208 protein-coding genes, 2 tRNA genes, 1 other RNA gene and 5 pseudogenes (2 of these 216 only partly in view) are annotated in these 225,487 nt (G+C 60.4%); 138 read left to right on the plus strand and 78 right to left on the minus strand.

All coding sequences use genetic code 11. The annotated features are described in order from the left end of the window. On the minus strand, positions 1–687 hold the 5' portion of the coding sequence (locus RAE19_RS11240; RefSeq protein ID WP_313874964.1) for a LysR family transcriptional regulator. Its footprint begins 228 nt before the window's first position; only the first 687 of its 915 coding nucleotides appear in the window; it begins with the start codon at positions 685–687; the stop codon falls past the left edge of the window. Between the two features lie 139 nt (positions 688–826). On the opposite strand from RAE19_RS11240, the gene RAE19_RS11245 reads away from it, so the two are divergent. From RAE19_RS11245 to RAE19_RS11280, 8 genes are all read left to right on the plus strand, one after another. After that, the gene (locus RAE19_RS11245) at positions 827–1,549 is read left to right on the plus strand and encodes a substrate-binding domain-containing protein (protein WP_313874965.1); all 723 of its coding nucleotides are present in this window, start codon (positions 827–829) and stop codon (positions 1,547–1,549) included. 33 nt (positions 1,550–1,582) lie between these two features. After that, positions 1,583–2,611 (plus strand): amidohydrolase family protein, encoded by a 1,029-nt coding sequence (locus tag RAE19_RS11250; RefSeq protein ID WP_313874966.1) that lies wholly within the window; start codon positions 1,583–1,585, stop codon positions 2,609–2,611. 319 nt (positions 2,612–2,930) lie between these two features. Continuing rightward, on the plus strand, positions 2,931–3,614 hold the full coding sequence (ligK, locus tag RAE19_RS11255) for a 4-carboxy-4-hydroxy-2-oxoadipate aldolase/oxaloacetate decarboxylase (protein ID WP_313874967.1): 684 nt from the start codon (positions 2,931–2,933) through the stop codon (positions 3,612–3,614). A 9-nt stretch (positions 3,615–3,623) separates the two neighbouring features. Next, positions 3,624–4,562 carry an amidohydrolase family protein gene (locus tag RAE19_RS11260; RefSeq protein WP_313874968.1) on the plus strand — a complete coding sequence of 313 codons (939 nt, stop codon included), beginning with the start codon at positions 3,624–3,626 and terminating at the stop codon, positions 4,560–4,562. 1 nt (position 4,563) lies between these two features. Continuing rightward, positions 4,564–5,013, plus strand: a complete 450-nt coding sequence (gene ligA, locus RAE19_RS11265; RefSeq protein ID WP_313874969.1) for a protocatechuate 4,5-dioxygenase subunit alpha — start codon at positions 4,564–4,566, stop codon at positions 5,011–5,013. Between the two features lie 5 nt (positions 5,014–5,018). Beyond that, complete coding sequence (locus RAE19_RS11270; protein WP_313874970.1) at positions 5,019–5,912, plus strand: class III extradiol dioxygenase subunit beta; 894 nt, start codon at positions 5,019–5,021, stop codon at positions 5,910–5,912. A 1-nt stretch (position 5,913) separates the two neighbouring features. Continuing rightward, entirely contained in the window at positions 5,914–6,876 is a 963-nt protein-coding gene (locus tag RAE19_RS11275; RefSeq protein ID WP_313874971.1) for a Gfo/Idh/MocA family oxidoreductase, read from the plus strand. A 69-nt stretch (positions 6,877–6,945) separates the two neighbouring features. Continuing rightward, the gene (locus RAE19_RS11280; protein WP_313876224.1) at positions 6,946–7,395 is read left to right on the plus strand and encodes a DUF2721 domain-containing protein; all 450 of its coding nucleotides are present in this window, start codon (positions 6,946–6,948) and stop codon (positions 7,393–7,395) included. On the opposite strand, the gene RAE19_RS11285 is transcribed toward RAE19_RS11280, so the two are convergent. Next, positions 7,392–9,476: a molybdopterin-containing oxidoreductase family protein gene (locus tag RAE19_RS11285; RefSeq protein ID WP_313874972.1), complete on the minus strand. Its 2,085-nt coding sequence runs from the start codon at positions 9,474–9,476 to the stop codon at positions 7,392–7,394. The genes RAE19_RS11280 and RAE19_RS11285 overlap by 4 nt on opposite strands. 78 nt (positions 9,477–9,554) lie before the next feature. On the opposite strand from RAE19_RS11285, the gene RAE19_RS11290 reads away from it, so the two are divergent. Beyond that, positions 9,555–10,748: a M20 aminoacylase family protein gene (locus RAE19_RS11290; RefSeq protein WP_313874973.1), complete on the plus strand. Its 1,194-nt coding sequence runs from the start codon at positions 9,555–9,557 to the stop codon at positions 10,746–10,748. A 2-nt stretch (positions 10,749–10,750) separates the two neighbouring features. On the opposite strand, the gene RAE19_RS11295 is transcribed toward RAE19_RS11290, so the two are convergent. After that, on the minus strand, positions 10,751–11,530 hold the full coding sequence (locus tag RAE19_RS11295; protein ID WP_313874974.1) for a type III pantothenate kinase: 780 nt from the start codon (positions 11,528–11,530) through the stop codon (positions 10,751–10,753). Between the two features lie 194 nt (positions 11,531–11,724). On the opposite strand from RAE19_RS11295, the pseudogene icmF reads away from it, so the two are divergent. Both icmF and RAE19_RS11305 read left to right on the plus strand, forming a co-directional pair. Further along, a pseudogene (gene icmF / locus RAE19_RS11300) lies at positions 11,725–15,019 on the plus strand (fused isobutyryl-CoA mutase/GTPase IcmF). 82 nt (positions 15,020–15,101) lie between these two features. Further along, entirely contained in the window at positions 15,102–18,272 is a 3,171-nt protein-coding gene (locus RAE19_RS11305) for a bifunctional diguanylate cyclase/phosphodiesterase (RefSeq protein ID WP_313874975.1), read from the plus strand. 74 nt (positions 18,273–18,346) lie between these two features. Here RAE19_RS11305 and RAE19_RS11310 read toward each other — a convergent pair whose 3' ends face one another. Continuing rightward, a complete protein-coding gene (locus RAE19_RS11310; protein WP_313874976.1) occupies positions 18,347–19,204 on the minus strand; it encodes an alpha/beta hydrolase in 858 nt (285 codons plus the stop codon). Positions 19,205–19,380: 176 nt separating this feature from the next. Here RAE19_RS11310 and RAE19_RS11315 point away from each other — a divergent pair, with 176 nt between their 5' ends. The 13 genes and pseudogenes from RAE19_RS11315 to RAE19_RS11375 all read left to right on the plus strand — a co-directional run bounded on the left by RAE19_RS11315 (position 19,381) and on the right by RAE19_RS11375 (position 32,315). Further along, positions 19,381–21,741 carry a bifunctional salicylyl-CoA 5-hydroxylase/oxidoreductase gene (locus RAE19_RS11315; protein ID WP_313874977.1) on the plus strand — a complete coding sequence of 787 codons (2,361 nt, stop codon included), beginning with the start codon at positions 19,381–19,383 and terminating at the stop codon, positions 21,739–21,741. A 3-nt stretch (positions 21,742–21,744) separates the two neighbouring features. Continuing rightward, positions 21,745–22,524 (plus strand): SDR family NAD(P)-dependent oxidoreductase, encoded by a 780-nt coding sequence (locus RAE19_RS11320; RefSeq protein ID WP_313874978.1) that lies wholly within the window; start codon positions 21,745–21,747, stop codon positions 22,522–22,524. Positions 22,525–22,536: 12 nt separating this feature from the next. Then, positions 22,537–23,082: a MarR family winged helix-turn-helix transcriptional regulator gene (locus tag RAE19_RS11325; RefSeq protein ID WP_313874979.1), complete on the plus strand. Its 546-nt coding sequence runs from the start codon at positions 22,537–22,539 to the stop codon at positions 23,080–23,082. 19 nt (positions 23,083–23,101) lie between these two features. Further along, positions 23,102–23,965: an enoyl-CoA hydratase family protein gene (locus RAE19_RS11330; protein WP_313874980.1), complete on the plus strand. Its 864-nt coding sequence runs from the start codon at positions 23,102–23,104 to the stop codon at positions 23,963–23,965. 9 nt (positions 23,966–23,974) lie between these two features. Then, entirely contained in the window at positions 23,975–25,162 is a 1,188-nt protein-coding gene (locus tag RAE19_RS11335) for an acyl-CoA dehydrogenase family protein (RefSeq protein WP_313874981.1), read from the plus strand. Positions 25,163–25,191: 29 nt separating this feature from the next. Beyond that, positions 25,192–26,799 (plus strand): AMP-binding protein, encoded by a 1,608-nt coding sequence (locus tag RAE19_RS11340; RefSeq protein ID WP_313874982.1) that lies wholly within the window; start codon positions 25,192–25,194, stop codon positions 26,797–26,799. A gap of 128 nt (positions 26,800–26,927) precedes the next feature. After that, positions 26,928–28,049, plus strand: a complete 1,122-nt coding sequence (locus RAE19_RS11345; RefSeq protein ID WP_313874983.1) for an ABC transporter substrate-binding protein — start codon at positions 26,928–26,930, stop codon at positions 28,047–28,049. A 25-nt stretch (positions 28,050–28,074) separates the two neighbouring features. Then, positions 28,075–28,995 (plus strand): branched-chain amino acid ABC transporter permease, encoded by a 921-nt coding sequence (locus tag RAE19_RS11350; RefSeq protein WP_313874984.1) that lies wholly within the window; start codon positions 28,075–28,077, stop codon positions 28,993–28,995. Continuing rightward, positions 28,988–29,964: pseudogene (locus tag RAE19_RS11355) on the plus strand (branched-chain amino acid ABC transporter permease). The gene RAE19_RS11350 and the pseudogene RAE19_RS11355 overlap by 8 nt, the downstream one beginning before the upstream one ends. Then, positions 29,957–30,724, plus strand: a complete 768-nt coding sequence (locus tag RAE19_RS11360; protein ID WP_313874985.1) for an ABC transporter ATP-binding protein — start codon at positions 29,957–29,959, stop codon at positions 30,722–30,724. The pseudogene RAE19_RS11355 and the gene RAE19_RS11360 overlap by 8 nt, the downstream one beginning before the upstream one ends. Positions 30,725–30,742: 18 nt before the next feature. Then, positions 30,743–31,453, plus strand: a complete 711-nt coding sequence (locus RAE19_RS11365; protein ID WP_313874986.1) for an ABC transporter ATP-binding protein — start codon at positions 30,743–30,745, stop codon at positions 31,451–31,453. A gap of 35 nt (positions 31,454–31,488) precedes the next feature. After that, positions 31,489–31,923: an acyl-CoA thioesterase gene (locus RAE19_RS11370; RefSeq protein ID WP_313876225.1), complete on the plus strand. Its 435-nt coding sequence runs from the start codon at positions 31,489–31,491 to the stop codon at positions 31,921–31,923. Further along, on the plus strand, positions 31,920–32,315 hold the full coding sequence (locus RAE19_RS11375) for a RidA family protein (protein ID WP_313874987.1): 396 nt from the start codon (positions 31,920–31,922) through the stop codon (positions 32,313–32,315). Before RAE19_RS11370 ends, RAE19_RS11375 begins: the two co-directional genes overlap by 4 nt. Positions 32,316–32,337: 22 nt before the next feature. Here RAE19_RS11375 and RAE19_RS11380 read toward each other — a convergent pair whose 3' ends face one another. Beyond that, complete coding sequence (locus RAE19_RS11380; RefSeq protein ID WP_313874988.1) at positions 32,338–32,574, minus strand: hypothetical protein; 237 nt, start codon at positions 32,572–32,574, stop codon at positions 32,338–32,340. A 166-nt stretch (positions 32,575–32,740) separates the two neighbouring features. Then, entirely contained in the window at positions 32,741–34,123 is a 1,383-nt protein-coding gene (dbpA, locus tag RAE19_RS11385) for an ATP-dependent RNA helicase DbpA (RefSeq protein ID WP_313874989.1), read from the minus strand. Between the two features lie 152 nt (positions 34,124–34,275). Between dbpA and RAE19_RS11390 the strand changes: the two genes are divergently transcribed. From RAE19_RS11390 to RAE19_RS11405, 4 genes are all read left to right on the plus strand, one after another. Then, the gene (locus tag RAE19_RS11390; RefSeq protein WP_313874990.1) at positions 34,276–35,076 is read left to right on the plus strand and encodes an alpha/beta fold hydrolase; all 801 of its coding nucleotides are present in this window, start codon (positions 34,276–34,278) and stop codon (positions 35,074–35,076) included. 23 nt (positions 35,077–35,099) lie between these two features. After that, a complete protein-coding gene (locus RAE19_RS11395; protein WP_313874991.1) occupies positions 35,100–36,104 on the plus strand; it encodes a sensor domain-containing diguanylate cyclase in 1,005 nt (334 codons plus the stop codon). Positions 36,105–36,146: 42 nt separating this feature from the next. Next, a complete protein-coding gene (locus tag RAE19_RS11400) occupies positions 36,147–37,643 on the plus strand; it encodes a M48 family metalloprotease (RefSeq protein ID WP_313874992.1) in 1,497 nt (498 codons plus the stop codon). A 61-nt stretch (positions 37,644–37,704) separates the two neighbouring features. Further along, positions 37,705–38,847 carry a M14 family metallopeptidase gene (locus tag RAE19_RS11405; RefSeq protein ID WP_313874993.1) on the plus strand — a complete coding sequence of 381 codons (1,143 nt, stop codon included), beginning with the start codon at positions 37,705–37,707 and terminating at the stop codon, positions 38,845–38,847. Here the strand turns inward: RAE19_RS11405 and RAE19_RS11410 are convergent. Both RAE19_RS11410 and RAE19_RS11415 read right to left on the minus strand, forming a co-directional pair. Then, positions 38,839–39,588, minus strand: a complete 750-nt coding sequence (locus tag RAE19_RS11410; protein WP_313874994.1) for a PEP-CTERM sorting domain-containing protein — start codon at positions 39,586–39,588, stop codon at positions 38,839–38,841. The genes RAE19_RS11405 and RAE19_RS11410 overlap by 9 nt on opposite strands. A gap of 114 nt (positions 39,589–39,702) precedes the next feature. Then, positions 39,703–40,383 carry a PEP-CTERM sorting domain-containing protein gene (locus tag RAE19_RS11415; RefSeq protein WP_313874995.1) on the minus strand — a complete coding sequence of 227 codons (681 nt, stop codon included), beginning with the start codon at positions 40,381–40,383 and terminating at the stop codon, positions 39,703–39,705. A 274-nt stretch (positions 40,384–40,657) separates the two neighbouring features. Between RAE19_RS11415 and RAE19_RS11420 the strand changes: the two genes are divergently transcribed. Next, positions 40,658–42,040 carry a sensor histidine kinase gene (locus RAE19_RS11420; RefSeq protein ID WP_313874996.1) on the plus strand — a complete coding sequence of 461 codons (1,383 nt, stop codon included), beginning with the start codon at positions 40,658–40,660 and terminating at the stop codon, positions 42,038–42,040. A 15-nt stretch (positions 42,041–42,055) separates the two neighbouring features. Here the strand turns inward: RAE19_RS11420 and RAE19_RS11425 are convergent, their stop codons facing one another. Together RAE19_RS11425 and RAE19_RS11430 are read right to left on the minus strand one after the other, a co-directional pair. After that, on the minus strand, positions 42,056–42,703 hold the full coding sequence (locus tag RAE19_RS11425) for a response regulator transcription factor (protein ID WP_313874997.1): 648 nt from the start codon (positions 42,701–42,703) through the stop codon (positions 42,056–42,058). 90 nt (positions 42,704–42,793) lie between these two features. Beyond that, positions 42,794–43,234: an FKBP-type peptidyl-prolyl cis-trans isomerase gene (locus tag RAE19_RS11430; protein ID WP_313874998.1), complete on the minus strand. Its 441-nt coding sequence runs from the start codon at positions 43,232–43,234 to the stop codon at positions 42,794–42,796. Positions 43,235–43,330: 96 nt separating this feature from the next. On the opposite strand from RAE19_RS11430, the gene RAE19_RS11435 reads away from it, so the two are divergent. Beyond that, positions 43,331–44,491, plus strand: a complete 1,161-nt coding sequence (locus RAE19_RS11435) for an HD domain-containing phosphohydrolase (protein WP_313874999.1) — start codon at positions 43,331–43,333, stop codon at positions 44,489–44,491. Between the two features lie 55 nt (positions 44,492–44,546). Continuing rightward, on the plus strand, positions 44,547–45,119 hold the full coding sequence (locus tag RAE19_RS11440) for a histidine phosphatase family protein (RefSeq protein WP_313875000.1): 573 nt from the start codon (positions 44,547–44,549) through the stop codon (positions 45,117–45,119). Here RAE19_RS11440 and RAE19_RS11445 read toward each other — a convergent pair whose 3' ends face one another. Further along, positions 45,120–46,079: a demethoxyubiquinone hydroxylase family protein gene (locus RAE19_RS11445; RefSeq protein WP_313875001.1), complete on the minus strand. Its 960-nt coding sequence runs from the start codon at positions 46,077–46,079 to the stop codon at positions 45,120–45,122. Between the two features lie 78 nt (positions 46,080–46,157). Continuing rightward, positions 46,158–46,721: a pyridoxamine 5'-phosphate oxidase family protein gene (locus tag RAE19_RS11450; RefSeq protein WP_313875002.1), complete on the minus strand. Its 564-nt coding sequence runs from the start codon at positions 46,719–46,721 to the stop codon at positions 46,158–46,160. A 215-nt stretch (positions 46,722–46,936) separates the two neighbouring features. Between RAE19_RS11450 and RAE19_RS11455 the strand changes: the two genes are divergently transcribed. After that, positions 46,937–48,148 (plus strand): GGDEF domain-containing protein, encoded by a 1,212-nt coding sequence (locus tag RAE19_RS11455; RefSeq protein ID WP_313875003.1) that lies wholly within the window; start codon positions 46,937–46,939, stop codon positions 48,146–48,148. A 136-nt stretch (positions 48,149–48,284) separates the two neighbouring features. Here the strand turns inward: RAE19_RS11455 and htpG are convergent, their stop codons facing one another. Further along, entirely contained in the window at positions 48,285–50,276 is a 1,992-nt protein-coding gene (gene htpG / locus RAE19_RS11460; protein ID WP_313875004.1) for a molecular chaperone HtpG, read from the minus strand. A 127-nt stretch (positions 50,277–50,403) separates the two neighbouring features. Between htpG and RAE19_RS11465 the strand changes: the two genes are divergently transcribed. After that, positions 50,404–50,988, plus strand: coding sequence for a hypothetical protein (locus RAE19_RS11465; RefSeq protein ID WP_313875005.1), 585 nt, complete (start codon positions 50,404–50,406; stop codon positions 50,986–50,988). 18 nt (positions 50,989–51,006) lie between these two features. After that, positions 51,007–51,273, plus strand: a complete 267-nt coding sequence (locus RAE19_RS11470) for a TfoX/Sxy family protein (protein WP_313875006.1) — start codon at positions 51,007–51,009, stop codon at positions 51,271–51,273. A 27-nt stretch (positions 51,274–51,300) separates the two neighbouring features. Here the strand turns inward: RAE19_RS11470 and RAE19_RS11475 are convergent, their stop codons facing one another. The 7 genes from RAE19_RS11475 to RAE19_RS11500 form a co-directional block, all read right to left on the minus strand. Further along, positions 51,301–52,569: an esterase/lipase family protein gene (locus RAE19_RS11475; RefSeq protein ID WP_313875007.1), complete on the minus strand. Its 1,269-nt coding sequence runs from the start codon at positions 52,567–52,569 to the stop codon at positions 51,301–51,303. A 13-nt stretch (positions 52,570–52,582) separates the two neighbouring features. Next, positions 52,583–53,149, minus strand: a complete 567-nt coding sequence (locus RAE19_RS11480) for a pseudouridine synthase (RefSeq protein WP_430962531.1) — start codon at positions 53,147–53,149, stop codon at positions 52,583–52,585. Continuing rightward, positions 53,079–53,609 (minus strand): S4 domain-containing protein, encoded by a 531-nt coding sequence (locus RAE19_RS19445; protein ID WP_430962532.1) that lies wholly within the window; start codon positions 53,607–53,609, stop codon positions 53,079–53,081. Before RAE19_RS19445 ends, RAE19_RS11480 begins: the two co-directional genes overlap by 71 nt. Positions 53,610–53,700: 91 nt before the next feature. Further along, positions 53,701–54,309 carry a retropepsin-like aspartic protease family protein gene (locus RAE19_RS11485; RefSeq protein WP_313875008.1) on the minus strand — a complete coding sequence of 203 codons (609 nt, stop codon included), beginning with the start codon at positions 54,307–54,309 and terminating at the stop codon, positions 53,701–53,703. Between the two features lie 17 nt (positions 54,310–54,326). Next, complete coding sequence (locus tag RAE19_RS11490) at positions 54,327–54,575, minus strand: DUF3297 family protein (protein ID WP_313875009.1); 249 nt, start codon at positions 54,573–54,575, stop codon at positions 54,327–54,329. Between the two features lie 38 nt (positions 54,576–54,613). Then, complete coding sequence (locus RAE19_RS11495) at positions 54,614–56,614, minus strand: putative bifunctional diguanylate cyclase/phosphodiesterase (protein ID WP_313875010.1); 2,001 nt, start codon at positions 56,612–56,614, stop codon at positions 54,614–54,616. A gap of 41 nt (positions 56,615–56,655) precedes the next feature. After that, on the minus strand, positions 56,656–57,399 hold the full coding sequence (locus tag RAE19_RS11500) for a Crp/Fnr family transcriptional regulator (protein WP_313875011.1): 744 nt from the start codon (positions 57,397–57,399) through the stop codon (positions 56,656–56,658). Between the two features lie 176 nt (positions 57,400–57,575). Between RAE19_RS11500 and RAE19_RS11505 the strand changes: the two genes are divergently transcribed. The 8 genes and pseudogenes from RAE19_RS11505 (at position 57,576) to RAE19_RS11540 (ending at position 67,241) form a co-directional block, all read left to right on the plus strand. Further along, positions 57,576–59,528: an AMP-dependent synthetase/ligase gene (locus tag RAE19_RS11505; RefSeq protein ID WP_313875012.1), complete on the plus strand. Its 1,953-nt coding sequence runs from the start codon at positions 57,576–57,578 to the stop codon at positions 59,526–59,528. Then, entirely contained in the window at positions 59,525–60,310 is a 786-nt protein-coding gene (locus tag RAE19_RS11510) for an ABC transporter ATP-binding protein (protein ID WP_313875013.1), read from the plus strand. Before RAE19_RS11505 ends, RAE19_RS11510 begins: the two co-directional genes overlap by 4 nt. A 13-nt stretch (positions 60,311–60,323) precedes the next feature. Next, complete coding sequence (locus RAE19_RS11515) at positions 60,324–61,253, plus strand: branched-chain amino acid ABC transporter permease (RefSeq protein ID WP_313875014.1); 930 nt, start codon at positions 60,324–60,326, stop codon at positions 61,251–61,253. 11 nt (positions 61,254–61,264) lie between these two features. Continuing rightward, positions 61,265–62,341, plus strand: a complete 1,077-nt coding sequence (locus RAE19_RS11520; protein ID WP_313875015.1) for a branched-chain amino acid ABC transporter permease — start codon at positions 61,265–61,267, stop codon at positions 62,339–62,341. Between the two features lie 72 nt (positions 62,342–62,413). After that, a complete protein-coding gene (locus RAE19_RS11525; protein WP_313875016.1) occupies positions 62,414–63,745 on the plus strand; it encodes an ABC transporter substrate-binding protein in 1,332 nt (443 codons plus the stop codon). Positions 63,746–63,923: 178 nt separating this feature from the next. Then, complete coding sequence (locus tag RAE19_RS11530; protein ID WP_313875017.1) at positions 63,924–64,733, plus strand: ABC transporter ATP-binding protein; 810 nt, start codon at positions 63,924–63,926, stop codon at positions 64,731–64,733. An 85-nt stretch (positions 64,734–64,818) separates the two neighbouring features. After that, positions 64,819–66,073: pseudogene (locus RAE19_RS11535) on the plus strand (phenylacetate--CoA ligase family protein). 196 nt (positions 66,074–66,269) lie between these two features. Further along, the gene (locus RAE19_RS11540; protein WP_313875018.1) at positions 66,270–67,241 is read left to right on the plus strand and encodes a tripartite tricarboxylate transporter substrate-binding protein; all 972 of its coding nucleotides are present in this window, start codon (positions 66,270–66,272) and stop codon (positions 67,239–67,241) included. A 36-nt stretch (positions 67,242–67,277) separates the two neighbouring features. On the opposite strand, the gene RAE19_RS11545 is transcribed toward RAE19_RS11540, so the two are convergent. Continuing rightward, a complete protein-coding gene (locus RAE19_RS11545; RefSeq protein ID WP_313875019.1) occupies positions 67,278–67,610 on the minus strand; it encodes a DUF1840 domain-containing protein in 333 nt (110 codons plus the stop codon). 77 nt (positions 67,611–67,687) lie between these two features. Between RAE19_RS11545 and RAE19_RS11550 the strand changes: the two genes are divergently transcribed. After that, the gene (locus RAE19_RS11550) at positions 67,688–68,035 is read left to right on the plus strand and encodes a polyhydroxyalkanoic acid system family protein (protein WP_313875020.1); all 348 of its coding nucleotides are present in this window, start codon (positions 67,688–67,690) and stop codon (positions 68,033–68,035) included. A 59-nt stretch (positions 68,036–68,094) separates the two neighbouring features. Here the strand turns inward: RAE19_RS11550 and RAE19_RS11555 are convergent, their stop codons facing one another. Further along, positions 68,095–68,349 (minus strand): acyl-CoA-binding protein, encoded by a 255-nt coding sequence (locus RAE19_RS11555; RefSeq protein WP_296509626.1) that lies wholly within the window; start codon positions 68,347–68,349, stop codon positions 68,095–68,097. A 134-nt stretch (positions 68,350–68,483) separates the two neighbouring features. Between RAE19_RS11555 and RAE19_RS11560 the strand changes: the two genes are divergently transcribed. Then, positions 68,484–70,091 carry a wax ester/triacylglycerol synthase family O-acyltransferase gene (locus RAE19_RS11560; protein ID WP_313875021.1) on the plus strand — a complete coding sequence of 536 codons (1,608 nt, stop codon included), beginning with the start codon at positions 68,484–68,486 and terminating at the stop codon, positions 70,089–70,091. Here the strand turns inward: RAE19_RS11560 and RAE19_RS11565 are convergent, their stop codons facing one another. Genes RAE19_RS11565 through RAE19_RS11580 form a run of 4 tightly spaced genes read right to left on the minus strand, consistent with a single transcriptional unit; the run spans position 70,092 to position 73,495 of the window. Beyond that, positions 70,092–70,874 (minus strand): hypothetical protein, encoded by a 783-nt coding sequence (locus tag RAE19_RS11565; protein ID WP_313875022.1) that lies wholly within the window; start codon positions 70,872–70,874, stop codon positions 70,092–70,094. Beyond that, entirely contained in the window at positions 70,874–71,530 is a 657-nt protein-coding gene (locus RAE19_RS11570; protein ID WP_313875023.1) for a TetR/AcrR family transcriptional regulator, read from the minus strand. The genes RAE19_RS11565 and RAE19_RS11570 overlap by 1 nt, the downstream gene beginning before the upstream one ends. Positions 71,531–71,533: 3 nt before the next feature. Next, positions 71,534–72,778: a patatin-like phospholipase family protein gene (locus RAE19_RS11575; protein ID WP_313875024.1), complete on the minus strand. Its 1,245-nt coding sequence runs from the start codon at positions 72,776–72,778 to the stop codon at positions 71,534–71,536. 30 nt (positions 72,779–72,808) lie between these two features. Next, positions 72,809–73,495, minus strand: a complete 687-nt coding sequence (locus tag RAE19_RS11580; RefSeq protein WP_313875025.1) for a phasin family protein — start codon at positions 73,493–73,495, stop codon at positions 72,809–72,811. 225 nt (positions 73,496–73,720) lie between these two features. On the opposite strand from RAE19_RS11580, the gene RAE19_RS11585 reads away from it, so the two are divergent. The 18 genes from RAE19_RS11585 to RAE19_RS11670 all read left to right on the plus strand — a co-directional run bounded on the left by RAE19_RS11585 (position 73,721) and on the right by RAE19_RS11670 (position 92,775). Beyond that, a complete protein-coding gene (locus RAE19_RS11585; RefSeq protein WP_313875026.1) occupies positions 73,721–75,721 on the plus strand; it encodes an SDR family oxidoreductase in 2,001 nt (666 codons plus the stop codon). A 339-nt stretch (positions 75,722–76,060) separates the two neighbouring features. Continuing rightward, complete coding sequence (locus RAE19_RS11590) at positions 76,061–76,444, plus strand: H-NS histone family protein (RefSeq protein WP_313875027.1); 384 nt, start codon at positions 76,061–76,063, stop codon at positions 76,442–76,444. A gap of 128 nt (positions 76,445–76,572) precedes the next feature. Then, positions 76,573–77,478, plus strand: a complete 906-nt coding sequence (gene argB, locus RAE19_RS11595) for an acetylglutamate kinase (protein ID WP_313875028.1) — start codon at positions 76,573–76,575, stop codon at positions 77,476–77,478. Positions 77,479–77,541: 63 nt separating this feature from the next. Continuing rightward, complete coding sequence (locus tag RAE19_RS11600; RefSeq protein WP_313875029.1) at positions 77,542–78,228, plus strand: response regulator; 687 nt, start codon at positions 77,542–77,544, stop codon at positions 78,226–78,228. Between the two features lie 15 nt (positions 78,229–78,243). After that, complete coding sequence (locus RAE19_RS11605) at positions 78,244–79,656, plus strand: sensor histidine kinase (RefSeq protein WP_313875030.1); 1,413 nt, start codon at positions 78,244–78,246, stop codon at positions 79,654–79,656. 68 nt (positions 79,657–79,724) lie between these two features. Next, entirely contained in the window at positions 79,725–80,369 is a 645-nt protein-coding gene (slmA, locus tag RAE19_RS11610; RefSeq protein WP_313875031.1) for a nucleoid occlusion factor SlmA, read from the plus strand. 186 nt (positions 80,370–80,555) lie between these two features. Then, positions 80,556–81,161 (plus strand): TetR/AcrR family transcriptional regulator, encoded by a 606-nt coding sequence (locus RAE19_RS11615; protein ID WP_428984068.1) that lies wholly within the window; start codon positions 80,556–80,558, stop codon positions 81,159–81,161. Between the two features lie 39 nt (positions 81,162–81,200). Next, positions 81,201–82,997 (plus strand): acyl-CoA dehydrogenase C-terminal domain-containing protein, encoded by a 1,797-nt coding sequence (locus tag RAE19_RS11620; RefSeq protein ID WP_313875033.1) that lies wholly within the window; start codon positions 81,201–81,203, stop codon positions 82,995–82,997. 49 nt (positions 82,998–83,046) lie between these two features. Continuing rightward, positions 83,047–83,481, plus strand: a complete 435-nt coding sequence (locus RAE19_RS11625; protein WP_313875034.1) for a DUF2147 domain-containing protein — start codon at positions 83,047–83,049, stop codon at positions 83,479–83,481. Positions 83,482–83,499: 18 nt separating this feature from the next. Then, the gene (locus RAE19_RS11630) at positions 83,500–85,899 is read left to right on the plus strand and encodes a 3-hydroxyacyl-CoA dehydrogenase/enoyl-CoA hydratase family protein (protein ID WP_313875035.1); all 2,400 of its coding nucleotides are present in this window, start codon (positions 83,500–83,502) and stop codon (positions 85,897–85,899) included. 8 nt (positions 85,900–85,907) lie between these two features. Then, entirely contained in the window at positions 85,908–86,429 is a 522-nt protein-coding gene (locus tag RAE19_RS11635) for a DUF4442 domain-containing protein (protein ID WP_313875036.1), read from the plus strand. A gap of 12 nt (positions 86,430–86,441) precedes the next feature. Then, a complete protein-coding gene (locus tag RAE19_RS11640) occupies positions 86,442–87,635 on the plus strand; it encodes an acetyl-CoA C-acyltransferase (protein ID WP_313875037.1) in 1,194 nt (397 codons plus the stop codon). Positions 87,636–87,714: 79 nt separating this feature from the next. Next, positions 87,715–88,521 carry an acyl-CoA thioesterase gene (locus RAE19_RS11645; RefSeq protein ID WP_313875038.1) on the plus strand — a complete coding sequence of 269 codons (807 nt, stop codon included), beginning with the start codon at positions 87,715–87,717 and terminating at the stop codon, positions 88,519–88,521. A gap of 33 nt (positions 88,522–88,554) precedes the next feature. Beyond that, the gene (locus RAE19_RS11650; protein WP_313875039.1) at positions 88,555–89,319 is read left to right on the plus strand and encodes an enoyl-CoA hydratase; all 765 of its coding nucleotides are present in this window, start codon (positions 88,555–88,557) and stop codon (positions 89,317–89,319) included. Positions 89,320–89,507: 188 nt separating this feature from the next. Next, positions 89,508–90,185: a TetR/AcrR family transcriptional regulator gene (locus tag RAE19_RS11655; protein WP_313875040.1), complete on the plus strand. Its 678-nt coding sequence runs from the start codon at positions 89,508–89,510 to the stop codon at positions 90,183–90,185. After that, positions 90,185–91,069, plus strand: a complete 885-nt coding sequence (locus tag RAE19_RS11660; protein WP_313875041.1) for an SDR family oxidoreductase — start codon at positions 90,185–90,187, stop codon at positions 91,067–91,069. The genes RAE19_RS11655 and RAE19_RS11660 overlap by 1 nt, the downstream gene beginning before the upstream one ends. Further along, positions 91,066–92,268: an acyl-CoA dehydrogenase family protein gene (locus tag RAE19_RS11665; protein WP_313875042.1), complete on the plus strand. Its 1,203-nt coding sequence runs from the start codon at positions 91,066–91,068 to the stop codon at positions 92,266–92,268. Before RAE19_RS11660 ends, RAE19_RS11665 begins: the two co-directional genes overlap by 4 nt. 9 nt (positions 92,269–92,277) lie before the next feature. Then, on the plus strand, positions 92,278–92,775 hold the full coding sequence (locus RAE19_RS11670; protein WP_313875043.1) for a thioesterase family protein: 498 nt from the start codon (positions 92,278–92,280) through the stop codon (positions 92,773–92,775). 8 nt (positions 92,776–92,783) lie between these two features. Here RAE19_RS11670 and RAE19_RS11675 read toward each other — a convergent pair whose 3' ends face one another. From RAE19_RS11675 to RAE19_RS11710, 8 genes are all read right to left on the minus strand, one after another. Next, positions 92,784–93,518, minus strand: coding sequence for a substrate-binding periplasmic protein (locus RAE19_RS11675; protein WP_313875044.1), 735 nt, complete (start codon positions 93,516–93,518; stop codon positions 92,784–92,786). Between the two features lie 163 nt (positions 93,519–93,681). Then, the gene (locus tag RAE19_RS11680; protein WP_313875045.1) at positions 93,682–94,860 is read right to left on the minus strand and encodes an ABC transporter substrate-binding protein; all 1,179 of its coding nucleotides are present in this window, start codon (positions 94,858–94,860) and stop codon (positions 93,682–93,684) included. Positions 94,861–94,909: 49 nt separating this feature from the next. Further along, the gene (locus tag RAE19_RS11685; protein ID WP_313875046.1) at positions 94,910–96,766 is read right to left on the minus strand and encodes an AMP-dependent synthetase/ligase; all 1,857 of its coding nucleotides are present in this window, start codon (positions 96,764–96,766) and stop codon (positions 94,910–94,912) included. Positions 96,767–96,770: 4 nt separating this feature from the next. Further along, positions 96,771–97,568 carry an ABC transporter ATP-binding protein gene (locus tag RAE19_RS11690; protein ID WP_313875047.1) on the minus strand — a complete coding sequence of 266 codons (798 nt, stop codon included), beginning with the start codon at positions 97,566–97,568 and terminating at the stop codon, positions 96,771–96,773. Beyond that, entirely contained in the window at positions 97,565–98,392 is an 828-nt protein-coding gene (locus RAE19_RS11695) for an ABC transporter ATP-binding protein (protein WP_313875048.1), read from the minus strand. The genes RAE19_RS11690 and RAE19_RS11695 overlap by 4 nt, the downstream gene beginning before the upstream one ends. Then, positions 98,389–99,465 (minus strand): branched-chain amino acid ABC transporter permease, encoded by a 1,077-nt coding sequence (locus tag RAE19_RS11700; RefSeq protein ID WP_313875049.1) that lies wholly within the window; start codon positions 99,463–99,465, stop codon positions 98,389–98,391. The genes RAE19_RS11695 and RAE19_RS11700 overlap by 4 nt, the downstream gene beginning before the upstream one ends. Continuing rightward, the gene (locus RAE19_RS11705) at positions 99,465–100,361 is read right to left on the minus strand and encodes a branched-chain amino acid ABC transporter permease (RefSeq protein ID WP_313875050.1); all 897 of its coding nucleotides are present in this window, start codon (positions 100,359–100,361) and stop codon (positions 99,465–99,467) included. The genes RAE19_RS11700 and RAE19_RS11705 overlap by 1 nt, the downstream gene beginning before the upstream one ends. 186 nt (positions 100,362–100,547) lie before the next feature. Then, a complete protein-coding gene (locus tag RAE19_RS11710; RefSeq protein ID WP_313875051.1) occupies positions 100,548–100,964 on the minus strand; it encodes an acyl-CoA thioesterase in 417 nt (138 codons plus the stop codon). A gap of 40 nt (positions 100,965–101,004) precedes the next feature. Between RAE19_RS11710 and RAE19_RS11715 the strand changes: the two genes are divergently transcribed. Both RAE19_RS11715 and RAE19_RS11720 read left to right on the plus strand, forming a co-directional pair. Beyond that, positions 101,005–102,864, plus strand: a complete 1,860-nt coding sequence (locus RAE19_RS11715; RefSeq protein ID WP_430962533.1) for an ABCB family ABC transporter ATP-binding protein/permease — start codon at positions 101,005–101,007, stop codon at positions 102,862–102,864. A gap of 3 nt (positions 102,865–102,867) precedes the next feature. Continuing rightward, positions 102,868–103,482, plus strand: coding sequence for a hypothetical protein (locus RAE19_RS11720; protein ID WP_313875052.1), 615 nt, complete (start codon positions 102,868–102,870; stop codon positions 103,480–103,482). An 87-nt stretch (positions 103,483–103,569) separates the two neighbouring features. Here the strand turns inward: RAE19_RS11720 and RAE19_RS11725 are convergent, their stop codons facing one another. Both RAE19_RS11725 and RAE19_RS11730 read right to left on the minus strand, forming a co-directional pair. Further along, on the minus strand, positions 103,570–103,791 hold the full coding sequence (locus RAE19_RS11725; RefSeq protein ID WP_313875053.1) for a hypothetical protein: 222 nt from the start codon (positions 103,789–103,791) through the stop codon (positions 103,570–103,572). Between the two features lie 274 nt (positions 103,792–104,065). Then, positions 104,066–104,827 (minus strand): FadR/GntR family transcriptional regulator, encoded by a 762-nt coding sequence (locus tag RAE19_RS11730; RefSeq protein ID WP_313875054.1) that lies wholly within the window; start codon positions 104,825–104,827, stop codon positions 104,066–104,068. 126 nt (positions 104,828–104,953) lie between these two features. On the opposite strand from RAE19_RS11730, the gene RAE19_RS11735 reads away from it, so the two are divergent. From RAE19_RS11735 to RAE19_RS11755, 5 genes are all read left to right on the plus strand, one after another. Beyond that, entirely contained in the window at positions 104,954–105,202 is a 249-nt protein-coding gene (locus RAE19_RS11735; protein ID WP_313875055.1) for a hypothetical protein, read from the plus strand. A 71-nt stretch (positions 105,203–105,273) separates the two neighbouring features. After that, positions 105,274–106,251 carry a LysR substrate-binding domain-containing protein gene (locus RAE19_RS11740; protein ID WP_313875056.1) on the plus strand — a complete coding sequence of 326 codons (978 nt, stop codon included), beginning with the start codon at positions 105,274–105,276 and terminating at the stop codon, positions 106,249–106,251. Positions 106,252–106,358: 107 nt separating this feature from the next. Next, the gene (locus RAE19_RS11745; protein ID WP_313875057.1) at positions 106,359–107,270 is read left to right on the plus strand and encodes an amino acid ABC transporter substrate-binding protein; all 912 of its coding nucleotides are present in this window, start codon (positions 106,359–106,361) and stop codon (positions 107,268–107,270) included. Between the two features lie 52 nt (positions 107,271–107,322). Next, entirely contained in the window at positions 107,323–108,369 is a 1,047-nt protein-coding gene (pyrC, locus tag RAE19_RS11750; RefSeq protein ID WP_313875058.1) for a dihydroorotase, read from the plus strand. Continuing rightward, positions 108,348–109,100 carry a DUF3025 domain-containing protein gene (locus RAE19_RS11755; RefSeq protein ID WP_430962573.1) on the plus strand — a complete coding sequence of 251 codons (753 nt, stop codon included), beginning with the start codon at positions 108,348–108,350 and terminating at the stop codon, positions 109,098–109,100. Before pyrC ends, RAE19_RS11755 begins: the two co-directional genes overlap by 22 nt. On the opposite strand, the gene RAE19_RS11760 is transcribed toward RAE19_RS11755, so the two are convergent. Next, positions 109,084–110,094 carry a Bug family tripartite tricarboxylate transporter substrate binding protein gene (locus RAE19_RS11760; RefSeq protein ID WP_313875060.1) on the minus strand — a complete coding sequence of 337 codons (1,011 nt, stop codon included), beginning with the start codon at positions 110,092–110,094 and terminating at the stop codon, positions 109,084–109,086. The two genes, RAE19_RS11755 and RAE19_RS11760, sit on opposite strands and share 17 nt — an antisense overlap. 198 nt (positions 110,095–110,292) lie before the next feature. Between RAE19_RS11760 and htpX the strand changes: the two genes are divergently transcribed. Both htpX and RAE19_RS11770 read left to right on the plus strand, forming a co-directional pair. Continuing rightward, positions 110,293–111,171 (plus strand): protease HtpX, encoded by an 879-nt coding sequence (gene htpX / locus RAE19_RS11765; protein ID WP_313875061.1) that lies wholly within the window; start codon positions 110,293–110,295, stop codon positions 111,169–111,171. A gap of 115 nt (positions 111,172–111,286) precedes the next feature. Next, positions 111,287–111,916, plus strand: a complete 630-nt coding sequence (locus RAE19_RS11770; protein ID WP_313875062.1) for a LysE family transporter — start codon at positions 111,287–111,289, stop codon at positions 111,914–111,916. Positions 111,917–112,047: 131 nt separating this feature from the next. On the opposite strand, the gene RAE19_RS11775 is transcribed toward RAE19_RS11770, so the two are convergent. Continuing rightward, positions 112,048–113,853 carry an NAD(P)/FAD-dependent oxidoreductase gene (locus RAE19_RS11775; RefSeq protein WP_313875063.1) on the minus strand — a complete coding sequence of 602 codons (1,806 nt, stop codon included), beginning with the start codon at positions 113,851–113,853 and terminating at the stop codon, positions 112,048–112,050. A gap of 50 nt (positions 113,854–113,903) precedes the next feature. Further along, complete coding sequence (locus RAE19_RS11780) at positions 113,904–114,851, minus strand: helix-turn-helix domain-containing protein (RefSeq protein ID WP_313875064.1); 948 nt, start codon at positions 114,849–114,851, stop codon at positions 113,904–113,906. A 165-nt stretch (positions 114,852–115,016) separates the two neighbouring features. Here RAE19_RS11780 and eat point away from each other — a divergent pair, with 165 nt between their 5' ends. From eat to eutC, 3 genes are read left to right on the plus strand one after another with little or no spacing between them, the layout of a single operon-like run. After that, positions 115,017–116,411 carry an ethanolamine permease gene (eat, locus tag RAE19_RS11785; RefSeq protein WP_313875065.1) on the plus strand — a complete coding sequence of 465 codons (1,395 nt, stop codon included), beginning with the start codon at positions 115,017–115,019 and terminating at the stop codon, positions 116,409–116,411. 41 nt (positions 116,412–116,452) lie between these two features. Further along, complete coding sequence (locus tag RAE19_RS11790; protein ID WP_313875066.1) at positions 116,453–117,853, plus strand: ethanolamine ammonia-lyase subunit EutB; 1,401 nt, start codon at positions 116,453–116,455, stop codon at positions 117,851–117,853. Positions 117,854–117,861: 8 nt separating this feature from the next. After that, a complete protein-coding gene (eutC, locus tag RAE19_RS11795; RefSeq protein ID WP_313875067.1) occupies positions 117,862–118,683 on the plus strand; it encodes an ethanolamine ammonia-lyase subunit EutC in 822 nt (273 codons plus the stop codon). Between the two features lie 21 nt (positions 118,684–118,704). On the opposite strand, the gene cysK is transcribed toward eutC, so the two are convergent. Further along, complete coding sequence (gene cysK / locus RAE19_RS11800) at positions 118,705–119,622, minus strand: cysteine synthase A (RefSeq protein WP_313875068.1); 918 nt, start codon at positions 119,620–119,622, stop codon at positions 118,705–118,707. Between the two features lie 116 nt (positions 119,623–119,738). Here cysK and rnpB point away from each other — a divergent pair. After that, positions 119,739–120,083: RNase P RNA component class A (gene rnpB, locus RAE19_RS11805), an RNA gene on the plus strand. Between the two features lie 49 nt (positions 120,084–120,132). After that, entirely contained in the window at positions 120,133–120,561 is a 429-nt protein-coding gene (locus RAE19_RS11810) for a CBS domain-containing protein (protein ID WP_313875069.1), read from the plus strand. Here the strand turns inward: RAE19_RS11810 and RAE19_RS11815 are convergent. Next, a complete protein-coding gene (locus tag RAE19_RS11815; protein ID WP_313875070.1) occupies positions 120,546–121,766 on the minus strand; it encodes a S4 domain-containing protein in 1,221 nt (406 codons plus the stop codon). The two genes, RAE19_RS11810 and RAE19_RS11815, sit on opposite strands and share 16 nt — an antisense overlap. After that, positions 121,763–122,644 (minus strand): annotated as a pseudogene (locus RAE19_RS11820) (MBL fold metallo-hydrolase); the annotation flags it as partial. The pseudogene RAE19_RS11820 and the gene RAE19_RS11815, both read right to left, overlap by 4 nt. A gap of 103 nt (positions 122,645–122,747) precedes the next feature. Between RAE19_RS11820 and dapF the strand changes: the two are divergent. The 28 genes from dapF to RAE19_RS11960 all read left to right on the plus strand — a co-directional run bounded on the left by dapF (position 122,748) and on the right by RAE19_RS11960 (position 152,547). Next, positions 122,748–123,617, plus strand: a complete 870-nt coding sequence (gene dapF, locus RAE19_RS11825; RefSeq protein WP_313875071.1) for a diaminopimelate epimerase — start codon at positions 122,748–122,750, stop codon at positions 123,615–123,617. A 16-nt stretch (positions 123,618–123,633) separates the two neighbouring features. Then, on the plus strand, positions 123,634–124,332 hold the full coding sequence (locus RAE19_RS11830; protein ID WP_313875072.1) for a DUF484 family protein: 699 nt from the start codon (positions 123,634–123,636) through the stop codon (positions 124,330–124,332). Positions 124,333–124,348: 16 nt separating this feature from the next. After that, positions 124,349–125,308 carry a tyrosine recombinase XerC gene (locus tag RAE19_RS11835; RefSeq protein ID WP_313875073.1) on the plus strand — a complete coding sequence of 320 codons (960 nt, stop codon included), beginning with the start codon at positions 124,349–124,351 and terminating at the stop codon, positions 125,306–125,308. A gap of 83 nt (positions 125,309–125,391) precedes the next feature. Continuing rightward, positions 125,392–125,467: transfer RNA gene (locus tag RAE19_RS11840), tRNA-Gly, on the plus strand. Positions 125,468–125,579: 112 nt separating this feature from the next. Beyond that, positions 125,580–126,761 carry a class I SAM-dependent rRNA methyltransferase gene (locus RAE19_RS11845; protein ID WP_313875074.1) on the plus strand — a complete coding sequence of 394 codons (1,182 nt, stop codon included), beginning with the start codon at positions 125,580–125,582 and terminating at the stop codon, positions 126,759–126,761. A gap of 84 nt (positions 126,762–126,845) precedes the next feature. Then, positions 126,846–127,895 carry a CobW family GTP-binding protein gene (locus RAE19_RS11850; RefSeq protein WP_313875075.1) on the plus strand — a complete coding sequence of 350 codons (1,050 nt, stop codon included), beginning with the start codon at positions 126,846–126,848 and terminating at the stop codon, positions 127,893–127,895. A gap of 240 nt (positions 127,896–128,135) precedes the next feature. Then, positions 128,136–129,074 carry an RNA polymerase-binding protein DksA gene (dksA, locus tag RAE19_RS11855; RefSeq protein ID WP_313875076.1) on the plus strand — a complete coding sequence of 313 codons (939 nt, stop codon included), beginning with the start codon at positions 128,136–128,138 and terminating at the stop codon, positions 129,072–129,074. A 32-nt stretch (positions 129,075–129,106) separates the two neighbouring features. Next, positions 129,107–130,888, plus strand: a complete 1,782-nt coding sequence (locus RAE19_RS11860) for an STAS domain-containing protein (protein WP_313875077.1) — start codon at positions 129,107–129,109, stop codon at positions 130,886–130,888. A 68-nt stretch (positions 130,889–130,956) separates the two neighbouring features. Next, positions 130,957–131,502 carry an ATP-dependent protease subunit HslV gene (gene hslV, locus RAE19_RS11865; protein WP_313875078.1) on the plus strand — a complete coding sequence of 182 codons (546 nt, stop codon included), beginning with the start codon at positions 130,957–130,959 and terminating at the stop codon, positions 131,500–131,502. 24 nt (positions 131,503–131,526) lie between these two features. Next, positions 131,527–132,861 (plus strand): ATP-dependent protease ATPase subunit HslU, encoded by a 1,335-nt coding sequence (hslU, locus tag RAE19_RS11870; RefSeq protein WP_313875079.1) that lies wholly within the window; start codon positions 131,527–131,529, stop codon positions 132,859–132,861. Between the two features lie 259 nt (positions 132,862–133,120). Further along, entirely contained in the window at positions 133,121–133,549 is a 429-nt protein-coding gene (mraZ, locus tag RAE19_RS11875; RefSeq protein WP_313875080.1) for a division/cell wall cluster transcriptional repressor MraZ, read from the plus strand. A 9-nt stretch (positions 133,550–133,558) separates the two neighbouring features. Then, complete coding sequence (gene rsmH, locus RAE19_RS11880) at positions 133,559–134,494, plus strand: 16S rRNA (cytosine(1402)-N(4))-methyltransferase RsmH (RefSeq protein ID WP_313875081.1); 936 nt, start codon at positions 133,559–133,561, stop codon at positions 134,492–134,494. Further along, the gene (gene ftsL, locus RAE19_RS11885) at positions 134,491–134,808 is read left to right on the plus strand and encodes a cell division protein FtsL (protein WP_313875082.1); all 318 of its coding nucleotides are present in this window, start codon (positions 134,491–134,493) and stop codon (positions 134,806–134,808) included. Before rsmH ends, ftsL begins: the two co-directional genes overlap by 4 nt. Next, positions 134,805–136,550: a peptidoglycan D,D-transpeptidase FtsI family protein gene (locus RAE19_RS11890; RefSeq protein WP_313875083.1), complete on the plus strand. Its 1,746-nt coding sequence runs from the start codon at positions 134,805–134,807 to the stop codon at positions 136,548–136,550. Before ftsL ends, RAE19_RS11890 begins: the two co-directional genes overlap by 4 nt. Beyond that, entirely contained in the window at positions 136,550–138,049 is a 1,500-nt protein-coding gene (locus tag RAE19_RS11895; RefSeq protein WP_313875084.1) for a UDP-N-acetylmuramoyl-L-alanyl-D-glutamate--2,6-diaminopimelate ligase, read from the plus strand. Before RAE19_RS11890 ends, RAE19_RS11895 begins: the two co-directional genes overlap by 1 nt. Then, positions 138,046–139,461: a UDP-N-acetylmuramoyl-tripeptide--D-alanyl-D-alanine ligase gene (locus tag RAE19_RS11900; protein WP_313875085.1), complete on the plus strand. Its 1,416-nt coding sequence runs from the start codon at positions 138,046–138,048 to the stop codon at positions 139,459–139,461. The genes RAE19_RS11895 and RAE19_RS11900 overlap by 4 nt, the downstream gene beginning before the upstream one ends. A gap of 18 nt (positions 139,462–139,479) precedes the next feature. Further along, a complete protein-coding gene (gene mraY, locus RAE19_RS11905; RefSeq protein ID WP_313875086.1) occupies positions 139,480–140,658 on the plus strand; it encodes a phospho-N-acetylmuramoyl-pentapeptide-transferase in 1,179 nt (392 codons plus the stop codon). Then, positions 140,655–142,529, plus strand: coding sequence for a UDP-N-acetylmuramoyl-L-alanine--D-glutamate ligase (murD, locus tag RAE19_RS11910; RefSeq protein WP_430962534.1), 1,875 nt, complete (start codon positions 140,655–140,657; stop codon positions 142,527–142,529). The genes mraY and murD overlap by 4 nt, the downstream gene beginning before the upstream one ends. Before the next feature lie 5 nt (positions 142,530–142,534). Then, a complete protein-coding gene (gene ftsW / locus RAE19_RS11915; protein ID WP_313876228.1) occupies positions 142,535–143,776 on the plus strand; it encodes a putative lipid II flippase FtsW in 1,242 nt (413 codons plus the stop codon). Then, on the plus strand, positions 143,773–144,837 hold the full coding sequence (gene murG / locus RAE19_RS11920; RefSeq protein WP_313875087.1) for an undecaprenyldiphospho-muramoylpentapeptide beta-N-acetylglucosaminyltransferase: 1,065 nt from the start codon (positions 143,773–143,775) through the stop codon (positions 144,835–144,837). Before ftsW ends, murG begins: the two co-directional genes overlap by 4 nt. Next, positions 144,834–146,285 (plus strand): UDP-N-acetylmuramate--L-alanine ligase, encoded by a 1,452-nt coding sequence (murC, locus tag RAE19_RS11925; RefSeq protein ID WP_313875088.1) that lies wholly within the window; start codon positions 144,834–144,836, stop codon positions 146,283–146,285. The genes murG and murC overlap by 4 nt, the downstream gene beginning before the upstream one ends. Then, positions 146,282–147,235 (plus strand): D-alanine--D-alanine ligase, encoded by a 954-nt coding sequence (locus RAE19_RS11930; RefSeq protein WP_313875089.1) that lies wholly within the window; start codon positions 146,282–146,284, stop codon positions 147,233–147,235. Before murC ends, RAE19_RS11930 begins: the two co-directional genes overlap by 4 nt. Continuing rightward, positions 147,232–148,005: a cell division protein FtsQ/DivIB gene (locus tag RAE19_RS11935; protein WP_313875090.1), complete on the plus strand. Its 774-nt coding sequence runs from the start codon at positions 147,232–147,234 to the stop codon at positions 148,003–148,005. The genes RAE19_RS11930 and RAE19_RS11935 overlap by 4 nt, the downstream gene beginning before the upstream one ends. Positions 148,006–148,044: 39 nt before the next feature. Continuing rightward, positions 148,045–149,274: a cell division protein FtsA gene (ftsA, locus tag RAE19_RS11940; protein ID WP_313875091.1), complete on the plus strand. Its 1,230-nt coding sequence runs from the start codon at positions 148,045–148,047 to the stop codon at positions 149,272–149,274. Positions 149,275–149,454: 180 nt separating this feature from the next. Beyond that, a complete protein-coding gene (locus tag RAE19_RS11945; RefSeq protein WP_313875092.1) occupies positions 149,455–149,778 on the plus strand; it encodes a flagellar transcriptional regulator FlhD in 324 nt (107 codons plus the stop codon). Positions 149,779–149,835: 57 nt separating this feature from the next. Further along, entirely contained in the window at positions 149,836–151,077 is a 1,242-nt protein-coding gene (gene ftsZ, locus RAE19_RS11950) for a cell division protein FtsZ (RefSeq protein WP_313875093.1), read from the plus strand. 151 nt (positions 151,078–151,228) lie between these two features. Then, positions 151,229–152,152 carry a UDP-3-O-acyl-N-acetylglucosamine deacetylase gene (gene lpxC, locus RAE19_RS11955; protein WP_313875094.1) on the plus strand — a complete coding sequence of 308 codons (924 nt, stop codon included), beginning with the start codon at positions 151,229–151,231 and terminating at the stop codon, positions 152,150–152,152. Positions 152,153–152,247: 95 nt separating this feature from the next. Beyond that, positions 152,248–152,547 (plus strand): flagellar basal body protein, encoded by a 300-nt coding sequence (locus RAE19_RS11960; RefSeq protein ID WP_313875095.1) that lies wholly within the window; start codon positions 152,248–152,250, stop codon positions 152,545–152,547. Positions 152,548–152,565: 18 nt separating this feature from the next. On the opposite strand, the gene RAE19_RS11965 is transcribed toward RAE19_RS11960, so the two are convergent. From RAE19_RS11965 to RAE19_RS12000, 8 genes are all read right to left on the minus strand, one after another. Beyond that, a complete protein-coding gene (locus tag RAE19_RS11965) occupies positions 152,566–153,303 on the minus strand; it encodes a substrate-binding periplasmic protein (protein ID WP_313875096.1) in 738 nt (245 codons plus the stop codon). A gap of 13 nt (positions 153,304–153,316) precedes the next feature. Then, on the minus strand, positions 153,317–153,865 hold the full coding sequence (gene ruvC, locus RAE19_RS11970) for a crossover junction endodeoxyribonuclease RuvC (RefSeq protein WP_313875097.1): 549 nt from the start codon (positions 153,863–153,865) through the stop codon (positions 153,317–153,319). Positions 153,866–153,905: 40 nt separating this feature from the next. After that, positions 153,906–154,895, minus strand: a complete 990-nt coding sequence (locus tag RAE19_RS11975; protein ID WP_313875098.1) for a phosphatidate cytidylyltransferase — start codon at positions 154,893–154,895, stop codon at positions 153,906–153,908. 9 nt (positions 154,896–154,904) lie between these two features. Continuing rightward, positions 154,905–155,516: a lysophospholipid acyltransferase family protein gene (locus RAE19_RS11980; RefSeq protein ID WP_313875099.1), complete on the minus strand. Its 612-nt coding sequence runs from the start codon at positions 155,514–155,516 to the stop codon at positions 154,905–154,907. 348 nt (positions 155,517–155,864) lie between these two features. Continuing rightward, positions 155,865–156,596, minus strand: coding sequence for a monofunctional biosynthetic peptidoglycan transglycosylase (gene mtgA, locus RAE19_RS11985; protein WP_313875100.1), 732 nt, complete (start codon positions 156,594–156,596; stop codon positions 155,865–155,867). Next, positions 156,593–157,459 (minus strand): TonB family protein, encoded by an 867-nt coding sequence (locus RAE19_RS11990; RefSeq protein WP_430962535.1) that lies wholly within the window; start codon positions 157,457–157,459, stop codon positions 156,593–156,595. The genes mtgA and RAE19_RS11990 overlap by 4 nt, the downstream gene beginning before the upstream one ends. Further along, the gene (locus tag RAE19_RS11995; protein ID WP_313875101.1) at positions 157,456–159,507 is read right to left on the minus strand and encodes a ribonuclease catalytic domain-containing protein; all 2,052 of its coding nucleotides are present in this window, start codon (positions 159,505–159,507) and stop codon (positions 157,456–157,458) included. The genes RAE19_RS11990 and RAE19_RS11995 overlap by 4 nt, the downstream gene beginning before the upstream one ends. Positions 159,508–159,578: 71 nt before the next feature. After that, positions 159,579–160,184, minus strand: coding sequence for a YqiA/YcfP family alpha/beta fold hydrolase (locus RAE19_RS12000; protein ID WP_313876230.1), 606 nt, complete (start codon positions 160,182–160,184; stop codon positions 159,579–159,581). Between the two features lie 43 nt (positions 160,185–160,227). On the opposite strand from RAE19_RS12000, the gene rodA reads away from it, so the two are divergent. From rodA to RAE19_RS12020, 4 genes are all read left to right on the plus strand, one after another. Further along, positions 160,228–161,382, plus strand: coding sequence for a rod shape-determining protein RodA (gene rodA, locus RAE19_RS12005; RefSeq protein WP_313875102.1), 1,155 nt, complete (start codon positions 160,228–160,230; stop codon positions 161,380–161,382). A 1-nt stretch (position 161,383) separates the two neighbouring features. After that, complete coding sequence (locus RAE19_RS12010) at positions 161,384–162,256, plus strand: NAD(P)-dependent oxidoreductase (protein ID WP_313875103.1); 873 nt, start codon at positions 161,384–161,386, stop codon at positions 162,254–162,256. 79 nt (positions 162,257–162,335) lie between these two features. Then, positions 162,336–163,796, plus strand: coding sequence for a metalloprotease TldD (gene tldD, locus RAE19_RS12015; RefSeq protein WP_313875104.1), 1,461 nt, complete (start codon positions 162,336–162,338; stop codon positions 163,794–163,796). A 227-nt stretch (positions 163,797–164,023) separates the two neighbouring features. Then, positions 164,024–165,151 (plus strand): 3-deoxy-7-phosphoheptulonate synthase, encoded by a 1,128-nt coding sequence (locus tag RAE19_RS12020; protein ID WP_313875105.1) that lies wholly within the window; start codon positions 164,024–164,026, stop codon positions 165,149–165,151. Positions 165,152–165,228: 77 nt separating this feature from the next. Here RAE19_RS12020 and RAE19_RS12025 read toward each other — a convergent pair whose 3' ends face one another. Continuing rightward, positions 165,229–165,504 carry a hypothetical protein gene (locus RAE19_RS12025; RefSeq protein WP_313875106.1) on the minus strand — a complete coding sequence of 92 codons (276 nt, stop codon included), beginning with the start codon at positions 165,502–165,504 and terminating at the stop codon, positions 165,229–165,231. Between the two features lie 50 nt (positions 165,505–165,554). After that, entirely contained in the window at positions 165,555–167,048 is a 1,494-nt protein-coding gene (gene mpl / locus RAE19_RS12030) for a UDP-N-acetylmuramate:L-alanyl-gamma-D-glutamyl-meso-diaminopimelate ligase (protein ID WP_313875107.1), read from the minus strand. A 144-nt stretch (positions 167,049–167,192) separates the two neighbouring features. On the opposite strand from mpl, the gene RAE19_RS12035 reads away from it, so the two are divergent. The 6 genes and pseudogenes from RAE19_RS12035 to RAE19_RS12060 all read left to right on the plus strand — a co-directional run bounded on the left by RAE19_RS12035 (position 167,193) and on the right by RAE19_RS12060 (position 172,284). After that, positions 167,193–167,792 (plus strand): hypothetical protein, encoded by a 600-nt coding sequence (locus RAE19_RS12035; RefSeq protein WP_313875108.1) that lies wholly within the window; start codon positions 167,193–167,195, stop codon positions 167,790–167,792. Further along, positions 167,779–168,336, plus strand: coding sequence for a TlpA disulfide reductase family protein (locus RAE19_RS12040; protein WP_313875109.1), 558 nt, complete (start codon positions 167,779–167,781; stop codon positions 168,334–168,336). Before RAE19_RS12035 ends, RAE19_RS12040 begins: the two co-directional genes overlap by 14 nt. Positions 168,337–168,506: 170 nt before the next feature. Next, a complete protein-coding gene (accB, locus tag RAE19_RS12045) occupies positions 168,507–168,965 on the plus strand; it encodes an acetyl-CoA carboxylase biotin carboxyl carrier protein (RefSeq protein WP_313875110.1) in 459 nt (152 codons plus the stop codon). Between the two features lie 12 nt (positions 168,966–168,977). Then, a pseudogene (gene accC, locus RAE19_RS12050) lies at positions 168,978–170,326 on the plus strand (acetyl-CoA carboxylase biotin carboxylase subunit). An 8-nt stretch (positions 170,327–170,334) separates the two neighbouring features. Further along, on the plus strand, positions 170,335–171,213 hold the full coding sequence (gene prmA / locus RAE19_RS12055) for a 50S ribosomal protein L11 methyltransferase (protein ID WP_313875111.1): 879 nt from the start codon (positions 170,335–170,337) through the stop codon (positions 171,211–171,213). A gap of 33 nt (positions 171,214–171,246) precedes the next feature. After that, positions 171,247–172,284 carry a zinc-ribbon and DUF3426 domain-containing protein gene (locus tag RAE19_RS12060; RefSeq protein ID WP_313875112.1) on the plus strand — a complete coding sequence of 346 codons (1,038 nt, stop codon included), beginning with the start codon at positions 171,247–171,249 and terminating at the stop codon, positions 172,282–172,284. A gap of 67 nt (positions 172,285–172,351) precedes the next feature. On the opposite strand, the gene RAE19_RS12065 is transcribed toward RAE19_RS12060, so the two are convergent. The 8 genes from RAE19_RS12065 to RAE19_RS12100 all read right to left on the minus strand — a co-directional run bounded on the left by RAE19_RS12065 (position 172,352) and on the right by RAE19_RS12100 (position 182,368). After that, positions 172,352–172,813: a histone gene (locus RAE19_RS12065; RefSeq protein WP_313875113.1), complete on the minus strand. Its 462-nt coding sequence runs from the start codon at positions 172,811–172,813 to the stop codon at positions 172,352–172,354. 171 nt (positions 172,814–172,984) lie between these two features. Continuing rightward, entirely contained in the window at positions 172,985–174,172 is a 1,188-nt protein-coding gene (locus RAE19_RS12070) for a ribonucleotide-diphosphate reductase subunit beta (RefSeq protein WP_313875114.1), read from the minus strand. Positions 174,173–174,291: 119 nt separating this feature from the next. Beyond that, a complete protein-coding gene (locus RAE19_RS12075; protein WP_313875115.1) occupies positions 174,292–177,210 on the minus strand; it encodes a ribonucleoside-diphosphate reductase subunit alpha in 2,919 nt (972 codons plus the stop codon). Between the two features lie 369 nt (positions 177,211–177,579). Continuing rightward, positions 177,580–178,197, minus strand: coding sequence for a 1,6-anhydro-N-acetylmuramyl-L-alanine amidase AmpD (ampD, locus tag RAE19_RS12080; protein WP_430962574.1), 618 nt, complete (start codon positions 178,195–178,197; stop codon positions 177,580–177,582). Further along, entirely contained in the window at positions 178,181–179,620 is a 1,440-nt protein-coding gene (locus RAE19_RS12085) for a sigma-54-dependent transcriptional regulator (RefSeq protein ID WP_313875117.1), read from the minus strand. The genes ampD and RAE19_RS12085 overlap by 17 nt, the downstream gene beginning before the upstream one ends. After that, on the minus strand, positions 179,599–181,338 hold the full coding sequence (locus tag RAE19_RS12090; RefSeq protein WP_313875118.1) for a sensor histidine kinase: 1,740 nt from the start codon (positions 181,336–181,338) through the stop codon (positions 179,599–179,601). Before RAE19_RS12090 ends, RAE19_RS12085 begins: the two co-directional genes overlap by 22 nt. Beyond that, positions 181,335–181,568 carry a PP0621 family protein gene (locus RAE19_RS12095; RefSeq protein WP_313875119.1) on the minus strand — a complete coding sequence of 78 codons (234 nt, stop codon included), beginning with the start codon at positions 181,566–181,568 and terminating at the stop codon, positions 181,335–181,337. The genes RAE19_RS12090 and RAE19_RS12095 overlap by 4 nt, the downstream gene beginning before the upstream one ends. Then, positions 181,565–182,368 carry a cytochrome C assembly family protein gene (locus RAE19_RS12100; protein WP_313875120.1) on the minus strand — a complete coding sequence of 268 codons (804 nt, stop codon included), beginning with the start codon at positions 182,366–182,368 and terminating at the stop codon, positions 181,565–181,567. The genes RAE19_RS12095 and RAE19_RS12100 overlap by 4 nt, the downstream gene beginning before the upstream one ends. Positions 182,369–182,446: 78 nt before the next feature. Here RAE19_RS12100 and ffh point away from each other — a divergent pair, with 78 nt between their 5' ends. Next, the gene (ffh, locus tag RAE19_RS12105; RefSeq protein ID WP_313875121.1) at positions 182,447–183,811 is read left to right on the plus strand and encodes a signal recognition particle protein; all 1,365 of its coding nucleotides are present in this window, start codon (positions 182,447–182,449) and stop codon (positions 183,809–183,811) included. A 46-nt stretch (positions 183,812–183,857) separates the two neighbouring features. Here ffh and RAE19_RS12110 read toward each other — a convergent pair whose 3' ends face one another. From RAE19_RS12110 to RAE19_RS12120, 3 genes are read right to left on the minus strand one after another with little or no spacing between them, the layout of a single operon-like run. Beyond that, positions 183,858–184,997: a M14 family metallopeptidase gene (locus RAE19_RS12110; protein WP_313875122.1), complete on the minus strand. Its 1,140-nt coding sequence runs from the start codon at positions 184,995–184,997 to the stop codon at positions 183,858–183,860. Beyond that, complete coding sequence (locus RAE19_RS12115; RefSeq protein ID WP_313875123.1) at positions 184,994–185,656, minus strand: tripartite tricarboxylate transporter substrate-binding protein; 663 nt, start codon at positions 185,654–185,656, stop codon at positions 184,994–184,996. The genes RAE19_RS12110 and RAE19_RS12115 overlap by 4 nt, the downstream gene beginning before the upstream one ends. Positions 185,657–185,670: 14 nt before the next feature. Next, complete coding sequence (locus tag RAE19_RS12120) at positions 185,671–185,979, minus strand: Bug family tripartite tricarboxylate transporter substrate binding protein (RefSeq protein WP_313875124.1); 309 nt, start codon at positions 185,977–185,979, stop codon at positions 185,671–185,673. Positions 185,980–186,111: 132 nt separating this feature from the next. Here RAE19_RS12120 and RAE19_RS12125 point away from each other — a divergent pair, with 132 nt between their 5' ends. Together RAE19_RS12125 and RAE19_RS12130 are read left to right on the plus strand one after the other, a co-directional pair. After that, the gene (locus RAE19_RS12125) at positions 186,112–186,510 is read left to right on the plus strand and encodes a LysR family transcriptional regulator (protein ID WP_313875125.1); all 399 of its coding nucleotides are present in this window, start codon (positions 186,112–186,114) and stop codon (positions 186,508–186,510) included. Next, positions 186,488–187,036 carry a LysR substrate-binding domain-containing protein gene (locus RAE19_RS12130; protein ID WP_313875126.1) on the plus strand — a complete coding sequence of 183 codons (549 nt, stop codon included), beginning with the start codon at positions 186,488–186,490 and terminating at the stop codon, positions 187,034–187,036. Before RAE19_RS12125 ends, RAE19_RS12130 begins: the two co-directional genes overlap by 23 nt. A gap of 6 nt (positions 187,037–187,042) precedes the next feature. Here the strand turns inward: RAE19_RS12130 and RAE19_RS12135 are convergent, their stop codons facing one another. From RAE19_RS12135 to RAE19_RS12180, 10 genes are all read right to left on the minus strand, one after another. Continuing rightward, positions 187,043–187,861 carry a nidogen-like domain-containing protein gene (locus RAE19_RS12135; RefSeq protein WP_313875127.1) on the minus strand — a complete coding sequence of 273 codons (819 nt, stop codon included), beginning with the start codon at positions 187,859–187,861 and terminating at the stop codon, positions 187,043–187,045. Positions 187,862–188,011: 150 nt separating this feature from the next. After that, complete coding sequence (gene miaB / locus RAE19_RS12140; protein ID WP_313875128.1) at positions 188,012–189,352, minus strand: tRNA (N6-isopentenyl adenosine(37)-C2)-methylthiotransferase MiaB; 1,341 nt, start codon at positions 189,350–189,352, stop codon at positions 188,012–188,014. Positions 189,353–189,446: 94 nt separating this feature from the next. Further along, the gene (locus RAE19_RS12145; RefSeq protein ID WP_313875129.1) at positions 189,447–189,836 is read right to left on the minus strand and encodes a hypothetical protein; all 390 of its coding nucleotides are present in this window, start codon (positions 189,834–189,836) and stop codon (positions 189,447–189,449) included. A 57-nt stretch (positions 189,837–189,893) separates the two neighbouring features. After that, positions 189,894–190,832 (minus strand): hypothetical protein, encoded by a 939-nt coding sequence (locus RAE19_RS12150; protein WP_313875130.1) that lies wholly within the window; start codon positions 190,830–190,832, stop codon positions 189,894–189,896. 3 nt (positions 190,833–190,835) lie between these two features. Then, entirely contained in the window at positions 190,836–191,090 is a 255-nt protein-coding gene (locus RAE19_RS12155; protein ID WP_313875131.1) for a hypothetical protein, read from the minus strand. Between the two features lie 178 nt (positions 191,091–191,268). After that, positions 191,269–191,345 (minus strand) — tRNA-Met (locus tag RAE19_RS12160). 23 nt (positions 191,346–191,368) lie between these two features. Further along, positions 191,369–192,148 carry an enoyl-CoA hydratase gene (locus RAE19_RS12165; protein ID WP_313875132.1) on the minus strand — a complete coding sequence of 260 codons (780 nt, stop codon included), beginning with the start codon at positions 192,146–192,148 and terminating at the stop codon, positions 191,369–191,371. An 87-nt stretch (positions 192,149–192,235) separates the two neighbouring features. Then, positions 192,236–194,095 (minus strand): M61 family metallopeptidase, encoded by a 1,860-nt coding sequence (locus RAE19_RS12170; RefSeq protein ID WP_313875133.1) that lies wholly within the window; start codon positions 194,093–194,095, stop codon positions 192,236–192,238. Positions 194,096–194,194: 99 nt separating this feature from the next. After that, on the minus strand, positions 194,195–194,920 hold the full coding sequence (locus tag RAE19_RS12175; protein ID WP_313875134.1) for a DsbC family protein: 726 nt from the start codon (positions 194,918–194,920) through the stop codon (positions 194,195–194,197). A 46-nt stretch (positions 194,921–194,966) separates the two neighbouring features. After that, a complete protein-coding gene (locus RAE19_RS12180; RefSeq protein ID WP_313875135.1) occupies positions 194,967–196,091 on the minus strand; it encodes an FAD-dependent monooxygenase in 1,125 nt (374 codons plus the stop codon). A gap of 56 nt (positions 196,092–196,147) precedes the next feature. On the opposite strand from RAE19_RS12180, the gene RAE19_RS12185 reads away from it, so the two are divergent. Next, the gene (locus RAE19_RS12185) at positions 196,148–197,044 is read left to right on the plus strand and encodes an MOSC domain-containing protein (protein ID WP_313875136.1); all 897 of its coding nucleotides are present in this window, start codon (positions 196,148–196,150) and stop codon (positions 197,042–197,044) included. Between the two features lie 34 nt (positions 197,045–197,078). Here the strand turns inward: RAE19_RS12185 and RAE19_RS12190 are convergent, their stop codons facing one another. Continuing rightward, a complete protein-coding gene (locus RAE19_RS12190; protein ID WP_313875137.1) occupies positions 197,079–198,833 on the minus strand; it encodes a sensor domain-containing diguanylate cyclase in 1,755 nt (584 codons plus the stop codon). Positions 198,834–198,864: 31 nt separating this feature from the next. Between RAE19_RS12190 and ychF the strand changes: the two genes are divergently transcribed. From ychF to mnmH, 3 genes are read left to right on the plus strand one after another with little or no spacing between them, the layout of a single operon-like run. Next, positions 198,865–199,956 carry a redox-regulated ATPase YchF gene (gene ychF / locus RAE19_RS12195; protein ID WP_313875138.1) on the plus strand — a complete coding sequence of 364 codons (1,092 nt, stop codon included), beginning with the start codon at positions 198,865–198,867 and terminating at the stop codon, positions 199,954–199,956. A 22-nt stretch (positions 199,957–199,978) separates the two neighbouring features. Further along, positions 199,979–200,875 (plus strand): DMT family transporter, encoded by an 897-nt coding sequence (locus tag RAE19_RS12200; protein ID WP_313875139.1) that lies wholly within the window; start codon positions 199,979–199,981, stop codon positions 200,873–200,875. A gap of 26 nt (positions 200,876–200,901) precedes the next feature. Beyond that, positions 200,902–201,981, plus strand: coding sequence for a tRNA 2-selenouridine(34) synthase MnmH (gene mnmH / locus RAE19_RS12205; protein ID WP_313875140.1), 1,080 nt, complete (start codon positions 200,902–200,904; stop codon positions 201,979–201,981). Here mnmH and RAE19_RS12210 read toward each other — a convergent pair. After that, a complete protein-coding gene (locus tag RAE19_RS12210; RefSeq protein ID WP_313875141.1) occupies positions 201,956–202,429 on the minus strand; it encodes a YqaA family protein in 474 nt (157 codons plus the stop codon). The genes mnmH and RAE19_RS12210 overlap by 26 nt on opposite strands. A gap of 148 nt (positions 202,430–202,577) precedes the next feature. Here RAE19_RS12210 and dusB point away from each other — a divergent pair, with 148 nt between their 5' ends. The 5 genes from dusB to RAE19_RS12235 all read left to right on the plus strand — a co-directional run bounded on the left by dusB (position 202,578) and on the right by RAE19_RS12235 (position 207,309). After that, a complete protein-coding gene (gene dusB / locus RAE19_RS12215; RefSeq protein ID WP_313875142.1) occupies positions 202,578–203,630 on the plus strand; it encodes a tRNA dihydrouridine synthase DusB in 1,053 nt (350 codons plus the stop codon). Continuing rightward, positions 203,627–203,863, plus strand: coding sequence for a Fis family transcriptional regulator (locus RAE19_RS12220; protein WP_313875143.1), 237 nt, complete (start codon positions 203,627–203,629; stop codon positions 203,861–203,863). The genes dusB and RAE19_RS12220 overlap by 4 nt, the downstream gene beginning before the upstream one ends. Before the next feature lie 72 nt (positions 203,864–203,935). Next, the gene (gene purH / locus RAE19_RS12225) at positions 203,936–205,546 is read left to right on the plus strand and encodes a bifunctional phosphoribosylaminoimidazolecarboxamide formyltransferase/IMP cyclohydrolase (RefSeq protein ID WP_313875144.1); all 1,611 of its coding nucleotides are present in this window, start codon (positions 203,936–203,938) and stop codon (positions 205,544–205,546) included. Positions 205,547–205,556: 10 nt separating this feature from the next. Next, positions 205,557–206,528: a Bug family tripartite tricarboxylate transporter substrate binding protein gene (locus RAE19_RS12230; RefSeq protein WP_313875145.1), complete on the plus strand. Its 972-nt coding sequence runs from the start codon at positions 205,557–205,559 to the stop codon at positions 206,526–206,528. Between the two features lie 187 nt (positions 206,529–206,715). Continuing rightward, the gene (locus RAE19_RS12235) at positions 206,716–207,309 is read left to right on the plus strand and encodes an SIS domain-containing protein (protein ID WP_313875146.1); all 594 of its coding nucleotides are present in this window, start codon (positions 206,716–206,718) and stop codon (positions 207,307–207,309) included. Positions 207,310–207,390: 81 nt separating this feature from the next. Here the strand turns inward: RAE19_RS12235 and hemL are convergent, their stop codons facing one another. Both hemL and thiD read right to left on the minus strand, forming a co-directional pair. Then, on the minus strand, positions 207,391–208,692 hold the full coding sequence (gene hemL, locus RAE19_RS12240) for a glutamate-1-semialdehyde 2,1-aminomutase (RefSeq protein WP_313868678.1): 1,302 nt from the start codon (positions 208,690–208,692) through the stop codon (positions 207,391–207,393). 14 nt (positions 208,693–208,706) lie between these two features. Then, the gene (thiD, locus tag RAE19_RS12245; protein WP_313875147.1) at positions 208,707–209,594 is read right to left on the minus strand and encodes a bifunctional hydroxymethylpyrimidine kinase/phosphomethylpyrimidine kinase; all 888 of its coding nucleotides are present in this window, start codon (positions 209,592–209,594) and stop codon (positions 208,707–208,709) included. Positions 209,595–209,770: 176 nt separating this feature from the next. Between thiD and RAE19_RS12250 the strand changes: the two genes are divergently transcribed. From RAE19_RS12250 to RAE19_RS12275, 6 genes are all read left to right on the plus strand, one after another. After that, positions 209,771–209,923 (plus strand): rubredoxin, encoded by a 153-nt coding sequence (locus tag RAE19_RS12250; protein ID WP_296509851.1) that lies wholly within the window; start codon positions 209,771–209,773, stop codon positions 209,921–209,923. Positions 209,924–209,994: 71 nt separating this feature from the next. Next, entirely contained in the window at positions 209,995–210,387 is a 393-nt protein-coding gene (locus RAE19_RS12255) for a response regulator (RefSeq protein ID WP_313875148.1), read from the plus strand. Next, positions 210,387–210,752, plus strand: a complete 366-nt coding sequence (locus RAE19_RS12260) for a response regulator (protein ID WP_313875149.1) — start codon at positions 210,387–210,389, stop codon at positions 210,750–210,752. The genes RAE19_RS12255 and RAE19_RS12260 overlap by 1 nt, the downstream gene beginning before the upstream one ends. A gap of 12 nt (positions 210,753–210,764) precedes the next feature. After that, positions 210,765–211,292 (plus strand): chemotaxis protein CheW, encoded by a 528-nt coding sequence (locus RAE19_RS12265; RefSeq protein ID WP_313875150.1) that lies wholly within the window; start codon positions 210,765–210,767, stop codon positions 211,290–211,292. 20 nt (positions 211,293–211,312) lie between these two features. Then, positions 211,313–213,574, plus strand: a complete 2,262-nt coding sequence (locus RAE19_RS12270; RefSeq protein ID WP_313875151.1) for a methyl-accepting chemotaxis protein — start codon at positions 211,313–211,315, stop codon at positions 213,572–213,574. 52 nt (positions 213,575–213,626) lie between these two features. Then, positions 213,627–219,482 carry a hybrid sensor histidine kinase/response regulator gene (locus RAE19_RS12275; RefSeq protein WP_313875152.1) on the plus strand — a complete coding sequence of 1,952 codons (5,856 nt, stop codon included), beginning with the start codon at positions 213,627–213,629 and terminating at the stop codon, positions 219,480–219,482. Here the strand turns inward: RAE19_RS12275 and RAE19_RS12280 are convergent. Further along, positions 219,455–220,951 (minus strand): cryptochrome/photolyase family protein, encoded by a 1,497-nt coding sequence (locus tag RAE19_RS12280; RefSeq protein WP_313875153.1) that lies wholly within the window; start codon positions 220,949–220,951, stop codon positions 219,455–219,457. The genes RAE19_RS12275 and RAE19_RS12280 overlap by 28 nt on opposite strands. A 21-nt stretch (positions 220,952–220,972) precedes the next feature. Here RAE19_RS12280 and RAE19_RS12285 point away from each other — a divergent pair, with 21 nt between their 5' ends. The 6 genes in view from RAE19_RS12285 to RAE19_RS12310 are tightly spaced (at most 25 nt apart) and all read left to right on the plus strand, a layout consistent with a single transcriptional unit that may run on beyond the window. Beyond that, complete coding sequence (locus RAE19_RS12285; RefSeq protein WP_313875154.1) at positions 220,973–221,572, plus strand: YqgE/AlgH family protein; 600 nt, start codon at positions 220,973–220,975, stop codon at positions 221,570–221,572. After that, positions 221,569–221,982: a Holliday junction resolvase RuvX gene (gene ruvX / locus RAE19_RS12290; protein WP_313875155.1), complete on the plus strand. Its 414-nt coding sequence runs from the start codon at positions 221,569–221,571 to the stop codon at positions 221,980–221,982. The genes RAE19_RS12285 and ruvX overlap by 4 nt, the downstream gene beginning before the upstream one ends. Further along, entirely contained in the window at positions 221,979–222,476 is a 498-nt protein-coding gene (gene pyrR, locus RAE19_RS12295) for a bifunctional pyr operon transcriptional regulator/uracil phosphoribosyltransferase PyrR (RefSeq protein ID WP_313875156.1), read from the plus strand. Before ruvX ends, pyrR begins: the two co-directional genes overlap by 4 nt. Positions 222,477–222,478: 2 nt before the next feature. Next, positions 222,479–223,441: an aspartate carbamoyltransferase catalytic subunit gene (locus RAE19_RS12300; RefSeq protein WP_313875157.1), complete on the plus strand. Its 963-nt coding sequence runs from the start codon at positions 222,479–222,481 to the stop codon at positions 223,439–223,441. Positions 223,442–223,466: 25 nt separating this feature from the next. Further along, positions 223,467–224,762 carry a dihydroorotase gene (locus RAE19_RS12305; RefSeq protein ID WP_313875158.1) on the plus strand — a complete coding sequence of 432 codons (1,296 nt, stop codon included), beginning with the start codon at positions 223,467–223,469 and terminating at the stop codon, positions 224,760–224,762. 22 nt (positions 224,763–224,784) lie between these two features. Then, on the plus strand, positions 224,785–225,487 hold the 5' portion of the coding sequence (locus RAE19_RS12310; protein WP_313875159.1) for a lysophospholipid acyltransferase family protein. The gene runs 32 nt beyond the window's last position; the window shows 703 of its 735 coding nt (coding positions 1–703); its start codon is at positions 224,785–224,787; the stop codon falls past the right edge of the window.

A 225,487-nucleotide genomic window follows, 5' to 3' on the forward strand; every position in this document is an offset into this window, starting at 1 on the left:
GAGCCCGTCGACTTCCAGCAGCACGTCAGGCCGGCGGCCCAAGGCCATCATTTCGCCTTCGAGCAGGATGCGGAAGGCATTGGGCCGGCTGGGCAGTATCAGTGGTAGCGCCGCTACTTCTTTGAGGCTGATGGCGGGCGCAGTTTTTCCTTTGCCTTTTTTGCCGCCGCTGGGGTTGTGCGAGATGAGCGAGAGCTCGTCTTCATCCAGCGTGCTCATTTCCAGATCGGTGCTCTGGCCCGGGTTGTAAAGCACCGCCATGTCGAGGTTGCCCAGGCGCAGGCCTTCGTGCATTTGCACCGAGAAGCCCTCGGTGAGCGTCAGGTGGGCCTGGGGCAGTGCCTCGCGAAAGGCCTTTACCAGCGGCACGGTGATCAGTTTGGAGAGGCTGGGCGGGAGGCCGATGGACACCCTTCCGGCCAACGCACCGCGCGCCGCACCCATTTCTTCGCGGGTGAGTTGTACCTGATGCAGGATGCCGCGGCCGTGCTCCAGCAACAGCTTGCCGGCTTCGGTTGGCACGGCGCCACGGCCGTTGCGGGTGAGCAGGTTCTGGCGCAGCTCCACCTCCAGCAGGCGGATCTGGCGGCTCAGCGCAGGCTGGGCCACGTCCAGCGAGATCGAGGCGCGGGTAAAGCTGCCCATTTCGGCCACGCGAACAAAGTATTCCAACTGTTTCAAGTCCATAGCAACAAATCCATAGCGGCTTTCGGGAGTGGGGGAGTTTCTTCTGAGAATAGCTGCGCGTCAATTATGCCGATATGTGATAGCTGCTAGTCGAGCCCTCGGCTTATCAAAGCGTGCCCGCCCGACCAGAATACCCAGCATGCAAATCTCTGCCTCGCCCTCCCACGCCCCTGCTGGATCGACCTTGAAAGCCATCTCTTCCATGGCCACGCGCCAGGTGTTGACCGAGCTGGCTGAGGCCTATGAATCGGCCACCGGCGTACACCTCGCGCTGGAGTCGGTGGGCGGAGTAGACGCCGCCAAGCGGGTGCAAGCGGGCGAGGTGTTTGACATCGTGTTTCTCGCGTCGGACGCCATCGAGAAGCTGTTGGCGGCAGGCCACCTCGTGGCCGGTAGCCGGGTTGACTTGGTGCATTCCGGCGTGGCCGTCGCGGTGAAAGAGGGTGCTGCGGCGCCCGACATCGGCTCGGAAGCTGCTGCGCGTGCAGCCGTGCTGGCCGCACCGACTCTGAGCTACTCCACCGGTCCGAGCGGCGTGGCGCTGGCCAAACTGTTTGAGCGCTGGGGCATTGCCGACGAGATTCAAAGCCGCATCGTGCAAGCGCCCCCCGGCGTGCCGGTGGGCACGCTGGTAGCGCGGGGCGAAGTGGCGTTGGGCTTTCAGCAGCTCAGCGAGCTGATTCACGTGCAAGGTATCCACATCGTTGGGCCGCTGCCCGCTGACATCCAAATTACCACCACCTTTTCTGCGGGGCTCGGCGCCCATAGCAGCCAAGCCGCCGCAGTGCGCGCGCTGCTGGACTACATGGCATCCCCCCAAGCCGCCGCCGCCAAGCTGCGCCAGGGCATGGAGCCCGCTTAAGCACACACACTGACAACATCCACGGAGACTTCCATGATCATTGATTGCCACGGCCACTACACCACCGCCCCCAAGGCGCTGGAGAACTGGCGCAACGCCCAGATCGCCAACCTGTCCACGCCCGAACTGGGCCCCAAGGTGGCCGACCTGAAAATCAGCGATGACGAGCTGATCGAAACCATTGAATCCAACCAGCTGCGCCTGATGAAAGAGCGGGGCTCTGACCTCACCATCTTCAGCCCGCGCGCCAGCTTTATGGCCCACCACATCGGCGACTTCAACACCAGCGCCACTTGGGCGGCCATCTGCAACGAGCTGTGCTTCCGCGTGAGCCAGCTGTTTCCCGACCACTTCATTCCCGCGGCCATGCTGCCGCAAAGCCCCGGTGTGGATCCCGCCACCTGCATTCCCGAGCTGGTGAAGTGCGTGGAGCAATACGGCAACGTGGGCATCAACCTGAACCCCGACCCCAGTGGCGGCCACTGGACATCGCCCCCCTTGAGCGACAAGCACTGGTACCCCATTTACGAAAAAATGGTGGAGTACGACATCCCCGCGATGATCCACGTGTCCACCAGCTGCAACGCCTGCTTCCACACCACCGGCGCCCACTACCTGAACGCGGACACCACTGCTTTCATGCAGTGCCTGACCAGTGATCTGTTCAAGCAATTTCCCACGCTCAAGTTCCTGATCCCTCACGGCGGCGGCGCCGTGCCTTACCACTGGGGCCGTTTCCGCGGCTTGGCGCAAGAGCTCAAGAAGCCCTTGTTGGAAGAGCATTTGCTTAACAACATTTACTTTGACACCTGCGTGTACCACCAGCCCGGCATTGATTTGCTGAACACGGTGATACCGGTGAAGAACGTGTTGTTTGCGTCTGAAATGATTGGGGCGGTGCGCGGCATTGACCCGCAAACCGGCCACTACTACGACGACACCAAGCGCTACATCGAAGCGTCCAAGATCCTGAGCAACGAAGACCGTTTCCAGATTTACGAAGGTAATGCGCGGCGCGTGTTTCCGCGGCTGGATGCGGTTTTGAAGGCTAAGGGGCAGTAACTTGGTTTCGCGCTGCTCTCGGAGGGTTTGGGATGGTTATGCGTTTTGCTGCGTGTCCCCCGCCCGCTTTGCGGGCTCCTCCTTGACCTCCGCAAAACGCATAGCCACTCCGAGCCTTACCCGCGTGTTTGGAATTCGATGACCAGATAAACACCTTCGCAGCAGCAGAGTAGGGGTGAGTGCCGCAGCGAAGTCAAGGAGGAGCCCGCTGGAGCGGGCGGGGGACATGAGCGGAGGTACTTACCCCTGCTCTGCTGCGGGCCCAGCGAAAAGCAGGTCCAGTGAGAAATGCAGCCAGAAATATGAAGGAGTCTTGAATATGTATGAACTAGGCGTTTGCTACAAAAACATCACCCGCGCAGACCGCGCAGCCGCAGACGGCTTGGCCGCCTTGGGCTCTGCCACCGTGCACGAAGCCATGGGTCGCGTGGGCCTGCTCAAGCCCTACATGCGCCCCATCCAAAGTGGCGTGCAGGTGTCCGGCACCGCAGTGACCGTGCTGCTGCAACCCGGCGACAACTGGATGATGCATGTGGCGGCTGAGCAGATTCAGCCCGGCGACATCGTGGTGGCGACCGTCACTGCAGAGTGCACCGACGGTTTCTTCGGTGACCTGTTGGCGACTTCCTTCCAAGCCCGCGGCGCGCGCGCTCTCATCATTGACGGCGGTGTGCGCGACGTGAAAGAGCTGCAGCGCATGGGCTTCCCCGTGTGGAGCAAGGCCATCAGCAGCAAGGGCACCATCAAGGCCACCTTGGGTTCGGTGAATATTCCTATCGTGTGTGCCGGCATGCTGGTGACCCCGGGTGATGTGATCGTGGCAGATGACGACGGCGTGGTGTGCGTGCCCGCAGCCAAAGCCGTTGCCACGCTGGCCGCTGCCCAGAAGCGCGAGAGCTTCGAAGGCGAAAAGCGCGAGAAGCTGGCCGCCGGCGTGCTGGGGCTGGACATGTACAAGATGCGGGAGCCCTTGGCTGCGCTGGGTTTGAAGTACATCGACTGAAAGCCCGCTATGACCAAACCTACTTCGGGTGACTTCACCAAAACTGCTGGCTGGATGGACTGGTACACCGGCCCATCTACGCCTACCTTCCAACTGCCTGCAGGCGCTGTCGACGCGCACTGCCATGTGTTCGGCCCCGGTGCCGAATTCCCCTATGCGCCCGAGCGCAAGTACACGCCGTGCGATGCGTCCAAGCACCAGCTGTTCGCCTTGCGCGACCACTTGGGCTTTGAGAAGAACGTCATCGTACAAGCCACCTGCCACGGCGCCGACAACCGTGCCATGGTGGATGCGCTGATCGCCAGCAATGGCAAGGCGCGCGGTGTGGCTACCGTCAAGCGCAGCGTCACGGATAAAGAAATCCAGGCCATGCATGACGCCGGTGTGCGCGGCGTGCGTTTCAACTTCGTCAAGCGCCTGGTGGACTTCACGCCCAAGGACGAGCTGATGGAAATTGCCGGCCGCATTGCGAAGTGGGGCTGGCATGTGGTGATTTACTTTGAGGCCGTAGACCTGCCCGAGCTGTGGGACTTTTTCACCGCACTGCCGACCACGGTGGTGGTGGATCACATGGGCCGGCCTGATGTGTCGCTGCCCGTGGACGGCCCGCAGTTTGCGCTGTTCGAGAAGTTCATGCGTGAGCACAGCAATGTGTGGAGCAAAGTGAGCTGCCCCGAACGCCTGAGCGTTAGTGGCCCCAAAGCTTTGAATGGCGAGCAACACGCTTACCGCGATGTGATTCCGTTTGCCAAGCGCATCGTGGAGCAATTCCCTGATCGCGTGTTGTGGGGTACCGACTGGCCGCACCCCAACCTGAAGGACCACATGCCCGATGACGGCCTGCTGGTGGACTTTATTCCCCATATCGCCACCACCCCAGAGCTGCAACGCAAGCTGCTGGTGGACAACCCCAACCGCCTCTATTGGCCTGAAACCCTGAAAGACTGATATGGCACTCGACAAACCTTACCAGGACATCCCCGGCACCATCATTTTTGATGCCGAACAAAGCCGTAAAGGCTACTGGCTCAACCAGTTCTGCATGAGCCTGATGAAGGCCGACAACCGCGCGCGCTTCAAGGCCGACCAGCGCGCCTACCTGAACGAATGGCCCATGAGCGAGGACCAACGTCAGGCCGTGATCGACATGGACCTGAACCGCGCCATGCAGCTCGGCGGCAATATTTACTTCCTGGCCAAGATCGGCGCCACCCATGGCCGCAGCTTTCAGCAGATGGCCGGCAGCATGACCGGCATGACCGAAGAAGAGTACCGCGCCATGATGCTGGCCGGTGGCCGCTCGGCCGAAGGCAATCGCTACATCGGTGAGGACGGCGACGCCCAGGCCCACCGCCAACCCCAAGGCCAGCAATCCACCGTTGGTGGCAAGAAAGACTGAACCCCATGGCCAAAATTACCGCCTCTGTATTCACCTCCCACGTGCCGGCCATCGGCGCCGCTATGGACCTGGGCAAGACCCAGGAGGACTACTGGAAGCCGCTGTTTGCCGGCTACGACTTCTCCAAGCAATGGATGAAGGACAACAAGCCTGACGTGATCTTCTTGGTCTTTAACGACCACGCAACCGCCTTCAGCCTGGACATGATTCCCACCTTCGCCATCGGCACGGCCGCGGAGTACACCCCCGCCGACGAAGGCTTCGGCCCTCGCCCGGTGCCCAAGGTGCAAGGCCACCCTGACCTGGCTTCGCACATTGCTCACTCGGTGATCCAGCAGGACTTTGACCTCACCATCGTCAACAAGATGGATGTGGACCACGGCCTCACCGTGCCCCTGAGCCTGATGTGCGGTGAAAAAGACCCGGCCAAGGACAGCTGGCCCTGCCCGGTAATTCCGTTTGCGGTGAACGTGGTGCAGTACCCCGTGCCCAGCGGCCAGCGTTGCTTTAACCTTGGCAAGGCCATCCGCAAGGCGGTGGAAAGCTACGACGAAGACCTGAATGTGCACATCTGGGGCACCGGCGGCATGAGCCACCAGTTGCAAGGCGCCCGTGCCGGCCTGATCAACCGCGAGTGGGACAACGCCTGGCTAGACCAGATGATTGCCGACCCCGCCGCCTGCGCCGCTACGCCTCACATCGACTACGTGCGCGAAGCCGGCAGCGAAGGCATTGAGCTGGTGATGTGGCTGATCGCCCGCGGCGCCATGTCTGATGTGCCCTACGATGCTACAGATTTGGAAGCAGCCCGTGCAAATTCCGTGAGGGTTAAGCACCGTTTTTACCATGTGCCCGCCAGCAACACGGCCGTAGGACATTTGATTCTGGAAAACAACTGATATGAGCAAAACCATCAAAGTCGCCCTCGCGGGCGCCGGCGCCTTTGGCGTCAAACACCTGGACGGCATCAAGAATATTGAGGGCGTGGAAGTTATCTCCCTGATCGGCCGTGAGTTGGACAAAACCAAAGAAGTGGCCGCCAAGTACGGCATAGGCCATGTGACCACCGAGCTGTCTGAAAGCCTGGCAATCCCCGAGCTGGACGCCGTCATTCTGTGCACCCCGACCCAGATGCACGCCGAGCAAACATTGGCTTGTTTGAAAGCCGGTAAGCACGTCCAAGTGGAGATTCCCCTGGCCGACAGCTGGGCCGGCGCCGATGCCGTGGTGGCCGAGCAGAAGAGGACCGGTCTGGTTGCCATGTGCGGCCACACCCGCCGCTTCAACCCCAGCCACCAGTACGTGAATGAGCAGATCACGGCTGGCAAGTTCAACATCCAGCAAATGGACGTGCAGACCTACTTTTTCCGCCGCACCAATACCAACGCGCTAGGCCAAGCCCGCAGCTGGACCGACCACTTGCTGTGGCACCACGCTGCGCACACCGTGGACTTGTTTGCCTACCAGGCCAACAGCCCCATCGTGCAGGCCAACGCCATCCAAGGCCCCATCCACCCGGTGCTCGGCATTGCCATGGACATGAGCATCCAGCTGCGCGCTGCCAATGGTGCCATCTGCACCTTGTCACTGAGCTTCAACAACGACGGCCCCTTGGGCACTTACTTCCGCTACATCGGCGACACAGCGACCTACCTCGCCCGTTACGACGACCTGTATACCGGCAAGGAAGAGAAGATCGATGTGAGCCAAGTGGCCGTCAGCATGAACGGTATTGAGCTGCAAGACCGCGAGTTCTTTGCCGCCATCAAAGAGGGGCGCGAACCCAACTCCAGCGTAGGCCGCGTGTTGGACTGCTACCGCGTGCTGCACCAGTTGGAGCAGCAATTGGCCCAACAGAGATAGAGCCCCGACCTACAATGCAACGCCATGCCGGCATGAGACGGCATGGCGTTTTTTATTGAGGTGTATGCAATGCCCTTCCCCCTTGAGCCGGATGCGGTCTCCCACGGAATCCAGCTGGCGGTTGCGCCCGTCTTTCTTTTGACAGCAGTGTCCGGCATGATTGCGGCGGTGGCCGGACGATTGGCGCGCATCATCGACCGGGCGCGCAATGTGGAAACTCGCATCAAGCAGGGCGCCCACCCTGCGGAAGATGCAGATGGCTATACCGAACTCGCGGAGCTGCGAACGCGCGGTTTGCTAGCGAATTCCAGTATTGCGTTGCTAACAGCCTGTGCGTTCCTGATCGGCCTCACCATCGTAGTGTTGTTCCTTGGCGAGACGATTGACTTCCCTGGCTTACGTATCTCCATCTTTACGTTTGTTGGGGGTGTCGTGTGCTTTTTGAGCGCCTTGATCTGCTTCATGGTGGAGACTTTCATCGCCACCCGCCTGCTCAATTTCGGGCGCAAAAAGCGCTAACTTTTCTTCACCTCCACTGCACAGTCGTAAAACGTAGGCGCCCGGCCCATGTCGGTCAGGCGTTGGCTGGTCAGCTCGTTCACATTGGTGCCGTCGCGACCCAGCTTGCGCCACCAGATGCCCAGGCCGTTGACCACTCCGGGGCGTGCGCGGGCGGACACGCGCGCCACACAGCGGTGGGTCCCGCGGGCGTTGAATACCGTGACCTCATCCCCGTCCGCAATACCGCGTGGCGCAGCATCGGTTTCATGCAGTTCCACCAGGGGTTCGCCTTCGATATCGCGCAGGCTCTTCACGTTCACAAAGGTGGAGTTCAAGAAGTTGCGTGCGGGCGGCGAGATCATCGCCAGCGGGTATCTCGCATCCGCTCCTGCGGGTTCGTAGTTGGGCAGGTGGTCGGGCAGGCCGTCGTTCCCACGCGCAGCCAAGCGTGCGCTGTAAAACTCGCACTTGCCGCTTGGTGTTGGAAAGCCGCCATCGGCAAACGGGGCATCGGAAACGGGCAGGGGCGCGTAGCCCTGGCTCAGTAGCAAGCCAAAGTCCACCTTGTCGCCAAAGGCCGTGCGGCACAGGCTCTCATCAGATTCTGCAAACACGTCTTCGGTGAAGCTCATGCGCTGCGCCAGATCGCGGAAGAACTGGGTATTGGTGCGCGCCTCGCCCAGCGGGGCAATCGACGGGCGGTTGAGCAGGATGTCGGTGTGGCCGTAGCTGCTGTGCACGTCCCAATGCTCAAGCTGGGTGGTGGCGGGCAACACGTAGTCGGCGTAGTCGGCGGTGTCAGTCTGAAAGTGTTCCAGCACTACCGTAAACAAGTCTTCGCGCGCAAAGCCTTGCACCACCTTGGCGGACTCCGGTGCCACCGCAACGGGGTTGCTGTTGTAGACGATGAGGGCTTCAATCGCCGGGCCGAACTCGGGGCTGGCCGGGCGCAGCAGGTCGTCGCCAATGGTGCTCATGTTGATGGTGCGCGGTGTGCGGCCAGCCAGCAGCTCGGGTCGTTCCAGCGCCATGGTCTGGGTGGGTACATAGCCCGAACTGGACAGCAACACGCCGCCGGCGCGGTGCCGCCAGGCGCCCACCAAAGCGGGCAGGCAGGCAATCGCACGCACCGCGTTGCCGCCGCCACGCACCCGCTGCAGACCATAGTTCATGCGGATGGCCACAGGCTCGCCTGCGCGTGCCGCCTGGCCGTATTCGCGGGCCAGCGCGCGCACTTCGTCTGCGTTGATGCCACACACCTCTGCGGTGCGCTCGGGCGTCCACTGCAGGGCGCGCGCGCGCAGCCCTTCCCAGCCGAGGGTGTGGCGGGCAATGTAGTCGTGGTCCAGCCAGTCGTGGGTGATCAGCTCATGCATCAGGCCCAGCGCGAGGGCGGCATCGGTGCCGGGCAGCAGGGCAATGTGTTGGTGGCATTTCTCGGCCGTCTCGGAGCGGCGCGGGTCGATGCAGATGATGCGTGCGCCATTGCGTTTGGCGGTTTGCACGTGGCGCCAGAAGTGCACATTGCTGGCAATCGAGTTGCTGCCCCAGATCAGGATGAGTTTGGATTCCGCAAAGAACTCCACCTTGGTGCCGACTTTGTTGCCCAGAGTGAAGGTCAGGGCTTCAGCACCTGCCGAGGCGCAAATAGTGCGGTCCAGCCGGGCGGCGCCTATTCTGTTGAAAAAGCGCGCTGCCATGCCTTCGCCCTGCACACGCCCCATGGTGCCGGCGTAGCTGTAGGGCTGGATGGCCTGCGGGTCGCGGGCAGCAATGGTCTGGAGCTTGTTCGCAATGTCGTTCAGCGCCTCGTCCCAGCTCACGCGCTCAAATTGGCCGGATCCTTTGGGCCCCACGCGTTTGAGCGGGTGCAGCAGGCGTTCGGGGTGGTAGGTGCGCTCGGTGTAGCGCGATACCTTGGTGCACAGCGCGCCATTGGTGGCAGGGTGGTCCGGGTTGCCCTGGACTTTGATCGCTATGCCGTCTTGCACCGTGACCAGCATCGAGCAGGTGTCCGGGCAGTCGTGGGGGCAGGCGCCCAGAATCTGGGTGGCTGCAGTGGCGGGGGTGTGAGAGGTCGCGGGAGTGTCTGAGTGCATGTGCGGACTTTACCGAATTGCGTATGCTCTTGCGATGACACAAACGGGACATTTCTGTCCCCGCGGAGGACACTTGCCATGAAACTGATAGAGCCCATAGTTGCCAACACCCCCGAAATTGCGGCCCTGCGCAAAGATATCCATGCCCACCCGGAGCTGTGTTTCCAAGAGGTGCGCACGGCTGATGTGGTGGCTGCGAAGCTGACCGAGTGGGGCATTCCGATCCACCGCGGCATGGGCACCACCGGGGTGGTGGGCATTGTGAAAGCCGGCACCTCTAACCGCGCACTGGCTTTGCGCGCCGACATGGACGCCCTGCCCATGCAAGAGTTCAACACCTTTGCCCACGCCAGCAAACATGCAGGCAAGATGCACGCCTGCGGGCACGACGGCCACACCGCCATGCTGCTGGCAGCGGCCCAGCACTTTGCCAAGCACCGTAACTTTGATGGCACCGTGTACTTGGTGTTCCAGCCCGCCGAAGAAGGCGGCGGTGGCGCCCGCGAGATGATCAAGGACGGCTTGTTTGAGCAGTTTCCGGTGGAAGCAGTGTTCGGCATGCACAACTGGCCGGGCATGGCAGCGGGCACCTTTGCGTCCAGCGCGGGCCCGGTGATGGCGTCCAGCAACGAATTCAAGATCACCATCCGGGGGAAGGGCGGCCATGCGGCTATTCCGCACAACGCCATCGACCCGGTGGTGGTGGCTTGCCAGCTGGTGCAGGGTTTTCAGACCATCATTAGTCGCAATGTGAAGCCGATTGATGCGGGCGTGATCTCGGTCACCATGATCAACGCCGGCGAAGCCACCAACGTCATCCCCGACCGCTGCGAACTGCAAGGCACGGTGCGCACTTTCTCTATCGAAGTGTTGGACCTGATTGAGCGTCGCATGCGCGAGATGAGCGAGAGCCTGTGCGCCGCGTTCAACACCCGGGTTGAGTTTGCCTTTGTGCGCAACTACCCGCCCACGGTTAATGCGCCCAAAGAGGCCGCATTTGCCCGCAAAGTCATGGAGAGCATCGTCGGCGCGGACAAGGTCTACACCCAGGAGCCCACCATGGGCGCCGAAGACTTTTCGTTCATGCTGCAGGCCAAACCCGGCTGCTACGCCTTTATCGGTAACGGAGATGGTGACCACCGCACCATGGGCCACGGCGCCGGGCCTTGCACCTTGCACAACCCGAGCTACGACTTTAATGACGAGTTGCTGCCCTTGGGCGCTACTTTCTGGGTGCGTTTGGCTGAAGAGTGGTTAGCGACGGACGTCTGACATCAAGGCGTCAGTTCAACGGCATAGCGGTCTTTTGCCATTTGCAGCAGGCCGTCAAAAATCAGGTTGTCCACCAGTTCAAACGGGCGGGTCATGCTGGGGGCCATCTTCCAGCCTGCGCCGCCAGTCATGATGCAGGCCGGGTCTGCACCGCAGTGGGCTTTGACGTGTTGCACCATCCGCTCTACCGCCCCCGCAATCGCAAAGGTCCCGCCGCTGGTGAGTGCGTCGCTGGTGTTGGTCGGGAAATCACGCACCTCGCCCGTCGGCACATGCAAGCCGGCGGTGCCGGACTCCAGTGCTCTGAGCATGATGCCGTGGCCGGGCAGAATCAGCCCGCCCAAGAATTTGCCTTGCGCATCGATGGCTTCTACCGTCACCGCTGTGCCCACCATGACCAGCACCATGGGGCGCGCCGGGCCTTGGCTCAGCATGTGGTGGTAGGCCCCGATCATCGCGACCCAGCGGTCCGCCCCGAGGCGGGTGGGGTGGTCGTAGCCATTGCGCAAGCCGGCTTCGGCTTCGCTGGAGACCACCCATTGCGGCACCACATCCCACAGGTCCATCTGCTCTTGTACCCGGCGTTTGACGGCATCTCCAGCCACCACACACCCCAATACATGGCGCGGTGAGGGCAGTCCGCTCCAGGCACCATCCGCGAGCTTGTCGATGTTCTCCAGAAACTCGGCACCTTGTGCCAACAAGGCTGCGCCGGGGCGGGGGGATGCGTAATGTGCCCATTTGAGGCGTGTGTTGCCGATGTCCAGCGCGAGAAATGTCATGGTGCCGCAAGCAGTGTCTTGATAAGTCGCACTCTACCGGATTCAGCACCGCAGACGAGAGCCAATGGCGCTCAGTGCTAAGTACTTACCCTAGGGCAGGCCGTAAGCCACCGTGAGGGTGATTGGTTTACAGTTGACGTTTACGTAAACGTCAATCACGCGTGCTGCACGCGGCAACCCTTTGTGAGTACCCCATGACCGATCTGTCTGCTGACTACAAAGCCCTGGCCAATTACCGCCCGACCCACAAAGTGCGGTTTGTCACCGCAGCCAGCCTGTTTGACGGGCACGACGCAGCCATCAACATCATGCGACGCATCCTGCAAGGCATGGGTGCAGAGGTAATCCACCTAGGCCACAACCGCAGTGTCGATGAGGTGGTCACAGCAGCCCTGCAGGAAGATGTGCAAGGCATTGCCATCAGCTCTTACCAGGGCGGGCATGTCGAGTATTTCAAGTACATGGTCGACTTGCTGCGTGAGCGTGGCGGCTCGCACATTCAGGTGTTTGGCGGCGGTGGCGGTGTGATTGTGCCGGCCGAAATCCGGGAGCTGCATGCGTATGGCGTGGCCCGCATTTACAGCCCGGAAGACGGTCAACGCATGGGGCTGGCCGGCATGATCGGCGAAATGGTGATGCGCTGCGACAAAGACATCACCGCCTTGGCACCCACCGATTTGTCGGCGATTCAGGGCCACACAGAGGCCAGTTGGCGCGCGCTGTCCCAGCTGCTGACGGCAGCAGAGGCTTCCAAGCTCAATCCGGCTCTGGTGCAGGATATGCGTGCGCAAGCAGCTACTAAAAAGATAGCGGTTGTGGGTATCACCGGCACCGGCGGTGCCTGGCAAGTCGAGCTTGACCGATGAGCTGATCCGCCGCCTGCGGCTAGACCAGAACGACGCTTTGCGCGTCGCGGTGATCTCTATCGACCCGAGCCGCCGCAAGAGCGGGGGCGCGCTCTTGGGCGACCGCATCCGCATGAATGCCATCTCGCCATGGCAGCAGGGCTCCCGGGTATTCATGCGCAGCCTGGCTACGCGGGATTTCGGCTCCGAGATCAGCGCGGCACTACCGGATGTGATTGCAGCCTGCAAGGTGGCCGGCTTTGATGTGATCGTGGTCGAAACCTCTGGCATCGGCCAGGGCGATGCGGCCATCGTGCCGCATGTGGATGTGCCCTTGTACGTCATGACCCCCGAATTCGGTGCCGCCAGCCAGCTCGAAAAAATCGACATGCTGGACTTTGCCGAGTTTGTGGCGATCAACAAGTTTGACCGCAAGGGCGCCAGCGATGCGCTGCGCGACGTGGCCAAACAGGTGCAGCGCAACAAAGAAGCCTGGGGCACCCCCACCGAGCAGATGCCGGTGTTCGGCACCATGGCCGCCCGCTTCAACGACGATGGCGTGACCGCCCTTTACCAAGCGGTGTTGCCACGCCTTAAGGCCTTGGGCGTGTCGCTCCAGGACGGCTGTTTGCCCCGGGTGAGCGTGCGTCACAGCTCCAACCAGACGCCGGTGGTGCCAGCAGCGCGCACCCGGTACCTGGCCGAGATCAGCGATACGGTGCGGGGCTACAAGAAACGCGCCAAAGAACAAGCCCGGCTGGCCCGCGAAATCCAGCAACTGCGTGAAAGCGGCCGCATGCTGCGCGAGTCGGACCCCGACAAAGCAGGCGCGGTGCAAGCCGTGGCGGATCTGGCCGATCAACGTGTAGAGCGCATGGGCGTGGCCGAGCGCAAGCTGCTGGCCCAGTGGCCCGAGATGCAAAAAGCCTATGCGGGTGACGAGTACGTGGTGAAGATCCGCGACAAAGAAATCCGCACTGCACTCACCACCAAAAGTTTGAGTGGTACCACCATCCGCAAAGTGGCTTTGCCGCAGTACGAGGACCATGGCGAAATCCTGAAGTGGCTGATGCTGGACAACGTGCCCGGTAGCTACCCCTACACCGCAGGCACCTTTGCCTTCAAGCGCGAGGGCGAGGACCCGACCCGCATGTTCGCGGGCGAGGGCGATGCCTTCCGCACCAACACCCGCTTCAAGCTGCTGTCCAGCGGCATGGCGGCCAAGCGCCTCTCTACCGCTTTCGACTCGGTCACGCTCTACGGCAACGACCCTGACCCGCGCCCCGACATCTACGGCAAGGTGGGTAACAGCGGCGTGAGCATTGCTACGCTGGATGACATGAAAGTGCTCTACGGCGGGTTTGACTTGTGCAGCCCGAGCACCAGTGTGTCCATGACCATCAATGGCCCGGCGCCGTCGATTCTGGCCATGTTCATGAACACGGCCATCGACCAGAACATCGACAAATTCAAGGCCGACAACGGCCGCGAACCCACGGACACCGAAGTCGCCAAAATCAAGGAATGGGTGCTCGCCAATGTGCGCGGCACGGTGCAAGCCGACATCCTGAAAGAAGACCAGGGCCAGAACACCTGCATCTTCAGCACCGAGTTTTCACTCAAGGTGATGGGCGACATTGCCAGCTATTTTGTGCACCACAACGTGCGCAATTTCTACAGCGTGTCCATCAGCGGGTACCACATTGCCGAAGCCGGGGCCAACCCCATCAGCCAGCTGGCGTTCACCCTGTCCAACGGCTTCACCTTTGTGGAGGCGTATCTGGCGCGCGGCATGCACATTGACGACTTTGCGCCCAACCTGAGCTTCTTCTTCAGCAACGGCATGGATCCCGAGTACACCGTCATGGGCCGCGTGGCCCGCCGCATCTGGGCCGTGGCCATGAAAGAGAAATACGGCGCCAACGAGCGTAGCCAAAAACTCAAGTACCACATCCAAACCAGCGGCCGCAGCCTGCACGCGCAGGAGATTCAGTTCAACGACATCCGCACCACGCTGCAGGCGCTGATTGCGATTTACGACAACTGCAACAGCCTGCACACCAACGCGTTTGACGAAGCCATCACCACGCCCACCGAAGACTCGGTGCGCCGCGCCATGGCCATCCAGCTCATCATCAACCGCGAGTGGGGCCTGGCCAAAAACGAAAACCCGAGCCAGGGCGCCTTCATCATCGAAGAGCTGACCGAGCTGGTTGAAGAGGCGGTGCTCAAAGAGTTCGAAGCCATTGCCGACCGTGGCGGCGTGTTGGGTGCGATGGAGACCGGCTACCAGCGAGGCAAGATCCAAGACGAATCCATGCACTACGAAATGCTCAAGCACACCGGCGAGCTGCCCATCATCGGCGTGAACACCTTCCGCAACCCGCATGGCGACCAGGTGATGGAAAAGCTGGAGCTCGCCCGCAGCACCGACGACGAAAAGCAAAACCAGCTCAAACGTCTGGCCGACTTCCACACGTTGCACGCTGCGGAGTCCCCTGCCATGCTCAAGAAGTTGCAGCAGGCCGTTATCGACAACCAGAACGTGTTTGAGGTGTTGATGGACGCGGTGCGGGTGTGCTCGCTGGGCCAGATCACGAGTGCGCTGTTTGAGGTGGGCGGACAGTACCGGCGCAATATGTAAGCCTCTGGTGCGCTTATTGCTTGCAAGGCCCTGAGCCGTTGGAACCCGCGTGGCGGGTGGCTCTGAGGATCGGGCCTTGCATATGTTGTCAAAAATTTCGCACTGGTTGGGGCGCTTGAGTGTCGGGCGCAAGCTCACACTCATTTATCTGCTGGATCTGACGGCGGTCATCTATGTCTCCGGCATCCTGATCCACGAAAAGTACCTCGCCATCGACTTTGCCCGCAAAGAAATTGTGGGCGCCAATTACACCGAGGTGGTGCGGCACAACGTGATGGACACCATCCTCGCCGCTCCGGGTAACGCCCCGGCCGCCCGGGCGCATGCCCTCCAAGCCATGGAGCTGGCGCAGGCAGACTACGACAGCCAACTCAACACCGGCGGCCCTTCGGCCCGCCTGCACGCCATGCTCGCCGCAACCCCATCGGCGCCCGAGCACGGTCTTTTGGTGGCACAAGCCCGGGACCTGCTCACGGTTGTGGGCAATCAATCCAATTTGATTCTGGATCCGGACCTCGACAGCTACTACGTGATGTCGCTGACCCTGTTGCGCCTGCCGGAGCTGCTGCAAGTCATGTTGGACACCCACAACCTGATGCGCCATTGGGATAATCGGGTTCGCGGCTTCAGCCCCAACGCCCAGTTGCTCACGGTGTTGGGCCGGCTGGATGCGGTGCAGCAGGGTCTGGAGTCGGACTACGAGCAAGCCTGGTTGGCCGGCACGCCCGAGTTGCGGGCGGCGCTCAAGCCGGGGCGCGACGCGCTGCAACAGTCGCTGGTCGAGTTCACCCGCGCTGTGCGGGACATCAACACCGCCAACATCACACCCGAGCAGATAGACCGTCTCGATGCGAGCTCCCAGCAGGCACTGCAAGACCTGTCGGTGAGCTGGCAGACCGGTATTGCGCAGTTAGAACTCTTGCTGACCCAGCGGGTGGATACCTTGTTTCAGCGCATGTGGATCCACCTGGGCACGGCCTTGCTGCTGTTAGGCTGCATTTTGAGCTTGGTGTATCTGGTGGCCAGCCAGATCGCCAAGCCCCTGCAGGGCTTGGCCCGCGTCGCCCACGATGTGCGGCGCAACGCGGACTACACCTTGCGGGCCGAGTGGCACAGCCGTGATGAGATCGGCCAACTCTTTTCCGCATTCAACGGCATGCTGGCGCAGTTGGACCGCGATCGCCTGGTGCAGCAAGAGCTGGCTGCCAGCGCTCGCGCGGCAGAGGCCCAGCGCGAGCTGGTGGAGGCCTTTCCTATCCCCATTGTGGTGACCTCGGTGCCGGACCACGAGGTGCTGCACGTCAACACCCCGGCCCGACCTTGGTTAGGCGGCCGCACCGATGACCCGTGGCGCCATGGCCTGGAGCCGGGGGTGCGCGGGCGTTTTTTCCAACGTTTGGCTGACTTTGATGCAGTGGACGAGTTCGAGGTGCGCTGGCACGGCGGCGCCACCCCGTCGTGGGCGGTGCTGTCCGCCCGGCGGCTGAACTACCAGGGGCGCGACGCGGTGCTCACCGCGTTCACCCCGATCAACAAGCTCAAGGTGATGGAGCAGCGGCTCGAGCTGTGGGCCAAGGTGTTTGAAGCCTCCAGCGAGGGCATCATCATCATGGACGAGAGCCGCAAGATCATCAGCGTGAACCATGCCTTCTGCCGCAGCACCGGGCACGACATTTACGAGGCGTTGGGCCGCGACTTGAGCTTTGTGATGCAGACCCCGCAAGACGCGGTCTGGTCCGAGTTGGAGAGCCACAACGACTGGCAAGGCGAAGTGCGCTTCTGCAAACAAAACGGCGATACCTATCCCGCCTGGCTGATGGTGTCTTCGGTGCACAAGAGTGCCACCAGCGGCGAGGTGGTGAACTACATCGGCATCTCCATCGACATCACCGACCGCAAGGCCAAAGAAGAGCGCATCCGCTTTTTGGCCCAACACGATGTGCTGACTGAGTTGCCCAATCGCGCCCTGTGCCAGCAGCGGCTGGGCGAAGCCCTGGTGAGTGCGCGCAGCAGCGGCGAGAAGGTAGCCGTGCTGTTTATCGACCTCGATCGCTTCAAAGCCATCAATGACACCTTGGGCCACCATATTGGCGACGGGCTGCTGCGCACCGTGGCGCGCCGCCTGTCGGCCGCAGTGCGCACCGATGACACTGTGAGCCGCCTGGGCGGCGACGAGTTTGTGATTGTGCTTCGCCATGTGGGCGACCTGGATGAGCTGCACGCCTTGGTCAATGATCGGCTGATTCCGTCCATCCGCCAGACCGCAACGGTCGATGGCCATGTGCTCTCGGTGTCGTGCAGTGTGGGCGTGGCCCTCTTTCCCGATGACGCGCTGGACCAGGATGAGCTGATGCGCCGTGCCGATGCGGCCATGTACGAGGCCAAATCAGCCGGCCGCGACATGGCGCGGTTCTTTTCCCCCGAGACCGACCAGCGGGTGTTGGCGCGGCAGACCATGGAGACCCAGCTGCGCCAGGCGCTGGCCAATGACGAGTTCAGCCTGCACTACCAGCCGCGGCTGAACGCCCGCACCCGCAAGGTGCAGGGTGCCGAGGCCCTGCTGCGCTGGAAAAACCCGCTGCTGGGCCAGGTGCCGCCGGGCGAGTTCATCCATGTGGCCGAAGAAAGTGGCTTGATCAAACCCATAGGCGCCTGGGTGCTGCGCGAAGCATGCCGTAACTGGATGGCCCTGGAGGCCCAAGGCGTCTGCAAGGGGCTGGAGCTGTCGGTCAACCTGTCGGTCGCCCAGCTGGCCGACCCGGAGCTGGTGGATCAGCTGATTGCGGTGCTGCGCGATACCCGCATGCCCCCGGCCCAACTGGAGCTGGAGCTCACCGAGTCTCACCTGATGGACAACCCGGTCGCTGCCCAACAAAAAGTGGCGGCCCTTAAGGCGCTGGGCGTGAAGGTAGCGATTGACGACTTCGGCACCGGCTACTCCAGCCTGGCCTACCTTAAGCGCTTTGATATCGACAAGCTCAAGGTCGACCAGTCGTTTGTGTTGGGCATGCTGGAAGACAGTGCCGATGCCGCCATCGTGCACGCGGTGATTGCGCTGGGCCACACACTGGGCCTGAAGGTGGTGGCGGAAGGCGTGGAGAACCTGCCCACCGCCCAGACCCTGACGGCGCTGGGCTGCGACGAGTTGCAGGGCTACTGCTTCAGCCGCCCGATCCCCCTGGACGAGTGGGTGAGCTACCTGCGCAGCCATGCCCTGCGCGAGGACCGCCGCCGGCCACCAATCGCAGGGTAATTTGCTATGGTATTGATAGCTGCTAGCGCATGTTTTATGTGCGCTAGCGCCATATTTGGCTTGAATATGGCGGCTTAGGCAGTGAGCTTATGGTGCAGCCAGCGGCACACCGGGCTGGTGGCGTCTTCCAGCCCGTGGATCACAGTGAAGTGGTCGGCACCTTCGATGGCGCTCAGTTCCACCGGGTTGCCCAATGCCACTGCCGCATCCCGGTAGCCGGTGGACTGGCGAGCGAATTCGCCCGACTCTTGGCCGCCCCAGATCACCCAGGTAGGCGTAGGGCACGCGCGCAGGTTGGGCGTGGGGGACTGGCGGCGGATGATGCCGTCATCCAGCTGGATCATCGGTTGCAGGTAGCTGTAGCGCAGGGGTTCCAATTCATAGAGGCCGCTGAACAGTAAGCCCGCCTTGAGCGGGTCGCGTGGCAGGCCGTAGTCGGTGTCCCAGGCAGTTTGCAGGCACATGGCACCCAGGTGGCCGCCGGCGGAGTGGCCGCCCACGCCCACGCGGGTCGGGTCGCCACCGTAGTGTTGGATGTTGCGCAGCGTCCAGGCCACGGCTGCGCGGCACTGGCGGGTGATCTCGTCAATCGTGACAAACGGCGCCAACGCGTAGTTCACCACCACGGTGGTGATGCCGCTGGCGTGCAGGCCCAGGGCCACGCCATGAAAGTCTTTGCTCTGGAAGGCACGCCAGTAGCCGCCGTGGATGAACACGAAGACCGGAGCGTTGGGCACGTCCGCCGGAAAGATGTCCAGCGTCTCATGCACCGTGGGGCCGAAGGGGATGCCCGCATGGTGCTTGAGGGTGCTGCGGGCTTTTTCGGCCTGCGCGGCAAAGTGCTTGCCGGGCGCAGACGGGTCGGGCAGCGCGATGGAGGGGTTGTACTGCGCGTCGATCTGCGCCTGGGTGTCAAAGTCGCGGTAGAGCATGGTGCTAGAGGTTTGAAAAATGGTGGAGCACAGTCTAAAGCGGGACTGCGGTGCTGCCCTAGGGTAACTCAGGAGCGCACTTTTCAGCGAAAGTACTTTACTTTTAAACTATTCATTACTAAAGTAGATCAAGCGCTCGGGCAAATATTCGTTTGCCCCGTCATCAAGGAGAAAAGATGAAGATCGTGTGCATAGGCGGCGGGCCCTCGGGTTTGTATTTCGCGCTTCTCATGAAGCAGGCCCATCCGGCGCACGACATCACGGTGATAGAGCGCAACAAGCCCTACGACACCTTCGGCTGGGGCGTGGTGTTTTCGGATGCCACCATGGACAACATGCGCATCCACGATCCGCAAACGGCGGCCGAGATACAGCAGGCCTTCAACCACTGGGATGACATTGAGCTGGAGATCAAGGGGCAGCGCATCCGCTCCGGAGGCCATGGCTTTGTAGGCATTGGCCGCAAGAAGCTTCTCAACATTCTGCAGGCGCGCTGCGAAGAGCTGGGTGTGAAGCTGGTGTTTGAGATGGAAGCCCAAGGTGACCAGGACTACCCGGATGCTGACCTCATCATCGCCAGCGACGGCATCAACTCCCGCATTCGCAGCAAGTACCAGGATGTTTTCAAACCCGATATCGTGGTGCGGCCCAACCGCTACATCTGGCTGGGCACCCACAAGTTGTTTGATGCTTTTACTTTCGCCTTCGAAAAGACGGAGCACGGCTGGTTCCAGTCCCACATCTACAAGTTCGACGACAAGACCACCACTTTCATTGTCGAATGCCCGGAGCACGTCTGGCTGGCTCACGGCCTGGACCAGGCAGACCAGGAGCAAAGCATTGCCTTCTGTGAGCAGTTGTTTGCCAAGACCCTCGGTGGCGCAAAGCTCATGACCAATGCCCGCCACTTGCGCGGCTCGGCGTGGCTGAATTTCCAGCGCGTCAAGTGCGAGCAGTGGCACACCTTCAATGGCAACAGCCATGTGGTGTTGATGGGCGATGCGGTTCACACCGCGCACTTCGCCATCGGCTCGGGCACCAAGCTGGCGATTGAAGATGCCATTGTGCTGGCCAACCTTTTTCGCAGTCATGGTCAAACGCGCGATGTCATTCCGGGCGTTTTGGCGCAGTACCAGACCGAGCGCAATGTGGATGTGTTGCGTTTGCAAAACGCAGCGTGGAATGCGATGGAGTGGTTTGAGGTTTGCGGGGAGCGTTATTGCGACCAGCTGGACGGGCCGCAATTCATGTATTCAATGTTGACCCGCAGCCAGCGCATCAGCCACGAAAACCTGCGCCTGCGTGATGCCCGTTGGCTGGGCGAGTTTGAGCGCTGGTTTGCGGATCGCGCTGGTCTGGCTGTGCCGGCGGAGCGTCCGGCTCCACCGCCCATGTTCACACCCTACACCCTGCGCGACGTCACCCTGAAAAACCGCATCGTGGTGTCTCCGATGGCACAGTATCTGGCAGTGGATGGTGCGCCCACGGATTACCACCTGGTGCACCTCGGCGCACGGGCCTTGGGCGGCGCCGGTTTGGTGTTCGCGGAGATGGCATGTGTGTCAGCCCAAGGACGCATCACTCCGGGATGCCCCGGCTTGTATGCACCCGAGCACCTCGCCGCGTGGCGCCGTATTGCAGACTGGATTCACGCCCAATCGGATGCGAAATTTGGGATTCAGCTCGGTCATGCCGGAGCCAAGGCTTCTACCTGTGTCCCGTGGGAGGGCGGCGGTATCGACCACCCGCTACCCGAGGGAAACTGGCCTTTGCTGGCCGCCTCGGGCTACCAGTACCTGGAGGGGGTGAGCCAAACCTCCCAAGCCATGACACGCGAGGACATGGATGCTGTTACTGCCCAGTTTGTTGCGGCCGCACGCATGGCAGATGAGGCGGGGGCGGATTGGCTGGAGCTGCACTGCGCCCATGGTTACCTGCTCTCAAGTTTTATTTCGCCTTTGACCAACACCCGTAGCGATGCCTACGGCGGCAGCCTTGCCAACAGGCTGCGCTATCCCCTGGAGGTGTTCCGTGCCGTGCGCCGTGTCTGGCCGCAAGGAAAGCCGATCTCTGTACGTATCTCGGCCCATGATTGGGTGGAGGGCGGGATTACACCGGCCGACGCGGTCGCGGTAGCCCGCGCTTTCAAAGAGGCCGGCGCAGACATGATCGATTGCTCTTCAGGGCAGGTGAGCAAGAAGGAAAAGCCTGTCTATGGCCGTATGTTCCAAACGCCGTTTGCAGACCGTATCCGTCAAGAGGCTGGTATTCCGACGATTGCAGTCGGTGCTATCAGCGAAGCCGACCATGCCAACAGCATCCTCGCTGCGGGCCGGGCAGATTTGTGTGCGGTAGCAAGGCCGCACCTGGCCAACCCTGCCTGGACACTGACCGAGGCTGCCAAGATCGGCTACACGCCGCAGCCTTGGCCCAAGCAGTACCGTGCAGGCAAGCAGCAGATGGAGTCCATCTTCCAGCGCGAACGCGCACAAGCGGCACAAGCCCAAGCGTCGGCAGCCCGCGCAGCAGAGGCCTAAGCGATGACGCGAACCGACGCATCTCCATCACGGCACGCCCTGGTAACCGGGGGCGGCAGTGGCATTGGTGAGGCCATCGCACTGGCGTTGGTGGCCGCTGGAATGCGGGTCACCATTGTGGGGCGCCGGCTGGAGGTACTGCAGGCGGTTGCCGCCCCTTACCCCGATGGCATGCATGCCGTGCAAGCTGACGTGGCGGATGCCGCGTCCGTGGCTGCTGCCTTTGTCGCTGCGAAGGCCCGGTTCGGCCCGGTGGAGGTGCTGGTGAACAACGCAGGCCAGGCACACAGCGCACCATTCGCCAAAACGGATGCAGCGCTGTGGCAGCAGATGCTAGCGGTCAATCTCACCGGCACTTTCCATTGCACGCAGGCTGCACTGCCCGACATGGTGGCGGCCCGCTGGGGACGAGTTGTTAACGTGGTGAGTACGGCAGGGCTGGTGGGCTACGCCTATGTAGCCGCCTATTGCGCAGCCAAGCATGGCGTGGTGGGTTTGACCCGCTCGCTGGCAATGGAGTACGCCAAAAAAGGTGTCACCGTGAACGCCGTCTGCCCCGGTTACACCGAAACCGACATTCTGCGCGACAGCATCGCCAATGTGATGGCCAAGACCGGCCGCACCGAGGAGCAGGCGCGCGCAGAGTTTGCCTCTGGGAACCCGCAGGGCCGCATTGTGCAACCGGCAGAGGTGGCCGATACGGTGCGTTGGCTTTGCGGAGACGGAGCATCGGCCATGACCGGTCAGGCCATCGCAGTCAGCGGTGGTGAAGTGATGCACTAAAACAAGAGACCTATGAAAAAAGACACCAGCCTGGATTTGCTGAACGCCGCGGACGAGTTGGGCTACGAAGCGCGCACTGCCAAAGATGACCATGCAGCGCTGAAACTCTGGTTGCGCTTGCTGTCGTCCACCCACCAGATTGAGGCCGAAATCCGTCGCCGTTTGCGGGTCCAGTTCGACACCAGTCTGCCTCGCTTTGACTACCTCGCGCAGCTCTATCGTGCCCCTGAGGGGTTGCGCATGAAAGAGCTTTCCAGTCATTTGATGGTGACAGGTGCCAACGTAACCGGCCTGACCGATGAGTTGGAGCGGGATGGATGGGTGGCACGGGCCAGCAGTCCGACCGATCGCCGCTCCTGGATCGTGCACCTCACGCCGACGGGGCGAGCCCAGTTTGAAACCATGGCGCAAGCGCATGAGCAATGGATTTTGGAGTTGTTCGCGTGCCTGGGCTCGCCCGCCCTTGCGCAGATGTACCAGCAGCTGGGCCATTTGCGCGTACATGTCATGGAAAAGCAGGCCTCCTCCCTGAGCGGCACCTCCGGCGCTGCATCGTGATTCCCAACCAAGAATTTTTATGAGCAAGCACACATCGACCCATATTGATCCTGCCTTGGTGGCAGGCAACCGCCGCACCATGGCAGGGTATGCCGCGCAGCATTTCGCATGGACCTGTGACAAAGGAGTGGCCACCATCACGCTGAATCGTCCGGAGCGCAAGAATCCGCTGACGTTTGAGTCCTATGCCGAACTGCGTGATGTGTTTGCACAGCTTCGTTATGCCACCGATGTGCATGCGGTGGTGCTGCAAGGGGCCGGCGGCAATTTTTGCTCCGGGGGGGATGTGCACGAAATCATTGGCCCCTTGATGCAACTGGCGATGCCCGAGTTGTTGATGTTCACCCGGATGACGGGCGACCTCGTCAAGAACATGCGGGCTTGTCCGCAACCGGTGATAGCCGCCATTGACGGCATTTGTGCGGGGGCTGGCGCCATCATGGCCATGGCCTCGGACTTGCGGCTCGGCACAGCACGCAGCAAAACAGCTTTCCTGTTTAACCGGGTGGGGCTGGCCGGGTGCGATATGGGGGCCTGCGCAATGTTGCCGCGCATCATTGGCCAAGGGCGGGCCAGCGAGTGGTTGCTGACAGGTCGATCTATTGGTGGGGACGAAGCAGAGCGCAGCGGCTTTTTCAACCGTGTAGTTTTGCCGGAAGCTCTTTCGGAGCAAGCGCAGATTCTGGCTGCTGAGCTCGCATCAGGCCCAACTTTTGCTAATGGTCTTACCAAGACGATGTTGCATCAGGAGTGGAGTATGTCGGTGGACCAGGCCATTGAAGCAGAGGCCCAAACCCAGGCGCTGTGCATGATGACCGAGGACTTCAATCGAGCCTACGAGGCATTTGTGGCCAAGCAGAAACCGGTGTTCCAGGGCAACTGAGGGGCTGACATGTACGACACGAGTTATCTCCAATGGCCCTTCTTTGAGGAGCACCACGCACATCTGGCGCAAGCGCTGGATGACTGGGCGACGAACCATGTGCCGCAGCATCACGAGGCGGATGTGGATGCCGCATGCCGTGCGCTAGTCCGGTCCTTGGGGCAAGGGGGCTGGCTTCGCCACGCGGTGGGCGGCATGGCCTATGGCGGTGCGCAGGACAGCATGGACACGCGCAGTATTTGTCTGATCCGTGAAACGCTGGGGCGTCACTCCGGTCTGGCGGACTTCGCGTTTGCCATGCAGGGTTTGGGCTCTGGTGCTATCAGCCTGGCGGGAAGCCCTGCGCAAAAAGAGGCCTACCTTCCGCGTGTGGCCCGCGGTGACGCGATTGCTGCTTTTGCACTGTCGGAACCCGAGGCCGGCTCGGATGTTGCTGCAATGCAGTGTGCTGCGCGGGTCGAGGGTGACCACGCGGTGCTGCAGGGCTGCAAGACATGGATTTCCAATGGTGGCATCGCAGACTTTTATGTGGTGTTTGCGCGCACTGGAGAAGCGCCCGGCGCGCGAGGTATCAGTGCATTTATTGTCGATGCGGATACACCGGGCTTTTCGGTGAGCGAGCGGATTCATGTCATGGCACCCCACCCGTTGGGGACGCTGCGCTTTGACAACTGTCGTATTCCTCTGAGCCAGCGTATCGGCGCTGCGGGCGAGGGCTTCAAGGTAGCCATGCGGACCCTGGATGTGTTCCGCACGTCTGTTGCCGCAGCGGCGTTGGGTTTTGCCCGGCGGGCGCTTGCTGAAGGCTTGCATCGCGCCACGCAGCGCAAGATGTTCAACCAGACGTTGGCCGACTTTCAGCTCACCCAGGCCAAGCTTGCCCAGATGGCTACCACCATCGACAGCTCTGCATTGCTGGTGTACCGGGCTGCCTGGCAGCGGGATCAGGGCCGGCCAGTAACCAAGGAGGCCGCTATGGCCAAGATGGTGAGCACCGAGGGGGCTCAACATGTCATCGATGCGGCTGTCCAGCTGTGGGGTGGCATGGGGGTGGTCTCTGAGGTGCCTGTTGAGCGCCTGTACCGCGAGATCAGGGCCCTGCGGATCTATGAGGGGGCCACCGAGGTGCAGCAACTGATTATTGCCCGCGAACTGCTCAGGGACACCGGTTACTCCTCACTGCACAAACCGACCTGAGCCACCGATTGCAACGAACCGGAGACGTCATGCCCACTGCTCACTTGGACACTTTTGCGCGCGACAACCTTCCCCCTCCGGAGTTGCAACCGGACTTTCTTTTCAATCTGCCGGAGTTGCAGTTCCCCGCCCAACTGAATTGCGCCGCCTTGCTGTTGGACCGTCATGTGAATGAAGGGCGGGGTGATCGTCCTTGTGTACGGGGGGGCCACACGCAGTGGACCTACCGGGAACTCCAGGACCGGGCCGACCGTATTGCCCATGTGTTGACCCGTGACATGGGCCTGGTGCCGGGCAACCGTGTGCTCTTGCATGCCCCCAATACGCCTATGTCGGTGGCCTGCTGGTTCGGTATTGTCAAAGCCGGGGGCATTGTGGTGGCCACCATGCCCTTGCTGCGCACCAAGGAGCTCAAGCCGATCATCGACATCGGGAAAATCAGCCATGCCTTGTGCGATGCCGGGCTTGCGGACGAGCTATTGGGGGCGGCACAGGCAAGCGCCGGCCTGAAGCACATCCGGTGCTTCAATGCGCATGGCGATCAATCGCTGGAAGCGCTCATGACGCGGCACAGCGAACCGTACAGCAACGTGGACACAGCCGCCGATGACACCTGCCTGATTGGCTTTACCAGCGGTACGACCGGCATTCCCAAGGCGACTCTGCACTTCCACCGCGATGTCATGGCCATCTGTGCCTGCTGGCCGCGCTCAGTGCTCAAAGCCAGCTCGGACGATGTGTTCATCGGCAGTCCACCATTGGGCTTCACCTTCGGCTTGGGCGGTTTGGTGCTTTTCCCGATGTCTATCGGTGCCTCGACCGTCTTGCTCGAGAAGGCCGGGCCTGCCCAGTTGCTGGATGGCATTCGCGACTATGGCGCCACCGTGGTCTTCACCGCGCCGACCTCATACCGTGTGATGGCAGCGCGTGGTGCGGAGGTGCGCGCATCCCGGCTGCGCAAATGCGTTTCCGCTGGCGAAGCCTTGCCCGCGTCCACCCGCACACAGTGGCGCGAGGCAACCGGACTGGAACTGATTGACGGTATCGGTGCGACAGAGCTGTTGCATATCTTTATCTCCGCGGACGAGGCCAATGCACGCCCGGGAGCTACCGGCAAAGTCATCCCGGGCTATGAAGCGTGTGTGATGGATGCGACAGGCCATCCGGTTCCACCGGGTACGGTGGGCAAGCTGGCGGTCAAAGGGCCGACCGGGTGCCGCTATCTGAACGATGAGCGTCAGAGGGTTTACGTCAAGAACGGCTGGAACATGACGGGCGACGCCTATGTGATGGATGAGGACGGATACTTTTTCTACCAGTCCCGTACCGACGACATGATTATTTCTGCCGGGTACAACATCGCGGCACCGGACGTAGAGGAAGGCCTGATGCAACACCCCGCAGTGCTGGAATGCGCGGTCGTTGGCGTGCCTGACGAAGAGCGCGGCCAGATCGTCAAGGCGTATGTGGTGTTGCACCAAGGAAATACGGCAGACGCGGCCATGGTGAAGGCACTGCAGGACTTTGTTAAAAAGACCATGGCCCCTTACAAGTACCCGCGCGCGATCGCTTTCATGGAAAAACTGCCCCGGACCCAATCCGGCAAGCTGCAGCGTTTTCTTTTGCGTGATATTTGAGGTCAGAATGGCAAACGCCAGTCCTGACGATTTCCATTAACTCCTGAAAGGCTTCCATGTCTCTTGTCTCCAAGTTCAGTGTCCGCTCAACCTTGTTGGCGGCTTGCATCGCAACCAGCATGACTGCCATGGCACAAACGGCAGAACCTGTGAAGGTCGGTTTGTTGAGCACGCTTTCAGGGCCTGGCGCCGGTTTGGGCGTAGATATCCGGGACGGCTTCCAGCTGGCGGTGAAGCTGGCAGGTAACAAGCTGGGGGGGCGACCCGCAGAAGTGATCGTGGCCGATGACCAGGCCAGCCCGGATGTAGGGCGCCAAACTGCAGATCGCTTGGTCAAGCGCGACAAGGTGGACTTCATGACCGGCATTGTTTTCTCCAACGTCATGTTGGCCGCCGGAGCGCCCACTTTTGCATCTCAGACCTTCTACATCAGCGCCAACGCGGGACCGTCGCAGTACGCTGGTGAGCAATGCAACCCTTACTTCTTCAGTGCTTCGTACCAGAACGACAACATGCATGAAGCGGCAGGACAAGTGGTGCAGGACAAGGGTTTTAAGCGGGTCGCACTGATTGCGCCCAACTACCCTGCCGGCAAGGATGCGCTCACCGGCTTCAAGCGCTTTTACAAGGGGGAAGTCGCCTCTGAATCATTGCCTGCATTAAATCAGCTCAACTTCGGCACTGAGCTCTCACAATTGCGGCCATCCAAGGCGGATGCGGTGTACATCTTTTTGCCCGGCGGTATGGGGATTAACTTCATCAAGCAGTTTGTGGCTGCAGGCTTGTCCAAAGACATGACCCTGTTTGGTCCCGGTTTCTCAGGAGATGAGGATGTGATCAAGGCCGTGGGCGAGCCCATGTTGGGCATGTTCAACACCAGCCAATGGGCGCACGATATGGACAACGCAGCCAATAAGAAGTTTGTCGCCGAGTTCGAAAAGGAATACGGCCGTTTGCCTACCCTCTATGCTGCCCAAGGCTATGACGCTGCCCAATTGATCAACGCCGCAGTTCGCGACAGCAAGGGCAAACTTGAGGACAAGGCCGCAGTGCGTAAAGCGCTGGAAGCTGCAAAGTTTGACTCCGTGCGTGGCGCATTCAAGTTCAACAACAACCACTTCCCCGTTCAGGACTACTACCTCCGGGTAATCACCAAAGACAGCAAAGGGCGTGTGACCAACCGCATGATGGGTGCAGTCCTGAAGAAGCACGCAGACGCCTACGCAAGCCAGTGCAAGATGCCCGGCTGAACTCCGTGCGCACCGTTTTCTGCCCATGAATTCAATTCTTTTGTTGGAGCAGGCCTTCAATGGCCTGCAGTTCGGTTTGATGTTGTTCCTGCTTGCCGCCGGGCTGACCCTGGTCTTTGGCATCATGGACATGATCAACCTTGCCCACGGTTCCCTTTACATGGTGGGGGCCTATCTGATTGCGGCGATCACGGCCGCGACCGGGAGCTATTGGTGGGGCCTCGCTGGCGGGGTTTTGGGGGCGGGGGTATTCGGTGCGGTGTTGGAGCTCAGCATCCTGCGCCATTTTTATCAACGCGATCACCTTTCGCAGGTGCTGGGTACCTTCGCCATTCTGTTGATGTGCAACGAAGGTGTTCGCCTGATTTGGGGCGCACAACCGGTCCCCTTGAACACGCCGGATATGCTTGCAGGGCCGGTCGAAGTTTTACCGGGCTTTTTCTACTCCTCGTTCAGCCTGTTCATCATCGGAGTGGGGCTGTTGGTGGCCTTGCTGATGTATGTGCTCATTACGCGCACCCGTTTGGGGATGCAGGTGCGGGCCGGCGCAGCTAACCGTGAAATGGCGATGGCAATGGGGGTGAATGTGTCCGCCTTGTTCACTGCCATCTTTGCGTTGGGAGCGGCACTGTGTGGTGTAGCGGGTGGCATGCTCGGGCCGGTGCTGGCGGTTCAGGTCGGCATGGGAGAGAGCATTTTGATTGTGGCCTTCGTGGTCATTGTGATCGGTGGCATCGGCTCCATCCGTGGCGCTTTTCTGGGGGCTTTGCTGGTGGGTGTCATTGACACCGCTGGTCGCACTTTTATGCCGCTGCTCTTTTCCCGTTTGATGTCGCCCGAGGCTGCGGCGAATGCGGCACCTGCGGTGGCGTCCATTCTCATTTACCTGCTGATGGCGACCGTTTTGTTTTTCAAACCACGGGGCTTGTTTCCTACCCATGGCTAATGCATCACCGTCCAGCCTCTTGGACCATTCTTTGCACCTGCGCTGGTCGCTGCCCCTGTTGGCGTTGCTGGTCGCATTTCCTTTTCTGGCCGGCGCGCTGGGGGGGATTTTTACGTCACGCTCGCCAGCCGCATTCTGATCTTTGCGTTGGCTGCAACCAGCTTGAACCTCATACTCGGCTTCGGGGGGATGGTGAGCTTCGGGCATGCCGCTTTTGTCGGCTTGGGGGCGTATACCGTGGCCATCGGCATGCAGGAAGGCTTAGCCAGTGCATGGCTGGCTTGGCCACTTGCCATGGGCGTCAGTGCGCTGGGTGCTCTGGTCATTGGAGCGATCAGCCTGCGAACCCAAGGGGTGTACTTCATCATGATCACTCTGGCATTTGCCCAGATGCTGTACTTCATGGTGGTGTCGCTCAAGGCCTATGGCGGAGAAGACGGTCTGACGATGGCTGCGCGATCCGCCATCGCGCCGGCCATCAACCTCGCCTTGGATCGGCATTTTTACTATGTCACGCTGGCGCTCGTTGTCGTAGCGATCTTTCTGGTTGCCAGATTGTTGAATGCCCGCTTTGGCCACACCTTGCAAGCCATTCGGGAGAACGAGAGCCGGATGATGGCCATCGGATTCCCGGTGTACCGCTACAAGCTGGTGGCTTTCACGCTGGCTGGCGCTCTGGCCGGCCTCGCAGGCGCTTTGATGGCCAACCTCGGGGGCTTCGCCAGTCCCTCTCTCATGCAGTGGAGCCAGTCCGGCATGTTGATGATCATGGTCATTCTGGGTGGCGTGGGCTATTTGTACGGTGGACTGACGGGTGCGGTGTTCTTTCTGTTGCTGGAAGAGTTGCTGAGCCACTACACGATTCACTGGCAACTGGGCTTGGGGGCGGTGCTTTTGTTGGTGGTCTTGGTGGCTCCCAATGGCCTGGCGAGTTTGATGGCACGTAGTTGGGGGAGGGCGCATGGCTGAGCGCGTGTTGCATGTCGACAAATTGGTCAAGCGCTTTGGAGGATTGGTTGCGACCAATCACGCGGAGCTGGCGGTCGAGCGCGGAAGCATCCACGCACTGATCGGTCCGAACGGGGCCGGGAAGACGACGCTGATTCATCAAATATCAGGCGCATTGCGTCCGGATGAAGGCGCGATTTTCTTCGGCGGGCGTGATGTAACCCGCATGCCCATGCACCAACGGGCGTTGGCGGGGTTGGTGCGGTCCTATCAGATCACCAGTATTTTTAAAAAGCTCTCGGTGTTGGACAACCTGGCTTTGGCGGTGCAAGCCCGCACCGGCAGCAGCATGCGCTTCTGGGCTCCTGCGCGGGGGGAGTCGGACCGTTATGCGCAAGCAGATGCGGTAGCCCGTCGCATTGGCCTCGATAGCAAGTTGCAGGCCTTGGCGGGCGCGCTGTCCCACGGTCAACAACGTCAGCTGGAACTGGGTCTGGCGCTGGCCGTGAAGCCGCAATTGCTGCTGCTGGATGAGCCTATGGCAGGCATGGGGCCCGATGAGTCGGAAAAGATGGTGGAGCTTCTGAGTGGTTTGCGTGGCGAGCAAACGATTCTGCTGGTAGAGCACGACATGGATGCGGTGTTCCGCCTGGCTGACCGCATTTCGACCTTGGTGTCCGGGCGGGTAATCGCTACGGGCACCGCCCAGGAAATCAAAGATAACCCGGAGGTGCGGCAGGCCTACCTGGGTGATGAGGCAAATCACGCGGTTGCGCACTGACCCAAGACAGGATTATTCGTGGACACACTGTTGGAAATCGAGGATTTGCAAACTGCTTATGGAAGTAGCCAAGTGCTATTTGGCGTAGGCTTTTCCATGCGCTCAGGCGCAGTCGCCACGTTGCTCGGTCGCAATGGAATGGGAAAGACAACGACAGTCCGCTCCATTACCGGGTTGACGTCGCCGCGCGGTGGGGTGATACGGTTTTTGGGCGAACGCATTGACGGAATGCGACCGGATCGAATAGCCCGTATGGGCATGGCGGTGGTGCCGGAAGGGCGCATGATTTTCTCGAGCCTGTCGGTTCAAGAAAATTTGCTGGCGTTTGCCGGAAACCGTTGCCACAGCAAAGCGCCCTGGACGCTGGACCGGGTGTATGACCTGTTTCCACGCCTGAAGGAGCGGGCCCGGAATATGGGGAACCAACTCTCCGGTGGCGAGCAGCAGATGCTCGCAATCGGCCGGGCACTCATGACGAACCCGCATTTGCTGATTCTGGATGAAGCCACTGAGGGCCTGGCGCCCTTGATCCGTGAGGACATCTGGCAGTGCTTGTCTACCCTGAAGGCGGCGGGCCAGAGTATTCTGGTGATCGACAAGTATGTGCAAAGGTTGGTTGCGTTGGCCGACCACCACACGATTCTGGAGCGGGGGCGGGTTGCGTGGCACGGGGATTCCGCGGCGCTGGCCGCTCAGCCCGAGGTCTGGCATCGCTATGTCGGGGTGTGAGTGTGGTGGTGTGTCCGGACTCACCTTTGGCCCAAGTGACCTTTCAGGTTCGTCGCAGGGTCCGTTTCTCTGACTGCGATCCGGCAGGCATGGTGTTTTATCCGCAGTACTTCGTCATGCTCAATGCGCTGGTCGAAGATTGGTTCACCGAAGGCCTGCAGGTGAACTATGCCCAATTCCTCGGTGTACGTCGCCTGGGCTTGCCGATGGCCTCGCTTCAATGCGATTTCAAGTTTCCCAGCCGCATGGGGGAGGACATCGTCTTGCAACTTCGCTTGCTTAAAGTGGGCAAGCGCTCGCTCACACTGGGTGTGGAGTGCTGTGGCACCGAGGTGGTGCCCTCGGTCCGCTGGCGTGCCCAGGCGGTGATCGTGACGACTTCCTTGGCCGATGACCGCTCTATTCCCATACCCGCCGATGTGCTCGAAGGCATCGCGCGTTGGCAACAACACTCAGGAGACAAGTTATGACCCAAGTTCTTCAGCCCGCCCACTGGGCCCGTCCGCGCGGATACGCGAATGGCGTGATGGCGCGAGGTCAAATGGTTTTTGTGGCGGGAATGATTGGCTGGGATGCCCAATGTGAGTTCCACACTGACGATCTGGCAGGTCAAGTCCGCCAGGCGCTGCGCAATATTGTGGAAGTTTTGAACGAGGCGGGCGCAAAGCCCGAACACATCACGCGGATGACGTGGTATGTCACGGACAAGCGTGAATATGTAGCTGCTTACCCTGAGATTGGCAAAGCATTCCGCGAGATCATCGGCAGCTTCAACGCCGCCATGACGGCAGTCCAGGTGCAAGCCTTGGTGGAAGACCGCGCCAAAGTTGAGATTGAAGTGACGGCGGTGATTCCTGATTGACCCCCCGCCGCCCCCGGTGTCGTCAGTTCAGCAGGAAGCTGTCTGCGTGGGCTTCGAAGTCTTCCGCGTCGATCGCGGCGTCAAAGGCGGCGCGGGCAGCCAGCGCTTCTTTGGTGTACGGAATCAGGGGCTTGTCCAGGGGGCGCAGCTTGTGGCGGCGCAGGCCGCGCAGTTGTTGAGAGCGCTCCATGGTTTGCAACACCAGTTCGGGCTCCATCATCAGGCTGAAGGGGTTGAGGTCGGTAGCAGTGTTTTTCATGGCAGTTCTCCGTCTATGGATTGCGCCGTAGAAAGCTTTGGCGCTTAGGAGAACTGTAGTCACCTGTTCCAAAAAATGGAGTCAGGCGTGCGCTGTAAAGCGTGTAGGAATTTCCCTTACAAGAAGCGCCCCCACGCTCCGCCGCTGTGGGGGCGCTGCTTTGGATTTACAGCAGGCGCGCGCGCACGCTTTTGCCCTTGACGCGCCCGGCATTGAGTTTGTTGCAAGCCTGCTGGGCAACATCACGGGCGACCGCCACGAAGGTGCAGTACTCGGTGACCTGGATCTTGCCGATCTGCTCCCGGGTGAAGGCGGGGCCGCCTTCTTCGTTGGTCAGGGCGCCCAGCACATCACCGGCCCGGATTTTTTCTTTGCGGCCACCGGCGATCTGCACCGTGATCATGGGGGGCAACAGCCGGCCTGTGCCCGCCGGGGTGAGCTCATCGAGTTTGTGCCACACGGAGGGCGCGTTCTGGTACTGCTCGATCTTGCCGACTGAGCCCATCTCGCGCATGCTGGCCAGGCTGAGAGCCAGGCCTTTCTGCCCCGCGCGGCCGGTACGGCCGATGCGGTGCACATGCACTTCGGGGTCGGGTGTGATGTCCACGTTGATCACGATGTCCAGTTCCTTCACATCCAGCCCGCGCGAGGCCACATCGGTGGCTACCAGCACCGAGCAGCTGCGGTTGGCAAACTGGGCCAGCACCTGGTCGCGCTCGCGCTGGTCCAGGTCGCCGTGCAGGGCCTGGGCGACAAAGCCGTCTTCGACCAGCTTGTCCACCAGCTCGTTGCACTGCTGCTTGGTGTTGCAAAACGCAATGGTGCTCACCGGGCGGAAATGGTTGAGGATGCTGCTGACTGCGGTGAAACGGGATTCGCGGTCCACCTCGAAAAAGCGCTGCTCAATTGTGCTGTCGGCCACGGGGGCGGCCACTTTGATTTGCTGGGGGTCTTGCATGAACTGCTTGGCCAGCTTTTCAATGCCTTCGGGGTAGGTGGCCGAGAACAGCAAGGTCTGGCGGTTTGGCGGGCACTGGCGCACTACCGTAGTGATGTCGTCCAGAAAGCCCATGTCGAGCATGCGGTCTGCCTCGTCCAGCACCAGGGTGTTCAAGCCTTCCAGGGTGAGGTATTCGCGCTCCAGCAAGTCCATGATGCGGCCCGGCGTTCCCACCACAATGTGGGCGCCGTTTTCCAAGCTGGCACGCTGGCCGCGGGTAGCCACGCCGCCACACAGGGTGACAACCTTGATGTTGTCTTGTGCGCGGGCCAGACGGCGGATCTCGACAGTCACTTGGTCTGCCAGCTCCCGGGTGGGGCAAAGCACCATGGCCTGCACCGCAAACCAGCGCGGGTTGAGCTTGGCCAGCAGCGGCAAAGCAAACGCAGCGGTCTTGCCGCTACCTGTCTGGGCTTGGGCAATCAGGTCTTTGCCGGCCAGCGCCACCGGCAGGCTGGCAGCCTGGATGGGCGTCATGGCATCAAAGCCCAGCTGTTGCAAATTGGCCAGCGTGGCAGGTGCGAGGGGGAGAGTAGAGAAAGCAGTCATCTGCCGATTATCGGGGGTACCCCCTCGCAGCCCTACTCTGGGGCCAGGTCTCCGGGCTGAATGCCCTTGAATCTTCAACAATATTCCCGCACAGCTTGGACAATGTTTTAGACTCCGTCCACGATTTTGGCAGCAGCGCGAGGCGAAAGAACATGGACATACTCAAGCGGAACAACGTCAAAGTAACAGGCGAAGGCGACAAAGTGCTGCTCTTCGCCCACGGTTTCGGGTGCAACCAGAACATGTGGTCGCAGGTTGCGCCGGCCTTTCTCGAGGGTTACCGGGTCGTGCTGTTTGACTATGTGGGCAGTGGCGCGTCTTCGGTCATGGACTTTGACCACCGCCGCTACAGCACGCTCAATGGCTATGCCCGTGACGTTCTTGATGTCTGTGAGGCGCTGGATCTGACCAGTGGCGTTACCTTTGTGGGCCACTCGGTGAGTTGCTCGATTGGCATGTTGGCGTCGATCGCCCGCCCCGGTTTGTTTGAGCGGCTGATCATGGTGGGGCCTTCCCCGTGTTTTGTGAACCATCTGCCTGACTACGTGGGTGGCTTCGAGCGCACCGACCTGGATGGTCTGCTGGCTTTGATGGATCAAAACTACATCGGATGGGCGAACTACCTGACACCCGTGATCTCCGGTGAAAGCAATGGCGGTCCGGTCGCCAGCGAGTTAGCAGACAGCTTTTGCTCGACTGACCCGATCATGGCCCGCATTTTTGCGGAGGCCACCTTTTACGCCGACAACCGCGCGGATCTGCAGTACGTGGATTGCCCCAGCCTGATCCTGCAGCACCGGCACGACGCGCTGGCACCTGTGGAGGTGGGCGAGTATTTGCACAGCCACTTGCGCAACAGCACCTTGCAGGTGCTTGATGTGGTCGGGCATTGCAGTCATATGTCGCACCCGCAACTGGTGATAGATGCGATGCGCAACTATTTGCCGGCCTGACAACCACCCACCTTGGCGACTCTTTGAAACCTTACCTAGACTTGCTGCCCAGCCCTGTGCTGGTGACGGATGCATCCGGTCATATTAAAGAGGCGAATCTTGATTTGCTGGCGCTGGTTGGGGGCGACACCTCCAGTTGGGCAGGGCGGTATATCGATACGTTGATGCCTGGCTCCAGCCGCATCTTTCTGCAAACCCATGTCTGGCCCATGATGCTGCGCCACCGCATGGTGCAAGAGATGTACTTGCACTTGAATACCCACAACCAGGAGCAAGTGCCGGTCATGGTGAATGCGCGCCATGGCCTGTGGAATGAGCAGGAGTGCATTTTTTGGGTGTTCTATGTAGCCCGTGAGCGCAGCCGCTTTGAGGCTGAGCTGCTCGAGGCGCGAGCCCGTGCGCAGCGGTTGGCCTCGGAGTTGTCGTTAGCAAACGCGGAGTTGCGGACCTTGCATGCGCAATTGGCGCAACGTACGGAGTTTGTGGAGTCGCAAAACCGCGAGTTGTCGACCCTGAGTGAAACAGACCCCTTGACCCGACTGGGTAACCGCCGAGCCCTGGAGCGGGCGGTGGCGCATTGGCAGAGCCAAGCGCCGATCGGGACCCCCGCCGCCCTGATGATGGTGGATGTGGACCATTTCAAGCGCGTCAACGACACCCATGGCCATGACGAGGGCGACCGGGTATTGCAGCAATTGGCCCAGCAATTGCAGGCCAGCCGCCGGGGCAGCGACCTGGTAGTGCGCTACGGCGGTGAAGAGTTCGCCATCTGGCTTCCGGGAGCCACGCCGGATGGCGCCCGCTCTGTCGCTACTCGTGCGCACGCGATGGTGAAAAAGGTGCTGGTGGACCAAAAACCGATTACGGTCAGCATTGGTGTGGTGTGCGCCCAGCACACCTTGCACAAAGAGCGGGACATGGTGTTTTTGAGCCGTCTGCTGCATCAGGCGGATTTGGCGCTCTACCGAGCGAAAGCAGCCGGACGGGACCGCACCGAGTGGCATACAAGCTCCGTGGGGCTCTCCTAAAATTGACGGACAGCGCGCAAGCGCGTTCAAATGAGGTGGTGCATGCGTTCTTGGATGGTTACAGCGCTGGTCAGCAGCGCATTGCTGGTGGCCTGTGGCACCAATGTGGTCAACCCGGTCACGGGGCAAACAGAGCGCTCGGCGATGAGCGAAGAAGCCGAAGTCGCCGAAGGTGCCAAGGGGCACCAAGAGGTGTTGCAGGAATATGGTGTGGTGAACAACCCCGCGCTGCAGTCGTATGTCAATGCTCTGGGGCAGCGCCTGGCGGGGCAAAGCCACCGCAGCCAGTTGCAGTGGCGTTTTACGGTGCTGGACAGCCCGGAGATCAATGCCTTTGCACTGCCTGGCGGCTATGTCTATGTCACCCGCGGCATCATGGCGTACATGGACAGCGAGGCCGACTTGGCCGGTGTGATCGGCCATGAAATCGGCCACGTGACTGCGCGCCACGGCGCCCAGCGGGCCACCAGTCAGCAAAACGCCGGGCTCGGTGTGTTGGCCGCCAGCGTGCTGGGTGCGGTGGCAGAGGCTTACGGCGTCGCCGGTGCAGGGCAACTGGCAGGGCAGGTCTCCCAAAACGTGGCGGCAGGCTATATCGCCTCGTACGGTCGTGAGCAAGAGTTGCAGGCGGATGGCTTGGGGGCGGAGTACCTGTTTCGCACCCGCTATGACCCGCGCAACATGATTGACGTGATCAAGGTCTTGAAAAACCAGGAGCTGTTTGCCGCAGACCAGGCCAAAGCTGAAGGGCGCCCCGTACCCGCCAAGGGCGATTGGTTGTCCTCCCACCCCAGCAACGACCAGCGCTTGGAAACGATCAGCCGCCTGGCCGCGCAGTACCAGACCCGTGAGCGCTATGACGATGATGGCCGCAACCGCTATCTGCAGGCCATCCAAAGCATGAACTTTGGTGACAGCCCCGACCAGGGGCTGGTGCGGGGCCAGAACTTTTACCATGAGCCTCTTGGTTTGGCTCTTACCGCACCGGCGGGCTGGTATGTGCAAAACGAGCCGGAGCAACTCGCCTTTATCAACACCGCCCGTGATGCTGCGCTGCTGGTGCGTGTAGTGCCCTCTGCGGCTGGCAAGGCGCCGGCCGATGTGGTCCGCAACCTGCTCAAGCCTACACAGGGCCGCTTGGAGCCCACCACCATCAACGGGCTGCAAGCCTCCCGTTTCACCGGTGCGCGGGCAGGTGCCAACGGCAGCAGCATGCCGGTGGAGGCCACAGTGATCACCGGCCCCGGCGACCGGGTGTATTTGCTGCAATCCACGGCCAAGGATGCCAATGCCCTGGCCCGTGCGCGCGCAGGTTTGCGCGAGGCCGAGGGCAGCTTTCGCGCCCTGACAGCCCAAGACCGCGCTGCGGCCCGGCCATGGGTCATCAAGACGGCGCCGTACCCCAAGGGCGGGTTCGCTGAGCTCGCCAAAAACTCGCCGATTGCGCGCCCCGAGCAACAGTTGCGCCTGATCAACGGCTACTACGGCGGCGGTGAGCCTGCAGTGGGTCAGCTGGTCAAGGTCGTGGTTCCGAAGTAAAGTGCTATATTTTTAGGAGCGCATCGCGCATATTCTGCGAGCGCTAACGCCCATTTTGACCATGCCCCAACTCTCTATTTCCTCGCAGTTCGATGCCGGTGCCATTGAAGTGGTGCGTGCGGACGTGGCGCACGATATCCAACTGCGTATCCGCCCCGACACGGCTGCCGAGTTCGCCCAATGGTTTTACTTTTGCCTGCAGGGTGCAGCGGGTCAGGCGGCGACTTTGCGGTTCATGAATGCCTCCGAATCCGCCTACCCTAGAGGCTGGGAGGGGTACCAGGTGCTGGCTAGCGAAGACCGTCAGCACTGGCGGCGCATAGACACCCACTACGACGGCACCGTGATGACCGCCCGCGTCACACCGCAGGCCAATGCCATTTACTTCGCGTATTTCGAGCCGTACTCTTACGAGCAGCATCTCGACTTGCTGGCTGCTGCGAGCGCTTCTCCGCTGGTCACCTTGCAGCGATTGGGCAGTACCGTGCAGGGGCGCGATATGAGCCTGCTGCGCATTGCAGACCCCCATACCCAACTTCTGGAGGCCGAAAAAAAGAATGTGTGGCTCATCGCCCGCCAGCACCCCGGCGAGACGATGGCGGAGTGGTTCATCGAAGGCTTTCTGGAGCGCCTGCTGGATGCCGATGACTCGGTGAGTCGCACGTTGTTACAGCGCTGCAATTTCTATGTGGTGCCCCACATGAATCCGGATGGCGCGGTGCTGGGTAACCTGCGCACCAATGCCGCCGGCGCCAACCTGAACCGCGAGTGGGCGGCCCCCAGCATGGAGCGCTCACCCGAAGTCGCTTTGGTGCGCCAGGCCATGGAGTCCACCGGCGTGGACCTGTGCCTGGACGTGCACGGGGATGAGGCGCTGCCTTGCAACTTTGTGGTCGGCTCCGAGGGCACACCGGGTTACACCCCGCGTATTGCCGAGCTGGAAGACGACTTCAAAACCGACTGGATGCGCACCTGCCCCGACTTCCAGGACACCCTCAACTACGGCCGCGTGCCGGCCGGTCAGGCCAACTTGTCCCTGGCCACCAACTGGATCGCCCAGCGATTCGGCTGCATGGCCCTGACGATCGAGATGCCCTTCAAAGACAACGTCAACCTGCCCGACCCTACCACCGGTTGGAGCGGCCAGCGCTCCAAGAAGCTAGGGGCCAGCGTGCTGCAGCCGCTGCTGCAGTGGTCAGTCTAGAGCCCGGTTAGTGCCCATGCGGTTCCGCCGGCGCACGGCGGCGCCCATCAGCCCCAAGCCTGCCAGCAGCAGGGCATAGGTTTCGGGTTCAGGTACAGCAGCTGCCATCTGCCCGTATTGGATGTGGTCCACCTCAATACCGCCCCCGCTATTTTTGATGGTGATGGAGCGAATGCCGCCGGCGAACTGCACGCCGAAAAATCGATCTTCGGCGGTGCCGGCGGCAAAGCTGCCATCAGGAAAACTGCTGGAACTGATGCTGCCCAAACTCTGTCCGTCGGCATCCATTGCACTAAAGGTAACGGTGCCTGCGCCATCGGTCCAAACCAGTCCGAACGCTGTCGGCAAAGCGCCAGCACCCTGGAAAGTGAATGTGGCACCTGAGTTGCCATTGCCATTGAACCAGCTTACACAGCGCCCTGCAGTTTGAGGGCCGCAGGTGCCATTCAGCACGCCATCGTCGCTGTCCACAGAGTCGCGGATCCCAGCAAAGCCGGCAGCCAATACTGACCCTCCCCCGCTACCGATCAGAGAGGAGTGGAGGCTGCCGTCCTCCAAATTGTCGAGCACAGTGGCACCTGCTGCTGAATAGAAGCCAATAGGAATGTCCGAGGACGACAAATAGGGCGTTGGCCCAAAAAATACGCTTGGGCTGGCAGGCGTTGCTGCCATTGCGGCGGTAGCACTGCAGAGCAGGGCCGCCAAAAGAGTGGATTTGAATTTGAAGATGGTGTGCGACATGGATGTTTCCCCTGAAAAAGTTGTTGGGTAGAGCGCCTGGGTGTGATGCGAATCTTCTTTTTGTCTCTGGTTGTCCGACAGTCAAAACCTGGAGATGACCAGATTTACTGCGTTCTAAGCGTCGCTGTTACGACGCCGCACGGCGGCGCCCATCAGCCCCAAGCCTGCCAGCAGCAGGGCATAGGTTTCGGGTTCCGGCACCGGAGCCAGTGCTTCCGTGTACACCACGTTGTCTATGGCAAAGCTGCTGCTGCAGCAAAGGGCGCCTTCAAAAACAATGCGGTTAAACGCTTGGCTTGACGTGAAGCCGATGAACTGCAAAGTGCCTATGGGGGCTGTTGGTGGCAGGTAGCTACCGAGGTGGCTGTACGAGCCGTAGCCTGCCAAGCCGGCTGCGTCAATCCGGATGCTGGAGTAGGGCCGACCGGTCGGGTTCATGCCTGCGAACCAGGCGCCAAAAGCAACGACCGGTCTGTCGAAAACCAAATCCGCCCACGTGGACGTGGTGTTCACAAACAGGTTGCTGGTTCCATCCACGCTGTAACTGAGATTGGGCGCATCCACAGAAATGCTGTTGTGCGCTGTGAAGGCCCCGAGGTTCAGGTTGTTGGCAGGTTGATCCACAGTTAGGGCGTTAAAAGTTTCCGCCTGAACGGGGCCGGTTGCATTCAAAAAACTGGCCTGATCGCTGTAAACCGTCAAGGGAGAGCGGGCTGCGGCCTGTGCCGTAGTGCTCAGCCACAGGAGGAGAGTGAGTGCAATCGTTCTTTGGAAGATGGACTGGATAGCTGACATGTGGGCTCCCTGTGTGTTGTCGAGTTTTGCGCGACAGTGGTTGATGACGGGAGACTAAAAGTTGCAATGGCGGGTCGCAATGCGCCTGCATGCGTAGACGGCGCTGGTTTCATACGCACTTGTGCGTATGAAACGCACGGATGGGCTTGCTGTTAGTCCGGTCGGACTATGCCGGTAGAAATTGCATGGAATTCAACGCTGGGCACGTTGTGCTTGTCTTGTCGATTGATAAGAATCTGTAACACGTCCCCTTACTCTCAAGAGGCTGAGCTCCATGACCCGACAAGCGCAGGCAATGACTCTCCAGGCTTTCCAGGAGCAGGCCTTCGCTCGGCATTTGTTGATTGATTTACCGTTTCCGATTACAGGTGCACTTCTCTTGGTAGTGGTATGTGTCGGGCTGCTGCTGGGCAAAGCAGCTGTTTGGCTGATCGCACTCTGGACTGTCTGGACTCTTGCAACGGTTGGTGTGCGCGTCTGGATTGAGGCGCAGATGCGCAGGCGGCTCCATGAGCATGGCGTGCACAAAACGATCCTGCATCAATACGCGTGGCCGTCAGTGCCGACGGGGGCTGTATCCGGCGTGTTCGCCTGTTTGTACTTTGATGCGCAAGATCCCGTCACGATGATGGTTCTTGCGACGTATATGACGGTGATCGTTGTGGGAGCCGTGGTGCCGACCTCGGTGTACCTGCCGACTTTTTTCTTGTTTGTCCTTTCCACGCATCTGCCCTATTTGTTTTTGCTGATTCGCGCGGGTAGCGAAGAGCACTTCATGCTGGTCGGTTTGAACGTGCTGTTTCTGGTCGTCACCTCACAATATGCGTATGCAGCGAATCGAATGCATCGGGAGTCGATCCGACTGCGCTTCGAAAATCAGCAGTTGATTGCGGACTTGGGCGAGCGCAAAGCTGCCGCAGAGAGCGCGTCCAAAACCAAGTCACTGTTCTTGGCCGGCGTGAGTCACGATCTCAAGCAGCCGATACGTGCGATCGGTTTGTACCTTGGCGTTTTGCGGCATACAGAGCCTCCAGATAAGGTCAGCGTTCTGGAGAGCGTGACTCCAAAAATGGAAAAAGCCCTCAGCGAACTTCACGGGCAGGTCAGTCGCTTGCTCGAGCTGTCGCGTCTGGAGTCTGGTGCGCTGCGACTGCATATAGAGCAAGTGTCTCTGGCGGGGCTGTTTGCCGGGTTGCTTACGCTGTTCGAACATCAGGCTGCTGCGAAAGGGATCCGTTTGCGCTTTGCAAATTTGGACAGTCTTCGTTGCAAGTCGGTGTGGGTTGATCGGCGGATGCTCGAATCGATTTTGCAAAATCTCATCAGCAATGCCATCAAGCACACGGGTGCGGGCGTGGTGTACGTGGGGGTGCGTCGCAGGACTCTGTATCGCGAAGGCGGGCAACTGTGTATTGAGGTTCGAGACAGTGGGTGTGGCATACCACTGCCGCAACAGGCGTACTTGTTTGATGCTTATCGCAGTTTTGACGACCGCAAGGCCAGCGATAGCCATGGCCTCGGCTTGGCAATCGCCAAGGCACAAGCCACTTACCTGGGGGCAGACATCACGTTGCGAAGCGCGCCCGGGCGGGGTTCTGTGTTTACCCTGTGTGGCGTGAGTACTCGCAACCAAAACGTGCCGGTAGACTTTCCCTGATGCCGGCACATGGCGTTACAGCTCGCCGGGAGTGGTGGTTCCGCTCTGTGTGCGGATCGCATAGGCGGCCATTTCTGCGCTGTTGCGGATACCGAGCTTGTTGCGCAGATTCTCCCGGTGTTTGCGGACTGTGCCTTCGCTGATGTTGAGCTTCAGGCTTATCTCCTTGCTGGTCAGGCCGTCACCCACCAATTGCAGGATGGTTGTTTCGCTGCTGGTGAGCTTGTGTTCAGTATTCTGGGATTCGGCGTCATCGACAAAGAGACTGGCGATATCAGCGCTGATGTAGCGCCTACCCTTTGCAACTCTTCGGATGGCAAGCAGCAGTTCGCTACCGCTCTCGTTCTTCGGCAAATACCCTGCTGCGCCCAGCGCAAGTGCCGCCCTTACCGAGCCAGAGTCCATGCGTGCAGTCACCACGAGGGTGCGGGTTGCAGACTTTGCGGCTTGGAGCTCTCGCATCACTCCCAAGCCATCAAGCCCCGGCATACCAAGATCCAACAGGAGGATATCGGGCTGAAGGTGTGCTGCCAGTTCTACTGCCTCTTGGCCACTGGGTGCGACACCCACGCAGTGCATGTCGGTTTGGCTGGAGAGCAGCATCTGCAACGCGTCTGCGAGCATGGCGTGATCTTCAGCAATCAATATGCGGATGGGTGACATGGCAAAAGCGTTTCGGGGGGCGGGTTATCCGTGTAGTGGCCGTTCAAACTAGAAATCGCGCGGACCCAGTCTGAGCAGCCGTCACACCAATTACTTGCCGTTCACACCCAACAACTCCACCTCAAACACCAGCGTTGCGTTCGGGGGGATCACGCCACCCGCGCCACGGGCACCGTAAGCGATGTCCGGCGCGCAGGTCAGCTTGGCTTTGCCGCCGGTTTTCATGCGCTGCACACCCTCGGTCCAGCACGGGATCACGCCATTGAGCGGGAAATCAATCGGCTGGCCGCGCTTGTACGAGCTGTCGAATTCACGACCATCCGGAAAAGTGCCTTTGTAATGCACGGTCACCTTGTCAGTGGCTTTGGGGCTGGCCCCGGTGCCTTCTTTGAGGCTGCGGTACACCAGCCCGCTGGCGGTGACGACGGCGCCATCTTCTTTGGCAGCGGCTGCCGTGACAGCGTTTTGGGCAAATGCGCCCTGGGCCAACAAGGCCAGAGCAACACAGGAAATACGGAGGCTGGTTTTCATAGTGGGTCGTAGAGTGAGGTTGAAAATCAAATGGGTGTCGGAACAGACTTGCCAAATTTTTACGCAAGGCGCCCATATCGCGCAACAATGGCTGCCATGAAGTTGTACCCCATTTTGTCTGCGCTTTCGCCGCACGATGTGGTCGAAGCCCCGCCCCGTGAAGGGCTTGCCTCCCAATTAGAGATGATTCATCGTCTGGTCAGCACGCGCGTCGCGGTGGTCGACCGGATTGCGGTCGTCGCTCACGATGTGCAGACCGGGCTCTTGAAAACCTTGGTCAGCAGTAGCCACGACGATGGCCGCCCGCTGCACCACGAGGTCGCACTGGCCGATGTGCCTACCCTCAGCGCTATGGCCCGGCAGCGGGGCACGCGGGTGATCCACGACATAGCCAGAGACTTCCAGTCTTCTTCCCACAGCACCTGGCTCAAGCTCCACCATTACCAGTCCAGCGTGACCACGCCCATTTATCAGGGCAATGAATTGGCAGGCTTCCTGTTTTACGATGCCAAGCAGCTCCATGCATTTACCGACGCTGATGTGGAGGAATTGGTCGAATTCACCGATCTGATTGCCCACCTGTTTTTGACGCAACGCCGTTTAGCCCGCGGCATTGTGAGCGCGATTCAGGTGGCGGTGGATATGGCCCGCTCCCGGGACTTCGAGACCGGTCAGCACCTGGAGCGCATTGCGTATTACTCGCGCATCATGGCGCGTGCCCTGGCGCAGAGCCACGGCCTGAGTGACGAGTACATCGAGTACTTGGAGTTGTTCTCACCGCTACACGACATCGGCAAAGTGGGAATCCCGGATCACATCCTGCTCAAGCCCGGCAGGTTGGATGCGGAGGAATACGAGATCATGAAGCGCCATGTGCCCATGGGCGAAAGCATCATCCGTCGCATCAGCCAGGACTTGGGGCTGGTGGGCAGCCTGCAGGAGCAGGTCATGCGCAACATTGTGGCGACCCACCACGAACGTGGTGATGGGTCCGGTTATCCCCGCGGGCTCACGATGGACCAGATTCCCCTGGAGGGACGCATTGTGGCGGTGGCGGACGTGTACGACGCGCTCAGTAACCGGCGTGCCTACAAGGACTCCTGGAATGACGACGCCGTGTGCACCGAGCTGCGTGCAGAGGCGGCAAAGGGTTTGCTGGACAAGACCTGTGTCGAGGCGCTGCTGGCCGCCACGGACGAAAGGGCGTCGATCAAGCTGCGTTTTGCGGATGCACGGGTCGCTGACGACTACGCCTAAAGGGGCATTTATGGGCGTGCCTGCTGTTGGCGAACAGGTCTGAAAAAATGGCCCCATGAAAAATTTGCAGCATTGGTTTCGTGGCCTTCTCTTTGTGTCACTTGCGTGGTCCGCGGCATTCGCTGCTGGTGCCGTGAATGCCAGTGGTGCTGGAGCAGAGTTGAAGCCCGGCAGCGTGGTACTGGTCCGCCATGCCTTGGCACCCGGTGTGGGTGACCCCGCGCAATTCGTGTTGAATGACTGCAGCACCCAGCGCAACCTCAATGACGAGGGGCGGGCGCAAGCGGTGCGCATTGGCAAGTTTTTCCGGCAGCTCCCGGTGCCCGTTGAGGCGGTCTGGTCCTCCCAATGGTGCCGGACCCGTGAAACCGCCGACCTCGCTTTCCCGGGCCAGCGCTTGGACCAGGCTGCATTCAATTCATTTTTCGGTGAGCTGGATGCTGCCCCGACCCAAACCCAAGCTGCCCGGGCATTGCTCAACGCCTGGGCGGGCAAAGGGCTCTTGGTGGTGGTGACCCACCAAGTCAACATCACCGCCATTACCGGCGTGGTACCTGCATCCGGCGAGGCGGTGGTGCTCGGCCGGCGCAATGGTGTCTGGGCCGTGACGGGGCGCCTCACACCCTGATCAGATGCGCCGTGTGAGCCACACGCCGATCATCGAGCCAGCGCCAATCGCTCTGCACCACGCCCTGACACCCCAGCCCGGTGCTGCGACCAGTTTGTTGCTCGCCTCCTCAAGGTGTTCTCGCTCGTCGTTGCGGCAATCGCTCAAGAGCCTTTGCAGCGTGGCGGCTTCGGGTCGGCCCGCAATCCGGTCCAGTTGGTCTTGGTAGTGTTTATCGACAAAGGTCTCGATCGCCGCAACAGTGGCATACACCGCAGGCGGTCCGACCAGCGCCGGCAGTGCGCCGGTCACAAAACCTGCGAGCCTCCAAAGGGGTAGCAGCCAGCTGCGGCGCAGGGGAGGCAGCAAGGCGTTCATGACTTCCAGGTGTTCTTGTTCAGTCTGCAGGTGGCGCCGCGCGAGCTCTTGAATGTCGGGGTGGCGCGAGGCCCACAGCATGCCGCGGTACACCGCAACGGCGCCGGTCTCGCCCGCATGGTCTGAGCGCAGGTCGGCCACCATGTCGGCGGGCAAGTGCGCCAGCTCAGCGGCCCGCACCCACTGTTGCAAATGGGGCCTGAAGCGCAAAAAGTGGACATAGGCCCACTCGAGCACCGGAGTCACCCCCGGCAACCGCCCGAATCGACCCAGCCAGCGCCAGCCCGGCATGGCCAGCCACAAAGACACAAAAGCGGCCGCGCCACTGAGCATGCGCCCGTCTGCCTGCCGCACATGGAAACGTGCCAGCAAACGCGCTTGCTCTGCAGGCTCCAGCCCACTGTGCACTTCGCTCACATCCAGCCACTGCACCGGCTGCAAAGACGCTAAGGACTGGTAGAGCCCGATCTCACGTCGACACAAGGGGCAGGAGCCATCGAACATGACCGTGAGCCCGTCGCACGAGCGTTCAGCGGGTGGGGCGGCTGCGTGCTCAGGGGCCGTTGATGGTGTCGGGGAAGAGGGGCGGATCGCTGCGGGCATGGGCTGCTCAAGAGCGCCAGAACATGCTGGCAGCCCCGGTTGTAGCGCAATGCCGCAGGCCTTGTTTGCGACGCGGGTTTAGGGAACCCGCCATGTCCACTTGGTGCGGGTCAGGCTGGCGCGGCGGTGGCCGCTTCGTGCGAGTTCGAGCCAGTCAATCTCGTGCACCTGCAGCTTGATGAGTGCGAGGTGGTGGGCTCCGCCGGGGCTCCCGGCGCGCGCGTCGGCTGCCGCTTCCAGTGCTGCACCCGGTGCCTGAGCCGACAGGTAGTCCCCAGCGGCTGCGGAGGTACTGATACGTGCCCACACCGCGTCCACCTCCGGGCCGCTGCGCACCACAGTGGCTTGCGCCCGCACACGGAGCTGCCAGCTCAATCGCTTGCTCCAGAACACCAGGCTCACCTGAGGGGCGGCCTCCAGCTCGGCGACTTTGGGGCTGCGGCTGTCGGTGTAGATGTGCAACACGGCTTGCCCGGCATCGGCGTGGCGCAACACGACAGTGCGTGCTTGCGGCGCACCATCCACCCCCAGAGTGGCCAGCACAGGTGTGCGCCACTCGTGGTGCCGGTCAGGTACTGCGCGCTGTAACTCCTGCCAAATGCGGTGGCGGATCTCCGATTCGCTCAAAAGAGGTGTGTCCACAGGTACGGGCTGCCGGTGGCAGTGCTGGAAATGAGGGGCCCATGATATCGGCGCGCCCCCGGGGCTGTAGTCGGAGGGGCAAGTTTAGAAAAACAGCGTTTTTCAGTTCTGCAGCCCCCGGCGCATGGAACAATATTTGCTCAGTCGTTGATATCAACACGCGATGTCGAGGCCATTCCCGCAGAGGAAAGCCCATCCGTTTTCAGGGAGCGGTTTTGTACACGACGGTTCACCTGCGGCTCGACGCCGCGACTTTGGTTTTCGCCATCAGCCTCTTGGCGTTCAGTCTCGCCATCCTCTGTGCGCTGCTCGCGCGGGGCAGTGGCTCTAGGCGTTTGGGTTTGCATGAGTGGTCTGCAAGTCTGGCCCTGGCTTCGCTTGCTTTTTTCCTGTTCTTTTTTCGGGGGACTGGCCCCTGGGTTTTGACCTATCTGCTTGCTAACCTGACGATGTTGGCCGTGGTGCCACTCACCATGCTGGCCTACGCCAAGCTCTTGAAGGTCTCGGCGCCCTTGAGCAGCATGGTTTTGAGCGGTGCGGTTGGCTTGTCGGGTGTTTTGGCGGTGTTTTTCCTGGAAACCGCGCCCGAGTTCGGGGTTTTCTCCATGTCGATGGCGATGGGTTTTCAGCTGGTGTTGGCGGCGTGGATGGTGAGGGGCGCACGCGGGCGCTCTGGGGCGCATTGGCGAAGGGTGTTGAATCTGATGCACGGCCTGGGTGCACTGGTGTTCTTTGTCAGGGCGGGCATGGCACTGAACGGGAATGCCGTGCAGGTGTCGACGGTTGCGAACTCTCCTACGCAGATCGTGGCGCTGTGTGTGGGGGCTTTGTATTTCACGGTGGTGACGGTGGTGTTTGTTGTGATGGTGAGTGAGCGCATGCACTCCGAGATGCGCGACCGCTTGCGCCGCGATGGCCTGACGGGTCTCTACACCCGCACCGCTTTCTTTGAAATGGTCTCCACCAAGGCGGCCCGCTTGCAAGCGCAGGGCTATGCACTGGTGATGGTGGATATGGACAACTTCAAGCGCATCAACGACAACTTCGGCCATGCCGGTGGAGACGCGGTGCTGGCACATGCCGCCCGCATGCTGTCGCAGTGGACCCGGCTGTCAGACATCGCGGTGCGCTACGGCGGGGAGGAGTTTTGTGTGCTGCTACACGCCTGCTCTGCCGAAGAGGCAGGCCGCTTTGCCCGGCGCTTGGTGGACGAGGCGGGCAAGCAATCTGTGCGCATGAAAGATGGGCGCAATGTGCGCTTTACGTTCTCAGTCGGCTACGCGTGTGCCCCGGCCGGGCAAACCAGCCATAGCGTCGAGTCGCTGGAGGCGGTGATCGACCAGGCTGATCAGGCGCTTTATGCCGCCAAGGCGGCCGGTCGTAATCAGGTGCAGGCTTTTACAGGAAGGCCGGTGCACGGGGTGTAACGCCTGTACTTCATTAAAAAGCCCCGAACATCATCCGATGTCGGGGCTTGGCGTACATTTTGCTATTAATTAAGTAGCGTATTGTGGCCCTTTTACGAGGGTTGGAGGCCGATTTGCCTCCTGTTCTCGGTTGGCCTTACACCAGCAGCGCATTCACTCGCTTCACGTACTCGGCGGGGTCTGCTGGCAGGCCACCTTCCGCCAGCAAGGCCTGGTCGAACAGGATGTGGGCCAGGTCGTGGAAGTGCACCGAGCCGTCCAGCTTTTTCACGAGCGGGTGATCGGCGTTCACTTCTAGCACAGGCTTCACTTCGGGTGCGCTCTGGCCGGCTTGCTTGAGCATGCGCGCCAGCTGGGTGCTCATGCCATGGTCTTGCACCACGAGGCAGGCGGGGCTGTCCACCAGGCGGCTGGTCACACGCACGTCGTCAGCCTTGTCCTTGAGTGCTTCTTTCAGCTTGGCGAGCACGGGCTTGAAGGTTTCGGCAGCTTCTTCAGCCGCCTTCTTCTCAGACTCGTCTTGCAGCTTGCCCAGGTCCACTGCGCCTTTGGCCACGCTTTGCATCGGCGTGCCGTCAAAGTCGTGCAGGTAGTTCAGGGCCCACTCGTCCACGCGGTCTGTCATCAAGAGCACTTCGATGCCCTTTTTCTTGAATACTTCGAGTTGCGGGCTGTTCTTGGCGGCGGCCAGTGTGTCGGCGGTGATGTAGTAGATGGCCTCTTGGCCTTCTTTCATGCGCGCCTTGTAATCGGCCAGTGCCACGGTGGCCGTGTCGCTGGTGGTGGATGCAAAGCGCAGCAGCTTGGCCAGGCGGTCTTTGTTGCCGAAGTCTTCGCCCAGGCCTTCTTTGAGCACCGCGCCGAATTCGGCGTAGAACTTGGTGTACTTGCCCAGGTTGGCCTCTTGTTCGGCCTTTTCTTCAGCGCTAAGGACGTCTGTTACGCCGTCGGCGGCTTCCGGCAGCTTGTCGTTCTTGGCCAAGGTTTCCAGCATGGAGAGCACACGCTTGGTGTTGCCATCGCGAATGGCTTTTACGTCGCGGCTTTCCTGCAGCAGCTCGCGGCTCACGTTCAGGGGCAGGTCGGCGGAATCCACCACGCCTTTCACAAAACGCAGGTAGCTGGGCAGCAGGGCTTCGGCGTCGTCCATGATGAACACGCGCTTCACATACAGCTTCAAGCCGGCCTTGTGATCGCGGTTGTACAGGTCCATGGGCGCTTTGCCGGGGATGTACAGCAGCTGGGTGTATTCGGTGCTGCCTTCCACCCGGTTGTGGGTGTGGGCAAGGGGCGCTTCAAAGTCGTGGCTGATCTGCTTGTAGAAATCGTCGTACTGCTCTTGGGTCACGTCTTTCTTGGCGCGTGCCCAGATGGCGTTGGCCTTATTGACGGTTTCCCACTCGCCGGTCTTGACCATGCCACCGGGCTGGCGGCCGCCGTTCTCGTCTCCGGGCGTGATCAACTCGCCGTCTTTCCACTCTTCCTTTTCCATCTGGATGGGCAGGCTGATGTGGTCAGAGTACTTGTTGATGATGCCCTTGACCTTCCAGGCTTGGGCGAAGTCAGTAGCGTCTTCGCGCAGGTGCAGGATGACGCTGGTGCCGCGCGCTTCGCGGGTAATGCCTTCCACTTCAAACGCGCCGCCGCCGCTGGCGCCGCCGTCACTGACCCAGCGAACCGCTTCATCGGCCTTCAAGCCGGCACGGCGGGATTCGACGGTGATCTTGTCAGCCACGATAAAGCCGGAGTAAAAGCCCACGCCGAACTGGCCGATCAGGTTGCTGTCGGCCTTCTGGTCGCCGCTGAGCTTGCTCACAAAGTCTTTGGTGCCGCTCTTGGCAATCGTGCCCAGGTTGTCGATGGCTTCCTGCATCGACAAGCCAATCCCGTTGTCGGTAATGGTCAGCGTCTTGGCGTCCTTGTCGAAGGTGACTTTGACCTTCAGCTCGGGGTCGTTCTCGTACAAGCCGCTGTTGTTGATCGCTTCAAAACGCAGCTTGTCGCAAGCGTCGGACGCGTTAGAGATCAACTCGCGCAGGAAAATTTCTTTGTTGGAGTACAGGGAGTGCGTCACCAGGTGCAGCAGCTGGGCTACTTCGGCCTGGAAATTCATGGTTTGCTTGGTCATAGTTCCGTCTCTGAGTCTCAAAAAAGCGATGTGCGCCGCCAGACATTTCGCTTGCGACGCGGGCAACCCTTAATTATGGGCGCCGGGGTGGGTTTCAAGAGGCTGGGCAGATGGTTAGCATTGCCAAATGCTTCAAAACAAGAAACTCCGTGTCCGGCTAGCTGTCGCCTTTTTTCTGTTCATTCTTTTGGGCTTTGGTCTGACCGCTGAAATGACGGAGTACTTGATTGCTACGACCCGACTGTCAATTTGGGCATGGCGGCTGATTTTTGCCCTTGGCGGAATTCTGTTGTTGGGCTTTTGGTGCATTCCGTCTTGGCATAGCCGCCTCAGTGCTGGGCTGGAACACAAAATGCCGACGCACATATTTCGGGTTCTGCTGGGTTTTCCGGTGATGGCACTATCCCTTGCAGGTGTACTTGTTGCAGCGCCTTTGGGCTATGTCTATGGCTTGGCCTACCTCACAGGTTCCCTCCAAACTGGAGTGTCAGCGGTCGTATTGAAGGCAGAGCCTGTCCGGACATCGGGGAAAGGTTGTAAACAGGATTTCACATTTCGCCTAGATGGCGCCACCGGTGAGGCTTGTGTGCAAGGGCGTGTTGTCGGCCCTTTGCCAGTGACGGGTCAGCGAGTTGAGCTGCGAGGTATCCGGTCCGTTCTAGGTTTTTGGGTTCGAGAAATTCATACGACAGCCGTATCCGCACCCAGTTAGCGGTCACGAGATTCGCCCATGGTCAGCCACCTTGCCCGTCTTCCCAATCTAGGCCCCAAGTCACAGGCGATGCTGATCGCTGCAGGCATCCACACCTTGGCAGACCTGCATCGCCTGGGTTCGGTGGCGGCTTACCTCCAAGTCAAGCGCCAAGGCGGCAACGCCAGCTTGAACTTGCTTTGGGCTCTGGAGGTAGCGATCAGCGGCCTGCATTGGCAGGAAGTCGCCCGCAAGTACCGCACCAGCTTGCTGCTGGCCCTCGAAGATGCGGAGCGCCGTGCTTGAGTGGCAGCTGTGACAGGCGTGACAGGCTCAGGCCAACCAATTGACCAACAGGTCGCGCACCACAGGGCTGCTAAGCAACTCCATGTGATGGAGCCGGTACACCACGGCTTGCTGGTTTTTGGCGAAGCGCAGGGTGCGGGCGGCATCGTCGTGCCGGCCCAGGGCGCTCTGCAGGGGCACCAACCCGTCGCCTACTAGGCGCTCCGCCAGCAGGCTGCGCGGTTTGGCTACGGTGGCGGCCACGGTGTAGCAGGCCACGCCCTCGGGCAGGGGCAGGTGGGTGCGCCGGCCGGGTTGGCGGCGGAAGCGGTCGTGGCCTTGCCAGTCGGACGCTTGCACCAAGCCGTAGCGCAGGTCGGTGATGCCGGCGCTGCGCAGCTGGCCCAGCTTGGCCAGCGGGCGTGAATACGGCGTGCTGCCCAGCACCACATCGACCCAATTGCCCGCGCGCTCCAGCGGCGCACCGTGGTGGGGTGTGCCCAAGAACACCAAGGCCTTTAGTAAAGGGCGCCATGCGACCACTGTGGCAGCGGTTTGCGCTTGGGCGCAGGCACTGCGCGCCACCAGCCCGCCCATGCTGTGCACCAGCACGGTTATGCTTTCTACCGCCACAGGCCAGTGCGCTACCAGCTCGCTTAGCTTTTCTGACAGCGCTGCGCCATTGACTGAGGTGTGCAGGCCGGTGTTGTAGCGCACAAAAACAGGGGTGTAGCCATGGGCTTGCGCCAGCGCGGCGGCGTGGCTGGTGGGGGTGCCGTCTGCTCCCGCATGTTCCCACTGCAGGTCGTTCATGCACAGGCCGTGCAGCACGATCAGTAGCTTGCAGTTGACCGCTGTCGGGGCCGGCATGTGGCCGGGCTCCAGCACAACACCGTTAAAGCGCAAGCTCATGGGCGTGGCCAGCGGGTTGCCGGTGGCGGCCAAGTGGTCGCCCAGCACGCCATTGAGCGCAGCCACGACGGCGGCACGTTGGGGGGATTCAGGGGGTTGTGCGCCAGCAGTTTCCAGCAAAGGGGTGAGGGCGCGCAAGGCGGTATCTGCCGACTTGCCGACCAGGGTGGTGATGCCGCGCACTGCGCTGTAGACCCAGCCGGTCAGGCCGGTGGCTTGCGGGTGGCTGCCTGTTTGGGTGCTGCTGGTGTCGCCCCGTGCGCCCAACGTGCCAAGCACCGACTGGTGCACGCCTTCGGCCATGCGGGCAAGCCCTAAGGTGCCCTGGGTGGCCAGCTGGGCTGCGCCCCGCAGGTCTGTGGCGATGGCTTTGGCAGAGACCTTGGTGCGGGGCGGTGTGGGCATAAGCGCCTTGTATTTAAAACTTTTCGTGCGGCTGCAGGTAGCGCCACTGGCCCACCGGCAGATTGCCCAGCATCACCTTGCCCACGCGCACCCGTTTCAGGCCCACCACTTTCAGGCCGACCAGCTCGCACATGCGGCGGATCTGGCGTTTTTTGCCTTCGGTCAGCACAAAGCGCAGCTGCTCCGGGTTCTGCCATTCCACTTTGGCGGGCTTCAAGCGCTGGTCGTCCAGACTCAGGCCGTGGCGCAGCAGTTGCAGCTTCTCGGGTGGGAAAACGCTTTGCACGTCGCTGGTGATCGGGTCGTCATCGTCCAGGCGGATCAGTTGCTGAGGCTGGCCGCGGCCGGGCAAGCCGGGATAGGTGGCGGCGGGCGAATTCGCGGCGCTGGGGTTGGCAACCCCGGTGTAGGCCACGCGCACCAAATATTCCTTCTCCATGACCGAGTCTTCACCGATCAGCTGGCGGGCCACGCGGCCATCCTGGGTGAGCACCAGCAAACCAGTGGAGTCAATGTCCAGCCGGCGCGGGCACCAGGCTTTTGAGCTGGCTGCCGTGGAAAAAGAAGCGCGCGTTGTCATCGCGCCAGCGGTTCTGCGGCTGAATCAGCTTGATGGCGGGCTCGTGCCCGTCTTCGGCCTGCCCGCTCACAATGCCCAGTGGCTTGTTGAGCAGGATGGTGACCTGGTTGGCCTGCTGGCCTTGGGCCTGCTTGTCAATTTCGATGCGCACATCTGGCAGCACTTGCATGCCCATCTCGGCCACCTTGCCGTTGACCTTGACCCAGCCCTTGCCGATCCACTCGTCCGCTTCGCGGCGGGACGCCATGCCGAGGTCGGCCATGCGCTTGTTCAGTCGCACGGTGCCGCCGGCGCCATGGGCGGCGGTGTTGCTCTGGCCCTGGGGAATGGCGCGGTTGCCTGAAGGGCGGTTGGCTGCTGGAGGTGGGGCGCGTCGTGCGCCCGTGGTGAGGGCGGCTTCATGGGCGGCCGGTGGAGGCGCGCGGCGCAAAACAGGGCGGGGCGAAGTGGGTTCGGTCATGGTGCGGATGCTATGTTTTTAGGAGCTGCTTGCGCACATTCCATGAGCGCTAGAGGCAGATTTTGCTACTAATCGGCAGCGGATGCCAGTGTTAGCGAGGTTTCAAGACCATCTGGTCTTTTCCAAGAATGACGTCAAACTTGGACAAAAAGGATTGGCCGAGCAAGGCCTGATTGTCGTCGCCCACCGACAGGCCAATGCCGATCCGGACCCGGTTGACTTCTACCGGGCCGATTTGAACGGGGATTCCCTCCACAATGCGCCCGGGCCGGTCGCCATTGGCGGTGCGGAAAACAGTGGAAGTGCCGCCTGTGAGTTGGGCTTGGCGCGCAAAGGTTTCACTCACCGTCACCAGCGAGGCCCCGGTATCCACCAGAAACATCACCTCCCGGCCTTGGATGCGGCCCGGTGCATAAAAATGTCCGTCCGGAGCTCGCTGGATGACCAGATCGCCGTTGGCCTGTATCCGGACCTGCTGCGGGCGCAGGTAGTACGTCATGCCGGCATACAGCAAGCCCATGACCGCGCACCAAAACAGAATGAGCGGAATCAGGCCGGTCTGGCGCGGTGCGGAGGGTGGGGATGCGCTCAAATGGTTGCGACTGAAGGCAGAAAACCGGGCCCGGGTGGCCTCCAGCTGGCGCTCTTTGTCTGTCTCGCGCTGCTGGCTGGGGTCCCCGTCCCGGTCTTCATGGGCCATAGTGGCTGGCTGCGGGCTTAGTTGTAGTAGGCCTCGACCTTGCCCTTGAGCTTGATCAGCAGGGGTTTGCCCTTGCGGTCTACGGTTTTGCCGGCGGGCACTTTGATCCAGCCTTCGCTGACACAGTATTCCTCGACGTCGTTGCGCTCTTTGTCATTGAAGCGGATGCCGATGTCGTGCTGAAACACGGCCGCCACATGGTGCGGGCTGCGCGGGTCGGCAGAAAGGTGGTCGGGCAGGGTGGGGCGTTCTGTGGTGTTTGTCATGGCCTGTATTTTCTCATTCCCGGGAGCTGGCGCATGCACTAGGCCCGCACTCTGGCCACAAAAGCAGCAGCCGGCATAGGTTTGGCAAACAGGTAGCCCTGGTATTGCTCGATGCCTTGGGCCTGCACCCACGCCAGCTGGGCCGGTGTTTCCACCCCTTCGGCCACGATGTGGAGCTGCATCAAGCGGCACATCGAGACGATGAGCTCGGCCACCGGGAGATTGGCCTCGATGTCTTGCACAAAGGTTTTGTCCACCTTCAGCACCTGGATCGGAAACCGGTTCAGATAGGCCAAGTTCGAGTAGCCGGTGCCGAAGTCGTCCACGCTGATCGAGAAGCCCATGCGTCGCAAATCGTCCAGCGTTTCGTGGGTGTGGGGTGCCACGCCGAGCAGCATCGATTCGGTGAGCTCCAGTTCCAGCCGCGCCGGTTGCGCCGCACTGGCGGTGACGATGCGGGCCAGGCGGTTCAGCAACTCCGGGTCGCGGAACTGGCGGGGAGAGAGGTTGATGGAAATCTTCAAGTCCAGCCCTTCACGGGCCCACTGCACTTGCTGCCGCGCAGCTTGCTCAAACACCCAGTCGCCCAGGGCATTGATCATGCCGGTGCTCTCGCAGGTGGGAATGAAGGCGTCCGGCCCCACGACGCCGCGCAGCGGGTGGTTCCAGCGGATCAGCGCTTCGGCGCCGCGCACTAGGCCGGTGGCCACATCCACGCGTGGCTGGTAGTACAGCTCAAACTCTTGGCGGGTCAGGGCGTGGCGCAGCTCGGTTTCCAGCTCCAGCCGCTGCTGCACCCGCTGCGCCATGGGTAACTCGAAGATGTTGAGCGCATTGCGGCCGCTCTCTTTGGCGCTGTACATGGCCAGGTCGGCATTGCGCAGCAGGGTGTCCAGCTCCTGGCCGTGTTCGGGGTAAAAGCTCACGCCCACACTGGGGGTGACGATGACTTCGGTGCCATGGAGTTGAATGGGCTGCGCTACGGTGCTGCTCAGGCGCTGACGCACGCGCTCCACCTCGTCGCGGATGTTGTGCGCCACCATCAGGATGAGGAACTCATCCCCGCCCAGCCGGGCCACCATGTCGCTGCTGCGGGTAATCAAGCGCAGCCGTTCGGCCACTTGCACCAGCAGGGCGTCGCCCGCGGCATGGCCCAGGGTGTCGTTGATGTCTTTGAAGTGGTCCAGGTCGATGTAGATCAGCGCAGCCTCGGTCACGCCTTCTCCCATGTCGCGCAAGGTGTCGGCAAAGCGCTGCATCACATGGCTGCGGTTGGGCAGGCCGGTCAGGGAGTCGTGCCGCGCCAGGTACTGGGAGTGGTCTTGCGCGTGCTTGATGGCCGTCACATCCACTTCGCTCATCAGCACCGCATCGCGCCCGGTGACCGCATCGCGGCACAGGCGCACCGACACCTCGTGCCAGCGCAGGTTGCGGGTGGTGAGGGTGGGCAGGGTCAGGGTGGCCTCACCGTTCAGCTCGAGCATGGCCAGCATGCGCTCCAGCGCTTCTATGTCCTGAAACCGCTCGGCCATGCGCATGTTGAGGTTGGGCACCGATTCGCGGGCTGCGGGGTTGCGGTACAGCACCCCGCCTTCCCGGTCGTAGAGGGTGATCATCACATCGGTGTGCAGCAAGGCTTCTACCGAGCGCAGCGCCTCGGGGCGGTCGGGTTCAATGATGCGGCTTTCGCACAGCATGGCCATGCGCCCGTCCGTCATGTGGATGCCGCTGAGCTGCATATTCATGGAGATGGGCACGCCAGCGGGGTAAATGGTCCACTGCTCGCTGAAGTTGGCGCCGTCCTGCACAAAGTCGCTCTGGTATTGCTTGAGCCGCTTGGCCACTGAGGCCGACATGTCTGCCCCCATGTCGCGGCTGCACAGCTCGGACAGGCTCTCTGCACGCCAGAGGGTGAGCGCGGCATCGTTAGCCCAGTGCACCTGGCTTTGGTCGATATCGAACACCCAGATCGGCAGACTGATGCGCTCCAGCAGGCGAAAGTCCTGCCTGCGTGCTTCCAGCTCTTCGCTTGTCAGCATGGTGATTCCCTGTGGTTGAGGCGCATCTTCGAGGAGGTGCGCTACGTCAACGGGCGGGTAAACACTTTGGAGCGAAGGGCTTGCAAATCCAGCACGCGCAAGCCACCGTATTCGACCCTGATGACGGCCTGTGCCTCCAGGGCGTTGAGTGCTTCATTCACCCGCTGGCGCGAGAGGCCGGCCAGGTACGCCAGCTCCTGCTGGGTGATGCGCAGCACCTCACCCACGCCGGGGTAGAGCACCGGGTTGAACAGCGAGGCCAGGCTGCGCGCAACCCGGATGTCGGGGTTGGTCATGCGGTCGATTTCGCGGGCGGCAATGAACTGGCCCAGCCGCTCGTTGAGCTGGTTCATCACAAAGCGGTTGAAGGCAATTGAGTGATCGAGCAGCCAATGAAAAGTGTCTACATGCAGCCCCGCCACCAGACTCTTGCGCAGGGCCTGGATGTTGTAGCGGTAGGTCTCGCGCTTGAGGGCGGTGCCCTCCCCGAACCAGCCGCCGGGCGGCACGCCGGTGAAGGTCATGGTCTGGCCTTCGGCGTTGTCGCTGCTCATCTTGAGCAGGCCGTCGATCACGCCAAACCAGTAGGTCACCGGCCGCCCCATGCGGCACATGTATTCACCGGGCTCGGCCTCGGCAATGCGCAGGTCATCGACTGCGCGCTCCCGGTCGGCAGGGGCCAGCAAATTCAGCCAGGGAATTGCGTCCAGCTCTGCGGGTGTGAGGGGGCGCCGGCGCTGGTGCAGCGTGGCGTCAGTGGCGGATGCGATGCGTGGGGTGGACATGGTGAGAGCTTCATGGTGCCGGCGTGTAAGTTGCCATTCAGCGAAGGGAAAACACCTACCGAGATTCGCTTGAATTGTCGTCCAAACGACAACTTGGCGTCAAATGCAGTCCTACTATTCGGGTCATATCAAAGTCCGCATCGAGCACACCGCGGGCCATAACGAGGTGACACGCAATGGGTACGCACACGACATTTCCGCAGCTGCTGCTGCAACACGCAAGTCAGCGTCCGCAGGCCGCTGCCATGCGCGAAAAGGAATACGGCATCTGGCAATCACTGAGCTGGGGTGACCTTGCAGTGATGGTGGAACAGCTGGCGGCCGGACTGCACCAGGCAGGCTTGCAGCGCGGTGACCACATGGTGGTGGTGGGGGCCAACCGCCCCCGCTTGTACGCCACCATGCTGGCCGTGCAAAGCCTGGGCGCTGTGCCTATTCCGCTCTACCAAGACGCTGCCGCTCCCGAGTGTGTGTTCCCGATCAACAACGCCGAAGTGCGCTTTGCCTTTGCCGAAGACCAGGAGCAGGTCGACAAACTGCTGGAGGTGCGCGAGCAGTGCCCACAGCTCCAGCACATTTACTTTGACGACCCACGCGGCCTGCGCAACTACGACCAGCCCGGGCTGGCTGGTATGGACGAGTTGCAGGCGGCAGGCAAAGCCTTTGCGGCGATTCACCCAGCTTTCTTCCGCGATGAAGTGGCCAAGATCACGCACACCGATGTGGCTGCCATGTTCTTCACCTCGGGCACCACCGGCAACCCCAAAGGGGTGGTGCATACCCACGACTCTTTGCTCAACCGGGCGCGCGCCGGTGCTGATTTCGACAAGCTCACCAGCGCCGAAGAGGTGCTGGCCTATATGCCACCCGCCTGGATCGGGCAGAACATCTTCAGCTACGCGCAGTGGTTGTCTTGCGGCTATGTGGTGAATTGCCCAGAGAGCAGCGCGACTGCCACCATCGACCTGAAGGAAATCGGGCCGACTTACTACTTCGCTCCACCCCGGGTGTTTGAGGGCATGCTCACCAGCGTGATGATCCGCATGGAAGACGCGGGCAGCATCAAGCGCAACATGTTCCATTACTTCATGGATGTGGCCAAGCGCGTGGGCCCGGCCCTGATGGATGGGCTGGAGGTGTCGGGTGTTGACCGCGCTTTGTATGCCCTGGGGAATGTGTTTGTTTACGGCCCCTTGCGTAACACCTTGGGCCTCAGCCGCGTGCGGGTGGCCTACACCGCCGGCGAGGCGATCGGCCCCGACCTGTTTACTTTTTACCGCTCGATTGGCATCAACCTCAAGCAGCTCTACGGGTCTACCGAGACGGCGGTGTTTGTGTGCTTGCAGCCGGACAACCAGGCCCGCGCCGACACCGTGGGTGTGCCCTGCGCGGGGGTGGAGATCAAGGTGGCGGATAACGGAGAAATCCTGGTCAAGTCGCCCGGACTGCTCAAGGAGTACTACAAAAACCCTGCCGCTACTGCCGAGGTGTTGACGGCCGACGGCTGGTATCACACCAGCGATGCGGGCTTTATTGATGCGCAGGGGCACCTGAAGATCATCGACCGCGTAAAAGACGTGGGGCGCATCAAGGGCGGTGCATTTGACGGCGCCATGTTTGCGCCCAAATACGTGGAGAACAAACTCAAGTTCTTCCAGCACATCAAGGAGGTGGTGGCCTATGGCGATGGCCGCGACCGGGTGTGTGTGCTGATCAACATCGATTTTGACGCGGTGGGCAACTGGGCCGAGCGCCGCAACTTGCCCTATGCGGGCTACACCGATCTGGCGCAAAAGTCCCAGGTCTATGAGCTGATCAAAGAGTGCGTGGAAAAGGTCAACGCCGACCTGAGTGCCGATGCCCTCTTGGCCGGCAGCCAGATCAGCCGCTTCCTGGTGCTGCACAAAGAGCTGGATGCCGACGATGGCGAACTCACCCGCACCAACAAGGTCCGTCGTGGCTTTATCGCCGACAAATACCAAGTCCTGGTGGATGCCCTGTACGAGGGTAAGAGCACCCAATTCATTGAGACCGTGGTGAAGTTTGAAGACGGCCGCACCGGCAGCGTCAGCGCCACGCTGCGAATCGAAGATACCCAAACCTTTGCCCCCGTAAAGGCTGCAGCATGAGCGAAAAGAAAATCGGTGACGTCATCCTCGACGTCAAAAACATCTCCCTGCGTTTCGGGGGCGTGAAGGCGCTGACCGACATCAGCTTTGATGTGCGCGAACACGAGATCCGCGCCATCATCGGACCTAACGGCGCGGGCAAGAGTTCGATGCTGAACTGCATCAATGGCGTGTATGCCCCCCAGGAAGGTGCCATCACCTTCCGTGGTCAGCAGTTCAAACATATGGACAGCCACCAAGTGGCCACCATGGGCATTGGCCGCACCTTCCAGAACTTGGCCTTGTTCAAGGGCATGAGCGTGTTGGACAACATCATGTCCGGCCGCAACCTCAAGATCAAAAGCAACATCCTGATGCAGGCCCTGCGCATCGGCCCTGCCGAGCGCGAGGAAATCCAACACCGCGAGGCGGTGGAGCGCATCATCGATTTTCTGGAGATCCAGGCCTACCGCAAAACCCCGGTGGGCCAACTGCCCTACGGCCTGCAAAAGCGGGTGGACTTGGGCCGCGCGCTGGCAATGGAGCCGCAGGTGCTGTTACTCGACGAGCCCATGGCCGGCATGAACGTCGAAGAGAAGCAGGACATGTGCCGCTTTGTGCTGGATGTGAATGACGAGTTCGGCACCACGGTGGTGTTGATCGAGCACGACATGGGCGTGGTCATGGACATCAGCGACCGTGTGGTGGTGCTCGACTACGGTAAAAAAATCGGCGATGGCACCCCCGACGAAGTGCGCAACAACGCCGATGTGATCAGTGCCTACCTCGGCACCAGCCACTGAAGGGAATGGAATCATGGGTTTTTTTCTAGAAACACTGTTTGGCGGCCTCATGGCCGGCATGTTGTATGCCCTGGTGGCGCTGGGCTTTGTGCTGATTTTCAAAGCCTCTGGCGTTTTCAACTTCGCGCAAGGGGCCATGGTGCTGTTCGCGGCACTGGCCATGGCACGTTTCTCTGTGTGGATCCCTCAGTGGCTGGGGCTGGAGAGCAAGTTCTTGGGTAATTTGCTGGCCTTCTTTGTGTCGGCGATTTTGATGTTCGTCTTGGCGTGGCTTATCGAGCGCTTGGTGTTGCGCCACCTGGTGAACCAGGAAGGGGTGACCTTGCTGATGGCGACCTTGGGTATTACCTACTTCATCGACGGAGCGGGTCAGACCATCTTCGGAAGCGATATTTACAAGATCGATGTGGGCATGCCCAAAGACCCGATCTTCTTGTTTGAGTCGGTATTTGAAGGTGGCGTGCTGGTCAATCAAGAGGATGTGATTGCCGCTGTCGTGGCTGCTGTGCTCGTTGCAGCACTGTCGCTCTTCTTCCAGAAAACCAGTACCGGCCGTGCGCTGCGCGCTGTGGCAGATGACCACCAGGCTGCACAGAGTATCGGCATACCACTGAACCGCATCTGGGTGATCGTGTGGTGCGTCGCAGGCATCACCGCCTTGGTGGCAGGGATCATTTGGGGCTCCAAGCTCGGGGTTCAGTTTTCGCTGACGACCGTCGCTTTGCGGGCCCTGCCGGTGATTATTTTGGGTGGGCTCACGTCAGTGCCCGGCGCGATTATTGGCGGCTTGATCATCGGCGTCGGTGAGAAGCTGTCCGAGGTGTACCTCGGCCCGATGGTGGGCGGCGGTATCGAAATCTGGTTTGCCTATGTGCTGGCGCTGGTATTCCTGCTGTTCCGGCCACAAGGCTTGTTCGGCGAAAAAATCATTGACCGCGTCTAAGGAGCTACTTCATGTTTTACAGAGAGAACGGTCAGTTCAAAACCAGCTACCGCGCTGACCAGCAGATTTTTCCCATCGTGCAAGACCGTTGGGGCCTCCTGGTGCTGTTGGCCATCGCTGTGTTTGTGGTTCCGATGCTGGTCGACGAGTACATGTTTCGTGCGATCTTGATTCCCTTCTTGATCCTGTCCCTGGCAGCTTTGGGTGTGAATGTACTGGTGGGGTATTGCGGGCAGATCTCGTTGGGCTCCGGCGCATTCATGGCGGTGGGTGCCTACATGGCCTACAACACCTATGTCCGGATCGAGGGCGTTCCCTTGATCGTAGCCCTGCTCAGTGGCGGCTTTTTTGCAACGCTGGTTGGCATGTTCTTCGGGATACCGAGCTTGCGGGTTAAAGGCCTGTATTTGGCAGTAGCGACTTTGGCGGCGCAGTTTTTCTGCGATTGGGCCTTCTTGCGGATTGGCTGGTTTACCAACAACAACGCATCGGGCTCGGTGTCGGTGTCCAACCTGTCCATCCTGGGCTGGACGATTGACTCACCCGTCGACAAATACTTGCTGTGCCTGGCCTTCGTGGTGTTATTCGCCGTGATGATCAAGAACCTGGTGCGCTCTGCGATCGGTCGTGAATGGATGGCCATTCGCGATATGGACGTGGCAGCTGCGGTGATCGGTATTCGTCCGGTGTACGCCAAGCTCAGCGCCTTTGCCGTGAGTTCTTTCATCGTGGGTGTGGCCGGGGCGTTGTGGGGCTTTATCCACCTTGGCTCGTGGGAGCCTGCGGCCTTCTCGATTGATCGCTCTTTTCAGTTGTTGTTCATGGTGATCATCGGCGGCATGGGGTCCATCATGGGGAGCTTCTTCGGGGCCGCATTCATTGTGATCTTGCCCATCTTTTTGAACCAGTTCCTGCCAGCGGTGGGCGACCTGTTCGGCGTCAGTATTTCGACCGCGCTGGTCTCGCACACCGAGTACATGGTGTTCGGTGCCTTGATCGTCTGGTTCCTGATTGTGGAGCCGCACGGGCTGGCCAAGCTCTGGTCTATCGGCAAGCAAAAAATGCGTCTTTGGCCTTTCCCGCATTGAGATGTTCAGACATCTCCGTTCTTTGAAAGTCCGGCTTTCCTCTCTCGCTTCAACCAACTTAGGAGACACAACATGAAGCTTCGTCAACTCGCAATCGCCGCCAGTGTGGCTGCCGCCGGGGTGTCCGCTCTGGTGGGTACCTCGTCAGCTTTCGCCCAGGACAAGGAGCAATTTTTTCCTGTGCTGGTGTATCGCACGGGTGCCTATGCGCCGAATGGCGTTCCCTTTGCCAATGGTTATGTGGATTACCTCAAGCTGGTCAACGCCCGCGGCGGCCTCAATGGGGTGAAACTTTCGTTTGAAGAGTGTGAGACTGGCTATGCGACCGACCGGGGTGTCGAGTGCTACGAACGTTTGAAAGGCAAGGGTGCCACAGTGTTTCAGCCCCTGTCGACCGGTATCACGTTTGCGCTGACCGAGAAGGCTCCCGCAGACAAAATTCCATTGATCACTGCTGGCTACGGTCGCAGTGAATCGGCTGATGGCGGCGTGTTCAAGTGGAACTTTCCTTTGGCCGGCACCTACTGGGTGGCTGCTGACGTATTGATTCAGCACATCGCCAAAAAAGAAGGCGGCTATGACAAGCTCAAAGGCAAGAAGATTGCCTTGGTTTATCACGACAGCCCATTCGGCAAAGAGCCGATCCCCTTGCTGCAAGAGCGAGCAGCGGCACACGGCTTTACGCTGAGCTTGTTGCCAGTGACCCATCCCGGTGTTGAGCAAAAGGCGACCTGGTTGCAAATCCGTCAAAACCGCCCCGATTACGTGCTGAACTGGGGCTGGGGCGTCATGAATTCCACCGCCCTCAAGGAAGCGCAAGCCACCGGTTACCCACGCGACAAAATGTATGGCGTCTGGTGGGCTGGTGCTGAACCTGACGTGAAAGACGTCGGTGAAGGTGCCAAGGGCTACAACGCCGTGATGATGCAGCACGGTGCCGAAACTGGCGCGCCTGTCATCAAAGAGGTCTTGGACAAGCTCCATGGCAAGGGCCAAGGTACCGGACCGAAAGAAGAGGTCGGCCAGGTGCTCTACATGCGCGGAATGATGAGCGCCATGCTGGCTGTGGAAGGCGTGCGCGCTGCCCAGGACCGTTTCGGCAAGGGCAAGGTCATGACCGGAGAGCAAGCACGCTGGGGTTATGAGAACCTGAACCTGACGCAACCCAAGTTGGATGCTCTGGGCTTCAAGGGCGTGATGCGCCCGATTTCTACCAGCTGCCAAGACCACATGGGCGCGGCATGGGCGCGTGTTCACACCTGGAACGGCAAGTCTTTCGACTGGACCTCCGATTGGATGCAAGCCGACGACCAAATCATCAAGCCGATGGTGAAGGCCGCAGCGGACAAGTATGCCGCTGAGAAAAAGCTCACACGCCGCGCGGGTAGCGACTGCCAGTCTTGAAAGCACCCCCGTTGACCGCTCACTGCGTGTAGCGGTTCTCCCCCCTCCGGGGGACAACACCAGCGGCCCGGCGTAGCCGGTTCCGCGGTGTTTCTGGAAGGGTGGCTTGCTCCGCATGCCACTCTCCAGATGAAAGCGCCGTGCATCGGGGCTTTCATCTGGTCAAAAAGGCTGAGTTATGGAACCGAAAAACATCGTTCTCAACGTGAATGGCATTGAGGTCATTTACAACCACGTCATTCTGGTGCTCAAGGGAGTTTCCCTTCAGGTGCCCGAAGGCGGCATTGTGGCCATCCTCGGGGGGAATGGGGCGGGAAAAACCACGACGCTGCGGGCCGTCTCCAACCTGCTGGCCGGAGAGCGGGGCGCGGTTACCAAGGGCAGTATCGAGCTGCGCGGCGAGCGCATCGAAAACCTGAGCCCTGCCGACCTGGTGCAGCGCGGTGTGGTGCAGGTCATGGAAGGACGGCACTGTTTTGCCCACCTGACGATCGAAGAAAACCTGCTCACCGGCGGTTACACCCGCAAGAGCAAGGCCGAGGTGGCGGCCAACCTCGAGAAGGTTTACAACTACTTTCCTCGCCTCAAGACCCGCCGCACCAGCCAGGCGGCCTATACCTCGGGCGGTGAGCAACAGATGTGTGCCATTGGCCGCGCGCTGATGGCCAACCCCAGCATGGTGTTGCTGGATGAGCCTTCGATGGGCCTGGCGCCACAGATTGTGGAAGAGGTGTTTGAGATCGTAAAAGACCTCAACGCTAAAGAGAAGGTCACATTTTTGCTGGCCGAGCAAAACACTAACATGGCCTTGAAGTACGCCGATTACGGCTACATCATGGAAAGCGGCCGGGTGGTGATGGACGGCGCGGCCGCAGACCTGCGCAGCAATGAAGACGTCAAAGAGTTCTACCTCGGGGTGGGCGGCAGCGAGCGCAAGAGCTTTAAAGACGTCAAGAGCTACAAACGCCGCAAGCGTTGGCTGGCCTGAAATTTATAAGAAATATGGTGCTAGCGCTCATTAAATAAGCGCAAGTAGCTACTGATTTAATAGCAGAAATGCCGATGGAGTGCTTATGACCCCTGCCTACGACGCCCTGGAAACCCGTTCGCAGGCCGAGCGCCATGCGGCCCACATGGCAGCCCTGCCCCGGCAAGTAGCCCATGCACAACAGCACAGCCCGGCGTTTGCGGCGGTGCTACAAGGGGTCGATGCCGGCACCATCGTGAACCGCGAGGCGCTGGCGCGCTTGCCGGTCACCCGCAAGTCAGAGCTGCAAGCGCTGCAACAATCGGCCCGTGCGCAAGCGGGCAATGTGTTTGGCGGCTTCAGCACCATTGGTTTTGGTGCCGCCATGCGTCGGGTGTTTGCAAGCCCGGGTCCGATTTATGAGCCCGAAGGCACCGCGCCTGACTACTGGCGCATGGCGCGCGCCATCTATGCCGCGGGCTTTCGCCCCGGTGAGTTGATCCACAACAGTTTCAGCTACCACTTTGTGCCTGCCGGCTCGATGATGGAAACCGGCGCCCATGCCTTGGGGTGTACCGTGTTTCCGGGCGGCACGGGCCAGACCGAGCAGCAGGTGCAGGCAATGGCCGAACTGCAGCCCGCCGGCTGATATCGGTACCCCCAGCTTCTTGAAAATCATTCTGGAAAAAGCCTTAGAGATGGGTGTGGCACTCCCCAGCGTGACCAAAGCCATGTTTGGCGGCGAGGCCTATCCGCCGTCGTTGCGTGACTGGTTCACGGCCCATGGCGTCGATGGCTATCAGTGCTACGCCACTGCGGACCTCGGGCTGATTGCGTACGAGACCCGTGCCCGCGAAGGCTTGGTGCTGGATGAGCAGGTGATTGTCGAGATCGTCCGGCCCGGCACGGGCGATCCGGTGCCGGAGGGCGAAGTTGGGGAGTTGGTGGTAACCAGCTTGAACCCGGACTACCCCCTGATACGGTTTGGCACCGGCGATTTGTCAGCCGTGCTGAGTGGCCCATGCCCGACGGGGCGCACCAACACCCGAATCAAGGGCTGGATGGGGCGTGCGGACCAGACGACCAAAGTGCGCGGCATGTTCGTGCATCCCAAACAGATTGACGAAGTGGTCAAGCGTTTCCCGGAGATTGGCAAGGCGCGCCTGGTGGTTAGCGGTGAAATGGCCAATGACCGGATGACCTTGATGCTTGAAGTCGATGGCTCCCACGAGGGCTTGGCCCAGCGCGTGGCAGACGCGGTACGGGATGTCACCAAGCTGCGGGGAGACGTCAGCCTCGTGAGCCCCGGAAGCCTTGCCAACGATGGCAAAGTGATCGAAGACGCCCGCACGTATCAGTAACGGTTGTGGCCGCGTTGCCTGTACCGAGGGTTTTCCCGAGCTGTTGAACGCCACAGTTACAAGGTTTTTCAAGTCCCGCTAAATTGAGGCCGGCAAATCTAGGGGCTTCTAAAAGACCCCGTGACTTGAGTGCTTCCCGCATGACAGAGCGCAACAGTGCGCGCTAAACTGAGATCCCTCAACTGGAGACAAACCAATGAAAAAATTACTCGTTGCAACCGCAGCCATGCTGTCCGTATCTGCCTTCGCGCAGGCATACCCCGCCAAGCCCATCACCATCGTGGTGCCGTTTGCTGCAGGTGGTCCTACCGATCGCGTGGCACGTGACCTGAGCGAATCGCTGCGCAAGCAGCTGGGTGACGTCAGCATCATCATCGACAACTCCGCAGGCGCCGGAAGCTCCATCGGCACCAGCAAAGTGGCCAAGGCGGCACCGGATGGCTACACCTTGTTGCTGAACCACATTGCGATGGGCACTATGCCCGGTTTGCTGCGCAATATGCCTTTCAAGGTCGAGTCTGATTTTGAATACCTCGGCATGATTAATGACGTGCCCATGACCTTGATCGGCAAGCCCGACCTGCCAGCCAAGTCCTACAAAGAGTTGACCACCTGGATCGGCCAGAACGTCGGCAAAATCAACCTGGGTAACGCCGGTGTCGGCTCCGCCTCTCACCTGTGCGGCTTGCTGTTCCAGAATGCCGTCAAAGTGGACATGACCACCGTGCCTTACAAAGGTACTGCCCCGGCCATGACCGACCTGATTGGTGGCCAGATTGATCTGATGTGCGATCAGACCACCAACACCACCGCGCAGATTGAAGGCAAAAAAGTGACTGCTTACGCAGTGACTACATCCAAGCCCCTCACGACAGCAGCCCTCAAGACACTGCCCACCCTGCAAAGCCAAGGTTTGAGCAACTTTGAAGTGACGATCTGGCACGGCCTGTACGCCCCCAAAGGCACACCTGCTGATATTCAGACCAAGCTGAACACTGCACTCAAGGCCGCGTTGAAAGACCCTGAGTTCATCAAAAAGCAAGAAGCGCTGGGCGCAGTGGTGGTGACGGACAAGCGTGTCGAACCCGCTGAGCACAAGAAGTTTGTGGCGGCTGAAATCGCCAAGTGGACACCGATCATCAAGGCCGCAGGCGTTTACGCCGACTAAGCGGATCGCACTGGCGCGTTTGACTCAGTCGCAGGGTCAAACGCCCCATGTTATGTCTTTGCCTGCTGCCAGGCAGCGGCGGGCCATATCCAGCAAGGGTGAGGCTCGCTGACGCAAACTCACCCCTTCTGGTGTTGCGGCTTCTTCCCCTCTTTCTTGCGCTTCGAGTGCCGCCTGAATGCGGTGTGCCTCTTCTTTGGCAATGGCCTCCTCGACGGCGCTGATGGCCGCAGGCATGTCCGCGGCGAGCAAAATCCCCTTGCGCAGGCTGTCTTCGTCCGTACGCCCCCAGAGGGTCAGGATCTGCCGGCCATTGGGTTCCAGCATGATGACGTCGCTGGCTACTTTAGATTTGAATTTGTAGAGCATGGCAGGGGCCGCAGTAGTTCTATGATGTGGTGGGCTGCGATTGCAGCAACTACAGCATACTGGCAAGAGGAGCATCCGTGGCGGACATACACATACTGCGCGAACATAGCCTGGGTTTTGAGGCTGCCCGCAAGATTGCCTTTGAGTGGGCGGAACAGGCCGAACAGGAGTTCGATATGGAGTGCACCTATGTCGAGGGCGATGGCCTAGATGAAGTGATCTTCAAGCGCTCAGGCGTGAGCGGCATGCTGCAGGTGAGCGAAGCCAAGTTTGAACTCAGCGCCAAACTGGGCTTTTTGCTGGGTGCTTTCAAAGACAAGATTGAAGGCGAGATTGTCAAAAACCTCGATCAACTGCTCAAGCCCAAAGCTGCCACGAAAGCAGCGACCAAGGCAGCCACCAAAGCAGTGGCGAAAAAAAAGTAGCGCAAGCGCTACTTTTTTAATAGCAGACCCCGCATATTCTGCGGGCGCTACTGGCTGAATTAGCTCAAAGATTCGATCAAGTCGATGTACTGTTGCATGGCGTCATCGTTGCTGATGCCTTTGAATCCATTCCAAGCATCCCACTTGGCGCGTCCCACCATGTCAGCGAAACCGGGTTTCTTTTCGGTGTTGTCACCGGCAGTCGCTTGCTTGTAAAGCGCATAGATTTTCAAGAGCGTGCCATTGTCAGGGCGCTCGCTCAAATTTTTGGAATTGGCAACAGCGGCTTCAAAAGCGGCTTTCAAATCGGCCATGGTTTTCTCCGTTCGGTGAGATGCAAGAAACTAGGGGAACACCCGATGCATGCAGGTGCCTGACCCGTATCTTAAGCGGCGTTTTACCCCCAGAATAGGCAGCTTCCCCCACACGTGTTCTGTTCGGAGAAACCATGGTCACCCGAGTTATTGCCAAGAAGGTTGCAAGCAAGGCCCGCAGCACGATCGCTGAAACGGTAGCGCCGGTCGCCCCAGTGGCCAAAAGTGTGACGCGCCGTGCCCGCAAGGCCGCCGGCACAGTGCAGAAAAATGTGGCGGATGCCGTCGCAGGCACTTTGGGCTTGCAGGGTGAACGCATGTCCAAGGTCGATACCGCATGGCTACGCATGGACTCCAGTGCCAACTTGATGATGATCGTGGGTGTGTGGGTGACCAAGCCGGGCCTGCCCTTGGCGGACCTCAAGTTGCGCGTCGAAGAGCGCCTGCTCAAGTACCCTCGATTCAAGCAGCGGGTGGTGGAAGACGCGGCCGGCGCGACGTGGGTAGAGGACGCCGATTTTCAGCTCGATCGCCATGTGGTCACCGAAACCTTGGCGAAAAAACCCCGCGGGCGTGAGCAGGAGGCTTTGCAAGAGCGCCTTGCCGCCTTGACGATGGAGCCTTTGGATCGCGACCGCCCCTTGTGGCAGTTTCATTTGGTCGAGAACTATAAGGGCGGCTCTGCCCTGATGGTGCGGATTCACCACTGCATTGCAGATGGCATTGCCCTGATCTCGGTGACCCAGTCTCTGGTGGATGGCGGTAGCCCGCCGCCCCAACGCCGCAGCAAGGCGGCACGTGCCCAAGGGATGGATGGCGCAGAAGAATGGCTGAGCGATGCGCTGCTCAAACCCTTTACCCATCTGGCAGTGAAAGCACTGGGTGCTGCCGGGGATGGCGCGGTGAAGTCCATGTCTTTGCTGATGGAGCCGCAAAAGGGCATGGAGTCTGGCATGCACAGCTCGGTCGACATGGCCAAGATGGCCTACCAGGTCGTGAGCGACTTGGCAGCCTTGGCCCTGATGCCGGACGATTCGCCCACGCGCCTCAAAGGGCAGCCTGGCAATGCCAAGCGGGTAGCTTGGTGTGCGCCGCTTCCACTGGAAGAGGTGAAAGCCGTGGGCAAGGCCTTGAATTGCTCCATCAATGATGTGTTGCTGAGCTGCGTGGCAGGCGCCATTGGTGCCTATTTGCGTGAGCAGGGCGATGCTGTGAGCGGCAAGGAAATCCGGGCGATGGTGCCGGTCAATTTGCGACCGCTGGAGCATGCCTACAAGCTGGGCAACCAGTTCGGGCTTGCGCCTTTGGTGCTGCCCATCGGCTTGGATAACCCGGTAGAGCGGGTGTACGAGGTGCGTGCCCGCATGCGCGGCCTCAAAGGCAGCATGCAGCCACTGTTGGCCTTCGGTTTGTTGGCAGTGGCTGGTTTGCTGATCAAGCCGGCGCAGGATGCTTTGCTGAGCTTGTTCTCCAAAAAGACCACGGCCGTGATGACCAATGTGCCCGGACCACGGGAGAAACTCAAAATCTGCGGTTCTACGATCGAGGAAAACCTGTTCTGGGTGCCCCAGAGCGGGTCCGTCGGCTTGGGCGTTTCTATTTTGAGTTACGGCGGCGGTGTGCAGTTCGGCGTCGTGACGGATGCCACGCTGTGCCCGGATCCTCAAAAAATCATTGACCAGTTTGAGCCGGAGTTTGCCAAGCTGTCGGTATTGACCTTGATGCTGCCCTGGGGCGAGTGATCAGTCTGCGAGTTCGGCCTGTATTTGCAGGACGCCCAGGTGCTCCATGGCGTCTCTGGGGCTGACCGCTGCGGCGCTCGCATAGAGTTCCATTGCTTCGGCCTCGTGGGCCTCCGGATCGAGCATTAGCAAGCCGCGCGCGTATTCGGACAGGGCCAAGGGCGCGTGGGGTATCAGGGCCATGCCTGCGCGAAAGTGTCGAATCGCAACGTCCGGGTGGGCGCCGTAGGTGATGTTGCCAATCATCGCTCCGACCTTGTCAATCACCTCCGCATGAAAAGTGCCCAGCGCCAGGTGGGCATCTGCATGCAGCGCTTGCAATGCAATCGCCGTTTCAAACGCTTTTTTTATCTTTTCGCCATGCCCTTGCGCAAGGGCTTGGGCCACGCTGGTGCCTTGGCTGTAGCGACCGAGTGCATAACCATAAAAGTAATGCGCGTTTGGGTTGTGCGGTTCGTGATTGATCTGCCGGAGTGCCCGCTCCGCCGTGTCGCAATACAGCTTGAGACGGGTGGTTTCACTGGGCTCCAAAAAGTCTGCATGGATCAGGCAAGCCTTATTGGCCACAGTGACGCCGGCATAGCCCAGCAAGCGGCCCGCATGAAATGCGGCCTCAAACTCCCCGCGGTGGAACAGCGCCCATGCTGACAATAGTTCAGGGTCGGAGGGCAGGGGCTCTGCGTCGCCGGCGTGCAATGCGGCCCAATGCGCCGGTAAATTGACGGCATCCAATGCACGCAAGTGCACATGCGGATAAGGTTGCCAGTCGAGCGCCCCCAGCATCAAGGCGCCTGGTACGCACCGCTGAGTTGCAGCAAGTGGTTGCGTTGTTGGACTTGCAGGTACGGTACCAGGAGGTTGAGCACATGTTGGCCACCCCGCAAGAGCGCCGCTTGGGCACTTGCGGGCTCCAAGGCGTTGCGGGGGTCACGCACATATTCAAAGCTCAGCCAATACGTCAGCACCACCACCATGCTGGTGGCTGTGGGCTCCATCTCGCGGATGTCCATTTGCAGGGATCCGGTGCGCGCCATGCACTCCAGCATCGCGCGGATGGAGCGGGTCTTGTTCTTCAAAACGCTCTGGAAATGGGTCTCCAGGCGGCGATTTTTGCTGAGCAAGTCGTTCAAATCGCGGTACAGGAAGCGGTACTGCCAAATCAGCTCGAACAGCGTGTGCATGAAGAACCATGCGTCTTCCACGTCGCGGACATTGTCACTGGCGTTCAGCAGTTCATTTAGCGCACGCTCGTACCGGTCAAACAGCGAGTTGATCAGCTCGTCTTTGGCTGGATAGTGGTAATACAGGTTGCCAGGGCTGATGCCCAGCTCGGCAGAAATCAAGGTGGTCGAAACGTTGGGCTCACCAAAGCGGTTGAACAGCTCCAGGGTGGTTTCCAGAATCCGCTCAGCGGTGCGTCGGGGCGCTTTTTTAACCATGGGTCAGTGCCTCAACATAGTCTTGTGGTGAACCACTTGCGATAGATCTTCCATAACGCCCTCCAATGTACCCAAAGCTTGGCCCCAGCGTGACGTTGGTGGGCTCGGCGCGATGAGTTGGCGTGTGTTGTCGTTGAGTATCGGTAAATTCAAAGTGATGCCGTGGCGGAGTAGTTGTTCCGACAGGCGAGCGCGTTGGGCGCGTAGCAGGGCGCGCGTCTGTTGATACGCGTGCTCGGCCAGCTGCCGGCGTTGTGCGTAGCTGAAGGTGTTGGCGAGGTACAGCTCCGGGTCGCGGTGGTCCGGCTCCAGCAAGACGATATCGGTGTGCGGGTAGGCGTGGGCATAGTGCTTCATGCCCAACTCCATGCGGGAGTGGATCATCGAGCGAAAGGTCTGACTCATCACGGAGGGCAGGCCCCCGTCCACCATGCGGGGAATGGGGCGGCTTCCCCTGGAGGCGCCTGCCGCGTCTTGCGCATGGGCTTGTGGCGAACTCGCATCGAAGGGCACCAAAGGGTTGAGACACAAGAGCAAGTCAGCACCCTGCTCTAAGGCCACCGAGGCGTGCATGGTCTTCTTCATCGCGCCGTCGACGTAGTACTGATCGTCAATCACGACGGGCGGAAACAAGCCGGGCAGCGCGGAGCTCGCCTGAACTGCTTTGGAGATCGGTACATGGTCCCAGCCATTGCTGCCGAACGCGACGGCCTGTGCACTGTCGAGTTGCGTGGCTACCAGTGTGAGTTTGCAGGCGAGTTGGCGGAAATCATTCGTTCTTCCCGGTTTGCTGAACAAACGCGCGAGTTGTGTATCAATCTGCCGATTAGAGAAAACACCGGTCGGCAGCGCGGGCGCCATGCGCTCAAGCGCCTGTACCAAAGAGGCGCGACCGCGGAGCATGTCCCAGCCGACGGCCCCCATCAGTCCTGGTACCAGGAGGCCGCGGCGCAAAAACTCGCCATAGGCGGGTTCCATCAGCCACGAGGGATCGAAGTAATCACCCGAGCGCGGATCGTTTTCAATAAAAGAGGCACAAAGCTGTCGCGGAGTCATTCCGTTGGCCAGCGCCGCAGCAATAAATCCCCCTGCAGATACCCCGACGTAGTGATCCAGTTGGTTGAGGTCGATGCCCCCCAGGCCCTCTTCCAGGGCGCACAGCGCACCTATTTCATAGATGGCGCCTAGCGGACCGCCGCCGGCCAGGGCCATGGCGATTTTGGGGCGGGTGCGTTGTGGTGCCTTCATGCGGTGCAGTGTAGTGTTTGGAAAGGGGGTTTAATGCTGCGCTGCAACAGGTGGCCGGACGTGAAAGAGGGCGCTCGCGCGCCCTCTTTCTTTCAACCGTGTGGCTGGGTGGTATTTATTCGCTGGCCTTGGCAGCGGCCGGAGTGGCGGACGCTTTTTTGGCAGCTGCGCGTGGAGCGCGTGCTTTCTTGGCGGAGCCGGCTTGCTGGTTGCAGCGGGAGCCGTCACTTTTTTGGCCGCCGCCTTTTTCTTCAGTGGTGTTGCCGGTGAGCTGCTTGCAGCTTTGCCTGTGGACGACTTGGGTTGTGCGGACAGCTGTTGAACGGCATGGTTCAGTGCATCAATGCGCTCGATAAGCGATGTCACTTCTTTGGCAGACGGGACGCCGAGTTTGTGGAGCGCTTTGGCCACGCGCTCTTCAAAAATGTTTTCCAGTTTGTCCCACTGTCCGGTTGCCTTGCTGCTGATATCGGTGGCCATGGTGGACATTTTTGCCGTGGCTTCGTTGATTTTGTCTTCCGCCGCAGCTTGGGTCTTGCGCTGAATACTGACGCCTTCTTTCACCAGGGCTTCGAATGCTTTGCTTCCCTCTGCTTGGGCGCGGGTGAATGCCCCGAGGCCGGCTTGCCAGATCTGTTGTGCAGAGTCCTTGACGGATGCCGACAAGGGGCTGCCGGCGGCAGGGGCGGGTTTGTTTTTCTGAATTTTCTTGACCATGAGAGCTCCTCTTTTGAGTGTGACGTGCAGCAAGGGTGGGTGTCTCCACTTGCGTGGGAATGACTCTAAGCGCTGAACCCGCGGGTGTGTAGATGGCTTCCACTAAGAAGCACGGTCGTTCGCAACCGTATTGCCTGCAGTATTGGAGCCGGCGGGTTAGTCGGGTTAACGATGAAATCCGCGAGCCCAAAGTCCGTCAGAATAAATTCATTAACAGGAGCATGTATGCGGTATTTCGTCACGGGAGCTACAGGATTCATTGGTAAACGTCTGGTCAAGAAGTTGTTGCAGCGCAAAGGCGCTACGGTGCATTTCCTGATCCGGCAAGAGAGTGAAGAAAAGGTAGCGGGGTTGCGGGAGTATTGGGGGCTGACGGACAGCAAGTCCCAAGGGCGGGCCGTTCCTGTTTTTGGCGATCTCAAAGGAAAAAAACTCGGAGTTTCTGCAGAGACCGTCAAAACCCTGAAAGGGCAGGTGGATCACTTCTACCATTTGGCTGCGGTTTATGACTTGGAGGCTGATGAGGAATCTCAGATCGCGGTGAATGTAGACGGCACGCGAAACACGGTGGAGTTCGCCAAAGCTATCGATGCGGGCCATTTCCACCATGTGTCTTCGATTGCTGCCGCGGGTCTGTATGAAGGCGTATTCCGCGAGGATATGTTTGAAGAAGCGGAAAACTACGATCATCCTTACTTCATGACCAAGCACGAGAGTGAAAAAATCGTGCGCAAAGAATGCAAGGTGCCGTGGTCGGTGTACCGCCCCGCCATGGTAGTCGGCGACAGCACTACCGGCGAGATGGACAAGATCGATGGTCCGTACTATTTTTTCAAGCTGATTCAACGCATGCGTCAGTTGCTCCCGCCATGGATGCCATCTATCGGCCTGGAAGGGGGGCGGGTCAACATTGTTCCGGTTGACTTTGTGGTCGATGCGCTGAACGCGATCAGCCACAAGCAAGGGATCGCCAAGCAGTGTTACCACCTGGTAGATCCCGTCGGCTACCGGGTGGGTGATGTCCTGGATATTTTCAGCAAGGCTGCACATGCGCCGAAGATGAACATATTTGTGAACGCTGCCTTGTTGGGGTTTATTCCGCGTAGCGTGACCAAAAGCCTGATGGCGCTGGCACCGGTGCGGCGGGTGCGCAGTGCCATCATGAAGGACCTGAGCCTGCCCGAAGACATGATGACCTTCATCAACTACCCGACCCGCTTTGATTGCCGGGGGGCTTTGGCAATGCTCAAGGGCACGGGCGTCGAGTGCCCGAATCTCAAGGATTACGCGTGGAAGCTGTGGGACTACTGGGAGCGTCACCTCGACCCCGATTTACATATTGACCGCACCTTGCGAGGCACTGTGGGGGGCAAAGTGGTGTTGATCACCGGAGGGTCATCCGGTATCGGGCTGGCAGCGGCCCATAAGTTTGCGGAGGCGGGTGCCACGACCATCATCTGCGGTCGCGACGTGGATAAATTGAAAGAGGCCTGCAAGGAAGCCAAGGCCAAGGGGTATAACTTTGTGGCGTACCCCGCAGATATTGCCGATATGGCCGATTGCGACCGTTTTGTGGCCTTGTTGATTGAAAACCATGGAGGCGTGGACTTTTTGATCAATAACGCGGGTCGCTCCATCCGCCGCGCCATCGAGTCGAGTTATGACCGTTTCCACGACTACGAGCGCACCATGCAATTGAATTATTTTGGTTGCTTGCGGGTGACCATGGGTTTATTGCCGGGTATGGTGGCCAAGAGAAAAGGGCATGTGGTCAATATCAGCTCCATTGGCGTGCTGACCAATGCCCCGCGATTCAGCGCCTATGTGGCCTCCAAGGCTGCGCTGGATGCCTGGACACGCTGCGCATCCAGCGAGTTTGCGGATCAAGGTATCAGTTTCACCACCATCAATATGCCTTTGGTGCGCACACCAATGATTGCCCCCACCGGTATTTACAACAATGTGCCCACCCTCTCGCCCGAGCAAGCGGCCGATATGGTGGCCGATGCCTGTATCAGTAAACCGGTGCGGATTGCCACTCGGCTTGGTATTACGGGGCAGGTGATGCATGCGTTGGTACCTCGTATTGCCCAGATCGCCATGAATACCAGCTTCAGAATGTTCCCGGACTCCTCCGCAGCAAAAGGGGCCAAACCCGGGGAAAAATCGAAGCTATCTCCCGAAGCCATTGCCATGCAGCAAATGATGCGGGGTATTCATTTCTAAGCTGTATTTACTGTCGCCAGCAGGGGGGCATTCGTTTTGGCCTCCCTGTGTGAGTGCATCGGGTCACGCAGGTTTTGTACATAACCCTTGAATTCGGTAAATGTCACGCCGCTGCAATAAATAGTTCGCCTTGGGGGGGGGCTCCCGCGGCAAATATGCCCAAGAAGAGTGCGCAAGCCGTGAAAGTCAAACGGTCATTAATGCGTAGACCCCATACTTACTGCGTATTTTCTCCACTAGGGCGTTCCTCTATTTGTTGCACCATTCAATGCACTATCTAGAGATAAATCTACTCTTATGAGAGAATTCGACCGTGTTTTTTTGTTTTAGGAGTAAATTTTGTCTAATCTCATCGATATTCAGTCGCAAATCGAAAAGCTGCAAAAACAGGCAAATGAAATTAAAGCCAAAGAATTTCACAGCACGGTGCAAGAGATCCTGGTGAAAATGCAGGCTTTTGGTATCACGGTCAAAGACCTGCAAACTACCAAGCCCTCCAAGGGTCCCAAACAAAAGTCGAAAGAAGCCGCACCCAAAGCCGCTAAAAAAGACAAAAAGGCGGGTGCAAGCGTTGCTGCCAAATATCGCGGCCCTAATGGAGAAACATGGTCCGGACGTGGCCTGACTCCCAAGTGGCTGTCGGCTTTGATTGCCCAGGGTCAGCCTAAAGAGAGCTTTGCGATCGCTCCTCAAGACGGCACTACCGCCAGCAGCGCTTCGTAAGCTTTTTGCTGTTGCGAGCCCGGTTGCATGCTCGGCTCTCGCATGGTGTTGCGGGGTGTGCTCCGGGAGCAGTGCGGCACAATCCGCCGCTGTAATTTTTCCAATGTCTCTCCCAACGGATGTCTTGCATGACCGACGCTTCTTCCCCCGCCGCCGCGACCATCGCCCCTTTTGACCAGGCCCAGATTCTGGCGCGGGCCTTGCCCTACATCCGCAAGTTCCATGGCAAGACCATGGTCATCAAATATGGCGGCAACGCCATGACCGATCCCGCGCTGCAAAAAGCCTTTGCGGAAGACGTGGTGTTGCTCAAGCTGGTCGGTATCAATCCGGTCGTGGTGCATGGTGGCGGGCCTCAAATTGAAGGTCTGCTCAAACGCCTCGGTAAAAAAGGGGAGTTCATCCAAGGGATGCGGGTCACAGATCCCGAAACCATGGAAGTGGTCGAATGGGTACTCGGCGGCGAGGTCCAGCAAGATATCGTCGGTTTGATCAATCAGGCTGGCGGCAAGGCGGTCGGTTTGACCGGGCGCGATGGCGCCATGATCCGCGCCCAGAAGCTCAAGATGCTTGACAACGCAGACCCCACCAAAGAACACGACGTGGGTCAGGTCGGGGATATTGTCAGTGTCGATCCCAGTGTGGTGAAAGCCTTGCAAGACGATGCATTCATCCCGGTGGTCAGCCCGATTGGTTTTGGTGAGAACAACGAGAGCTACAACATCAACGCCGATGTGGTGGCTGCCAAGCTGGCCACGGTGCTCCAGGCCGAAAAGCTGATGATGTTGACCAACATCAGCGGCGTGCTGGACAAGCAGGGCGCCTTGATGACAGACCTGACCGCCCAGCGGATTGATGAGTTGTTTGCCGATGGCACGATCAGCGGCGGCATGTTGCCCAAAATCGCCGGTGCGCTGGATGCGGCCAAAAGCGGTGTCAACTCGGTCCACATCATCGATGGACGGGTGCCCCATGTGCTGCTGCTCGAAATCCTGACGGATCAAGCCTTCGGCACTATGATCCGCTCCCATTGAATTTGGTCGCTATCATTTTTGTAGCTGCTTGCGCAGATATCACTTGGGCTTGAAAGGTAATTGATGCGTCTGTTACTTGTAGAAGATGACGTGATGGTTGCCAGCGGCATCAAACTGGGTTTGTCTGACGCCGGTTATGCCGTCGACTGGGTGGGCAGTGCTGAGCGCGCGCTGGAGGTCACCAGCACAGAGTCGTTTGATGTGGCGGTTGTGGACATCGGCTTGCCGAATATGGATGGCCTCTCGCTCACCCAAGCGATGCGCAAGTCAGGCCAGACCATGCCGGTATTGATCCTCACCGCGCGTGATGCGCTGCAGGATCGGGTCCAGGGGCTGGACATGGGCGCGGATGACTACATGGTCAAGCCTTTTGAGCTGCCTGAGTTGTTGGCGCGCTTGCGGGCTTTGCTGCGGCGGTCCCAGGCGGCCACTTCCTCGGTGCTGAGCTTTGGTCCGCTGGAGCTGGATACCGCGCAGCGCGTCGCTTGCATCCGGGTAGACGGTGCGGCGGCTACTGCGCTTGAGCTCGGTCCGCGGGAGTGGACTGTGATGGAGTACCTGCTTTTGCAGGCTCCCAAGCCCGCAAACAAAGACAAGCTGCTGCAGGCGCTGACAGGCTGGGACAAAGAAATCACCCCCAATGCGGTGGAGGTGTACATCTCCCGGCTCAGAGGGAAGTTAGAGCCGCATGGCGTGGCGTTGCGCTCTATCCGCGGTTTCGGATACCGGCTAGAACTAGCCGCGGCCTGAGTGGTCCCCTCTGGCATGTCCAAGGGTTTGCAGCGGCGTTTGCTGTTGCTGCTACTGCTCCCCTTGTTTTTGTTGGCCATGCTGAACGCGTGGTTTGACTTTCGCTCTGCCGACAGTGCCGCCTTGCAGCAAGACCGGCAATTGGTCCGCATGGTCCCTTTGCTAGCGGATTCGGTGGTTGCCAAGGGCGATCTGGCGTCGCCGGCCTTGGTGCTGCTCACGGCACCGCCCGTTGATGAGTTTTTGAATAGCCGCCCCGGCATGTCGGCCATGGCCGTCGTTGGCATGGATGGCGTTGTGCGCGCTGGGGCCGACTGGCTCTACGGTATGCCGCCCAGCACCAAGGAGCCTGCTTTTTCGAGCCAGGAGTTTGAGGGCGTCACCTACCGCATCGTCAGCCAGAGGGTGCAAACCGTGGCGGGTGAGCTCGTGGTGCGGCTTGCCGACGGTTCCGACCCCCGCCAGCAATGGCTGCGTTTGCTGGCGTTGAAGGTGTTGCTACCGAACTTGATTTTGGCTTTCGCCGGATTTTTTGCGGTGCGTTGGGCGGTGGGCACCGCTTTGCGTCCCCTGCTAACCCTGCGCGAGGCTTTGGAGCGTCGCTCCCCGAGGGATTTGTCCGCCCTTGACCCCGATGCGTCGCCAGACGAGGTGAGGCCCTTGGTGGAGTCGCTGAACCGCTTGTTCGGCCTGGTGAATGCGCAGGCAGAAAGCCAGGCCCGGTTTGTTGCGGATGCCGCGCACCAATTGCGCACCCCGCTTGCCGGTTTGCAAGCACAGGTCGAGGCATGGGCGCAGGTGGTGGATCCGCATGGAAGTAAGGGAAAAGCGGCAATAGCCCCCGAAAGAGCTGCACCTAACGCTATCACTTTAGGAGCGGATCAGGTTTTGCGGCTTCGCCATGCGGCGCGGCGCACTTCGCAGCTTGCCAATCAATTGCTGGCCTTGTCGCGGGCGGATTCGCGCAGCGCCAACATTCAGCCACTGCAACGCGTGGACCTCTTGCAGCTGTGTGAAACGCTGTTGGAATCCCAGCTGGATGCGGCCATGGCCAAACAAATAGACCTCGGGCTGGATGTCAGCCCGGTTCATGTAAGTGGCCAGGAGTGGTTGCTGCGCGAGCTGATGACCAACTTGGTGGACAACGCGATCAAATACACGCAAGAGGGCGGCCGGGTCACGATCCGTTGCGGGCAACAAGGCCAGGCATTTCTGGAGGTCGAAGACGATGGCCCCGGTGTGCCCTCCGGTGAGCGCTACCGGGTGCTGGAGCGCTTCTATCGGGTAGCGGGTACCGCCGTGGAGGGCAATGGCTTGGGCCTGGCCATTGCCAGCGAAATCGCCCATGTCCACCGCAGCCAGTTGGAGTTGCAGGCAGGTGCTGGAGGCAAGGGGCTGCGGGTGACACTCCGCTTTCCCCTCGCTTGAAAAGTCAGGCGCGTTGCGCGTGCGAGAATTTAAGTGAACACTAACTAGCCCTTGAGACCAGACGTGCCATGACTGATACCTCTGTTGAGACACCATCTGCCGACGCGCCAACGCGCAAGCGGCCCAAACCCGGAGAGCGCCGGGTTCAGATTCTCCAAATGTTGGCCAGCATGCTGGAGCAACCCGGTGGCGAACGCATTACGACCGCGGCATTGGCCGCGCGGCTGGAGGTCAGCGAGGCCGCGCTGTACCGGCATTTCGCCAGCAAGGCGCAAATGTTTGAGGGCTTGATTGATTTCATCGAGCAGACGGTTTTTTCGCTGATCAACCAGATCATTGAAAAAGAGGCCGCCGACCCCGCCCCCGATGTCGGCGTGCGGCAGTCGCACCGCATTCTCAGCATGTTGGTGCAGTTTGCCGAGAAGAACCCCGGCATGGCCCGTGTGATGGTGGGGGACGCACTGGTGCTGGAGCACGAGCGCTTGCAGCAGCGCATGAACGCGCTGTTTGACAAAGTGGAAGCCACGGTCAAGCAATGCCTGCGGGATGGCCGCTTGGCGGCACCGGCGCAGGTGGGTGCGGTCGATGCGCAAATTCAAGCTTCTACGGCGGTGGCTTTTGTGGCGGGCCGCTTGCAGCGCTTTGCCCGATCCGGGTTCAAGCGCTTGCCGTCGGAGCACCTCGACAGCGCATTGGGTTTGATGCTGGGGTAAACCCTAGTTTGCCTTAGGAGTGACCCTCTAGAGGGGGTGGGTACTTCACAGTGTCGAGTGAAATGCTGCAAAATAGCACGATCGTTCTATTTTGATTACCACTCGTCTATGTCGCTTGCCGCTGAAATCGCTATCGAGCACTCCTCTACCGAGCCCGGTGCCAAGCGCGCGCCCGCTCGACGTGCGATGCAAAAAGGCCAGCAAACCAAGGCCGCTATCGTCGAGGCCGCTTTGGGCCTCGCTACGCAGATTGGCCTCGAAGGCTTGAGCATCGGGGTGCTTGCAGAAGTCACCCAAATGAGCAAATCCGGTGTGTTTGCACACTTTGGCTCCCGCGAAGAGATGCAAATCTCGGTGGTTCGCGAATACTTCAGCCGCTTCGAGCAAGAAGTGTTTTACCCGGCACTCCATGCTGATCGCGGGTTGCCTCGCGTCCAAGCGCTATTCGGCAATTGGATGAAGCGTGTCGCGGTAGAAATCCAATCTGGATGCATCTTCATCAGCGGTGCCGTCGAATTCGATGACCGACCAGGCCCCGTGCGTGATGCGCTGGCCTTCTCGGTCCAAACCTGGCTCAGCGCGTTGTACCGCGCCGTCGTTTTGGCCAAGCAATGTGGTCACCTGCGCTCGGATGCCGATGAGCAGCAAATGGCATTTGAGATCCACGGCCTGATCCTCGCCTTGCATTACGAGGCCCGTTTTCTCAAAAACCCCGGTTCCATCGAGCGCGCGAATCAGGGCTTTTCCAACATCCTTGCGCGATATGCCGTGACCCCGGTCACCCCGAATTAAACCCACCCATACCCACCCAGTTCATCAGGAGAAAGCAACATGCCTACTTACACCCCCCCACTGCGCGACATGCAATTTGTGATGCACGAAGTGCTGAACGTGGCGCAAGACCTGCAGCAGATCCCCAAACACGCTGAGATGGATGTGGAAACCATCAACGCCGTGTTGGAAGAGGGCGGCAAGTTCGCTGCCGAAGTGGCGTTCCCCCTGAACATCAGCGGTGACACCGAAGGTTGCACGATCGACCAGACCACTCACGCAGTCACCACCCCCAAGGGCTTCAAGGAAGCCTATCGCCAGTACATCGACGGCGGCTGGGCTGCACTTGCCTGCGACCCTGAGTACGGCGGCCAAGGCCTGCCCTATGTGGTCAACGGCATGTTCTACGAAATGCTCAACAGCGCCAACCAAGCCTGGACCATGTACCCCGGCCTGACCCACGGTGCGTATGCCGCGCTGGAAACGCACGGCACCCCTGAGCAAAAAGCCACTTACCTGCCCAAGATGACCAGCGGCGAGTGGACCGGCACCATGTGCCTGACCGAACCTCACTGCGGCACCGATTTGGGCTTGATGCGCACCAAGGCCGAGCCACAGGCAGACGGCACCTACAAGATCACCGGCAACAAGATTTTCATCAGCGCCGGCGAGCACGACATGACCGACAACATCATTCACCTGGTGTTGGCACGTTTGCCCGATGCGCCTCCCGGCATCAAAGGCATCAGCCTGTTCATCGTGCCCAAGTTCCATGTAAATGCTGACGGCTCCTTGGGCGAGCGCAACGGCATTTACTGTGGCGGCCTCGAGCACAAAATGGGCATTCACGGCAATGCCACTTGCCAGATGGTGCTGGAAGACGCCGTGGGCACCATGGTGGGCCAGGCCAACAAGGGCATGCAAGGCATGTTCGTGATGATGAACGCTGCCCGTCTGGGCGTGGGCAACCAGTCTTTGGGTCTCACCGAAGTTGCATTCCAGAACGCATTGGCCTACGCCAAAGACCGCATCCAGATGCGTAGCCTCTCCGGTACCAAGGCCAAAGACAAGCCCGCAGACCCTATCATCGTGCACCCTGATGTGCGCAAGATGCTGATGACTGCCCGTGCCTACGCAGACGGCGGCCGCGCCTTGCAGGTCTACTGCTCGATGTTGCTGGAAAAAGAGCACAACCACCCCGATGAAAAAGTCCGCAAAGACGCTGGCGAAATGCTCGCTTTGCTGACCCCTATTGCCAAAGCCTTCCTGACCGACAACGGCCACATTGCCACCAACGCTTGCATGCAAGTTTTCGGCGGCCACGGTTTCATCAAGGAATGGGGCATGGAGCAGTTTGTGCGCGACAACCGCATCAACATGATCTATGAAGGCACTAACACCATCCAGTCTCTGGATTTGTTGGGCCGCAAGGTCTTGGGCAACAACGGCGCCACCCTCAAGAAGTTCGGCAAGCTGGTCGGCGCGCTGGTGGCCGAAGAAGGCGTGAACGAAAAGATGGCTGAATTCATCACCCCGATCGCCATCCTGGGCGAGCAGATGACCAAGTTCACCACCGAAGTCGGCTTCAAGGGCTTCCAGAACCCTGACGAAGTGGGCGCCGCCGCCGTGGACTACCTGCGTGTGGCAGGTCACTTGGTGTTCGGCTACTTCTTTGCCCGTATGGCCCAAGTGGCCTTACGTGAAATTGCGGCCGGTAGCACCGATCCGTTCTACACCGCCAAGCTGCAGACCGCACGCTTCTACTTCGCCAAGCTGTTCCCCGAAACCGCGACCCTGATGCGCACTGCCCGCACTGGCTCCAAAGTTTTGATGGACACCAACGCCGCTCTGGCTTAAAAAATCACTGCGTTTGCCCCATCCACTTTTAAAACGACAGGAGACTTTCATGATTCGCACATCGCTCGTAATTGCTCTCGGCCTGACTGCCACTGCCGCTATGGCCCAAATGAGCCCTGTGGGCTTGTGGCGCCAAGTGGACGATAAAACCGGCCAGGCCAAGTCGGAAATCCGCATCGTCGAAGAAGGCGGTGTCGTCACCGCCCGCATCGAGAAGCGGCTCGACCCTGCGGCAAAGCCCGAAGACAAGTGCGACGAGTGCAAAGATGACCGTAAAGGCAAGCCCATCGTCGGGCTTGAAATCATCCGTGGCGTGAAGAAGGTGGAAGGCAAAGAGGTCTGGGACGGCGGCAAGATTCTCGACCCCGCAGAGGGCAAGGAATACAACGCCCGCCTCACCCCTATCGAAGGTGGCAAGAAGCTGGAGATGCGCGGTTCTATCGCCTTCTTCGGCCGCACGCAGACCTGGACCCGCATCCAGTAAACCAATTCAGGAAAACCTATGTCCCGTTTCCAAGTCCGTAAAGTCGCCGTGCTCGGCGCAGGCGTGATGGGCGCGCAAATCGCAGCCCACCTCGTCAACGTCAAAGTACCCGTGGTGCTGTTTGATCTGCCCGCCAAAGAAGGCCCCAAGAATGGCATCGTCACCCGTGCTATTGAGAACCTCAAGAAGCTCAAGCCCGCCCCCTTGGGCGTGGTGGATGACGCTGGCCTGATCGGCCAAGCCAACTACGAAGAGCACCTCGAACAGCTGCGCGACTGCGACCTCATCATTGAGGCCATCGCCGAGCGCATGGACTGGAAGCTGGACCTCTACAAAAAGATCGCGCCCTTCATCGGCCCCAACACGATTGTTGCGTCCAACACTTCCGGCCTGTCGATCACCAAACTGTCGGAAGCGCTGCCAGAAGAAATCAAGCCCCGCTTCTGCGGTATCCACTTCTTCAACCCGCCCCGCTACATGGCGCTGGTGGAGTTGATCAACACCCCCACCACCGAAGCCCACTACCTCGATGCGCTCGAAGGCTTTGTGACCAGCACCCTGGGCAAGGGCGTGGTGCGTGCCAAGGACTCCCCCAACTTCATCGCCAACCGCGTCGGTATCGCCGGCATGTTGGCCACCATGAAGGAAGTGGAAAACTTCGGCCTGACCTATGACGTGGTCGATGACCTGACCGGTAAGAAGCTGGGGCGCGCATCCTCCGGCACATTCCGCACTGCGGACGTGGTCGGCCTGGACACCATGGCCCACGTGATCAAGACGTTGCAAGACACGCTCAGCATCGACACCGATCCCTTCTACGAGAGCTTTGCCACCCCTGTGGTGCTCAAGACGCTGCTGGAAATGGGCAACCTGGGCCAGAAGTCCAAAGCCGGTTTCTTCAAGAAGGTCGGCCGCGACGTGCTGCGTTTCGACGGCGAAAGCCAAGAGTACGTGCCCGGTGGTGAGAAGGCCGACGAGGTCTACGCCCGCATGCTCAAGAAGCCAGCCGCCGAGCGCCTGAAGCTCCTGCGCAATGCCGAAGGCAAGCAGGGTCAGTTCCTGTGGGCCATCCTGCGCAACAGCTTCCACTACGCTGCCATTCACCTGGCGTCCATCGCCGACAACGCCCGCGATGTGGACTTCTGCATGCGCTGGGGCTTCGGCATGAAACAAGGCCCTTTCGAGCTCTGGCAAGAGGCCGGTTGGCTCGAAGTGGCCAAGATGGTTCAAGAAGATATCGACGCCGGCAAGGCCCTGTGCAAAGCGCCGCTGCCCGAGTGGGTGTTCAAAGGCCCCGTGGCAGATGCCGGTGGTGTGCACACCGCGGCAGGTTCCTGGAACCCCACCACAGGCACCTTTGTACCGGTGCGCAAGCTGCCCGTGTACGAGCGCCAGCACTTCCCCGAAAGCGTATTGGGCTCCAACGCGCCCAAGGCCGAGACAGCAGGCAAGACTATTTTTGAAGACGAGTCCATCCGCCTGTGGACGCTGGATGAGCCGGTGCTGATTGCCAGCATCAAGACCAAGATGCACGCTATCGGTGGCGGCGTGATCGAAGGCCTGCTGCAAGCCCAGGAGCTGGCCGAGAAGGAATACCAAGGCTTGGTGATCTGGTCGCCGGACGAGATGTTCTCCGCCGGTGCCGACCTGCAAGGCATGATGCCTGCCTTCATGATCGGTGGCGCCAAAGCCATCGAAGGCGCAGAAGCCGAGCTGCAAAACGCCATGCTCAAGCTGCGCTATTCCAAGGTGCCCGTCATTTCCGCCATCCGCGGATTGGCGCTGGGCGGTGGTTGCGAGCTGGCCGTTTACTCCAGCAAGCGCGTGGCGGCGATGGAAAGCTACATCGGCTTGGTGGAAGTTGGCGTGGGCCTGGTGCCCGGTGCCGGCGGCCTGACCTACATTGCACGGCGCGCCGCGGAGAACATGGCACTGTCCACCTCCAAGGATCTGCTGCCTTTCCTGACCGAAGGCTTCACCGCTGCGGCCATGGCCAAGGTAGGCACCAGTGCGCTCGAAAGCCGCAAGTTGGGTTACCTGCTGGAGAGCGATGTGGTGGTGGCCCATAAAGACGAGCTCTTGTTCGTGGCCATCAACGAAGCCAAGGCTTTGTACACCTCCGGCTACCGTGCACCGCACAAGCGCAGCTTCCCTGTGGCCGGTCGCAGTGGCATTGCCACGATCCGCGCCCAGTTGGTCAACATGCGCGACGGTGGCTTCATCAGCGCGCACGATTTCCATATCGGCTTGCTGATTGCAGAGGTGGTGTGTGGCGGCCAAGTGGATGCCGGCACCCTGGTGACGGAGGAATACCTCATGGCCATGGAACGCAAGGCCTTCTGCAGCCTGCTGACCCACCCCAAGACGCAAGAACGCATCATGGGCATGATGTCCACCGGCAAGCCGGTGCGTAACTGATCGCCGGCATGAGCATTCCCGCTGCCCACGCATCGACCGCCCGGCCCAACCGGCTGGCGCGTTCGGTTGCCAAGCTGGACCGCGTGCCTGCGGCCTTGCGTCCTTGGTTGCGCAACAAGGTCATGGGCCGTGCGGTGCCGTTCACCGGCACTGCGGGCCTTAACTTCGCACACATGGCGCCTGAACGTGTGGAGATTGCCGTGGCCAATGTGCGCCGCGTGCAAAACCACATTCAGGGCGTGCATGCCGCTGCCATGGCGCTGCTGGCCGAGACGGCAACCGGCATGGTGGTGGGCATGAATGTGCGGGACGACTGCCTGCCCCTAGCCAAGACGATGCGCATCGACTTCAAACGACGTGCCCAAGGCGCCATGCGCGCAGTGGCCACTTTGTCGGATGCGCAACGCCAGCTCATGCAGCAAAGCGATAAGGGCGAGGTCAGCGTGCCGGTACTGGTCAGCGACGAATCGGGCGAACAGCCCATTCAATGTGAATTCATCTGGGCGTGGATACCCACCCCGAAAAAATAAAGGAGTTTCCTCATGAAACAAGTCCAAGACGCTTACATCGTTGCCGCCACGCGCACGCCCATCGGGCGTTCCGGCCGCGGCTATTTCCGTAACACCCGCCCTGACGAGTTGCTGGTGTCTGCCCTGCGCAGCGCCATGTTGCAAGTCCCCACCCTGGACCCCAAGGCAATTGAAGACGCCATCATCGGTTGCTCCTTCCCTGAAGGCGAGCAGGGCATGAACATGGCCCGCGTAGCCGTGGGCCTGGCGTTTGACCACCCCGTGGGCGGTATCACCGTTAACCGCTTTTGCGCGTCGGGCATTTCCGCCATTCAGATGGCGGCAGACCGCATCCGTGTGGGCGAGGCTGATGTTTTGATCGCCGGCGGTGCCGAGTCCATGAGCATGGTGCCCATGGGCGGCGGCAAGCCCTCGTTCAACCCCGAAGTGTTCGCCCGCGACGAAAACGTCGGCATCGCCTACGGTATGGGCCTGACCGCAGAAAAGGTCGCCCAGCAGTGGAAGGTGACACGCGAAATGCAAGACGCCTTCGCCCTTGAATCCCACTTGCGCGCCATCAAGGCCCAGCAGGCCGGCGAGTTCACTGACGAGATCACGCCCATCGATGTGATCGAGCGCACCCCCAACCTGGCAACCGGCGAAGTGTCCACCCGCACCCGTACCGTGAACCTCGACGAAGGCCCACGCCCCGACACCTCCATCGAAGGCCTGGCCAAGCTCAAGCCCGTGTTCGCTGCCCGCGGCAGCGTGACCGCCGGTAACAGCTCCCAGACCAGCGATGGCGCAGGCGCTTTGATTCTGGCCAGCGAAAAAGCCGTCAAGCAGTTCGGCCTGACTCCGCTGGCCCGTTTTGTGAGCTTTGCGGCCCGTGGTGTGCCACCTGAAATCATGGGTATAGGCCCGATCGAAGCCATCCCTGCCGCCCTGCGTTACGCCGGTCTGCAGCACTCCGACATCGACTGGTTCGAGCTGAACGAAGCCTTTGCCGCCCAGTCGCTGGCCGTCATCAACACCTTGGGTCTGGACCCGTCCAAGGTCAACCCCATGGGTGGCGCGATTGCGCTGGGTCACCCGCTGGGCGCTACCGGTGCCATCCGTGCGGCTACCGTTATCCACGCACTGCGCCGTAACAACCTGAAGTACGGCATGGTCACCATGTGCGTAGGCACAGGCCAAGGGGCTGCCGGCATCTTTGAGCGCGTGTAAAGCGCGTCACACCAAGGCCACCTTCGGGTGGCCTTTTGCATGGGGCTGTATGCTCCGCAGCCATCTGGAGATCGCTTGAATGAGTACCCACGTTTTTGATGAAGCCATCGCGCTGCAAGCGCAGCCGGATGGCAGCTGGACAGGCCACACCCACCCGGCGTACGCCAACATGGTGGGGCCGTTTGGCGGCATCACTGCGGCACAGGCCCTGAACGGAGTGCTGCAGCACCCGGAGCGATTGGGCGACCCGGTGTCGCTGACGGTGAATTTTTGCGCGGCCCTGGCCGACGGCCCCTTCACCGTCATGGCGCGCGCGGCGCGCACCAACCGGTCGACCCAGCACTGGACCATCGAGATCCAGCAGGGGGATGCGATTGTCATGACCGGCACGGCGGTGACCGCCGTGCGCCGTGAGACCTGGGGCGTGGACGAAGAGCCCATGCCCCTGTGCCCGCCACCCGCCGAAGTACCGCCGCCGCAAGTCATGGCGCCCATGGAGTTTGTGAAGCGCTATGAGCAGCTGCCGGTGACCGGCCAGTTGCCCGCGGTGTGGGATGGCAGCGGCCACAGCAGCCTGAGCCAAATCTGGGTGCGTGACAATCCGCCGCGTCCCCTGGACTTTGCGTCGCTGGCCTGCATTTCAGACGTCTTTTTCCCCCGTGTGTTTATCCGCCGGGCTACCCATGTGCCTGTGGGCACGGTGTCGCTGACGGTGTACTTTCATGCAAGCGCCGAGCAGTTGGCTGCCACCGGTACCGGCTATCTGCTGGGGCAAGCGCAGGCGCAAGCCTTTCGCAACGGCTTTTTTGATCAGAGCAGTCAGCTCTGGAACGAAGCCGGTGTGCTGCTGGTGACCACGCACCAGATCGTCTATTACAAACAGTGATCCAATCACCCATCCCTTTTTGAGCGAGCGACTATGCAAGACATCCTGATCCACACCGACGCCGGCATCACCACCATCACCCTGAACCGGGTCGAAAAAAAGAACTCCTTCACCCAGTCCATGTACGCCACCTGCGCCGACGCGCTGGACGCGGCGCGTGACGACGCTGCGGTGCGTGTGGTGGTGTTCCAGGGCGACGCCACCGTGTTCAGTGCCGGCAACGACATCGGCGACTTCCTGGGCGCACCGCCCAAGGCGCAGGACGCACCGGTGTTTCGCTTTTTGCGGGCTCTGGCGGCCTTCCCCAAGCCAATCGTTGCGGCGGTATGCGGCCCGGCGGTCGGCATCGGCACCACGATGCTGTTCCATTGCGACCTGGTGTACGCAGGTGATAACGCAGCTTTCTCCATGCCCTTCGTGAACCTGGGCCTGTGCCCTGAAGCGGCGTCCAGCCTGCTGGTGCCCCAGATGATGGGTTACCACCGTGCCGCCGAGGCCTTGCTCATGGGCGAGCCCTTCATGGCCGAAGCCGCCCTCGAAGTCGGTCTGGCTAACCGCGTGGTACCGCCCACCGAAGCCAATGCCGTCGCCCAGGCTCAGGCCCGCAAGCTGGCTGCCAAGCCCATCGCCTCGCTGATCGAAACCAAGCGCCTGCTCAAGAAAGGGCAGATGGAGCAAGTGCTGGCCCGCATCGACGAAGAAGCCGTCAGCTTCGGTCGCATGTTGGGTGAGCCTTCTGCCAAAGAGGCGTTCACCGCGTTTATGGAGAAACGCAAGCCAGACTTCACCAAGGTCTGACTTTCAAGTGTTTTGGGCTGCTAGCGCTCGTTCCATCTGCGCGAGTAGCTCCTAAAATAATAGCAATCTGAAGCTGGGGTGCTGCCTTTGCACCTCAGCTAAAAAGCGCCAAGACACTCGCGTTTTCCCTGAGTATTTTTGCCAAGCAAGCGCTTGCTGAAAATAGGTGGGGCTGGTATGGTCGACACATGACCCCTACCGAGACCCTGCCTGCCGCGCCCGCTGAAGATGCCGCCCCACCCGAGGCCAAACGCCCGCGTGGCCGTCCCCGCAAAACCGAAGACGAGCGCGATGACGGCAACCGCCGCCACGAGCTGCTCAAGGCCGCAGCCCAGCTCTTCCGCCGCCAAGGGTTCGCCGCGACCACCACCCGCGACATCGCCAACTCGGCCGGCATGCAGAGCGGCTCGCCTTTCTACCACTTCAAAAGCAAAGACGCGCTCTTGTTCGCCGTCATGGAGGCGGGCATGCATTCGGCGCTGGCCAACCAGCAGCGGGTGCTAGGTGACGCGGCCTATGCCGCACTGAGCCCGGCCGACAAACTGCGCCGCCTCGTCCATGCGCACTTTGAGGTGCTGCTCGGGCCGGGTAATGACTTTGTGCCGGTCATGCTATATGAGTGGCGCTCCTTGCAGCGCCCGCAGCGCAAGGTGCTGCACAAACTGATTGCCGCCTACGAGGCCCTGTGGATGCCGGTGTTGCAGGCCCTGCAGGACAGCGGCCAGCTCAAGGCGCCGGTGGGCGTGGCGCGCCTGCTGATTCTGGGCGCGCTCAACTGGTCGGTGCAATGGTTCGACCCCGCCAAAGGGGCCACGGTAGAAGCGCTCGGCGGACACGCCGTCGCCATGTTCATTCAGGAGGTGTGATGCATTACGGTTCTGTCTTCGCGCCCGGCTTATTCGCTGGCAAAGTGGTGGTGATTACCGGTGGCGGCTCCGGCATCGGCCGCTGCACAGCCCATGAGCTGGCATCCTTGGGCGCCACCGTGGCGCTCATAGGCCGCAAGCCCGAAAAGCTGGAGAAAGCGGCCACTGAGATCACCGAGGACGGTGGCAACGTCAGCCAGCATGTGTGTGACATCCGCAATGAAGACGCCGTGAAGGCCTGCGTGGCTGCCATCGTGGCGCAGCACGGCCGTATTGACGGCCTAGTGAACAACGCCGGCGGCCAGTACATGACACCGCTGGAAGCCATCAGCGCCAAGGGCTGGGAGGCGGTGATCAACACCAACCTGACCGGCGGCTTTTTGATGGCACGGGAATGCTTTAGCCAAAGCATGAGCAAGCATGGCGGCGCCATCGTCAACATCGTGGCCGATATGTGGGGCTCCATGCCCGGCATGGGGCACAGTGGTGCCGCGCGCGCCGGCATGGTGAGCTTTACCGAGACTGCAGCCACCGAGTGGGCAGGCCGTGGGGTGCGGGTGAACGCCGTTGCGCCAGGCTACATCGCCTCCAGCGGCATGGACCACTATCCGCCCGAAATGGGTCCCATGCTGCGTGAAATGGCCAAGACCGTGCCCTTGGGCCGCTTTGGCACCGAGGCCGAAACCTCCGCCGGCATTGTGTTTTTGCTGAGCCCTGCAGCAGCGTTCATCAGCGGAACCACGCTGCGCATCGACGGTGCACGGCCCCAAGTGCGCATGGGCTGGCCTATGCGCGTGGCGGACGAAAAGGCGCAAGCCCGCGATGCCATCAAGCCCTTCAACGGCTTTCACCGCGCAAGCACGCCCAAGGTGTTTCAGTCATGAGCGCGCTCCCTGAGTCGGCGCAGGAGTTCGGCCCCGAGGATGTGGCTGCCGTGGAAGACGCGGCGCGCCGCTTCATCCAGGCCGAGGTGGCCCCGCATCTGGCGGACTGGGAAGAGGCAGGGGAGTTCCCCCGCAGCCTTTACCAGCGCGCTGCCGATCTGGGGTGGCTGGGGCTGGGCTACCCGGAGCGCTTTGGCGGCACACCGGCGCCTTGGGCGCTGCGCAACGCGCTCACGATTGCGCTCGCCCGCAACGGGGGCAGCGGCGGCCTGATGGCCAGCCTGTTCAGCCTCAACATCGGTTTGCCGCCGGTGCTGCGCCATGGCTCTGCGGCCTTGCAGCAGCTAGTGGTGCCCGATGTGCTGGCCGGCCGCAAGATTGCTGCGCTGGCGATTACCGAGCCCGGTGGGGGCACCGATGTATCGGCACTCAAAACCACGGCCCGCCTGGAGGGCAACGAGTACGTGGTGGATGGTGAAAAAACTTTCATCACCTCCGGCATGCGCGCCGACTGGATCACGGTGGCGGTGCGCACCGACCTGAAGAACAAAGGTCAGAAATCGGGAGCAGGTGGCATCTCCATGCTCATGGTGCCCGGCGATGCGCCCGGCTTGTCGCGCAGACCCCTCCAAAAAATGGGCTGGCATTGCTCAGACACCGCGCAGTTGCGCTTTGACGGCGTGCGGGTGCCGGCCTCCAACCTCGTGGGCGAGGAGGGGGCGGGTTTCAAGATCATCCTTACCAACTTCAATGGCGAGCGCTTGTCCATGGCAGCCATGGCGCTGGGCTTTGCGGAGTGCTGTTACGACGAAGCCTTGAGCTGGGCTCAGCAGCGCAAAACCTTTGGCACTGCGCTGATTGATCACCAGGTGATCCGCCACAAGTTCATGGACATGAAGATGCGTATCGAGTCCACCCGCGCTTGGCTGCATGCGGTGGCCGCCCGGGCGGACGCCGGTGACCGCGGCGACAAGTCTGCCAAGGGTGCAGAGTGGGTGGCGCAGGTGTGCCTGCTCAAGAACCATGCGACGCAGACCATGCAGTTCTGCGCTGACCAGGGCGTGCAGATTCTGGGTGGCATGGGCTACATGCGGGGCACGGCCTGCGAGCGCATTTACCGCGAAGTGAAGGTGATGATGATCGGCGGCGGCGCTGAGGAGATCATGAAAGAGTTGGCAAGCCGTCAGCTCGGCCTGTGAGAATGCGGCATGCCTAAAACCCCCCATGCAGAGCAAGCCGCAGCGCCCATCGTTTTTGAGCCGGAGTTCATCGAAGGCCTGACCCGCATCTTTGAAGTGAGCATCGTTTTCAACCAGATGCTGGGCTTGAAGATCAGCTCCATCACCCCTGACAAAGTAAAGGCCCGCATTGCCATGCGCCCGGAGCTGGTGGGGCACTATGCCTACAACCGCATACACGGCGGCGTGATCAGCGCAGGGCTGGATGCCATGGGCGGCCTGGCGGTGATGGCGGCCATTGGCGCACGTCACATGGACGAAGCGCCTTCGCAGCGCCTGCACCGCTTTGGCAAGCTGGGCACCATCGATTTGCGAATTGACTACCTGCGCCCCGGCATCGGCGAAACGTTCGAGTTACACGCTGAGGTGATGCGCCTGGGCTCACGTGTGGCGTCTACCCGCATGGAGTTTCTGGGCGCGGATGGCAAGTTGCTGTCTACTGGGTCCGCGGCTTACATCGTCTCCTGACAGGCCGCTCAGGCGTTGTTGGCGTATTGCGCCACGATCTTTGCTGCCTGCCCACTCCGGGTGATTTTGCTGGCGGCTTCGGCGAGACGTGTGCGGTCTGCTTGCGCAAATCCGGCGGTGGCCCATAGGTTGAGGTCCAGCCGCCCCAATACAAACGCCGCTCCCAAGTCGGCGGAGCGCATGCCTTCCTCGAGGAGTCCCTGCCGTAAAGAGTGGCGCACGCTTGCAACCGCATCCACCCGGCCGCTGCGAAGCAACTGCAACATGGACGACAGCGAGTTGGTGCGTTGATGCAAGACGCCTTCCAAATCGGCAATCATTCCGTAGCCTGCGCCACCGCTCAAGCTGGCAATGCGCAAGCCCCGCAGCGAAGCCCTGCTGTCCAGGACCAGACCTTTGCGCGGGAGCACTTCGACTTCCAATTGGGTCAATCGCGCAATAGATTGGACTTCGGAATCAAAACCCGGGACCGGTAGCAAGATGGTGAGGTCGGACGACCCGCGATTGATGTTTTGCAACGCACGGGCAATCGGCACCAGCCGCGTTTCTATGGGATGTCCGCAGGCTTTCGAGAGCGCCTGCGCAAAGTCAGCCATGACACCGGTGATGGATCCATTGGGCTGAACGAAGCCGTAAGGAATCACATCAATCACGTCAAGCAGCCAAGGAGGCGCTGCCACGGAGGCCGAAGCGATCCCGAGGGGGAGGGTGGTTAAGGTGGACAGTAGGTGTCGTCGATCCATGGTGGAAGCACTCAAACCTTGCCCGAAGGCGTTATGGACTCCACAAGAAATACCGCCTGACCATATTAACCCTCCACCATGGGTTTGGGATAGGGTGCTCACCCGCGGGTGGCCCCATAAAAAAAGGCCACCCGTGGGTGGCCTTTGTGTCGCTTGCGGCAGCTTACTTTTTGGCAGGCGCGTCGCTCACATACTCAGACACGACTTTCCATTTGCCATCGGTGATCTGGGAGAGACGCGAAGCGTTACTACCCAGGCGTTTGGTGGCAGTGAAAGTCTGCACGGGGGCGCCGAACATGTCTGCCGGAATGGTCATGCTATCCATGACCTTGATGTAGGAATCCGTCGTCAGATTCTTGCCGGCCTTGTTTGCCGCAGAGGCAAAGGTGTTGACGATCATGTAGCCGTAGACCGAGAAGACGGTGGGATCTTCATTGAACTTGGTTTTGTACTTGTTGGCCCAGAAGCGGATGCCGGGGGTTTGCTCATCGGTGTAGGGGTTCTGCACGGTCATGGCGGCGTAGAGGCCGTCCATGGCTTTGCCGCCGATCTTGTGGATCAGATCGGTGTAGGCCGCACTCGAGCCGATGAAGGTGGGGTTGTAGCCCAGCTTACGAGCAGTGCCGATGGCGCCGATGGTCTCGCGGATGATGGTACCCAGCACCACAAAGTCGCAACCGCCGGCCTGCATTTTGGAGACTTGGGATGAGAAGTCGGTCGCTCCACGTTTGTAGGAGGTCTTCTCAGCGAATTCCATGCCGATGGTCTTCAAGCCGTCTTCACCACCCTTGAGCACTTCGAGTCCGAAGTCGTCATCCTGGTACAAAGTGCAGACCTTCTTGGCGCCTTTTTCCTTCACCAGCTTGGGCACGGCCAGTCGCATCTGGTCGTAGTAGGGGGCTGCAAACGAGTACTTGAGCTTGTTGAAGGGCTCATACATTTCACGGGCGGCGGTGATCGGGAAGAAGTTGATCACGTTCTTCTCGAATTGCACCGGCATGGCCGCCATGTTCTGGGCGGTGCCGATGTGGCCGACCATCATGAAAATCTTGTCCTGGTTGACCAGCTTCTGGGCAGCGAGCACGGCCTTCTTGGGGTCGTAGCCGGAGTCTTCCACCAGCAGTTTGAGCTTGCGGCCGTTGATGCCCCCTTGCTCATTGATTTCGTCCACGGCCAGCAGCATGCCGGCGCGGGATTGTTTGCCGAAGCCGGCCAAGGGACCGGAGAGGTCCTGGATGGAGCCCAGCAGGATTTCGTCTTTGCTCACGCCTTGTTGTTGGGCGCTAGCAAAAGTCGCGGTCAGGGCCAGGGTGCCCAGTGCGATGGCGGTACGCAGTTTCATGGTTGTGTCTCCTCGTTGGTTCTCTTTGCAAAGGGGTGCAGCACAGCTGCTATCGGTACATGGCCTCTATCCGGGCTTCGTATTTCTTCTCCACCAGCTTGCGTTTGAGCTTCATGGTGGGGGTGAGTTCCTCATCTTCCGCGGTCAACTGGTTTTCCAGCAAGAAAAATTTCTTGATCTGCTCGACGCGCGCAAACTTTTTGTTCACCCGGTCCAGTTCCGCCTGAATCAGGGCCTGCACTTCAGGGGCGCGGGTGAGCGACGCGTAGTTACTAAACGGAATATCCGCGTCTTGCGCAAACTTTTCCACGTTCTCCTGGTCGATCATGACGATGACGGTCAGGAACGGTCGCTTGTCGCCAATGACCACCGCATCGGTGATGTACGGCGAGAACTTCAGGTCGTTCTCCAGCTCGCTCGGGGTGATGTTCTTGCCGCCAGCGGTGATGATGATGTCTTTCATCCGGTCGGTAATCCGGAAGTAACCGTCACCATCCACCACGCCCACGTCCCCAGTGTGCAGCCAGCCATCGGCGGTGATAGTTTCCGCCGTCTTCTCCGGCAGATTCAGGTAGCCGGCAAACACATTCTTGCCCCGCACCATGATTTCACCGGTCGCGGGGTCCAGCTTGACCTCGTTGAAGGGGGCTGCCGGGCCGATCGAACCGGGTTTGATTTTGCCGGCCGGTACGCCGGTGGAGGCGCCACAGGTCTCGGTCATGCCCCAGACCTCGAGCATGGGGACGCCCAGCGCCAAATACCAACGGACCAGATCCGGTGAAATCGGTGCCGCACCGGTAATCAGGAACCGTGAGCGATGGATCCCGATCAGCTTGCGCACGTTGTTCAGCGCCAGTACTTGGGCCAGTTTGAATTGCAGCTTGAGGCCTGCGCCCACGGGTTGTCCCGCGAGCACCAGATCGGCGATGCGGCCACCCACACCGATACCCCAGCCATAGACCATTTGCTGGATCTTGCCGGACTCTTTGAGCGCGATCATGACGCTCGAGTAGAACTTCTCCCACACCCGTGGCACTGCAGTGAACACCGTGGGGGCGATCTCGCGCACGTTCTCGGGGATGGTCTCGGGGTTTTCTACAAAGTTAAGTTTGGCGCCGGTATAGAGCGAGAAGTACTCACCACCCAGCCGCTCAGCAATGTGGCACAGAGGCAAAAAGCACATGCGCTCATCGCGCGCGTCTTGTGCGATGAGGGTGTTGTATCCCCTGATCGCGTAAACCAGGCCTTCGTGCAAGTGCATGGCGCCTTTGGGCTTGCCCGTGGTCCCTGAGGTGTAGACCAGAATCGCCAGGTCTTCGGGTTTGCAGTTGGCGCTGCGTTGGGTTACTGCGTTCGGGTTGGCTGCGTTGTAGGTGCGGCCCAGTGCGCGCAGGGCGTCAAGGCTGATGACGTCCGGATCGTCAAGGCCACGCAGGCCCTCCATGTCCATCACCACGATTTTGCGCAGGGTGCTGCACTGCGCGCGCACTTCCAGGGCTTTGTCGAGTTGTTCATCGTCTTCGACGAACAAGATGCTGGTGGTGGAGTCTTCACACAGGTAGTGCACCTGGCTCGGCGCATCGGTGGGGTAGATCCCGTTCGACACGCCACCCGCCGACAGCACAGCCAGATCCGCCCACACCCATTCGACGACGGTGTTGGCCAATATGGATGCGGTGTGGCCTTGTTCAAAGCCAAGGCTGATCAATCCGCCTGCAATTTCGCGTACGGCTTCGGCCGTCTGGTTCCATGTCCAGCTACGCCAGAGCCCTAGGTGCTTTTGGCGCAGCCAGATGTCGGGGCCACGGGCGGCCACGGCGTTCCAGAACATGGCCGGTATCGTGTCACCGGTCATGGCAATACCACTTTGTGGCTGGATGTTGCTGGTGTCCCAGAGTCCGTTCATGCTGCTATCTCCAGGTTTTCTTCTTTTTCCAACGACGTTCCCCGCGCACACCGTCCTCCTTCATGCCAAGGTAAAACTCTTTGATATCGTCTTTTTCGCGCAGGTTGGCGCAGGTGTCTTCCATGACGATACGGCCGTTTTCCAGCACGTAGCCGTAGTCCGAGGCGTTAAGCGCCATGTTGGCGTTTTGTTCGACCAGCAGGATGGTGGTGCCGCGCTCGCGGTTGATACGCACCACGATCTCGAAAATCTCCTTGGTGAGTTTCGGGCTCAGGCCTAGGCTGGGCTCGTCCAGGAGAATGAGGTCGGGGTCGGCCATGAGCGCGCGGCTGATCGCCAGCATCTGCTGCTGCCCGCCTGAAAGCAAGCCCGCATCCTGGGTAGCGCGCTCTTTCAGAATCGGGAAATAGCCGTACACCGTGGCGATATCTTTGGCAACGCCATCGCGGTCAGAGCGGGTAAAGGCCCCCATGAGCAGGTTGTCATGCACGCTGAGCAGGGGGAAAACCTCACGCCCTTCAGGCACGTGGCTCAAGCCCTCTTGCACGATGTGGGCTGGATCGCGCGCCGTGATGTCCTGGCCCTTGAATTCGACCGAGCCCTTGCGCGGATCGATGATCCCCGAGATGGTTTTCAGAATCGTAGTCTTGCCCGCTCCGTTGGAGCCGAGCACCGTGGCTATTTCGCCACGACGCACCTGCAAGCTCACACCACGGATGGCTTTGATCGGCCCATAGGCACTCTCAACGTTCGAGAGCTTGAGCACCGGCTGGTCGCTGATAGGTGGGGGCAGGGTGCTCATGCAACCTCCCGCGCGGGTTGGCGGCGCAAGGACGACACATCGTCGATCGAGCCCAAATAGGCTTCCACGACCGCAGGGTCCGTTTGCACTTCGCGGGGGCTGCCCATGGCCAGCACTTCGCCCTGGTTCATGGCCAAAACCCGGTCTGACACCTTGGATACCAGGCTCATATCGTGTTCCACCATGAGCACTGTGATACCCAACTCGTTTTTGATGTCCTGGATCCAGAATGCCATGTCGTCGGTTTCTTCCACATTCAAGCCGCTGGAGGGCTCATCGAGCAACAGCAGTTTGGGCTCGGTGCACAGGGCGCGGGCCATCTCCACCACCTTGCGTACGCCGTAAGGCAGGCCGGCAACCAACGAGTCGCGGTAGTGCTGCAGGTCAAGAAACTCAATGACTTCTTCGGCCTTCTCCCGCGCTTTCAGTTCAGCCTCGCGCACCGCGGAGGTGAACAGCAAGTCCTGCCAGAGGCTGGTTTTGCGGTGGGTGTGACGGCCGATCAGTAGGTTGTGCAGCACGCTGGCGTGCTCAAACAGCTCGATGTTCTGAAAGGTCCGGGCAATGCCTAGCGACGCCACATCCTGTGGCGCTTGATCGGTCAGTTGCAGCATGCCCTGCGGCCCGCGGTAGGCAATGCTGCCGGTCGTGGGGGTGTAAATGCGGCTGATCAGGTTGAACACCGTGGTCTTGCCAGCGCCATTCGGGCCGATCAGGGTGAAAACCTCACCTTGCTTGACGTCGAAGCTGACTTTGTTGACCGCCAGCACGCCGCCGAAGCGCACGCTCAGGTCTTGGGCGGAGAGTAATGTGTCGGTGCTCATTTGAGGCGATCAGACTTTTGGAAGGATTTCTGCCGCTTGAACATGCCCTTGCGGTAGAACGGGAACATTTGCAAATAGGTGCGCACCTTGAGCCAGCGGCCGTACAAGCCCATGGGCTCGAACAGCACAAACGCAATCAGGACGCTGCCGTAAATCACGCTTTTCAGACCGGGAGCCTGACCGATGATTTCCGGTAAGAACTCTTTGCTCAGCGAAATACCCTGCGGCAGGATGATGAGGAAAATAGCCCCCAGAAACACCCCATGCACCGAGCCCAAGCCGCCGATCACAATCATCAACAACAAGTCAATCGATTGCAGCAAGTTGAATTGGTCGGGCGAAATGAAGCGCAGGTTGTGCGCATACAAGGCCCCCGCCATGCCGGCTAAAGCCGCTGAAATTGAGAACGACAGGGTCTTGTAATACGCGAGATGGATGCCCATGCTCTGGGCTGAAATCTCAGAGTCGCGAATCGCCACAAACGCCCGGCCGGTAGGCGAGCGAAGCAGGTTCAAAATGCCCAAGGTGCACAGCACAGTGAGCACCAGGCAGACAAAGTAGAAGCCGGTGCCACTACTCAGGTCATAGCCGAACATCCGGATCGCCGCGACCGACTTGCCCGCGTTGCCCCCGGTGACAGATTCCCAACGCGCAAACACCTCTTCGATGATGAAGCCGAACGACAAAGTCGCCATGCCCAGGTAAATACCTTTGAGCCGCAATGCAGGGATACCCACCACCATGCCGATCGCTGCAGACAGCGTGCCGGACAAGGCAAGTGCCACCACAAAGGGCACTCCCATTTGCACCAGATAGGCCTGTGTGTAAGCACCCACGCCAAGGAAGGCGGCGTGGCCCAGAGAGAACTGGCCGGTAAAGCCCGCCAGCAGCATCAGGCCGAGCCCTGCAATCGCATAAATCAGCACCAGGTTCAGCTGGGCCAGGCTGTATTCGGTCAGCAGCCACGGTGCCGCCAATAGCAGGACGATAAGCGCGCTGTACCAAAAAACGTGACCGCCGTGTTTGGCAAGCTTGATGTCCTGCGCGTAGTCGGTTTTGAAAATAAAACGCATCAGACTTTCTTCCGCAGTTTTTCGCCGAACAGTCCATTCGGCTTGACCATCAACATAACCAACACCACCACATACGGTGCGGTGTCCTTGAATCCGTCGGGCAGGTAGAAGCCGGCAAAAGACTCCACCAGCCCGATGACAAGCCCACCGACGATGGCGCCCGGCAAGCTACCGAACCCGCCCACCACGGCGGCAGGGAACGCCTTCAGGCCAATGAAGCCCATGTTGGCGTGCACAAAAGTGATGGGGGCGAGCAGTATTCCGGCAATCGCGGCAACCGCCGCGGCAAGACCCCAAGCCAAGCCGTTCAGGCGTTGCACCGGGATCCCCATGTAGTACGCGGCCAACTGATTCTGGGAGGCGGCCTGCATTGCGATGCCCAGCTTGGTGTAGCGGAACAGGGCGAACAACAGCACGCACAACACGCCGGTCGCACCGATGATGACGAGGTGTTCCACGTTGAGCACCAGGGCGCCAATGCCCATCTCATTGCCGCCGAACTTCAGGATCTCGTCTTTGTAGGGCACAGCCAAGGCGTTGGTGTCGGTACCAATACCGGGGATCATGGTGATCAGCCCGCGCGCCACATAGCCGATGCCGATGGTGAGCATCACGATAGAAAACGCGGGTTGCCCCAGGATCGGGCGGATGACCATGCGCTCCAGGAAGATACCGAATACGGCCATGCCCAGGATCGCGCTGGGTACAGCGATCCAGTAAGGCATGCCCAGCATGGTCATGCCCACCAGTCCGCCGAAGGCGCCCAACATCATCAGCTCGCCTTGGGCGAAGCTTACGGTTTCGGTGGCCTTGTAGATCAATACAAAGCCGAGTGCAATCAGGCCGTAGATGCACCCTTGTGCTACGCCGCTGATCAGCAATTGAAGGAACTGCACGTTGTCTCCTCTGGAAGTGCAGTTCGGTTATAGCGGGGTGCTCTTCAATCGCCGATAGGGTTCCCACTGATCTCGTTGTCCCTTAGAAAGCCCTTTTTTGCGCCGGGGCTTCCTGCTGCGGGTTATCTGCTAATCGTGCCTGTAGCGCCCGCTTTGTATGCGCGGGTAGCTATCAAAAACGTAGCGTTATTCGCCGGTTTTGTTGATGGGGCGCGGGCGTCCCTGGTCGTCTATGGCGACATAGGTGAGTGACGCCTCGGTGACTTTGGTGTAGTTTCCTTGCGACCGGTAACGCTCGGCATAGACCTCGACCTTGACCGTGATTGAGGTGCGTCCGATCCGGCTCACTTTGCTGAAAAAACTCAAGATGTCGCCCACGCGCACCGGCTGCTTGAATATGAATTCATTCACCGCGACGGTAGCCATACGCCCCTGGGTGTAGCGTGCGGGTAGCACGGAGCCGGCGAGATCGACCTGGGCCATGACCCAGCCGCCGAAGATGTCGCCGTTGGCATTGCAGTCCCCCGGCATGGGGATGACTTTGAGCACCAACTCCTGATCGACGGGCAATTGGACATGGGCGGGGCTTGGAACAGTAGACATGGGCACAATCCTGACTTGAAACTTCTCTGAATTGTCCCCCATGCGACCCTCTAGTCTTCCTGCAGCCGCGCCTGCCGCTCCCCCGTCGGCGCCCGGCATGCCACCTTCCTCGGATTGGAAGACGTTGCAACGCTTGTTTCCGTACCTCTGGACCTACAAATGGCGGGTCATCGCAGCCCTGGGCTTCATGGTGGCGGCAAAGTTGGCGAACGTCAGCGTGCCCTTGCTGCTCAAGCAGCTGGTGGACGCCATGACCCTTAAGCCCGGTGACGCCACGGCAGTGCTGGTGGTACCCGTGGCCCTGCTTGTCGGGTATGGCGCATTGCGGCTGTGCACGTCCTTGTTCAGCGAACTGCGCGAGCTGGTGTTTGCCAAGGCGACCGAGGGCGCCGCACGGTCCATTAGTCTGCAGGTGTTCCGCCACCTGCATGCCATGAGCTTGCGCTTCCACCTGGAGCGCCAGACCGGTGGCATGACGCGCGATATCGAGCGGGGCACCCGTGGTGTGCATTCGCTGATCAACTATTCGCTCTACAGCATCGTACCCACCCTGATCGAGGTGACGCTGGTGCTCACGCTGCTGGCCGTCAAGTTTGACGTTTGGTTTGCCTGGATCACCGGCATTGCGCTGGTGGTGTACATCGGCTTTACCGTCACCGTGACCGAGTGGCGCACCCAGTTCCGCAAGAAGATGAACGAGATGGACAGCACGGCGCACAGCCGGGCCATCGATTCGCTGCTGAATTACGAGACGGTGAAGTACTTCAACAACGAAGACTTCGAGGCCCGCCGCTACGACGAGAACCTGGAGCGCTATCGCCGGGCAGCCGTCAAAAGCCAGCGCACCCTGAGCCTGCTCAATAGCGGCCAGCAGCTCATCATTGCCAGCGCGCTGGTCACCATGCTGTGGCGTGCCACGCAGGGTGTGGTGGACGGGCGCATGACGCTGGGCGACCTGGTCATGGTTAACGCCTTCATGATCCAGCTCTACATTCCCCTGAACTTTCTGGGCGTGATTTACCGCGAGATCAAACAGAGCCTGACCGACCTGGAAAAGATGTTCAGCCTGATGGAGCGTGAGCGCGAGATTGCGGATTCGCCGGATGCGCGCCCCCTGCAACTGGCGGCCGGCGGGGCCGATGCCAGCGTGCGGTTTGAAGATGTGACCTTCAGCTATGACCCGACAGGCAGCCAAGCCGCTGCGGGCACCGAGGCGCGCACCATCCTGCACCACATCAGTTTCGAGATACCGGCGGGTAAAACTGTTGCGGTAGTCGGTCCCAGCGGCTCGGGCAAGTCGACTTTGGCGCGGCTGCTATTCAGGTTTTATGACGTGCAGCAGGGCCGCATCACCATTGCCGGGCAAGACATCCGCAACGTCACCCAAGGCAGCGTGCGCCAGGCGATCGGGATCGTGCCGCAGGACACCGTGCTGTTCAACGATACGGTGGAATACAACATTGCTTATGGCCGCCCCGGTGCCAGTCGTACCGAGGTGGAATCAGCCGCCAAGGCCGCTCACATCCACGGCTTTATTGCCGCGGCCCCTCGCGGTTACGACACCATGGTGGGCGAGCGGGGCTTGAAGCTCAGTGGGGGCGAAAAACAGCGCGTGGCCATTGCCCGCACGCTGCTCAAGAACCCGCCCGTGATGATTTTTGACGAAGCCACCAGCGCGCTGGACAGCGCCAATGAGCGCGCGATCCAGGCTGAGTTGCAAGGCGTTTCTCGCAACAAAACGACCCTGGTGATTGCGCACCGTTTGTCGACGGTGGTGGATGCGCACGAGATATTGGTGATGGATGCCGGTCGCATCATCGAGCGCGGCAATCATGCCGAGCTGCTATTGGCCAATGGACGTTACGCGTCCATGTGGGCTTTGCAACAAAGTGGGGAGTAGGTGATGGATGTTCTGTTGTTATTGGTAGCGGCACTCGCTTTCGCGTGGGCCAAAAAGAAGGACCAGAGCGAGCGGATTGCCCTGCTGGGTTCGACGCTGTCGCGCTTTGATATTGAAAAGTTGATGGAAAGCCTCACCGACGGGTATCTGCGGGCCTTGGGCGAGGAAGATGCCGAGCGCCAGGCACAGGTCTGGAGCTACCTCGAGGTGCAAGAGCAAACCCTGAGCGAGCAATTCGCGGCGTTTGCGGCCGAGTTCGCCACGCTGGAGGCGTCCGCGACACGCGTGAGCCGTTTGCCCATCGCCATTCCTTACGCGGCCCGCTGGTGGCCAGCGGCAGGGTTTGATGCGCGGGAAGCGTTTGCAGTGCACGCGCGTGGCATTGCCGCTGTGGTTGAAAACCGTGCGGGCTTGGCGCCCAAGCGCCGTGCGTTCACCCTGTCGGCAGAACTCTTTTTAATGCAGCACACCTGCCATTGGTATTGCCGCTCCAAGACGGTGGCCTCCGCTCGTTTGCTGGCGCGGCACAAGACGGCCTATCAGCAGGTGCTGCAATCGGTGAGCGTTGGCACCCGCGATGCGTATCTGGCATTGACCGGGCAGAACTTGCCAGCCTGAAAGCGGCAAAAAAAGAGGGTCCAGCGATCAAGCCAGACCCTCAACCCGTCGCAATTTAACCTTTATCAACCCGGAGTACGTGCGCCCTTAAAAGGTCTTGCGCAAAGAAATTTCAGCGCCTTCGCCCGAGGCATTGCTCTTTTCTGAGCCGTTGGCGTAAAAGCGTTTCTGTGTGTCGCGCACCAGCGAGAAGTGCACGCCGGTCGTTGCATCCAGCAGCCAGGCGTAACCGATCCCGATGCGGAAGCTGTCTACGTCGGAGCTGGCGTCGGTTGCAGATTTACGCGCTGTTTCGTCGATGTTGCGCACAGAAGCCCGGATTTCTCCTGGTCCGTAAGGCACCCGAACACCGACGGTGAACACATTTTGGGAGCCGGTGCCGACTTAGCAAATGCATCTCTGATCAATGCACACAGGGTGAGCGGCAGCAGGATGGATGGAATAGGGTCCACTTCAAATCTTCTCGCTGGTGTGAAATCAGCCAACTCTTCATAAGTCAGACGTCGGAGGACTGAAGGCAAGTCTAGGAGAAAGTCTGAAATCCAAAATCAGTGAGAGCCCTACCGGGGATGGGGCGGAGGGGTTAGGCAGCTTCGATCTTGCGCCGCAGTCGCTCGCGACTGTTGCTCAAGTGCATGAACATCGAGGCCTTGGCAGACGCAGCATCCTGGCGCGCGATGGCGTCGAAGATGGCTTCATGCTCGCGTTGGGCGATCTCTTTTCCGTCCGACAAAATGGGGAGTACCTCGCCGAATTGGACCGCCGCTGCATGGCTTTTGGCGGTCCCTGTGCCTTCGTGGGAGTGAGAGCGCAAGGTGGTATTGCCCAAGTTGCCCAGCACTTCCAAAAAATACTGGTTGTCGGTAGCGGCAGCTATCTCAGCGTGGAAACGGTAGTCGTCTTCCACCGTGCTCTTTCCCGCCTGCCAGTTGGTCCGATAGCTCTGCAAGGCGTCGCGCATCACCGCCAAATGAGTCTCCGTGCGGCGTAAGGCCGCGAGGTTTGCGGCCTCGGATTCCAGGCTGATCCGCAACTCCAGCATGGCAAGGGTTTGCTTGACATGTAGTTCTGGCGGCGGGGATGACAGCAGGCCGCCGTTCACAGGCCGCTCCAGCACGAATGTGCCTATTCCGTGACGCGTCTTCACAAAGCCACTGGCCTGTAGGCTGGACATCGCCTCGCGGACCACCGTTCGGCTCACGCTGAACTCTTGCATCAGCAATGGCTCCGTTGGAATGCGGTCCCCGGGTTTGAGCTCGCCCGCCAGGATGCGCGCCTGAAGACTGTCGACCACCCGCTGTGGTTGGCTTTTGCTGGTGAGGGGTTTTGGGGAGGGAGTGGTCATATGAGTCAAGTTTTAATGAGGGCGCGAATGATCTCGATCACCCAATTTACAACGCATAAGGGTTGGCGCCATCCAAGAGGTCAGATGTCTTGGTCCGTTGACACTGCATCAATTTGCGGACATCCCATGAAGATCGAAAAAATTACAGGGCAGATATTCACCTACCCCACCTGGCGGTCGGTCGACAGCGATGGGCACTCTCACCCGGGCGCAGAGAGCCAGCCAAAAATGGCACTGCTGACCCTGCAGGCGGATACCGGCGATAGGGTTATGCATGAGCTGATCGATGCGGAAATGTGGTTTGTCAATCTAAGCAACACAAGCTTGTGCTGGGACAAGGAGCATGAGCCTGCGCTCTATCTTGTAGACCTGTAAATCCGGCAACTTGTAGGGGCGGTTTGCCGGGCCAATGGTGAATCCATGCGTTTCACGCATAATGCGCGCCCATGGAAACCAAATGGCTCGAAGACTTCGTGTCTCTGGCTGAAACCCGGAGTTTCAGCCGCTCTGCGCAACTGCGCCACGTCACCCAACCCGCGTTCTCTCGTCGCATCCAGTCTCTAGAGGCTTGGGCGGGCACCGACCTGGTGGACCGCAGCAGCTACCCGACCCGGCTGACACCGGCGGGTGAAACGCTCTACGACCAGTCCCTGGAGGTGCTGCAGGCCCTGCAAAGCACCCGCGCCATGCTGCGCGGGCATACGACTGCCGCCCAAGACGTCGTGGAATTTGCGGTGCCGCACACGCTGGCGTTTACGTTTTTTCCGGCGTGGGTGTCCGAGTTGCGCGAGAAGTTCGGCCCCATGAAGAGCCGGCTGATTGCACTGAATGTGCACGACGCGGTGATGCGCCTGGTGGAAGGCAGCTGCGACTTGCTGATCGCCTACCACCACCCCTCCCAGCCCTACCAGTTGGATGCAGACCGCTATGAAATGGTCAGCCTGGGGGAAGAGATCGTGGCCCCGTATTCCAAGCCGGATGCCGATGGCAACCCGATGTTCTGCTTGCCCGGCAAACTGGGCCAGCCTTTGCCTTATCTTGGCTATGCACCCGGCGCCTATCTGGGCCAGATGGTGGAACTCATCTTGAAGCAGGCAGACGCTCCGATCCATTTCGACCGTGTGTATGAGACCGATATGGCAGAGGGCCTCAAGGCCATGGCTCTCGAGGGGCATGGTGTCGCCTTTTTGCCGCACAGTGCGGTCAAGAAAGACCTCCGTGCCAAAAAGCTGGTTAGTGCTTTGCCGCCGCACATGAAAGGTCTGCAAATCACTATGGAGGTGCGCGCCTACCGCGAGCGTTTGGCCTTGCGGGAGACCGGTCGCGGGCTCAGCGCAGCCCAGCGCGCCCACGCGCGCGCGCCCAAAGGCTCAGCGCAGGCCCTGTGGGACTACCTGCACGCCCAAGGCAGCATGCCGGCCTGATAGTTGCTTGCCCCCCGCACTGCCGCTTATCGCTGCCACAAGCTGAAAGCGGCACCCCGGGGTAAGGTGCAAGACCTGCCCTCATTCTTTATGTCGTTGGAGTTGACATGACCTTTCGTTCTGTACGGGATGCCGCCAAGGCCATCTGTCTATTGAGTTGCCTGGGGGCCGCAGTCTGGGGTGGCGGGGCGCATGCCGCAGGCGTGCTTGATCGGGTGGGTGCTGGTGGCAAGCTGCTGATCGGGCACCGCGAATCCTCCATCCCGTTTTCGTATGTCAATGCCGACAAAAAGCCGGTCGGCTATGCCGTCGATTTGTGCCTCAAGCTGGCAGAGGCGGTGCGCAAGAAGACCGGCGCCAAGAACATGCAGGTCGAAATGGTGCAGGTCACCTCTGCAAACCGGATCGCCATGGTGGCTGAGGGCAAAGTAGACCTCGAGTGTGGGTCCACCACCAACAATGCCGAGCGGCGCGAGAAAGTGGCCTTTACGGTTCCGCACTTCATTACCGGCGCCCGTTTGCTGGTGCGCGCCAACGCACGGATTGACCGGATTGAAGACCTCGAAGGCAAGAAACTGGTCTCCACCAAAGGAACGACGCCGCTCAAGGCCGCTGAACAAGCCAATCGTGAGCGCCTGCTGGGGGTCACGATTCTGGAGGCGCCTGACCATGCCAAGGCGGTCGAGATGGTCGAAAAAGGCGATGCTGATGCGTTTGTCATGGATGACGTGTTGCTTTACGGTTTGGCCGCCAATCGCCCCAAGCCCGATGCCCTGAAGGTGGTGGGCAAGTTTTTGACGACCGAGCCCTTGGCCATCATGCTGTCCAAGAATGATCCGGAGTTCAAAAAGCTGGTCGACGAAGAAATGCGCCGGCTGATCGTCAGCAAAGAGATTCAGCCGATCTACGACAAATGGTTTTTGAAGCCGATTCCGCCCAACGACAAGGCCCTAAACCTGCCGGTGAGCTATTTGCTGCGCGATTTCTGGAAGTACCCCAGCGACTTCGTGCCGTTCTGAGCGGTAGTGTGGCCTCTCAAACAGGCCGGCGGGTTTTGGGACAATAGCGGTCATGACCTCCACCGCCACTCCCCAATCCCTCACCATTGCCCGCCCTGACGACTGGCACTTGCATGTGCGCGACGGTGCCGCCCTGAGCACCGTGGTGCCGCATACGGCCGCCCAGTTCGGCCGCGCGATCATCATGCCCAATCTCAAGCCGCCGGTGACCACTGCCGAGCAGGCGTTGGCTTACAAGGCGCGTATTCAGGCCGCGGTGCCGGCCGGTGTGCAGTTTGAGCCCTTGATGACGCTCTACCTCACCGACAACCTGCCCGCCGACGAAATCGCCCGCGCCAAAGACGCTGGTGTCGTGGCCGCCAAGCTCTACCCCGCAGGCGCCACCACCAACAGCGACGCCGGTGTGACCGATTTGCGCAAAACCTACAAGACGCTGGAGGCCATGCAAAAGGCCGGTCTGTTGCTCTTGGTTCATGGTGAAGTGACCAGCAGCGACATCGACTTGTTCGACCGTGAAGCGGTGTTCATCGACACCCAGTTGATCCCGCTGCGCCGCGATTTTCCTGAGCTGAAAATTGTGTTTGAGCACATCACCACCCTGGAGGCCGCGCAATACGTGCAGGCGGCAGACCGCTTCACGGCGGCCACCATCACCGCCCACCACCTGCTCTACAACCGCAACGCCATCTTTACCGGCGGTATCCGTCCGCATTACTACTGCCTGCCGGTTTTGAAGCGTGAGACCCACCGCCAAGCGCTGGTCAAGGCGGCGACCAGCGGCTCCCCCAAGTTTTTCTTGGGCACAGACAGCGCTCCCCATCCGGCACACCTCAAGGAGCACGCCAGTGGCTGCGCCGGTTGCTACACCGCACACGCCGCCATGGAGCTGTACGCGCAGGCGTTTGATGCCGCAGGTGCGCTCGACCAGCTGGAAGGGTTTGCCAGCTTCCACGGTGCAGACTTTTACAGTCTGCCCCGCAACACCGGCAGTATCACGCTCCAACGCGAAACCTGGACGCCGCCTGAGAGCTTTGCTTTCGGCGAGACCACCCTCAAGCCGCTGGCCGCAGGCGAAGCATTGCAGTGGCGTTTGGTCTAGAAGCCATTGACTGGGCTGCGCCGTGGCTTTCGCCCTGGCGCGGCGCGGGCGAGCGCGTTGCGCAAGGCGTGGACGCCGGGCAAACCGTCGCCCAGGCCCTGAATGCCCAGGGTATGGCCCCGGTGCGCTTTATTCCGCAAAATGAGCTGCCATCGGGCACGGCTTATGAGCAGCATATTTTTGACACCGGGGGCGTGCCGACCCGGGACGGCCTGCACGATTTTTTCAATGGGTTGTGCTGGATGCACTTTCCACTCGCCAAGCAAAAGCTCAACCGGCTGCAGGCTGAGCAGATCGCCCAGACCGGCATCCAGCCGGTACGCGGCCCAGCGCGGGACGCACTCACGGTGTTTGATGAAAACGCGGCACTGCTGATCGCGCCCGATGCGTTGTGGGATGCGCTGGCTGCCAAAGATTGGGCGCGCCTGTTTGGCCCCTTGCGCCCCATGTGGGCCGAGGCGACGTTGATCCTCTTCGGCCACGCGCTGCTGGAAAAGCTGGTTTATCCACGAAAACCGATCACAGCCCACGTATTTCGTGCGCAGGCAGCTACTAATTCGATAGCGGATTTGGATGCGTGGTTAGCCGGGGCTTTGAGTGCCCCCATGCTGGCTGCCAAGCCCTTTGCCCACCTGCCGGTGCTGGGCGTGCCTGGCTGGTGGCCGGACAACACGCTGCCCGGTTTCTATGAAGACACCAGCGTCTTCCGGCCGCTCAGGCCTTCAGCTTGAGCAGGTGCACCATCACCCGTGCGGTGGTGAGGTCGAAGTCAATCTGCGAATAAAAGTCTTTGCCGGCGAGCCAGGAGGCATCCCAGCGGTTTTGCTTGAGCGTGGCTTTCCACTCTTCGTGCTGGGTCGCCAGGCGGATCGCCTCCACCATGGCGCTTTTCCGTGCGACCGGTACGGCTTGCCCAGTAAATACGCCGCGCCAATTTGCCATGTCGAGCTGCAGCCCCTGATCGCGCATGGACGGAATGCCGAACGAGGATTTGCGGGACGAAACGCCGATCGCCCGCAACTGGCCGCTGGCAATCTGTGCGCTGAACTCGCTGAAGCCGGAGACGCCGATGGCGGCCTTGCCCGACAACACAGCGGCAGCTACCTCAGTGCCGCCCGCAAACGGCAGGTAGACCAAATCCTCAGGGTTGGCACCGGCGGAACGGGCGAAGACGCCCGCAAAAATGTGGTCGACCCCACCAGCCGAGCCGCCCGCCACGGGTACTGCTTTCAGTGACGCTTTCATGGCGGCTGAGAGGTCGGTCGCGGTTTTGATCGGCGAGTTGGCGGCCACCACCATCACCAGGTAGTCGCTGGTGAGCCGGGCCAGCGGAGCCAGCACCGCCATGTCAACGGCGGGCTTTTGCAATGCCACGGCGCCCACCATGACGGTACCGCCCATGATCAGGGTGTGGGGGTCTGCGGCGTATTTCTCTGCGTAGTAGGCCAAGCCGAGCGTACCGCCCTTGCCGCCTTTGTTTTCATATTCAATGTTGTCGACGCTGCCTGTTGCGAGCAGGGCACTGCCCAGGGCGCGCCCCGTCTGGTCCCAGCCACCGCCGGCATTGGCCGGAATCACAATCCGCAGCTTTTGCGACAGCTTGCTCACTGGTGCGGTCTTGGCGCCCACGACTTTGGCCGTTTGTGCAAAGCTTGCAGTGGCGGCCATGAGTGTGCTGCCGGCAGCCCATTGGGCGAGGAGGGTGCGACGGTTGATCAGGTGCATAGAAGGGCTTGTGGGGGGAAGAGCAGGCTATTCTCACCGCTTGAGGCGGGTTTGAGACCTGACTGCTTTGTAAAAAAATAGCAGTTCAGAATGCCCATAAACTTCATGGGCTCAAGCAGCGGGGTGCTTGAATTCACGCCCCGCGCCCCTACTATCTGCATTAACGGCCCGTGAAGGGCGCTTTTCCGAGAGAAAACCATGAAACGCATTTTTTTGTTTATTTTGACCAACGTGCTGGTGGTCGCTGTGCTGGGCGTGGTCGCCAGCCTGCTGGGGGTGAACAAGTTTTTGACCTCTAACGGCCTGAACCTCGGCGCTTTGCTGGGTTTCGCCCTGATCATGGGTTTTGGTGGCGCCATCATCTCCTTGTTGATCAGCAAGCCTATGGCCAAGTGGACCTCGGGTGTGCAAATCATCGAGCAACCCCGCAATGCCGACGAGGCCTGGATTGTGGATACTGTGCGCAAATTTGCTGACAAGGCCGGCATCGGCATGCCCGAAGTTGGCATCTTCGAAGGCGAACCCAACGCATTCGCCACAGGCGCGTTCAAAAACAGCGCGCTGGTAGCCGTGTCCACCGGTTTGCTGCGGGGCATGACCCGCGACGAAATTGAAGCCGTGATCGGTCACGAGGTGGCGCACATCGCCAACGGCGACATGGTCACCATGACCCTTATTCAGGGCGTCATGAACACGTTTGTGGTGTTTATCAGCCGCATCGTCGGATACGCGGTGGACAGCTTCTTGCGCAAGAACGACGAGCAGAGCAGCGGCCCCGGCATCGGCTACTACGTCACGACCATCGTGATGGACATCGTGCTCGGCTTTGCAGCCGCCATGGTGGTTGCCTGGTTCAGCCGTCAGCGCGAGTTCCGTGCCGATGCGGGTGCCGCCCAGTTGATGGGCCGCAAGCAGCCCATGATGAACGCCTTGGCCCGCTTGGGCGGCATGACCCCTGGCGAGCTGCCCAAGAGCGTTGCTGCCATGGGCATTGCGGGTGGTATCGGTCAATTGTTCTCCACCCACCCGCCTATCGAGCAGCGCATTGCAGCTCTGCAAGCTAGCAACGGGCAGTAAACCCGGCGGCGCTAGCCGCTGTACTTCCTAAGCCAACCCCTTGCCGCTGCATGCGCCAAGGGGTTTTGTTTTTTGACGTGCTACAAACCTTGTTTGCATTTCACTTCTTCGCCCTATGGAATTCGCTACCTGGCTCGCCTTCTTTGCTGCTTCCTGGGCTATCAGCATCTCGCCGGGCGCTGGCGCCGTGGCCGCCATGAGTGCTGGGCTGAACCACGGTTTCCGGCGCGGCTACATCACCACTTTGGGGCTGGTGTTGGGTATCTGGACGCAGATTGTGGTGGTGGGCGTCGGGTTGGGAGCGGTGGTTGCCGCCAGCAGTACGGCGTTTCTGGTCATCAAATGGGCGGGGGTTGCGTATCTGGTGTGGCTGGGTATCCAGCAGTGGCGAGCGCCCGCGGTGCCCTTGGCCACCCAGGCTGAAGTGACCCCGCTAGTCGCCGCACGCACCATGATCTTCCGGGCGTGGGTCATCAATGCGCTGAACCCGAAGGGCACGGTTTTTCTGTTGGCTGTGATGCCGCAGTTTTTGAATCTAGCCGAGCCGCTACTGCCCCAATACCTGGTCATCGCAGCCACACTGGCCTTCACCGATCTGGTTGTGATGGCCGGCTACACCGCGCTGGCGGCCCGGGTGCTGCGCGCACTCAAGTCCGAGTCGCACCTCAAAGTCATGAACCGGGTGTTCGGCGGTCTGTTTGTGGCCGCAGGCACCTTGCTTGCGTTGTTCAAACGAACCGTTTAAGCCGTGTCGATAGCCCATGTCGCAGCCCGGAGTCGCTGCGTCCATGCTTTTGCATGGCTGGCTGCTGCAAACGCTTCAGCCCGAGGCCGCCACTGTGTTTCAGGTGTTCCGGTAAGCAGAAGCTGCCCCGGTCAGTGGGCCTTGAGCATATCCAAGGCCAGCGCCTCCGCCACTTTGATGCCATCTACGCCGGCCGACAGAATGCCACCGGCATACGATGCGCCCTCGCCTGCGGGGTAGAGGCCGCGCACATTGGTGCATTGCAGGTCCTCGCCGCGCGGAATCTTGATGGGGCTGGAGGTGCGGGTCTCCACACCGGTGAGCACTGCATCGGCCATATCAAAGCCTTTGATCTTGCGGCCGAACACCGGCAATGCTTCGCGCATGGCCTCAATGGCGTAGGCGGGCAGGGCAGGAGCCAGGTCGCCCAGCTTCACGCCGGGTTTGTAAGACGGCGTGACGCTGCCGAACTCGGTGGAGGGCTTGGCCGCAATAAAGTCGCCTACCAGTTGGCCGGGCGCCTCATAGGTGCTGCCGCCCAAGGTGTAGGCGCCGCTTTCCAGCTGGCGTTGCAGGGCAATGCCCGACATCGGGTGAGCGGCCTTCGGGTCTTTGGCTTTCAGGGCTGCGGCTTCTTCTGCATAGCGTTTGCCTCGCTCGGGGCCGAAGGCGTGCACAAAAGCGGCCTCGCTGTCCGGATAGTCGGGCGGGTCGATGCCCACCACCATGCCGACGTTGGCATTGCGTTCGGCGCGCGAGTATTGGCTCATGCCGTTGGTGACCACGCGCTCCGGCTCGCTGGTGGCGGCCACCACCGTGCCGCCCGGGCACATGCAAAAGCTGTACACCGCTCGCCCGTTGGCGGCGTGGTGCACCAGTTTGTAGTCGGCAGCACCCAGCAGCGGGTGGCCTGCGTGGCGGCCCCAGCGGGCGCGGTCGATCACGCTTTGAGGGTGCTCGATGCGAAAGCCCACAGAAAACGGCTTGGACTGCATGGCGACTCCGCGCTCGTACAGCATGGCAAAGGTGTCGCGTGCACTGTGGCCCAAGGCCATGACCACATGGCTTGTGGGCAACTCATACACACTGCCGTCTTGAAGGTTTTCGACCTCTAGCCCACGAATTGATTGCGCAGAGTGCTCCTGATTTAGTAGCAAATTATTGACGCGCTGCTCAAAACGGATTTCGCCGCCTAGGGCAATAATCTGCTCGCGGATGCCTTCTACCACCTTCACCAGCTTGAAGGTGCCGATATGCGGGTGCGCTTCATACAGGATTTCGGAGGGCGCGCCGTACTGCACAAATTCGTGCATCACCTTGCGGCCCAGAAAGCGGGGGTCTTTGATCTGGCTGTAAAGCTTGCCATCCGAAAAGGTACCTGCGCCGCCTTCACCGAACTGCACATTGCTCTCGGGCTTGAGCGTTTTTTTGCGCCACAGTCCCCAGGTGTCTTTGGTGCGCTGGCGCACGGTGGTGCCGCGTTCCAGCACGATCGGTTTGAAACCCATTTGGGCCAGCACCAGCGCCGCGAACATGCCGCAAGGCCCGAAGCCCACCACGACCGGGCGCAGGGGCATATCTGCGGGAGCCTGGGCGACCATGCGGTAGGCCATATCGGGCGTGGCACTGATGTGCGGATGGTTGGCGTGCCGGATCAGCAAGGCGGCTTCCTGCGCCGGGTCTGCCAGTGTCAGGTCCACGATGTAGACCGCCAGCAGGTCGACTTTGCGGGCGTCAAAGCTGCGCTTGAAGATGTGCAGGTCGGCGATGTCGGTGTTCGCAATGCCCAGCGCTTGGGCGGCCAACGCTTGCAGGGCCTCCACTGGGTGGGCTACCGGGGCGCGGTCGGCCTCGGTTTCTGCGGGCGCATCAGCGGCGCGGCGCGCCTCCACGGGCAGGGCGGAAAGGGGGAGTTTGAGTTCGGTAATTCGGATCATGGCACGGGCTCGTGGTTATCAAGCAAGGCCCTGATTTTACGCGGGCTGGATCAATGCAGTCCGGTGCGCGGGGTGGCCGAGGGGCTGTAGCCAAAGAGTTTGCGGTAGTCGCTCGCGAACTGGCTGAAGTGCCAGAAATTCCAGTCAGCAGCCACGTCGCGCACCGTCGCGCTCGGGTTGCCGCGCAAGTCGCGTCGCGCACCGTTGAGACGCAAGATGCGCAGCGTTTGCACCGGCGTCATGCCCAGCACGTCTTCAAAACAGTACTGCAGGGTGCGCCGGCTCACATGCAGCTGCTCACACAAGTCGGGCACGGTCACGCTCTGGTCGTGATGGGCCAGCAGGTAATCCCGCGCTGCGGCCACGATGCGCTGGCGGCGGCTGAAGCTGTCGCGCACCCCGGCATCCACCACGCCGGTGTCCAGCAAGGGCAGCAGGGCTTCCAGGGCATGAGTTTGCGCGTGCGCCGGATCGGCCGGCACCCCGTGATCGGGTTGCAGTAATGCACTCAATGTGTGCAGGCACTGCTTCAGTGCTGCCGCAGAGGGGTGCAGTATTTCGGCGGCCTGTAGCCGGCTCCAGTCCACATCAAAGCCCAGCGCTTGGGCGGCGCTGCGCAAGGTGTCTTGCCGTACCACCAGGCCGAAGATGGTGTAGTCGGCCGGTGTTACCAGCTCAAACTCTTGGTGGCCCGGGCGCACCAGCACGCTGTGGGGGGCCGCCGTGCGTCCGTTGATGCGGGTGATGTCCGCCGAGAACGGCAGCCCAAACCACATGGCATCAGGCCACACGCAGCAGGACTGCCGCATACCCTGGCTGGTGCTCTCGCGAAACACCTGCATCCCGGGGAGCTGGATTTCCTCCAGCAGCCCGTGGAAGGTGCCGCAGGTGGTCTGGTCGTAGCACTGCTCCCAGTTGGTGAGGTTGGCGGCGTGCTCGTCCGCATCGCGGGCCTCGACGACGCGCAGACCGGCTGCAGTGTGGGGTATGGGGTTCATGAAGCTTCTCTCCCGTGATGCAGTCCGGGTTTGCACCGTCCAGGTGCGCGCCGCAAGTCTGCCGATTTTTGATACCAGCTTATGGCGGGACTGCCTACATTCACAGCTAGCAAACCCTATGCCGAGCTGCATCGGACCTTGACTCAACCTTGTTGGAGAACCTACATGTCATCTGCGCATTCCACGGGCGTGCACACGCTTAAACCGGTGCTCAGCACCCTGCAACTCTGGGGCATTGCCGTGGGGTTGGTGATATCCGGCGAATATTTCGGCTGGAGTTTCGGCTGGGCCTCGGCCGGTACCTTGGGCTTCACGGTCACCGCGCTCTTCATCGCGGCGATGTACACCACTTTCATCTTCAGCTTCACCGAGCTGACCACGGCCATTCCTCACGCCGGCGGGCCCTTCGCCTACAGCAAGCGGGCTTTCGGCCCCACCGGTGGCTATCTGGCCGGGGCGGCTACGTTGGTGGAGTTTGTGTTCGCTCCACCCGCGATTGCGCTGGCGATCGGGGCTTACTTGAACGTGCAGTTTCCCTCGCTGGATCCCAAGCTCGCGGCCCTGGGCGCCTACCTGGTGTTCATGACACTCAACATCGTCGGTGTGCAAATTGCCGCCACCTTCGAGTTGGTGATCACCGTCATCGCCATCTTTGAATTGCTGGTGTTCATGGGGGTGGTGTCCCCCGGCTTCTCGATGGCCAACTTCACCAAAGGCGGCTGGGCGGGTAGCGATGATTTTAGCTGGGCCGCGATTCCCGGCATGTTTGCCGCCATTCCGTTTGCTATCTGGTTCTTTTTGGCGATCGAAGGTGTGGCCATGGCCGCCGAAGAAGCCAAAGACCCCAAGCGCTCGATTCCGATTGCCTACATCACCGGCATCTTGACGCTGGTGTTCCTGGCCGTCGGAGTGATGGTGTTTGCCGGTGGTGCCGGCGACTGGACCAAGTTGGCCAACATCAACGACCCGCTGCCCCAAGCGATGAAACTCATCGTCGGCGAGAACAGCGGCTGGCTGCATATGCTGGTGTGGCTGGGCCTGTTCGGTCTGGTGGCGTCGTTCCACGGCATCATTTTGGGTTACTCGCGCCAGATCTTTGCGCTGGCCCGCGAGGCCTATCTGCCGGCTTACTTTGCCAAGGTGCATCCGCGCTTCAAGACACCACACCGCGCCATTCTGGCGGGTGGCGTGGTGGGCATAGCTGCCATCTACAGTGACTCCTTCATCACTATCGGCGGCCAGTCTTTGACGGCCAATATCGTGACCATGTCGGTGTTCGGCGCCATCCTGATGTACATCTTGAGCATGCTCAGTGTGTTCAAGCTGCGCCGGGCAGAGCCTGCCATGGTGCGCCCTTTCCGTGCACCGCTGTACCCCTTCTTCCCGGCCTTTGCCTTGTTCGGCGCGCTGGTGTGCATGGCCACCATGATCTATTACAACCCGCTCATCTTCGGCTTGTTTGTGGGCTTCCTGGTGTTGGGCTATGTCTACTTTAAGATGACCGGACAACAGCGCGCCGACGCCACGTTGGCAGGCATGAGCGCACCGGTTGCCAAGTAACCGGTCCTGTTCGATTTCAGTTTTTTTGCGGATTCATTGACGTGCCAAGCCACCCTTATCAGCACACCGTTGCAAGCCATGTTTATGGCTTTCGGGATCTCAAAGACCTGATGGCCAAAGCCACGCCTTTGCGCTCGGGCGATATGCTGGCCGGGGTGGCCGCGCACACCGCGCAGGAGCGGGCAGCGGCGCAGATGGCACTGGCAGAGCTGCCATTGCGCACCTTCTTGACTGAAGCCTTGGTGCCGTATGAATCGGACGAGGTCACCCGCTTGATTCTGGATAGCCACAGCGCAGAGGCGTTTGCGCCGGTGAGCCACTTCACGGTGGGAGACTTCCGCAACTGGCTGCTCAGTGATGCGGCAGACGCTGATGCTCTTGCGGCACTGGCACCCGGCATTACGCCTGAAATGGCGGCTGCGGTGAGCAAGCTCATGCGCAACCAGGACCTGATTTTGGTGGCCAAGAAGTGCCGGGTGGTCACGGCGTTTCGCAACACCATCGGCCTGCCCGGCCGCATGGCGACGCGCCTGCAGCCTAACCACCCCACCGACGACGCCACCGGCATCGCCGCTAGCTTGCTGGATGGTTTGCTTTACGGCAGTGGGGACGCCGTCATCGGCATCAACCCCGCCACTGACAACGTGGCCCAGGTGATGAAGCTGGTACACATGATGGGCGACGTGATTGCGCACTACGAGATACCAACCCAGAGCTGTGTGCTCACCCATGTGACCAATACCATCCAGGCGATTGAGCGCGGTGCGCCGGTGGACCTAGTGTTCCAGTCGATTGGTGGCACCGAGGCGACCAACAGCAGCTTTGGCCTGAACCTGGCCTTGCTGGCCGAGGCGCGGAGTGCAGCTCTCTCGCTGAAGCGTGGCACGGTGGGCGACAACGTGATGTATTTCGAAACCGGGCAGGGCAGTGCGTTGTCGGCCAATGCGCACCACGGCATGGACCAGCAAACCTGCGAAGCGCGCGCCTATGCGGTGGCGCGTGCGTTCAAGCCGCTGTTGGTCAACACCGTGGTCGGTTTCATCGGTCCTGAGTACTTGTTTGACGGCAAGCAGATCATCCGCGCCGGTCTGGAAGATCACTTCTGCGCCAAGCTGTTGGGTCTGCCCATGGGCTGCGATGTTTGCTACACCAACCACGCTGAGGCCGACCAGAACGACATGGACGTGCTGCTCACCCTGCTGGGGGCGGCGGGCTGCAACTTCGTGATGGGCATTCCGGGCTCGGACGACATCATGTTGAACTACCAGACCACGTCGTTCCACGACGCCTTGTACGCCCGCAAGGTGCTGGGCTTGCGGCCTGCACCTGAATTCGAGGCTTGGTTGCAGCGTATGAATATTTTTCAGGGGCAGGGCGCCGACTTGGTGCTGCCGCCTGGGCTGCCCACCGCGTTCGAGCAAGCCTTGTTGCCCTTGGCCTGAGGTGATGCATGTCTGATCCACAGTCGCCCGTCACCGCCAACCCATGGGCGGCATTGCGCCAATTCACCGATGCTCGCATTGCCTTGGGCCGCTCCGGTGTGAGCTTGCCTACGAGCGCTCATCTTGCGTTTCAATTGGCCCACGCTCAGGCGCGGGATGCGGTGCATCGCAGTTTGGATGGTTCCGCCCTGGCTGAGCAGCTCAGCGCTGCCTGGCCGGGCCTATCGGGCGCTGTACTTCAACTCCACAGCGCAGCGACAGACCGCAACCACTACTTGCAGCGCCCCGATCTGGGGCGGCGGCTCGACATAGCGTCGCGCGATTCGTTGGCCCCCTCCGAGGGGACCTTGGAGGAACGGCCGTTCGATGTGGCGTTTGTGATCGCAGACGGCCTGTCGGCTTGGGCTATCGAGCAAAATGCGGCACCGTTTTTGGCTGCTTTGCACCAGCGCATGGCGGGTGAAGATTGGAAGGTCGCGCCCCTGTGTGTGGTGCGCCAAGCCCGCGTCGCCATTGGTGATGAAATCGGGCAGGCAATGGGTGCGAAGGCGGTGGTGGTGTTGATCGGGGAGCGACCCGGTTTGAGCTCACCGGACAGCATGGGCCTGTACCTGACCTGGATGCCCCGCGTGGGGCTGACGGACGCGAGCCGCAATTGCATTTCCAATGTGCGGCCCGCAGGGCTGGTGGTTGAGGAGGCCGCCTACAAATTGCACTTCCTGCTCGCCGAGTCCCGTCAGCGCCAGCTCTCCGGGGTGGAGCTGAAAGACGAAACCGCCACGGCGGCTACTGCCCTAAACGCAGACCACGGCAACTTCCTGCTGAAGTAAGCCGCGGCCTTTTGCGTCGGGTCAGGTGGGCAAGTAGCCTTCGACCGAAAGGTAGCGCTCGCCGGTATCGTAGTTAAAGCCCAACACGGTGCTGCCTGCGGGAATCTCGGGCAGCTTCTGCGCAATCGCGGCCAAAGTGGCGCCGCTGGAGATGCCCACCAGCAAACCTTCTTCGCGCGCGCTGCGGCGGCCATACTCACGGGCGGCTTCTGCTTCGACCTGGATCACGCCATCCAGCAGCTCGGTCTTCAAGTTTTTGGGAATGAAGCCCGCGCCAATGCCTTGAATCGGGTGAGGAGCCGGTGCACCACCGCTGATCACGGGGGATGCGGAGGGCTCTACCGCAAACACCTTGAGCTGCGGCCACTTGGCTTTGAGTACTTGGGCCACACCGCTCAGATGCCCGCCGGTGCCCACGCCGGTGATGATGTAGTCCACGCCTTGGGGAAAGTCGTTGGCGATTTCCAGTGCGGTGGTGCGCACATGCACGTCGATGTTGGCGGGATTCTCAAACTGCTGGGGAATCCAGGCGCCGGGGGTCTGGGCCTTGAGCTCTTCAGCGCGGGCAATGGCGCCTTTCATGCCCTTCTCGCGCGGTGTCAGGTCGAAACTGGCGCCGTAGGCCAGCATCAGGCGGCGGCGCTCAATCGACATGCTGTCGGGCATGACCAAGATTAATTTGTAGCCTTTGACGGCTGCGACCAACGCCAAGCCCACGCCGGTGTTGCCGGAGGTGGGCTCAATGATGGTAGCGCCGGGTTGCAGCGCGCCGCTGCGTTCTGCGTCTTCGATCATGGCCAAGGCGATGCGGTCCTTGATGGAGCCGCCCGGGTTGGTGCGCTCGCTCTTTACATACACCTTGTGGCTGTTGCCGAACAGTTTGTTGATGCGGATGTGGGGCGTGTTGCCGATGGTTTGCAGGACGTTGTCGAATGCCATGGGGTGTCTCCGTGATGGGGTGTGCAGCTGATTATTTTGTAGCAAAGCCGTGAATTGCTAGCGACAGTTTGCACATATCGATATTCCGGCGCCGGCAGGCCCGATAATTAGGGGGTGAAGCCCGCCAGACCACCGCTGGTGCAATTTGGGAAACCAAGCACTGGAGGAACGTCCGGACTGCATAGGGCAGCGTAGCAGTTAACGACTGTCCACTGACAAGCCGGCCACGCAAGTGGCAGGCCCTAAGGTGAGGATTAGAGCAACAGAGACGAGCCGATTTAGTTCGGGTGAAACGGGCAATCTCTACGCGCAGCAATACCAAGTAGGCCAACGTTGACGGGGCCCCCGGAGTTGGCGGGTAGGTAGCATCGAGCCGTTTGGGTGACCAGCGGCCCAGAGTAATGGTGGTCACGTGGGGGAAACCCCATGCACAGAATCCGGCTTATCGGTGGGCTTCACACTTTATTTGTTGTATGGTCGAGTCTTCACAGTGTTTTTGGCGGAGGCTCTATGCGACCGATTCTGGAACTGTTGGAGAAACACGGGGGCTCTGTCTGGAGTCTGAACCCGGAAGACAGCGTCTACCAGGCGCTTGAAATGCTGGCGGACTGCAACGTCGGTGCGCTCATGGTGATGGACGGCGACAAGCTGGTCGGCATCTTCTCGGAGCGGGACTACACCCGCAAAATCGCGCTTGCAGGCCGATCCTCCAAAGACACCCAAGTGAAAGACATCATGACCTCGCAGGTCATGGTGGTCGGCCCCAAGACACGCACCCAGGAGTGCATGGCCTTGATGAGTCAGAAAAAAATCCGCCACTTGCCGGTGGTCGACGGTACCAAGGTGCTGGGCATGATCTCTATCCGGGACTTGATGGACGACATCATCAAAGACCACGAACAGACGATCAGCCAACTGCAGAGCTACATCGCGAGCTGATCGACCCTTAAAACTTTTCCCAGCCCGCCAAATACCGCCACTGTCCGGCCGGCAGGTCGGCCAGAGTGACGCGGCCCAAGCGGATGCGCTTCATGGCCAGAATCTGCAGGCCGCTTTTCGCACAAGAACGCAATCAGCCCGGGGTGTGAGCCCTTGATGGCAAAGCGCAGGCGGCTGGATTCGGGCGTGGTGCTGTTCACACTCACCTTCACTTGCGGCAAATCCAAGCGCTCGTCTTTGAGCGCGTAGCCGATCGGCTTGAGTGCATCCGGCTCGATCTCGCCTTGGACTTCCACCAGAAACTCGTGTTCCATGGTGGACATGTCTTCGGTGAGTTTGCGGGTGGTACGCCAGTCTTGGGTGAACACGACCAAGCCTGTTGCGCCGTTTTCGAGCTCGACATCCGCTTCTAGGTGGTTGAAGTGGCGTTTGAGGATCCGGGTCTCGCTGGCATCGCCCTCCCAATGCTGGGCGGGGGTGAGCAGCAGGCGGGCATTGGGCGGCGGCACTTTTGCGCCGCGGGCGGGCGGGCGCATGCGGGCGCCCGCGCGGGTCGGGGGCAGCTCTTCCAGACCGTCGGTGTGCCCGGCAGGCTTGTTGAGCAGGATCGTCACCGGAGTGAGTTCCATCAGGCTGGCGTTGGGGTCCAGGGTGATGGTCTCGTGGTCTACCCGGTGTTGGGGCTCTTCAATCACCTTGCCATTCACTTGTACCCAGCCACCTTCAATGTACTGCTCGGCCTCTTTGCGTGAGCAGTCTTTGAGTTGCATGACCTTTTTGGACAGGCGCTCACCGGTGTCCGGCAGTGGCGCAGGTGCAGGCCGTTGCCGCGGAGTGGCGCCACTGGCAGGGCGCGCCGCACTGCGAGTGCCTGCAGATTCCACCCGTGGGGGACGCGGAGCGCCCGCACGTTCAGGTGCGCGTGGATGGCCGTCCGCAGGTCGGCTGCGCAGCGGGCGAGGGGGGGCACCATCGCGCGGTGCGTTGCCGGTCGGGCGCGGGTGTGCCGGGCCGTCATGGCTGCGGGGTGGGCGGTTGCCTGCCGGGCGTGCGCCGACCGGCCGCGCAGCGCTGGCGCGGGGCGCCGAGGAGGGCGCTGAAGCAGGGCGCGGGGCCGGGGTGGCCTGGCGTGCAGGGGTCTGACCCGCAGGCAGGCGCTTGGGGGTCTTGGCTGCGGGATTGAGCTTGAGGGTGTTGCGGGTCATGGCCGGCCTTTTTCGTTATCCAGTGCGTAAATGCGTTCGACGTGGGCCAGCAAAGAGCGCTTGGCGACCGGCCAGATGCGCGGATCCACGTCGTCATAGGCCAGGGGCAGCCAATCGTCCATGCTGCCATGGGGGTGCGCTTGCATGACGGCCGCAATCTTTGCTTCGCGCTTGAGCCGGTGGGCTTTAAGGTGGGCAATCGCATCGAGTGCCGCTTCCATCACATGGCCATGGGCTGGCAGGATGAATTGCACCTGGTGTGCCTCGCAGGCGGCGCTCAAGGCGTCCAGTGATTGCAGGTAGTCGTGCATATTGCCGTCTGGCGGGTCAATCACGGTGGTGCTGCCGTTGAGGATGTGGTCGCCGCTGAAGAGCAGGCCGTCCTCTTCAAGTAACAGGCAGACATGGTTGGCCGCATGACCGGGGGTGTAGATCACTTGCAGGGTATGCACCGGTTTAAGTGCACTTTCTACATCTGGCCCAGGCAGCATATGCGCGAGAAGCTCCTGATTTAATAGCGGTCGATCGGGGGTGAATGCACTGGCCGCGCGCGCAGTGGGCGCAGAAGGCAGACCCAGAATCGGCGGGCCGCCCTGGCACAGCGCCTGCAGCGGGGCGGCGCCGGGCGAGTGATCCGGGTGCGAGTGGGTGCAAACAATCCGCAAGATGTTGCCGCCTGTGCCGTCTTCAAACGCGGCCGCTTGCCACAGGCGCTGCAAGTGGTCGGGGTCGGCGGGGCCCGGGTCAATCACCGTGAAGCCGGTGGCGGGTTCTCCCACGAGGTAGCTGTTGGTGCCCGGGCCTGTCATCACCCCGGGGTTGGGCGCGGTCAGGCGCAAGACATTGCGCAGCAATGGGGTGGGGCGGTCAGTTTGCCAGGCGTCAACGAGCGAGGCGGATGCCGGCGACAGTGCGCCGGGCAAGAGAGAGGTGGGTCGGGCCATGCGGCGGATTGTGACGCCAAACGGGGATAATGAAACGATGCGAATCCAGTTCACCAAAATGCAGGGCGCGGGCAACGACTTCGTGGTGCTCGACGAAACCCGTGGCCGCCTCGGCCTGACCCCTGCGCATTACCGCTATCTGGGCGACCGCCATTTCGGCGTGGGTGCCGACCAGATCTTGACGGTGCGGCCTTCTCCGGCAGAAGGCATCGACTTCGAATACGTGATCCACAACGCGGATGGCAACGAGGTCGAACAGTGTGGAAACGGCTCCCGCTGCTTTGCCCGTTTTGTGCGCGACCAAGGTTTGACGACCAAAGACCGCATCCGCGTCAAGACCATGAAGGGCGTGATTGAGCCCCTGCTCACCCCCGATGGCCGTGTCACGGTCGATATGGGGCCCCCGGTGTTTGAGCCGGCCGAGATTCCTTTTGACGCTACGGGCTTGAGCCTCCTGCCCATGGGTTCATGGGGTTATTGGCCTCTGGCCGGCGTTGATCCAGCGCAGGGTGCTCATCTTTTGATAGCTGCGGTCTCGATGGGCAACCCCCACGCGGTCACCCTGGTGGCCGATGTGGATGCGGCACCGGTCGGCGCATGGGGCCCGCACGTGCAGGCCGATGCCCGTTTCCCGCAAGGCGTGAACGTGGGCTTTTTGCAGGTGGTGAGCCGCAGCGAAGTGCGCTTGCGTGTTTACGAGCGCGGCGTGGGCGAAACCCTGGCCTGTGGCACCGGCGCTTGCGCGGCAGTCGTGGCGGGCATTCGTCTGGGGCTGCTGGATGCGCGGGCGGACGTGCAAACCCGGGGCGGTGTGCTCACCATCGCGTGGGCGGGCCTCGGGCAATCGGTGTTCATGACCGGCCCGGCCACGACTGTTTTTCGCGGCGAAATTGATTTACCCGAATAACCTGACTCTGCTCACGATGACTACACCTATCAACCAAGCCTTGGCAAACCCGATCACCGAAGACGACATTGCCAACTTTCTGGCGAACAACCCCGATTTCTTCCAGCGCCACGCAGAGCTGTTGGCTACGGTGCAGTTCACCAGCCCGCACAGCCACCGCGCGGTGAGTCTGCAAGAGCGTCAGGCAGAAATGCTGCGCGAGAAAATCAAATTGCTGGAGCAGCGCATCATGGAAATGATCCGCCACGGCAATGAGAACGTGCTCCTGTCCGACAAAATTTTGCGTTGGGCGCGCTCGCTGTTCCTCACCATCAACCCGGCAGAACTGCCCACTGAGATCGTGCGGGAGATCCAGGATCAGTTTGCGGTGCCCCAAGTGGGTTTGCGCTTGTGGGGCTTGGCAGAGAGTTTTGCCAGTATTCCTGCCGCGCAAGCGGTGAGTGAAGACGCCAAGGTATTTGCCACCTCCTTGAATGAGCCCTTTTGCGGGCTCAACACCGGCTTCGAGGCCGTGAGCTGGCTGGACCAGCCGACCGGCATGAGCTCTCTGGCCTTGATCCCGTTGCGCAGCGGTGTCGCCGGTAGCTCTGCCCCTGCTTTCGGCATGTTGGTGCTGGCGTCGAGCGACTCCCAGCGCTTCAACAGCAGCATGGGAACCGAGTTTTTGGCCCGTATCGGCGAGATCGCCAGCGCCGCCCTTTCGCGCTTACGCTGAGTCAGTTATTACCGCCATGCCCGCGGACGATCGTGCCCTGATCGACAAGTATCTGGAGTTCGTGCGGGTTGAAAAGCGCTTGGCGGCGCGCACTGTCGAGCTTTATGCCTTGGACTTGGCCCGCCTGCACGAGCAGGCAGAGCGCGCCGATGTCGGGTTGCGCGAGGTGCAAAACCATCACATCCGCCGCTGGGTTGCGCAAATGCATGTCGCGGGCCGCAGCGGCCGTGGCATCGCGTTGATTTTGTCGGGGTGGCGAGGTTTTTTCGCCTGGTTGGGGCGGGATGGGCTGGTGCCCAGCAACCCGGTGCAAGACGTGCGCTCGCCAAAAGCCCCCAAGCCACTACCCAAAGCGCTGGCGGTCGACGATGCAGTGCAATTCGCAGACTTTGAAAGTGATGACGATGCCTGGTTCGAGGCCCGCGATGCCGCCATGGTGGAGCTGCTCTACGGCAGCGGCCTGCGGGTCGGGGAGTTGGTGGGTCTGGATGTCGTGGCTGGCAAAGACGCCAAAGGCTGGGTCGATCTGCAGGCGGCAGAAGCCCATGTGCTGGGCAAAGGCGCCAAGCGCCGGAGTGTGCCGGTCGGCGCCACCGCCCTGAAGGCCTTGCAACGGTGGCTGGACTTGCGTGGCCCATCAGGCACCCGGGGCGCAGCACCAGTGCATGCGTCTGGTGCGGATGGCGCGTCTGCCCTGTTCACCGGCCGCAATGGCACCCGGCTCACCGCGCAAGGCATCTGGCAGCGCTTGAAGCGCCGCAGCCAGCTTGCCGGCCTGAATGTGCCGGTGCATCCGCATATGCTGCGCCACTCGTTCGCCAGCCATGTGCTGCAAAGCAGCGGCGACCTGCGCGGCGTGCAGGAGCTGCTGGGCCATGCCAACATCACCACCACACAGGTGTACACCCGGCTGGACTTTCAGCACCTGGCCAAGGCTTATGACGCCGCGCATCCCCGCGCCAAGCTCAAGCGCTGATCGCCAAATAGCGGTTTTTTGCAAAAAGTTGGTGACTTTCTTGCGAAGTCGGAAAATGCGGCATATAATCGTGGTCTTGCAACGCGGGAATAGCTCAGTTGGTAGAGCGCAACCTTGCCAAGGTTGAGGTCGAGAGTTCGAGACTCTTTTCCCGCTCCAAATTCACCCTCAAGGGTTTCAAAAAAGGTCAGCACATTGCTGGCCTTTTTTGTTTTCTGCGTCTGCTCTCGCGCTTACGGGCAGCGACGCACCTCAAGCGACAATACACCCCATGAAAATCATTCGCCTGCGCGCCGGCAAAGAGCGCTCCTTGTTGCGTCGTCATCCTTGGATCTTCGAGTCCGCCATTGCCAAAGGGGGCGGCGACAGCGGCGAAACCGTGCGGGTGGAGTCGGCGGAAGGGGCATTTTTGGGTTGGGCAGCTTTCAGCCCGCAATCCAAAATACGTGCACGTGTCTGGAGTTTTGACGAGAAGCAGCGGATTGATGCTAGCTTTTTTATAGCTGCTTGCGCAAGCGCTATAAGCGCCAGAGCCCGATTTGATGTTAAAAGCGACGGCGTTCGGCTGATCCATGGCGAGTCCGACGGCTTGCCGGGCCTGATTGTCGACCGTTATGGCGATACGTTGGTCGCTCAGTTCACCTCAGCGGGTGTTGAGAAATGGAAGTCCGCCATTGCCGATGCACTGCTCTCCGCCACGGGTTTGACCAAGTTGTATGAGCGGTCGGATGCCAGCAGCCGTGCGCTCGAGGGGCTGCCCGAGGCCACCGGCTGGTTGCGCGGTGAGGGGCCCACCGATCTGGTGCTGCGCGAGCACGATTGGACTTTGGCGCTCAGCATTTCCGAGGGCCACAAAACCGGCTTTTACCTGGACCAGCGCGACAGCCGCCAACGGTTTGCAGAGGCGACCCGCCGCTTGGGTTTCCAGCGGGTGCTCAATTGCTACTGCTACACCGGCGGATTTACGGTGGCTGCGTTGTCCGGTGGTGCCGGGCATGTGACATCGATTGACTCCAGTGGTCCTGCCATTGAAAAAGCGCGTGCCAATGTGGCGCTCAACGGTTTTGACGCGAGCCGGACCACGTTCATGGATGCCGATGTCAACGCCAGCCTGCGAGCCTTTGCGGCCGAAGGGCGCACGTTTGATGCCATCATTTTGGATCCGCCCAAGTTCGCGCCGACAGTGGCTCACGCCGAGCGCGCGGCCCGGGCGTACAAGGACATCAACCGCTTGGCGTTCAAATTGTTGGAGCCTGGTGGCGTGCTGTTTACCTACAGCTGCTCGGGCGGTATCAGTGCGGACCTTTTCCACAAAATCATTGCCGGAGCCGGCTCGGATGCGGGCGTCGACGGATTTATCACCGACCGCATGGGCGGTGCGCCGGATCACCCGATGACGATTGCTTTCCCAGAAGGGGAGTACCTTAAAGGCCTGGTGGTGATGCGCCGCTGACCCCACTGGCCCTTGTGCCCTTGAATTGCTGACTACACTCCCCAGTTGCTTTGTTTGCACTGCACCATTTTTGGAATTTGAATCATGAGCTTGATCCCCGCCACCATCCTGACCGGCTTTCTGGGTTCCGGTAAAACCACCTTGCTCAAGCGCGTGCTGGCTGAGGCCCATGGCCAAAAGATTGCCGTGATCGAAAATGAGTTCGGTGAAGAGAATATCGACAGCGATATTCTGGTCAGCGACACCAACGAGCAGATCATTCAAATGAGCAACGGTTGCGTCTGCTGCACCATTCGCGAAGACTTACGCACTACCTTGAAGGACTTGGCAGAAAAGAAGCGCAAGGGCGAGCTTGATTTTGAACGGGTGGTGATCGAGACCACCGGCGTGGCCGATCCCGGCCCCGTGGCGCAGACCTTCTTTATGGACGATGAAATCGCCGAGACCTATTTGCTGGACTCGATTCTGACCTTGGTCGATGCCAAACACGCAGTGCAGCAGCTCAATGATCGCCAGGAGGCGCGCCGCCAAATCGGGTTTGCCGACCAGATCTTTATCAGCAAGTCAGATTTGGTATCTAAAAAGGAGCTGGATGCCTTGATGCACCGCATCAAGCACATGAACCCGCGCGCGCCGCAAAAAGCGGTGCATTTCGGCGAAGTGTCTCTCCAAGAAGTATTTGATCTGCGCGGCTTTAACCTCAACGCCAAGCTCGATATTGATCCGGACTTCCTCAAGGACGATGACCACCACCACGACCATGCCCATGGAGAGCATTGCGACCACCCGTCGCACGCCCATGACCATGCGACCCACGGTCACCACCACCATCACGAAGATGATGTGAAGAGTTTTGTGTTCAAGTCAGAGCGTCCGTTCGACCCAGCCAAGCTGGAAGACTTCCTGGGTGCCATCGTCAATATCTATGGCCCGCGCATGCTTCGCTACAAGGGCGTGTTGAATATGAAGGGCACCGACCGCAAGGTGATCTTCCAAGGCGTGCACCAGCTCATGGGCAGCGATTTGGGCCCCGCGTGGGGTGAGGCAGAAGTGCGCACCAGCAAGATGGTGTTCATTGGTATTGATCTGCCCAAAGACATTTTCTTGCAAGGCATGGAGCAGTCTTTGGTTTAACGGTATCGAGGGGAGCTGCGTACGGCTGCTGTCACGGCCGTCGTTGCTCATGATCATTTGGATGGAACGAGGGCAGGGGGTGCTATGTTTGTCTCGCTTTTGCAACTTATGGGTTTTCCTTCAGGTAAGCCTGTACACTCGCGCGCCGAAGAAACCCGCTCCGAGAGGCCTCGAAAAGCCTCCAGAGTGGCTGCAGCCACCAGCGACGATGTGCAGGCCGAACCTGCCAGGAGACAAGAAGTGAACGCGAAGTCCGGGAAAGATAGCAAGGCCAAAGAAGCCCCTGCCAAAGTCAAGCCAGCTGCCGTCAAGGCCGCTGCAAAATCCGCTGCCAAGCCAACTGCGAAAGTCGTTGCCAAAGCACCTGTCGCTACACCACCGAGCAGCAAAGCCGCTGTCAAAACCACGGTTCCTGCCCCTGTGAAAACAACTACCAAGACTGCTGACAAAGCGCCTGTGAAATCCGCCGCCAAAACAGCTGCTGCAACGCCTGCAAAAACCAAGCCTGCCGCCGAAAAAGCGGTTGTCAAGCCGGTGGCCGTTGCCGCGCCGGTGGTTGCTCCGGCTCCCACAGTGCCTGCCAAAGCAGGCCGCCCGTCTTCGCGACTGGCCCAGCTCACGGTGCCCTCTATGGCGCAGTCAGTCGCCTCAACGGCTGCCAAAGCCAGTTATAACCATTCCATGTCTTCCCCTGTTATTGCTCCCGTAATTCCTGCTATCGTGAAAAAAGACGCGAAACTTGCCAATAATTGGAAAAACAAAACGGTGACCGAAATGACGGATGCTGAACTGTTGGCGATGCCCGACTCCGAATACATGAACGAGATGCAGCTCGCATATTTCCGCCTGAAGCTCACCGAGCTCAAGCGCGGAATTCTTGCGAGCGCCGGAGAGACTACTGAACATTTGCGTGAAGACACCTCGGTGGTGCCCGATCCTGCAGATCGTGCAACCATTGAAGAAGAGCACGCTTTGGAGCTGCGCACCCGCGACCGCGAACGCAAGTTGCTGAAGAAGATTGAGCAGTCCATCGGGCGTATCGATTCCGGCGACTATGGCTATTGCGATGAAACCGGTGAGCCAATCGGTGTCGGTCGTTTGCTCGCCCGCCCAACGGCGACGCTCTCTTTGGAAGCGCAGCAACGCCGCGAGCTGAAGCAGAAAATGTTCGGGGATTAATTCCCGTTTAACGCAGGCTACCTACCGCTGATATGGCAACCAAAGACGAACGTCCCGGCCTACTTTCCAAAGTGGCGATGTTCGTCCGCAATCCGACCAAAGACTGGTCGGATATCTCTCGCACCGAGACGGAGCCGGATAGTGCTTACGACAAGCAGGCTCTCAAGGCCATGATTGAGCGCAAGCGACAAAACGACTTTGTCCGCAAGCGTGAATTCGACCAGCTCCGCAAACTGCGCAATAGAGACCCCTCTGCGGTCGCAAATCTTGCACGCCCTTCGTTTTTCCAGAGCAGTATTCCCACCGACCCCGACGGTCGTGCGGTGACCCTGAAGAAAATCGACGAAATCGAAGCGCAGATGTCCAAGCAGTGGTGGAAAGGCAAGCAAGACGCTGCTGCCGCTGCGAATGCGGGGAGTGAACAGCGCCTGTCCGCAGTTCCTCCTGCCAGTGACACACAACAGTCTTTGTCGGCGAGTGGAGCCTCCGCTGGTACCGGGTATGGGGGGGGCGCCGCTGCATCTACATTGCCCATCATGCGCGGAGCACCGGATCAGCCGGGAGCAAGCGCACCGCAAACGGAATATGCGGCTACGCAAATGGGCCAGCCGACTGAGCCAATGTTTGCTCCACCGGCGTCTAAGGCGCCTGGGAGCAAGCCTTCATTCGCCCGAGCCACAGAGTCCTCTGATCTCTCGTTCACGACTTCCAAGCTGCTGGCTTTGGAAGTTTCCGACGCGGCTGCTGATCCTGAACTGGAGGAAGCCGCCATCCGCTTTGCCAATGGCGACGATCACGGGGCGGAAAGTAGCCTGATCAGCGCGTTGCGACGCGGTGTGGCGGATGCCTCGACGGCGTTTAACTGGGCAGCTGCCCTGATGGACCTCTACCGAGCCACTCAAAATCGTGAACGTTTTGATTGGGCTATCGTAGAGTTTGCGCACCTGTGGGACGAGCGGGTGCCTCGTTGGGATGTTGTTCAGCTCAACACGGCGTTCGGTGCGGAAACGACCTTGGCGGCGCCCTTTGTGCCAGAGCCAGTGGCTGGAGAGTACGTCGAAGCGGATCCGATGTGGTCCTGCCCTCAGTTTTTGGACGTCCAAGGAATGGAGGCTTTGCGCCTCGTGCTGTCGACTCAGCCTATGCCATGGACTTTGGACTGGACTGCGCTTGAGCGTATCGATGCCCCTGCGATGCCTTTGCTTTCTGGATTGTTTGCCAGTTTGTGCGACGAGCCCGTCTCGTTGCGGTTCGCTGGTGCATCGCAATTGTTGACGGCGCTGCAATTCTTGACGCCTTCCGCCAATCGCAGTGTTGATTCTGCGTGGTGGATTGTTCGTTTAAACGTTTTACGAGCTTTGCAGTGTCTTGACGATTTTGAGCTGGTGGCGTTGGACTACTGCATCACCTATGAGGTTTCTCCCCCTGCATGGGCCCCGGCGCGCTGTGACTATTCAGCCGTTCATTTCCGCTCTGCTCATGCAGTTTCCGCTGATTTCGTTTCGACTTCGCCGATGGGTGTGGGCTCGGTCACCCTGACCAGTCAAGAGCTGCGCGGGGTCGTGGCCGGCGATACAACGGCACTATTGGCGGGGCTGGACAGCGCACGCGACCAGTCCAACAACATTGTGATTTCTTGTCGATTTTTGGTCCGGGTCGACTTCTCTGCGGCAGGAACGATCTTGAACTGGGTCGTTTCGCGTCAGGCGGAGGGCTGTATGGTGCAGTTTCAAGATGTGCATCGTTTGGTTGCCGCTTTTTTCAATGTGATTGGCATCAGCGAACACGCACGCGTTGTGCCACGCGACCTTTAAATTTTGTTTCGCGCGGGGAAGGTATTTCTCCGCTTGCAAACTTTTGCTTCACCCCCAACTCCCCCTCTATGGAACAATTTCACGGAACGACCATCATCAGTGTGCGGCGCAAAACTGCTGCGGGTGTTCAGGTCGCGATCGGCGGTGACGGACAAGTCACTTTGGGCAACATCGTGGTTAAGGGCTCTGCCCGGAAAGTACGCAAGCTCTATCACGGCAAAGTGCTGGCTGGCTTTGCAGGTGCTACGGCGGATGCCTTCACTTTGTTTGAGCGTTTTGAAGCCAAGCTTGAAAAACACCAAGGTCATTTGGTGCGGGCGGCGATTGAGTTGACCAAGGATTGGCGCACTGATCGCGTATTGCGCAAGCTGGAGGCGATGTTGGCAGTGGCGGACAAAGATGCGTCGTTGATCATTACAGGAAACGGGGATGTGCTCGAGCCCGAAAACGGGATCGTCACCATCGGATCCGGTGGTGCATATGCCCAAGCCGCTGCGGTTGCCTTGCTCAATCACTCAGATCTCCCGGCCGCGGATATTGTGAAGCGCTCACTCGAAATTGCAGGTGAGCTGTGCATCTACACCAATATGCACCACACCATCGAAACCCTGTAACTCCTGCTTTTCCCGAAGTTTTTTATGCAGACGCTCACTCCCCGCGGCATCGTTGCCGAGTTAGATAAACACATTGTTGGCCAAGCGCAGGCGAAACGTGCGGTTGCGATCGCCTTGCGCAATCGTTGGCGCCGGCAGATGGTCGAGGGCGATTTGCGTCATGAAATTACGCCCAAGAATATTCTGATGATCGGCCCTACTGGCGTCGGTAAAACGGAGATTGCGCGACGCCTGGCAAAGCTGGCCGATGCACCGTTCATCAAGGTCGAGGCGACCAAGTTCACCGAGGTTGGTTATGTGGGCAAAGACGTGGATGCCATCATTCGCGATCTGGCAGAAATTGCCGTAAAGCAGGTTCGGGAGCAAGAGAAGCGCAAAGTTGCCCGCCGGGCTGAAGACGCTGCCGAAGAGCGGATTTTGGATATCCTGGTGCCACCTCCGCGGTTCGATGCCAGCGCCACTTCAACAGCCGACGCCCCCGAGAGCTCCACGCGCCAAGCGTTTCGCAAGAAGCTGCGCGAGGGACAGCTCGATGATCGTGAGATCGAGTTAGACCTCGCCATGCAAGCGCCGAGCTTGGAAGTCATGGGGCCTGCGGGCATGGAGGAGATGACCGAACAGCTTCGCGGGCTCTTTGGTCAAATGGGCCAAGGCAAGAAGCAAATCCGCAAATTGCGGATTGCAGAGGCCGCCAAACTGCTGGCCGAGGAAGAGGCTGCCAAGCTGGTCAACGAAGACCACATCAAAACCCAGGCGATCCAAACCCTGGAGCAAAACGGCATTGTTTTTATTGATGAAATTGACAAGGTGACCTCCCGTGGTGAGGGCAATGGGGGCGAGGTTTCCAGGCAAGGTGTTCAGCGTGATCTGCTCCCCTTGGTCGAAGGAACCACGGTCACTACCAAGTACGGCATGGTGAAGACGGACCATATTTTGTTCGTCGCATCGGGCGCCTTCCATTTGAGCAAGCCGAGCGATCTGATTCCTGAATTGCAAGGACGCTTCCCGATCCGCGTGGAATTGCAGTCTTTGTCGGTTCAAGATTTTGAAGCGATCTTGACCCAAACCCATGCATCTTTGATCAAGCAATACCAAGCTTTGCTGGCCACTGAGTCTGTATCGCTGGAGTTCACAGCGGATGGCATTACCCGGCTTGCGCAAATCGCGTTCGATGTGAACGAGCGAACCGAAAACATCGGTGCTCGCCGCTTGGCGACGGTGATGGAGCGTTTGCTGGATGATGTGAGTTTCGATGCGGGAGACCTGGGTGGCCAAACCATCCAGATCGATGCACGCTACGTGGATGAGCGTCTCGGGGCGCTGAGTCAGGACGAAGACTTGTCCCGATTTATTCTGTGATTTGTGAAAAAGCGGATAAACGGTAGTCCCTTCAAGCATCACTTTCAGAGCATCTGCTAAGTGCTTAATTTAGAACGGTTTTTAAGGCGTCGCCGCCTTTAGAAACGCTTCTAAGTCCTTGATTTCATTGGAAAAAATTCGCGCAAGGCATCTTGCGATGAGGCCGTTTGCTGATACAGTGCAAAAAAGTGCAATTTAGTGGTGAAAAGTGCCATGAAATTGCTGTTTGAGTGCTGTCACAGTACAAAGGTGGTTTTACGTGTTCCAAGGGGCTTCGTCTCTCAGTCTTGATGCCAAGGGTCGCCTGTCGGTGCCGACACGGCATCGTGACGTCTTGAGTGCGACGGCTGCCGGACAACTCACGATCACCAAGCACCCCCACGGTTGCCTGATGGTTTTCCCGCGTCCGGAGTGGGAAAAGTTCAGGGAGCGTATCGCTGCATTGCCGATGTCGGCGCAGTGGTGGAAACGGATTTTTTTGGGCAATGCCATGGATGTCGAGATGGATGGCACCGGCCGCGTGCTGATCTCGCCAGAACTCCGGGAGTCCGCAGGTATTGCCAAAGACACCATGCTGCTTGGCATGGGCAATCATTTTGAGTTGTGGGACAAAGCGACCTACGACGAACAAGAGGCCAAGGCGATGCAGGGTGACATGCCCGACGTCTTCAAGGACTTTTCTTTTTAAGGCCTGACGGTGGAAGCTCCCCGGATCCATACCACCGTGTTGTTGAACGAAGCGGTTGATGCCTTGTTCAGTGACGGCGGCACTCCATTTGCCGCAGCGGCCCAAGCCACCTATGTCGACGCCACGTTCGGTCGTGGTGGCCACTCCCGGCTCATTTTGTCGCGCCTGGGCGCTGATGGGCGCTTGATTGCGTTCGATCGCGACCCGGAGGCTGTGGCACAAGCAGCGCTGATCGACGATGCCCGCTTCTCTATCCGTCACGAAGGATTTTCCAATCTTGGAGTTCTGGCAGGCGGTAGCGTGGGCGGAATTCTGATGGATCTGGGGGTCAGCTCCCCCCAGATTGACAGCCCGGAGCGGGGCTTCAGCTTCCGCTTCGAAGGTCCTTTGGATATGCGCATGGACACCACGCGCGGAGAGAGTGTTGCCCAGTGGCTGGAGACGGCCGAGATCAATCAAATCACGGAGGTGATACGTGAATACGGTGAAGAACGGTTTGCTGGGGCAATTGCAAAGGCGATTGTTGCTCGCCGACAGGAACGGGGGGCAATTTCAACCACCTCCGAGCTGGCCCAACTCGTGGCTGACACGGTCAAAACCCGCGAGCCGGGCCAGAACCCTGCAACGCGCACATTTCAGGCTTTTCGGATTTTCATCAACGCCGAGCTTGAGGAGTTGCAACAAGCGCTAGAGGCCAGTCTCGAGGTGCTGGAGCCCGGTGGGCGGCTGGCGGTGATCAGCTTTCATTCGCTGGAAGACCGGATCGTCAAGCAATTCATTGCCAAACACTCGAAGGATGAATACGACCGGCGTGCCCCTTTTGCCGCACCCAAGGTCATGAAGCTCAAGGCGCTTGGGCGTATCAAGCCGTCGGCTGAGGAGGTCGCTGCAAATCCTCGCTCCCGCAGCGCCATTCTGCGTGTGGCGCAGAGGATGCCGGCATGATCCGCATCAATCTCGTGCTGCTGTTGGCGGTCGTGATCAGCGCCCTGTACCTGGTCGGCGTGCAATACGAGTCCCGCCGCCTGTTTACTGAGCTGGACAAGGCGCGTGCTGATTCGCGTCGCCTTGAGACGGAGTTCGGGCGTTTGCAAGTGGCCAAGCGTGAGCAGGCCACTTCTGCGCGTGTGCAGCAGCTCGCGCGCGACAAGCTCCAGATGCGCCAGGTGACACCTGCCATCACCAGCTATGTGACCTACACCGCACCGGCGACCAAAGCCGCTGCCGAAGCCCCTGTGCCAACGAAAGGTGCCGAGTGACACGCCGGGGCATCCAGTACACCTCCAGCCCCTTGCTGGCAAGCCGCACCCCTGTGTGGCGCAGCAAGTTTGTGGTGGGCGCCATTGCGTTGGGCTTTACCGGGTTGGTGGCCCGGGCGGCTTACATCCAGGTGTATGCCAATGATTTTTTTATCAAGCAAGGCGAAGTGCGCTTTGCCCGGACGATCGATCTGCCCGCGGATCGCGGTCGCATTCTGGACCGCAATGGATTGATCCTGGGGTCCAGCGTACCCGCGCCCAGCATCTGGGCTATCCCTGAGGATGTCGATCTCGAAAAAGGCCAGCTCTCGCAGCTGGCCAAGTTGTTGGATATGCCCGTGGCGGAGCTGTCCAAAAAACTGGCTGACGAAGACAAAACGTTTGTCTGGATCAAGCGGCAGGTCGATGCAGATATCGCCAAAAAAATAGCCGAGCTCAACATCAAGGGTATTTATCAGCGCAAAGAGTACAAGCGCCAGTACCCGGAAGGCGAGGCTGCGGCCCACATCGTCGGCTTTACGAACGTGGAAGACAACGGTCAAGAGGGCGTTGAGCTGATGTTCAACAAAGAGCTGCTCGGTCGTGCCGGTATGCGCCATGTGATCAAGGACCGATTGGGCAGGGCAGTCGAGAATGTGGGCGAGGTTGTGCCGCCGGTGCCCGGGCGAGATTTGCAGCTCAGCATCGACAGCAAGGTGCAGTTTTTTGCGTACCAGAAGCTGCGGGATGCGGTGACCACCCACAAAGCCAAAGCCGGCAGCGTGGTGGTGTTGGACGCCATCACTGGCGAGGTGCTGGCCTTGGCCAACTACCCCAGCTACACGCCCGACAAGCGCAAGAACCTGACCGGTGAACAGCTGCGTAACCGTGCTCTGACCGATACCTTTGAGCCTGGCTCGGTCATGAAGCCCTTCACGGTGGGCTTGGCGCTCGAAACCGGGCGGGTGAAGCCGACCACGATGATCGACACGGCCCCCGGCACTATCACGATCACGGGCGCGACGATCCGCGACTCTCATCCCCACGGGATGTTGACGGTAGAGCAGGTTCTGCAAGTTTCCAGCAACGTGGGAACGACCAAGCTGGCCATGCAAATGCCTGCGAGCGAAATGTGGCAAACCTTTTCGCAAGCCGGCTTTGGCCAGAAGCCCCAAGTCGAGTTTCCCGGTGTTGTGTCCGGTCGCTTGCGCCCTTACAAATCGTGGCGCCCCATTGAGCAAGCCACGGTCTCGTACGGCTACGGCATGTCTGCGTCCTTGTTTCAAATGGTGCGCTCTTACACCGTCTTTTCACACGGCGGGCAAATCATCCCGGCCACCTTGCTGAAAACCACTACGCCTGCAGTAGGCGTACAGGTGTTTTCCGAACAAACAGCAGCCCGCGTCCGACACATGTTGAAAATGGCGGCCGGCCCCGGCGGGACTGCTCCCAAAGCCCAGACGATCGGCTACTCGGTGGGTGGCAAATCCGGTACTGCGTACAAGCAGATCGGCAAGGGCTATGGCTCTGACGGCAACCGCAAATACAGAAGCTGGTTCGTGGGCATGGCCCCGATTGAAGAGCCCCGGATCATTGTCGGCGTGATGCTGGATGAACCAAGCGCTGGCAAATACTACGGCGGTGAAGTGGCTGCGCCGGTGTTCAGTGAAACGGTGCAGCAAACGCTGCGCATGTTGGGCGTCCAGCCCGATATTGCCGTGCAGCCGCATATTCAGGCTTCGGCGGTCGAGGAGAGTTTCTGATGACCGCTTTCACCCATCCCGCCGCCGTGGTTGCCTGGTTGCGCGCACGTGGTGTGCAAGGGCTGACGACTGACAGCCGCACCCTCACTGCAACAGATGCCTTCATTGCCTGGCCCGGCGTGGCGACTGATCCCCGCCGCTTTGTGTCTGCGGCGCTGAAGCAGGGCGCATTGGCCTGCGTGGTCGACCAAGACGGAGCATATGGTTTTGGCTTTGATGCTGAAAAAGTGGCGCTATATGCCAACCTGAAAGCTGACTCCGGCCCGATCGCCGCCGAGTTTTATGGTGCGCCATCCCGCGAGTTGGCGCTGTTAGCAGTGACGGGTACCAATGGCAAAACCAGCACTGCTTGGTGGCTGGCGCAAGCCTTAGGTCAAGTTCAAGGCGCACAAGCCAAGGCCTGTGGCGTGATCGGCACCTTGGGTGTCGGCCGCCCACCTGCGCTCACCGCTACCGGTTTCACTACGCCGGATCCAGTGCTGTTGCAAAAGACACTGCGCAGCTTTGTGGATCAAGGGCTCACGGCTTGTGCTATCGAGGCCTCCTCCATCGGCATTGAAGAAATGCGGATGACAGGCACTGTGATTCATACCGCCATCTTCACCAACTTCACCCAAGACCACTTGGATTACCACGGCAGCATGGCCGCCTACTGGGCAGCAAAGCGTTCGCTGTTTGCTTGGGAGGGCTTGCGTGCCGCGGTGATCAATGTGGATGACGACAAGGGCCTCGAGCTGGCTGCCGAGCTGGCAAGCTCGGGCTTGGACCTGTGGACCGTCGGTGTGAACCGGCCAGCCCGATTGCAGGCGCGCGATGTGTCCCACACCGCTAAAGGCCTCGCGTTTGATGTGGTGGAAGGCGCGCAAGTCATTCGCATGCAGTCGCACGTCATTGGCAGCTACAACGTGTCCAACTTGCTGGGCGTGCTGGCTACTTTGCGTGCGCAGGGCATTGCATTGCCGGAGGCGGTTGCCGCGTGCTCCACATTGCTGCCTGTTCCGGGTCGCATGGAGTGCGTGGGCGGGGATGCGGCGCCTTTGGTGGCCGTGGACTACGCCCACACCCCGGACGCTTTAGACCAGGCGCTGCGCGCCTTGCAGCCTGTGGCGCGCAGCCGCGGCGGGCGCTTGTGGTGTGTGTTTGGCTGCGGTGGCGACCGCGATGCCACCAAGCGCCCCTTGATGGGCGCGGTGGCCGCTGCGCTGTCGGACCGTGTCGTGGTGACGAGCGACAACCCCCGCAGCGAAAGGCCTGAGTCCATCGTGGCGCAAATTCTTTTGGGCATGGTGGAGTGCCCGCACGTGGACGTGCAAGTGGACCGCGGCGCAGCCATCGCCCAAGTGATTGCCGAGGCCGCCGCACAAGACGTGGTCCTGCTCGCCGGCAAAGGCCACGAAGAGACCCAAGAAGTGGCCGGCACCAAGACGCCGTTTTCCGACCTGGCGCACGCCAAAGCGGCGCTGTCACAGCGCCAGCCCACCCACGGAGTTGTTGCATGAGCCTGTTCATGACGCTAGCGGATGCCGCGCGCTTGTTGCCTGGTGCCCACTTGGTGGGCGACAGCACGGCTGGAATTGCCCGGGTCCATACCGATACCCGCACCATTGAGCCGGGCGATCTGTTCGTCGCGCTCAAGGGTGAGCGTTTTGACGCCAACGCCATGTTGCACGAGGCGCAGGCCAAAGGTGCAGCCGCCGTGTTGTGCCATGCCGGTCTACCCGCGTCGGCCTACCCCGTAGGGCTTCCGCGACTCGAAGTGTCTGACACCAAGCAGGCATTGGGCGCACTCGCTGCTGCATGGCGCGCGCAGTTTCAGATTCCCCTGATCGCAGTCACCGGCAGTAACGGGAAAACCACCGTGACCCAGATGGTCGCGAGCATCTTGCATGCCTATGCGCCGGACGGCGCCGCATTGGCTACGGTGGGCAATTTCAATAACGACATCGGAGTTCCACTGACCCTGATGCGCTTGCGCTCAACCCACCGCATTGCCGTGGTCGAGTTGGGCATGAACCATCCCGGCGAGATCGCAGGCCTTGCGGCCATGGCTCGCCCGACGGTGGCGCTGGTCAACAACGCGCAGCGGGAGCACCTGGAGTTCATGCACACCATCGACGCCGTTGCGCGCGAGAACGGCAGTGTGCTGTCCGCCTTGCCGGCCGACGGCGTTGCCGTGTTTCCTGCAGATGACGACTTTGCTCCCCTCTGGCGTGAGCTGGCCGCAGGCCGCTCCGTTACCGGTTTTTCTGCTGCGTCCACCGGCGCTGAGGTGGTGCTGCAACATGCCAATTGGCAGGACGGCTCTTGGCAGGTACAGGCCCACAGCCCGCAGGGCATGCTGCAGTTCCGCTTGGCGATAGCCGGCCGTCATAACGTCAAAAACGCGCTGGCTGCGGCAGCCTGTGCGCTGTCCGCCGGCGTACCGGTCGCGTCGGTTCAACAGGGCTTGGAGGCTTTTTTGCCCGTCAAAGGTCGCTGCCGCGCACTGCAGGTCCGGCATGGTGTCAGCGACTTCACTTTGGTAGACGACACCTACAACGCCAACCCCGATTCCATGCGGGCCGCCATTGATGTGTTGGCCGATTTGCCCGGCCCCCGTTTGCTGGTGATCGGCGATATGGGCGAGGTCGGTGAACAAGGCCCGGTTTTTCATGCCGAGGCAGGCCGCTATGCGCGGGCTGCAGGCATAGAGCACGTACTGGCTTTGGGCGAGGCGAGTGCCTTTGCGGTGCAAGAGCTGCCCACTGCGCGTCATTTCGCGACCGTGGAAGGATTACTCCAGGCTGCGAATGCTTTGGTGCCGGACGTGGCCAGCGTATTGGTCAAAGGCTCGCGCTTTATGCGCATGGAGCGTGTGGTGGAGGCTTTGTCGGCCCCATCTGCGCCGGAGGTGGTATCCGATGCCGCTTGATTTGTTTGGAGAATTTACATGTTGCTGAGCCTGGCCCAATGGCTGCAAGGTTTGTCCCCGGAGCTCGGGTTTTTCCGGGTGTTTCAGTACCTGACGTTCCGGGCCGTCATGGCTGCCCTCACCGCATTGCTCATCGGCCTGGTGGCCGGGCCTGTAGTGATCCGCCGTCTGCGCGCTTTGAAAATCGGCCAGCCAATTCGTGGCTATGGCATGGAAACCCACCTCGCCAAAAGCGGAACGCCCACCATGGGCGGGGTGTTGATCTTGCTGTGCATCGCGATTGCGACCTTGCTGTGGGCGGATCTCTCCAACCGTTTTGTCTGGATTGTGCTGGTCGTCACGCTGGGTTTCGGTGCGATTGGCTGGGTCGATGACTGGCGCAAAGTGGTGCACAAGGATCCGGAAGGCATGCGCTCGCGGGAAAAGTATTTCTGGCAGAGCCTGATCGGCTTGTTGGCCGCGCTCTACCTGGTCTTCAGCATCTCTGAAAGCTCCAACCTCCGGGTCTTGGAGCTGTTTTTCAATTGGGTGGCCTCGGGCTTCGATGTCAACCTTCCGCCGAAAGCGGGCTTGTTTTTGCCCTTCTTCAAAGAGGTGAGCTACCCCTTGGGCGTGCTCGGCTTTGTGGTCATGACCTATCTGGTCATCGTCGGCTCCAGCAATGCGGTCAATCTGACGGATGGCCTCGACGGCCTAGCCATCATGCCTGTAGTCATGGTGGGTTCGGCTTTGGGCGTCTTTGCCTATGTGACCGGGAGCTCGGTGTTTTCCAAGTACCTGCTTTTTCCGTACATCCCCGGTTCGGGCGAGCTCTTGATTTTCTGTTCGGCATTGGCCGGCGCCGGGCTGGCGTTTTTGTGGTTCAACACCCACCCCGCGCAAGTCTTCATGGGCGATGTCGGGGCGCTGGCCCTGGGCGGTGCCTTGGGCACGATTGCCGTGATTGTTCGCCAGGAAATTGTGCTGGCCATCATGGGCGGCATCTTTGTGGCCGAAGCGGTGTCGGTGATGCTGCAAGTCACCTACTTCAAATACACCAAGCGCCGTTTCGGCGAGGGCCGTCGCCTGCTCAAGATGGCGCCACTCCACCACCACTTTGAAAAGTCCGGCTGGAAAGAGACCCAGGTCGTGGTCCGTTTCTGGATCATCACCATGTTGCTCTGCCTGGTCGGCCTCTCCACCCTGAAACTGCGATGAACACCCCCGAGCAGCCACATCCTGCAGACAGCCCCCTCACGCCGGTCGACACGACAGGCGGGCTCGCGCACGACCCGGCCCTGAGCGCCGCGGCCGTAGATTTGCCTGCTGACGAACCGCTGGCAGAGGCAATGACGCCAGCCGATGTGCCTGTAGTCTCAGCTCCAGCTCCCATCGCTTTGCCCGTGACACTGACTGCGGCCAAAGATGCCGCCGAGTTTGTGGCCCGCATTTTTGCGGATACCCAGGCGGACAGTACCGACGCCAAAGAGGCCGAGGTCGCAGCACTCGCTTCCGAGGCGGTTGCGCAAGAGGTGGTGTCCACCGATGCGCCCGCTGAGCCTGTGGTGTTTGCGCCCCTCGCCGGCCAGCAAGTGCTGATCCTTGGTTTGGGGGCTTCTGGTCTTGCCATGGCGCGCTGGTGTGTGCGCGCTGGCGCGACCAACGTGACCGTGGCAGACACCCGTGACGCCCCGCCCCAGCTGGCAGTGTTGCAACACGAACTGCCCCAGGTCCGTTTTGTTGCGGGGCCTTTTGATGCCAGCCTGGTCGAAGGACAAGGCTTGCATGCGGTATACCGTTCGCCGGGTCTGAGTCCTGCAGACATTGCTCCTGTTTTAGGAGCTGCTCGCGCAAGCTCTATCGCGGTTGGTGGCGAATTAAGCTTGTATTCGCAGGGTCTGGAGACTTTGCGGGCCCAGCGCGCTTACGCCCCCGCTGTTTTGGCGATTACCGGCACCAATGGCAAAACGACGGTCACCTCACTGACCGGTCAACTGATCGCCCATGCGGGCAAAACAGTGGCGGTTGCCGGCAACATCGGCCCGACCTTGTTGGACACCTTGACCCAACACCTCGTGGCGGACACGCTGCCCGAAGTCTGGGTGCTGGAACTCTCCAGCTTCCAGTTGGATGCCGCAGGCAGTTTTGAGCCGACTGCTGCGGTCGTGCTCAACATCAGCCAGGATCACCTCGACTGGCACGGCAGCATGCAAGCCTATGCGGGTGCCAAGGCCCGTATCTTTGGCCAGCACGGCATGTTGGTGCTGAACCGCGAAGACGCGGTCGTCATGGCCATGCGCCCTGAGCCGGTGCGAGTCCGCCTGCAGCGTCCGCAAGAGCGGGCGTACATCACCTTCGGCACCACCATGCCGCAACGCCCCGGTGACTTCGGCATCGAAGAAGTCAACGGTATGGTCTGGCTGGTGCGCGCCCTCGAGGCCGACGAGACCCGCAAACGCCGCAAGGATGAAGAACAAGAGATCCATATCCAACGCTTGATGCCAGCAGACGCCTTGCGCATCCGCGGCCGCCACAACGCGAGCAATGCGCTGGCCGCCTTGGCTTTGTGCGCTTCCGCCGGCTGCTCATTGGCCGCGGTGCTGTACGGCCTGAGGGAGTACCGCGGTGAGCCTCACCGTGTCGAGCCGATTGGCGTGCTCAACGACGTGGAGTTTTTTGACGACAGCAAAGGCACCAACGTGGGTGCCACCGTGGCCGCACTGCAGGGCCTCGGTGCAGACCGCCGCATCGTGGTGATTCTGGGTGGCGAAGGCAAGGGACAAGACTTTGCCCCGCTCGCAGGTCCGGTCGAGCGCTATGCGCGCGCGGCGGTGCTGATCGGGCGAGATGCCCCCTTGATCCGCGCGGCCCTCGAGCACACCGGTGTGCCGGTGTTGGATGCGGAGTCCATGGCCGCAGCCGTAACACTCGCCAATGCCAAGGCCCATGCAGGCGATGCGGTGCTGATGTCGCCTGCCTGCGCGAGCTTCGATATGTTCAAGAACTACGAGCACCGTGCCCAGGTGTTTTGCGAGGCTGTGAAAGAGCTGGCCTTGGCCAATGGCACTGAATTGGAGCAGCTCCTATGAAGCTGATGCCCCGCGCGCTCGCAGCCTGGTTTGCACCCAAGGAGGCCGAGGCCGCCGGTGCACTGCCAGTGCGCCTGGGCGGGCGTGGGTCTTTCGCTGCCAGTACCACGCCAGCGCAAGTCAAGGGCTTTGACCAACCCCTGGTCTGGGTCACGGTGGCGCTGCTGCTGTGGGGCTTGGTGATGGTGTATTCCGCATCCATCGCCATGCCGGACAACCCCAAATTCACCTTCTACAGCCACACCCACTTTGCAGTGCGCCACGCCATGTCGTTGATGGTGGCTTTCGTCGCGGCGCTAATTGCTTTTCAGATCCCGCTGCAAACCTGGGAGCGCTTAGCCCCTTGGTTGTTTGTGGTGTCTTTGATCCTGCTGATTCTGGTGCTCGGTGTGGGCCGTGGCGTGAATGGCGCAAAGCGCTGGATCTCGCTAGGTGTGATGAATTTTCAGCCCTCCGAGCTTGCCAAATTCGCGGTGCTTTTGTACGCCTCGGACTACATGGTCCGCAAAATGGAAGTCAAAGAGCACTTCTTCCGCGCAGTCGCACCGATGGCGGTGGCGGTGGCGGTGATTGGCTTGCTGCTCCTGGCCGAGCCGGACATGGGTGCCTTCATGGTGATTGCCGTGATTGCGATGGGCATTCTGTTCTTGGGCGGTGTCAATGCCCGCATGTTCTTTCTGATTGCCGCGGTGATGGTGTTGTTGTTTGCACTCATGATCGCCACTTCCGAATGGCGGCGCGAACGCATTTTTGCGTATCTCGACCCGTGGAATGAAAAGCATGCCTTGGGCAAGGGCTACCAGCTCTCGCACTCTTTGATCGCGATCGGTCGTGGCGAGATTTTTGGTGTCGGCTTGGGCGGCAGTGTGGAAAAGCTGCACTGGCTGCCAGAGGCCCACACCGACTTTTTGTTGGCGGTGATCGGCGAAGAGTTCGGTCTGGTCGGCGTGGTGGTGGTGATTGGCCTGTTCTTGTGGCTGACCCGACGCATCATGCACATCGGCCGCCAGGCGATTGCCTTGGACCGCGTGTTCTCAGGACTGGTGGCACAAGGCGTGGGTGTGTGGATGGGCTTTCAGGCTTTCATCAACATGGGTGTGAACCTAGGCGCCTTGCCCACCAAAGGCCTGACCCTGCCACTGATGAGCTACGGCGGCTCCGCCATTCTGATCAACCTCGTGGCCATTGCGGTGGTCCTGCGTGTGGACTACGAGAACCGCCAGCTGATGCATGGGGGGCGGGTATGAAGCAAAAAGTCGCTCTCATCATGGCCGGCGGCACGGGCGGGCACATCTTCCCGGGCTTGGCAGTGGCGCAAGCGCTGATCGACAAAGGTTGGCGCGTCCACTGGCTGGGGGCCCCCGGCAGCATGGAAAGCCGTATTGTGCCCAGCCGCGGCATCCCACTGGAGTTGGTGAACTTCGGCGGTGTGCGTGGCAAGGGCTTGAAGGCCCTCGCCTTTTTGCCCTTCAAATTGTTGCGCGCTTTCTGGGAAAGCCTGCAAGTGGTACGGCGCGTGCGCCCTGATGTGGTGGTGGGCCTCGGCGGCTACATCACCTTCCCGGGCGGCATGATGGGTGTGCTGTGTGGCAAGCCATTGGTGCTGCACGAGCAGAACTCGGTGGCCGGCTTGGCAAACAAGGTGCTCGCCGGGGTGGCGGATCGGGTGTTCTCGGCGTTCCCGGGCGTGATGCCAAAGGCCGAGTGGATCGGCAACCCCTTGCGTGCCGAGTTCTTGAATCTGCCCACTCCTGAGCAGCGCTTTGCCGGCCGCAGTGGCCCCCTCAAGGTGCTAGTGGTGGGCGGCAGTCTGGGCGCTCGCGCCCTGAACACGGTCGTGCCGCAAGCACTTGCCTTGATTCCCGAGGGCCAGCGCCCCATCGTGACCCATCAGGCGGGTGAGAAACAAATTGACGAACTGCGCGCCAACTACGCCGCCGCAGGGGTGCAAGCCCATTTGACCCCGTTTATCGACAACACCGCCTTGGCATTTGCCGATGCGGACCTGGTGATCTGCCGCGCCGGCGCCAGCACCGTGACCGAACTGGCCGCAGTGGGTGCGCCAGCGGCTTTCGTGCCTTTCCCGTCCGCAGTGGACGATCACCAGACGTTCAACGCCCGATTCCTGGTCGAGCAAGGGGGCGGCTGGTTGATGCCGCAAGCCACGCTGACGCCCGAATCCTTGGCAGTAATGCTACAAAAAACAGAGCGGCCTGCGCTGATGCAGCAGGCGCTGGGAGCTAAAAAGATGCAAAAACTACATGCCACCGATGCGGTGGTCGCCGCCTGCGAGGAGCTGGCCACATGAAGCACGCCGTTAAACACATCCACTTTGTGGGTATTGGTGGTTCCGGCATGTCCGGCATTGCTGAAGTGCTCAGCAATCTCGGCTACGAGATTTCCGGCTCCGACCTCGCTGACAACGCTACTACCCGTCGCTTGGCCGCCCTGGGTATCAAGACGTATGTGGGCCATGCGGCCGGTCACGTGACTGGTGCCGATGCCGTGGTCACCTCCACGGCGGTGCAGTCCGACAACCCCGAAGTCATTCGCGCCCGCGAGATGAAGATCCCCATCGTGCCCCGCGCGTTGATGCTGGCCGAGCTGATGCGCCTCAAGCAAGGCATTGCGATTGCTGGTACCCACGGCAAAACCACCACCACCAGCCTGGTCGCCAGCGTGTTGGCGGAAGCAGGTCTGGACCCAACCTTTGTGATCGGCGGCCGCCTCAACAGTGCCGGCGCCAATGCGCGCTTGGGCAGTGGCGACCACATCGTGGTCGAGGCCGATGAGTCGGACGCGTCTTTCCTGAACCTGCTGCCCGTGATGGCAGTGGTGACCAACATCGACGCCGACCACATGGAGACCTACGGGCACGATTTCGGCAAGCTCAAGAAAGCCTTTGTCGACTTCCTGCACCGCATGCCTTTTTATGGCACCGCCATTCTCTGCACCGATGACGCCGCGGTGCGCGACATCTGCGAGCAGGTTACCTGCCCGATCACCAGCTACGGCTTCAACGAAGACGCTGAAGTCCGCGCCGTGAATGTGCGCGCCATGAGCGGCCAGATGCACTTCACCGTGCAACGCCGCAACGGCGTGGTGCTGCCCGACATGGAAGTGGTGTTGAACCTGCCCGGTCTGCACAACGTGCTCAACGCCTTGTCGGCGATTGCAGTGGCCGTGGAATTGAACATTCCGGATGCAGCAGTCATCAAGGCACTGGCCGAGTTCAAGGGCGTGGGCCGCCGCTTCCAGCGCTATGGTGACCTCACTTTGCCCGCCAAAGAGGGCGAATCCGGTGGAGTCGTCACGGTCATTGACGACTACGGCCATCACCCCGTCGAAATGGCGGCCACCCTGGCTGCTGCGCGGGGGGCATTCCCCGGCCGTCGTCTGGTGTTGGCTTTTCAGCCGCACCGTTACACCCGGACGCGGGATTGCTTTGAAGACTTTGTGAAGGTCATTGGCGCCGGTGCCGATGCGGTGCTGCTGGCCGAGGTGTATGCCGCAGGTGAGGCGCCGATTGTGGCCGCCGATGGCCGCTCTCTCGCCCGCGCACTGCGGGTGGGAGGCAAGGTGGAGCCCCTGTTTGTGGACGACATCGCTGCTATGCCTCTGGCCGCCATCGACAACGCGCGCGATGGCGATGTGTTGATCTGCATGGGCGCCGGATCGATTGGCGCCGTGCCCGGAAGAATTGTTGATTTGCTACAAAATAAGGAGCTGCTCGCGCAGCAGGGACGGGCGCTATGAGCCAAAATAATCTAAATCTCGGCAAGGTGGCCGTGCTGATGGGCGGCGCCTCGGCGGAGCGCGAGGTGTCGCTGATGTCGGGCACCGGCGTGCTCAAGGCGCTGCGTTCGCAAGGCGTGGACGCACACGCTTTCGACCCCTCGGAACGTGCGCTGGATGAACTCAAGCGCGAGGGTTTTGATCGCTGCTTTATCTCGCTGCACGGTCGCTTCGGTGAAGACGGCACGGTGCAGGGCGCACTCGAATTGCTGGGCATCCCTTACACCGGCTCCGGCGTAATGGCCTCCAGCATCTCCATGGACAAGGTCATGACCAAGCGCATCTGGCGCTTCGAGGACTTGTCGACACCCGCATGGCAACAGGTCAAGAGCGCCGCGGAAACCCATGCTGCGTTTGCAGCGCTCGGTGCGCCCATGATCGTCAAGCCCGCACGCGAGGGCTCGTCTATCGGCTTCACCAAGGTAATGACGGCGGACCAGTGCGATGCTGCCTACGCGCTCGCGTCGCAGCACGACAGCCATGTGTTGTGCGAGCAGTTCATTGCCGGCGACGAAGTCACCTGCCCGATCTGGGGCCCGACCTCCGCGCCTGAAGCGCTGCCTGTCATCCGCATCGTCGCGCCCGAAGGCAACTACGACTACCAGAACAAGTATTTCACCGACACCACCCAATACTTGGTGCCCGCCGGTTTGCCCGCAGGGGAAGAGGAAGCCATCCAGACGCTGGTGTGCAAGGCCTACCAAGTGCTGGGCTGCCGTGGCTGGGCCCGGGCGGATGTGATGATTGATGCCAAGACCCGCACGCCTTACCTGCTGGAAATCAACACCTCGCCGGGCATGACCGGTCACTCTCTGGTGCCCATGTCTGCCCGCGCGGCAGGCATCAGCTACGAAGACTTGTGTGTGCGCCTGCTGCAAAGCACCGCCACTGATGGGAAGGCCGACGCGTGAACTCCGCCGCCGACACACCGCTGGACGTCAAGCTCATGAACGGGACCGCTGCGCTCCTGTTCGTGGGCTTTGTCGTCCTTGCGGTCGTTGCCGGTGGCAAATGGTTGGGGCGGCTGCAGGTGTTTGCGATTCAGGGCATCACCGTGGCAGGGGATATGAGTCACAACAGCCCGTTGACGCTGCGCGCCAATGTGGCGCCCGGCTTGAGCGGGACCTTTTTCTCGGTAGATCTGGCCCGTGTGCGCGCTGCCTTCGAGGCGGTGCCATGGGTACGGCATGCGGTCGTGCGGCGCGAGTTTCCGAACCGCTTGCGCGTCGAACTGCAAGAGCATGTGGCGGTCGCCTACTGGGGCGATGAGCCCGAGCTGCGCTTGCTCAATAGCTTTGGCGAAGTTTTCGAGGCCAACGTGGGCGAGGTCGAGCAAGAAGAGCTGCCCAAGCTGAGCGGCCCTGACGGCGAAAGCGACGAGGTATTGCAGATGTACCGCACGCTGGCGCCTTCCTTTGCGGGCATGGAGCTGGCGTTGGAGCAACTGGAGTTGTCCGACCGCGGCAGTTGGCGCGCGCGCCTGGACGGCGGCGCCGTGATCGAACTGGGCCGTGGTGGGCCGGATGTCGTGGTGGAGCGACTCCAACAATTTTTGAAAACGTTGACGCAAGTGACTTCACGCTACGGGCGCGGCCCCGGATCGCTGGAGTCGGCAGACCTGCGTCACGTCAACGGATATGCCGTCAGAGTTGCGTGGCGTCACCACGCTGGCAGCGGCTGATAGCGGCAAGAAATAGCGCAAACGGAGCAGGGCAACACAATGGCAAAAGAATATAAAGATCTCGTCGTCGGCCTCGATATCGGCACGGCCAAAGTTATGGCGGTGGTGGCCGAGGTCATGCCTGGAGGCGAGCTCAAACTCGCCGGCTTCGGTGTGGCACCCACCAATGGGCTCAAGCGCGGTGTTGTGGTCAATATCGATGCGACGGTGGCCAGCATTCAGCAAGCGCTCAAAGAAGCCGAGCTGATGGCCGACTGCAAGATCACCCGTGTGTACACCGGCATCACCGGCAGCCATATCCGTGGCATTAACAGCAGCGGCATGGTGGCGGTGAAAGACCGAGAAGTCACCCAAGCCGACGTCGCCCGTGTGGTCGAAACCGCCAAGGCCATCAACATCTCGACCGACCAGCGCTTGCTGCTGGTGGAGCCGCAAGAGTTCATCATCGATGGCCAGGATGTGCGTGAGCCCATCGGCATGAGCGGCATCCGCTTGGAGGCCAAAGTGCACATCGTGACCGGTGCGCAGAGCGCGGCAGAAAACATCATCAAATGCGTGCGCCGCTGCGGCCTGGAGGTCGAGCAGCTGATGCTCAACCCGCTGGCCAGCAGCCTGTCGGTGCTCACCGAAGACGAGCGCGAACTCGGTGTCGCACTGGTAGACATTGGTGCTGGTACCACCGATGTCGCCATCTTCACCAACGGCGCCATACGCCATACCGCCGTGATCCCGATTGCCGGTGACCTGATCACCAGCGACATTGCCATGGCCCTGCGCACACCCACCAAAGATGCTGAAGACATTAAGGTCGAGTCGGGCCACGCCAAGCAGTTGTTGGTGGACCCTGAAACCCAGGTCGAGGTGCCGGGTCTGGGCGATCGCGGCCCGCGCATGTTGAGCCGTCAGGCACTGGCGGGCGTGATCGAGCCGCGGGTCGAGGAAATTTTTACTCTGGTAAATCAGGTGATGCGCGAGTCCGGCTACGAGGAAGTGCTCTCCAGTGGCATCGTGCTCACCGGCGGCAGTTGCATCATGCCGGGCATGGTGGAGCTGGGTGAAGACATCTTCCTCAAGCCGGTGCGAAGGGGCATCCCCAAATACAACAGCGCTTTGGCCGACATGGTGGCGCAGCCCCGTGCGGCCACGGTGATGGGCCTGCTCGAAGAGGCCCGCATTGCCCGCCTTCGGGGTTACAAGGTTGCCCAGAAGTCCGGCACGATGAAGTCAGCCTTCAGTTCTGTGAAGGACTGGTTTGTGGGGAACTTGTAACCATGTCTACACCGGCCACCAACGTGTTTGTGGTTCACCAACTTCCCCGCCATTGCTGGGGGCTGGTTCGTGTGCTGGTCCATCGAGGGCAGGACCCGCCTTCGTAAAGCGCCACCGTGTTTGCACTCAGTCGTTGGAAAAAAATCGTCGAAAAATATTGAATCTCAGGAGATGACAAATATGAAAGCCCAAATCAAGGCCGAAATTCGCGATGCAAATATGGCTTATTTGAATATGGCCCAGAGTTTTATCCAGAAGGACCTCCAGTCCGCTGTGAAAATACTGGGTATGTCGCAAGACGCTGCAGAAATTATCAAAACGTTGTCAGAAAGTCAGAAAACCAGCATTGCCGATAGCGACATTTTGTTGTGCCGCTTCGGTGTCAGCGATGACGTGGTGTGGAAGCTCCTCACCAGCCATCCGGCTCCCAAGCCGGAGGCCGAGCATGCCAAGCGCCTGCTCGCCGACATCTTGTTGGCAGGCCGTTTGGCCGTCGCTGCTTGAGTTCTGCCCGACAACCGGTTTCAACCCATTCAATATTGCAATTCAAGGAGTAACAACATGAGCATCGAAATGATCGAAGAAGAAGCCTTTAACCAAGGCACACAAATCAAAGTCATTGGCGTAGGCGGTGGCGGTGGCAATGCGGTGGAGCACATGATCTCGACATCGGTGGGAGGTGTGGAATTCATTTGCGCCAATACCGATGCTCAGGCGCTGAGCCGCAGCTCGGCCCACAAGACCATCCAGCTCGGCGGTACCGGCCTGGGTGCCGGAAGCAAGCCTGACAAAGGCCGTGAAGCGGCGGAACAGGCAGAGGCCGACATCCGCCAAGCCATCGAAGGCGCGCACATGTTGTTCATCACCGCCGGCATGGGCGGAGGCACCGGTACCGGCGCCGCACCCGTGATTGCCAAGGTTGCCAAAGAAATGGGCATTTTGACCGTGGGTGTGGTGACCAAGCCCTTCGATTTCGAAGGCGGTCGCCGCATGAGTAACGCCGACACCGGTCTGGCCGAGCTCGAAGCCAATGTGGATTCCCTGATCGTGGTGCTCAACGAGAAGTTGCTTGAAGTACTCGATGAAGATGTGTCACAGGATGAAGCCTTTGCACACGCCAACGACGTGCTGAAGAACGCTGTGGGCGGCATTGCTGAAATCATCAATGTGAAGGGCGAGATCAACGCCGACTTCGAAGACGTGCGCACCGTGATGGGTGAGCCCGGCAAGGCCATGATGGGAACTGCCACCGCCAGCGGTCCCGATCGCGCCCGGATTGCCGCAGAACAAGCTGTGGCCTGCCCGCTCCTGGAGGGTGTCGACCTGTCAGGTGCCAAGGGCGTTCTCGTGCTGATTTCCGCCTGCAAGGGTTCATTGAAGCTCAAAGAATCCAAGATGGCGATGGAAACCATCCGCGCTTGCGCTTCCGCCGATGCTCACGTGATCTACGGCACCGCCAACGACGAAAAGTTGGGCGATGAAATCCGTGTGACCGTTATCGCCACTGGCTTGAGCCGTCAAGGCGCGCGCCGTACCGCTCCTCCGCTGCAAGTGCTGCGCACTGGTACCGATAACGTGCCTTTCCATGTGCCCACACTGAACACAGTGGCAAGCACAGGAAGCGCAAGCCCCGCGATGGGCAGCGTGGGATCGTCGGTGAGCCAGCCTGACTACGGCAGCATGTCCACGCCCAGCGTGTGGCGTACGAACCGCACCCAAGCAGCGGCCAAGGTCGATGCGCTCTCGAGCGGCGGCATGGACGACTACGAAATCCCCGCGTTCTTGCGCAAGCAGGCGGATTGACCGAGTACACCCCCCGGCTTGCCCACTGCGTGTGGCCGCTTTCCCCCTTGCAGGGGGCAACACCATTGGGCCAGGCTGAGCCGGACCCACGGTGTTTCTGGCCAAAGGCATCCGCTCCGGAGGCGTATTGCGCTACTTTTACAATAGACCTGTGCTGAAACAACGAACTCTCAAATCCCTGACCCGCGCCGTTGGCGTGGGCCTGCATAGCGGCCAGCGTGTTGAGATCACGTTGCGCCCGGCGGCGCCGGATACAGGGATCGTGTTCCGGCGGGTCGACTTGGCCAATGCTCCGGATATCGTGGTGTCGGCCGAGTCGGTGACAGACACCCGCTTGGCCTCCACGCTGTCCTGCGGGAATGCCAAGGTCCACACAGTGGAACACTTGATGTCCGCCTGCGCCGGTTTGGGCGTCGACAACTTGTTTGTGGACATCACGGCTGAAGAGGTGCCAATTCTGGATGGTTCCGCCGCCTCGTTCGTGTTTCTGTTGCAAAGCGCAGGCATTGAGTTGCAAAACGCGCCGCGTCGGTTTATCCGCCTGATCAAGCCGGTGGAAGTGCGGGAAGGCGAAGGCGCCAACGAAAAATGGGCCCGTCTCGACCCGTACCACGGCTACAAACTCAGCTTCGAGATTGATTTCAACCATCCTGCCGTGGACTCCACCGGTCAAAAAGTCGAGTTCGATTTGAGTACCGACAGCTATTCCCGTGACATTGCGCGTGCCCGTACATTCGGCTTCACCAAAGACGTCGAGATGATGCGTGCCAATGGCTTGGCCTTGGGTGGCGGGTTGGACAATGCCATTGTGATGGACGACTACAAGGTCCTGAATGCCGATGGCTTGCGCTACGACGACGAGTTCGTGAAACACAAGATTCTGGATGCCATCGGCGACTTGTATATCGTCGGCAAGCCCCTGCTGGCCGCCTACAGTGCCCGCCGGTCAGGTCACGCCATGAACAACAAACTGTTGCGAGAGCTTCAAGCCCACCCCGAGGCCTGGGAAGTGGTGACCTTTGAAGACGTCAAGCAGGCACCACAGGGCTTCGCCCAGCCAGTTCGGGCCTGGTAACGGCCGCTTATCCGGCGGGTGCTTGTCACGGTGCTGCCGCTGTTGATAATGGAAGGGTCTGCGATGTGCAGACGGTACCGTAGGGCGCACCTTCCATGAACTCCATTTCCTCAATTGCTGTTTCCGGAATGAACGCGGCGCAAACCCGCCTAGGAGCCAGCGCCAATAACGTGGCCAATCTGGCGACTGAAGGGTTTAAGCGCCAGGACACGGTGCAAACCGCCCAAGCCGGAGGCGGGGTCAGCACGTCGGTGCGCGAATCCTCGCAGGTAGGCAATGCCCTGGAGCAAGACGTGGTTAGCCAGTTGCAGGCGAAAAACAGCTTCATCGCCAATTTGGCGGTTTTCAAAACCGCCGACAAAATGACCGGCGCCTTGTTGGATACCCGGGCCTGACCAAGCCCAGACCTTGAATCAGGGTTGGGTGTAACGGCGCACCAAGGCGTCTACCCGACCTTGGCGCTTCAATTTGTCGATGGCAGCCTGCAAACGGCCCACGACGTCGGGATTCGATTTGAGATTGAACGCGTAGAAATATGCGCCTTCGTCTGCAAGATTGCTGTGCTTGACCACCGTGCTTGCGTCGAGGCTGCTGCTGCGCAGTGCCCAAGCCATCGCGACCTCGGTATCCACCATCGCATCGACCATGCCAGACAGCAGCAGCCGCAGGATGCTGGCGTTAGAGCTGTCTTCCAGCATGGAGGCGGGCGCCACCCCGGCATTCAGCAGGTCCTGGTAAGCCGCCTCGCCTCGCACAACCCCGAAGCGCAGCTTATTCAACTCGCGTGTGCCGGCTGCATCTGCAGGGTGGGGTCGAGCAAACACCCAGGTGCTACGCGACAGAATAGGCCCCACCCACAAGAAGTGGTCTTCGCGCTCGGGCTTGCGGGCGGTGGTGAACAGCACCGTGTCCGGTGTATTGCGGACAATTTTGTAGCCCCGCGCCCACGGCACCATTTCCACTTTGCAGTTCACGCGCGCGGTCTTGCAGGCCTCCCGCAGTAAGTCTGTGGCGATGCCTTTGACATCCCGGCCGTCTTGAAAGTTGTAGGGCGCCCACTCTTCGGTATAAGCGGTGAGTGTTTGTGCGCCGGCCGTCGTTGCTGCACACAAGGCCAAAAGGATTCCAACGTAAATTTTGATGGCGTGCATTTCGAAACCGCATTCATTGGCTACGGCCGTCGCGATAACGGATTTTCCCGTTACCACCCACACCATTGCTCCCGGCCAGCATGGCCATGGACTTGCCTGCATGGGCATGGGTGATCGCCAGGCCCAAGGCGTCGGCCGCATCGGGGCCGGGCAAACCGGGCAGGTGCAGCAGGCGTTTCACCATCTCTTGCACCTGGTCTTTGTGAGCGCGGCCGTGGCCTGCGACTGCCTGTTTCATTTGAAGCGCGGTGTACTCCGCCACCGGCAGGTTGGCGCACACCAGTGCTGTGACCAGTGCTCCGCGGGCCTGGCCAAGTAGTAGGGTGGACTGCGGGTTCACGTTCACAAACACAATTTCTACCGAGGCGCAGGTGGGCTGATAGCGCGCCACCACTTCGCCAATGCCGTCAAACAGCACTTTGAGCCGCGCTGGCAAGGCCCGGGTATCGAGGTGCTCGGTGCGGATCGTGCCACTGGCCACATAGCGCACATCCGCGCCCACGACGTCCACCAAGCCGAAGCCGGTAGTGCGCAAGCCGGGGTCAATACCAAGAATTCGCATGCTATAAATTCAGGAGCTGCTCGCGCAACATCTACGGGCGCTACAGGTCAAAATACCACCGAGCGGAGTGAAAAAACACCGGGGCCGCAAAGCACAGGGCGTCCACCCGGTCCAGCAAGCCGCCGGCACCGGTGACTGCGCGCATATTGCCCCCCCAGCTCGGGATACCCCGGTCGCGCTTGAGCGCTTTCATGACAAAGTGGCCCATGGTGCCTGCGACGCAGGCGATAAAGGAAAACGCAAACGCGGTACCCGGCACCCAAGGGGTGATACCGGCGAGCAATGCGCCGAACAGGCTGGCCGAAAACACGCCGATCCACCAGCTCGGCCAATTGAAGCTCATGCTGATGGCAGGGGCTGCCGGTGGCAACTTGAGTTTGCGGGACACCAAGTGTTGCACTGCCATGCAGAATTGCACCACCAGCACCAAGAAGAACACCATGAACGCGTTCCGGTGGTCGTAGCCCGGAAACTTCAGCATCAGGAGCGCGGGTACGTGGCTCATACCGTAGATGCACACCATGATGCCCCACTGCAGCTTGGCATTGCGCTCCAGAAAACGCTGCGGGTCATTGGCCAGCGCGCTCGCTATCGGCAGGGCCAGAAAAACATACACCGGGATGAACACCGCAAACATGTCGAAGTGCTCGGTCGCAACCAGCCAGTACTGCAAGGGCAGCACCACGAAAAATGCCAACACCAGGCTGCGGTGATCGCCCAGCCGGGTGGGCGACAGGGTCATGAATTCACGCAACGCAAAGAATGAAAGGCCGCCAAACAAGCTCAGGGCGACCAAGGGGCCGCTCAGCCACCCCACCCAAAACACAAACACCATCAGCCAACTGGTGCGGATGATGCCGTCCAGGTTCTTCAGCTCTGCACGCTTGCGGTCGCCGGTTTCATCGTCGCCGTGCTCCCGCAAGGACATCAGAAACGCCACGATGCTGGAGAGCAGCAACAGGCCAAACACAATAATGAACAACGCACCCACTTGCTGGGTCGGGCCTAGATTTTTCAGGTAGTGGTACATGGACTTGCCTTACACGTCCCGCAGGGCCACTACGGCGTTGCGCGCCCGGTCCAGAAACGTCCGGCGCTCTTCGCCATCAGCCACTTGCATGGGGGCGCCGAAGGTCACAGAGCACAGCACCGGTACCGGCACCACTTCGCCCTTGGGGAGTACGTGCTGCACATTGTTGATCCAGGCGGGCACCAGCACCACGTTAGGAAAGCGGGTAGCCAGGTTGTAGAGGCCGGCCTTGAACGCCTGTGGCTCACCGGTGTGCCCGCGTGTGCCTTCGGGGAACAGGATGATCGAGTCACCATTGGCCAGCGCTTCGATCAGCGGCTCCAGCGGGTCTTCGTCAGAAGTGCGGTCACGCGAAACGTAGATCACATGGAACACCTCGGTCGTGAGCCATTGCCTGAAGGGCGACTTGGTCCAGTAGTCTTTGGCGGCAATGGCGCGGGTGATGTGCCGCAATTCCTTGGGCAAGGCTGCCCAGATCATCACCAGATCGGCGTGGCTCTGGTGGTTGGCAAAGTAGATCCGCTGTTCTGCTTTGGGCGGGCAGCCGTGCCAGCGTGCTTGCGCACCGGTGAGAAAGCGGATCAGGCCCAACAGAAAGTAACTCATCAACTTGGCAAGCATGGCGGGGATGATACAGAGCGGATGTGTCTGCTTTGGGGCTTTGTGTCGCTCTAGTGGCGCTCGCCTTCTTGTGGGGGCTGGAAGCGGTGGGCGGCGTGTTCTGCACCGTTCGTGTCCCCCGCGCTGCGCGCTCCTCCTTGACCTCACTATGCAGAGCACCCCGCCCACCGCTTCCGATGGTGTGGTCAAGTCAATGAATGTTGGGAAGCATTTCCTTCCAGCCGCGGAGCAGGCGTGAGTCCCAAAGCGAGGTCAAGGAGGAGGCCGAAGGCCGGGGGACACGAGCGGCGGGGCTCATGCCTGCTCCGCTGCGGGCAAGTGCAACAGCACCTCAAGCCAAAAACAAACTCAGGGCAGCTGCGCGTCCGCCATCCGCGCCACAATGGTGCCAGCGCGGCTGTTCAGGTAGCCCGAGTTAGGCGTCTTTTCAAAAAACTTGGGCCGCGGCAACATCACTGCCAAACGGGCTGCTTCGTAGGCGCTGAGCTTGCTGGCGGGTTTGCGGAAATAGTGTTGAGCTGCGGCCTCCGCGCCGAACACACCTTCGCCCCATTCCACGCTATTGAGGTAAATCTCCAGAATGCGTTGCTTGCTCAGCAGCTGCTCCAGTAGCAAGGTCAGCACAAACTCCTGGCCCTTGCGCAGCAAGGTCCGTTCGCCCGACAAAAACAGGTTCTTGGCCAATTGCTGCGTAATGGTGGAGCCGCCCACAATCTTCGGGGGCTTGGTGCTGGCCTTGCCTTGGCTGAGGCGCTGCTCGGCGCGCTGCTCTGCCTTGGCGTTTTTGGCCCATGCCTTTTCCAAGGCATCCCAATCCACCCCGTCGTGTTGGCGGAAGCTATCGTCCTCCGAGGCAATCACCGCGCGTTTCAGGTTGTCTGAAATGCGCTCGTAAGGCACCCACTCCTGGCGCCACCGGAAGGTATCGCGCTCCCGGGCGACTCGCCAAGCTTCGGAGCGTTCAAAGGCGGTGGACTGCGGGTCGATCACCGCCATGGCGGCAATCCGGCCCACAAAATACAGCTGGAGCGAGACAAACGCCACGCCACACAGCAGCAACCAACGCAACAGCGATCTCATCGGGCCGCGGAGGACGAGACCTTGGCTTCCAATGTCTCGTCGCGGGTGAACTTGAAGCGGGACACCACCAGAATCTGGTCTGCCTGGCGCCGCATGGCGGCATTGAAGTTGCCGAATGGGCCTGCCGAGCGGGCAATCGCTTGGGCGCGCTTGTCGAGCACCGGGTTGCCCGAGCTCTGTACCACCTCCGCGTCGATGACCCGGCCATCAAAGTTGATGGTGACGATCATGGTCAGCTCGCCATACAGTTTCTTGCCGCCGCTTTGGGGGAAGTTGTCGGTGCCTTTTTCCTCGATACGCTGGCGCAGCTGGTCGTAATAGACCGCATACACCTCTTCACGCACAGAGGGGCTCACATAGCGCTTTTTCGGGCGCGCGTTCTCCATGTTGATACGCCGCTCGATTTCGGCCAACAGCTTGATCAGCTGCCGGCGCTTTTCCTCGCGCTCGGCCTGGTCTGACTTGTCTGCCAGTTTGTTGGGGTCGGGCGGCGGCAGGGCGGCCAGTTGGCTCTTGACTTGGGCGAGCAACAGGTTTTGCTGCTCCTGCAGGCTTTGCAGTTTGCGTGCGCTCTCTTCTTCGAGGGTGTCGCCGATGTCGGTAAACGCCGAGGGCGGCAAAGGGCTGGTGGCGCGGCCTTTTTCCACATCGCCACCACCGGCCAAATTGGTTTGGGCAATCGCCTGGGCCTTTTCCGGCTTCTCTTTGCTCTTGGCGTTCACCAGAATGACTTCCAGTGGCTGGTCCTCGAACACCCGGTTAAAGGCCTCAGGGTCTACAAAACGCACGGTCAACAGCGCCGCGTGTACCGCGATGGATACACCCAGAGCCCATTGGAGCGTGGTCAGTTTGCGCAGATTCACGGGGTGGGATTATCACCGCCGGCGTCCGGCGCTTCGTTCACGTCCACCGCAATCGCGATCGGGCCTGCCACATCGTCTTCGCTGTCGTCCTCTTCGTCCTGGTTGTCGGCTTCCACCGGAGCATCCAGACGTTCCAGCACCGTGCCTTGCACATCCAGAGTGATGAGGTCCATCTCACCCAGCTTCACGCGCACCTTGGCGTGGCGGGGCAGTCCCTGCGCACCCAAGACTGGCAGCACCAGCGGGATATCGTCCGCGCGCACCATGCCGTCTTTGAACAGGCTGGCGGTGAGCTCGGTGATGCCGTGCTGCTGTGCGTAGCGCATGGTCCAGAAGCGCTCCATGGCGCCCTGGTAGCCGTTGTAGGCGCTGTAAGCCGCGTCAAACGAGGAGATGATGGCGAACAGCTCGGCGTCCTTGGGCTTGAAGGGCGCCACCAATGCCGCCGTCTTGCCGTGGCGTGCACAGGCAATGATCTGCCACTGGTTCACCAGGTCGGTATAGCGGCGCAGTGGCGAGGTCGCCCACGAATACGCTTTGACCCCGATACCCGCATGCGGCAGGGCCTTGGTGCCCATGCGCACCTTGACGCCGGGCGCCAGCGACGCCTGGCTGCGGTAAATGCCGGGCACCCCCATCTCTGCGAGCCAGCTGCCCCAAGTGCTGTTGGCCAGAATCATGGCTTCGGCCACGATCAAGTCGAGTGGCGCGCCGCGCTGGCGGATGCTGATGAGCACGGTCTCGTCGCCTTGTGGCTCAGCGCCGTCGTTGCCTTGCAGGCGGAAGTTGTAGTCCGGGCGGTTGAAGGTCTCGGGTTTGCCGCGCACGATCTCGCGTTTGGCCTTCAGGTCGCGCGCCAAGCGGTGTAAAAATGATAGCTGCTCGCGCAGACCTGCTGCGGGCTGGGTGTCATTTTCATGGTTAAACGAGGCGTCGGTCAGCCACTGCTCGGTGACCACGCTGTCGAGCTGGTCGTGGCGCAGGTTGTGGGCAATCGGCACACGTTCCAGCTTGGTCTCGCTGCTGGTGATCTCCAGCGTCTCCTCGTTGAAGGTGACGTACAGCGAGACGGACGGGCAATCTCTGCCCTCCATCAGCGTGTAGGTCTGAACTACGTCGTCGGGCAGCATGGTGACCTTGTAGCCGGGCATGTACACCGTGGACAGGCGGGCGCGGCCCAGCACGTCCACCGGGCTGCCAGGCTGCACGGCCAGGCCGGGCGCGGCGATGTGAATACCCACGGTCACGGTGCCGGACCCCAGGCCCTGCACGCTCAAGGCGTCGTCAATTTCGGTGGTTTGCGAATCGTCAATCGAAAAGGCCTGCACGGCAGCCACCGGCAACTCGTCGGCAATAGCCGGTGCGCTAATGGCGGGAAAGCCGGTGCCCTTGGGGAAGTTCTCCAGCAAAAAGCGCTTCCAGTGGAACAGGTAGGGCGAGGCAATCGCACCGGCCTTTTGCAGCAGCTCCAGCGGCGCAATATGGGTGGCGCGGCTGGCTTCGACTACGGCTTTGTATTCAGGGGCGTTTTTGTCCGGCTTGAACAGGATCTTATACAGCTGGTCCTTGATGGCCTGCGGGCAGGTGCCTGCCGCCAGCTCTTGGGCCCACTGGTTGATCTGCTCGGCAATCAGACGCTTTTTCTCAATGGCGGCCAACGCCTGCGCAATGATGTCGGCGGGCGCCTTCTTGAAACGGCCCTTGCCGGCACGGCGGAAGTAGTGCGGCGTGTCAAACAACTTGAACAACATGCCGGCTTGCTCGGCCTGGCTGGCCTGGGCCGAGAAATAGTCTTTGGCGAGATCGGCAAAGCCGAATTCTTCGTCGGGGGCAAATTCGTAGGCCATATCCAGCTCGATGCCTGCGGCCTGCGCCTGGGCGGCGGCTACAAAATCAGCAGGGGCGGGCTTTTCGAACTTGATCAGCACGTTGGCCGACTTGACCTTGACGCGCTTGCCGGAATCCAACTCCACCTGTGCAGAGGCTTCTGCCTCGGACAGGACGCGACCGGCCATGAATTTTCCGGCTTCTTCAAACAGTACAAACATAGGGGGTGGATTGTCCCCGCAAAACGGGTCGTCCCGAACCCGCCGGCTCAGGCCTCTGGAGCCGAAGGGTTTTAGGCACCCGTGCCGGTGTCGCCCATCAGGCTCATAAAGGCGGCCAGGTCAGGCAAAAAGGCCTCGAAACCCGTGAGCGCATGGTCGCCCCCTTCCAGCAAGGTGAGCCGGGTGTCGGCATAGCGGGCATGCATTTCGCGCCAATCGAGCACCTCGTCACCCTTGGCCAAAATAGCGCGATAGCGATCGGGGTGTTGCAAGGCGCCCACTTCCAGGCTGCGCAGTTCATCCACGTACTCGGGCAAAAAGTAGAAACTTTCCTCGGGCGCATGCCACTGGCGGTTTTCACCGATGTATTTCCCCAGATCGCGCGCCGGATCGACCGCGGGGTTGATCAGCAAGGCGAGGCAGCCCGTCGCCTCTGCGATGTGGGTAGCGTAAAAGCCGCCGAGCGACGAGCCCACCACCGCCATGCGCGCTGTGGGCCAGTCGGCAATGCCCTGCATCAGCAGGGCCATGGCGACGCGGGGGGAGGGCGGCAGTTGCGGGCACCACCACTGAACCTGCGGAAAGTGGCTGCCCATATAGGCGGCCATGGCTTGCGCCTTGTGGGATTGAGGGGAAGAGCGAAAACCGTGGAGGTAAAGCAAGTGGGTGATGGCCATGTCGGGATGGTAATGGGCGGCGGCTTGGGGATAATCCAAGGCTATGTCGTACCAATTCGGAAAAGTCTCCCTGCGTCAGCGCATTGCGCCCTGGTTCTCGGGGTTTGACGGGCCCTTGGCCTTTGCAGTGTTCATGCTGGCGTGTGCCGGTTTGCTCATCATGTATTCATCGGGTTTCGACCATGGCACCCGGTTTGAGGACCATGGTCGCAATATGCTGATTGCTGCCGCCATCATGTTTGTGGTGGCCCAGGTTCCGCCGCAGCGTTTGATGCTGGTGGCCGTGCCGCTCTACACCGTGGGGGTGGCGCTGTTGATCGCGGTGGCGATTTTTGGCATCACCAAGAAAGGGGCCAAGCGCTGGGTCAACGTCGGGGTGGTGATCCAACCCAGCGAGATCATGAAAATTGCCATGCCGCTCATGCTGGCTTGGTGGTTCCAGAAGCGCGAGGGGCAGTTGCGCCCCCTCGACTTCGTGGTGGCCGGTGGTTTGCTGGCTGTCCCGGTTGGCCTGATCATGAAGCAACCCGATCTCGGCACCTCGCTATTGGTCATGGCCGCCGGCTTGGCCGTGATTTTTTTCGCAGGCATGAGCTGGAAGCTGGTGATTCCGCCCGTGGTGATCTCGGTGGTCGGCATTGTGTTGCTGGTCGTGTTTGAGCCCCAGCTGTGTGCGGATGGGGTGCGCTGGTCTGTGCTGCACGACTACCAGCAGCAGCGGATTTGCACCTTGCTGGACCCCACCCGAGACCCCTTGGGCAAAGGCTTCCACATCATTCAAGGGATGATTGCGATCGGCTCCGGCGGCATTACCGGCATGGGCTTTATGAAGGGGACCCAGACGCACCTCGAGTTCATCCCCGAACGCACCACCGACTTTATTTTTGCGGCTTACTCCGAAGAGTTCGGCCTGATCGGCAATGTGTTTTTGCTCTGCGCGTTCGTCTTCTTGATCCTGCGGGGTCTGGCGATCGCGCTGGAGGCGCCCACCCTGTTCTCCCGCCTGCTGGCAGGTGCTGCGACGATGATCTTTTTTACCTACGCCTTTGTGAATATGGGCATGGTGAGCGGCATCCTGCCGGTGGTGGGCGTGCCCTTGCCGTTCATTAGCTACGGCGGCACCGCCATGGTGACGCTGGGGCTGGCACTCGGTATTTTGATGTCGATTGCCAACTCCAAGCGCTTGGTGCAAAGCTAAGGTGGCGGGGTTCGCGGTCACGCTGATCGGGGTGGGCAACATGGGTGGGGCCATGGCGCAGCGCCTGGCCCAGCTGGGGTGGGCCCCGGCCATCCATGATCTGGACCGCGCCAAAGTGGAGGCTATATTGCCTTTTGGTGCGCTAGCCCCCGAAAATATTGCGCAAGCTGCTTCCAAAAGCATAGCAACTATTCTCTGTGTGGTTGATGCGGCCCAAGTCCGTGATGTGCTGTTTGGCACCGAGGGACTGGCCCGGCACCTGCCCGCAGGCCATGTGGTCATGCTGTGCCCAACCATTGCCCCGCACGATGTGGAGTCGATTGCCACCGAGCTACTCGCCCAAGGGGTCTGGACCCTGGATTGCCCCATGTCCGGCGGCCCCGCGCGTGCGCTGGACGGCAGCATGAGTCTCATGGTGGCCGGGCCTGGTGCCGCGCGGACGCTATGTCGCCCCTTGCTGGAGGCCTTGTCCAGCAAGGTGTTTGATATCAGCGATCGGCCCGGCGACGGCGCGCGCACCAAACTGGTCAATAACCTGCTGGCGGGTATCAACTTGGTGGGTGCCGCAGAGGCGATGGCGCTGGCCGACCGCTTGGGGCTCGATGCCAGCCGCACGCTGGACGTGATTGCCCAGAGCAGTGGCCAGAGCTGGATCGGTACTGACCGTATGCGCCGTGCCGTGGCCGGAGATCTCGCGCCGCGCGCCCACATGACCCTGCTCGCCAAAGACACCCGTTTGGCTCTGGATGCGGCACAGGCCGCCGGTTTTGCCGGGCCCCTGGGCGAAGCGGCCAGCGCGGTGTTTGCCCAAGCGGTGCGGGCAGGCCTGGCCGGGATGGACGACGCGGCGTTGCTGGAATTCTTGAAGCGCTGAGCGGCCATACCCCTGTAACAGGCCCCGACTCTGGCGACACAGCCACTGCGTCAGTCGTGCAGAGGCCTAAAATGGCCGCATGATCTCCCGCGAACCCACCATCGAACGCTTGGCCACGGCCAAATCCCTGTTGCTGACGCCCTTCGGGCTGGATGAGAGTCATCTCACCCGCGCGCTGAACGAAATCAAGGCGCACCAGGTAGACGAGGCGGACCTGTACTTTCAGTACACCCGCTCCGAGGGCTGGAGTCTGGAGGAGGGCATCGTCAAAACCGGTTCCTTCAGCATCGACCAGGGGGTGGGCGTTCGCGCGGTGAGCGGCGAGAAAACAGCCTTCGCTTACTCCGACGATATTTCCGAAGCCAGTCTGCTGGATGCCGCCCGTACCGTGCGCACCATTTCGGCTGCAGCCCAGACAAAACGTGTTAAGACTGCTACCCCAAAGATAGCAGGCGGCCGCAAGCTGTACGCCGGCCTGGATCCGATTGCCACCCTGGACAGCACCGCCAAAGTGGAGCTGTTGGGCAAGGTGGAGAAGCTGGCCCGCGCCAAAGACCCGCGCATCATCCAGGTGATGGCCGGCCTAGCGGCCGAATACGACGTGGTGATGGTCGCCCGTGCCGACGGCACGCTGGCTGCCGATGTGCGCCCGCTGGTGCGCCTGAGCGTGACCGTGATTGCCGAGCAAAAGGGCCGCCGCGAGGTGGGCTCCAGCGGCGGCGGTGGCCGTTTCGGGCTGGCGTATTTCACTGATGCGCAGATTGAAGACTATGTAGACCAGGCGGTGCACGCTGCACTCACTAACCTCGATGCCCGCCCCGCACCTGCCGGCGAGATGACCGTGGTGTTGGGCGCCGGTTGGCCCGGCATTCTGTTGCACGAAGCCATCGGCCACGGTCTGGAGGGCGACTTCAACCGCAAGGGCAGCAGCGCCTTCAGCGGTCGCATCGGCCAGCGCGTAGCAGCCAAGGGTGTCACGGTGCTGGACGACGGCACCATTGCCGACCGCCGCGGCTCGCTCAACGTGGATGATGAAGGCAACCCCAGCCAGCGCAATGTGCTGATCGAAGACGGCATCTTGAAGGGCTATATCCAGGACAGCATGAACGCCCGCCTGATGGGTGTGAAGCCCACCGGCAACGGCCGCCGCGAGAGCTACGCCCACTTGCCCATGCCTCGTATGACCAACACCTACATGCTGGGTGGCGACAAGGCGCCGGAAGAAATCATTGCCAGCATCAAAAAAGGTTTGTACGCCCCCAACTTCGGTGGTGGCCAGGTGGATATCACCAGCGGCAAATTTGTGTTTTCTGCCAGCGAAGCCTACTGGGTGGAAAACGGCAAGATCCAATACCCCGTCAAGGGCGCCACGCTGGTGGGCAGTGGCCCCGAATGCCTGAAGCGCGTTTCCATGATCGGCAACGACATGAAGCTGGACCCCGGCGTGGGCACCTGCGGCAAAGAAGGCCAAAGCGTGCCCGTGGGCGTGGGTCAGCCGACGCTGCGCATCGACGGTTTGACCGTGGGTGGAACTGCCTAGGGGCCCGCGTAAGCCGCTGTCAGAAACCTGTGCTACATTGAGCCCCATGCATTCCGCACGTTTCTTTTTTAGCTACTTTTGGTTCTCACGCACATCCGGCGGTCGAGAGATCTGAACGTACCCAAAAGAAACGTCCTGAATCTTCCCAAAACCGCCGGCACCCCCGGCGGTTTTTTTATGCCTTTTTCAACCTGTTTTATTTGTAACTTGGACTCTGGAGACCTGACATGAACGCTAAAGCCTCTGCAACCGGTGAGTGGTACGGACAAGCCCAGCCCGCCGACCGCACCAGTAAAACCGACGACGAACGCATCAAGGACATCACCGTGTTGCCCCCTCCAGAGCACCTCATCCGCTTTTTCCCCATTCGCGGCAGCGCGACTGAAACCCTGATTTCGGACACCCGCGCCACGATCCACAACATCATGGCCGGCAAGGACGATCGCTTGCTGGTCATCATCGGACCCTGCTCGATCCACGACCCCGCCGCAGCGCTGGACTACGCCCGCCGCCTGAAGGTCGAGCGCGAGAAATACAAAGACACGCTGGAAATCGTGATGCGCGTCTACTTCGAGAAGCCCCGCACCACCGTGGGCTGGAAGGGGCTGATCAATGACCCCTACCTGGACGAGAGCTACCGCATTGACGAAGGCCTGCGCATTGCACGCCAGTTGCTGATCGAGATCAACCGCTTGGGCGTGCCCGCGGGCAGCGAGTTCTTGGACGTCATTTCCCCCCAGTACTTGGGCGACTTGATTTCCTGGGGCGCCATTGGTGCGCGCACCACCGAGAGCCAGGTGCACCGCGAGTTGGCCTCCGGTATCTCTGCGCCCATCGGCTTCAAGAACGGCACAGACGGCAATATCAAGATCGCAACCGACGCTATTCAAGCTGCAGCCGGTGGCCACCACTTCTTGTCAGTGCACAAAAACGGCCAGGTGGCGATTGTGCAAACCAACGGCAACCCGGACTGCCACGTGATTCTGCGCGGCGGCAAGGCGCCCAACTACGACGCTGCGAATGTGGCCGCCGCTTGTGCGGACCTCGCCAAGGCCAAGTTGCCCCAGACCCTGATGGTGGATTGCAGCCACGCCAACAGCAGCAAGCAGCACGAGAAGCAGCTCGATGTGGCCAAAGACATTGCCGGCCAGATCAGCGGCGGTTCGCGCAGCGTTTTCGGGGTGATGGTGGAAAGCCACCTGAACGCTGGAGCCCAGAAGTTCACCCCCGGCAAGGACGATGCGTCCGCCTTGGAATACGGCAAGAGCATTACCGATGCCTGCCTGGGCTGGGACGATTCGGTGGAGTCGCTGGAAGTGCTGTCTGCCGCCGTCAAGGCCCGTCGCGCTGCCTGATGGCGCCATAAAAAAGCCGGAGTGATCGCTCCGGCTTGCATTACCCAAGCGGACCTCTGTGCCCGCTTTTTTGTGCCTTATTGCAGCGGCTCAGGGGCCCGCAGCGACTCCATCACAGCGTCCGGCGTGCCGCCAGCAGCCAAGTGGGTTTTGTACCAGACACTCAAGATGGTACTGATGACCGGGCCGGGGTTCTCGCGCACCTTGGCCGCATCCCACTGGTTGAGTTGGCAGATGCGCTCGACGAGGTCCATGTCCATGTCGATGGCTTCGGCGTCGCAACGGCGCAGTTTCAGGTCGGTGAATTGGGCGCCTTCCGGGAGGCGGAGTTGAAAGTTCGGATCGGTTTGCATGGGTTGTGGGTCAAATATGCCGTTAGCGCAGATAGATAGTGCGCGAGCAGCTATGAAGTTTGTAGCAAGTTGGCGAGTTTGGCGTGGATGCCGCCGAAGCCGCCATTGCTCATGCACAGCACGTGATCGCCCGGCTGCAGGGCGGCGGCCACTTGGGCGAGCACAGCGTCAATGGTGTCGCCCACCTGCGCCCGCGGGCCCATGGGGGCCAGCGCCTCGGCTGCGTCCCAGCCCAAACCGCCGCTGTGGCAGAAGGCGAGGTCGGCTTCTTCGAGGCTCCAGGGCAGTTGGGCTTTCATGGCTCCGAGCTTCATGGTGTTAGAGCGGGGCTCGAACACGGCCAGAATGCGCCCGCTCCCGACTTGCCGGCGCAGGCCGTTGACAGTGGTGCGGATGGCGGTGGGGTGGTGCGCAAAGTCGTCATAGATGGTGACGGGTGCGCTGCCCGGCTGCCCTGCCAACGGAGCGGTGGCGCGCACTTCCATGCGGCGCTTCACGTTCACGAACTGGCCCAGGGCCTCGGCCGCGACGGCAGGCGAAACGCCCACATGCTCTGCGGCGGCGATGGCGGCCAGCGCATTGAGCTGGTTGTGTACGCCGCCCAAGGCCCACTGCACCCGAGCCACTTCGCGACCTTGGTGGTGAACCGCAAAGTCGTGGGGCTCGCCAACGGCAGAGAAGTCGCTCACGGCGGCGCCGAAGCTGCGTTGTTCGCTCCAGCAGCCTTGGTGCAGCACCCGGGTGAGGCTGTCTTCGAGTCCGTTGACGACCACGCGGCCGGTGCCGGGCACGGTGCGCACCAGGTGGTGGAACTGCCGTTCGATGGCGGCCAGGTCGTCAAAGATGTCGGCGTGGTCGAATTCCAGGTTGTTCAGGATGGCGGTGCGTGGGCGGTAGTGCACGAATTTGCTGCGCTTGTCGAAGAAAGCGGTGTCGTATTCGTCGGCCTCGATCACGAAGAGTTTCGCTCCGGAGGCGGGGTGGAGGGCCGCCTGCGCCCCCTGCTCCGTGTCCCCCGCCCGCTTGGCGGGCTCCTCCTTGACCTGCGCAGCGGGCACAGGCGGCCCTCCACCCAGTCTTGCCGATACTCCGAAATTCAACGGGACGCCGCCGACCAAGAAGCCGGGTTGCAGTCCGGCGTATTCCAGCACCCAAGCCAGCATGCTGGTAGTGGTGGTTTTGCCGTGGGTGCCGGCGACAGCCAGCACATGGCGGCCTTGGAGTACGTGTTCAGCCAGCCATTGCGGGCCGCTGGTGTAGGGCGCACCCGCGTCCAGAATGGCTTCCATCAGCGGGAATTTGGGCGTGCCGTCGGCGAGCCGCGCGCGGCTAACGACGTTGCCGATCACGAACATGTCAGGCTGCAAGGCCATTTGTTCAGCGCCGAAACCTTCGATCAGTTCGATGCCCAGGGCCCGTAGCTGGTCGCTCATCGGGGGGTAAACGCCGGCATCGCAGCCGGTTACTTTGTGGCCGGCTTCACGTGCCAGCGCGGCCAAGCCACCCATGAAGGTGCCGCAAATGCCCAAGATATGAATATGCATGGCCCGTATTCTACGGTTGGCAATTGGTACGGAAAATCTGGAGTTTTTTGGCGTTTGACCCAAGCAGAATATGTGGATCAAGCTATCAAAAAGATAGCAAATGTGCGATGCGTAAGGCTTTGCGATGGCGGGCACAATGGCGCCATGGACGATCTGAAAGAAGAAATAGCGGCCACTGCCGCCCGCATGGTGGTGGAAGAGGGCTTGGAGTACGGTGCAGCCAAGCGCCGTGCGGTGAAGCAATTGGGGGTGCCACCCCGTTCCGGTTTGCCCGACAACGACCAAGTGGAGGCCGCTGTCGAAGAGTACATCTCCATCTTCTGTGCGGATACCCAGCCCAAGGAGTTGCGGGCCCTTCGCGAGCTGGCGGTGCAATGGATGGAGCGGCTGGAGTCGTTCCGGCCGCACCTCGGGGGGGCTGTGTGGCGGGGCACAGCCACCCGTAACAGCGATATTTATCTGCAGTTGTTTTGTGATGATCCTAAATCGGCGGAGATCATGTTGATTGACAAGGGTGTGCGCTTTGAGGTGCGCTCAGTGCCGGGGCTGCAAGGGGAGATGGTCGATGCTCTGAGCATCCATGCCATGTGCCTGCCCTTGGGCGAGCACGTGGGGGTGCATCTCTTGGTCAATGACCTGGATGATGTCCGTGGCGCACTCCAGCCGGATGGGCGTGGTCGCGCCCGGCGTGGCAATATGGCGGCAGTTCAGCGCTTGTTGGAGTCGGATGATGCAAATTCCTGAAAATTCGGTCGCGGTAGCGCCTTCGGCCCAGCGCCGGAGGGTCTTGTGGGGTGCGGTCGCCGGGGTGGCGGCTGTGGCCGGGGCGGGTTTGTCGTGGCGCCAGCAAGCAGCGTCCTCCGTGATGGAGCCGGTACCGGGTTTTTGGGCGCAGCAATGGCAGACGCCTCAAGACACGAACTTGGCGATGCAACAGTTCCAAGGGCGCCCCGTGTTGATCAATTTCTGGGCGACGTGGTGCCCTCCGTGTGTGGATGAGCTGCCTTTGTTGGATCGTTTCCATACCGAACAAGGTCCCAAAGGTGTGCAGGTGTTGGGGTTGGCGATTGACCGCAAAGAGGCGGTGGTGCCGTTTTTGCAGCGGGTTCCGCTCCAGTTTCCTGTGGCATTGGCGGGCTTGTCGGGGACGGAGCTCGGGCGCGCGCTGGGTAATGTGACCGGGGGGCTGCCGTTCTCTGTGTTGGTGGCCTCGGATGGCGCGGTTGCGCAGCGCAAGATGGGTCGAGTCCACGCGGAAGACTTGGTCGCTTGGGCTGCGGTAAAATAGAGTCTCTCACCTAGTGTTTTCGACCCGGAAGCACTGTCTCAAGCCCTTTCGGGGCGATTTTATTTAGACATTTTTCCAGTCTTTTCCCTTGATTTGGGTGGAGATATGGTTTTTTGGCGGCGTTTTGCTGTAAATTCGCCGTTTTACAAATGTCGGTTGTTGGAGATTCCATGGATTTACGCAAACTCAAAACCTTGATCGATCTGGTGTCTGATTCGAATGTGTCGGAGCTGGAAATTACCGAAGCCGAAGGCAAGGTCCGTATCGTCAAGGGTGGTGGTGCTGTGGTTCAGGGCTACGCGCCCGCACCTGTGTATGCAGCGCCCGTGGCTGCAGCGGCTCCTGCCAGCGCACCTGCTGCAACGCCAGTGGCTGCCGAACCGGTGGTGGACGCTGGTCACACCGTGAAGTCGCCGATGGTGGGTACTTTCTACCGCTCGTCCGCTCCAGGCGCCAAGCCATTCGTCGAAGTGGGTGATTCGATCAAGGTCGGCGAGACCATCTGCATCATCGAAGCGATGAAGATCCTCAATGAAATCGAGGCAGACAAGTCCGGTACCGTGACCAAGATCTTGAGCGACAACGGCCAGGCAGTGGAATACGGCCAGCCCTTGTTCATCATCGAATAAAACGCAGCACCCATGTTCAAGAAAATTCTGGTCGCCAACCGGGGCGAGATTGCGCTGCGTATCCAGCGCGCCTGCCGCGAGTTGGGTATCAAGGCTGTCATGGTCTATTCCGAGGCGGACCGCGAAGCCAAGTATGTCAAGCTCGCCGAAGAGGCGGTTTGCATCGGGCTGGCTCCTCGGGCCTGAGCTACCTCAATATGCCTGCCATCATTTCGGCGGCTGAAGTGACAGACGCGGAGGCAATCCACCCCGGCTACGGTTTTCTGAGTGAAAACGCAGACTTTGCCGAGCGTGTCGAGAAGAGCGGCTTCCAATTCATCGGGCCTACCCCTGAATCCATTCGCATCATGGGCGACAAGGTGTCTGCCAAGCAAGCCATGATCCGGGCGGGCGTGCCCTGCGTTCCCGGCTCTGAGGGCGAGTTGCCGGATGACCCGGTTGCCATGAAGCGGATCGCCAAGTCCGTGGGCTACCCAGTCATTATCAAAGCGGCAGGTGGCGGTGGCGGGCGCGGTATGCGTGTGGTTCACACCGAAGCTGCGTTGGTGAATGCGGTTGCCATGACCAAAGCCGAAGCCGGTGCGGCATTCAACAATCCGGCGGTGTATATGGAGAAGTTTCTCCAGAATCCGCGGCACATTGAAATCCAAGTCCTTGCGGACAAGCACAAAAACGCGGTGTATCTCGGCGAGCGCGATTGCTCGATGCAGCGACGTCACCAAAAGGTGCTGGAAGAGTCTCCCGCGCCGGGCATCAACCGCAAGTTGATCGAACGCATCGGGGAACGTTGCGTCAATGCTTGCAAGAAGATCGGCTACCGCGGAGCGGGAACCTTCGAATTCCTTTATGAAGACGGTGAGTTCTACTTTATTGAAATGAACACCCGCGTGCAGGTGGAGCATCCGGTCACTGAAATGGTGACGGGCATCGATATCGTGAAGACGCAGATCATGGTGGCTGCCGGCGAGAAGTTGCCGTTCACCCAGCGCCAGATTGAAGTGCGCGGTCACGCCATTGAGTGCCGGGTGAATGCCGAGGATCCTTACAAGTTCACCCCGTCCCCGGGACGCGTCACTATGTGGCACGCACCGGGTGGTCCGGGGGTCCGTGTGGATTCGCATGTGTACACCAACTACTTTGTGCCTCCGAACTACGACTCCATGATCGGCAAGATCATTGTGCACGGCGACACTCGCGAGCAGGCGATGGCCCGCATGCGCACTGCACTGGCGGAGACGGTCGTGGAAGGAATCAATACCAACATTCCTTTGCATCGTGAGTTGATGGTGGATGCCAAGTTCATGGACGGTGGAACCAACATCCACTACCTGGAGCACTGGCTGGAACAACACAAGCGATAAGGCGTTGCATGTTTGAATTGCGTTTGATGTGTCCCGAAGACCGGGTCGAAAACCTGAGTGATGCGCTGGACGCATTGGATGCCCTGAGCGTCAGCGTGGAAGACGCTGATGCCCAGACGGATGCCGAACAGGCATTGTTTGGTGAGCCCGGTATGCCGCCGCCGAAAGACGGATGGCAGCGCTCACGGGTGATTGCCTTGTTTGCAGAGCGCACGCAAGCCGACGAGGCTTGTGCGCTGTTGCAGGCCCAGGATTTCTTTGAAGGTTGCCAGGTTCTGGGGATCGATGCCTTGGAAGACCAGGACTGGGTGCGCTTGACCCAGTCGCAGTTTGCGCCGGTGGAGATTACTCCCGAGTTCTGGATTGTGCCCACATGGCACGAGCCCCCCGCGCAGGCCAAAGAGGTCATTCGCTTGGACCCCGGACTGGCCTTTGGTACCGGCACGCATCCGACGACGCGCATGTGCTTGCGCTGGATCGCAGGCCACGGCGCTGCGGGCCGGGTGCTGGATTACGGGTGTGGCTCCGGCATTCTTGCGATTGGGGCAGCCAAATTCGGTGCGACTGAAGTGATCGCGGTCGACATTGATCAGGCTGCGGTCGACTCCACAGTGCTGAATGCGCAGGCTAATCAGGTGGAGTTGTCTGCCGGTTTGCCCGGAGCGGCTCAGGGCGAGTTCGATGTGGTGTTGGCCAATATATTGGCGACCCCACTGAAAGTGCTGGCGCCCTTGTTGCGTGCGCATGTCAAGGAGGGCGGGCACCTCGTGCTGGCTGGAATTTTGGAGCGCCAAGCGGACGAGCTGAAACTGGCCTATGCGCCTTATTGCACCCTCTCGGTGGCAGACACTGAAGACGGGTGGATCTTGATGACAGCTGCCGTGTAACTACGGTGTTTGCGACCACTACAATGTGACGCAATGAGTCTGATTACCCAGTGCCCGGCATGCTCCACGATGTTCAAAGTCGTGCCGGACCAGTTGCGTATTTCAGATGGCTGGGTGCGGTGTGGACAATGTGATGAGGTGTTTGATGCCAATGCCCATCTACACACCGCAACGGAAGCGCAACCGACTCCAGAGCCTGAGCCTGAGCCTGAGCCTCGTGAAGTGGCTGCACCTACCAGTCCTGATCCGGACTGGGCGGCCTCTTTGCGATTTGAGTCTGACGATGCTGCGCCACCTGAAAAGGTAGCTGTTGAGCCGCTGGACGCAGAGACTCCGCTTCCTGAATCTTGGTCTTCGGCACCAGCTCAACCGGTTGACAACGATCCTGCGCTGGATGATTTCCTTGCCCAGAGCCCTAGCGCTCTCGCCGGAGGGGCAGAGGTTGATGCGCCACCTCTAGAGTCTGATAACAAAAGCGATCTAGACGCCCTTGGTTCGCCCGCGCCCCGCTATACGCAAGCAACTCCCTCTCCAGCAGTTGGCGAGCCAAAGCTTTCATTTATGCCTAAAGGCGACCGGCTGGTGTTTTGGGACCGGACCTTGGTCAAGTGGGGTCTTGCTGGGATCGCTGGTTTACTGGTGCTCGCCCTCGGATTGCAATACACGTATGTAGAGCGGGACCGCATTGCCGCTTATCAGCCTGAAGCCGTTCCGGCGCTGGAGGTTCTGTGTGAGTGGGCCGGATGCCAGCTGGCTCCCTTGCAGTCGATTGAAGCGGTCGTGATCGACAGTTCTTCGTTTACTAAACTCCGTTCGGATGTGTACCGTTTGAATGTGGTCATCAAGAATACCGGCACGGTTCCGGTGTTGCCTCCCTCTTTGGAGCTCACGCTCACCGATATGCAAGATCAAAGCATGATTCGCAAGGTGTTGGCGCCACGGGATATCGGCTGGATGGCGTCCACGTTGGAGCCAGGTGCCGAGTTCGCGGCGTCATTGCCGCTTGCGGTGAAAGCAGCTTCGCCAACAGAGCGGGTTTCTGGATACCGTTTGTTGGCTTTCTACCCATAACAGGCGAGTCGCAACAAAAAAAAGCCCGGACCTTCAAGGTTCCGGGCTTTTTTGTAGGTGCAGGCTATTAAGGCTTGCTGGACGTTGGAAACGGCCACGCAGCTTGCGGATTCAGTGTGGTTTGTGCTGCTGGAGCGGCTGCCTTGGCCGCCTTTTTTGCAGGGGCTGCAGGCTTCTTTGCTACTGCGGCTTTTTTCGCGGGAGCTGCTGCTTTTTTGGCAGGAGCGGCCTTCTTGGCTACTACGGCCTTTTTCGCTGGAGCTGCTGCTTTTTTAGCAGGAGCGGCCTTCTTGGCCACTACGGCTTTTTTCGCGGGAGCTGCTGCTTTTTTGGCAGGAGCGGCCTTCTTGGCCACTACGGCTTTTTTCGCGGGAGCTGCTGCTTTTTTGGCAGGAGCGGCCTTCTTGGCCACTACGGCTTTCTTCGCAGGAGCTGCTGCTTTTTTAGCAGGAGCGGCTGCCTTCTTCACTGGGGTTGCTTTTTTCGCTGGAGCGGCTTTTTTTGCCGCTGGTTTTTTTGCAGTTGCCATCATGTTCTCCTTGTTCAAGGTGCAAAGAGCACTTCCTGCTACGTATTTGGCAGAAAGCGATTCATGCCACTGGACGCAGTTCCAGTGGCATGAACTTGGTAACGCCAACCCTTCGTTGTGATCACGCGATCTACGAAAGGTGGCGAAAACTTTAACGGCATAACGAGCAAGTTAATCCCAGGACAGCGCGCCGCCGGACTGGTACTCGATAACACGCGTTTCAAAAAAGTTACGTTCTTTTTTGAGGTCAATCATTTCGCTCATCCATGGGAATGGATTTTCTTCGTTCGGGAACAAGGCCTCAAGGCCGATCTGTGTCGCACGACGATTGGCGATGTATCGCAGGTAGCCCTTGAACATCGAGGCGTTCATGCCCAGTACACCACGGGGCATGGTGTCTTCGGCGTAGCGATATTCCAGCTCCACCGCCTTTTCAAACAGCGTCTTGATCTCTGCCTTGAATTCCGGTGTCCACAAGTGCGGGTTCTCCAGCTTAAGCTGGTTGATCAAGTCAATGCCGAAGTTGCAGTGCATGGACTCGTCCCGGAGGATGTACTGGTACTGCTCTGCTGCACCCGTCATTTTGTTCTGGCGTCCGAGCGCCAGAATCTGGGTAAAGCCCACATAGAAGAACAAGCCCTCCATCAAGCAAGCAAACACGATCAGCGACTTCAGAAGCGTCTGATCGGTGGCGGGCGTGCCGGTATGGAAGTTGGGATCCATGATCGCTTCAATGAAGGGGATCAGGAACTCATCTTTGTCGCGAATCGATTGGACTTCGTTGTACGCATTGAAAATCTCGCTCTCGTCCAGGCCGAGAGATTCCACGATGTACTGGTACGCGTGCGTATGGATAGCTTCCTCAAACGCCTGGCGCAACAAAAACTGGCGGCACTCCGGCGCAGTGATGTGGCGGTAGGTGCCCAACACAATGTTGTTTGCAGCCAATGAGTCCGCTGTCACAAAGAAGCCGAGGTTGCGCTTCACGATGCGGCGTTCATCTTCTGTCAGACCATTCGGGTCTTTCCACAACGCGATGTCGCGGGTCATGTTGACTTCTTGTGGCATCCAGTGGTTTGCACAAGTGGCGAGGTATTTTTCCCAAGCCCATTTGTACTTGAATGGCACCAGTTGGTTAACGTCTGTCTGTCCGTTGATGATGCGCTTGTCTGATGCATTGACGCGCTTGCCACTGGCGCTGGCCTTGGCCACTTGCACTGCTTGGGACATGGTGGCGCTGTACGCCGAGTTGCCTGTCGCAGACGACACCGACGCCTGCGCGCCCTGACTGTTTTCAGACGGATTGCGCGCGTAATTCGACGGCGATGCGGGCTTGACTTCTTCGTCCCAGGACAACATAGTTTTTTCCAATCTTCGGATTATGTGAGCAGTGAATTGAATTGAAAAGCGTTCATTCAATTCACTGAAAATTTGTGTTGCTCACGAGCATCGCAGGTGGTCTTGCGATGCTGATGAACTTACTGGCAGGACTCGCAGGTCGGGTCGTCCACGCCACAGAATTTGATGTCGGTGGCAGCACTGCTCGATAGCTGCATCTGCTCTTGCGCAGCCGCCGCCGCGGCTTCAAGTGCGCTCGACATCTTGGGTGTACCTTGGCTTTCATTGCCGGAAGACACAGCGTTCAGTCGGCCCGCGCTCACGGTGGATTTCTCCACGTGCGTAGCAGACATGGTGCGGAGATAGTAGGTAGTCTTGAGACCGCGCAACCAGGCCAGCTTGTAGGTCTCATCCAGCTTCTTGCCGGAGGCGCCCGCCATGTAAATGTTCAGCGACTGTGCCTGGTCGATCCACTTCTGGCGACGTGCTGCAGCTTCCACCAGCCAGCGTGTTTCCACTTCAAAAGCGGTGGCGTAGAGTTGCTTGATTTCTTGTGGTACGCGGTCGATAGGGTGGAGGGATCCGTCAAAATGTTTGAGGTCCATCACCATGACGTCGTCCCACAGGCCCAGTTGCTTCAAGTCGCGCACCAGATAGCTGTTGATGACCGTGAACTCACCGGACAGGTTGGACTTGACGGACAGATTGCCGAAGCACGGTTCGATGGACGCGTCCACACCAATGATGTTGGAAATCGTCGCTGTAGGAGCAATCGCTACACAGTTGGAGTTGCGCATGCCGTCTGCTGCAATTTTGTTGCGCAGAGCATCCCAATCCAGCGTGGATGAGCGATCTACCTCTACGTAGCCGCCGCGTGCGGTGGCCAGCATGTCGATGGTGTCCAGTGGCAGGATGCCCTTGTCCCACAGGCTACCCTTGAAGCTGTGGTACTTGCCGCGTTCGCGTGCCAAGTCTGTCGAAGCCCAGTAGGCGTAGTAGCTGATCGCTTCCATGGACTTGTCGGCAAATTCAACGGCAGCTTCGCTAGCGTAGGGGATGCGCAATTCGTAGAGGCTGTCCTGGAACGCCATCAGACCCAAGCCAACAGGACGGTGACGCATGTTGGAGTCACGCGCCTTTTTCACGGCGTAGTAGTTGATGTCGATCACGTTGTCCAGCATGCGCATGGCTGTCGAAATCGTGCGTTTGAGCTTGTCGTGGTCGAGTGCACCATCTTTCAAGTGCTGCAGCAAGTTCACAGAGCCCAAGTTGCAGACGGCGGTTTCGGTGTCGGATGTGTTCAGTGTAATTTCTGTACACAGATTCGACGAATGCACCACACCTGCGTGTTGCTGGGGCGAGCGGACGTTGCAAGCATCTTTGAACGTGATCCAAGGATGGCCGGTTTCAAACAGCATGGTCAGCATCTTGCGCCAGAGGTCGCTGGCCTGCAGGGTGCGTGATGGCTTGATTTCGCCGCGAGCAGCCTTTTCTTCGTAAGCCACGTAGGCCTTCTCGAAGTCCGCGCCGAACAGATCGTGCAAGTCGGGCACGGTCGATGGAGAGAACAGTGTCCATGTACCTTTTTCCATGACCCGGCGCATGAACAAGTCAGGAATCCAGTTCGCTGTGTTCATGTCGTGGGTGCGGCGGCGGTCATCGCCGGTGTTCTTGCGCAGCTCCAGAAACTCCTCGATATCCAAGTGCCATGTTTCCAGGTAGGTGCAAACTGCACCTTTGCGCTTACCGCCCTGGTTCACCGCCACAGCCGTGTCGTTGACCACCTTCAGAAAGGGGACCACGCCTTGTGATTCGCCGTTGGTTCCTTTGATGTGGGAGCCCAAAGCGCGCACGCGGGTCCAGTCGTTGCCCAAACCGCCGGCGAACTTCGACAACAGTGCGTTTTCTTTGATGGACTCGTAGATGCCGTCCAGATCGTCTGGCACGGTGGTCAAGTAGCAGCTCGACAGTTGCGAACGCAAGGTGCCGCTGTTGAACAGGGTCGGCGTGCTCGACATGAAGTCGAAGCTAGAGAGCACTTCATAGAACTCAATGGCACGTGCTTCACGGTCAATTTCATTCAGCGACAGGCCCATAGCGACGCGCATGAAAAATGCCTGCGGCAGTTCGATGCGGGTCTTGCCTTCATGCAGAAAGTAACGGTCATACAGGGTTTGCAGACCCAGGTAATCGAATTGCAGGTCTCGGCTGGCCTTGAGGGCTTGACCCAGGCGCTTCAAGTCGAATTGCTGCAGTTTTTCGTCCAGCAGTTCGGCTTCGACGCCGCGCTTGATGAAGCCAGGGAAGTAGTCCGCATAGGCTTCCTGCATGTCGGCTTGCGCCACATCACGACCCAGCACTTCGCGGGAAATAGTGTGGAACAGCAAACGCGCAGTGGCGTAGGTGTAGTCGGGGTCTTTTTCGATCAGGGTCCGCGCTGCCAGGATGGCTGCCTTGTACACCTCGTCCAAAGGGACGCCGTCGTACAGGTTGCGCATGGTTTCTGCCAGGATGGGGGCAGCCTTGACGTCAGCACCCAGACCACTGCATGCCGTCTCGATGCGGGATTGCAGTTGGGCCAAGTCCAGAGGTACGCGCTGGCCATTGTCGATAACGTGGATCACCGGCGCAGCTGGAGCCTCGGTGGCGACTTGCTTGGCGCGCTCTTGGGTGCGACGCTCGCGGTACAGCACATACGCACGGGCGATTTCATGGTGACCACCACGCATCAGTCCCAGTTCAACTTGATCCTGCACGTCCTCAATATGGAAAGTGCCGCCGCCCGGACGGGAACGCACCAGCGCGCGAATCACTTGCTGCGTCAGGCCATCGACCGTCTCGCGCACGCTGGCGGATGCTGCGCCTTGGGTGCCGTGCACTGCAAGAAACGCTTTCATCATGGCAACTGCAATTTTGTTCGGCTCAAATGGCACCACTGCGCCGTTGCGGCGGATGATCTGGTAGTGCGAATAAGCCTGAGTCGCCGGCGTTTCGTTGCCGGGAACGGGGGACAGCAGCGGGGCGGGTGCCGTGGGTACGGCCGTGGAAATAGATTGCATAGTTTCCTCGTCTAAATCGGGTGTATTTTTGTGTGATCTGTGTGCCGCGTGGCTTGCTACGACTAAGGGGCTTCGCACCCGCGCATCAACCAAGGCACACTATATCTGGGGTCTGGGGTGCTTGCAACCCACTACCGGTAGTGTATCTGCTCGGCACCCTTGTATTTTGATCAGGGCCTTTGCCCCTCGCATTCCACTTGCCGGAAAGGGGGCATCAAAGCCTTGATTGGCGTAAAGTTTTCAAGCCGAATGAGGTTTGATGCGGCTTGCAGCAGCATTTGGCGTGGAACGGCCCGATGGATGCGGGTGTCGCGCTTTCAGGGGCGTCTGAAGGATCGCCAAAATTTTTTCAGAAGCTTGGCGATCTGTTCAAGAGTTGTGGCTTTCTTGCCATGGAGCGGGTAATTCCCAGTCCGAAATCGCGCCCCAGAGCTTCAGTCGTTCCCACTCGAATCCGGGACCCGGGTCTGTCTTCCTGCCGGGCGCAATATGCTCATGGCCCGCGACGTACTGAATTTCATAGTTCTGCGCGATTGCCGCGCACAGACGCTCCAAGCTCTCGTATTGATGGGCGGTAAACAAGTCGTTGTCCATGCCCTCCAACTCGATGCCAATCGAGTTGTCGTTGCAATTGGGCTTTCCGCGATAGGTGGATGCGCCCGCGTGCCAGGCGCGTGCATCGCAACTGACAAACTGGCACACAGTGCCCGTGCGCGTCACAAAGAAATGGCTGGAGACTTCCATGCCCCGGATCGTTTGGTAATACGGGTGCGCATCCCAGTTCAGGGTATTGGTAAATAGTTGGCGCACACCATCCCCTCCATATTCGCCGGGGGGCAGCGAGATAGAGTGCAGCACTACCAAGTCGGTGTCTGCATCTGCAGGCCGTGGGCCGAAGTTGGGAGAGGTTTCGTGGAGCGCTTCGCTCCACCAGCCTTCCGACCAGCTGCCGGTCGCCTCGCGGGGGGGGTTATTCCGATTTTCCATCGTCATGTTCGGGCACATCGATGGACAAGCGCTCCATCCGGTAACGGATTTGCCGCAGACTTATTCCCAAGCGCTGGGCTGCAGCGGTCCGGTTGAAACGGGTCTCACGCAGGACGTGGATCAGGATTTCACGCTCCTGAGCGTCCAAATGGCTTTGCAAATCGGCGGGGATGCTGAACGAGCCGGGCTCAGACGCCGGTGCCACGGGGGCGGGCTCGGAGTCGTGGCCATGGGTGTCGAGTTCCAAAACATCGCCTTCAGACAACGCCAACGCGCGATGCAGCAGGTTTTCCAACTCCCTGACATTGCCCGGGAGCGGCAGCGCTTTCAATTGCGCCAGCAAGCTTGCGGACAGCGTGGGCGCCGGCACACCCGTTTCTTCACAAATTCTGGTGACGAGTGCCCGGCAGAGGGCCTCTAAGTCGTCTCTCCGCTCCCGCAGCGGTGGCAGCTGGAGGTCGATCACATTCAAGCGGTAATACAAGTCCTGGCGGAAGTGCTGTGCCGCAACCTCCGCCACCAGATCTTTGTGGGTGGCGCTGACCAGGCGGACATCCACACTCTCTTCCTGGTTGCTGCCGAGAGGGCGGATTTTTCGCTCCTGAATCGCCCGCAGCAATTTGGCTTGCATCGCCAGTGGCAAGTCGCCGATTTCATCCAAAAACAACGTGCCGCCGTGGGCCGCTTGGAAAAACCCCGGCCTGTCTTGTGTCGCGCCGGTATAGGCACCCTTGCGGGCACCGAAAAATTCCGCCTCCAGCAAAGACTCCGGAATGGCACTGCAATTGACCGCCACCCATGGCCCGGCGGCGCGGTGGCTGTTGGCATGCAGGGCTCGCGCAGCCAGCTCTTTGCCGGTGCCCGACTCGCCCCGGATCAGCACCGGCGCCATGCTGCGCGCCACCTTGGCAATACGCTCCTTCAGGGCCACCATGGTGTGAGATCGCCCGACCAACTGCTCCAGCGCTTTGGCGCCTTCTGTGCCACTGTCGGCAGGGCCCTTAACAGATCGCTCGGTGTGCGAGCTAGCGCCAGGGCTGGTGCCACCCAAGGCAGCCATCACCGCGCTGCGGAACTGCTTCAAGTCCACGGGCTTGGTCAGGTAATCAAATGCGCCAGCCTTTAGCGACTCGACTGCATTCTCGGCCGAGCCATACGCCGTAATCACAATGCAGCGCTCTTTGCTTTTGTGTTCGCGCAGAGCGTGCAGGATGTCAATGCCCATGCCGTCGGGCAGGCGCATATCGGTGATCACTAAGTCATATTTATGGGCGGCGACTGCATCCAAGGCCTCGTTTACCGAGGCAGCGGTGTCCACCTGATGGCCTTCGCGCAGCAACGTGAGCTCATACAAGGTCCGCAGGTCCGGCTCATCATCGACCACCAGGATGCGGGCGTTGTTCAGTACAGGGATGCTTGCCATAGAGAGTTGCCGTCGGTGTCCTGGGTCATGGGGCCTTTGATAAGGCTCAGTGTTAGCGTGAAGTCATTGCCTTCGTGCAGTTGCCCGCTCCGGATGCGGGCGCTGCGTTGGTACCGCAGGGTGGCACCGTGGCGTTCGCAGAGTTCGCGTGAAATGTACAGCCCCAACCCGCTGGAGCGGCTCTCGGACGAGAAAAAGGGCTCAAACAAATGCCGCTCCACCGTTTGGTCCATACGGGCTCCGTCGCTCCACACCGAGACGCAAGCCGCAGTGTCGGTGTAGGTCACCGTGATTTGCACAGCTTCTGGCTGTTTGCTCGCGTAGCGCAGCGCGTTGTCGAGCAGATTAATCAGAACTTGGCGCAGGTGCTCCGGGTCAAAGCGCACTGCGTGTGGGCGGGGGTCAATGTCGATGCCAATCAGCCCGCCAATGCTCTTGTGTTGTGCCCAGTCTTGCACCATGCGGTGAACCGTCTCGCTCAGGCCATACAAGGCGTCGTGTTCGCCTGCAGATGTGGTGCGGGCACGGGCCACATTCAAAATGTCGTCCACGATTTTGCCCAGCCGCTTGGCATTCTGGCTCACCATGGTGGTCAGGCGTAATTGCCTAGGATCCTGCAGCTCCTCAGACAACAGCGCATTCGCCTGCGCAATCGCGGCCAAGGGGTTGCGTATCTCGTGGGCTACGGCGGTCGACATGCGCCCCATGCTGGCCATCTTTTCGGTGCGAATGCGGGCCTCTGCATGGCGCTGGTCTTGCAAAAACAGCACACACAGACTGTCTTCTCCGATGCCTTGGGGCGCCGCAAGCCGGGTCCGTGCCAGTACCTTGAGCGCACTGCCGTGGTCGTGTACGAGTTCTACCTCGGCTTCTTGGCTTTGGCCACTTCCAAGGCATAGCCGCGTGAGTAGCAACAGCGGGCGCCATGCTGGGTCTGCTTTCAGGTCAAAAAGTGCGGAGCGCAGCCGGTCTTCGTCGCCCAGCAGGGCACGAGCCGCCGGGTTCGCGGCCCGCACGATTCCGCGCTGATCCACAATGACCACCCCCTCGGGCATCGCTTCGATGACCAACTCGTTCACCTCGCGTTGGATCGAGGCTGCCAATTGGTTTTGCCGGGCTCTGCGCCCCTCGTTGGCCAAGCGGGTTGCCAGTTGGTTGGCCAAAAAGGCCACCGCAAAGTAGCCAATGCCGCTGAGCCCCGCCTGGGCAAACGCAGCCGGGTTGTCGATGTCGTTGACCAGCAGTGTCCAGCTGGCGCCGCCCAGCAGCAGCATGGTCACGCCAGCCGCCGTGCCCAGTGCCAGCCGCAGCGAGCCCAGCACCGAGGCCAGCAGCACCGGCAAGGCAAACAGGGGGGGGTAATTCAGGTTGTTGCCGTTGAGCCATTGCAGCGCTGAAAAAACCAGAACATCAATCCCGATCAGCACGCCCCAGGTTTTGCTGAACGCACCGCCCAAAGGCCGGGGTTGCAATAGCAAGCGCGCGCCCAGCGTACTGACAAAGTACACCGCTGTGATGACCAGCAAAGTTTTGCTGTGTGTGGTGCTGGTGACAAACAACGTAGTTTGCAGGCCCACCAAAGCGGCACCCAGCACCCAGCGCGCGGTCATAAAGGCCTGCCATAGGCGCTTGAAGTCACTGGTGTCCGGCGTTTGCTCGGGGGGCGCCTCCAGCGATGACGCACCAAACCACGAGTTTTCGCCCGGGTCGTTCGTCATCCGTTTTCTGCCAAGCGCAGGTGTTCCGCGCTGCAATAGGCGCCACGCTGGCCTTGCACTAATTCGCTAGCGGGCACATGCAGCGTGCAATACGCGCAAGCTCCCATTGCGACGCTGCCTGTTTTGGGCGGCGCCTCTGGCGGCGGTGCAGTGGGCGGGCGCTTGGCTTTGTGGCTGCGCCAGTACCAGATCACCCCGAGGATGACCAGCAGGATCACCAAATTCTTCATGCCGACCGGCCCAACAAGACTTCGAGCACAAACCGGGATCCCACATACCCCAGCAACAACAGCACACTGCCGGTGTAGAGCACCGCCACAGCGCGTTTGCCCCGCCAGCCAAAGCGTGCGCGGCCCAGCAGCAAGACGGCAAACGTGATCCACGACAGTACGGAGAACACGGTTTTGTGGTCCCAGTGCCATGCGTGGCCTTTGCCATAGACCACATCGCCAAACAGATAGCCCATGCCCAGCGTGGCAGTCAGCAGTACGAACCCGGCCGCGACAAACCGGTAGGTCAGTCGTTCCAGAGTCAACAAGGGCAAACCACTGTGCGGGTCTGCGGCTTGGCGGATGCGGGCCTCCGCACGACTCATCAACCAAGCGTGCACCACGGCAGTACCAAACAGCCCGTAGCTGGCTACGCCAAAGGCCAGGTGTGTCGGCAACCAAATGGTGGCCGTGCTGGGCAGGGGGGCGCCCGGGAAAATGCATGCCAACAGCACCGCCGCTGCACCCACGGCAGACAAGGCCCACCGCGTTTGGAGTTGCGGGTAAATCTGGCTTTCAATCGCATACACCGCAGCGACGACCCACGCCGTCATGGAGAGTGCGGTGGCAAAACCAAAGTAGGTGGGCGGCAAAAGCAGGCCCCAGGCGAGTGCCGCCCCGTGCAAAAACCAGGCCCACGCCACCCAGGCACGTGCTGCGTTGGAGCTCAGGTGCGCGGCCCTGAGTGCCGGCCACGCATAAGAACAGGCCGCCAAAACCGACAAGGCTAAGCTGGTAGGGGACGCACTGGCTAAAATCATGTGCACAGTTTAGCGTTTTGCTCCCTGCCGGCACTGTCCGGCTCACACCGCAGGTTGCGCCTGCCGGAATACTTCAATATGGCCTCCGCTCTTACCGACAAACTTTCCCGCCTCGTTAAAGACCTGCGAGGCCAGGGGCGTATCACCGAGTCCAACGTCACCGACATGCTGCGCGAAGTGCGCATGGCGCTCCTAGAGGCCGACGTGGCCTTGCCGGTGGTGCGCGACTTCATTGCCCGGGTGAAAGAAAAAGCACTGGGCCAAGAGGTGCTGGGATCCCTGCAGCCCGGCCAGGTGCTGGTGAGTATCGTCAACCGCGAACTCTCCGCCACCATGGGCGAAGGCGTGAGCGACATCAACCTCGCCGCCCAGCCGCCCGCGGTGATCTTGATGGCCGGTTTGCAAGGTGCCGGTAAAACCACCACGACCGCCAAGCTCGCCAAGCACTTGATCGAAAAGCGCAAGAAAAAGGTGCTGACAGTCTCTGGCGACGTGTACCGCCCCGCCGCGATTGAGCAGCTCAAGACGGTAACGGCGCAGGCTGGCGCGGAGTGGTTTCCTTCCACGCCCGATCAAAACCCGGTCGACATCGGCCGTGCCGCGCTGGATTACGCCAAAAAGCACTTCTTTGATGTGCTGCTGGTCGACACCGCAGGCCGCTTGGCGATTGACGAAGCCTTGATGCTGGAAATCAAAAACCTGCACGCCGCGTTGAACCCGGTCGAAACGCTGTTCGTGGTAGACGCCATGCAGGGCCAAGATGCGGTCAACACTGCCAAGGCCTTCAAGGAAGCCTTGCCACTGACCGGCATCATCCTCACCAAGACCGATGGTGACTCGCGTGGTGGTGCTGCGCTTTCTGTGCGTCAGATAACCGGCGCACCCATCAAGTTTGCTGGTACCAGCGAAAAGCTGGATGGACTGGAGGTCTTCGACGCCGAGCGCCACGCTGGCCGCATTCTAGGCATGGGAGACATCGTGGCGCTGGTGGAGCAAGTTACCGCCGGTGTAGACATCGAAGCCGCCAAAAAGCTGGCGGACAAGGTCAAGAGTGGCGCAGGTTTCGACCTGAATGACTTTTTGGCCCAGATCCAGCAAATGAAGCAGATGGGCGGACTCTCCAGCCTGATGGACAAGCTGCCTGCGGCCATGGCCGCCAAGGCCGGTCAGGTGGATATGGACAAGGCCGAGAAAGACATCAAGCGCAAGGAAGGCATCATCCACAGCATGACGCCGCTGGAGCGCCGCAAGCCCGAGCTCATCAAGGCCACGCGCAAGCGCCGCATCGCTGCAGGCGCCGGTGTGCACGTGCAAGAAGTCAACCGCATGCTCAAGGAGTTTGAGCAAATGCAAGAGATGATGAAGAAGATGAAGGGCGGCGGCATGATGAAGCTCATGAAGCGCCTGGGGGGCATGAAAGGCATGCCCAAAATGCCCTTTTAACGCACGTTGAGCAGACTGAGAGGGCGATTCCCCCCCCCACTTGTAATCACAAGTTACCTATCCCCCAGCAGGCTTGTAGCACCGCGACGCGTGTCTGTGCGGTCACCATGCCGCGCCAGTCATCCCCATCGACATAAAAGGCGCCTCGCATAGTCTGTCTGATGGTGCTGGTTTGAGCCGCCGAAGGAGCGGCCTGCCGGTGCAACCACTGGTCTGCGCGCAGTGCCATCATGAAGTCATGGTACGGGACCGTACCGAACTCCAAGGCAATGGCGGCAATTTCTGCCTCGGGGCATTCCTCATAAACGCAGCTTACTACCGGGCCCTTCACTTGAGCGGATGCTGATTGCCCTTCCCATGCCGCGACAACATCGGCCCCCCAAACTTTGCGGCTGAGCAGAATGTCCTCCTGGGTGGGTTTCCCTGCATGTATTTTTTCGCCATGACCTCGCGGTCCAAGTCCGGTGTGGATGTCTACCCAGGCAATGCGTTTTCTCCCTGAACCGTGCTGCTGCAAAATGTGACGCACCGTTCGGTTACTCCAACTGGGTTCGCGGCCGCTGAAGAACAGTCCCTTGGGGTGACTGGTCTGTCCCGATGTGACGGCTCGACGGAACGCTGGGGTCCCCATGATCTGTTCTGTCCTTGCCAGCGCCAGTTCGTTCTCTGCCTCGGGGGGCCAATGCGCGGGTACTAGCAGCGCATCCAGCGCCTCATAGTCCGGATTGGTCGGGGGAGGCTGGCTGAAATCAATACAGTTTCGATTCAGGTCTACATTGTCTTCATTGCCGCGGCGCAGGTACGAAAACCCATAGGGGTTGATCGCATGCAGAAACAGTAGGTCTACGCCGGCAGCCTGTGCTTTGCCTAATAGATCTTCGTCTTGTAGCAAAGCGTGCTGGCAACCGGAGCCACACAAGCCCTCTACACCGTGCACACCGCTTGAAATAATGACCAGTGGGCTCTCGTTCCCCTTGTTTGTGTCGGCCTGAAAAAACGCACTGTCTAGTGCGAGCTCCTCCCCCTGTGTGCCCTTGTACCCGGGCAGTACCCAAGACGTCAAAGTGCATCTCTTTGTATGTGCCGCGAAGGTGAAGTTGCGCCGTCCTTGGGCATAGTCGATGGGGAATAGGTTTGATGTTTGCACTTCCATTTTGGTAGCGCCGGTCGTTGGGTCTGCGGTCATTGTGGTTTGAAGCCGCTGGCCCGAATCAGCTGTCCCCAACTTTCGGTCATTTGCGCCATTTGGCGAGAAATGGCATCTCCGGCAGCAAAGTCCACTTGCATACCCAGGCCTTCCAGTTTTTCGCGTAAGCCCGCTTGACCGAGCACTTCGCGAACACTGTCTTGGTAACGTTTGATCGTTGCGGCGGGTGTTCCTGCGGGCGCATAGAGCGCTAAAAAGTTAGACTGCTCGACACCTTTCACACCTTGTTCCGCAAAGGTGGGTGCGTCGGGGAGTAGGGCGGAACGTTGCGTTCCTGAAACTGCAATGACGCGAAGTTTCCCTGCTTTTTGTTGGGGTAGCAGTTCACTGATGGAAGTAATTCCCGCCGGCAGCTGTCCGCCAATCAGGTCTGCCACCATGGGGGCGCCACCGCGGTACGGAATGGCGCGGGTAGCTATGCCTAAGTGCTGTCCCACTAAATGGGTCGTAAATTCCGGAACGCTAGCGGGCGCTGGGACACCCACTGCGCCGCGGTCGGTCAAGTCCTTTACCCAATGCCCGTAGTCACTCAGGCGTTGCACCGGGGCCGTCTGCGGAACAGCCAGCCCGAACGCAATTTGGGTAATGCGCGCCACAGGAACCAAGTCCGTAGCCGGATTGAAGCCCGGCGTTTTCATCGTCTGTGGAACGATTACAACCGTATGGTCGTTGGACAAAAAAGCGTTTGACCGTTAGGCGTAGCCTGTTTGACTGCCACCGCCGCAATCTGTCCCCCCGCACCGCTTTTGTTTTCAACGACAAAGGGCTGTCCCATGTGCTGCCCCAAGGCATCTGCAAGATGTCGGGCTGCCGCGTCTACGCCACCGCCGGCTGGAAATCCGACCACAATCCGCACGGGAGACGTTTGGGCGAGGCTACCCGTGCTGAGCCCCAGTGCGAGTGCGAGGCCGGAGGTCGCTTGCCAAAGCATGCGACAAGTGAATATGCGGAGAAATTTCATGGCAGGGACTCTCGAAAAAAATAAATGGAACATTGGAAGTAACGCAGCCACTGTAGGAGCCCGGGGGGATAAAAAAAAGACAAAATTTAAACTGCTAAGATAAATTTTTTCTATCTCTCTGGCGGATTTGCCATGAAGCTCAATCCTGGGCAACTGGAAGTTTTCTGTATCGTGGCGGAATGCGGAAGCATTCGAGCGGCTGCACGTCAGCTTGTGCTCACACAGCCAGCTGTCACCTATGTTGTCCGGGAGTTGGAGCGCCAAGCTGGCATGGCTTTGCTGCTGCGCCAGACCCAAGGAGTGACCCTGACTGAGGCGGGTGAGGCCCTGTACCGCCGAGCACTGCGGCTGCTGGAAGATTGGAGGCAGGCACAAAATGAACTGGCTCAAATGCGGGATGGTGCGCAAGGCGATTTGCGACTGGCCTTCAGCTCGGGCGCTGCTGCCCGCATTCTTGCGCCTGCATTAGCCTCGTTCCGTAAGGCGCGCCCGGGGGGGGCGGCTCGATGTGCACGAGTTGTCTCTCAGTGAGCCGCAGGATCTGTGGCGCATAGGGTTGTACGACTTGGTCGTCATCAGCGAGCTGGATGAACCGATAGACGACGCGTGGGAGCGACGTGCACTGTTTCGGGCGCCACTGCACATTGTTGCGCGACAAGGACACCCGATGGCGCAGTCGGGAACGTTGCAGCCTCTTCGTGATTGCTTGTGGATCGTGCCCAGCTACGGTCAGCGCGTTCTGAGCAATCCACTGTTGTCTCTGGAGGGTAGCTTGCCGCGTCAATTGATGCAGGCTCAATCGATTTACATTGCCTTGGCGCTTCTGCGTACGACCGACGCAGTGGCACTGATGTCTAGCGTAGTGCTCGAAGACCCACAAACGAGCAGCGCTCTGGTGGCGCTGCCACTCACGGAGGCGTTGCCCTCCTTGCGGGTTTCTCTTGTGTGCAAGAGCATGGATGCCCTCACACCCGCAGCGCGGGAGTTCGCAAGGGGACTGATCGATGCCGCGCAAGTGCCCGGCATTCTCCGGACCGCACCGCGCCCGGACTCGTGAAAGTGTTTACGCTTTCACTGTGCACTTGCGGCGGCGAGCGGCGGCGCCCAGCACGCCCAAACCGGCCAGCAGCATGGCATATGTCTCGGGCTCTGGTACCGCAGGAATCACTGTGCCGTTGCGGACACTGAAGTTGTATTGGCCATCCACACTGGCGTTCAACTGGTTGTGTACCAGAGCATTGGCCCCGCTATTGAGCAGGGCGCCATGGATGGCTGAGCCCGCCAATTCGAATGAGTTGGTCGTGCCGTTGGACCAGCCTACGCGGGCCGAGGACCCGCCGAATCCATTGACGCCGCCACTGGCACTGCCTGTTTCCCACGAGATGTTGTCGTAGTTGAATTGAAAGTCGAAATTGCCGACGCCGGTGTCGGAGCGGTCCGTCATGATCAACTGGAAAGAATTCGTTTTATCGGCGCGGGCGTTGTAGTAGCCCACGTTGATCCAGTTCACGCCGAATGTTTTGCGACCATCGATGGTGGCTTGGCCATACTGGGTGAGCCCGCTGGCGATATTGCGAGTGTCCACATCGGCAAAGAAGGGTGCCAGCATCGCATTGCTGGTGCTCAGCAGGCTGAAGGGGGTATAGGTCGGCAGTTGGGTCGTGAATGACACGTTGCCGTTGTTGTTGACGTACAGTTTGCTGAAGGTCTGGCCGTAAAAGTTGATGTTGAAGCCGATATCCACCAGGCCTGTGTACCCGTCATCATTGGCTGCAAGGGTGTTACCTTTGAAAAGGTCGGCGTCATGGATGGCAGTCGCCATGGCAGGCGAGGCAACAGCGGACAGTGCCAGTGCGGCGCTGGCAGCGAAGCTTTTGAACATACTTAAACTCCCTAAAAAAAGAGCTGGAAGTATGTTCAAAGTCCGGTAGTTTCTGTCCATCGCACACTAGTGCCGATGGACTAGCCACGCCGTCAGGTTTGTAAAACTTGCTACGCCCTGCGCAAGCGTCGTGGCGTGGCGCCATGGCCTTCACTGGGGAAAAGTTTCAGTAGTCAGCACCTCACCACGCAGCGTGTAGCTGCGGGTCTCGGTGATCGTCACATCCACTAACTGGCCGATCAAGCGCGGGTTACCGGCAAAGTTGACGACGCGGTTGCACTCGGTGCGGCCCATGAGCTCACCGTTGTCGCGCTTGCTGCCGCCTTCTACCAAGATGCGCTGCACCGTGCCGAGGCGCTGATTGCTGATGGTGGCAATGTTGGCGTTGATAGCGGCTTGCAGCTCTTGCAGGCGGGCTAGCTTCACGTCGTGCGGGGTGTCGTCGTGCAGGTTTGCCGCCGGGGTGCCGGGGCGGGGGCTGAAGATAAAGCTGAAGCTGTTGTCAAAGCCGATGTCGTGGATCAGCTTCATCATCTTGGCGTGGTCTTCGTCCGTCTCGCCGGGGAAGCCGACAATAAAGTCCGAGCTGATGCTCATGTCGGGCCGGATGGCGCGCAGCTTGCGGATGGTGCTCTTGTATTCCATGGCGGTGTAGCCGCGCTTCATGGCCATCAAAATCTTGTCGCTGCCGTGCTGCACCGGCAAATGCAAGTGGCTCACCAGTTTGGGCAGCTTTTCGTAAGCCGCGATCAGGCTGGGTGTGAACTCGTTGGGGTGGCTGGTGGTGTAGCGGATGCGCTCAATGCCCGGAATGTCGCTCACGTATTCCAGCAGGGTGGCAAAGTCGGCCATCTCGCCCGAGTCGCCCATGGCGTTGCGCCAGGCGTTCACGTTCTGGCCCAGCAGGTTTACTTCTTTCACGCCCTGGTCAGCCAGGCCGGCAATCTCTACCAGCACGTCTTCAAACGGGCGGTTGATTTCCGTGCCACGGGTGTACGGCACCACGCAGTAACTGCAGTATTTGTTGCAGCCTTCCATGATGCTCACAAAAGCGCTGGCGCCATCCACCTTGGCGGGGGGCAGATGGTCGAACTTTTCAATTTCGGGGAAGCTGATGTCGACCTGCGGCTTATCCAGCGCCTTGCGGGCATTGAGCAGCTCCGGCAAGCGGTGCAAGGTTTGCGGGCCGAACACCACGTCCACATAAGGTGCCCGCTTGATGATCTCGGCACCTTCCTGGCTGGCTACGCAACCGCCCACACCAATCTGCACGCCTTTGGCCTTGAGGTGCTTGATGCGGCCCAGGTCGCTGAACACCTTCTCTTGCGCCTTCTCGCGCACCGAGCAGGTGTTGAACAAAATCAGGTCAGCCTGCTCCACATCATCGGTGGGCTCATAGCCTTGGGCGGCGCCGAGTACATCAGCCATCTTGTCCGAGTCGTACTCGTTCATTTGGCAGCCGAAGGTTTTGATAAAGACTTTTTTGGACATGACGTATCCCGTGAAAATGCTATGAATAAAGGAGCGGCTGGCGCAGGCAGATAGTGCGCTACAGGCCGAAAAGGCGAATAAGCCCTTGGGCGGCTTATCGGGAGTACGACGGCTTGGTGGGGTAAAGCGCGACCTCAGTCTCGTTCAATACCCACACGTCGTGCAGCATGGATTGGCTGTCCAGGACCGTCATCACTTGCAGGGTCTGTCCGACGGCGCTGGCAGACATCAGCAGCATGCCGTTGGCCCCGCGGATCCGGGCGCCGGGGGAGAGGCGTGCCACCACGTTGTTAAACAAGACTTCGGGTGGTTGCACCACCTGCAGAGTACCGCGCACAGCGGTGGATGGGAACGTCCGCACCGTCACAGAGTTGCCGTTGCGGTCGGTAATGAGCTGTGCGGTGGGGCTGGTTTGCGCCATGCTGCCCAGAGGCAAGGCGACCAGCAAAGTAAGTGCGCTCAGGGCGCGAAGGCAGCGGTTCATGGTGTGTATCCAGAGGCTGTGAATGAAAGAAGGGCCCGATTTTACCGGGCCCGTCGTTCAGCGGGGCTTTTGCAGGCGCTGCAGCATTAGTTCTTGCGCGATCCGCATGCGCTCCACGGCAGCAGACAGGTTCTTGAACTCCAGCACCTTGATGCTGGCCACCGGCTTGGTGGACTCGCCGCGGCTCAGTGCGTCGACCAAGGTCGTCAGGTTGCGGATGGGCTCAGTCACACTCTTGGGCAGGCTGATCAAGAGGTACACACCAATGCCGATGCCAATCAGCACGCTTGCCATGACGCCGTAGATCATTTTGTTGAACCCCTCGTTGGTCACCGTGGTCAGTGCCAGCGTAGCTTCACTCTTCTGGGCAAAGGTGGTGGCCACGCCTTTGATCAGCTCGGCAGAAAAACGGTCTTTGCCCGCCTTGATCAGGTCGTTGGCTTCATCGGGCAGCAGCATGCGGGTGCCTTCCAATACAGGTGTTGCCTCTTTGGCCTTGGCGCCCTTGGTGCTGGCGGCTTGCTGTTCGGCGGCCTGGACTGTGGCCGCTTCTTCCTGCATCTTGTTGGCGCGGGCGTTCACCTCGGCAAACACTTTGGTCATTTCTGCCGCATAAAACTCACTTGCTGCGGCCCACTGGCCCACGCGGCCCAAGTCATCAGCGCTCAAGGCGCTGCTGCCGTTGGCGCGCATGCGACCGAGCAGCGCGGTGATCTTCTCCATCGTGCCGGTCCATTCCTTCTGGTACTGGGCGCGCTTCTCGGGGTTGTTCACGTAGATGAAGTACTCTTTTTCGTACCGGCGAATCTGCTGCGCCATGGTCGACAAATCGGCCAAGTCCACCTGGGCTACGGTGTTCCTGCGCGCCACCTCCACCACTTCCCGCTCGGTGTAGCGGCCCATGGTCAGCACGCCGGCGGCTTGCAAAATAAAAAATACGATGATGGCAATCAGCCCCACCGTGAGGTTGCGGTTGATGGATGTTGTTTTTTTCATGGCTTACTTTTGAAGAGGGGTGATGGGGGCTGGGGCTGTGGGCGAGCACCGCTCCAGAATGGTCTGGCGGATATGTTCATTGGGCAGTCCGGCAGGCAACTGCTGGCTGAGGTTGATCAGGAACGAGCGGAGGTGGGCTTCGTGGTTAGCTTGCGGTAAGGCGTTACTGGATGCGGTGGCATCCATGGCGTCTTCGACCACAAACCGGGCTGCCACGCCGAGGTACTCGACAAGGACTTGGGTGGCGGTTTGAGCCACATGTTCTGGATTCCACACCTGAGGTTCTGCTTTCTTGAAGGTTCAGCCATGCTTGGCTGGCGACGCCGGTGGCATCGTTTTCAAGAATTCTAGGTGTCGGGCTGGGCTTAGCCTGGGGGTGCGAGGCGAGCGCCCATGAAAAAACCCGCAACGTGTGAACAATTGCGGGTTTTTGATTTGGTGGTCGTAGGTGGACTTGAACCACCGACATCAGCATTATGAATGCTGCGCTCTAACCAACTGAGCTATACGACCGAGACCGGCATTATAGACCAGATTTATTGATGCGTAAAGTTCGCAGCGCGTTTGTTCACAAAAGCGTCCATGCCTTCCTTTTGATCGGCGGTCGCAAACAAGGCGTGGAACATGCGGCGCTCGAAGGCAATGCCATCTGCCAAGGTGCCTTCAAAGGCGCGGTTGACCGATTCTTTGGCCGCCATGGTTGCCACTTGTGAGAAGGCGCAGATTTGCAAAGCGGCGCCCAAGGCTTCTTCTTGCAGCTTGTCCAGCGCCACCACGCGGCTCACCAGGCCGGCGCGCTCGGCCTCGGTAGCGTCCATCATGCGGCCGGTCAGGGCCAGGTCCATAGCCTTGGATTTGCCCACCGCACGGGGTAAACGCTGGGTGCCACCGGCGCCGGGGATGATGCCCAGCTTGATTTCCGGCTGGCCGAACTTGGCGTTGTCGGCGGCGATGATGAAGTCGCACATCATGGCAAGCTCGCAACCGCCACCCAGCGCAAAACCGCTCACGGCGGCGATGACCGGTTTGCGGATCGCGCGGATGGTTTCCCAGTTACGGGTAATGAAGTCGCCTTTGTAGGCATCGGCAAAGCTGAACTTGGCCATGGCGGTGATGTCGGCGCCCGCAGCAAACGCTTTTTCGCTGCCAGTGATCACCATGCAGCCAATGGCGGGGTCGGCGTCAAACCTCTTGAGGGCGGCGCCCAGCTCGTCCATCAACTGGTCGTTGAGGGCGTTGAGCTGCTTGGGGCGGTTCAGGGTGATGATGGCAACCTTGTCGCCTTCCACGCGGGTGGTGATGCATTCGTAGCTCATTCAGTGGTCTCCTGTTTTGTGTCGAAATGAGGGGGCTGGGCGCACTATAGCCAAGCGAATTTGCGCCGCGCTGACGCGAGCTGCGGTTTACGCGCCGTCCAACCAGCGGTTGGCGGCTGCCGTATCGCGCACCGACAGGCGCACCGCTTGGGTGGGGGCCGGCAGGGTGAGTGTCAGCTGCATCAAGCGCTTGTCGCGCGAAACCAATGCCGTCACTTTCTTGGCCTTGCCGGCATAGAGCATCAGGTCATCCAAGGCCTGCATGCGCCATGGCATGCCCTCGGTCTGCACGGCCAACCACTCGTCGCCCGCCGCAAAGCCAGCTTTCTCGGCTGCTCCGCCCCGCAGCACCTGCTGAATGAACAGCCCACCGCTTTCTTTGACCCGCAGCCCGAGTTGCTGGGCGGCCTGGTCGGGCTCGCGGTTGACTTGCACACCGTGTTGCTCCAGCAGTTCGTGCACAGGCAGCTCTTTGGTGCTGTGCACCCAGCGCGCAAGGTCTTTGGCAAACGAGCGGCCGCCAAGGTCTTGCAACACGGCCAGCAGGTCGGCTTCGGCCATGGGGCCGCCGGCGCAGCGCGTCCACAGTCCGCGCATCACGGCATCGAGATGGGTTTTGCCCTCTGCGCGCAGGGTCAGGTCGAGGCACAGGCCCACCAGTGAACCTTTGGTGTAGTAGCTCACGGTGGCGTTAGCGGTGTTTTCGTCCTGGCGGTAGTACTTCACCCACGCGTCGAAACTGCTTTGCGCCACGCTTTGCACCAGCCGCCCCGGGGTTTGCTGGACCTGGTTGATGGTCTTGCTCAAGAGCTTCAGGTAAGTGGCGTTGTCGATGCGTTTGGCACGGCGCAGAAGCAAGTCGTCGTAGTAGCTGGTGAAGCCTTCAAAAAACCACAGCAGCTCGGTGTAGTTCTCTGCGCGGTAGTCGTAAGTGGCGAGTTCGGCGGGGCGCAGGCGCTTGACGTTCCAGGTGTGGAAGTACTCGTGGCTGATCAGCCCTAGCAGCGTGGTGTAGCCCTCGGGCTGCTTGTGGGTGGTGGGGGCCAGCGTGGTGCGGGGAAGACGCGGCAAGTCTTTGCGGTTGCAAATCAGGGCGGTGGAGTTTTTGTGCTCCAACCCGCCATAGCCATCGTGCACCGCGGCCAGCATGAAGACGTAGTTTTTGAATGGAATCGGGCTTGGGCCCTCGTCTTTATTGCGGGAGCCGCTATCTTTTTGATACTGCTCAAGGGCGTTACCGTGCCAGAAGCGTATTTCCGCTTCGCAAATGGCGCGGGTGTCGGCCAGTAGCAACTCGCCGTCAAAGCTGGGCGGTGCGCCGGCCACCACAAAGCGGTGGGGAATGCCGAACACCTCAAAACTGCCGCTCCAGAACGGCCCCATTTCCACCGGGCAGTCGACCAGGGTGTCGTAGTCGGGGGCGTAGTACAGGCCAAAACCCGCCTTGTCGACGGTGACTGCCGACAGTCCGGTGGCCAGCTGCCAGCCCGTGGTGCCGGCAACCGGCGCGATGTCCAAAGTGTGGGGCTCTGCCACCGCTTCGGGCACCTGCAGGCACAGGCTGGTGCCATTGAAAAAGCCGCGCTGCGCATCCAGCCAGGCGGTGCGCACCGAGGCGTCAAAGGCGTACACCTCGTAACTCACCTCCAACGGCAGACCGGTGCGGCAACTGACTTGCCAGGTGGCTTTGTCCAGCTGCGTCACCGGGATGCGTTTGCCGGCTTGCCGACACTCCAGCTGCTGCAGATGTTTGGCAAATTCGCGCAGCAGGTAGCTACCCGGAATCCAGGCCGGCAGGCGCAGGGTTTGGGTGCTGGCCGGCGAGGCCACGGTCATGTGCACCGTGAACAGGTGGCTGTGCACATCGGGCACTTCAATCCGGTAGTGCACCGCGGATGCGGGTGCAGCAGTTGCGAGGGATTTGGACGACTTGGACGAAGTTTTCATGCCTAAACACCGGTTGGCGCCCGCAATGCTTGCGCGAGCAGCTATGAATTCAGGAGCAATTTGTGAAGGGCTCCGGCCCGCGCCGGGCGCCCTGGGGCTTTAGCTTTTGGCGTCTTTCAGGTGTTTTTCGATTTGCTGGGCGTCAATCGCACCGGGCACGCGGTTGCCATCCTCAAACAGCAGCGTGGGCGTGCCTTGGATGCGGTAGGTTTTGCCGAACTCCACATTGCGGGCCAGCGGGGATGTATCGCACATGGCTGCTGCGGCGGGTGCTGGCTGGTCGCGCAGCATCCAGTCTTGCCAGGCCGCGACCTTGTCTCTGCTGCACCAGATCGCCTTGGATTTTTCTGTCGAATCCGGCCCGAGGATGGGGTAGAGGAACATGTAGATCGTCACGTTGTCGATCTTTTGCAGATCGCGCTCAAAGCGCTTGCAGTAGCCGCAGTTCGGGTCCTCAAAGACTGCCAGTTTGCGCGAGCCGTTGCCCCGCACGATGGTGAAGGCGTCTTTGATGGGCAGGCTGCTGAACTTGATGGCGGTGAGCTTGTTGATCCGCTCCTCGGTCAAGTTGCGCAGTCCTTTGGTCTCGTACAGGTTGCCTTGGATCAGGTAGTTGCCCTTGGCATCGGTGTAATAGATCTCGACGCCATTGGCCCGGACCTCATACAAGCCGGGGATGCCGGCCGGGCGCACTTCGTCGATGGACTTCAGCTGGGGCACCCGTTTGGCAATGGCCTCGCGGATGGCGGCCTCTTGGGCGAAGGCACCCGTGGCAAAGGCGGCGAGCGCCAGGCCCACGGTGGCAAACAAACGGGGGAAGTGCATAAACAAAATTTCCGGAAAAGTAAAAAGGCGGGGTGAACCTAGGCGCTCACAGGCCCATAGCCTGCCGGGCAACCCAGTGTTTGAGCGGGGTGCAACGGTCAAAGCCGCGCATGCCCCAGCTGCGGGCGTTTTCCGCCCAGGCGTGGGGGTGGGCAAACAGCTGTTGCAGGGAGTTGCCACTGCCACCCACCACGGCGAAGGCGGCTTTGCGGGCCCGCTCGTAGCGGCGCAGCAAGCGCATATCGTCCACAGGGCGCCAGTAGCCACGGGTGTCGAGCACCTGCACCAGTTCGGCCACATCACCCAAACCCAGGTTCAGGCCTTGGCCCGCCAGTGGGTGCACGTTGTGGGCCGCGTCACCCGCCAATACCCAGGCGCGCCGATGGCCGTCTAGAGTCGTTGTGCCGGTCCAGCGGGTGGCGACGGCATGCTGCAAGGTCCAGCTCGCGCGGGAGCTGGCCAGGCGCAGGGTACCCACCGCCATGCGGGTAGCTGTTTGCAGGGCGTTGGTGAATTCCAGGTCGGTGTGTTGCATCAGGGCTTGTGCGCGCTCTGGGGACACTGACCACACCAGGGCATGAAAGTTCCCTTCCTGCCCTTGCATCGGCAAAAGTGCGGTCACTTCACCTTCGCTAAACCACTGCCGGGCAGTTTGTTGGTGGGGCAGCGAGCTCTCCACCCTGGCGGCTACGGCGGTCTGGGCATAGCGATGTGTTTCGAAATCGACGCCGAACTCGTCGCGGGTGGTGCTGGCGCGCCCTTCACACACAACGGTCAGGGTCGCGGGTTGCGGGGTATCGACCACAGAAATGAGGGGTTGAAACTGCACGGCTTGGGCCAGCTGTTGCTCGAGCACCGGCACGTCCACAATCCAGTTCAGGGCGTCTATGCCTTGCGGGGCCGCATCAAAGTGGACCTGGGCGTCCGCATCGGCCACGACCGCCATGTGCAATACCGGAGTGGCATGGGCGTCGGCGGGCCAGCATCGGATGGCTTCCAGCAGTTGGCGCGAGCGGGCGTTCAGGGCGTATGCCCGCACATCCGGGCCAGACGGGTGACTGGTGGTCGCCTCAACCAGCGCCACTTTCAGGCGTTTAGCCGCCAAGTGCAACGCCAGGGTGCGCCCCACGATGCCGGCGCCACGGATACAAATGTCATAGGTTTGGGCCATTCGGTCATTGTAGGAGGGCTGTGCACAATGCTGGCTCTATGCACCAGGAAACCCCCATGACCCCACACTTTGAAGCCGATATTCACGGACACATTGCCGCGCTGATGATTTACCCGGTGAAATCGCTCGCCGGTATCGCGGTGGAACATGCGCGCCTGTTGGACACCGGGCTGGAGTGGGACCGGCACTGGATGGTGGTGGATGCAGAAGGGCTTTTTGTGAGCCAGCGCGAATATCCCCGCATGGCGCTGGTGCAGCCGCGCCTGCTGGCACAGGTACTGGAGTTGCAGTGTCCCGGCCTGAGCCCGCTGGAGGTGGCGCTCGACGCGCAGGGGCCGCAAACCCGGGTCCAAGTCTGGGACGACATAGTGGATGCCCTCGATATGGGGGATGCCGCCGCTCTGTGGTTGCAGCAAGCGCTGGGTTGCCAAGGAGTGCGCCTGGTGCGCTTTGCGCCCGAGGGGCGGCGGGCGTGCAGCCCCCGCTGGACCGGCGGTGCGCAGGGGTACACCCAATTTGCCGACGGATATCCGGTGCTGGTCACGACCGACGCGTCCATGGTGCCGCTCAACAGCCGGTTGGCGGCTGCGAGTTTGCCCCCGGTCGACATGCGCCGTTTCCGGCCCAATGTGGTGTTGGGCGGAATGGAGGCACATGATGAAGACCACATGGCGGTCTTGCAGGTCACGGCCGAGGAGGGCCGCGCCACCTCCGCGCAACTTGCCTTGGTGAAGCCGTGCGCCCGCTGCCCGATACCCCATATTGACCCCGACACGGCCGAAAGCCACCCCGGCGTGGGGGATGCCCTTCAAAGCTACCGCCGGGACGCCCGCTTGAACGGCGCGATCACCTTCGGGATGAATGCCATCGTGCAGGCCGGCGCAGGCCAGGTGCTGCGGGTGGGGCAGGCGGTTGCTGCGTCATACCAGTTTGATGGAGCCGCTGCTCCATAAGTTACGCCAGCCAAGGCGAGCGCTGTGCCCGCGGTCAGCTCGACAGCGAGGAGTGCAAGCTGGCCAGTTGGGTGGGTACAGGCTCCAGAAAACGGATCGGCCGGCGGGTTCGAGGTGAGATTCCTGCCAGCACGCCTGCCAACTCGTTGAGGGCTTGTGCAGGTTCGACCGGGTTTTCGTGCAGGAGCACGCACGCAGCTTGGAACTGCAGCGTGACCTCGGTGGGCATGCCTTGCAAAGGAATCAGCCCCGAGGCCACCAGTTTGACCAGCCGCTCGGTCAGCATCTGCCGCGAAGCTACACCCTCAAGCAGCAGGGCAAACCGTGCGCTGCCTACCCGAGCCGCCGGATCCAGATCCCGTAGCACCCGGTGCAGCTTGATCACGGCGCGCAAGAGGCACTGCTCCGCGGCAGGATCTCCCATGTTGTGGCGGATGTGATCCAGGTTTGCGATGTTCACCAAAACCAGCGCCAATGGCTCGCGGTGGGTGACGGCGCGTTCATAAGCCTCGGTGAGGTGGGTTTGGAAGGCGTCTGCAGTGAGCAGGCCGGTCAATGCGTCTTGGGTCGGGAGGTGTTCTGCCCGGGCCACGACTTCTTTGCGGTCATGGGTGGCGCGCCCCAAGGCATAGACCAAGGCAGGCACCGACGCCGCCACGGTGAGTGTGAGCAAATAGCGCAGCGGCCAGAATGCGGGCAGACTGCCGCCGGCCTCCAGCGTCATCCAGATCACCAGGGCGAATTTAGGGGTGTAAGTCCACAGCAGCCAAGCCCCCAAGGGGGAGCCCGTCCTCCAATTCAACGCCGTGGCCAGCAGGCTGCAAGCAGTGCCCAGCAGAATCACGATGCCCGAGACCTTGTCCGCTAGGGTGCGGTCCAGGAAAAGGTAGCAGGCAATTGAGGCGATTGCGGCAACTCCCAGCACGCCTAGCAACTTGTCAAACCGCGGGTAGTGGTTCGAGAGCGCATACAGGTGCCGCCCGTAAAGCAAAACACCACCTATAGCCAGTGACGGCAGCACACTGCTGGCGTAGTCTGCCCACAAGGGGGCGCCGGGCCAGAGCAACGAGTTGAGGATGCCGTTGAATTGCGCCAGCGTGAGCGCAATCATCACGCTGTAAAGAGCGGCGCCCAGGTCCGACACATTGCGGAACTCTGCATAGCGCATGAGTGAGACGACTGCCAGGGTGAGGATCAGCCCGAACATGACGCCGAGGCCAATGCCCTCTGCCAGTCGTTGGCCCTCGCGCAGGTTGGCCGGGACCATGCGCAATGGGATGGCGAGCGGCTTGAAGTTGCGAATCTGCAGCAACACCTCGGTAGGCTGTCCGGGCGGCAAGTACAGCTCAAACTCGGGGTACAGGCCACGCACGTTCCAGTGGCGCTGGGCGTGCTTGTCGCCTGCTGTTTGGGGGTACCAGGCGCCGTCTTGCCGCTCAAAGAGCACCACATGGTCAAGGTAGGGCTGGGGAATGTTCAGCGTCCACCGGCCGGTGCTGCCGGTTGCGCGAACCAGCGTGAGCTTGATCCACAGGGTGTTGTTGGCGTTGAGGGGCGCAGCGTGCGCCATGTGGGCGGCTTCAAATGGCGCGGCCCAGGCTTGGGCCGCTGTCGCGTTTCGGCCCGGTTCCAGCCATTGCATGGAGCTGTCTCGCAGGGGCCATGGCTCGCTGTTGTCTGTCAAAAAAAGCGGGTTGGTAGCTCGGGCATCGGCGACAAATCCATGCGCCCAACCCGCTCCCGCCCAAAGTGCCAGCGCCACCAACAGGCGCAGGAACAGGTATGGCATACACTTGACACCCAGTTTTTAGAGGTTTTTTATGAGTTTGAAGTGTGGCATTGTAGGCCTGCCCAACGTGGGCAAAAGTACCCTTTTTAATGCGCTGACCAAGGCGGGTATTGCTGCAGAAAACTACCCGTTTTGCACGATTGAGCCCAATGTGGGCGTGGTCGAGGTGCCTGATCCGCGTCTGCAGCAGCTCGCGGACATCATCACCCCCGAGCGCATTGTTCCGGCCATCGTGGAGTTTGTGGATATTGCGGGTCTGGTAGCGGGTGCAAGCACCGGCGAAGGCTTGGGCAACAAGTTCTTGGCACACATCCGCGAAACAGACGCCACCATCAACGTGGTGCGCTGCTTTGAAGACGACAACGTGATCCACGTTGCCGGCAAGGTGGACCCGATTGCCGATATCGAGGTCATTCAGACCGAGTTGTGCCTGGCAGATTTGGGGGCGGTGGAAAAAGCCTTGCACCGTGTGACCAAGCTGGCCCGTTCCGGCGACAAGGAGTCGATCAAGCTGGTGGCGATTCTGGAGAAGTGCCAAGCTGCGCTCAACGAAGCCAAGCCTGTGCGTACCCTGGACTTCAGCAAAGAAGAGTTGCCTTTGCTCAAGCAGTTTTTCCTGATCACCGCTAAGCCCGCGATGTTCGTGGCCAACGTGTCGGAAGATGGTTTCGAAAACAATCCTTTGCTCGACCGCTTGACCGCGTTTGCGACGGCCCAGGGCGCGCCTGTGGTGGCTATTTGCGCCAAGATGGAAGCTGAGCTTTCTGAGATGGACGATGCGGACCGGCTGGAGTTCCTCCAAGAACTCGGCCAAACCGAACCCGGTTTGAACCGCCTGATTCGATCTGCCTACAGCCTGTTGGGCTTGCAAACCTACTTCACCGCTGGGGTGAAAGAGGTCCGCGCTTGGACTATCCATGTGGGCGACACCGGCCCCCAAGCGGCTGGCGTGATCCACACGGATTTCGAAAAGGGTTACATCCGCGCTCAGACGATTGCCTTTGATGACTTCATCAGCCACAAGGGCGAGCAGGGTGCCAAAGACGCGGGCAAGATGCGCGCCGAAGGCAAGGAATACGTGGTCAAAGATGGCGACGTGATGAACTTCCTGTTCAGTTCTTGATGGCACGTGCCGCGGCGGCAGCGTGACGCTGTCTTTTGATTGGTTGGCCCTGGGCGCTGCGGCTTGCTGGGCGGTGACCGGGCTGATTTCAGCCCCCCAAGCGCGCCATCTCGGCGCGTTTGCATTTACCCGTTGGCGCATGGGGCTGGTGTTTGTGATGCTGGCGCCCGTGGTCCTGCTCAATGGGGCTTGGCACAGCATCCATGCCGAGCAAGCCTGGGTTTTGATTCTCAGTGGATTGATCGGCATCTTCATCGGCGACACCGCCTTGTTTGCCTCCATGAACCGGCTGGGCCCGCGGCGCACCGGAGTGCTGTTTGCCACGCACGCCTTGTTCAGCGCACTACTGGGCTTTGTGGTGCTGGATGAGCGCATGGGGCCGCAGGCCATGATGGGCGGAGCTTTGGTGGTGGGCGGCGTCATGACGGCGATTGCCTTGGGCAGCCGCAAAGACGAGTCGCACGCCTTGGAGCAGCTTCGCGGCCATATTCCCTCGGGGATCGCGCTGGGCCTGTTGGCCGCCTTGTGCCAGGCAACCGGCTCTTTGATTGCCAAGCCGGTGATGGCATCGGGCGTGGACCCGGTCGCGGCCACGGTGCTGAGGGTGGGGGCAACTTGTGCCGCCCACTTGGTGCTTTTGTGGGCGGGCGCATCGGTTGCGCGCACCCAAAACCCCTTGTCTTTGGCTGTGTTGGGCAAAGTCGCGTTGAGCGGCATGATCGGCATGGGCTTGGGGATGAGCCTCATCCTGCTGGCGCTGCAGCGTGGCAATGTCGGCATGGTGGGCATCTTGTCATCTGTGTCGCCGGTATTGGTGCTGCCCTTGTTATGGTGGCACCTGGGCCGCTCGCCTGCGCAGGGCGCTTGGTGGGGCGCCGGTCTCACGGTGCTGGGCACGGTATTGGTATTGGTCCGTTAAATGGGTCCGTTAATGAGGGGATGCCCGTGACTTCTGTGAATCACACGTTTGCTGACATCGAGCAGTTGTCCACTTTTGATGCGGTGATCGACGCGCGCTCGCCCGGCGAATACGCGTTGGACCATATTCCCGGCGCTATCAACTGCCCGGTGCTGAATGACGAGGAGCGCATCCGCGTCGGCACGATGTACAAGCAGGTCTCGCCGTTCGAGGCGCGCAAGGTCGGTGCCGTCTTGGTCGCGCGCAATGTAGCGACGCACATCGACAGCTTGTTTGCCGCGCACCCCAAGTCGTGGCGGCCGCTGGTGTACTGCTGGCGTGGTGGCCAGCGCAGCGGCTCTTTTACCCACATCCTGAACGAGGTGGGTTGGACGGCCCGGCGCTTGTCAGGGGGCTACAAGTCCTGGCGCCACCATGTGCTCGAAGAATTGGTGCGGATGCCCGCGCAATTCCGCTTTCAGGTGCTGGCGGGCCCGACAGGCTCGGGCAAGACCAAGGTGCTCGAAGCCTTGCAGGCCCAGGGACACCAGGTGCTGAACCTGGAGGCGCTGGCGGCCCACAAGGGCTCGGTACTGGGTGGCTTGCCGGACCAGGCCCAGCCGTCTCAGAAAATGTTCGAGACGCAGATACTCTACACCCTCTCAAGCTTTGACCCGGGGCGCCCGGTGTATGTCGAGGCGGAAAGCAAGCGCATCGGTTTGCTGCGATTGCCGGATTCGATTTACCAAGGCATCCAGCAAGGCCAGTGGTGGGGGCTGGAGGTGCCTGTGGGACTCAGAGTGCAGTTTTTGTTGCAGGACTATGCCTACTTTCTGCACAGTGACACGCTGTTGGATCAGCTGGACCGTTTGGTCCCGACCTGTGGCAGGGCCCAAGTGGACCAGTGGAAAGAGTGGGTGGCAGCGTCGCGTTATGCGGAGTTGGTGGAGGACCTGCTGGTCAAGCACTACGACCGGTACTACGACCGCTCCATGCGCCAGCTCCAATCCGGTGAGGCGCGGGACTTTCTCTTGAGTACCGACGATGTCTCAGACGCCGGCTTTATGGACCTCGCCAGCCGCTTGGCACTGCGCTCGCAACTCACCACAGGCGCACCAGCCCGGTAAGTGCCGCCGTCATGGTGATGTAGCGCAGGCATTTGCCGATCGCCATGTAAATCACGCACGGCCAAAACGGAAGGCGCAGCCAGCCGGCAACTGCACACAAAGGGTCGCCGACGACCGGCAGCCACGACAGCAAGCAGGCCTTGGGCCCCAGGCGTGTGAGCCAGGCAAGCGCCCGCACATGACTGGCGGAGCGGCCATGCCGGTTTGCGAGATGGCTGGCCGCGTGGCCCATCCACCAGGTGATGGCTCCGCCCAAGGTGTTGCCGGCAGTGGCTACCGCAATAACCCGCCAGAACCAATCCGGCTGCAACTGCACGAGCCCGAAGACAACCGGCTCTGACCCCATCGGCAACAAGGTGGCAGACATCAGCGAGACCGCAAACACCGTGCTCAGCCCGAATTCGGGGAGCGAAAGCCATTGCAACAAAGAGTGAAGCCAAGCATCCATAGCGGCCCAGTATAGGGAGCAGAGCGCGGCAGCCGGTGAAGTGCCTGCGCATTTCAATTGCTGAAATTTTGAGCAGTTAGAATGCAGGTCGGGCCCGCTGAAATGCGGGCCTTCACGCTTTCTAACGCCCCCAGCTTTCCTCATACCCATGCAAATCGGCCCATTCGCTTTGGCGAATCACCTCTTTGTTGCCCCCATGGCGGGGGTGACGGACCGGCCCTTCCGCCAACTTTGCAAAAAGCTCGGCGCAGGGTATGCGGTGAGCGAAATGGTGACCTCCCGCAAGGACTTGTGGAAAAGCCTCAAGACCTCGCGCCGGGCCAACCACGATGGGGAGCCCGGCCCGATCGCCGTGCAAATTGCCGGCACCGATGCGCAGATGATGGCGGAAGCCGCGGTCTACAACATCGACCGTGGCGCCCAGATCATCGATATCAACATGGGTTGCCCCGCCAAAAAGGTCTGCAACAAATGGGCCGGCTCCGCCCTGATGCAGGATGAGCAGCTCGCTATCGAAATCGTGGAGGCCGTAGTCAACGCCTGCGCCCCCCGCAATGTGCCCGTGACCCTGAAGATGCGCACCGGTTGGTGCCAGGCAGAGAAGAACGCGGTGGTGCTCGCCCGCGCGGCCGAGGCCGTGGGCGTGCAAATGGTGACGGTGCACGGCCGTACCCGGGAGCAGGGCTATCAGGGGCATGCCGAGTACGACACGATTGCGGCGGTGAAAGCGGCCTTGCGCATTCCGGTGGTGGCCAATGGCGACATCACCACCCCTGAGAAAGCGCGTGAGGTGCTGGCCGCAACCGGCGCAGACGCCATCATGATCGGCCGCGCCGCCCAAGGTTACCCGTGGATATTCCGGGAAGTGGCGCATTTTCTGGCCACTGGCACACACCTTGCACCGCCGCTGGTGAGCGAGGTGAAAAAGCTGTTGGTCGAGCACCTCTACGACCACTACAGCCTCTATGACGAATTTATCGGTGTGCGCTCGGCCCGCAAGCACATCGGATGGTATTTGCAGGATTTACCCGGTGGTGAGGATTTCCGCCAGGGTATGAATCTGCTGGAAGACAGCGCCTCCCAGGTGGCGGCGGTCGAGGCGTATTTGGACACGTTGAACGAAAAAATGGATCGCATCCCTGCAAGGGGATCCGCGAACGGTCAGGCAAGGGGACATGACATGACGGAATTGGCAATATGAGCGGCACGAATTTGGATGATTGCGTGCGCGCAAGCCTGGAGCTTTACTTTGCAGACCTCGACGGCACAGAGCCCGCCGGCATGTATGACATGTTGGTGCGCGCGGTAGAAAAGCCTTTGCTGGAGGTGGTGATGGCGCAGGCAGACCACAACCAATCCAAAGCAGCGCAATGGCTGGGCCTGAATCGCAACACCCTGCGCAAAAAATTGGTCGAGCACAAGCTGCTCGCATAAGCCTCCCACCGGCATCCGCCTTGGTGCGGTTGCCCGGTGAAACGTTTTCTGGTTTTACTTTACTCCCGCACTATGAACGCACAAAAAACTGCATTGCTGTCGGTCTCCGACAAGACCGGCATCGTTGAACTCGCCCAAGCGCTGCACGCCCAAGGCGTCAAGCTCTTGTCTACCGGGGGCACTGCCAAACTGCTGGCCGACAAAGGCCTGCCCGTGACCGAAGTGGCGGAGATGACCGGCTTCCCCGAAATGCTGGATGGCCGTGTGAAGACCCTGCACCCCCGCGTGCACGGTGGCTTGCTGGCGCGCCGCGACTTCCCCACCCACATGGCCGCACTGGCCGAGCACAACATCAACACCATCGACTTTCTGGTGGTGAACCTGTACCCGTTTGAGGCCACCGTGGCCAAGGCCGGTTGCACGCTGGAAGACGCGATTGAGAACATCGACATTGGCGGCCCCGCCATGGTGCGCAGCGCCGCCAAGAACTGGAAAGACGTGGCGGTGCTCACCGACGCGGCCCAGTACGACACCGTGATCGCCGAGCTGAAGGCCAACGGCGTGGTGAGCGACAAGACCAAGCTGGGCCTGTCCATCGCGGCTTTCAACCGCATCAGCCAGTACGACGGTGCTATCAGTGACTACTTGTCCGCTATCCAGATCGGTGACGAGGTGCCCGCAGGCGACAAGGCTCCGGTGTTGGACCTGTTCCCCGGCCAGAGCAATGGCCGCTTCATCAAGGTGCAAGACCTGCGCTACGGTGAGAACAGCCACCAGCAAGCCGCGCTGTACCGCGACCTGATGCCCGCACCCGGTTCGCTGGTCACTGCCAAGCAACTGCAAGGCAAAGAGCTGAGCTACAACAACATTGCCGATGCGGACGCAGCTTGGGAGTGTGTAAAGAGCTTCGACACGCCCGCCTGCGTGATCGTCAAGCACGCCAACCCTTGTGGCGTGGCCGTGGGTGCCAACGCCCTAGAGGCCTACAGCAAGGCCTTCCAAACCGATCCCACCAGCGCGTTCGGCGGCATCATTGCCTTGAATACGGAGCTGGACGAGGCCGGTGCCCAGCAAATCTCCAAGCAGTTTGTGGAAGTGTTGATGGCGCCTAGCTTCACAGCCGCAGCGCTGGAAGTGTTCAAGACCAAGGTGAACGTGCGCATTCTGCAAATCGACCTGCCTAAGGGCGGCACTACGCCATGGGACCAGGGCCGCAACCTGATGGATATGAAACGCATCGGCTCCGGCATCCTGCTGCAAACGGCCGACAACCATGAGCTGGCGCTAAGCGACTTGAAGGTCGTGACGATCAAGCAGCCTACTGCTGAAGAGCTGAACGACCTGCTGTTCGCCTGGAAGGTGGCCAAGTACGTCAAGTCCAACGCCATCGTCTTCTGCAAGGGCGGCATGACCATGGGTGTGGGCGCCGGCCAGATGAGCCGCTTGGACTCTGCCCGCATTGCCAGCATCAAGGCCGGCCATGCGAATCTGTCCTTGGCTGGCACGGTCGTCGCGAGCGATGCGTTCTTCCCCTTCCGCGACGGCTTGGATGTGGTGGTGGACCATGGCGCGACCTGTGTCATCCAGCCCGGTGGCTCGATGCGCGACCAAGAAGTGATTGACGCGGCCAACGAGCGCGGCGTGTCTATGGTGTTCAGTGGCGTGCGCCACTTCCGCCACTGATCGGCTTGCCATGAACGCTTTGCGATTCGTCACTCTCGTTGGTACCCTTTTGTTGGGCGTCTCTAGCAGTTGGGCCCAAGGGGCGAACAAGCCGATCCGCCTCGTGGTTCCTTATGCCGCAGGCGGTCCGCTGGACATTACCGCCCGAGTGCTGGCCGAGCGGGTCAAAGACAGCCTCGGCACAGTGGTGGTGGAAAACCGCCCCGGTGCCGGCGGCAACATCGGTGCGGATGTGGTGGCCAAAGCTGCGCCTGACGGTTACACCATCGGCATCGCGGCCACCGCCACGCATGCGGTCAACCCGTGGCTGTTTGCCAAGATGCCCTACAACGCAGCGACGGACTTTGCCGGTATCACGCAGATGGTGCGTGTGCCCAACGTGCTGGTGATGAATGCCGAGGTGGCCCAGCGCCTGCGCATCGGGACCTTGGCGGACCTGATCGCTTACGCCAAGGCCAACCCTGCCAAGCTCAACTACGGCAGCGGCGGCAACGGCAGTGCCGGACACTTGGCGGGGGAGATGTTCAAGAAAGAAGCCGGAATTTTCGCGTTGCATATTCCTTACAACGGCGGAAACCCTGCGCAACTGGCATTGCTCAGCGCGCAGGTGGACTTCAATCTGGACAACCTGGCCACGGCAGCGCCTAATATCCGCTCCGGCAAGCTCAAGGCCTTGGCGGTCACATCCCTCAGCCGCAGCGCAGCCCTGCCGGAGGTGCCAGCCATGTCTGAAACGCTCAAGGGTTTTGCGATTGACACATGGTGGGGGCTGGTCGCTCCGGCAGGTACGCCCAAGGAGCGTATTGCGCAGCTCCACCAAGCCTTCGTCGCGGCCCTGCAAGCGCCTGAGACCAAGACCCGTTTTAACACTTTGTTCGCCGAACCCGCACCTTCCACTCCCGCTGCCTTTGATGCGTGGATGCAGGCAGAGCGCCGTAAGTATGAAAAAGTGGTGAAGGACACGGGCGCCCGCGTGGATTGAAGGGGGCTGTATCGATTCAAAAGCCGCTCTTGAGCGGCTTTTTTTATGCCTATTTGATATGTAGCCCCCGCAAAATATGCGCAACTAGCTACTATTTTTATAGCAAATCAAGGTTCGAGCCGGGCCAGCATCGGGTCTTGCGCTGCTGTTGATCCGGGCTGGTGGGGATTGCGCGAAAATGGGCGTCATGCAAAACCACATCACCTCCAGCCTGCAAGAGGCGCACACCGCATTGACCAACCTGCTGGCCAACCCGGCCGCGTTGGCGACCATCGAGCAGGCAGCGCAACTGCTGATCGCCACCTTTGAGAGCCAAGGTCGTGTGTATTCCTGCGGCAATGGCGGTTCCATGTGCGATGCCATGCACTTTGCCGAAGAGCTGACAGGCCGCTATCGCAAGGACCGCAAAGCCTTGGGCGCTACTGCTATTAGCGATGCCGGCCACCTGACCTGTGTGGGCAATGACCACGGCTACGAGCAAGTGTTCGCCCGCTACGTTGAAGGCCACGGCCGCCCTGGCGATTGCCTGGTGGCGCTCAGCACCAGTGGTACCAGCAAGAATGTGATCAAGGCCGCCGAGGCGGCCAAAGTACTGGGCATGAAGGTCATCATCCTCAGCGGCAAGCGCAGCGAAAAGCTGGAGCCCTTGAGCGAAGTGTACATCTGCACCCCCGGTGGCACTTACGCAGACCGGGTACAGGAGTTGCACATCAAGGTGCTGCACATTCTGATTGAGCTGATCGAGCGCCACTTCTTTCCAGAGAACTACGTCGGCGAGTGAGCGCGCAGTCCACGGCGCCATAAAACAAGGGCTGGAAGCCAAAGCGGCTTCCAGCCCTTGTTTTGTTTGCGCGAGTAGCTTCTATTTTGATAGCAATTTGAATACGTCACCCGCCGCGGCGACTGTCTCTGCAATGTCGGCATCGGTGTGTGCTGCGCTCATGAAGCCAGCTTCGTAAAGCGCCGGGGCGATGTAAACACCGCGGTCCAGCAGGCCGTGGAACAGGGTGTTGAAACGCGCGTTGTCGGTGGTCATGACCTTGGCGTAGTTTTGCGGCAGTTCCTTGAAGAAGAAGAAACCGAACATGCCGCCCTCAGAGTCGCCGCAGAAGTCGATTCCCGCTTTGTCGGCTTCTGCTTGCAGGCCGCTGATCAGGGACTGTGTTTTGCGGCCCAAGTCTTCGTAGAAGCCGGGTTTGCTGATTTCTGCCAGCGTTGCCAAGCCGCAAGCGGTAGCCACCGGGTTGCCGGACAAAGTGCCGGCCTGGTACACCGGGCCCAAGGGTGCTAGCTGCTCCATCACCGCGCGCTTGCCGCCAAAAGCTGCCAAGGGCATGCCGCCGCCAATCACCTTGCCCATGACCGTCATGTCAGGCTCAAAGCCGGGAATGCTGCGGGCATAGACCTGCTGGGCGCTGCCGGGGGCGACGCGAAAACCCGTCATCACTTCGTCAAATACAAACAGCGCACCATATTCGGTGCACAGCTCGCTGCAGCGTTTGATGAAGGGCACGCTGGCGCGCACGAAGTTCATGTTGCCGGCAATCGGCTCGATCATCACGCAGGCCAACTCTTTGCCGTGCAGGGCGAAAGCTTCTTCGAGTTGCTGGATGTTGTTGTACTCCAGCACCAGGGTGTGCTGCACCACTTCCGGTGGTACGCCGGCGCTGGTGGGGTTGCCGAAGGTGGCCAGGCCTGATCCGGCTTTGACCAGCAGTGCGTCGGCGTGGCCGTGGTAGCAGCCTTCAAACTTCAAGATCTTGCTGCGGCCTGTAGCGCCGCGGGCTAGGCGGATGGCGCTCATGCCGGCCTCGGTGCCGCTGCTGACCAAGCGCACCATGTCCATGCTGGGCACTAACGCAAGGATGGCCTCGGCCAGTTCGACTTCGCGTTCGGTGGGGGCACCAAACGAGAAGCCGTCTAGCGCTGCTTTTTGCACCGCCTCCAGCACCGCAGGGTGGCCGTGGCCCAGGATCATGGGCCCCCAAGAGCCGATGTAGTCGATATAGCGCTTGCCGTCGGCGTCCCAAAAGTAGGCGCCTTGGGCACGTTGCACGAAGCGTGGTGTGCCGCCCACGGCCTTGAATGCACGCACAGGCGAGTTCACGCCACCGGGAATCACGCGCTTGGCGCGCTCAAAGAGTTCTAAATTACGGTCTGTCACAAAATTTCTGCCAGTTAGTGTCGGGTGGAGTTGGGAGGGACTTCGAAATCGGCTTCAAGGGCACTGATGGTGCTTTCGTCGTCGTCATCGGATTCTGGCTGTGCCCAGAAAAGCCGGTCTGGAATCACGTGCCCCATGCCGGGGCGGAACCCGTTTTCCAGGCATCGGTCCAGGTAACTCAGGGCTTCGGTCACGGCTTCGTTCAATTCGGTGCCGCTGGCAATCAATGCTGCCAATGCTGCGGAGAGGGTATCGCCTGCTCCCGTGAAGATGGCTTCAAAGCGCTCAAACTTTTCACTGCACAACACAGAGGTGGGCGAGGCCAATACGTTATCAATGAACTGGTCCGGCAGCGGGATGCCGGTGACCAAGGTGTAGGGCACACCAAATGCATTGGCCGCTTTGGCGATGTCACGGGCTGATGGGCTTTTGTCGGCGCTCCAGTCCGGTAGCAGCCAGCGCGAGAGCGTGCTGTGGTTTCCTACCAACAGAGTGGTCTGTGGCAAAAGTAACTCTGTGCAAGCGTCTTGGTACAAATCGATCTTGTCTTCCTCCCACCAGGAGAGGTCGGGCATGTAGGCAACTAGCGGGACATCGGCATAGTCCGAGGCCAGTTCCGCAATCGCAGAAAGGTTCTCTGGTGTACCCACAAAACCGACCTTGAAGACCTGCGCGGGAACGTCTTCAAGAATGATGCGGGCTTGCTCAGTGACCGCCTCGTCATCAAAGGGGAAATGGTCCACGATCTCTGTGGTGTCGCGGGCATAAGCACCCGTGACCACGGGCAGGGCATGGGCGCCTACGGACGCAATCGCAGTGAGGTCGGCAGAGGTCCCGGCGCTACCGCTCGGGTCGTTGGCGTTGAATGCCATGACGCAAGCCGAAGGTCCGTCGTCGTCCATGGTTTCGTCAAGTTCGGGGGGAGGGATGCCGACATCTAGAGGCCTCTATTAGGGTAAGTCATCGTGCAGAATGGCGTTCTTTAGATGGGCGGTCGTCTTTTTCACAAAACCTGCTCTATACAATCGTTGGATTCTATTTGAAGGCTCAATAAGCTGTGACTGATACCAAAACTTGGATGTGCTTGATTTGCGGTTGGATTTACGACGAAACCGCCGGAGCGCCTGACCATGGCATCGCACCCGGTACCTTGTGGGCGGATGTTCCGATGAACTGGACTTGCCCCGAATGTGGTGCTCGTAAAGAAGATTTTGAAATGGTGCAGATCTGACACCCTTTGCGGGTGTGAAATTTGCTTGTGCTGACGTATCTCGCCAACGCGGGGAGCATTCCTCTTAACGTATGACCATTCCCACCTTCAAAGTGCTCGTGATAGACGACAGCAACACGATAAGACGTAGCGCGGAAATCTTTCTCAAGCAGGGTGGGCACGATGTCCTGTTGGCAGAGGACGGTTTCGATGCGCTCGCCAAGGTAAATGATTACCAGCCGCACATCATCTTCTGTGACATTCTCATGCCACGGCTGGACGGCTACCAGACTTGCGCCATCATCAAGCGCAACACCAAATTTTCTAGTGTGCCGGTGGTCATGTTGTCCTCCAAGGACGGTGTCTTCGACAAAGCCCGGGGCCGCATGGTCGGCGCGCAGGACTACCTCACCAAACCATTTACCAAAGACCAATTGCTGAAAGCGGTTCAGCAATTCGGAGCTGCCATGCAAGGAGCGAATTGATGCCTATCCAAAAAGTACTGATCGTTGACGATTCCAAAACAGAGTTGCTGTTTCTTACCGAGATTTTGCAGAAGAACGGATTCAGCGTCCGTTCGGCAGAGAACGCTGACGAGGCGTTCAAGCGTCTCACAGAAGACCGTCCGCACCTGATTTTGATGGACGTGGTGATGCCCGGGCAAAACGGCTTCCAGCTGACGCGGGCGATCAACCGCACGCCTGAATATGCCGACATCCCGATCATCATGTGCACCAGCAAGAGCCTGGAGACCGACCGGGTCTGGGGCATGCGCCAGGGCGCCAAAGACTACATCACCAAGCCGGTCGATGCATCTGAGTTGCTAGCCAAAATCAAGGCACTGGGCTAACGCCGACTTGATATGGCCAACAGAGACGCACTCCGAGAATTACAAGCCCGGCTCGCGAGCCGTTTGCAAGCTGCGAAGACCGAAGGTATGTCGGTGGCGTGGTTGGCCGTGCAGGCCGGCGCCCGGAAGTATCTGTTTCCATTGGGTCAGTCCGGCGAAATCGTTCCCGTGTCCCATCTGCAAGCGGTCCCCTACTCGGTGGACTGGTTCTTGGGGGTCATGAATATCCGGGGCGGTCTTTTCGGAGTCGTCGATCTTGCGGCGTATTTGGCGCAAGACGGGGTGGGTTCCAGGCAGGTAGTTGCCGGGGAGCCCAGTGTGGTGACGCTCAATGCAGCATTGGATGTGAATTGCGCGTTGCAGGTGGATGTTTTGTCCGGCCTGCGCGGCGCTGATGCGTTCACCCAGTCACATGGTCCGGCAGAAGGCTCTCCGCCTTACCTGGGGAATGTGTTCATCGATAGCGCGGGTGAGTCTTGGCAAGAAATCAACTTGCGCGTTCTCTCCCAGTCTCCGCAGTTTTTAAGCATCACCGCTTAGTTCACCTGTAAGGTCTCAACATGTCTGTCGTCGATCAATTGAAGAATTTGTTTTCTAAGAAGCAGCTTGACTCTGAGCTGGACTCGCGTTTGAGTTTGGCTATGCCCGATGTGACTATCGTCAATACAGACAATGAGATGCAACCCGAGTCGCGGAACGCGCCTTTGCAGGGTGCAGCAGCGGCAGCAGTTGAAGAGGCGGCGCCGACAGAGGGCGACTTGATCACCATTCCGGTGCTCGGGCGCAAGACGGTTGTGGAGCACCAGCGGACGTTGTTTGTTCTGTTGGGGGGCGCATTGATTGTTTTGGCCGGCGTTACTTTTTATGCGCTGAATCAATCGGACCGTGTCGCTCAACAATTGGGTGCGACAGGCCAGTCTCTGATGCAGTCGCAACGCTTGGCGAAGTCAGTGTCCCAGGCGGTGGTGGGCAGCGCCCAGGCCTTCCCTGACGTGTCGGACAGTGCCAGTATTCTGTCGAAATCGGTACGGGGTCTCCAGGCTGGTGATGACGAGATGCGCATCAACCCGCTGAGTGAAGATTACGCGCCGGAGCTCGGCAAGGTTCTCCCCCTCGTAGAGCGCGCCGACAAGAACGCCAAGGCTGTGATCGCGCAACAAAAAATGTTGACCCAGATCGGGTCTGCGCTCCGCTTGATTAACCGTCAGTCCTCTGACTTGCTGGAAGTTGCGGAAACCGTTTCCTCCTTGAAGCTGCAACAGAACGCGCCTGCCGCTGAAATTTCTGCGGTCGGTCAGTTGGTGATGTTGACGCAGCGGATTGGCAAGTCCTCCAACGAGTTCTTGACCGCCGAGGGCGTGAGCCCTGAAGCTGTGTTCTTGCTGGGTAAGGACTTGAACACCTTCAAGGAGATTTCAGAAGCGCTGTTGTCCGGAAGCACCGAGCTCCGACTCACCGCCACTAAAGACGAAGCCACCCGCGAGCAACTCGAAGCACTGATCAAGATGTATGAAGAGACCCGGGTTCAAGCGGGCGCGATCTTGGGTAACTTGCAGGGCTTGGTATCTGCGCGTGAAGCGCAAGGCGCGATCATTGCGGATAGCGAACCCTTGCGCCGCAATCTGGAAGACTTGCAGGCCAAGTTGTCCGGTCAAGCCGGTATCGGTGGCGCCTCTCTGGCATTGCTGATCTTGGCGGCGCTGTTTGCGCTGGTGTGTGCGGGTGGACTGTCTTATGTGCAGCTGCAAGACAGCCGCAAGCGTCAAGTGGTAGCCGAAGACCAGCGTTTGGAAGCGGAGCGCCAAGAACAGGAAGCCAAGCGTGTGAACGACGCCAACCAAGCTGCGATTTTGCGTTTGATGAACGAACTGCAAACGGTTGCGGAAGGTGATTTGACCCAAGAAGCGACCGTGACCGAAGACATTACCGGCGCTATTGCTGACTCGGTGAACTACACGGTGGAAGAACTGCGCTCGCTGGTGTCGAACGTACAAAACACGGCGGCCCGGGTGGCACAAACGACCGCAGATGTGGATGCCACTTCGACCGAGCTGCTTGCAGCATCCAACGAGCAACTGCACGAAATTCGTGAAACCGGCAAGTCGGTTCTTGATATGGCGGGCCGTATTAACGAAGTGTCTGCACAAGCCCAAGAGTCTGCGACGGTAGCCCGTCAATCCTTGCAAGCGGCGGAGTCCGGTTTGCAGGCGGTGCAAAACGCCATCGGCGGTATGAACTCCATCCGTGACCAGATTCAGGAAACCTCCAAGCGGATCAAGCGACTGGGTGAATCCTCTCAAGAGATTGGTGAAATTACAGAGCTGATTTCTGACATTACCGAGCAGACCAACGTGTTGGCTCTGAACGCCGCCATTCAGGCCGCATCGGCAGGTGAGGCTGGTCGCGGATTCTCGGTGGTGGCGGAAGAAGTGCAGCGTCTGGCTGAACGCTCCGCCGATGCGACGCGTCAGATTGCGGCGCTGGTGAAGGCCATTCAGACGGATACGCAGGATGCCATCGGCGCGATGGAGCGTTCCACGCAGGGTGTGGTGGAAGGGGCCAAGCTTTCCGATAACGCCGGTACCGCGCTGACTGAAATTGATCGGGTGTCCCGCCAAGTGGCCGACCTGATTGAGCAGATCTCGAACGCTGCTTCCCGCGAAGCAGGTTTGGCGAACGTGGTGGCTGACAACATTCAGCACATTTTTGCGGTGACCGAGCAGACGGGTGAAGGTACCCGCGCGACTGCTAATCAAGTGCGTGAACTCTCCCGTATGGCCGAGGAACTCCGTCAATCGGTGTCCCGGTTCAAGATTTCCTGATAGCGTGCCCACGTGACCTCCCGCCCCGTGATTTCCAGGAGTGCCTGAACCCATGTCGTCCAACCTTCTTGATTCCGGAGATAACGAACTCGCTATCGGTGACCTGGGGCCGTTGGCTTGGGTGCTCGAAGAGCTCCGCAAGTCCCTAGACGGAGCCACCAAGGCGATGCGTCGTTTTGTCCGCGACGCTGAAATGGCCCGCGGAGCGGATTTGACGGAGCTGGATGCCAGCCACCTGCGCATAGCGCGCCAGCAGCTGCATCAAGCAGTGGGTGCATTGGAAATGGTGGGCCTAGAGGCGCCTGCCAAGTTTGTGCGAGCCATGGAAACACTGGCTCAAAAGTTCGTGCAGAGGCCGGAGCAGTGCAGCGATGACGCGGCGAACGCCATGGAGCGCGCCAGCTTCGCCCTGACGGAATACCTGGATGGTGTCATCAAGGGCAAGTCTGCTTCCTCGGTGGCGTTGTTCCCGCAGTACAAAGTTCTGCTCGAGATGGCCGGCGCGGAACGGATTCACCCTGCGGATTTGTGGCCACCAGCCTGGCAATGGATCCCGGTGCAGGTGCCCGAAGGTGTGGAGCCGCACACTGCGGGCCCGCAGGTCCGCCGGGAAATGGATCATGCAGTGTTGCGACTCGTCAAATACGGTGAAAAAGAGGCCGCGCTTCGTTTGTTGCAAGTCAGTCTGGGCTTGGCTGCCGCAGCGCAGTCCATGGAAGAGCGCACCTTTTGGATGGTCTGCGGCGCCTATTTCGAGGGAATGTCGCAAGACCTGTTTGATAGCGACATCTATACCAAGCGCGCCGCATCGCGCATCCTGCAGCAATATGTGGCGCTGACAAAGGGTCAAACTGCAGTGTCTGAGCGACTTGCCCAAGACATTGTGTTTTTCTGCTCTCGGGCGATACCTGCGGACCCCACTGTGGCACCTGTGTTGACGGCAGTCCGCACTGCTTACGGCTTGACCCGCAACAAGCAAGTGGACTATGTCAGTGAGCAGTTCGGTCGCTTTGACCCTGCGATGCTGGTTCTCGCGCGCAAGCGTATAGCAGCAGCTGCCGAGACATGGTCGGCCTTGGCAGGTGGAGATGTCAATCGCCTCAAAGCAGCAGCTGAACAGTTTGCTGCGGTTTCGGAGGCCGTGACCAAATTGCACCCTGAGAGTGGTGAGTTGGCTCGCGGCTTGTCGCAGGTGATCGAGGCAACTGCCCGTTCTGGCGTGGCGCCGACACCGGCGGTGGCGATGGAAGTTGCCACTTCGATTCTTTACCTCGAAGCGGCTTACGAAGATCTCGACCCCACAGACAACCAGTTGGCTGAGCGGAGTGCCCGGTTGGCGCAGCGACTCCAGCATGTGACAGACGGCGAAGAGCCGGAGCCGCTGGAAACGTGGATGGAAGAGCTGTACCGCCGCGTGAGTGATCGCCAGACCATGGGCAGTGTGGTGGATGAGCTCCGCACGACCCTGGGAGATATTGAAAAGTCGCTGGATCAATTCTTTAGGGACCCGCGCGACAAAAGTCCCCTTCGCAGCGTACCAGGGCAGTTCGCCCAAATGCGCGGCGTGTTCTCAGTGCTGGGGTTGGATCAGCCCTCGCTCGCCGCTTTGCGGATGCGCACGACGGTGGAACAGCTGCTGGTTGATGAGGTCGACGCTTCTACCGCGCCCACAGGCGTGTTTGAAAAGCTCGGTAACAGCTTGGGTGCGTTGGGCTTCTTAATCGACATGTTGAGCTTTCAGCGCTCGCTCGCGAAGACCCTTTTCGTTTATGACGAGAGCCTTGGCGAGTTCAAGCCCGTGATGGGCCGCGAGCGTATGGTGGTTCCAGAGGTGGAGGTCGTGCAGGACGAGGTCCAAGACGATCTGGCCAGCTTGGCAGCGGTTGCAGCGGCGTCTCCAACTCCTGCCAGCGCGCCTATCCAGCCAGCCGCCGCGGACTTGGACGATGACGATGCGGCAGAGCTCCAGGATATCTTCCTCGAAGAAGCCCGTGACGTTATCGAGCGCGGACGCGAGGCGCTTGCCGCATTGCGTCTGGACCCGACCAATCTTGCAGACCAAACCACTTTGCGCAGGGCGTTCCATACGCTCAAGGGCAGTTCCCGCATGGTCGGTTTGGATGACTTCGGCGAGGCATCCTGGGCCTTTGAGCAGCTCCTCAATACATCGTTGGCCGAACAGCGGCCTGCGAGCAACGCGCTGATGGATGTCGCAGACCAGGCCATCGCCGGTTTGGCACGCTGGGTCGCTGATATCGCTCAGGGGCAAGCATCTGGCTGGAGTTCTGTGCCTTTCCGGGCCACCGCTGATGCATTGCGATTGCATGGCCAAAGCGTGGCTCTAGATATTCCGTCAGAACTTCCCGATGCGGTAATTTCCTCGGATGAGGCCCTAATCGAGCCAGAGGCTTCGCTTGCACAAGACGCTCCGTCGATCGAGCAACCTGCAGAAGAAGCTTCGGATCTGGAGTTGCCTGAACTCGAAGAGATTCAGGTCGATTTTGCGGCCACCGAAATGGGGTCTATCGTTTTGGATGACCTGCCTTCTCCGCCGCCCGAAGAAGCCAAGCCAGATTTCGTGGCAACACAGATCTTCGACTTCGACGCGACAAGTTTGGATATTGCCGAGCCCACTGCGCAATCGTTGGACTCCGTGGAAAGCGTCGAGCTCTCAGACGTCGACTTGGGTGACTTCGACTTTTCTGATTTCGATGCGCCTTCGCAGACGATCCATGCGCCGCTGGAAACCCGCTTGCTCGATATCAACGAGCTGGAGAGCAGTAAAGCTCCGGTGGCAGATGCTCCGGACGAGCCGGAAGAGCTTGTAGCAGCGGAATTCGATAGCGAAGAACTCGTTGAAGAGCAATCGCCGCCCGCCACCACAGGGCTGGTGCTGCAATTCCCTGAACGTGTCTCTGCAGATCCTGATGAGGGCATGAAGGTCATTGGCCCGCTGCGCATGAGTATCCCGCTCTACAACGTCTACCTGAACGAGGCCGATGAATGGTCGCGCAGGCTGCAAACAGAGTTGGGTGAGTGGGCGATAGAGCTTCAAGAGCCGGTGTCCGATACCGTCATTTCTTTGGCCCATTCTTTGCTGGGCAGTTCCGCGACGGTGGGCTTTACTGCGCTTTCAGAAACCGCCAAAGCCTTGGAGCAAGCGCTTCAGCATGTTCAGTTGCACCGGCAAGTGCAGGCAGACCATGCAGATGTGTTTTGCGACGCCGCTGAAGACATTCGCCGCTTGCTGCACCAGTTCGCTGCAGGTTTTGTGAAAGAGGCGGATTCACACGTTTTGCAAGCTTTGCAAGACATCACCGAAACGGAGTTCCCGGCACCTGTGATGGAGTCCGGGGATACCTTGCAAGAGCCGGACGAGGAATCGGACTTCAACAGCCTCGAATCTGTCGCGCCCGTGGCTTCCGAGCCAGTGCCGCTCGCCGAGCCCGAAGCCCCCGCGGATGTGGCCTTGCCGCCCGAAACACCAGCCTCCGAGGCGGTGAACGCGCCAACGCCTTTGCCAGAAGCTGCTCCCCTCATCGTGTTGGATGGGGATGATGAAGAATGGGTCGCGCAAGACAGCCTCGATGTGGACTTGCTGCCCATCTTTGAAGAAGAGGCCACTGAGTTGATGCCTCAATTAGGTGCCGCACTGCGCCAATGGGTATCTCATCCCGACGAGATGGCTGCCCGGCAAGAAGTGATGCGTTTGCTCCACACACTCAAGGGCAGTGCGCGCCTTGCGGGTGCCATGCGCTTGGGTGAAATGGGGCACCGGATGGAGTCCTCCATCGAGACCTTGGGTGCCGAAGGTTTGCAATCGCTGCAACTCGAGCCCTTGCTCACCCGCTTTGATGCGATGCAGGCGGTGTTTGTGGGCTTGGGCAGAGCGCTCCAGGACGCGGAGCAAGAAGCGGCTGTGCCGACACCCCCAGTGTCTACGCTAGCAACCGAGGCAACGGCTCCTGAGTCGGGTGCAGCGGCACGCATGCCCAAGCTATTGCCCGCAGTGGCGGCTACGGCTCCCCAGCCACGCGCGCAAGGTAACCAATCGGTGCGTGTGCGTGCGCAGCTGTTGGATCGGCTGGTCAACCAAGCGGGCGAGGTCATGATTGCGCGTTCGCGGGTGGATGAGCGAATCGGTCAGATCCGCATGTCGCTGGGCGAGCTTTCGGGCAACCTGGATCGCTTGCGCCAGCAACTGCGCGACGTCGAGTTGCAAGCCGAGTCACAAATGCAGTCTCGACTGGCGCAGACCAAAGACTCGCAACAGGCCTTCGACCCGCTGGAGTTTGACCGGTTCACACGCGTACAAGAGCTGACCCGCATGATGGCCGAGTCGGTGAACGACGTGGCCACTGTGCAGCGCAATTTGCTCCGCTCGGTGGAAGGCGCCGAGGACGACTTGATCGCACAAGGTCGCCAGGCCCGCGAACTGCAAAAAGACTTGCTCCGCACCCGGATGGTGGAATTCGACAGCGTGTCAGACCGCCTGTATGGCGTGGTCCGCCAAGCGGCGAAAGATGTCGGAAAGCAAGTCAAGCTGGACATCATCGGGGACGCGATTGAAGTGGACCGCGGTGTGCTGGACCGTATGGCGCCCGCCTTTGAGCACTTGTTGCGCAACGCGGTGGCACACGGTGTTGAGAGGCCTGAAGTGCGAGTGACCGCGGGTAAGCCGGCGGCAGGCGCGATTCAGGTGCGGGTCTTGCAAGAAAGCAATGACATCACGGTGACCTTCAGTGACGACGGTGCCGGGCTGGATCTGGAGCGTATCCGCAGCAAAGCCGAGGCCAAACAGCTGATTGAGTCGGGCGCCGCCATGAGCGACGCTGATGCCGCGAACCTGATTTTTATGCCAGGCTTTTCTACGGCGGATGAAGTCACCGAGCTCTCCGGGCGCGGTGTCGGCATGGATGTGGTGCGTGCAGAGGTGCATGCGCTCGGTGGGCGCATTGAGACCCAAAGCCGAGCAAACGCCGGGACTTCGTTCAAGCTGGTGTTACCACTGACCACTGCCGTGACCCAGGTGGTGATTCTGCGGATGGGAGATTTCTCCATCGGCGTGCCGGCCAACATCATGGAAACCGTGTTGCGAGTGCCCAGCGGGCAACTCAAAGACGCATATGCCGCGCAGAGTTTTTCATTCGGTGATGAATCCGTGCCTTTCTTTTGGGGCGGAGCATTGTTGCAAGTGTCCGCACAAAGTGAAGAAATGGCGGGCAAAACTCTGCCGGTGGCCATCTTCCGGAGTGCGGGCCAGCGGCTGGCGGTTCACGTCGACGAAGTTTTGGGCAACCGCGAAGTGGTGGTGAAGAACCTGGGCCCACAATTGGCCCGCTTGCCCGGCCTGGCAGGCATGTCTGTGCTGGCTTCGGGTGCTGTGGTGTTGATCTACAACCCGGTCGCGTTGGCATCGGTGTACGGAGATCAAGCCCGTGCCTTGGTGACTCAGCGCCAGGATCGCGGTGCACAAGGCACAGAGCGAGCCGAGGCTCAGCAAACAGCCACAGTGGTTGCGGCTACCCAGCTGCCATTGGTGCTGGTGGTTGATGATTCGATCACGGTGCGCCGTGTGACCCAGCGTTTGCTCAAGCGTGAAGGCTATCGGGTCGCGCTGGCGAATGATGGCTTGCAGGCCTTGGAGCGTTTGCAAGAAGAAGTGCCTGCGGTGGTCTTGTCTGACATTGAGATGCCGCGCATGGACGGCTTCGACTTGGCTCGCAACATCCGTGCAGATGCCAAGTTGCGTGGCCTGCCTATCATCATGATCACGTCGCGTATTGCCGAGAAACACCGCGAGCACGCCCGCGAGCTCGGTGTGGATCACTATCTCGGCAAGCCCTACTCAGAAGATGAGCTGCTGGGCTTGGTGCGGGCTTATTGCTCGGCTGCGGTTCCCGCCTGATCCCCTGACTTTTTGAGAAAGCCATAGCGCGCCAAGGTGCGCTCCCTGGCTTGCGCATGGTCCACAACGGGAGCGGGGTAGTTCACGCCCAACTCCACACCGGCGGCGAGCAGCTCCATCGGCTTGGCGGCCCAAGGCGCGTGGATCGCTTTGTCTGACAGGCCCGCGAGTTGGGGGAGGTAGCGCCGGATGAACTTGCCCTGCGCATCAAAGCGCTCGCTTTGCGTCACGGGGTTAAAAATCCGGAAATAGGGTTGCGCATCGCAACCACTCGAGGCGACCCACTGCCATCCACCGTTGTTGGCAGACAAGTCAAAGTCATTGAGATGGGTCGCGAAGTAGCGTTCGCCCCAGCGCCAATCCAGCCCCAAGTGTTTGACCAAAAAGCTTCCGGCCACCATCCGCAAGCGGTTGTGCATATAGCCGGTCTGGTTGAGCTGGGCCATGGCGGCATCAACGATCGGGTAGCCGGTGCGGCCTTCGCACCACGCCGCATACAGGGCTTCTGCGTGCTCGCCGCTCTCCCATTGGATGTGGTCGTACTCCGGTTTGAAGGCGTGACGGGCCACCCGGGGAAAGTTCGCCAGAATCTGAAAATAAAAATCGCGCCACGCTAGCTCTGCAAGCCAAACAGATGCCCCTTGGCTCCCGGCGCGCACCCGCTCCAAGGCCAGGTTGACCAAGTCCCGGATGGACACGGTGCCAAAGCGCAAATGAACACCCAGGTAGCTTGGGCCCTTGAGGCTCGGGTAGTCACGGGCTTCGCCATAGCGGTCCATGCGGACCACAAAATCGTTCAGCAGCGTCTGACCTGCGGACTCGCCGCCGTGCATTCCGAGTGTTTGCAGATTGGTCTCCTCAAAACCCAGAGAGGACAGTGAGGGTACGGAGCTATGCAACTCATGAGGCACCGGGGCCAATACTGCCGCTATGTTCTCGGGGAGCTGATGTTGGGCCACGGTATTTGCCCCGATGCGGGCCAGCCAAGCGCGGTGATAGGGGGTGAACACGCCGTAGGGCTTGCCCATCTGCGTCAAAACTTCGCGCTCTTCAAAAATCACCTGATCTTTGACCAGTTTGAGCTGGCGGCCTTCGCTCAGTAGTTGTTGCTGCACGGCAGTGTCACGCTCAAGGGCTGCAGGCTCGTAGTCCCTGGCTGCGAATACCGCTTGCACATCCAAGCGCGCTGCCAACTCGGGAATCGCATCAACCGAATCCGCATGCAGAACGATCAACCCGCCACTGCCCGGTGCCATCGCACCAAGCCGGGTGTGCAGTTCAGAAACTGCGCCATGAATGAACTCCACACGTCGGTCCTGCCGGGGCAGGTGGTTCAGGATCGCCTTGTCGAATACAAAAACGCAATACACCGCCTCGCAAGATGCGGCAGCGAGGGCCAAGGCCGAGTTGTCTTGGGTGCGCAAATCGCGGCGGAACCAAACCAGCCCTTTGGAGAATTCAGATTGCATGTCAGCCGTTAAAATCAGGGAATGTCCGGCGATTCTGCACCTTTCAATCTCACCCATCATTTCCTGATCGCAATGCCCGGGCTGGACGATGAGATGTTCTCCAAAAGCGTAGTCTTTGTTTGTGAGCACTCAGAGCGCGGGGCCTTAGGCCTGATCATCAACAAGCCCGCAGACATGCCCTTGACGGCATTGTTCCACAAGATCGACCTGACCTTGCAGCGGGCAGACCTGCTCGAACAGCCGGTATTCCAAGGTGGCCCCGTACAAACCGAGCGCGGCTTCGTATTGCACGAGCCCGTGATTACCGGAGGCCCTGAGGCCGGCGAATCTCTTTATGCCTCCACCATGACCATACCCGGCGGGTTGGAGATGACCACCTCCCGCGATGTGCTCGAGGCGCTGTCGATCGGCTCTGGCCCCAAACGTGTGCTGGTCACCTTGGGTTATGCAGCTTGGGGCGAAGGGCAGTTGGAAACCGAGTTGGGTGAAAACAGCTGGCTCACCACACCTGCAGATCACGCCATTATTTTTGATACGCCGGCAGACCAGCGTTACGACCGGGCGCTGGGCTTGCTCGGCCTGCAGTCGTGGATGATTTCTCAGCAAGTGGGGCACGCATGAGCGAGGCCGTAGTGCCCGTTCCCGAGGCATTCACGACCTTCATTGCTTTTGATTTCGGCTTGAAGCGAACCGGCGTTGCGGTGGGCAACCGCTTGATGCGCACCGCCCAGCCACAAGGCTCTATCCATGCCGAAGGCAACGCCCGCTTTGACGGTGTGGCCGCCAAACTCAAAGAATGGCAGCCTGATGCCATCGTGATCGGCGTGCCCTATCACCCTGACGGCGCCCCGCATGAAAACACGGCGCGTGCCAAAAAGTTCGGCCGCCAGTTGCAAGGGCGTTTCGGCTTGCAAGTGTTTGAGGTGGACGAGCGCTACAGCACCACCGAGGCGATTGCCAGCGGCGCCAAAGACGCCGATGCCATGTCAGCCTGCATTATTTTGGAACAATTTTTGAGGAACCTCCCGTGACCACATTGGCTTTGGATGCAGAGGCGCTGTACCGCGAACTCCTGCGCGGCGTACAGCAGTTGTGCAATGCAGATACCCGCTTGGTGGGCATCACCTCGGGAGGTGCTTGGCTGGCCGAGCGCCTGCAGGCGGACCTGAAACTCGCAGGCAAGCACGGCACGATTTCATCCGCCATGCACCGGGACGACTTCGCCAAACGCGGCCTGTCTTCCGGCGGCCAGACCCAGTTGCCCTTTGATGTGAATGGCGCCGATATTCTGGTGCTGGACGACGTGCTCTACACCGGCCGCACCATCCGCGCGGTGATCAACGAGCTGTTTGACTACGGCCGCCCTGCGCAAGTGCGCTTGGCGGTGCTGGTGGACCGGGGAGGGCGCCAGTTGCCCATCCAGGCCGAATTCGCGGCCGCGCGGGTTAGCCTGGCGGCCAACCAGTCGCTGGCTTTGGCGCGTAGCGCTGAAGGTGTATTTTCTTTTGATGTGCAGGAGGCCTGAGCATGTTGTACAAGCGCAATCCGCAACTCAACAAACACGGCGAGCTGATCCACCTGCTGTCCACCGAAGGGCTGCCCAAAAACATCCTCACCCACATTCTGGACACCGCCACCAATTTCGTGTCGCTCAACGACCGCGAAGTTAAAAAAGTGCCCTTGCTGCGCGGCAAAAGTGTGTTCAACCTGTTCTTTGAGAACAGCACTCGCACCCGCACTACCTTCGAGATTGCTGCCACCCGCCTGAGTGCGGACGTCATCAACCTCGATATCGCGCGCTCTAGTGCCTCCAAAGGCGAGTCCCTGCTGGACACCATCGCCAACCTGAGCGCCATGGCGGCCGACATGTTCGTGGTGCGTCACAGCGAATCCGGCGCGCCTTATCTGATCGCCCAGCACGTCGCACCCCATGTGCATGTGATCAACGCCGGCGATGGCCGCCATGGCCACCCCACCCAAGGTCTGCTGGATATGTTCACCATCCGGCACTACAAAAAAGACTTTTCCAACCTCACGGTCGCCATCGTGGGCGACGTGCTGCACTCCCGCGTGGCGCGCTCTGACATCCATGCGCTCACCACTCTGGGCTGTGCTGAGGTGCGGGTGGTCGGCCCCAAAACGCTGGTGCCCTCCGACATGGCCCAGATGGGCGTGCGGGTGTGCCATACCTTGGAAGAGGGCATCAAGGACTGCGACGTCATCATCATGCTGCGCCTGCAAAATGAGCGCATGAGTGGCGCGTTGTTGCCGTCTACGCACGAGTTCTTCAAGAGCTTCGGCCTCACGCCCGAGAAGCTGCAACTCGCCAAGCCCGACGCCATCGTCATGCACCCCGGCCCCATCAACCGCGGTGTTGAGATCGACTCTGCGGTGGTGGACGGCGCACAAGCGGTGATCCTGCCGCAGGTGACCTTTGGTATCGCCGTGCGCATGGCGGTCATGAGCATCGTCGCGGGCAACGAGGCCTGAGGCCCCAGATTCAAGGACTGAAGCAATGCAAATTCTGATTCAAGGCGGCCGCGTTATCGACCCCGCCAGCGGTACTGACACCGTGGCCGATGTGGCCATCTCCAGCGGCCGCATTCTGGCCATTGGCACTGTGCCCGCCGGCTTTGCCCCGCAAACCACCATCAACGCCCAAGGCTGCGTCGTCGCGCCGGGCCTGGTCGATTTGTCCGTGCGCCTGCGCGAACCCGGCCACGAGCACGAAGGTATGTTGGCCAGCGAAACCGCCGCCGCGGTCGCGGGTGGTGTCACCAGCGTGGTGTGCCCGCCCGATACCGAGCCAGTGCTGGACGAAGCCGGTCTGGTCGAAATGCTGCGCCACCGCGCAGAGCGCTTGCACCAGGCCCGCGTGTTTCCTCTCGGTGCTTTGACCCGCAATTTGCAAGGAGAAGTGCTCACCGAAATGCTGCAGCTCACCCAAGCCGGCTGCGTGGCCTTCAGCCAGGCCGAAGTGCCCTTGCTCAACACCCAGGTCACCCAGCGCGCCCTGCAGTACGCGAGCACCTTCGGCTACACCGTGTGGCTGCGCCCGCAAGAGGCTTACCTCGGCAAGGGCGTAGCTGCCAGTGGCCCCTTGGCTACCCGCATGGGCCTCTCGGGCGTGCCGGTGGCTGCAGAAACCATTGCCCTGCACACCATCTTTGAGCTGGTGCGCTCGACTAAGGCCCGCGTGCACCTGTGCCGTATCAGCAGCGCCGCCGGTGTGGAGCTGGTGCGCCAGGCCAAGGCCGAAGGCCTGCCTGTGACCTGCGATGTGAGCATCAACTCCTTGCACCTGACCGATGTGGACATTGGCTACTTCGACAGCCGCATGCGCCTGAACCCGCCCTTGCGCCAGCAGCGCGACCGCGATGCACTGCGCGCCGGCCTGGCCGATGGCACCATCGATGCGCTGGTCTCCGACCACAACCCCGTCAGCGCGGATGAAAAAACACTTCCCTTTGCCGAAGCTGAGCCCGGCGCCACTGGACTAGAGCTGCTGCTGAGCCTGGCCCTCAAGTGGGCGCAAGAGAGCGGCTTGGGCGTGGCAGATGCGGTGGCCACCGTCACCAGCCGCTCTGCGAACGTGTTGGGCAGCGCGTTGGGCACCTTTGCCGCCAGCGCAGGCCGCCTGACAACAGGCGGCGCGGCCGACATTTGCGTGTTCGACCCCGCCGCCCACTGGGTGGTGGAGCCATCCGCACTGGTGAGCCAAGGGCAGCACACGCCTTTCGGTGGCTACGAGCTGCCTGGCCACGTGAAGGCTACGCTGGTTGGTGGTCGTGTGGCCTACACCGCAGCCTGAAGCCGTACCGAGCCACAAGCCTATGCGCCAACTCAAAGCCTTGTGGCGAATCAGCCGTGTCCTCCTGCACGTGCTGGCGGGCGCGTGGCGCATTCGCACCGTGTTCCCCCGGCTGACGCAGCCAGAGCGTGATGCAGAGGTTCAGGCCTGGGCGCACGCCATGCTTGCGCGGCTAGCTATTAAATTGGTAGTAAACGGCACGCCACCCACCGGTGGCCCGGTGCTGCTGGCGGCCAACCATATCTCCTGGCTGGATATCGTGGTCATCCACGCCGCGCGGCATTGCCGCTTTATATCGAAGGCCGACATCCAGCACTGGCCCGTGGTGGGCACGCTGGCTACCGGCGCTGGCACGCTGTACATCGAGCGCGAATCCCGTCGCGACGCCATGCGCGTGGTGCACCATATGGCCGAGCGATTGAGCTTGGGCGAGGTGCTGGCCGTGTTCCCCGAGGGCACCACCGGCGACGGCACCCATGTGCTGCCTTTTCACGCCAACCTGCTCCAGGCCGCCATTGCGGTGAATGCTCCTATCCAACCGGTCGCCCTGCAGTTTGCCGACGCGCAGGGCCAGCAAAGCTTTGCCCCTTGCTATATCGGCGACGACACGCTGCTCGGCTCCCTGTGGCGCACGCTGTGCAGCGAGGGTATTCAGGCGGTAGTGACGTTTGGAACCCCGCAAACCGCCGACGGGCGCGACCGCAGGACGTGGGCTGCGGAGGTGC

The sequence above is a fragment of the Rhodoferax potami genome, from assembly GCF_032193805.1.
Lineage (GTDB): Bacteria > Pseudomonadota > Gammaproteobacteria > Burkholderiales > Burkholderiaceae_C > Allorhodoferax > Allorhodoferax potami_A.

Excerpts from the sequence above, each read along its gene's own strand:
- RAE19_RS11245 (WP_313874965.1), top strand. The coding sequence starts at position 827 with ATGCAAATCTCTGCCTCGCCCTCCCACGCCCCTGCTGGATCGACCTTG.
- RAE19_RS11250 (WP_313874966.1), top strand. The coding sequence starts at position 1,583 with ATGATCATTGATTGCCACGGCCACTACACCACCGCCCCCAAGGCGCTG.
- ligK (WP_313874967.1), top strand. The coding sequence starts at position 2,931 with ATGTATGAACTAGGCGTTTGCTACAAAAACATCACCCGCGCAGACCGC.
- RAE19_RS11260 (WP_313874968.1), top strand. The coding sequence starts at position 3,624 with ATGACCAAACCTACTTCGGGTGACTTCACCAAAACTGCTGGCTGGATG.
- ligA (WP_313874969.1), top strand. The coding sequence starts at position 4,564 with ATGGCACTCGACAAACCTTACCAGGACATCCCCGGCACCATCATTTTT.
- RAE19_RS11270 (WP_313874970.1), top strand. The coding sequence starts at position 5,019 with ATGGCCAAAATTACCGCCTCTGTATTCACCTCCCACGTGCCGGCCATC.
- RAE19_RS11275 (WP_313874971.1), top strand. The coding sequence starts at position 5,914 with ATGAGCAAAACCATCAAAGTCGCCCTCGCGGGCGCCGGCGCCTTTGGC.
- RAE19_RS11280 (WP_313876224.1), top strand. The coding sequence starts at position 6,946 with ATGCCCTTCCCCCTTGAGCCGGATGCGGTCTCCCACGGAATCCAGCTG.
- RAE19_RS11285 (WP_313874972.1), bottom strand. The coding sequence starts at position 9,476 with ATGCACTCAGACACTCCCGCGACCTCTCACACCCCCGCCACTGCAGCC.
- RAE19_RS11290 (WP_313874973.1), top strand. The coding sequence starts at position 9,555 with ATGAAACTGATAGAGCCCATAGTTGCCAACACCCCCGAAATTGCGGCC.
- RAE19_RS11295 (WP_313874974.1), bottom strand. The coding sequence starts at position 11,530 with ATGACATTTCTCGCGCTGGACATCGGCAACACACGCCTCAAATGGGCA.
- RAE19_RS11305 (WP_313874975.1), top strand. The coding sequence starts at position 15,102 with ATGTTGTCAAAAATTTCGCACTGGTTGGGGCGCTTGAGTGTCGGGCGC.
- RAE19_RS11310 (WP_313874976.1), bottom strand. The coding sequence starts at position 19,204 with ATGCTCTACCGCGACTTTGACACCCAGGCGCAGATCGACGCGCAGTAC.
- RAE19_RS11315 (WP_313874977.1), top strand. The coding sequence starts at position 19,381 with ATGAAGATCGTGTGCATAGGCGGCGGGCCCTCGGGTTTGTATTTCGCG.
- RAE19_RS11320 (WP_313874978.1), top strand. The coding sequence starts at position 21,745 with ATGACGCGAACCGACGCATCTCCATCACGGCACGCCCTGGTAACCGGG.
- RAE19_RS11325 (WP_313874979.1), top strand. The coding sequence starts at position 22,537 with ATGAAAAAAGACACCAGCCTGGATTTGCTGAACGCCGCGGACGAGTTG.
- RAE19_RS11330 (WP_313874980.1), top strand. The coding sequence starts at position 23,102 with ATGAGCAAGCACACATCGACCCATATTGATCCTGCCTTGGTGGCAGGC.
- RAE19_RS11335 (WP_313874981.1), top strand. The coding sequence starts at position 23,975 with ATGTACGACACGAGTTATCTCCAATGGCCCTTCTTTGAGGAGCACCAC.
- RAE19_RS11340 (WP_313874982.1), top strand. The coding sequence starts at position 25,192 with ATGCCCACTGCTCACTTGGACACTTTTGCGCGCGACAACCTTCCCCCT.
- RAE19_RS11345 (WP_313874983.1), top strand. The coding sequence starts at position 26,928 with ATGGCACAAACGGCAGAACCTGTGAAGGTCGGTTTGTTGAGCACGCTT.
- RAE19_RS11350 (WP_313874984.1), top strand. The coding sequence starts at position 28,075 with ATGAATTCAATTCTTTTGTTGGAGCAGGCCTTCAATGGCCTGCAGTTC.
- RAE19_RS11360 (WP_313874985.1), top strand. The coding sequence starts at position 29,957 with ATGGCTGAGCGCGTGTTGCATGTCGACAAATTGGTCAAGCGCTTTGGA.
- RAE19_RS11375 (WP_313874987.1), top strand. The coding sequence starts at position 31,920 with ATGACCCAAGTTCTTCAGCCCGCCCACTGGGCCCGTCCGCGCGGATAC.
- RAE19_RS11380 (WP_313874988.1), bottom strand. The coding sequence starts at position 32,574 with ATGAAAAACACTGCTACCGACCTCAACCCCTTCAGCCTGATGATGGAG.
- dbpA (WP_313874989.1), bottom strand. The coding sequence starts at position 34,123 with ATGACTGCTTTCTCTACTCTCCCCCTCGCACCTGCCACGCTGGCCAAT.
- RAE19_RS11390 (WP_313874990.1), top strand. The coding sequence starts at position 34,276 with ATGGACATACTCAAGCGGAACAACGTCAAAGTAACAGGCGAAGGCGAC.
- RAE19_RS11400 (WP_313874992.1), top strand. The coding sequence starts at position 36,147 with ATGCGTTCTTGGATGGTTACAGCGCTGGTCAGCAGCGCATTGCTGGTG.
- RAE19_RS11405 (WP_313874993.1), top strand. The coding sequence starts at position 37,705 with ATGCCCCAACTCTCTATTTCCTCGCAGTTCGATGCCGGTGCCATTGAA.
- RAE19_RS11410 (WP_313874994.1), bottom strand. The coding sequence starts at position 39,588 with ATGTCGCACACCATCTTCAAATTCAAATCCACTCTTTTGGCGGCCCTG.
- RAE19_RS11415 (WP_313874995.1), bottom strand. The coding sequence starts at position 40,383 with ATGTCAGCTATCCAGTCCATCTTCCAAAGAACGATTGCACTCACTCTC.
- RAE19_RS11420 (WP_313874996.1), top strand. The coding sequence starts at position 40,658 with ATGACCCGACAAGCGCAGGCAATGACTCTCCAGGCTTTCCAGGAGCAG.
- RAE19_RS11425 (WP_313874997.1), bottom strand. The coding sequence starts at position 42,703 with ATGTCACCCATCCGCATATTGATTGCTGAAGATCACGCCATGCTCGCA.
- RAE19_RS11430 (WP_313874998.1), bottom strand. The coding sequence starts at position 43,234 with ATGAAAACCAGCCTCCGTATTTCCTGTGTTGCTCTGGCCTTGTTGGCC.
- RAE19_RS11435 (WP_313874999.1), top strand. The coding sequence starts at position 43,331 with ATGAAGTTGTACCCCATTTTGTCTGCGCTTTCGCCGCACGATGTGGTC.
- RAE19_RS11440 (WP_313875000.1), top strand. The coding sequence starts at position 44,547 with ATGAAAAATTTGCAGCATTGGTTTCGTGGCCTTCTCTTTGTGTCACTT.
- RAE19_RS11445 (WP_313875001.1), bottom strand. The coding sequence starts at position 46,079 with ATGCCCGCAGCGATCCGCCCCTCTTCCCCGACACCATCAACGGCCCCT.
- htpG (WP_313875004.1), bottom strand. The coding sequence starts at position 50,276 with ATGACCAAGCAAACCATGAATTTCCAGGCCGAAGTAGCCCAGCTGCTG.
- RAE19_RS11465 (WP_313875005.1), top strand. The coding sequence starts at position 50,404 with ATGCTTCAAAACAAGAAACTCCGTGTCCGGCTAGCTGTCGCCTTTTTT.
- RAE19_RS11470 (WP_313875006.1), top strand. The coding sequence starts at position 51,007 with ATGGTCAGCCACCTTGCCCGTCTTCCCAATCTAGGCCCCAAGTCACAG.
- RAE19_RS11475 (WP_313875007.1), bottom strand. The coding sequence starts at position 52,569 with ATGCCCACACCGCCCCGCACCAAGGTCTCTGCCAAAGCCATCGCCACA.
- RAE19_RS11480 (WP_430962531.1), bottom strand. The coding sequence starts at position 53,149 with ATGACAACGCGCGCTTCTTTTTCCACGGCAGCCAGCTCAAAAGCCTGG.
- RAE19_RS19445 (WP_430962532.1), bottom strand. The coding sequence starts at position 53,609 with ATGACCGAACCCACTTCGCCCCGCCCTGTTTTGCGCCGCGCGCCTCCA.
- RAE19_RS11485 (WP_313875008.1), bottom strand. The coding sequence starts at position 54,309 with ATGGCCCATGAAGACCGGGACGGGGACCCCAGCCAGCAGCGCGAGACA.
- RAE19_RS11490 (WP_313875009.1), bottom strand. The coding sequence starts at position 54,575 with ATGACAAACACCACAGAACGCCCCACCCTGCCCGACCACCTTTCTGCC.
- RAE19_RS11495 (WP_313875010.1), bottom strand. The coding sequence starts at position 56,614 with ATGCTGACAAGCGAAGAGCTGGAAGCACGCAGGCAGGACTTTCGCCTG.
- RAE19_RS11500 (WP_313875011.1), bottom strand. The coding sequence starts at position 57,399 with ATGTCCACCCCACGCATCGCATCCGCCACTGACGCCACGCTGCACCAG.
- RAE19_RS11505 (WP_313875012.1), top strand. The coding sequence starts at position 57,576 with ATGGGTACGCACACGACATTTCCGCAGCTGCTGCTGCAACACGCAAGT.
- RAE19_RS11510 (WP_313875013.1), top strand. The coding sequence starts at position 59,525 with ATGAGCGAAAAGAAAATCGGTGACGTCATCCTCGACGTCAAAAACATC.
- RAE19_RS11515 (WP_313875014.1), top strand. The coding sequence starts at position 60,324 with ATGGGTTTTTTTCTAGAAACACTGTTTGGCGGCCTCATGGCCGGCATG.
- RAE19_RS11520 (WP_313875015.1), top strand. The coding sequence starts at position 61,265 with ATGTTTTACAGAGAGAACGGTCAGTTCAAAACCAGCTACCGCGCTGAC.
- RAE19_RS11525 (WP_313875016.1), top strand. The coding sequence starts at position 62,414 with ATGAAGCTTCGTCAACTCGCAATCGCCGCCAGTGTGGCTGCCGCCGGG.
- RAE19_RS11530 (WP_313875017.1), top strand. The coding sequence starts at position 63,924 with ATGGAACCGAAAAACATCGTTCTCAACGTGAATGGCATTGAGGTCATT.
- RAE19_RS11540 (WP_313875018.1), top strand. The coding sequence starts at position 66,270 with ATGAAAAAATTACTCGTTGCAACCGCAGCCATGCTGTCCGTATCTGCC.
- RAE19_RS11545 (WP_313875019.1), bottom strand. The coding sequence starts at position 67,610 with ATGCTCTACAAATTCAAATCTAAAGTAGCCAGCGACGTCATCATGCTG.
- RAE19_RS11555 (WP_296509626.1), bottom strand. The coding sequence starts at position 68,349 with ATGGCCGATTTGAAAGCCGCTTTTGAAGCCGCTGTTGCCAATTCCAAA.
- RAE19_RS11560 (WP_313875021.1), top strand. The coding sequence starts at position 68,484 with ATGGTCACCCGAGTTATTGCCAAGAAGGTTGCAAGCAAGGCCCGCAGC.
- RAE19_RS11565 (WP_313875022.1), bottom strand. The coding sequence starts at position 70,874 with ATGCTGGGGGCGCTCGACTGGCAACCTTATCCGCATGTGCACTTGCGT.
- RAE19_RS11570 (WP_313875023.1), bottom strand. The coding sequence starts at position 71,530 with ATGGTTAAAAAAGCGCCCCGACGCACCGCTGAGCGGATTCTGGAAACC.
- RAE19_RS11575 (WP_313875024.1), bottom strand. The coding sequence starts at position 72,778 with ATGAAGGCACCACAACGCACCCGCCCCAAAATCGCCATGGCCCTGGCC.
- RAE19_RS11580 (WP_313875025.1), bottom strand. The coding sequence starts at position 73,495 with ATGGTCAAGAAAATTCAGAAAAACAAACCCGCCCCTGCCGCCGGCAGC.
- RAE19_RS11585 (WP_313875026.1), top strand. The coding sequence starts at position 73,721 with ATGCGGTATTTCGTCACGGGAGCTACAGGATTCATTGGTAAACGTCTG.
- argB (WP_313875028.1), top strand. The coding sequence starts at position 76,573 with ATGACCGACGCTTCTTCCCCCGCCGCCGCGACCATCGCCCCTTTTGAC.
- RAE19_RS11600 (WP_313875029.1), top strand. The coding sequence starts at position 77,542 with ATGCGTCTGTTACTTGTAGAAGATGACGTGATGGTTGCCAGCGGCATC.
- RAE19_RS11605 (WP_313875030.1), top strand. The coding sequence starts at position 78,244 with ATGTCCAAGGGTTTGCAGCGGCGTTTGCTGTTGCTGCTACTGCTCCCC.
- slmA (WP_313875031.1), top strand. The coding sequence starts at position 79,725 with ATGACTGATACCTCTGTTGAGACACCATCTGCCGACGCGCCAACGCGC.
- RAE19_RS11615 (WP_428984068.1), top strand. The coding sequence starts at position 80,556 with ATGCAAAAAGGCCAGCAAACCAAGGCCGCTATCGTCGAGGCCGCTTTG.
- RAE19_RS11620 (WP_313875033.1), top strand. The coding sequence starts at position 81,201 with ATGCCTACTTACACCCCCCCACTGCGCGACATGCAATTTGTGATGCAC.
- RAE19_RS11625 (WP_313875034.1), top strand. The coding sequence starts at position 83,047 with ATGATTCGCACATCGCTCGTAATTGCTCTCGGCCTGACTGCCACTGCC.
- RAE19_RS11630 (WP_313875035.1), top strand. The coding sequence starts at position 83,500 with ATGTCCCGTTTCCAAGTCCGTAAAGTCGCCGTGCTCGGCGCAGGCGTG.
- RAE19_RS11635 (WP_313875036.1), top strand. The coding sequence starts at position 85,908 with ATGAGCATTCCCGCTGCCCACGCATCGACCGCCCGGCCCAACCGGCTG.
- RAE19_RS11640 (WP_313875037.1), top strand. The coding sequence starts at position 86,442 with ATGAAACAAGTCCAAGACGCTTACATCGTTGCCGCCACGCGCACGCCC.
- RAE19_RS11645 (WP_313875038.1), top strand. The coding sequence starts at position 87,715 with ATGAGTACCCACGTTTTTGATGAAGCCATCGCGCTGCAAGCGCAGCCG.
- RAE19_RS11650 (WP_313875039.1), top strand. The coding sequence starts at position 88,555 with ATGCAAGACATCCTGATCCACACCGACGCCGGCATCACCACCATCACC.
- RAE19_RS11655 (WP_313875040.1), top strand. The coding sequence starts at position 89,508 with ATGACCCCTACCGAGACCCTGCCTGCCGCGCCCGCTGAAGATGCCGCC.
- RAE19_RS11660 (WP_313875041.1), top strand. The coding sequence starts at position 90,185 with ATGCATTACGGTTCTGTCTTCGCGCCCGGCTTATTCGCTGGCAAAGTG.
- RAE19_RS11665 (WP_313875042.1), top strand. The coding sequence starts at position 91,066 with ATGAGCGCGCTCCCTGAGTCGGCGCAGGAGTTCGGCCCCGAGGATGTG.
- RAE19_RS11670 (WP_313875043.1), top strand. The coding sequence starts at position 92,278 with ATGCCTAAAACCCCCCATGCAGAGCAAGCCGCAGCGCCCATCGTTTTT.
- RAE19_RS11675 (WP_313875044.1), bottom strand. The coding sequence starts at position 93,518 with ATGGATCGACGACACCTACTGTCCACCTTAACCACCCTCCCCCTCGGG.
- RAE19_RS11680 (WP_313875045.1), bottom strand. The coding sequence starts at position 94,860 with ATGAAACTGCGTACCGCCATCGCACTGGGCACCCTGGCCCTGACCGCG.
- RAE19_RS11685 (WP_313875046.1), bottom strand. The coding sequence starts at position 96,766 with ATGAACGGACTCTGGGACACCAGCAACATCCAGCCACAAAGTGGTATT.
- RAE19_RS11690 (WP_313875047.1), bottom strand. The coding sequence starts at position 97,568 with ATGAGCACCCTGCCCCCACCTATCAGCGACCAGCCGGTGCTCAAGCTC.
- RAE19_RS11695 (WP_313875048.1), bottom strand. The coding sequence starts at position 98,392 with ATGAGCACCGACACATTACTCTCCGCCCAAGACCTGAGCGTGCGCTTC.
- RAE19_RS11700 (WP_313875049.1), bottom strand. The coding sequence starts at position 99,465 with ATGCGTTTTATTTTCAAAACCGACTACGCGCAGGACATCAAGCTTGCC.
- RAE19_RS11710 (WP_313875051.1), bottom strand. The coding sequence starts at position 100,964 with ATGTCTACTGTTCCAAGCCCCGCCCATGTCCAATTGCCCGTCGATCAG.
- RAE19_RS11715 (WP_430962533.1), top strand. The coding sequence starts at position 101,005 with ATGCGACCCTCTAGTCTTCCTGCAGCCGCGCCTGCCGCTCCCCCGTCG.
- RAE19_RS11720 (WP_313875052.1), top strand. The coding sequence starts at position 102,868 with ATGGATGTTCTGTTGTTATTGGTAGCGGCACTCGCTTTCGCGTGGGCC.
- RAE19_RS11730 (WP_313875054.1), bottom strand. The coding sequence starts at position 104,827 with ATGACCACTCCCTCCCCAAAACCCCTCACCAGCAAAAGCCAACCACAG.
- RAE19_RS11735 (WP_313875055.1), top strand. The coding sequence starts at position 104,954 with ATGAAGATCGAAAAAATTACAGGGCAGATATTCACCTACCCCACCTGG.
- RAE19_RS11740 (WP_313875056.1), top strand. The coding sequence starts at position 105,274 with ATGGAAACCAAATGGCTCGAAGACTTCGTGTCTCTGGCTGAAACCCGG.
- RAE19_RS11745 (WP_313875057.1), top strand. The coding sequence starts at position 106,359 with ATGACCTTTCGTTCTGTACGGGATGCCGCCAAGGCCATCTGTCTATTG.
- pyrC (WP_313875058.1), top strand. The coding sequence starts at position 107,323 with ATGACCTCCACCGCCACTCCCCAATCCCTCACCATTGCCCGCCCTGAC.
- RAE19_RS11760 (WP_313875060.1), bottom strand. The coding sequence starts at position 110,094 with ATGCACCTGATCAACCGTCGCACCCTCCTCGCCCAATGGGCTGCCGGC.
- htpX (WP_313875061.1), top strand. The coding sequence starts at position 110,293 with ATGAAACGCATTTTTTTGTTTATTTTGACCAACGTGCTGGTGGTCGCT.
- RAE19_RS11770 (WP_313875062.1), top strand. The coding sequence starts at position 111,287 with ATGGAATTCGCTACCTGGCTCGCCTTCTTTGCTGCTTCCTGGGCTATC.
- RAE19_RS11775 (WP_313875063.1), bottom strand. The coding sequence starts at position 113,853 with ATGATCCGAATTACCGAACTCAAACTCCCCCTTTCCGCCCTGCCCGTG.
- RAE19_RS11780 (WP_313875064.1), bottom strand. The coding sequence starts at position 114,851 with ATGAACCCCATACCCCACACTGCAGCCGGTCTGCGCGTCGTCGAGGCC.
- eat (WP_313875065.1), top strand. The coding sequence starts at position 115,017 with ATGTCATCTGCGCATTCCACGGGCGTGCACACGCTTAAACCGGTGCTC.
- eutC (WP_313875067.1), top strand. The coding sequence starts at position 117,862 with ATGTCTGATCCACAGTCGCCCGTCACCGCCAACCCATGGGCGGCATTG.
- cysK (WP_313875068.1), bottom strand. The coding sequence starts at position 119,622 with ATGGCATTCGACAACGTCCTGCAAACCATCGGCAACACGCCCCACATC.
- RAE19_RS11810 (WP_313875069.1), top strand. The coding sequence starts at position 120,133 with ATGCGACCGATTCTGGAACTGTTGGAGAAACACGGGGGCTCTGTCTGG.
- RAE19_RS11815 (WP_313875070.1), bottom strand. The coding sequence starts at position 121,766 with ATGACCCGCAACACCCTCAAGCTCAATCCCGCAGCCAAGACCCCCAAG.
- dapF (WP_313875071.1), top strand. The coding sequence starts at position 122,748 with ATGCGAATCCAGTTCACCAAAATGCAGGGCGCGGGCAACGACTTCGTG.
- RAE19_RS11830 (WP_313875072.1), top strand. The coding sequence starts at position 123,634 with ATGACTACACCTATCAACCAAGCCTTGGCAAACCCGATCACCGAAGAC.
- RAE19_RS11835 (WP_313875073.1), top strand. The coding sequence starts at position 124,349 with ATGCCCGCGGACGATCGTGCCCTGATCGACAAGTATCTGGAGTTCGTG.
- RAE19_RS11845 (WP_313875074.1), top strand. The coding sequence starts at position 125,580 with ATGAAAATCATTCGCCTGCGCGCCGGCAAAGAGCGCTCCTTGTTGCGT.
- RAE19_RS11850 (WP_313875075.1), top strand. The coding sequence starts at position 126,846 with ATGAGCTTGATCCCCGCCACCATCCTGACCGGCTTTCTGGGTTCCGGT.
- RAE19_RS11860 (WP_313875077.1), top strand. The coding sequence starts at position 129,107 with ATGGCAACCAAAGACGAACGTCCCGGCCTACTTTCCAAAGTGGCGATG.
- hslV (WP_313875078.1), top strand. The coding sequence starts at position 130,957 with ATGGAACAATTTCACGGAACGACCATCATCAGTGTGCGGCGCAAAACT.
- hslU (WP_313875079.1), top strand. The coding sequence starts at position 131,527 with ATGCAGACGCTCACTCCCCGCGGCATCGTTGCCGAGTTAGATAAACAC.
- ftsL (WP_313875082.1), top strand. The coding sequence starts at position 134,491 with ATGATCCGCATCAATCTCGTGCTGCTGTTGGCGGTCGTGATCAGCGCC.
- RAE19_RS11895 (WP_313875084.1), top strand. The coding sequence starts at position 136,550 with ATGACCGCTTTCACCCATCCCGCCGCCGTGGTTGCCTGGTTGCGCGCA.
- RAE19_RS11900 (WP_313875085.1), top strand. The coding sequence starts at position 138,046 with ATGAGCCTGTTCATGACGCTAGCGGATGCCGCGCGCTTGTTGCCTGGT.
- mraY (WP_313875086.1), top strand. The coding sequence starts at position 139,480 with ATGTTGCTGAGCCTGGCCCAATGGCTGCAAGGTTTGTCCCCGGAGCTC.
- murD (WP_430962534.1), top strand. The coding sequence starts at position 140,655 with ATGAACACCCCCGAGCAGCCACATCCTGCAGACAGCCCCCTCACGCCG.
- ftsW (WP_313876228.1), top strand. The coding sequence starts at position 142,535 with ATGCCCCGCGCGCTCGCAGCCTGGTTTGCACCCAAGGAGGCCGAGGCC.
- murG (WP_313875087.1), top strand. The coding sequence starts at position 143,773 with ATGAAGCAAAAAGTCGCTCTCATCATGGCCGGCGGCACGGGCGGGCAC.
- murC (WP_313875088.1), top strand. The coding sequence starts at position 144,834 with ATGAAGCACGCCGTTAAACACATCCACTTTGTGGGTATTGGTGGTTCC.
- RAE19_RS11930 (WP_313875089.1), top strand. The coding sequence starts at position 146,282 with ATGAGCCAAAATAATCTAAATCTCGGCAAGGTGGCCGTGCTGATGGGC.
- ftsA (WP_313875091.1), top strand. The coding sequence starts at position 148,045 with ATGGCAAAAGAATATAAAGATCTCGTCGTCGGCCTCGATATCGGCACG.
- RAE19_RS11945 (WP_313875092.1), top strand. The coding sequence starts at position 149,455 with ATGAAAGCCCAAATCAAGGCCGAAATTCGCGATGCAAATATGGCTTAT.
- ftsZ (WP_313875093.1), top strand. The coding sequence starts at position 149,836 with ATGAGCATCGAAATGATCGAAGAAGAAGCCTTTAACCAAGGCACACAA.
- RAE19_RS11960 (WP_313875095.1), top strand. The coding sequence starts at position 152,248 with ATGAACTCCATTTCCTCAATTGCTGTTTCCGGAATGAACGCGGCGCAA.
- RAE19_RS11965 (WP_313875096.1), bottom strand. The coding sequence starts at position 153,303 with ATGCACGCCATCAAAATTTACGTTGGAATCCTTTTGGCCTTGTGTGCA.
- ruvC (WP_313875097.1), bottom strand. The coding sequence starts at position 153,865 with ATGCGAATTCTTGGTATTGACCCCGGCTTGCGCACTACCGGCTTCGGC.
- RAE19_RS11975 (WP_313875098.1), bottom strand. The coding sequence starts at position 154,895 with ATGTACCACTACCTGAAAAATCTAGGCCCGACCCAGCAAGTGGGTGCG.
- RAE19_RS11980 (WP_313875099.1), bottom strand. The coding sequence starts at position 155,516 with ATGCTTGCCAAGTTGATGAGTTACTTTCTGTTGGGCCTGATCCGCTTT.
- mtgA (WP_313875100.1), bottom strand. The coding sequence starts at position 156,596 with ATGAGATCGCTGTTGCGTTGGTTGCTGCTGTGTGGCGTGGCGTTTGTC.
- RAE19_RS11995 (WP_313875101.1), bottom strand. The coding sequence starts at position 159,507 with ATGTTTGTACTGTTTGAAGAAGCCGGAAAATTCATGGCCGGTCGCGTC.
- RAE19_RS12000 (WP_313876230.1), bottom strand. The coding sequence starts at position 160,184 with ATGGCCATCACCCACTTGCTTTACCTCCACGGTTTTCGCTCTTCCCCT.
- rodA (WP_313875102.1), top strand. The coding sequence starts at position 160,228 with ATGTCGTACCAATTCGGAAAAGTCTCCCTGCGTCAGCGCATTGCGCCC.
- tldD (WP_313875104.1), top strand. The coding sequence starts at position 162,336 with ATGATCTCCCGCGAACCCACCATCGAACGCTTGGCCACGGCCAAATCC.
- RAE19_RS12020 (WP_313875105.1), top strand. The coding sequence starts at position 164,024 with ATGAACGCTAAAGCCTCTGCAACCGGTGAGTGGTACGGACAAGCCCAG.
- RAE19_RS12025 (WP_313875106.1), bottom strand. The coding sequence starts at position 165,504 with ATGCAAACCGATCCGAACTTTCAACTCCGCCTCCCGGAAGGCGCCCAA.
- mpl (WP_313875107.1), bottom strand. The coding sequence starts at position 167,048 with ATGCATATTCATATCTTGGGCATTTGCGGCACCTTCATGGGTGGCTTG.
- RAE19_RS12035 (WP_313875108.1), top strand. The coding sequence starts at position 167,193 with ATGGACGATCTGAAAGAAGAAATAGCGGCCACTGCCGCCCGCATGGTG.
- RAE19_RS12040 (WP_313875109.1), top strand. The coding sequence starts at position 167,779 with ATGCAAATTCCTGAAAATTCGGTCGCGGTAGCGCCTTCGGCCCAGCGC.
- accB (WP_313875110.1), top strand. The coding sequence starts at position 168,507 with ATGGATTTACGCAAACTCAAAACCTTGATCGATCTGGTGTCTGATTCG.
- prmA (WP_313875111.1), top strand. The coding sequence starts at position 170,335 with ATGTTTGAATTGCGTTTGATGTGTCCCGAAGACCGGGTCGAAAACCTG.
- RAE19_RS12060 (WP_313875112.1), top strand. The coding sequence starts at position 171,247 with ATGAGTCTGATTACCCAGTGCCCGGCATGCTCCACGATGTTCAAAGTC.
- RAE19_RS12065 (WP_313875113.1), bottom strand. The coding sequence starts at position 172,813 with ATGGCAACTGCAAAAAAACCAGCGGCAAAAAAAGCCGCTCCAGCGAAA.
- RAE19_RS12070 (WP_313875114.1), bottom strand. The coding sequence starts at position 174,172 with ATGTTGTCCTGGGACGAAGAAGTCAAGCCCGCATCGCCGTCGAATTAC.
- RAE19_RS12075 (WP_313875115.1), bottom strand. The coding sequence starts at position 177,210 with ATGCAATCTATTTCCACGGCCGTACCCACGGCACCCGCCCCGCTGCTG.
- ampD (WP_430962574.1), bottom strand. The coding sequence starts at position 178,197 with ATGGAAAATCGGAATAACCCCCCCCGCGAGGCGACCGGCAGCTGGTCG.
- RAE19_RS12085 (WP_313875117.1), bottom strand. The coding sequence starts at position 179,620 with ATGGCAAGCATCCCTGTACTGAACAACGCCCGCATCCTGGTGGTCGAT.
- RAE19_RS12090 (WP_313875118.1), bottom strand. The coding sequence starts at position 181,338 with ATGACGAACGACCCGGGCGAAAACTCGTGGTTTGGTGCGTCATCGCTG.
- RAE19_RS12095 (WP_313875119.1), bottom strand. The coding sequence starts at position 181,568 with ATGAAGAATTTGGTGATCCTGCTGGTCATCCTCGGGGTGATCTGGTAC.
- RAE19_RS12100 (WP_313875120.1), bottom strand. The coding sequence starts at position 182,368 with ATGATTTTAGCCAGTGCGTCCCCTACCAGCTTAGCCTTGTCGGTTTTG.
- ffh (WP_313875121.1), top strand. The coding sequence starts at position 182,447 with ATGGCCTCCGCTCTTACCGACAAACTTTCCCGCCTCGTTAAAGACCTG.
- RAE19_RS12110 (WP_313875122.1), bottom strand. The coding sequence starts at position 184,997 with ATGACCGCAGACCCAACGACCGGCGCTACCAAAATGGAAGTGCAAACA.
- RAE19_RS12115 (WP_313875123.1), bottom strand. The coding sequence starts at position 185,656 with ATGAAAACGCCGGGCTTCAATCCGGCTACGGACTTGGTTCCTGTGGCG.
- RAE19_RS12120 (WP_313875124.1), bottom strand. The coding sequence starts at position 185,979 with ATGAAATTTCTCCGCATATTCACTTGTCGCATGCTTTGGCAAGCGACC.
- RAE19_RS12125 (WP_313875125.1), top strand. The coding sequence starts at position 186,112 with ATGAAGCTCAATCCTGGGCAACTGGAAGTTTTCTGTATCGTGGCGGAA.
- RAE19_RS12135 (WP_313875127.1), bottom strand. The coding sequence starts at position 187,861 with ATGTTCAAAAGCTTCGCTGCCAGCGCCGCACTGGCACTGTCCGCTGTT.
- miaB (WP_313875128.1), bottom strand. The coding sequence starts at position 189,352 with ATGTCCAAAAAAGTCTTTATCAAAACCTTCGGCTGCCAAATGAACGAG.
- RAE19_RS12145 (WP_313875129.1), bottom strand. The coding sequence starts at position 189,836 with ATGAACCGCTGCCTTCGCGCCCTGAGCGCACTTACTTTGCTGGTCGCC.
- RAE19_RS12150 (WP_313875130.1), bottom strand. The coding sequence starts at position 190,832 with ATGAAAAAAACAACATCCATCAACCGCAACCTCACGGTGGGGCTGATT.
- RAE19_RS12165 (WP_313875132.1), bottom strand. The coding sequence starts at position 192,148 with ATGAGCTACGAATGCATCACCACCCGCGTGGAAGGCGACAAGGTTGCC.
- RAE19_RS12170 (WP_313875133.1), bottom strand. The coding sequence starts at position 194,095 with ATGAAAACTTCGTCCAAGTCGTCCAAATCCCTCGCAACTGCTGCACCC.
- RAE19_RS12175 (WP_313875134.1), bottom strand. The coding sequence starts at position 194,920 with ATGCACTTCCCCCGTTTGTTTGCCACCGTGGGCCTGGCGCTCGCCGCC.
- RAE19_RS12180 (WP_313875135.1), bottom strand. The coding sequence starts at position 196,091 with ATGGCCCAAACCTATGACATTTGTATCCGTGGCGCCGGCATCGTGGGG.
- RAE19_RS12185 (WP_313875136.1), top strand. The coding sequence starts at position 196,148 with ATGACCCCACACTTTGAAGCCGATATTCACGGACACATTGCCGCGCTG.
- RAE19_RS12190 (WP_313875137.1), bottom strand. The coding sequence starts at position 198,833 with ATGCCATACCTGTTCCTGCGCCTGTTGGTGGCGCTGGCACTTTGGGCG.
- ychF (WP_313875138.1), top strand. The coding sequence starts at position 198,865 with ATGAGTTTGAAGTGTGGCATTGTAGGCCTGCCCAACGTGGGCAAAAGT.
- RAE19_RS12210 (WP_313875141.1), bottom strand. The coding sequence starts at position 202,429 with ATGGATGCTTGGCTTCACTCTTTGTTGCAATGGCTTTCGCTCCCCGAA.
- dusB (WP_313875142.1), top strand. The coding sequence starts at position 202,578 with ATGCAAATCGGCCCATTCGCTTTGGCGAATCACCTCTTTGTTGCCCCC.
- RAE19_RS12220 (WP_313875143.1), top strand. The coding sequence starts at position 203,627 with ATGAGCGGCACGAATTTGGATGATTGCGTGCGCGCAAGCCTGGAGCTT.
- purH (WP_313875144.1), top strand. The coding sequence starts at position 203,936 with ATGAACGCACAAAAAACTGCATTGCTGTCGGTCTCCGACAAGACCGGC.
- RAE19_RS12230 (WP_313875145.1), top strand. The coding sequence starts at position 205,557 with ATGAACGCTTTGCGATTCGTCACTCTCGTTGGTACCCTTTTGTTGGGC.
- RAE19_RS12235 (WP_313875146.1), top strand. The coding sequence starts at position 206,716 with ATGCAAAACCACATCACCTCCAGCCTGCAAGAGGCGCACACCGCATTG.
- thiD (WP_313875147.1), bottom strand. The coding sequence starts at position 209,594 with ATGGACGACGACGGACCTTCGGCTTGCGTCATGGCATTCAACGCCAAC.
- RAE19_RS12250 (WP_296509851.1), top strand. The coding sequence starts at position 209,771 with ATGTGCTTGATTTGCGGTTGGATTTACGACGAAACCGCCGGAGCGCCT.
- RAE19_RS12255 (WP_313875148.1), top strand. The coding sequence starts at position 209,995 with ATGACCATTCCCACCTTCAAAGTGCTCGTGATAGACGACAGCAACACG.
- RAE19_RS12260 (WP_313875149.1), top strand. The coding sequence starts at position 210,387 with ATGCCTATCCAAAAAGTACTGATCGTTGACGATTCCAAAACAGAGTTG.
- RAE19_RS12265 (WP_313875150.1), top strand. The coding sequence starts at position 210,765 with ATGGCCAACAGAGACGCACTCCGAGAATTACAAGCCCGGCTCGCGAGC.
- RAE19_RS12270 (WP_313875151.1), top strand. The coding sequence starts at position 211,313 with ATGTCTGTCGTCGATCAATTGAAGAATTTGTTTTCTAAGAAGCAGCTT.
- RAE19_RS12275 (WP_313875152.1), top strand. The coding sequence starts at position 213,627 with ATGTCGTCCAACCTTCTTGATTCCGGAGATAACGAACTCGCTATCGGT.
- RAE19_RS12280 (WP_313875153.1), bottom strand. The coding sequence starts at position 220,951 with ATGCAATCTGAATTCTCCAAAGGGCTGGTTTGGTTCCGCCGCGATTTG.
- RAE19_RS12285 (WP_313875154.1), top strand. The coding sequence starts at position 220,973 with ATGTCCGGCGATTCTGCACCTTTCAATCTCACCCATCATTTCCTGATC.
- ruvX (WP_313875155.1), top strand. The coding sequence starts at position 221,569 with ATGAGCGAGGCCGTAGTGCCCGTTCCCGAGGCATTCACGACCTTCATT.
- RAE19_RS12300 (WP_313875157.1), top strand. The coding sequence starts at position 222,479 with ATGTTGTACAAGCGCAATCCGCAACTCAACAAACACGGCGAGCTGATC.
- RAE19_RS12305 (WP_313875158.1), top strand. The coding sequence starts at position 223,467 with ATGCAAATTCTGATTCAAGGCGGCCGCGTTATCGACCCCGCCAGCGGT.